Below are 193,675 nucleotides of genomic sequence, written 5' to 3'. Positions count from 1 at the left end.
CCCAAAACACGATCCGCCATCCCGAATCTCCCTGCTCCAACCTTCACCACAGAATCACCGTTCGGCTTCTGTGCAAAGGTCCCACAGGGGGAGAAGGAAGAAGAGGCGCGGCCAAAACCTCTCAGAACTCTATGCCTTGCTGCGCCTTCACGCCGGCGGAAAAGTGATGCTTGGTCACGCCCATCTCGGTGACCAGATCGGCCGCCTCGACCAGCGCCGGCTTGGCGTTGCGGCCAGTGACGACGACATGCAGACCCTCGCGGCGCCCTTTCAGCGCCGCCACCACCTTGTCCAGATCGAGATAGTCGTAGCGCAGCGCAATGTTCAGCTCGTCGAGCACCAGGAGGCTGATCGACGGATCGGCCATCAGCTCGAGCACCTTGGCCCAGGCGGCCTCGGCGGCAGCGATGTCGCGCTTCAGATCCTGAGTCTCCCAGGTAAAACCCTCGCCCATCGTGTGCCAAACGACCCGATCGCCGAAAACGGCAAAGGCGTCCTTCTCGCCGGTGTGCCATTTGCCCTTGATGAACTGGACGACGCCGACGCGCTTGCCGTAGCCGAGCATCCTCAGCGCCAGCCCGAAGGCAGCGGTGGTCTTGCCCTTGCCGGGGCCGGTGTTGACGATCAGCAGCCCCTTCTCGACCGTCTTTGCCGCGACCTCGGCGTCCTGCACCGCCTTGCGCTTGGCCATCTTGGCGCGGTGGCGTTCTTCGTCCTTGGGTTCGATAGTATCAGCCATGTCACTTCACCTTCAGCGGCAGTCCCGCCACCATCATCAGCACCGTATCGGCTATCGTCGCGACCTGCTGGTTGAGCCGGCCGGCGGCATCGCGAAACCGACGGGCGAGCGCATTGTCCGGCACGATGCCCTGGCCGACCTCGTTGGAGACCACGAGCCATGGCCCGCGCGGTCGCGACAACACATCGGCCAGCCCCCGGCATTCAGCCTCAATGTCATGTTCGGCCAGCATATGGTTGGTCAGCCACAGCGTCAGGCAGTCGATCAGGACAGGCCGGCCGTCAGGCAGGGCCTCGATCGCGCCGACGAGATCGAGCGGCGCATCGATGGTCGTCCAGCCCTCGCCGCGCCGCGATCGGTGCAGCGCGATGCGCTCGCGCATCTCGTCGTCATAGGCTTGCGCCGTGGCGATGTATGTCCACGGCGCCGGACAGGCCGTCACCAATCTTTCGGCATGCGCGCTCTTGCCGGAGCGCGCACCGCCGATGACCAGCGTCAGCGTCCCGCCGGAAGCAACGCGATCAGGCAAAGCTGTCGCGCAGGCTCGTCGCCGTGCCGGTCAAGCGGCCACGCACCACGCCGACGACGGCGCCGAGCACCAGCCAGAACACCAGATTGGTCAGCGTCACCGCCACCACGAACTGGTGATGCAGACCTTCCGGGATCGGCGACTCGAAATTGTCGGGCTGCGGCGCGCCGACGATATGCGGCGCCACGATCAACGCCACTGCAAGCAGCGCCAGCGGCAGCGACTTGCGGAAGGCAAGCAGGCCGAGACCGGCCGCTGTCGCCACCACTGTCGCCATCCACCAGATCTGGCGCTGGGCGAGATCGGCGGCCGGCATCGCCGGCAGTTCGGGTGGCAGGCCAAGGTTCGGAGCCAGCGTGAACACGGCAAAGCCAGCGAGCCCCCAGAACAGGCCCTGACGCCAATTGCCGATGCCGCCGGCAAACTCCGAAGCGGCGACCAGGATCAGAGCAAAGCCGATGCCGGTAACGACATTGGCAGCGATATTGAAGACGAAACGCTCGAAGCCATCGGCCGGCGCCCAGCCTTCGTCTTCCGGAGCGGCAGCTTCAGCCGGTGCGGCGCTGCTCATAGCAGTCGTGCTCATTGCGTTTTCGGCAGGTGCTATCGGCGCCGCGGCATGGTCATGCGCGTGGCCGCCGCCGGCCTGCTCGTAGACTTCCGCCTTCAGGATGAGCGGCACGGTGGCATAGGCCTGCATGCAGGCGAGGACGACGCCGGCCACAAGCCCTGCGATCGCCGCGATGAACACGACGTTGCGAAACAATGTCATGATGTCAGCCCCTCGTCAGTGGCAGGGAAACGCCATCGAATGGCGATAGTCGTGAGCGGCATTGTGGACCGCATCGATATGCGAGAAGCCGACAAAGCCCATGACGAAAATGCCGAGAAATGCAGCAAGCGCCAGCTGCAAGAAGCGCGACTGCGAGGAGACGGAAGCGCCGAGCGAGACGGAAGCGGTATTCATGTCTTGTCCTTTCGCCCTCCACCCGAGGGCATAGAAGTCAGTTCTCCTGTCGCCGGCAGGTCTCCTGGCTCGCGGATCAGCGCCCTTCCCCACCTTCCCGAAGAAACTCTTCAGTGGCATATGGAGAGGACTACCGCACACAGTTGCGGGGGCAGCCACGGCATTGGGCAAATTTTGCCCTCACCGCATTCCCTCTTGGTTCCAAAGGAACCGACGACGGCTGCGACTATAGGCAGAATCGTAACGCCCGGCAAACCAAATTCCGCCAGCTACCAGCGCGAATGCGCCGTCTTGGCAGGCCAGCCAGCCGGCGCCGTGATTGACAATTTTCGCGGCCGGGTGTCGGCTGGAGCATCACAGGAAGCCGGTCATGCAACCCAGCCCGAGCGAGCACGATCCCTATAACGGTTTGACGCGACTTGAACCGACGCTGCCGTCGTCGGCGTACTGGGACATCGACGCCCATCAGCGCGATCTCGACGCCATCTGGTATCGAAGCTGGCTGCTCGTCTGCCGCGAGGCCGACCTTGCCCAGCCGCTGGCGTTCAGGACGTTCCGTGTCGGCACGCAGGAGATCGTCGTGCTGCGCGACGAGACCGGCGAGCTGCGCGCCTTCCATAACACCTGCCGGCATCGCGGCTCGCAGCTCTGCCAGGCGAGCGAAGGACGGCTGAAGGCGCGGCTCATCACCTGTCCCTATCACGCCTGGTCCTATTCGCTGCGTGGCGATCTCGTGCGCGTGCCGTCGAAATCGCTACCTGAAGGCTTCGACAAGGCCGATCATTCGCTCTATCGGGTCGCACTGTCGGTGTGGCGCGGTTTCGTCTTCGTCAATCTCAGGGAAGACGCCGCCGGTTCGGCCGAAACATCCTTCGATCCCGCATCCGGCAATCTCGCCAACTGGCCGCTGGAGACGCTGGTGTCGGGCCATGTGCTGCGCAAGGTGATGGACTGCAACTGGAAGATTTTCTGGGAGAACTTCAACGAGTGCCTGCATTGCCCGGGCGTTCACAAGGACCTGTCTCGGCTGGTGCCGATCTATGGCCGCGGCCTGATGGGGCGGCACGACGACCCGGAATGGGCCCGTCACGCCGACAATGACGCGCCGGAGTTTTCCGGTGGCCTGCGGGCCGGAGCCGAGACCTGGTCGCGCGACGGGCGCGTCCACGGCCCGGTCTTTCCCGAGCTGACGTCCGCCGAGCGTACCGCCGGGCAGACCTATGCCACCAATTTGCCGTCGATGTTCATCGTCGGCCATGTCGATTATGTCCGCACCGTGCTGCTGGTGCCGCTCGGCCCGGAGCAGACCGAACTGACCGCCGAATGGCTTTTTTCGCCCGAAGCGCTCGCCGATCCAACGGCTGATATCGACAACATCGTCGCCTTCGGCAGGCAGGTGCTGGAGGAAGACGCGGATATCTGCGAGGTCAACCAGAAGGGCCTGCGCTCGATGCGCCACGAGGCGGGCGTTCTGATGCCCGAGGAATATGAATTGCACCGCTTCCACAACTGGGTGCGCGAACGCCACACAGCGCTTTCACCGACGCCCTGAACATCTGAGAGGTTTGGCCCGCCTTCTTTTGTCCGGGGCAACCGTGATAGTCGTCTTGCAGTGCTGAATCAGATTGCGAGACCATGAGCATCCTTACGCCAATCGCCCCCGTTCAGGATCAATCGAAGACGAAGCGCATTATCGCCATCGACGTCGCACGCGGCATCGCCTTGCTTGCCATGGCGAGCTACCATTTCACCTGGGATCTCGAATTCTTCGGCTACACCGATCCCGGCCTGACCGCCTTCGGCTGGTGGAAGTTCTACGCGCGCTGCATCGCTTCGACCTTCCTGTTTCTGGTTGGCGTCAGCCTGTTCCTCGCCCATGGCAAACAGATCCGCTGGAACGGCTTCTGGAAACGCTTCGCCATGGTCGCCGGGGCGGCGCTCGCCATATCGGCCGCCACAAGGTTTGCCACGCCCGACAGCTTCATCTTCTTCGGCATCCTGCACGAGATCGCGCTGGCCAGCCTGCTCGGCCTGGCGTTTCTGCGGCTGCCGGCGCTGCTGACGCTTGTCGTCGCGGCTTTCGTCATCACCGCTCCGCTCTATCTCAGGTCCGGGATCTTCGACCATCCGGCCCTGTGGTGGGTCGGCCTGTCGGCAACCAATCCACGCTCCAACGATTATGTCCCGCTGTTGCCGTGGTTCGGCGCCGTGCTTGCGGGCATCGCGGCGGCAAAGCTCAGCTCCGCCTCCGGCATGCTGACGCGGCTGGCGAGCGTCACGCCTGCCCGCTGGACAAATCCGCTGGTCTTTATCGGCCGGCACAGCCTCGCCTTCTATCTGATCCACCAGCCGGTGCTGATCGGCTCGGTCTGGCTGTTTTCGCAGATCATGCCGGCACCGGTCGAAACCAGGCAGGTGAGCTTCCTGAAAGAATGCCAGATGTCGTGCGAGCAATCGCGCGACACGGAGTTCTGCTCCAGCTATTGTGTGTGCATGCTCGATACGCTCGAGGGCGAGGCCACGCTTGATCGGCTCTACAGCAACGACCAGGCTGCAGACTGGAAGGCACATCTCGACGAGCTCGCCGGCGCCTGCACAGCCAAAGCCGACAGCACTTTGATGGAGGGAGGAGCACAATGACCGACCATCAGCCTAAACCGGGGCAGCCTAAACCGGGGTTTATACCGTGGCCGCCACTGATCTATCTCGCAGCCATCGCCGTCAGCATCGCGCTTGGCTTGCTCTATCCGCTTCCATGGATCGGCGGCCTTCTAGGCGACATCCTGTTCGCGGCCGGCTGGGTGGCATTGTTCGGCGTCGTCGCACTCTGGTTCACGGCGATCCGCACCATGATCCGGGCAAAGACGACGCTCCACCCAAACGCCGTGCCGGACCACCTGGTCACATCAGGCCCTTTCGCCGTCAGCCGCAACCCGATTTATCTGGCCAACACGCTGCTGCTGATCGGCGTGGCCCTTGTCTCGGGGATTGTATGGTTCCTGCCGCTGGCGATCATCGCGGCCTTCGCAACGCAGAAGATGGCGATCGAAGGCGAGGAGAAAGTCCTGGCGACGAAATTCGGCAAGAAATACCGGGATTACGCGAAAAAGGTGCGGCGCTGGATTTGAGGCGTGCGGCAAAGGCCACTCAAGTGTTGACGCCGAGCTCCACCAGTCGCTCGACGCAGGATTCCTCAGCCTGGTCGAGCTCGGCCAGGGTCTCTTCGAGGTCCCGGCGCTTCTGGCGCAGATCCTCTCGCTTTTCCTCGATGCGCTTGATCATCAGATTGAGTTGACCGACCTCCCCGGGCGGCTCCTTGTACATCTGGATGATTTCGCGGATTTCGTTGATCGAAAAGCCGAGCCTCTTGCCGCGCATGATCTGGCGGATGAGATGCCGGTCCGACGGGCGAAACAGCCGCGTGCGGCCGCGCCGTACCGGCTGCACCAGCCCCTCGTCCTCATAGAAGCGCAGCGTCCGCGTCGAAACATCGAATTCGCGGGTCAGTTCTGTGATCGAATAATATTCCCGCATCATCACTCCAAATGCCCGGAAAGCGGCGCGATCACCCATCATGCGGCGATGCCCTTCATTCACAAAAGCGGCTCGTCCCGTACCGGAATCGATCGGTTGGCTCTCCGTCAAAACTTCGCACGCAACTTACGTAAAAGTCAATTGAAGTGCCTTATCCGGCTCCGGCGCCCAGATGCAGCCACCAGGTTGCAAGGCTAAGGAAGGCGAGGAAACCGATAACGTCGGTAATCATCGTCGTGAAGATTGATGACGAAATCGCCGGATCGGCGCCGAGCCTGTCGAGGAACAGCGGAATCAGAATGCCGCCGAGTGCCGCGGCCAGCATGTTCACGATCATCGCCACGGCAATGACGAAACCGAGGTCGGGATTGTGAAACCAGAGGCCGGCGACCAGCCCGAGGATCGCCGCAATGACCATGCCATTCAGCAAGCCGACCACAACCTCGCGGCGAATGACGCGACCGGCATTGTAGATATCGAGGTCACGTGTGGCGAGCGCGCGCACGGTCACTGTCATCGTCTGCGTGCCGGCATTGCCGCCCAGCGAGGCGACAATCGGCATCAGTGCGGCAAGTGCGACCATTTCCTCGATCGTCGCGCCGAACATACTGATCACCGAGGCCGAGATGAAGGCCGTCCCGAGGTTGACCAGCAGCCACGGAACGCGCGAGCGCGAGGTCGAGAAAATGCTGTCCGAGAGTTCTTCGTCGCCGACACCACCCATGCGCAGCAGATCCTCCTCTGCTTCCTGCTGAATGACGTCGACCACGTCGTCGATCGTCAGCACGCCGACCAGCCGGTCATTCTCGTCGACGACGGCGGCGGAGAGAAGGTCGTATTGCTCGAATTCGCGCGCCGCCTCTTCCTGGTCCATCTTGGCCGGAATGGCGTGCCTGGTCTCATGCATGACCTCTTCGACCTTGACCGAACGCTTGGTGCGCAGGATCTGGTCGAGGTCGATGGCGCCGAGCAGCTTGAAGCTCGGATCGATGACGAATATCTGGCTGAAGCGGTCGGGAAGGTTCTGGTCCTCGCGCATGTAGTCGATGGTCTGGCCGATCGTCCAGAACGGCGGCACCGCGACGAACTCCGTCTGCATGCGGCGGCCGGCGGTTTCTTCGGGATAGGCGAGCGAGCGGCGCAGCCTGATCCGCTCGGTGAACGGCAACTGCGACAGGATCTCGTCCTGGTCTTCCTTTTCGAGATCCTCGAGGATGTAGACCGCGTCGTCGGAATCGAGGTCCTGCACCCCCTGCGCGATCTGCGCGTTGGGCAGATTGTCGACGATGTCGCGGCGTATCGCCTCGTCGACCTCGGTCAGCGCGGAAAAGTCGAAGTCGGCGCCCAACAATTCGACCAGTGCGCGGCGCTGTTCGGGATGAAGCGCCTCGAGCAGATCGCCGAGTTCCGACTGGTGCAGGTCGTCGACTTCACGCTTCAGCGTCAGCGTGTCGCGATCAGCGATCGCTGCGCCGATCTGGGCAAGGAACGACGACAGAATGGCGCCGTCCTCGCCATAAATGTCGGCGTGGCTATCCTCAGCGGCCCTGGCGCCGGTCGTCTGTTCGTCCTGGCCTTCCATCAGCGCCTCCCGCCATCAGAATTCCGGAAAAGGTGCCCGTCAGGTCTAGAGCATCGAGCCCAAAAGTGGAAACCGGTTTTGGCAAAATCCGATGCCCAAACACAAAGATAGAGCGGCGGCACGTCTAGACTTGAGAGTCCGCCGCTCTATGACGCAACGCGCGGGAATATCAAACGAAAATGCGCCCTGTCCTGCAGGGAGGCGAAGGCTGATGCGACTTGGATTAGCGGACGGGCGATCGTTTACTCCTGATCGTCCGAAGCGAGAACGGATCGATCATCTGGCATCATCGTTCTCTCGTAGAGGCGCCAAGATGAAACCACGATTGCGCAACAAAACTTAACATCACTTCACGCATGCGGCCACTTTCATCTGAAATGGTGAGAGCATCAGAGGCTTATCGCCTCGCTATACTGGAGCACGCATGTTCGCCAAAATGGATTCTGGAATATTTGCCGGCCGGGCATCTCTTGCCGCAATGGCCATCCTGTTTTCAACGCATCCGGGAATAGCACTTGCCGCTGATGCCATTGCGGTGAATTCGGACGATCTCTCCCTTCCACCGCCCGAACCTTCCCGTTTCGCCCGTTTCGAGCAAAAACTGTCCGACTGGCATGTCGTCCTGGGCGGCGGCGCGATCATCGTTCCAAAGTACGAGGGCAGCGACGAGTTCAAGATCATGCCGGTACCCTTTGTCACGGCGACATTCCGCGACGTGATGACGATCAATCCGACAGGCGCCGACATCGCTATCTATGAACAAGACCGGTTCGAGTTCAGTGCGCGGCTTGGTTATGAAATGGGCCGCGATGAAGACGATGCCGATCGTCTGCGCGGGCTGGGAGACATCGGCATGGGTGGAACCGTGGGCGCGAAGGCCACGGTGAATTTCGGCCCGGCTGAAATCTTCGCGCAAGTGGACAAGACCATCGGCGGCAGCGATGGCCTGGTGGGCGAGGTCGGGATCGAGGTCAACCAGCCGCTGTCCCAATCATTGATGGTCGGCGCCCGCGCTTCCGCCGTCTTCGCCGACGAAAATCATATGCAGGCCTATTTCGGCGTCACGCCGGAACAATCGGCTCGCTCCGGGCTGGCACGCTACGATGCCGGCGCCGGATTGAAGCGCGCCGATTTTTCAGTGTCCGCCACATATCTGCTCAACCAGAACTGGATGGTGCGCGGCGAAGCGGGAGTCGGCGTTCTCGTCGGTGACGCCGCCGACAGTCCGATCGTCGCCGAAAAGATCCAGCCTTCAGGCATGCTTCTCGTCGGATATCGTTTCTGACCGCCCACACAGGTACCAGTCCAGGCAAATGGCAAACGTCGCACGACACCAAGGCGATTTGAACGCCGAGTCCAAATCGACAAGACAAGTTTGGCGTGTCCTCATTGTCGAAGACGATGTCGAAATCGCGCGCATGCTGGGCGAGACGCTCACTGAAAACAGCATGATCGTGGAAGTAGCCGAGAGTGGCATCCGGATGGACGCCGCGCTTCGCAACCAGAAATTCGATCTCATCGTGCTCGATGTCATGCTCCCCGGCGAAAACGGCCTCAGCATCTGCCGCCGTCTTCGCGCCCACACGAACGTTCCGATCCTGATGCTGACCGCGCTTGGCGAAGAAATCGACCGTATCTTCGGACTGGAGATCGGCGCTGACGACTACATGACGAAACCTTTCAGCGCGCGCGAACTGACGGCCAGGATACGAGCGTTGCTGCGCCGAACCGCCAGCGCTCCCGAAGAGCGGGATCGCTCGAAGGTGCTTCGCTTCAACGGCTGGCGGCTCGATCCGATACGCCGGCAATTGCATGATCCAAGCAATGCGCGGGTTTCGACCACGATGCATGAATTCGACCTGTTGCTTGCGTTCTGCCGCAATGCCGGCCGGGTTCTCTCACGCGAGGAACTACTCGGCGTGACCCATGCAGGGCTTGCCGGCCCGATCGAGCGAAGCGTCGATGTCCATATCAGCCGGATCCGCCAGAAGATCGAAAAGGATGCGCGCGATCCGGTGCTTCTCAAGACTGTTCGGCTGGGCGGCTACATCTTCACCGCGACGGTGGAGGAAGCATGAGGAATTTCATCCGCCGCAGCCTGCCGCAGTCAGTGCGTGGGCAACTCGCGGCAATCATTTTCGTCGCGGTGATCGTGATCATGTCTACCGGATCGGTCGTCGAAAGCTTTACCAGGAATATCGACCTGCCCGTCATTGACGACAGTCTCCTGCGAGCCACCGTGATTGCAGGCCTGTTGCGCGAAGCACCAGCGGAGGCTCGTGACGAGATTCTGGCAGCGACGGCTCGTGCGGGCCTGGATTTCAAGATACTTTCGAAGGAGCAGATCGACGGTATTCCATATTCTTATACGCAATGGCGAAACATCGAACGGTTTCTCGGGTTCGGGAGGAGGCCGATTGAGGGACGATGGGTGACCGTCGATGGTCGATCCGCGTTTGTCATTGGCCTGGATCAGCAGACCATCCTGGCTCACCTCGGAGTACCCGATGCCTTACTGACATCAGACCTCATCCGTTCCTTGTTCTACAAGTTTATGGCTTTCATCGCCTTGCCCACCTTGATCTGGTTCTTTGCTGTATGGGCCGTGACGGAGCCATTGAAACGCATCTCGGCGGCCGTCGGTTCGGCCGAGATCGAGAATGGCGACGAGCTTTTCGTCGAACGCGGCTCTATCGAGATGGCCGGCCTGGCGCGCGCTCTGAACAGGATGCGAACACGCATCCGGACGATGATCGAAAACCGCACGCGCATGTTGCGCAGCGTCAGCCACGATCTGCGCACGCCTTTGACGCGGCTGCGGCTTCGCGCCGAGCGCATGGATGATGGGCTCATCCGAACCGCGATGCTGTCCGATATCCAGCATATTGAAGATCTGATCGACGAGACTTTGACGTATCTGCGCAACGATGTCTCGACAGAGAAGCTGCAGCGTGTCGACATTGCCAGCGTGTTGCAAACCGTCTGCGCCGAATTTTCGGATGTCGGGTTTCCGGTCTCGTATTCCGGGCCGGATCGGCTTCTGGGCTGGTGCAAACCCAATGCGTTGGCGCGGGCGATCACCAATCTGTGCGACAACGGGGTTAGGTTCGCCGGCAACGTCACCGTCGCATTGACGCAGACCGATACAGCGGCGCGCATCGAGGTCGTTGACGATGGGCCGGGCATTCCGACACCCGCGCGCGCCCGTGTTTTCGAACCGTTCTTCAAGGAGGACACGTCGCGCGGCGGTACGTCGAAGCACGGCTTCGGTCTGGGCCTCTCGATCGTTGCGGACATCATCCAGGGCCACGGCGGCAAGATCGAATTGCAGGACAACCAGCCAACCGGGCTCGTCGTTACCGTCGATCTGCCGAATGGACCAAATGTCTAGCAGTCATAGACGGCCCGCACCGAGAGGGCACGGTGCGTTGGACCAGGGCGGCAAAATCGGGTCTCTCAATATTTGCCGATGAAGGCTGGGTTCCCTATATAGTTGGACCTGCGCTTGCTTCGACCGCGGGCGCGCGGAGATCAATCGTAGAGAAGGATAGAGATGCCGAACGACAACTCGGACGCGGCGATACCTAGAATTGCACTCATTTCAACCCACGGCTACGTTGCAGCCAACCCGCCACTTGGTGCGGCCGATACCGGCGGACAGGTGGTCTATGTCCTGGAACTGGCCAAAAAACTGGCCCAATTGGGGTATGCCGTCGATATCTGGACACGACGATTTGAAGACCAACCGCCTGTCGATGAAGTGGCCGACGGGGTTCGTGTCCTGCGTGTCGCCTGTGGCGGACCCGATTTCATTCCGAAGGAATATCTCCATCGCCACCTGCTCGAGTGGTGTGAAAACGCGCTGCGCCTAATTCGCAGGGAAAACCTCTCCTACGACTTCATCAACAGTCACTACTGGGATGCGGGTGTGGCGGGGCAACGACTGTCGGAGGCGCTCACTATCCCGCACATCCATACGCCGCACTCTCTCGGCATATGGAAGCAGCGCCAGATGAAGACGGACTACCCTGATAAGGCCGATACATTCGAAGCCGAATTCAATTTCACCGAGCGCATAAAGCACGAGACGATCATCTATCGAAGCTGCGCCATGGTGATTGCAACAACGCCGCCGCAGGTGGACATGCTGGTCGAGGACTACAGCCTCGAGCGCGACCGCGTGCACATGATCCCACCCGGTTACGACGACAACCGGTTCTTCCCCGTCAGCGAGGCGTCTCGCCGGCTGATCCGCCACCGGCTCGGTTTCGAGGGACGAACGATCCTGGCGCTCGGCCGGCTCGCCACCAATAAGGGCTATGACCTGCTGATCGATGCGTTTTCCGTGGTGGCGCCGCGTGTGCCAGATGCGGTCCTGAGGCTCGCCGTCGGCGGCGAGAACATGGACGAGCAGGAACAGAAGATCCTGAACCAGCTCAAGGAACAGGTTGAACAGCTAGGCTTGCAGGATCGTGTCGTCTTCTCCGGCTATGTTGCCGACGAGGATCTGGCCGACACCTATCGGGCGGCGGACATGTTCGTGCTGTCGAGCCGCTACGAGCCGTTCGGCATGACCGCGATCGAGGCAATGGCCTGCGGAACGCCCACCGTGGTTACGATCCATGGCGGCCTCTATCGCGGGATCAGCTATGGCCGGCACGCCCTCTTCGGTGATCCGTTCGACAAGGAAGATCTGGGCATCACGATCGTCAAGCCTATGAAGCACCCCCGCCTCTACGGCCGACTGGGCCGCATGGGTGCGCACAAGGCGCGCAGCCTGTTCACCTGGACAGGTATCGCACAGCAGCTTGTCAGCCTTGTCGAAGGACGTCCGGTGTTGAAAGCGGTCGACGACCATGATTGGGACGAGCCGTGGAACGACGGCGATTGAGACCGATCGCGCTTCTATCGAGTGATCTCGACGGGACCCTGGCAGGCCATGCGCCGGCGACGTCACGCTTTCGTTCCAAATGGGAAGCGCTCGACCCCGAGCGCCGACCGGTTCTCGTCTACAATAGCGGTCGTCTGGCCGACGACATTTTGAATTTCGTCGACGAAGTCGGCCTGCCAGCCCCGGACTACGTGATCGGGGGTGTCGGCACGATGCTCGCCGGTCCGCGGCACAGCTCGCGCCCCGCACACTTTACTGATTTGGAGCACTTTACCCAGAGGCTTTCGGAAGGCTGGTCTCTTGAAAAGGTCGATGCGGTGCTCGGATCGCTCAAAGACACCGTCCGGCAGCCCGACGGTTATCAACACGCCTTCAAATCGAGTTGGTACCTGCACGACGCAAGCCCGGACGCCCTTGCCGATATCGAGCGTGCGCTGGTTGAAGCCGGCCTGTCGGTGACGATGGTCTATTCGAGCGGACGGGATCTCGACGTCCTGCCGCGTTCGGCAGACAAGGGGCAGGCGCTGGCCTGGCTCTGCAATGAACTCGGCATCGGCCTTGATGAGGTGGTCGTCGCCGGCGACACCAACAACGATCGCAGTATGTTCGACCTGCCGGGTGCGCGCGGGATTGTCGTCGCCAATGCCTTACCCGAACTGCTTGACATGGCCCGGAACAACCCGCTGATTTACAGCGCGAAGGAACAGTTTGCCTTTGGTGTCGTCGAAGGTCTCGTTCATTGGTCGGTGTTTGAGGACGCCCAATCCTGAACTGGAAATAGGATCTCCTTGTCAGGGTTTGAGCGCCCATACCGTCGCGTGCAGAACGGCACCCGCTTCGGCGATGAGACGTGCGGATTGTATCGGCTCAAAACCACTGATCCGTTTCGTGCCAGCCCAACGACCGCGATCGGCGAACACCTCGATCGATCCGTAGTCGAGGAATATCCGCAGCCGTTTTGGACGGGCTCCCTTGGCGATATAGTGAGGAGATTCCGCCGCGTCGTCTCCATGACAGATGGCAAGCCCGTCGTCGTCGACGACAACGTCGAGGCGGACAGTTGGATGCTCGAGCTTCAGGTGGAAATGGACACCCGGTTTTTCCAACTCGAACAGGATTTCGACGGCGCCATTGATAAAGCTTACCTGCTCTCCGGCTGCAAGGCGTGTTCGGTCCAGAATATGGCTCCGCAGGCTCTCGGCAGCTCCGATGGGCGGGGTATGCAACTCGCCTGCAGACAGGTGGATATTGCGAGGCAGCGTCATGGCGGTGGGGAAATCGATCGCCGGTCCGGTGTCGGCCCAGTTGGCAAGCCAGCCTATACCGACAATGGCATCACCGTCGACGAAGGCCTGGAAGGCGTAATTATCCGCCCCGAAGTCCAGTTCCTGTTCGAATTCCTTGGCAAAAGTCTGTCCATCGAACCAGCCTACAATGGCCATTGTCAGGTTCTTGCGCCGGGTGGACTGGTCCTCACTGTTCATCAACCCGAGAATTAGAACCCAGCGCGTCGCGGGATCGGTCGCAGGCCCGTCGAGCGGCAGCAGACAGGGACATTCGATCGCCGTCGTCCGATAGTGTTTCTCGACCAGAAGCTTGCCGATATACGTCCAGCCGCTGGCCGCCGTATGGTCATGGGTTTCGTAGAGCAGGACAACGCCGCCTTCGCTGCTCTGGCTGCCCAGCAGCATTTTCCAAAGGCCATCCGGCCCCCTGAACACGTATGGGTCGCGAAAATCCGCTGTCAGTCCCTCGTCAAGCGGGCGGTATGGCAGGATGACGTCCGCATTTCCCGCCATGATGAGGTCGCTGGAAGTGGCAGTGAGTTGGATTTGCTGTTCTGGGATGCGGTCCTGTACCTGCTCGGTAAAAAAGACGCGAATGCCCGGGCCATCGGCAAGCGGGACTGCCGAGCCGGAATACGCACCGCCCCGTCTGTCGGGCCGTGCGGTAAGATCTTCCGATGGGAACAGGAAGATAGGCATGTGGCGCCACCGCAAATAATCCGAAGATACGGCGTGTCCCCAATGCATCGTGTTCCACCGAAGACCATGGGAATAATGCTGATAAAAGAGATGTGGGCGACCTCCAAACCGGCCAAAGCCGTTGGGATCGTTCATCCAGCCGAACGGCGGACGAAAATGATAGCTGTCAGGGATGTTCGGCGGCGCATTTCCCGGATTGGTGTGGATAACTGTAATACCTGTCTCCAGCACGTCGGCCAACGCGAACCAGTAGGCAACCGACACCGAGGTTTGATCCGTGTCGTAATCCAGTTCGACGCTGCCACCGCCGAAGACGTGAAAAATCCTGAATTCATACTCTTCGGCGTTCGTAACGCTTACCTCGCCGAATTTGCCACGGACATTGGAAAAAGACAGCGAGCCCGGAACGTCCGGCTTGGTCGCCTTGAGCCAGATATGGAACGTGGCGTTGACTGGCAGGTCGGCATGCAGGCTTCGAATGGTGTCCCTTCCCGCAATCCTTACCTGGACCTGGCTGTCACTCATGAAGATGGCTCCGTTCCGTGCGGCGTTCCCGGACAGATAGAGTATCAAACCCGGTTTTCGACCTGGAAATGCGTTGCAGAAGGTTAAAGCTGTATCTTCACTTTGGCAAAGCCGTCCGGATCGATGGTCTTCGACGTCCATCCGCCGCACGGATCGGCGCCAGCATCGGTCTCAGCCTCCTTTGGCGAGGCACGGGAATATCAAAAAAATGCGTGCTAAAAACCACGTTCTACGAAATCTTCGCGCCCGCCCGTCCGGACCAGCTGCCGGGTTGGGTCGGACGTCGGCCCGCTACGCTGAAAGCTGAATTTTAGGAGAATCTCATGGCCATCGGTCCTGACACCAAAAGTGTCTACACCATTGCCCCGACGCCGTTCGAGGCGGATGGCAAGATCGACTGGGAATCACTCGATTCGATGGTCGATTTTTACGAGCGCTGCGGCGTCGATGGGATGACCATCCTCGGCATCATGGGCGAGGCCCCGAAGCTCGACGCCGGCGAATCGCTCGAGATCGTCAAACGCATCGTGGCGCGCACCAAGCTGCCGGTCATCGTCGGCGTCTCCGCACCCGGCTTCGCCGCAATGCGCAGCCTTGCGCGTGCCTCGATGGAGGTCGGCGCCCAGGGCGTGATGATTGCGCCGCAGCCATCGCTGCGCACCGACGACCAGATCGTCACCTATTTCCGCAACGCATCCGAAGCGGTCGGCGAGGATGTTCCTTTCGTCCTGCAGGACTATCCGCTGACCCTCTCGGTCGTCATGACGCCGGCTGTCATCCGCCGCATTGTCACCGACAACCCGGCCTGCTTCATGCTCAAGCACGAGGACTGGCCGGGCCTGGAGAAGATCAGCGCGCTGCGCGGCTTCCAGAAGGACGGCTCGCTGCGCCCGCTGTCCATCCTCACCGGTAATGGCGGCCTCTTCCTCGACTTCGAGATGGAGCGCGGCGCCGACGGTGCGATGACTGGCTATGCTTTCCCCGATATGCTGGTCGACGTGGTGAAACTGTCTGCCGCCGGCGAGCGCGACAAGGCGCACGATCTTTTCGACGCCCACCTGCCCTATCTGCGCTATGAGCAGCAACCCGGTGTGGGCCTTGCGGTGCGCAAATATGTGATGATGAAGCGCGGTGCCATCGCGTCCGACGCCCAGCGCAAGCCGGGCAGCGCGTTGTCGGCGGCGGCCAGACAAGAGGTAGACTACCTGCTTTCGCGGCTGGAAAGCCGCGTCTAGCTTTCGTCTTCGGCTTTGCCGATCTTCTTTGGACACATCGATGTTGTCCCTCCCGGCTGGTTGGGAAAAACGGATGTCGAACTGGGTCAGCGGCCGGACCGCTGATAGCCGGCGTGTTTTCTGCGCGAGCCGTAGCGCTTCTCGTAAAGCGGTCGCAGCAGCGACTGAATGTCAGGATCGGACACGCGCCTGCCTGTGGTTCTTGCCGAGTTCTTGATTCGCCTCATCCGTCCATCGAGGGCTCGGCGCACTTCGTGCGGAAAGATGCCGTTTCGATACATCGCGCTCTCCTGATTGACGAAAATGTTGGGCCTGATTGACGAAAATGTTGGGCGCGATAGTCGAAGAGCCGCACTACGGAATGATTTCAAGGAGGAGGAATTTGATTACAGTTGTAGCAACGGAGGAAGAGTGGCGATCCGCCGTTCCGGAACGGCTCAGCCTATGATCAGCGCATTGTCGCCGGCAACCACAGGGCAATCTGCGGGAAGATGATCAGCAGCACTGTCGTCACGACGAGCGCAATCGTCAGGATGCTGGTGCCCTTGTATACCCTCGTCAGGTCGGCTCCCGCGGTCGTCCCAACGACGAACGCGACGAGGCCGACCGGCGGGAAGACAAGCCCCATGGCGACCATCATCATGGAAACGACGCCGAACCAGATCGGATCGAAGCCGAGCGAAGTGATGAGCGGGAACGTCAGTTGCAATGTCAGAAGCAGCAGCGGGATCTCGTCCATGAACATGCTGATGACGAAGTAGACCGCCAAAATGCCGATGATCACCATCCAGCGATTGAGATCCATCGCGGTCACCAACGCGACGATCTCCTGCGGAATGCGGCTGAGCGTCATGTAGTGGCCGAATAAGGTCGCGCCGATCAGGATCAGGAAAATCATGGCGGAGGTGCGAATCGTCGATTTCAGCGCCTCCAGCACGCCATGCGCCGACAGCCCGCCAAGTGCGACGCCGATCACGCCCGCCACCAACGCGCCGACCACGCCCACCTCGGTCGGAGTAGCGATCCCGAGGTAGAGCAGCGCGATCACGATGACGATGAGCAACAGGCTCGGCCACACGCGCGCGAGGCTTGCCCAGCGCTCCCTGGCGGGAACGCGATAGGTCTGAGGCGCATGCGACGGGCTGATCGTGACCCAGAGATAGATCGTCAATGCCAGCAGGATGCCGATCAGAATGCCAGGCATGATGCCGGCGATCAGCAGCTTGCCGACGGAAGTCTGTGTGGCAAACCCGTAGATCACCATGGCGACGCTTGGCGGGATCAGGATGTCGAGCGTAGCACCGACGCCGATCGCGCCGGCGGCAAGTTCTTCGGAATAGCCGTGCCGGCGCATCTCCGGCATGGCGATGTTCGACATTACCGAGGCCGCGGCGACGCTTGCACCTGACATCGCGCCGAACACCCCGCAGGAGAACACGGTGGCGATAGCGAGCCCACCTGGGATGAGCGACAACCAATTGCTCGCCGCGGAGTAAAGGTCGCGCGCGAGCCCGCTCGAAGCCGAGAAATAGGCCATCAGGATGAACATCGGGATCGTCGTGAGGCCATAGTCCGCCACCGTATCGAACGGCGTCAGGGCGACGATGCCCAGCATCTTGGCGAGATCGCCGGTCACCACATAAATGCCCAGCATGCCCGACGCGGCAAGCGCGACCGCGATCGGCACGCCGAGCAGCAGAAGCGCGACCAGTGCGACTAAGGGAAGCGCGGTGACCATCGGCTAGCGTTCACGACGCGGCGGGCCGGTCACGACGCGGCGAGCCGGTCAGGATTGCCAGCGCAAGAATGAGGAAGCCGAGCGGGGGCAGCAAATACGCCGGGCCGACCGGAATCGGCAGCGCGCTCAGCTTCGTGGGCTCGAAGAGCGAGCGGTATGCCTGCTGCACGGTCGCCGCCGCGAATACGAGGCAGCACAATATGGCGACGATGTATGCGAGGTGATCAGCAATCGATCGCGGCAACGGCGAAAGCCGATCCACCAGAAAGGTCACCCGGATGAAGGCTCCGCCTCGAAATGCGGAAGGCAGGCCGAGAAAGATTGCCGCGGTCATCAAGTATTTCTCGGTGAGCTCGTAGGCGATCAGGATCGGGCTGTTCAAAAAATAACGACAGACGGCATCGGCGCTGGTCAGCAGCATCATGATGGCGGTCGCAGTGACGGCGGCGTAAACGAGCATGAACTCGCAACGCCGCTGCCATTTCTCGATTCGTCCAAGAACGGTCATGTCTTGGGATGGTGGCATCGTGTCGGACATCGGCTTTTCGTTGAGGCGTCATCTCGCTCTGAGAACCGCCGAACATCAGTCGTTCAACATCTCGATGGTGGCTTCAAGAATCTGTCGGGCCTCCTTGTGGCCTTTGGCTTCCATTTTTTTGACCCAAGCGTCCCACAGCGGCTGAGCGGCGACCTTGTTCCAGCGCACCACCTCCTCCGTCGGCATCGCGTAGCGGATCATCTCGCGGTTTTCCGCCTCGGCCCCGTCGAGGGCTGCCTGCTCGGCTGCGTCGAAGAAGTTCCTGCCCCATAATTTCGAACCTTCGAGGCCGCTGACGCTCATGATGGCGTTGCGGATATCCATGGGCAGGCTGTCCCATTTCTGTTTGTTGGCGCACAGCGAGCCGTACACGGCAGAGAGCGGCGCGATCGTGTAGTATTTCGCGACCTCGTAGAGCCGGAAGGCATTCACCGCCTCCCAAGGCGCTCCCATGCCGTCGACCACGCCCTTGTCGAGGGCCTGGTAGACATCCGGCATCGGGACCAGTGTCGGCACGGCGCCCAGCGCCTTCATCTGCTCGGTCGGCGGTCCGCCGGTCACGCGTATCTTGAGGCCCTTCAAATCCTCCAGCGTCTTCACCTGTTTGCTGGTGGTGAGGATGAAGTACGGATGGCTCATCCACAGCGCCAGCGGCTGGGTCTCAGCGTATTCCTCCCGTATGGCGGGGAACCTTTCGTAGAGTTTCCACAACACTTCGCTGCCTTTCTCGGCGGACGTGATCGGCAGGCCAGGCAGGGTGATCACATCCGACAGCGGGGTGACGTCCGGCCAGTAGCCGTGGAAGCACCAGCCAATGTCGACGACGCCGGCGCGCACCGCGTTCCACGTCTCCGTCCCTTTCACCATGGTCTGCCCCGGATAGTGCTCGATCTTCACGCGGCCTTTGGTTGCTTCCTCGATCTTCTTGATCCAGGGCTGCATCGCGTGGACGGAGCCCCAGGCGGTCGGCGGATTCTGATCGGCCACTGTCAGTGTCACTTCCTGCGCGGGTGCCGCTGCGGTCAGGGCAAGCACAGTGCCCACGATCCCGATCGCCGAGAGAAGGTTTCTGACGACATCCCATGACTGCTGATAGATCATCCCTCGCGCTCCGCTACTCTCATGTCATGAATGGCGCTGTCTCGTAGAATTGCGCTACAGAATGATTTCAGCGAAACGGAATTTGGTTACGTCTGTAACAGCGGGGACCGTCGTTGTTGATCGGCGGCGCCGCCATATGGCAATTTGCTGTGGAAGGAGGCGGGCGGCTTGGCACCGATGCTGGCCAAACGGCAGCGTCAACAGCAATTGGGGAGACCCATGGCCAACGCTGAGGAACTCCGGAGCTACATCATCAAGGGTGGCGAGGAAGGGCGGTCGCGGCTCGCCCTCATCTCGCGCGTGCTGGCGCCGGCAACCCGAGCGCTTCTCGATCGCTTCGAACCGCTGAACGGAATGTTGGCGCTGGACGCCGGTTGCGGCGGCGGTGACGTCAGCTTCGAGTTGGCGGCTCGGGTCGGTTCAAACGGCCGCGTCGTCGGATTCGATCTCGACGAAGAGAAGCTGGCGGCGGCCCGCGAAGAGGCAGCCAACCGCAGCCTCGCCAATGTCGCGTTTCACAAGGCCAGCGTGCTCGATCCATGGCCAATCTCGGGCGCCGCGTTGGTCTATATCCGGTTCGTTCTCACGCATCTCGCGAGCCCGGAGGAAGTGCTGGCGAGAGCAAGGGCGGCGCTGGCGCCGGGCGGCGTCTTGATCGTCGAGGATATCGACTATGCCGGCCAGTTCTGCGATCCGCCTTGTCCAGCCGTCGATCGCTATAGCGAGCTCTTTGTCGCGACGCTCAAGGCGCGTGGCGGCGACCCGTTCATCGGGCGCAGGCTGGTCCGCCTTCTGGAAAGCGCGGGCTTTGCTAGTGTCGACTCCGGCCTCGTCCAACCCTTCGGGCGAAGCCGCGACATCAAACAGACCACATCGCTCACCATGGCGGCGATCGCCGGAGCCGTCGCAGCATCGGGCATCGCCACCGCCGAAGAGGTCGACCACGTGACGCGCGAGATCAAATCCTTTGCCGACCGGTCGGACACGACCATATCCCTCCCACGCATCTTTCAGGCGTGGGGGCGAATGACGTACTGACAGATACATTGCCTTCCGGCAACGGCCTTGCCGTATGACGGCTTTGGGTCAAACCACGCGGTTAGTGCGCGGCTTACCGCGCGCCCAAACCGCCCGCAGTTTCGCGCAGTGTTTCAGTTTGCATGAACAGTCTTGGGAAGAACTGCAAGGAAACAGAAATTGCGAGGTAGAATAATAGCTTATTGGATAAAGCTGGTGCGGTCGAGAAGACTCGAACTTCCACGGGTTGCCCCACAGCGACCTCAACGCTGCGCGTCTACCAATTCCGCCACGACCGCACGTGGTAGGAGCCGAAACGAACCGGCTCGCGGCGTGTAGCAAATCGTTTCCGGCGAAACAAGGGCGCGTCGCGCAATAATTGCCCGGGCTTCGGCATAACCCTTCAAAGAGCTGGAACGCGCCCGGAACTGGACGTTTCGCCCGATTGCCGCCATATGTGAGGCTAATGCATGTCGCCCAAAAGTGCGCAGCGGTTTTGGGACAACGATATGCATAAAACAAAAATCTAAAGCGTGCCCACGGTTCCCTTCAAACGCGACGCGCTTTAGACGAGACACGCCATGACAGAACGCAGCAAGATCGCCACGTCGTTCCTGCCCCTGCCCGGTTCGGCGCCGGTCGAATGGCGGATCGAACCCGGCCTCACCGCCTATCCGGATGCGCTTGCCGTGATGGAGGCGCGTGCCGAAGCGATCCGAAGCGGCGCCGCCGGCGAGATGGTCTGGCTGGTCGAGCATCCGCCGCTCTACACCGCCGGCACCAGCGCCCGCATCGAGGACCTGATCGAGCCGAACCGTTTCCCGGTGTTCGCGGCCGGGCGCGGCGGCGAGTACACCTATCATGGGCCGGGCCAGCGGGTCGCTTATGTGATGCTCGACTTGAAGCGGCGACGCGAGGATGTCCGCGCCTTCGTTGCCGCGCTTGAACAATGGATCATCGGCACGCTCGCCGCCTTCAACGTGCGCGGCGAACGACGCGAGGACCGCGTCGGCGTCTGGGTGGTGCGACCGGATCGCCCCACCCTGGCAGACGGATCGCCGGCCGAGGACAAGATCGCTGCCATCGGCATCAGGCTGAGGCGCTGGGTGAGCTTTCACGGCATCGCCATCAATGTCGAGCCCGATCTCAGCCACTTCAGCGGCATCGTGCCGTGCGGCGTGCAGGATCACGGCGTGACCAGCCTCGTCGACCTCGGCCTTCCCCTAGGGATGGCCGACCTCGATCTCGCGCTGAAATCCGCATTCGAGGATGTCTTCGGACCGGCCGAAATGTCGGTTGTCGAGGCGGCCCGCAAGGCCGGCTGAAATCTCGTCGGGATCGGCTCAGATCAGCCGCGCGGATTTCCACAAGTAGCTACGTCCCGGCGCAAGGTGTCAGCAAAGGACCGAGTTCCAACGCTGACGCCCCCTCTCCCCGTTCTTCACGGGGAGAGGGGGACACCAGCGATAGAGCCACGTCTTTGACCGGTCTTTCACATCGCTCCGATCCAGATTGCCATGGAAACGAGAAACGTGCTCATGCACACCAGTGACACGACATCCTGAACAAGACCGGTCATAACGCTCTCCTGTTTTCAGTATGTTCGTATTTTGTTCTAATTTTGTTCGAATGTCAACGACCGCAATCCAAGCGTGTCGCGAAATTCCGGGCGCTCAGTTCGGCAGGGTTAAGAAAAGGTTGCGAGCCGGATTTCCGCCGTTTTCGGCGCTGGTTGCGTGTGGCGAAAATGCAACCGGACAGCATGCTGATAGTCAGTCGCCAAGTGTGGAGATTCAGGTCAGGCCGGCATCACCTGAATATCGATACACCTAAAGCGGAACAACCTTGCCGTCGGCCAGCGTGACACGACGGTCCATGCGCGAGGCAAGCTCGTGATTGTGGGTGGCGATCAGCGCCGCCAGGCCCGATTGCCGGACCAGCGCGCTCAGCGCCTCGAACACATAAGAGGCGGTGACCGGGTCTAGGTTGCCGGTCGGCTCGTCTGCCAGCAGCACCAGCGGCGCATTGGCGACGGCGCGCGCGATGGCGACGCGCTGCTGCTCGCCGCCGGACAGTTCGGAGGGGCGATGCTGCGCGCGCTTGCCGATCTGCATGTAGTCGAGCAGCTGCGCCGAACGCTCGGCAGCCTCCTTGCGCGTCAGCCCCTTTATCAGCTGCGGCATCATGATGTTTTCCAGCGCCGTGAACTCCGGCAGCAGGTGATGGAACTGATAGACGAAGCCGACATCGTTGCGGCGGATCGCCGTGCGCTCGTCGTCGGAAAGCCGCCCGCAAGCGCGGCCGGCTAGAATCACATCGCCGGCGTCCGGCCGTTCCAGCAGTCCGGCTGTGTGCAACAGCGTCGATTTGCCGGTGCCCGAAGGCGCCACCAGCGCCACGATCTCGCCGCGCTTCAGCGAAAAATCGGCGCCGTTCAGGATGGTCAGCTTGCGCGGACCCTGGACATAGTGCCGCTCGACGCTCTTCAGCTCGATAATGGCCTCGGCCATCATTCGTACCTCAGCGCTTCGACGGGATCGAGCCTGGCCGCGCGCCATGCCGGAAACAGCGTCGCCAGGAACGACAGCACCAGCGCCATGAGCACCACCGAGATCGTCTCGCTGGCGTCCATGCGGGCAGGCAGCTGGCTGAGGAAATAGAGCTCGGGATTGAACAGCCTCTCGCCGGCCAACCAGGAGAAGAACTGGCGGATTCGCTCGACGTTCAGGCAGATTACAACGCCGAGCAGCACGCCGGCGATGGTGCCCACCACGCCGATCGCCGCGCCCGTCATCAGGAAGATGCGCAGGATCGCGCCGCGCGTGGCGCCCATGGTGCGCAGGATGGCGATGTCGTGGCCCTTGTCCTTCACCAGCATGATCAGGCCCGAAATGATGTTGAGCGCCGCCACCAGCACGATCAGCGTCAGGATCATGAACATGACGTTGCGCTCCACTTGCAGCGCATCGAAGAATGTCCTGTTGCGTTCTCGCCAGTCGACCATGGTGATCGGCCGCTGCGACGCCTCCTCGATCTTCGGCTTCAGCGCGTCGACATTGTCGGGATTGTCGACATAGAGCTCGATGGTCTGCGCCCGGCCATCCATGTTGAAATAAAGCTGCGCTTCCGAAAACGGCATGTAGACGATGGAGCTGTCATATTCCGACATGCCGACCTCGAAGATCGCCGTGACCGGATAACCCTTCATGCGCGGCGTCGTGCCGAGCGGCGTCACATCGCCGTCGGGCGCGATCAGCGTGATCGTGTCGCCGAGCACAAGACCGAGATTCTCGGCCATGCGGCTGCCGATGGCGACGCCCTCGCTTGTGTCGAAGCCAGCGATCGAGCCCTGCTTGATATTGTTGGCGACGATCGAAATCTTGCCCAGATCCTCGCCGCGGATGCCGCGCACCAGCGCCCCTGACCCGCCGCCGACATTGCCTTGCGCCAGCACCTGCCCGTCGATCAGCGGAATGGCATATTTGACGCCGGGCACGCCGTTGATGCGGCCGGCAACCTGCGCATAGTCCTCCAGCGGCATGTCGAGCGGCTGCACGATCAGATGGCCATTGACGCCGAGAATGCGCGTCAGGAGCTCGGCGCGGAACCCGTTCATGACGGCCATCACGACGATCAGCGTGGCAACGCCCAGCATGATGCCGACGAAGGAGATCGAGGCAATGACGGAGATCACCGTCTCCTTGCGGCGCGAGCGCAGATAGCGCCACGCGACCATGCGTTCGAAAACGGAAAAAGGTCCGGCGGCCGGGGGTTTCGCTACTGCGGCTTCGCTCATGCGGCAGAACCGAAACGCTTCTTCACGTCTGCGATCGGCAGCGTCTCACGCTCGCCGGTCCTGCGGTTCTTGATCTCGATCTCGCCGGCCGCCACGCCGCGCGGCCCGACGATCACCTGCCACGGCAGGCCGATCAGGTCGGCGGTGGCGAACTTGCCGCCCGGCCGCTGGTCGGTGTCGTCGTAGAGCACGTCCTTGCCGGCGGCGACAAACGCTGCATGGAGCTCATCGCAGACGCGGTCGCACTCGGCGTCACCGGCTTTCATATTGATCAGACCGATGTCGAAAGGCGCCACCGCCTCCGGCCAGATGATGCCGTTGTCGTCATGGCTGGCCTCGATGATCGCCGCGACCAGCCGGGTCGGGCCGATGCCGTAGGAACCCCCGGAGGCAAAATGATCCTTGCCGTCGGGTCCGGTCACCTTGGCGCCCATCGGTTTCGAATATTTGTCGCCGAAATGGAAGATGTGGCCGACCTCTATGCCGCGCGCCGAGACACGGTCGCTCGTCGCAACCTTCTCCCACGCCGCCTCGTCGTGCATCTCGTCGGTCGCGGCATAGGGCGTCGTCCATGTCTTGACGATGTCGCCGATCGCGTCGTCGTTGGAGAAGTCCGTGTCCGCGCCCGGCACCGCCAGAGCGAGATAATCGCGATGGCAATAGACCTGGCTCTCGCCGGTGTCGGCCAGGATGATGAATTCGTGGCTGAGGTCGCCGCCGATCGGCCCGGTGTCGGCACGCATCGGGATCGCCTGCAATCCCATGCGCGTGAACGTCCTGAGATAGGACACGAACATCCTGTTATAGGCCGCCCTGGCGCCTTCGAAGTCGAGGTCGAAGGAATAGGCGTCCTTCATCAGGAACTCGCGCGAACGCATGACGCCGAATCGCGGCCGCACCTCGTCGCGGAACTTCCACTGGATGTGATAGAGATTGAGGGGCAGATCCTTGTACGACTTCACATAGGCGCGGAAAATCTCGGTGACCATCTCCTCGTTGGTCGGCCCATAGAGCATGTCCCGATCTTGCCGGTCCTTGATGCGCAGCATCTCCTTGCCATAATCGTCATAGCGGCCGCTTTCACGCCACAGCTCGGCGGACTGGATGGTCGGCATCAGGATCTCGAGCGCGCCGGCGCGGTTCTGCTCCTCGCGAATGATCCGGCAGACCTTGTCCAGCACCCTTTTGCCGAGCGGCAGCCAGGAAAAACTGCCTTGCCCCTGCTGGCGGATCATGCCGGCGCGTAGCATCAGCCGGTGCGAGACGATTTCGGCCTCGCGCGGGTTTTCTTTAAGGATAGGCAGGAAATAGCGCGACAAACGCATGGACTGGTCCGTGAGAGAGAGTTACCGCACCGGAATCGGCGCAGCGCTGGGCTTGCTTGCCCCGGCTTCATAGCCATTTCATGACGGAATGGAAACCCGCCCCCCAAGCGCCGCAAAGGGTGCCGCAGTGCCGCATCCGCCTTGCTGGTCGTTTCGCAAGCAACGCTTGCCACACTATTGTGCAGTGCAGCACGAGATTGCCTATTTCCAGGCAAAATTCTGCGTGACATTTTCACCCGCCTTGGTCTAATGTGCCCCGATAACCGAGAGGGCGGAAAGAAATCTGCCCTCCTACGCGGTCAAAGTCTTGGGAGGATGCGATCTAGGCGCGGTTACTCGCTGCCGCCGGACACCGGAAACAGATCGGACGCGTTTAAATTGCAAGGCCTTGTGCCTTGCATTTTTTTTGTGCAATCATTTGGTTAGCACGACGTACTGCCAAATCGCTTTATCCAGACGTGTCGCCCGAAGGTGCGCGGCCGCTAAAGCAAGAAATTGACGCGCGTAAATACTAATCCCTTGGAGCGCGTGGCGCTCTCGCGGCAGCGTGACAAATCCGGAAGCCGGCTTTGTTTTGCCCCCATCGGCGCTCGCGTTCAGGGCGACGAATAGTGCGTCGCCGGTTATGCTAACTCTTGGGGCTCTGGCTAAAATCCGGCACGATGTGCGGGATATCGTCGATGCCGAGGCCGAGCCCCCTCGTGATGCCATAGAAGATGCCAAGAAGAACCATCGTGACGATTGTCGTCCGCAGCACGGCGCGCAGCATATGCGGTCCGCGCGGCGCGCTGTGTACAGTGCCCAGCGTCACGTCCTGATCCTCGTCCTGCGTCCTCATGCTGAACGGCAGGACGGCGAACAGCACCACCCACCATGTGATGAAGAACAGGGCGATAAACGAAACCCAGCTCATGCTTGCTCCAGTTCGACCAGCGTGCCGAAGAAATCCTTGGGATGCAGGAACAGCACCGGCTTGCCATGCGCGCCGGTCTTCGGGTTGCCGTCGCCCAGGACGCGGGCGCCGCTGGCCTTGAGGTGATCACGCGCGGCAAGAATGTCGTCGACCTCATAACAGACATGATGCATGCCGCCCGAGGGGTTCTTCTCGAGGAATGCCGCGATCGGCGAACCCTCGCCGAGCGGCTCCAGCAATTCGATCTTGGTGTTGCCGACATCGACGAACACCACCGTCACGCCATGTTCCGGCAGCGCCTGCGGTGCGGTCACCCGAGCGCCGAGCGTGTCGCGATAGGCCGCTGTCGCCGCGGCAAGATCCGGCACGGCAAGCGCGACATGGTTCAGGCGTCCGAGCATAGGGTGCTCCGAAAGTTAGGGGAGTAGGGGAATAAGGCAGTAGGGGAGTAGGGAAAAAGACATTGAGGCGTGCGAGCTTTTTTGCTCTTCCCTACTCCCGTACTGCCCCACTGCCCCACTCCCCTACTCCCCTACTCCCTTGTTCGTCACCGCGTGACGAACACTGTCACCAGCGGCTTCTTGCCCCAGGCTTCGTTGGCGGCGCCGCGGACGGCGCGGCGCACCGCCTCCTGCACGAGGTCGAGGTCTTTTCGGCGCTGACGGGGGATGGAGTCCACGGCGCCGATTGCCGCATCGATCATCAGGTCTTCCAGGCTCTCGCCGCGCGCATCGGCCTCGGCGACGCCGATGGCGACCAGATCGGGATCGCCGGCGAGCTCATATTTGTCGTCGAGCACGACATTGACCGCGACATGGCCGGCAAAGGACAGCTTGCGCCGGTCGCGGATGCCCATTGCCTGGTCGGTGCCGATCAGCCTGCCGTCCTTGTAGATGCGGCCGAACGGCACCTGGTCGATGATCGTGGCAGCACCCGGATAGAGCCGCAGCATGTCGCCGTCGCGCACCTGCGCCACCTGGCTGATGCCGGACACCGACATCAGCGACCCCTGCGCCACCAGATGCGCCGCCTCGCCATGCACGGGGACGCCGATCTGCGGCCGAACCCATTCATACATCTTGCGCAACTCGCTGCGGCGTGGATGGCCGGAGACATGCACCAGCGCATCGCCGTCCTCGATGATCTTGATGCCGAGATCGATCAGGCGGTTCTTGATCTCGAGAATCCCCTTCTCGTTGCCGGGAATGGTGCGCGAGGAAAACACCACCGTGTCGCCTGCTGTCAGCGACACTGATTTCATCTCGTCGCGCGACAGTTTCGCCAATGCCGCAAGCGGCTCGCCCTGGCTGCCGGTGCAGATGATGACGAGGTTTTCACGCGGGATGAAGCCAAAATCCTCCTCGGCGATGAATTCGGGCAGCCCGTCCATGTAGCCGAGCTCACCAGCAACATCGATGACGCGTTTCAGCGAGCGGCCAAGCACCAGGCACTGGCGGCCGGCATCCCTAGCCGCCTTGGCAATGGAGACGATGCGCCCGACATTGGAGGAAAAAGTGGTGACCGCGACGCGGCCCTTGGCGCTCTGGATGACACCCCTGAGGCCCTCACCTACCGCCACTTCCGATGGCGACTCCCCTTCCCGCAGCGCATTGGTGGAATCGCAGATCAGCGCCAGCACGCCCTTGTCGCCATAGGCGCGGAAGCGGGCCTCGTCGGTCATCGGTCCGATCGTCGGCGCCGGATCGATCTTCCAGTCGCCGGTGTGGATGACGGTGCCGGCCGGCGAGGTGATCGCCAGCGACATCGGTTCAGGAATAGAATGCGCGACGGGAATCGCCTCGATCTCGAACGGGCCGATGGTGAATTTTTCGCCGGCCCGGTAGATCGTCAACGGGATCTTCGGTGCGCCCTGCTCGCCTTGCCGCTTGGCTTCCAGCAATCCGGCGCCGAACGGCGTCATCCAGACCGGCGCCTTGAGCTTCGGCCATGTGTCGAGCAGCGCGCCGTAATGGTCCTCATGCGCGTGCGTGATGACGATGCCGCGCAGATTGGCGATGTTCTCCTCGATGAAGCGCGTGTCGGGCAGCACCAGGTCGACGCCAGGCAGGCTGGCATCGGGAAAGGTGACGCCGACATCGACGACAATCCATTCGCGCGCATTGGCCGGGCCGTAGCCATAGAGGGCGAAGTTCATGCCGATCTCGCCGACGCCGCCGAGCGGCACGAAGACGAGTTCGGCGTTTTCAGCTTTCGCCATGATCTTTCCTTTCCTGGCCGGTCAAACCAGGCCCGTCTAATCTAGGCCCGTCAAACCTGAGCCGACGCGACCGCGCCAAAATGCACATCGCCGGCGGCGATCGTCAGAACCGAACCCTCATCGTCGCGGATCACGAAACGGCAGTCCTCGTCAATGGTCTCGAACGTGCCGCGCACCACATTACCGTCAATTCTGACAGCAACCTGCCCGCCAAGCCCTGCCGCGCGCGCCAGCCAGCGCTGCCTGACGGCGGAAAGCCCGCGCCCCTCGTTCCACAGCCGCGCATTCTCGCTCCAGGCATCCGACAGCGCCAGAAACAATGTCTCGGCATCGCAAGCAGCACCCAGCGCGCTAAGCGATGTCGCGGGATAGGGCAAATCGTTGGGATAAGCCACAACATTGACACCGATGCCCACCGCCACCGCGAAGCGATCGCCTTCGAGTATCGTCGATTCCAGCAGGATGCCGGCAAGCTTGGCGCCGGAGGCGAGCACATCGTTCGGCCATTTGAGTTCGAAACGGTTCTTCCCATCGCTGCCGCCGTCGAGGCCGATTGCGATCTTGCCCTTCGGCATGACGGCGTCGAGCGCATCGGCCAGCGCCAGGCCGGCGACGAAGCCGAGCGTCGCGGCCAAGCGAAGCTCGGCATTGGTGACCACCAGCAGCGTCGCCGCTAGATTGCCCTCGGGCGTCGCCCAGACCCGGCCGCGCCGGCCACGCCCGCTTTCCTGTTTCTTTGAAACGACCCAGAGCTTTCCCGGGTCCCCGGCCCGCGCATGATCCAGCGCCAGCGCATTGGTGGAACCGACCGTGTCATGTGCCTCGAGCCGGAACCCTTCCGAGGCCGCTGTTGGAGCCAGCCGAAATGCCATCGCGTCAGAAAAATGTCTTGGCGGCGGCTTCGGCATAGGTGCCGATCGGCCCGCCGATCAGCACGTAGAACAGCACGAAGGCGCCGCAGACGCCGAGCACGACGCGAAGCTCGGTCGCCATCGGCACAAAGCCGCCGACCGGTTCGTCGAACCACATGATCTTGATGATGCGCAGATAATAATAGGCACCCACCACCGAGGCTAGCACGCCGATGATCGCCAGTGCGTAGAGGTTGGCGTTGATGGCGGCGAGGAACACGTACCACTTCCCCCAGAAGCCGGCGAGCGGCGGGATGCCGGCCAGAGAGAACATCAGGATGGTGAGGATCGTCGCCATGATCGGATTGGTCGACGACAGGCCGGCGAGATCGCTGATCTGCTCGACATTGCCTTCCTTGCGCCGCATGGCGAGGATGAAGGCGAAGGTGCCGAGCGTCATCACCAGATAGATCAGCATATAGATGGCGACGCCGCGCACGCCGGCCTGGCTGTTGGCGGCGAGGCCAACCAGCGCGTAGCCCATATGGCCGATGGAGGAATAGGCCATCAGCCGCTTGATGTTGGTCTGGCCGATGGCCGCGAAGGCGCCCAGCGCCATCGAGGCGATCGAGATGAAGACGATGATCTGCTGCCAGTCGGCGGCGATCGGCTTGAACGCGCCCATGGTGACGCGCACGATCAGCGCCATCGCCGCCATCTTCGGCGCGGCAGCGAGGAAGGCCGTCACCGGCGTCGGCGCGCCTTCATAGACGTCGGGCGTCCACATGTGGAACGGCACCGCCGATATCTTGAAGGCGAGGCCGGCCAGCACGAAGACCAGGCCGAAGACGAGGCCAAGCTGCCGCTCGCCGCCGCCCAACGCCGTGGCGATTTCCTGGAACCCGGTGTTGCCGGTGTAGCCATAGACGAGGCTGATGCCGTAAAGCAGCATGCCCGACGACAGCGCGCCGAGAACGAAATACTTCAACCCCGCCTCGGTCGAGCGCAGATTGTCCCGGTTGATCGCCGCCAGCACGTAGATCGCCAGCGACTGCAATTCGAGGCCGAGATAAAGCCCGATCATGCCGTTGGCCGAGATCATCAGCATCATGCCGAGCGTGCACAGCAGGATCAGCACCGGATATTCGAACTTGTCGAAATGCTCCGCCTTGGCGAAGCGCATCGACATGACCAGTGTCACCGCCGACCCGATCAGCGCCAGCACCTTCATGAAGCGGGCGAAGGGATCCTGGACGAAGGCTTCGCCGTAGGCGTAGCCCTGCCCGGTGGAAAAGATCGTCCAGACGCCGGCAACCACCAGGACGGCGACGGCAAGGCCGCTCACCGTTGTGGTGGTGTTGGCGCGCGAATAGGCGCCGAGCATCAGGAGCGCCAGGGCGCCGATGGCAAGGATCAGCTCTGGTGTCGAGAGCGACAGGCTGGAGAGAAGGTCCGGCGTCATGGTTCGCAAACCTCTCAGTCAGTTCGCCGCCGCGGTCTGCGCGGTGTTGATGGATGCGGTGACATTGGTGACGAGCGCCTTGACCGATTCGGCCGTCGCGTCGAAGACCGGCGCCGGGTAGACGCCGAAGAAGATGACCAGCACGACCAGCGGATAGATGATCACCTTCTCGCGCGCCGACAGGTCAAGCAGGTTTTTCAAGCTGTCCTTGGTCAGCGCGCCGAAGATCACCCGGCGATAGAGCCAGAGCGCATAGGCCGCCGACAGGACGACGCCGGTGGCGGCGAAGAACGCCACCCAGGTGTTGACCCGGAACACGCCGAGCATGGTCAGGAACTCGCCAACGAAGCCGCTGGTGCCGGGCAGGCCGACATTGGCCATAGTGAAGATCATGAACACGGTGGCGTATTTCGGCATGTTGTTGACCAGCCCGCCATAGGCGTCGATGTCGCGCGTGTGCATGCGGTCGTAGATGACGCCGACGCAGAGGAACAGCGCGCCGGAGACCAGGCCGTGCGACAGCATCTGGAAGATCGCCCCCTGGACGCCTTCCTGGTTCATCGCGAAGATGCCCATGGTGACGAAGCCCATATGGGCAACCGACGAATAGGCGATCAGCTTCTTCATGTCCTCCTGCATCAGCGCCACCAGCGAGGTGTAGATGATGGCGACGACGGACAGCGCGAAGACCAGTGGCGCGAACATCTCCGAGGCGATCGGAAACATCGGCAGCGAGAAGCGCAGGAAGCCGTATCCGCCCATCTTGAGCAGGATGGCGGCCAGGATCACCGAACCGGCCGTCGGCGCCTCGACATGGGCGTCCGGCAACCAGGTGTGCACCGGCCACATCGGCATCTTCACGGCGAAGGATGCGAAGAAGGCAAGCCATAGCCATGTCTGCATGGTCGCCGGGAAGTTGTGCGTCAGCAGCGTCGGAATGTCGGTGGTGCCGGACTGGAAGAACATCGCCATGATGGCGAGCAGCATCAGCACCGAGCCGGCCAGCGTGTAGAGGAAGAATTTGAACGAGGCATAGACGCGCCGCTTGCCGCCCCACACGCCGATGATGATGAACATCGGGATCAGGCCGGCTTCGAAGAAGACGTAGAACAAAACGATGTCGAGCGCGCAGAACACGCCGATCATCAGCGTCTCCAGCAACAGGAAGGCTATCATGTAGGCCTTGACGCGCTTCTCGATCGATTCCCACGAAGCCAGGATGCAGAGCGACATCAGGAAGGTGGTCAGGATGACGAACAGCATGGAAATGCCGTCGACGCCCATATGGTACGAGATGCCGGAATCCAGCCAGGCAAACTTCTCGACAAACTGGAAGCCAGGCTCCGAATTGTCGAAGCCGGTCCAGATGAACAGCGAAATCACGAAGGTGAACGTGGTCGTCAACAGCGCGATGGCGCGGATGTTGCGGCGCGCATTCTCGCTGTCGTCGCGGACGAACAGGATGAGCAGCACACCAACCAGCGGCAGGAAGGTGACCAGCGACAGGATCGGCCAGGCGGTCATCAGAGCATCATCCAGGTGACGAGTGCGGCAACGCCGATCAGCATGGCGAAGGCGTAATGATAGAGGTAGCCGGTCTGCAGCTTGACGACCCGGTTGGTGACGTCGACGACGCGCGCCGAAATACCGTCCGGACCCAGCCCGTCGATTACGGTGCCGTCACCGGTCTTCCACAGGAAGTGGCCGAGGCGTTTTGCCGGCCGCACGAACAGGAGATCGAAAAGTTCGTCGAAATACCACTTGTTGAGCAGGAAGGCGTAGAGCCCGCGATGCTGCGCCGCCAAATTCTTCGGCATTTCCGGCGCGCGGATGTAGAATTGCCAGGCAATCGCAAAGCCGATCAGCATGGCGATGAACGGCGCCAGCTTCACCCACAACGGCACTTCATGGATGTCGTGCAGGATGTGGTTTTCCGGCAGTGTGAACAGCGACGCCTTCCAGAACTCGGCATAGCCCTCGCCGATGAAGGCGCCATGGAAGATCACGCCGGCGAACAGCGCGCCCGCTGCCAGGATGAACAGCGGCACCAGCATGACCGGCGGCGATTCATGGACATGGTGCATCACCTCATGGCTCGCCCGCGGCTGGCCGTGGAAAGTCATGAAGATCAGCCGCCAGGAGTAGAAGCTGGTGAAGCAGGCGGCGACGACCAGCAGCACGAAGGCAAGGCCGGCGACCGGATTGTGCGCGGCAAAGGCGCTTTCGATGATCGCGTCCTTGGAGAAGAACCCCGCGGTGCCGATGACCGTCACCGGAATGCCGACGCCGGTCAGCGCCAGCGTGCCGATCACCATCATCCAGTAGGTCTTCGGAATGAGCGTCCTGAGCCCGCCCATCCTGCGCATGTCCTGCTCGTCGGAGACGGCGTGAATCACCGAGCCCGAGCCGAGGAACAGCAGCGCCTTGAAGAAGGCATGCGTGAACAGATGGAAGATCGCCGCGCCATAGGCGCCGACGCCGAGCGCCACGAACATGTAGCCGAGTTGTGAGCAGGTCGAATAGGCGATGACGCGCTTGATGTCGTTCTGGACGAGGCCGACGGTCGCCGCGAAGAAGGCGGTGAAGGCGCCGATGAAGGTGACCACGATCAGCGCCGAATGCGACAGTTCGAACAGCGGCGACAGCCGCGCCAGCATGAACACGCCGGCCGTCACCATGGTGGCGGCATGGATTAGTGCCGAGACCGGCGTCGGGCCCTCCATGGCGTCCGGCAGCCAGGTGTGCAACGGCACCTGTGCCGACTTGCCCATGGCACCCATGAACAAAAGCAGGCAGACGACGGTCATCGCAGCCTGCTTGTCGAGCGCATAGCCGAGGAAGGTCAGCACGGCAGCACCTTGCGGGGCGCCTTCGGCCGGAATGAACGTCGCCGCATTGGCGAAGATGGTGCCGAGATTGACCGAGCCGAACAGCACGAACACGCCGAAGATGCCGAGCGCAAAGCCGAAATCGCCGATGCGATTGACGACGAAGGCCTTGATCGCGGCGGCATTGGCCGACGGCTTCTTGTACCAGAAGCCGATCAGCAGGTAGGAAGCGAGGCCGACGCCTTCCCAGCCAAAGAACATCTGCACGAGGTTGTCGGCCGTTACCAGCATCAGCATGGCGAAGGTGAACAGCGACAGATAGGCGAAGAAGCGCGGCCGGTTCGGGTCGTGATGCATGTAGCCGATCGAGTAGATGTGGACCAGCGCCGACACCGTGTTGACCACGACCAGCATCACCACCGTCAGCGTGTCGATCCTGAGCGCCCATGCGGCCTCTAACCCGCCCGACTGGATCCAGCGCATCACCGGCACGGTGAATACCTCGCCCTCGCCGAAGCCGACCGAGAAGAAGGCGACCCACGACAGCACGGCTGATATCACCAGGAAGCCGGAGGTGATGTATTCGGACGCCTTGGCGCCGAGCGACGTGCCGAACAGGCCGACGATCAGGAAGCCGAGCAGCGGAAGGAAGACGATGGCCTGATACATGGTGGTTTCCGTCAACCCTTCATCATGTTCACGTCTTCGACCGCGATCGAACCGCGGTTGCGGAAGAAGACGACGAGAATGGCGAGGCCGATCGCGGCTTCAGCCGCTGCGACCGTCAGCACGAACAACGCGAATACCTGTCCGACGAGATCGCCGAGCGCTGCCGAGAAGGCGACGAAATTGATGTTGACCGCGAGCAGGATCAACTCGATCGACATCAGGATGACGATGATGTTCCTGCGGTTGAGGAAAATGCCGAACACGCCGAGCGTGAACAGGATTGCCGATACGGTCAGAAAGTGTGCGATGCCGACGGTCATCTCAGATTCCTTCGCCCGTCTTGACCTTGCGGATTTCCATTCCAGTCGCCGGCGTGCGGCCGACCTGGGCAGCGATCGACTGCCGCTTGACGCCCGGTTTATGGCGCAGCGTCAGCACGATGGCGCCGATCATGGCGACCAGCAGTATGAGGCCCGCAATTTGGAAGTAATAGAGGTAGTCGGTATAGAGGATGTCGCCGAGCGCTGCCGTGTTCGAGCGCGCGGCAAGGTCCGGAATGGGCTTTGAGACCGTCGCGGCCAGTTGCGGCGCGAACGTATAGCCGCCGAGCACGACGATCAGTTCCGCCGCCAGGATCAGCCCGACCAGCGCGCCGATCGGCGCGTATTGCAGGGCGCCTTCCTTCATTTCGGCGAAATCGACGTCGAGCATCATGACGACGAACAGGAACAGCACCATGACCGCGCCGACATAGACGACGAGCAGGATCATCGCCAGGAACTCGGCGCCGGTCAGCATGAACAGGCCGGCGGCGTTGAAGAAGGTCAGGATCAGGAACAGCACCGAATGCACGGGATTGCGCGCCGAAATGACCATGAACGCCGACGCCACCGCGACAAAGGCGAAGAGGTAGAAAAAGGCCGCCTCTAGTCCGTTCAGCATGGGTTCCCCCGGGTTTCTGTCCAAACAGGACGCTCGTCCTGTTCGATGTTTGCCACCGCCTCCGGTCGCAAGTTTCGTGTTCCTATCGCATGTTTCGATCGGGTTGAAAGACCCGGATCGAAAGAAAACATGCGACACTTTCAATTCCGGAGGAGGATCTTGTCCGAAAAGTCTGCAACTTTTCGGGATCATCCTCTGAACGAGGCCGCTCGCCCCGTCCATGCGTCAAATGTCAGCGGTACGGCGCATCCAGCGAGAGGTTGCGCGCCAGTTCGCGCTCCCAGCGGTCGCCATTGGCCAGCAGCTTATCCTTGTCGTAATAAAGTTCCTCGCGCGTCTCGGTCGCGAATTCGAAATTCGGCCCCTCGACAATGGCGTCGACCGGGCAGGCCTCCTGGCAGAAGCCGCAATAGATGCACTTCACCATATCGATGTCGTAGCGCACGGTGCGGCGCGTGCCGTCATTGCGGCGCGGGCCGGCCTCGATAGTGATGGCCTGCGCCGGGCAGATCGCCTCGCACAATTTGCAAGCGATGCAGCGTTCCTCGCCGTTCGGATAGCGGCGCAGCGCATGCTCGCCGCGGAAGCGCGGGCTCACCGGCCCCTTCTCGTGCGGATAGTTGATCGTTTCCTTCGGCGCGAAGAACTGGCGCATCGACAGGAAGAAGGCGCTGACGAAATCCTGCAGGAGCAGCGACTTGGCGGCTTGGGCTAGAGCGGACATCACGCAAACCCCGTGATCTTGAGAAACGCGGCGACAATCACCACCATCGCCAGCGAGATCGGCAGGAAGACCTTCCAGCCGAGCCGCATCAGCTGGTCGTAGCGGTAGCGCGGCACGAAGGCCTTGACCATCGAGATCATGAAGAACACCAGGCAGACCTTGAGCACGAACCAGATCAGACCCGGCACCCAGGTGAAGGGAGCGAAGTCGAAGGGCGGCAGCCAGCCGCCGAGGAACAGGATGGTGGCCAGCGCGCACATCAGCACGATGGCGACATATTCGCCGAGGAAGAACAGCAGGAACGGCGTCGACGAATATTCGACCATATGGCCGGCGACGAGTTCCGATTCGGCTTCCACAAGGTCGAAGGGCGGGCGGTTCGTCTCGGCCAGCGCCGAGATGAAGAAGATGACGAACATCGGGAACAGCGACAGCCAATGCCAGTCAAGGAAGGTGTTGGGCAGGCCAACCCGCGTCCCCAGCCCATCCTGCTGCGACAGCACGATATCGGACAGGTTGAGCGAGCCGACGCAAAGCAGCACGGTGACGATGACAAAGCCGATCGAGACTTCGTAGGACACCATCTGTGCCGCCGAGCGCAGCGCGCCGAGGAACGGATATTTCGAGTTGGACGCCCAGCCGCCCATGATCACGCCATAGACCTCGAGCGAGGAGATGGCGAAGACATAGAGGATGCCGACATTGACGTTGGCGATCGCCCAGCCCTCGTTGACCGGGATGACCGCCCAGGCCGAGATCGCCAGCACAGCCGACACCAGCGGCGCCAGGAGAAAAACGCCCTTGTTGGCGCCGGACGGAATCACCGGCTCCTTGAACACGAACTTCAGAAGGTCGGCGAAAGCCTGCAGCGTGCCCCATGGGCCGACGACGTTCGGGCCACGGCGCAACTGCACCGCCGCCCAGATTTTGCGGTCCGCGTACAGGATGTAGGCGACGAAGATCAACAGCACGACGATCAGCACGACCGACTTCAACAGGATGATCAGCGCCGGCAGCACGTAAAAGGAGAAGAAGGTGTCCATGCTTATTCCGCCGCCTGCCTGAAGCCGTTTTTCGCCAGCGCCGAGCATTCCGCCATCACGGCGGAAGCCCGCGCGATCGGGTTGGTCAGGTAGAAATCCTTGACCGGCGAGGTGAAGGTACCCTTGCTCAGCCGCCCGCCAAGCTTCGCCACCCCGGCGATATCATCGGCGTTGCCGGCCGCGACTTGATCGATGCGGGCCAGATGCGGGTATTCAGAATAGAGTTTTGCGCGAAGCTGCGGCAGCGAATCGAACGGCAGCTTCTTGCCCAGCACATCCGACAGCGCCCGCAGGATCGCCCAGTCCTCGCGCGCATCGCCTGGCGCGAAGCCGGCACGGTTGGTCTGCTGCACGCGGCCCTCGGTGTTGACGTAGGTGCCCGACTTTTCGGTATAGGCGGCGCCCGGCAGGATGACGTCGGCGCGGTGCGCGCCCTGGTCGCCATGCGTGCCGATATAGACGACGAAGGCGCCGCCGGTCTTGGCCATGTCGATCTCGTCGGCGCCGAGCAGGAACAGCACGTCCGTGTCGCCCAGCATGCCGGCGACGTTCTTGCCGCCCTCGCCCGGCACGAAGCCGACATCGAGACCGCCGACCCGGCCCGCGGCAGTGTGCAGCACCGCAAAGCCGTTCCAGTCGGCTCTCGAGGCATTGACGGCGATGGCAAGCTTGGCCGCCTGGCCGAGCACGGCCGCGCCATCCGAGCGCGCCAGCGCGCCTTGGCCGACTATGATCAGCGGGTGCGTCGCTTTCTTCAGCACCTGGAAGAACTTGCCATTGCCGTCGGCCAGATCCTTCAGCGATTCCGGTCCGGCGCCGCGCTGCTCGTAGTCGTAGCGCGTGTCGCCGACATCGCCGATGACGCCGACCGGTAGGTTGCCAACCCGCCAGCGCTTGCGGATGCGGGCGTTGAGCAAGGACGCCTCGAAGCGCGGATTGGCGCCGATGATCAGCACCGCGTCGGCCTGCTCGATGCCCTCGATGGTCGGGTTGAAGATATAGCTTGCCCGGCCGAGCGACGGATCGAGCGCCGCGCCATCCTGGCGGCAGTCGGTGTTCTTCGAGCCGAGCGAGGCCATCAGCAGCTTCAGCGCATAGATCTCCTCGACGGCGGCGAGATCGCCAGCAATGGCGCCGATCTTGTCGGGTGCAGCGTTCGACACCGCTTCCTTGATTGCGGAAAAAGCCTCGGCCCAGCTCGCCGGGGCCAGCTTGCCGTCCTTGCGTGCGTATGGCCGGTCGAGGCGCTGCGTGCGCAAGCCGTCCCAGATGAAACGGGTCTTGTCGGAAATCCACTCCTCGTTCACCGCCTCGTTGGTGCGCGGCAGGATGCGCATCACCTCGCGGCCTCTGGAATCGACGCGGATCGCCGAGCCGACGGCATCCATTACATCGATGGATTCGGTCTTGGTCAGCTCCCATGGCCGCGCCTGGAAGGCGTAGGGTTTGGAGGTCAGCGCACCGACCGGGCAAAGGTCGATGACGTTGCCCTGCAGTTCCGAGGTCATCGCGCTTTCGAGATAGGTGGTGATCTCGGCGTCCTCGCCGCGGCCGATCAGGCCGAGCTCGGAAATGCCGGCTATCTCCGTGGTGAAGCGGACGCAGCGCGTGCAATGGATGCAGCGGTTCATGATCGTCTTGACCAGCGGCCCGATATATTTGTCTTCGACCGCCCGCTTGTTCTCGTGATAGCGCGAGGAATCGACGCCGAACGCCATCGCCTGGTCTTGCAGGTCGCACTCGCCGCCCTGGTCGCAGATCGGGCAATCCAGCGGATGGTTGATCAGCAGGAATTCCATCACGCCTTCCCTGGCCTTCTTGACCATCGGCGTGTTGGTGAAGATTTCCGGCGTTTCGCCATTCGGGCCGGGGCGCAGGTCGCGCACGCCCATGGCACAGGATGCCTGCGGCTTGGGCGGCCCGCCCTTCACCTCGATCAGGCACATGCGGCAATTGCCGGCGATCGACAGCCGCTCATGGAAGCAGAAGCGCGGCACTTCCGCGCCGGCGTCCTCGGCCGCCTGCAGCAGCGTGTAGTGGTCGGGTACAGTAATCTCTTTCCCGTCGACCTTGAGCTTTGCCATGTCGTCTCAAACCCCTGCGGACGTTCCGCAATCTTTCTTTCCGGGCGCAGCCGAAACCGCGCGCGGTATTGAATTCAATGTTTGGCCTCGGCCAGCGCCGCCGCCTGGCCAAGCCAGTCGTCGCGATCGATGCGGCCGTTGAACGACAGATAATCGTCGACCCAGGCGATCTCTTCCGGCGTCCATGCCGCGATCTGGCCATATGTCCAGATGCCCAAGCCGTTCAGCACCTTCTCCAGCTTCGGCCCGATGCCCGATATCGCCTTGAGATCGGCCGGATTTGCCGGACGATCCATGGCCTTGGGCTGCTTGAAATCCTCCGGCATCAACCCGGTTGGCGCGGCACCCGCAACGGTGCTCGCATCCGCCACGTTCGGCGCATCGCCTGTGGCAGTTGCCGCTATATCGGTTACGTCCCTGGCGAAGGACTGCGCCTCGGCGATCAAGGTTTTCGTCGCCGCGCGCGCCTTGGTCGAAGAGTTCGTCCCTGTCTCTGAAAAGCGTTCGACCCTGGCCTCGAAATCGTCGACGATCGGTTGGAAGAGGCGCTGCGAGGCCTCGGCGGCACCCGAGAGCGCGCCCATCCACACCCCAAAGGCATGATTGGCAAGGCCGAAGCCGAGCGCCGACATCGCTGCCGCACCCGCGACAGGGTGCGCCAGGAGATTGACGGCGCTCGCCATCTCCTTCGGCATCATCCTGGTCAGGTCCTGGTTCATCTTCTCGAACGGGTCCAAATCTGGCATCAAATGATCGGGTCTCGAATGCAGCGACATTGGTGATCTCCTAGTCGTTTCTTCCGTTTGCCCCGAGCCTGTTTCCTCAAATCGGGCGTTTGCCCGTATTTCAAATCGGGCATTCGCCCGTATTTCAAATCGGGCGCTTGCCCGTATTTCGAACTTCTCTATTCCGCAGCCACCATCACCGGCTCTGCCCGGTGCGCATTGCGCGAAAACTCGTTGATACGCCGCTCCACCTCGCCGCGGAAATGCCGCATCAGGCCCTGGATCGGCCACGCCGCCGCATCGCCCAGCGCGCAGATCGTATGGCCCTCGACCTGCTTGGTCACGTCGAGCAGCATGTCGATCTCACGCTTCTGCGCCTCGCCGCGCACCAGCCGCTCCATCACCCGCCACATCCAGCCGGTGCCTTCGCGGCACGGCGTGCACTGGCCGCAGCTCTCGTGCTTGTAGAAGTAGGAAAGCCGCGCGATCGCCTTCACGATATCGGTCGATTTGTCCATGACGATGACAGCCGCCGTGCCAAGGCCCGATTTCAGGTCGCGCAGCGCATCGAAATCCATCGGCGCGTCGATGATCTGCTCCGCCGGCACCAGCGGCACCGAAGCGCCGCCCGGAATGACCGCCAGCAGATTGTCCCAGCCGCCGCGAATGCCGCCGCAATGCGTCTCGATCAGCTCGCGGAACGGGATCGACATCGCCTCTTCGACGGTGCACGGATTGTTGACGTGGCCGGAGATGCAGAACAGCTTTGTGCCGACATTGTTGGGCCGCCCGAAGGACGAGAACCAGGCCGCACCGCGGCGCAGGATGGTCGGCGCCACCGCGATGGACTCGACATTGTTGACCGTCGTCGGGCAGCCATAGAGGCCGACATTGGCCGGGAATGGCGGCTTCAGCCGCGGCTGGCCCTTCTTGCCTTCGAGGCTTTCGAGCAGCGCCGTTTCCTCGCCGCAGATATAGGCGCCGGCGCCATGGTGCATGTAGATGTCGAAGTCGTAGCCGGACGTGTTGTTCTTGCCGATCAGCTTGGCCTCATAGGCCTCGTCGATGGCGCGCTGCAGCGCCTCGCGCTCGCGGATGAACTCGCCGCGCACATAGATGTAGGCGGCGATCGCGCCCATGGCGAAGCCGGCAATCAGGCAGCCCTCGACCAGCGTGTGCGGGTCATGGCGCAATATATCGCGGTCCTTGCAGGTGCCGGGCTCGGATTCGTCGGCGTTGACGACAAGATAGCTCGGCCGGCCGTCGCTCTGCTTGGGCATGAACGACCATTTCAGCCCGGTCGGGAAGCCGGCGCCGCCGCGACCGCGCAAGCCTGATGCCTTCATCTCGTTGACGATCCAGTCGCGCCCCTTGGCGATGATGCCTGGCGTGTTGTCCCAGGCGCCGCGCGCCATTGCGCCGGCCAGCGACTTGTCGAAGCGGCCGTAGATGTTGTTGAAGATGCGGTCTCTGTCCTGAAGCATTGTTCGTTCCTCAGACCGGCTTCTTGCCGAAGACGCGGATATATTCGGCGACCCCGCCCTTGGCGAGCGCCTTGGCCTGCTTGACCCAGTCTTCGCGCTGAATGCGGCCGTGGAAGCTGAGATAGCCGTCGACCCATTCGCGCTCGGCCTTCTTCCAGGATGCGACTTGCGCATAAGTGAAGATGCCAAGCGAATGCAGGATGCCCTCGATCTTCGGGCCGACCCCCGAGATCAGCTTGAGGTCGTCGACCAGTGCCGGCTTTGCGATGCCGGCCGGACGGTTCTTGTCCTCGAGCGAAGGCTTGGCACGCTTGGCGGCTGCGCCGAGCTGTGCGCCCTTAGCGTCGGGCGCCTTGAAAGCGGCCGCTGGCTCAGCCTTGATTATGGGACCGCTACGCTGTTTCGAAACCTTTTCGACCTCCGGCGCGGCCTTGTTGGCGTTGGCCGCCGAATGCCGCGGTGCGGCGACGCTCGCCGCCTTTTCCGTCTCTGGTGCGACCTTTGTCGGCGAAGGCGATCTCAGCGCCGGGCTGGTTTCAGGCGCATCGGTCTTCGGCTTGCTGGCTTTCGATGGCGCAACGGGGGCAGCCAGTGCCTGCGCGACCGGAGCCGGCACCGCGGCGGCAGTCGACGCTGCACCTTGCGCGGCCTTGGCCGCCGCCTTGGCTTCCCTGTCGCGTGTCGTCTTCAGGATTGCCTTTTCGTTCTTCAGCGTCGTCAGACCGCTGATCGGCTCTGAGGTGATGCGGCCGTTCTGCGGCCCCGGCGTCACTGAGGCGCCCTTGCCGGCATCGTAGAGATCGATGATCTCGGCAAGCCGCTCCGGCGTCAGGTCCTCGAACGTGTCCTTGAAAATCATCACCATCGGCGCGTTGACGCAGGCGCCGAGGCATTCGACCTCTTCCCACGACAGCGTGCCCTTGTCGTTGGTGTGGAACTGATCGTGATGGATCTTCGAGCGGCACACATCCATCAGCGCTTCCGAGCCGCGCAGCATGCAGGGCGTGGTGCCGCAGACCTGGATATGCGCGCGGGTGCCGACCGGATTGAGCTGATACTGCGTGTAGAAAGTCGCGACTTCGAGCCCACGGATATAGGGCATATCGAGCATATCGGAGATCGTCTCGATCGCCGCCTTGGTCACCCAGCCTTCCTGCTCCTGCGCCAGCATCAGCAAGGGGATGATCGCCGACTGCTCGCGGCCCTTCGGATACTTCTTGATCCATTGCTTCGCCGCTGCCGCATTCGCCCGGTTGAAGGCAAAGGAGGCTGGCTGGAGGCTGGCTTCTGCGAGACGGCGGACTGACATTTATCGATCGACCTCACCAAACACGATGTCGAGGGAGCCGAGGACGGCGGTGACGTCGGCCAGCATGTGGCCACGGCACAAAAAGTCCATGGCTTGCAGATGCGCGAAGCCGGGCGCGCGCAGCTTGCAGCGATAGGGCTTGTTGGTGCCGTCCGAGACGAGATAGACGCCGAACTCGCCCTTCGGCGCTTCGACCGCCGCATAGACCTCGCCCGCCGGCACCCGGTAGCCTTCGGTGTAGAGCTTGAAGTGATGGATCAGCGCTTCCATCGAGCGCTTCATCGCCGCACGCTTCGGCGGCACCACCTTGCCGTCGAGGTTCGACACCGGCCCTGTGCCTTCCTTGCCGAGCAGCAAGTCGACGCACTGGCGCATGATTTTCGCCGACTGGCGCATCTCTTCCATGCGCACGAGGTAACGATCGTAGCAGTCGCCGTTCTTGCCGATCGGAATGTCAAAATCCATCTCGGCATAGCATTCATAGGGCTGCGACTTGCGCAGATCCCAGGCGACGCCGGATCCGCGCACCATGACGCCGGAAAAGCCCCAGGCCCAGGCATCGGCCAGCGAAACGGTGCCGATGTCGACATTGCGCTGCTTGAAGATGCGGTTGCCGGTCAGCAGTGCGTCGAGATCGTCGAGCGATTTCAGGAACGGATCGATCCACTTGCCGATATCTTCGACCAGCTTCTGCGGCAGGTCCTGGTGGACGCCGCCGGGCCGGAAATAGGCCGCATGCATGCGCGAGCCGCTGGCCCGCTCATAGAACACCATCAGCTTTTCGCGCTCGACGAAGCCCCACAGGGGCGGCGTCAGCGCACCGACATCCATCGCCTGCGTCGTCACATTGAGAATGTGCGACATGATGCGGCCGATCTCGCAATAGAGCACGCGGATCAGCTGGCCGCGCTTCGGCACCTCGATGCCAAGCAGACGCTCGGCGGCAAGCGCGAAGGCATGCTCCTGGTTCATCGGCGCGCAATAGTCGAGCCGGTCGAGATAAGGCACGGCCTGCAGGTAGGTTTTGGCTTCGATCAGCTTTTCAGTGCCGCGATGCAACAACCCGATATGCGGATCGACGCGATCGACGACTTCGCCATCGAGCTCCAGCACGAGGCGCAAAACGCCATGCGCCGCAGGATGTTGCGGGCCGAAATTGATGTTGAAGTTGCGAACGGAGGTTTCAGCCATTTACTGCTTTGCCTTCTCATCTCCCGGAAGCACGTAATCCGTACCTTCCCATGGAGACAGAAAATCGAAATTACGGAATTCCTGCTTGAGCTCGACTGGCTCGTAGATGACCCGCTTGGCTTCGTCGTCATAACGCACCTCGACGAAGCCGGTCAGCGGGAAATCCTTGCGCAGCGGATGACCCTCGAAGCCGTAATCGGTCAGAATCCGCCTGAGATCGGGATGGCCCGAAAACAGCACGCCATAGAGATCGTAGGTTTCGCGCTCGAACCAGTCGGCGCCGGGATAAACGCCGGTGATCGACGGCACCACGGTTTCCTCGTCGGCCTGGACCTTGATGCGGATGCGAATATTCTGCTTCGGCGACAGCAAGTGGTAGACGACGTCGAAGCGCTTGGCCCGCGACGGATAATCGGCGCCGCACACGTCGATGATCGAGATGAACTGGCAGTTTTTATCGTCGCGCAGGAAGGTCACCACCTCGATCAGATCATGCGGCTCGACAGAGATGGTGAGTTCGCCATAGGCAAACACCGCATTGCCGATCCGGCCGCTCAGCTTCTCGCCGAGATAGGTCGAGAGTTCGTTCAACGACAGGCTCATCATCCCGCTCACCGCTCGATCGTGCCGGTGCGACGGATCTTCTTTTGCAGCAGAAGGATGCCGTAGAGCAGCGCTTCCGCGCTCGGCGGACAGCCGGGCACGTAGATGTCGACCGGCACGACGCGGTCGCAGCCGCGCACAACCGAATAGGAATAGTGGTAATAGCCGCCGCCATTGGCGCAGGAGCCCATCGAGATGACGTAGCGCGGCTCCGGCATCTGGTCGTAGACCTTGCGCAGCGCCGGCGCCATCTTGTTGGTCAGCGTGCCGGCGACGATCATGATGTCGGACTGGCGCGGAGACGCGCGAGGAGCAACACCGAACCTCTCCGAGTCATAGCGCGGCATCGAGGTGTGGATCATCTCGACCGCGCAGCAGGCAAGACCGAAAGTCATGAACATCAGCGAGCCGCTGCGCGCCCAAGTGATCAGCGCCTCGGTCGAGGTGACGAGAAAACCCTTGTCGGCCAGCTCGTTGTTGATCTCGAGGAAGAAAGGATCACTCGCCCCCACCGGCTTTCCGGTGCTGGGGTCGAGAATGCCTTTTGGCTTCGGCGCGACGAGCGTGCCGGAATTGTCGCTCAATCCCATTCCAGCGCTCCTTTCTTCCATTCATAGGCAAAGCCGATGGTCAGCACCGCCAGAAACACCATCATCGACCAGAAACCGAGCATGCCGATCTGGCTGAAAGACACGGCCCACGGAAACAGGAAGGCCACTTCCAGATCGAAGATGATGAACAGGATCGACACCAGATAGAAGCGGATGTCGAACTTCATGCGGGCGTCGTCGAACGAGTTGAAACCGCATTCGTAGGCGGAAAGCTTTTCCGGATCGGGGTTGCGGTAGGCCACCAGGAAGGGTGCGGCAAGCAGCGCCACGCCGACGACCAGCGCCACGCCGATGAACAGGACGATGGGCAGGTACGAACTCAACAACGCGTTCATGCTGCGGCTTTCCGTTGGCGGCCAATCCACTCTGATTACAGCACCGGACCCACTTGCGGAAGCGTGACAGTTTAACCACTGAACCGTTTTAGGGGGCTCTATGCTGCAACGCGGCGAGGGTTAGCGCAGGCCTTTCGGCGAAGCAAGTCAAACCTTGTTCAAAACACGGTGCTGGACGGCATATCCGGATAAACTGGTCCGATCTGCTCCTGTTTGATTTCCTTCACTTTTTACTCCACTTTTCTCTCCTGACATAGATGCCGCCAAAACCCTGCTAGCATGGCGCGGAATCATCGCCCCAACCTTTGGTCGAACGCCAACAGAGTGCCGTCTGCATGAAGGAAAAAATCTCGCTCGCCATGGCCCGGCGCATCGCGCTTGCCGCACAGGGCTTTACCGATGTCAGGCCGAACGGCACGCCCAATCGCCGCCATCTGGCCCGCGTCCTTGCCCGCACCGGCCTGCTGCAGATCGATTCCGTCAGCGCAGTGGTGCGTGCCCACTATATGCCGCTCTATTCGCGGCTTGGCCCCTACCCGCTTGCGCTGCTCGACAACGCCGCCGTGACGCGCAAGCGCACGGTCTTCGAATACTGGGCGCATGAAGCCTCTTTTCTACCGGTCGAAACCTATCCGCTGATGCGCTGGCGCATGGAACGGGCCGAGCGCGGCGAGGAAATGTATAAAGGGCTGGCCAAGTGGGGGCGCGAACGCACCACTTACATTGAAGACATTTACCGCGAGGTCGTATCGCGCGGCCCGATCGCCGCATCGGCTCTCGAAGGCCAAAAGGGAAACGGCGGCTGGTGGGGCTGGAGCGACGCCAAGCACGCTTTTGAATGGCTGTTCTGGGCCGGCCGCATCACCACGGCATCACGTCGTGGCTTCGAGCGGCTTTATGATCTGCCGGAACGGGTGCTGCCGCCGGCAATACTCAGCTTGCCGGTGCCCTCCCCTGAGGATGCGCATCGCGAATTGCTGCGCATCTCCGCCCGCGCCCACGGCGTCGCGACAGCGGGCGACCTGCGCGACTATTTCCGACTTTCTCCGGCCGACATCAAAGGCCGCATCGAGGAGTTGGTCGAGGCAGGTGATCTTTTGCCGGTTCGCGTCGAAGGCTGGGACAAACCAGCCTATCTTCACAAGGAAGCCCGTTTTCCGCGCAAGATCGAGGCACGCGCACTGCTCGCCCCGTTCGATCCGGTCGTCTTCGAGCGGTCGCGTACGGAAAGGCTGTTCGACTTCCGCTATCGCATCGAGATCTACACCCCTGCCGAAAAGCGCCAATACGGCTATTATGTGCTGCCGTTCCTGCTCGGCGAAAGGATCGTGGCGCGCCTCGACCTCAAGGCCGACCGCCCCGCCGGCGTGCTGCGCGTCCATGCCGCCTATGCCGAGCCCGGCGCGCCGACGCAAACTGCCGATGAATTGTTCGAGGAGTTGAAGCTGATGCAGGGCTGGCTCGGCCTGGAACGCATCGAGGTGACGCCTGCGGGTGACCTGGGCCAACCCCTTGCCGACATTGCCGCCTCGTAGACGTGCGTTGACACGACTGCCTCCACAAGCCTAAATCCGGTCCAGACGGTCTCCTCTCGGCAAAGGGAGGAGCCAAGAGGGAATGCGGTGCGAAATTCCGATTTCAAATCCGCGGCTGTCCCCGCAACTGTAAGCGACGAGCCAAGGCCGAAAACCACTGGGACGGTCCCGGGAAGGCGGCACCAAGGCGATGACCCGCGAGCCAGGAGACCTGCCGTCTAGGACATAAGAATCCGATCGCCTGGCGGGTTTTCCGGGCAAGGAGCCTGATTTGGAACGCGACAGCAGTTTTTCGGCTGAGACAGCGGGCGTATTGTCCGGCGATTGTGATGCCTTGGCCGGCGTTACCGTGATCATCTGCGCCTCCTGCCGCAATGAGACCGGCTCCGATGGCCATCCCCGCGCCGGCGAACTGCTTGCTGAAGACACGCGCCGCGCCGCTTCAGGCGAAAATATCCGCATCCGCACCGTCGAATGCCTCGGCAACTGCAAGCGCCGGCTGAGCGCCGCGATCCTGCGCGACGGCTGCTGGAGCTATGTCTTCGGCGACCTGACCGCGACAAGCGGCGCCGATCTCGTCGCTGGCGCAAAGCTCTTCGCCACCTCGACCGACGGCCTCATTCCATGGCGCGGCCGCCCCGATTGCCTGAAGCGCGGCCTCGTCGCCCGCGTCCCTCCCCTCGACCTTTTGAAGGACCAGATATGACCGCTTCCGTCTCCCGCGTGCCCTGCACCGTCGTCACCGGCTTCCTCGGCGCCGGCAAGACGACGCTGATCCGCCATCTGCTCGAAAACGCCGGGGGCAAGCGGCTGGCCATCATAGTCAACGAGTTCGGCGACATCGGCATCGACGGCGAGATCCTCAAAGGCTGCGGCATCGACACCTGCCCCGAGGAAAACATCGTCGAGCTGGCCAATGGCTGCATCTGCTGCACCGTCGCCGATGATTTCGTCCCGGCGCTCGATCAGATCCTGTCGCTGACGCCGAGGGTCGACCATATCCTGATCGAAACCTCCGGCCTCGCTCTGCCCAAGCCGCTGGTCCAGGCCTTCCAGTGGCCGACGGTCAAGAGCCGGGTGACGGTCGACGGCGTCATCGCCGTCGTCGACGGACCGGCGCTGGCTGATGGCCGCGTTGCCAACGACATGGACGCCCTGCAGGCGCAGCGCGCGCAGGACGAGACGCTCGACCACGACGATCCGGTCGAGGAGGTGTTCGAGGACCAGCTGGCTTGCGCCGACCTGATCATATTGTCGAAGAGCGACCTGATGGACGCCGCCGGCTCGGCCCGCGCCAATGCCATCATCGGCGAGCACACCGCGCGCGCCGTCAAGATCGTGCCGACCTCGCAGGGCAAGGTCGATCCGTCTGTGCTGCTCGGCCTCGGCCTTGCCGTCGAGGACGACATCGAGAACCGCAAGACCCACCACGACGACGAGCTTGACCACGAGCACGACGATTTCGACTCGTTCGTCATCGACATTCCGTCGATCGCCAATCCCGATGAGCTGGCTTTGCGCGTCGCCACCGCGGCGGAGGAAGAAAACGTGCTGCGCGTGAAAGGGTTTGTCGAGGTTGGCGGCAAGCCGATGCGGCTGTTGCTGCAGGCCGTCGGTCCGCGCGTCAATCACTATTACGACCGCGCCTGGACCGCCGACGACGACCGCCGCTCGCGCCTCGTCGTCATCGGCCTGAAAGGGCTGAACCGCCCGGCAATCGAGCGTATCCTCGCCGGCTGACCTCAGGCACGAGCCGCGATGCACATCCTCACCACAACATCCGCCTCGCTCGACGATCTCGCCGAGCCTGTCGATCTCAGGCAGACGCCTGCGGATATCGTGGCGCTGTCCTTCACCGACAGCGATCTGGCCGGCTTGGCGGCGGCGTGGAAGGCGGACGCGGATCGCCTGCCGTCGATGCGGCTGGCGGCTCTACGCGATCTGCGCCATCCGATGTCCGTCGATCTCTGGATCGACAGCGTCGCCCGCCACGCGAAGGTTATTTTGGTTCGTATCCTCGGCGGTTACGACTGGTGGCGCTACGGCTGCGACCAGCTCGCCTCGACCGCCCGCGCGCGTGGCATAAAACTGGCGCTGCTGCCCGGCGAATGCCGCGACGAGGATCTGCGGCTGATCGAATGCTCGACGCTGCCGCGCGAAGAACTCGACGGCCTGCTCGACTATTTCCGCGAAGGCGGCCCCGCAAATATGACGGCGCTGGTGCATCGGCTGGCAAGTCTCGCCGGATCAGGTGTGGCGGTCGCTGAACCTGTCAGCGTGCCAAAAGCCGGCTACTATCAACCGGGACTGGGGGTCGTCGAGCGCGATGTCCCCCTCCCCCTCGAGGGGAGGGTCCGGCCGCAGGCCGGGGGTGGGGTCGCCTCTGACGCGCGCCAACAGAAAAAAACGTCGAGCACTGCCGCAACGACCCCACCCGGCCCTGCGGGCCACCCTCCCCTCGAGGGGGAGGGAGACGGCGCGCCCATCATCCCCATCCTGTTCTACCGTTCGATGCTGCTCGCCGCCGATGTGGCGCCGATCGACGCCCTTTTTGAAGCCCTGCGGCAGCGCAGCATGGCCCCCGTCCCCATCTTCGTCTCGAGCCTCAAGGACCCGGCATCGCTCGCCTTTGTCGAAACCACGCTGTCGACGCTGAAGCCTGCCGCCATCATCACCACCACGGCCTTCGCCTCCGGTGCCGAGCCCAGCGTCGAGACCCTGTTCGACCGCGCTGGCGTGCCGGTGTTCCAGGTCATCGTCGCAACGACACGCCGTGACATCTGGCAAAACAACCAGCGCGGCCTCGCCCCCGCCGACCTAGCCATGCATGTCGTGCTGCCCGAGCTCGACGGCCGCATCCTCGCCGGCGCCATTTCCTTCAAGGGCGAAAGCGAAACCGACCCGGCACTGGCTTTTCGCGCCTTCGCCAACCGGCCGGAGCCGGACCGCGTGGCGCAGGTGGCGAACCGTGTCGAAGCCTTCATCCGCCTGCAGCAGACGCCGCGCGGACAGCGCAAGCTCGCCATCCTGATTCCCGACTATCCGAGCGCCCCCGGCCGCACCGGCTACGCCGTCGGCCTCGACGTGCCGTCCAGCGTGCTGGCGATGCTGCATGACCTGAGCGAACAGGGCTATGCCGTTGAAGGGATTCCGCAAACCCCGCGTGAGTTGCTGGATGAGTTGGAGCGCGGTGGCGAAGGGTTGGGGCTGGAGGACTATCTGGCCTTCTCCACGGAATTGCCTGCAGAAGCGCGAAAGGCTGTAGAGGCGGCTTGGGGTCAACCGGCAACCGATCCGGTACCGGCCGAATCTCAACGTCGACCCTCTACGTTGCCCCCCTCTGTCCTGCCGGACATCTCCCCCACTTGGGGGGAAATTGCCCCTTCTCCGACAGTCTCACCCACGACCAACATTTCAGAAAGAGGCGGGACAGCAAAGCTGCCGATCTCCCCCCAAGTGGGGGAGATGTCCGGCAGGACAGAGGGGGGCGTGAAGGATCGCCAACGTCCACAACTGACCGTCGCCAAATTCCCCTTCCGCGCCGCCACCTTCGGCAACATCACTGTAGCCCTCGCCCCCGATCGCGGGCGTTCTGCCGATCGCCGCGCCGACTATCACGACCCGACATTGCCGCCGCGCCATGCGCTGATCGCCTTCGGTCTCTGGCTGCGCAAATCGCTCGGTATCCATGCCCTCGTCCATGTCGGCGCCCATGGCACGCTGGAATGGCTGCCCGGCAAGACCGTTGCGCTCAGCGAAACCTGTTTTCCTGAGATCGTCACCGGTCCCCTGCCCGTTATCTATCCCTTCATCGTTTCCAACCCGGGAGAGGCAGCACAGGCCAAGCGGCGCATTGCCGCCGTCACCCTCGGCCATTTGCCGCCGCCGCTGACCGGCGCCGGGCTCGATGAGAGCCAACACCAGCTTGAGCGGCTGGTCGACGAATATGCCCAGGCCGACGGGCTCGACCGCCGCCGCCGCGATCGCCTGGCGAAGTTGATCGTCGAAACCGCGCAAAAGACCGGCCTTGCTTCCGAGGCCGGCGTTGCCAAAACCGACGCGCCCGACGAAGCGCTGCGCCGCATCGACGCTTGGCTCTGCGACCTCAAGGATTTCGCCATCAAGGACGGCCTTCACATCTTTGGCCGCTCAGCCGAGGACGAGGCCGATCCGCAGCGTGAACAGAGTGCGGCGGCCGAGAAGGCCGCACTCCTCGCGGCCCTCGATGGCCGCCATGTCGCGGCCGGTCCGGCCGGTGCACCCGCGCGTGGCCGGCGCGATGTGCTGCCGACCGGCCGTAATCTGTTCACCGCCGATCCACGCACCATGCCGACGCCGACATCCTTCGATCTCGGCAGGGCGGCCTCCGACGAGGTCCTGCGCAGCTACATGCAATCGCATGGCGACTGGCCGCGCTCGCTGGTCATCGATCTCTGGGGCTCGGCCTCGCTGCGCACCGGCGGCGAGGAGATCGCGCAAGGCCTGGCGCTGATGGGCTGCCGGCCGCAATGGGATTCCGCCACCGGTCGCGTCACCGGCATCGAGGTGCTGCCGCCGGCCACGCTTGGCCGGCCACGCGTCGACGTCACCTGGCGCATATCGGGCCTGTTCCGCGACATGTTCCCGACCCAGATCGCGTTGATCGACGCTGCCGCCAACGCCGTCGCTACCCGCGACGAGGACGCGTCGGAGAACCCGCTCGCCGCAAGGACCCGCGCAGACGGGAAGATCAGCCCACGCATTTTCGGCACCTCGCCCGGCACCTACGGCGCCGGCGTCGAGGATTTGCTGTCGAGCGGCGACTGGGCCGCGCGCGAAGAAATCGGCCGCGCCTACCTCGACGCCACCTCGCATGCCTATGGCGGCGCAGAGGGCGAAGGGATTTCGGCGCCCGGCGCCTTCGAGGATCGTATCGCCGAGGCGGACCTTCTCGTCCATACCGGAGACGACCCCGGCCGCGACATCCTCGAAGGCTCCGCCGACGTCGCCTTCATCGGCGGTTTTTCGGCGGCGCTAGCCGCACTCGGCAAGAACGCCGATGTCATCGTGCTCGACACCACCGATCCGCAAAAGCCGAAGCCGCGCTCGGTTGGAGAAGCCGTGTCACGGGTCGTGCGGGCGCGCGCGGTCAACCCGCGCTTCATTGCCGGCCAGATGCGGCACGGGCCGCGCGGTGCCTCGGAATTCGCCGAGACGGTCGACCGTCTCGTCGGCTTTGCCGAGACCACCTATGCCATACCGGGCGCGCTGATCGAGGCCGTGCACGACGCCTATCTCGGCGACCCCATTGTCCGGGCGTTCATCCTGCGCGAGAATCCGGCGGCGGCGAAGGTCATCGCCGAGCGTTTGCTGTCGGCACGGCGGCGCGGTCTCTGGCATCCGCTGCGCAATTCCATCGATGACGATCTCGCCACACTGATCGCCGAGGCCCAGGCGCTGGGGGTGGCGGCATGAACGCCTTCTCCCGACGCGGCGCCTGCCCCGCTTTGTCGGCGCCGATGCAGACCGGTGACGGCCTTTTGGTGCGGCTCAACCCGGTCGCTGGAGGACTCTTGCCGAAAGCCTTGATCGGACTCGGTGAATCCGCCTTGCGGCACGGCAACGGCATCATGGAAGTGACCGCACGCGGCAGCCTGCAGATACGCGGCCTGACGCCGGCAAGCGCGCGGCTGCTGGCGGTGGAGGTCGATGCACTTGGCATTGCCGTGCGCACCGGCGTGCCGGTCGAGACCGGTCCACTGGCAGGGCTCGACACCAAGGAGATCGTCGATCCGCGCCCGCTGGCGGAGCGGATTCGGGCGGCAATTGATGAAGCTGGGCTGGCACAGCGCCTTGGCCCGAAGGTCTCGGTGATTGTCGACGGCGGCGGACGGCTGACAATGGATGCGGTTACCGCCGACGTGCGGCTCGTTGCAACGCGCACCAATGCGGGAATCAAGTGGCAGGTGGCTGTCGCGGGTGATGGGCAGAATGCGAAGCCGCTCGTTACGGTGGAAGACGATGCGGCGCGCGATATTGCAGTCGCGATGCTCAGGATGATCGCCGAAAAAGGCCGCGAAGCCCATGCACGGGATTTGACGGAAAGGCAGTTAATATCCCTCGCAAGCTGGCATTCCTTCGCGCCCCCCTCTGTCCTGCCGGACATCTCCCCCACTTGGGGGGAGATCGGCAGCTTCGCCGGCGGCTCCCCCTCGGCATCTTTGGCGATTGGCGAAAGCGGAGATGAGGGCGCAATCTCCCCCCAAGTGGGGGAGATGTCCGGCAAGACAGAGGGGGGCGCGAAGGAACGCCAGCCAATCGGAATTTTCGATCTGGCTGCCACCAGCATCGCCCTCGGCATCGGCCTGCCCTTCGGCAGCATGCCGGCAGAGAAGATCATCGACCTCTCGCAGAGCGCCCTCGCCCTTGGCGCAACCCAAATCCGCCTCGCGCCACAACGCGCGCTGCTTTTCCTCGGCCTCTCCCCGACCGCCTGCCACTCACTTCAGCACGCCGCCGCCACCCTAGGCTTCGTCACCAACCCCACCGATCCGCGCACCAGGATCGCCGCTTGCCCTGGAGCTCCGGCCTGTGCCTCCGGCCGGATCGCCACCCGCGATATCGCCGAGACCATCGCAGCGGAAGATGGTGACATCCTCGATTCCTCCTTCACGCTGCACATTTCCGGCTGCGCCAAGGGCTGCGCGCATCCCGGCCCGGCGGCGCTGACACTGGTCGGCGGCGAAAACGGGGCCGGACTTGTCGTGGACGGGACGGCGAAGGCCCTTCCCGCCGGATACAGGCCAGGCTATGACGCCGCGCGCGGCGTTGGCCGCATTGCGGCTGCGATCCGCGGCACACGACTTCGAGGTGAAACCGCCGCCATTTGCCTGGCAAGGCTTGGCGCGGCCGAAATCATCGAAACTTACCGACAGGAATGAGCATGCCCGCCCACATCGCCTACGACTATATCCATGACGGCACGGCGATCTATGAGCGCTCCTTCGCCATCATTCGTGCCGAGGCCGACCTATCGCGGTTTTCCAACGCCGAGGCCGATGTCGCCATTCGCATGATCCATGCCTGCGGACAGGTCGAGGCCAGCAGGCACTTCGTTTTTTCAGAGGATTTTGTAGCCGCCGCGCGCACGGCGCTGGCGGCCGGCGCGCCGATCTTCTGCGACGCCGAGATGGTCTCGCACGGTGTGACGCGCGCGCGGCTGCCGGCCGGCAACGAGGTGATCTGCACGCTGCGCGACCCGCAAACCTCCGACATCGCGAAAAGGATCGGCAACACCCGCTCGGCCGCGGCCATCGACCTGTGGGGCGAGCGCATGGCAGGTTCGGTCGTCGCCATCGGCAATGCGCCGACAGCACTTTTCTACCTGCTGGAAAGGCTGCGCGACGGCGCGCCGAAACCGGCTGTTATCATCGGCATGCCGGTCGGCTTTGTCGGTGCTGCCGAATCGAAGGACGCGCTGGCCGAGAATTCCTATGGCGTGCCCTACGCGATCGTGCGCGGCAGATTGGGCGGCAGCGCCATGACCGCCGCAGCACTCAACGCACTGGCGAGGCCGGGTCTGTGAACGCGATTGCAAAAGGTAGGCTCATTGGCGTCGGCACCGGTCCCGGCGACCCCGAGCTACTGACGCTCAAGGCCGTGCGCGCGCTGGCCGAGGCCGACGTGGTCGCGCATTTCGCCAAGCGCGGCAACAACAGCAATGCGCGTGCCATCGTCGGCGCCCATTTTCGTCCTGATTTGATTGAATTGCCGCTGCTCTATCCCGTGACCACCGAAATCGACAAGGAGCACAGCGATTACCGGTCACAGATAGCGGATTTCTACGAAGAGTCGGCCGAAAGAGTCGCCGAGCACCTCAGCGCCGGCAGAATGGTCGCGGTGCTTTCGGAAGGCGACCCGCTTTTCTACGGCTCCTACATGCACCTCCACGTCAGGCTGGCGCATCGCTTTCCGACCGAAGTCATTCCCGGCGTGACCGCCATGTCCGGTTGCTGGTCGGCGACGGGTCTGCCGATCGTGCAGGGCGACGACGTGCTGACCGTGTTGCCGGGCACAATGAGCGAATTCGAGCTGACCCGCCGCCTCGCCGACACCGATGCCGCCGTCATTATGAAGGTCGGCCGCAACCTGCCCAAGATCAGACGCGCGCTGGAAGCGACCGACAAGCTGGCGCGTGCCGTCTATGTCGAGCGCGGCACCATGTCGGGCGGCGTCTCGATGCGGCTGGCCGACAAGCAGGACGACAAGGCGCCCTACTTCGCCATCGTGCTGGTCGCCGGCTGGTCCGGCCGCCCTGAAGCGTTGGTGGAGTCCGGGGCATGAGCGGCCGCCTGACCGTCATCGGCCTTGGGCCCGGCAATGCCGACCAGGTGACGCCGGAAGCGAGCCGCGCCGTCGCCGAGGCAAAATTCTTTTATGGCTATAAGCCTTATCTCGACCGGCTCGATCTGCGCCCCGACCAGACTCGCGTCGCCTCGGACAATCGCGAAGAGCTGTCCCGCGCCAAGGACGCGCTGGCGATGACCGCGCAGGGTCACGATGTCGCCGTCGTCTCGGGCGGCGACCCTGGCGTCTTTGCCATGGCGGCCGCCGTCTGCGAGGCGATCGAGGCCGGACCGGCCGAATGGCGTGCCGTCGATGTCGCAATGCTGCCCGGCATCACCGCCATGCTTGCGGTAGCTGCGCGCATTGGCGCGCCGCTCGGCCATGATTTCTGCGCCATCTCGCTGTCCGACAATCTGAAGCCCTGGGACCTGATCGAGCTGCGCCTGCTGGCGGCGGCCGGCGCCGGTTTCGTCATCGCGCTCTACAATCCAATCAGCAAGGCGCGCCCCTGGCAGCTTGGCCGCGCCTTCGAATGCCTCACAGCGATCCTGCCCGGCACCACGCCGGTGATCTTCGGCCGTGCCGCCGGCCGTCCCGACGAGCGCATCGAGGTTTTTCTGCTGGCCGACGCCGATGCGGAAAAGGCCGATATGGCGACCTGCATCATCATCGGCTCGCCTGAGACCAGGATCATCAAGCGCGGCGAAAAGCCGGCGCTGGTCTACACGCCGCGATCGGCAGCGGGCCCAAGAAAATGATTGACCATCGCGGCAAGAGCTTCGACGGTCTCAGCCGACGTAACGTCCGGCAGCGCCGGCCTACGGATCATGACCACCTCGATGCCAAGCGCCCGCGCCGCCGCGATCTTGCCGTAGGTCGCCTCGCCGCCACTGTTCTTGGACACGACGACATCGATGTGGTGGTCGCGAAGCAGCGCCTGTTCGTCCGCTTCCCGGAACGGGCCGCGCGCCAGGAGATAGGTCGCATCGGGCACAGCAAGCCTCGGCTCGACTGGATCGACGCTGCGGATAAGATAGTGATGCTGGGGCGCTGCCTCGAAGGCGGCGACCTCCTGCCGCCCGAGCGCCAGGAAGGCACGGCGCGGTACAGCGCCCAGCACCTTCACCGCGTCGGTTACTCCATCGACCAGCGTCCAGCGGTCGCCTTCGGCTGGCTCCCAGCCTGGGCGCCAGAGCGCAATGATCGGCACACTGGCCTCATGCGCCGCTTCCGCCGCATTGGCGGAGATCTGCGCCGCATAGGGATGCGTGGCGTCGATCAGCAGGCCGACGTCGGTCTCGCGGAGATACGCCGCCAGCCCATCGGCGCCGCCGAAACCACCCACCCTCGTCGGAACGCCTTGCGCCACCGGGCTTTCAGTGCGGCCGGCCAGCGACAGCGTGAGCGACACATCCGGGCGCGCGGCCAGCTTTCCCGCCAGTTGCCGGGCTTCGGTAGTTCCGCCGAGGATCAGAATGCGCTTCATTGGCACCACAATGGGCGACGCCGAGCAGCCCCTCACCCTTACCCTCTCCCCGTGAAGGACGGGGAGAGGGGGACGCCAGCGTTGCGGCCAGTTCCCTTCTCCCCGTCACTATACGGGGAGAAGGTGCCGGCAGGCGGATGGGGGGCGGCGCGGCATGTCAAATAATAAACAGCCAACACCCAAATGGCTCACAATCGTCGGCATCGGCGAGGACGGTGTAGCGGGTCTCGGTGACGAGGCCAAGCGGTCGATCGCCGAGGCCGAATTCGTCTTCGGCGGCACGCGTCACCTTGCCCTTGTCGGGTCACTCGCCAAAGGCGAAGCCCGCGCCTGGCCGACCCCTTTCGATACGGAGATGCGCGACGTGCTGGCACTTGCGGGCAAAAAGGTCTGCGTGCTGGCCTCCGGCGATCCGTTCTTCCACGGCGTCGGCGTCACCCTTACCCGCAAGGTTGCGGTTGACGAGATGCGCGTCATCCCTGCGCCTTCGGCCATGTCGCTGGCTGCCGCCCGCCTCGGCTGGGCGCTGCAGGATGTCGAGACCATTTCGCTGCATGGCCGCTCGCTCGACCTGATCCGGCCGCTGCTGCATCCGGGCACCCGCATCCTTGCGCTGACCTCGGACGGCGATGCGCCGGCAGCGATTGCGCGCCTGCTGACCGAACTCGACTTCGGCGCCTCGCGACTGACGATCCTGGAGGCGTTGGGCGGCCCGAACGAAAAGCTGCGCTCGGCGCGCGCGGACGCCTTCGATCTCGAAATGATCAACCCGCTCAACGTGCTGGCGATCGAAATTGACTCAACTCCAGAAGCACGCGTCCTGCCGCTGACCTCAGGCCTTGCCGACCATTTGTTCGAGCATGACGGCCAGATCACCAAGCGCGAGATCCGCGCGATTACCCTGTCCGCCCTCGCCCCCAGGCGCGGCGAGTTGCTGTGGGATATCGGCGCCGGCTCCGGTTCGATAGGCATCGAATGGATGCTGACCCATCCCTCGCTGCGCGCCATTGCCGTCGAGGCCGATCCGACCCGCGCCGCCCGCATCCACCGCAACGCTTCACACTGTGGCGTGCCCGACCTTGTCGTCGTTGAAGGCTCGGCACCAAAGGCGCTTGCCAAGCTAGGCACGCCGGATGCGATCTTCATCGGCGGCGGCGGCAGCGATAGCGGCGTGCTGGGCGCGGCCATCAAGGCCCTGCGTGTTGGCGGCCGGTTGGTTGCCAATGCGGTGACGCTGGAGATGGAGGCGCTGCTGCTTGTCCATCACGCTTCGCTCGGCGGCGATCTCACCCGCATCGCGCTATCGCGTGTGTCACCGGTCGGATCGATGCAGGCCTGGCGGCCGGCTATGCCGGTCACTCAATGGAGCTGGGTGAAACCATGATGGTCGCGGGCATCGGCAGCCGCAAGGGCGTCAGCGCAAGGGATGTGCTTGCCGCGATAGAAACCGCGCTGGAAGCGCATGGGCTGGCGATGACGGCGCTTTCGGCGCTCGCCACCGCTTCTCTGAAGCAGAACGAAGAGGCAATCTTCTCTGCCGGGCGCGAGCTCGCCCTGCCCGTGATCATTGTCGAGGACGATGCGCTCAAGGCCGCGTCGTCGCGCGCAATCAGCTGCTCGAGCCTGTCGCAGGAGCGTGCCGGCACGCCGTCGGTTTCCGAAGCCTCCGCGCTTGCCGCTGCCGGAAAAGACGCGAAACTGCTTGGGCCGCGCATTGTGCTTGGCCCGGTCACCTGCGCCATCGCCATCAGCGGAGACGCGGCATGACCGTCCATTTCATCGGCGCCGGACCAGGCGCCGCCGACCTCATCACCTTGCGCGGCAGCAGGCTGCTGGCAAGCTGCCCGGTCTGCCTCTATGCCGGCTCGATCGTCGCGCCGGACCTGTTGCAGCACTGCGCGCCTGGCACGAAATTGATCGACACCGCGCCGATGTCGCTCGACGAGATCGAAACCGAGTACCTGGCAGCTCACCAGGCCGGCCACGATGTCGCCCGCCTGCATTCCGGTGATCTCTCGGTGTGGAGCGCCGTCGCCGAGCAGATTCGCCGTCTGGAAAAGCACGGCATCGCCTATACGCTGACGCCGGGTGTGCCCTCTTTCGCAGCCGCCGCGGCAGCGCTTCGCCGCGAGCTCACCATTCCCGAAGTCGCCCAAAGCCTGGTGCTGACCCGCATCTCCGGCCGTGCGTCAAAAATGCCACCCGGCGAGACGCTGGCCGGCTTCGGCCGCACCGGCGCCACGCTGGCCATCCACCTCGCCATCCACGCCATCGACCGCGTCGTCGCCGAGCTGACGCCATTCTATGGCGCCGACTGCCCGGTAGCGGTCGTCTTCCGCGCCTCCTGGCCGGACGAGCGCGTGCTGGCCGGCACACTGGCCACCATCGAGGCGCTACTGGCCGCCGATCCGATGGAACGCACGGCGATCATCTTCGTCGGCCGCTCGCTGGCAGCGGAAGGCTTTGGCGAGAGTTCACTTTACGACGCCCACTACCAGCGGCGTTTTCGCGGACGGGACGGATTGTGAACGACGGCACCGGAAACAGAGGCGGAAACGCCACGGTCGAACAGGCTTTGGCCCGGCTGAACTTCAAGCCACGCCAGTTGGAGCCGGGTCATGTCTGGCTGGCCGGCGCCGGCCCCGGCGATCCCGGCTGCCTGACGCTGGAAGTGCTGGCGGCACTTGGGCAGTGCGATGCCCTCGTTTACGACGCGCTGGTGTCTCCCGATGTCGTGGCAGTGGCGGCGAGTGCCGAGCTTTTCTACGCCGGCAAGCGCGGCGGCCAGCCGTCGATGAAGCAGGACGACATCACCGCTCTGCTGGTCCGGCTGGCGCGCGAAGGCCGGCGCGTCGTCAGGCTGAAAGGCGGCGACCCCTATATTTTCGGTCGCGGCGGCGAAGAGGCGCTGGCGCTCGCCCGTGAAAATATTCCGTTCCGCGTTCTGCCCGGCCTGACTTCGGGCCTCAGCGCGCTTGCCGGTGCCGGCATCCCGGCGACCATGCGCGGCATCAACAAGGCGGTGATCCTGGCAACCGGCCACGCCGCCGGCACCGATGACGACCTCGACTGGGCGGCAATCGCCCGCACCGGCCAGCCGGTTGTCGTCTACATGGGCATGGCCAATCTGCCGCTGATATCAGCCTCGCTGCTCGAGGGCGGGCTGGCGCCGTCGACGCCTGCCGCCGTGATTGTTGCCGCAACGACGCCGCAGGAGCGCATCGTCGTCGCCACGCTCGCCACCATCGCCGAGGAAGCGGCTGCAGCCGGGTTGACCTCACCGGCGCTGATCGTCGTCGGCGGCATCGTTGCGATGCGCGCGGCATTGGCGGGCGAGCCATGACCCGCGCGATCATCATCGGCGCGCCGCGTTCGGGCTCGGGCAAGACCAGCGTCACCATCGGTATCCTGCGCGCGCTCGCCCGGCGCGGCCTTAAAGTGCGCGGCGCCAAATCCGGTCCCGACTATATCGACCCCGGCTTCCACACCGCCGCGACAGGCCTTTCCGGGGTCAATCTCGACAGCTGGGCGATGCCGCCGGCGTTGCTCAACGCGCTGGCCGGTGACGCGACTGAAGATGCCGATTTCGTCTTCCTAGAAAGCGCGATGGGCCTGTTCGACGGCATTCCCGCTGCTCCGGGCCGCACCGGCTCGGCCGCAGACCTTGCCCGCCTCTACGGCCTGCCGGTGCTGCTGGTGCTCGACGTTTCCGGGCAGTCGACCACGGCGGCGGCCGTCGCCAAGGGTTTTGCTACCTACGATCCCGATGTGCGTATGGCCGGCGTCGTGCTCAACCGGCTGGGCAGCGAGCGTCACCGGCGGCTTTGCAGCGATGCCATCGAGGCGATCGGCCTGCCAGTCGTCGGCGCCATATTGCGCGACCCGACGCTAAACCTGCCGGAGCGCCATCTCGGCCTCGTCCAGGCCGGCGAATATGAGAATTTGATGGCGCATCTCGACCGCCTGGCCGACATGGTCGAACGCTCGCTCGACCTCGACGCTATCATGGCGCTGGCGGCGCCATTCGCGCCTGCATCGGGCAGTTTCGGCGATGCGCTGCCGCCGCCCGGCCAGCGCATCGCATTGGCGCAGGACGCCGCCTTCACTTTCCTCTATCCACATGTCGCCACGCATTGGCGCAAGGCCGGGGCGGAAATCGTCCCCTTCTCGCCGCTCGCCGACCAAGCGCCCAGCGACAGTTGCGATGTCTGCTGGCTGCCCGGCGGCTATCCCGAGCTTCACGCTGACCGCCTCGCAGCGGCTGCAAATTTCAGGGCCGGCATCGAGGCGTTTTCGGCAACACGGCCGGTGCATGGCGAGTGCGGCGGCTTCATGGTGCTCGGCGAAGCGCTGGAGGACGCATCGGGAGAGACGCACAGGATGCTCGGCCTGCTCGGCCACTCGACCAGCTTTGCCAAGCGAAAAATGAATCTCGGCTACCGCGAGGCGCGGCTGCGGGCCGATTGCCCGCTGGGAGCCCAAGGCACGCTGATCCGCGGCCATGAATTCCACTATGCGCAGATGATTGCGACCGGCAATGACGAACCGCTGGCCGACCTCGCTGATGGCCAGGGCAATCCGCTCGGCGCCTCCGGCTATCGGCGCGGCCATGTCAGCGGCACGTTCTTCCATGCCATTGCGAGAGGCGAATGACGGTCGTCCCCTCACCCCGGCAAGCCCTCGACGACATCGCGCTCTGCCTCGTCTTCTTCACCCGGCTGCCACTGCCGGTCGTCGATTTTCGGGACCGCAGCCTTGCGGCTGCGATCTGGGCAGCGCCGGTCGCCGGCCTCGCCGTCGCTCTGATCGGTGCCTTGGTTTACGCGGTCGGGACTTGGCTCGGCCTTGCCGCCGGCCCGGCAGCGGCACTGACCCTTGCCGCAACCTTGCTCGCCACCGGCTGCCTGCACGAGGATGGGTTTTCGGATGTCGCCGACGGTTTTGGCGGCGGCAAGACGCGCGACAAGAAACTGGAGATCATGCGCGACAGCCGCATCGGCGCCTTTGGCGCCTGCGCTCTCGGCATCTCGCTGCTGATGCGCTGGAGCGTGCTTTCGGAATTCGCCAGCCCCGTCTACGTGTTCTTGGCTCTCATCGCCGCGCATGCCGCTTCGCGCGGCTTGTTCGGCGCTTTCATGCATCTATTGCCGGCAGCTCGCAGCGACGGGCTCTCGGCCGACGCAGGCATGGTGTCGGCCGAAACCGCCATTGCCGGTGCCGTGCTCGGCGCCGTGGCGCTGCTGGCGCTAGGGTTCGGTGGCGCGGTCGCCGCGCTCATCCTGCTCGGCCTGCTGTTTGCCGCCTTCCGCGAGCTGTGCCGCAACCAGATCGGCGGCCAGACCGGCGATACGGTCGGCGCCCTGCAGCAGCTTGGCGAAATCGCAGTCCTGCTCGTCGCTTCCGTTTGCCTTTCCTGACTCTGTTTCGGAGACTTTGCCCCCATGCCTTTCAAATCGCTCGATGAACTGCGCGCGACCTGCCTCGATCTGCCTGCGGGCAGCGACGCCGCGGCCAGTGCCGTTGCCCGCCGCCAGGACACGCTGACCAAGCCGCAAGGCAGTCTTGGCCGATTGGAGAGCATCGCCGCCTGGCTGGCCCGCTGGCAGGGCCGCGACATGCCGCAGCTCGACCGCGTCAAAGTCTTCGTATTCGCCGGCAACCACGGCGTCACCGCACAGGGCGTATCGGCCTTCCCGTCGGAGGTCACCGTGCAGATGGTGGCGAATTTCGCGGGCGGCGGTGCCGCCATCAACCAACTCGCCCGCATCGCCGGTGCGGAACTCGATGTCATTCCGCTCGATCTCGATCATCCAACCGGCGATTTCACGCAAGTGCCGGCGATGAACGACGAGGCCTTCCTCGCCGCCGTTGCGGCCGGCTACGGCGCGGTGACGAAAGACCTCGACCTCGTCTGCTTCGGCGAAATGGGCATTGGCAACACCACGCCGGCCGCAGCCATTTCGGCCGGCCTTTTCGGCGGCGGCGCGGAAAAATGGACCGGGCGCGGCACTGGCGTCGACGATGCCGGCCTTATACGCAAGATCACCGCCATAGAGGCCGGCCTCAAGCGCCACGGCGAGGCCCTTGCCGACCCCCTGAAGATCGCGGCAGTGCTTGGCGGACGCGAACTCGCCGCCATTTTCGGCGCCACGCTGGCCGCGCGCCATTTAGGCGTGCCGGTGTTGCTCGACGGCTTCGTCTGCACTGCCGCCGCCGCACCGCTGGCAAAATTGCACCCCGCCGGCCTCGCCCACACGCTCGCCGCGCATGTCTCGGCCGAATCCGGCCACCGCCGCCTGCTCGAGGCGCTCGGCCTGCCGCCGCTGCTCGACCTCAGCATGCGGCTCGGCGAAGGCTCAGGCGCCTGCCTCGCCGTCAACATCGTCCGCTCGGCGCTCGAATGCCATGCCCGCATGGCAAGTTTTGCCGAGGCTGGTGTTTCGGAGAAGTAGCTGGCGCAGCGCGCCGAGGGCCGACTCGAGATCTTGAGAATCTGAGAGTCGTTAGACTAAGTTTGCTCTCAACTGTGGAAAATAGGTTGAAATCGGCGTTTCTACCTCATCCGCGTTCTCAAGTGCTCTGCGCACTTGCGATGAGATTTCAGATTGATAGCTAGCTATCTTAGGAATCAAAGTGAATATGTCCGTGGTATCGATGACGATCGTGCGCATTTGATTAATATCGAATGGAATGGGATCCGATTTTCGGACAATCTGCACAATTGGGAGCCGCATCATGTGGCGAATTGCCAATTCATAAAAAACGTTTGGATTATGATACGAAAGATCAACTATAACTAGACGTGACTTAACAATATACTCGATAATTTGCTTTGTAATGACTCCAGGTTTGTCAATTCCGTCCGCCCTCACAACAGACATACCGAAAGACGCCAAAGCTGGTTCAACAAATGACCCCAAAAATAGATCAGAATGCTTTCGTTGCTCGGATTCAGGTGAGCCAATAGGGGTTATGTAGAAGCATGTTGTCGAAAATTGAGCATGCTCAGCTGTAACAAGGGACGCAGAACCCGACGTCGAAGTTTGAACCGCAGCAGGCGCCAAATCCAATGATGGAGGTAATTTATCGAGAGCAATATCTTTGGAAACAATTCTCTCTGCACCAGAAAGAGTCAACATCAGACCAACGAATCTGAGATTCAAAATGAATGTGTCGACCGCCTCTTCTGCTGACTCCTTCGTTGCCCCTAGCTCCGCAGCAGCATCAACCAATGCCGCCTTCGCCGGCAAGGCCTTACCAAGCAAACGATCGTAGAGCTTCGCAAAAATCTCAATGTCTTCGATGGCAAGCTTAATACGAGCTCGCGCCTGCTCGCGTGGAGGCATGGTGGGGTCGACAGAGCGCACGCCGTCGGGTGTCAACTCCAACTTGTCTGCTTGAACGCCACCTTTGATCAACCCATAACGTCCTGCGTTGATAATAAGCTGCCTGCTGGCACCGCTTTCCGGAGATTTACTTAAGTGATCAAACAACGTTAGCTTTTGGACTGTCTCACCGCTTCCGAAGTCAAATATCTGCTTGGCGAATGCAAGCGGTTCCTCAAACGGAGCGGCTGGAAAAGATCGAACAATTCGTTTTCTACGAGCAACCTCGCTGGCCACGCGTTCATTCACAGCAGCAACAGAAGCGTCTACCGCATCTTTCGATGCTTTTTTAGGTCTTTGCATTTTCCCCCCTTTGTTTTCCATACGTTACGCTTTCAATCTGGGCTGCGCTAGTGATGAAGATGTCGGAGATCGCGCGCGTGGGGCACAACACGTGCTATAATACTGACTTTGATCTAGTTCTTGTTCCGGTCGGGGTGCAGGACTGTGGCCTGAGAGTCCTAGGTGGGACGTGGAACGGCTATTTACCGGCTCACGCTCTCCCTGTGTTCCAGGGTCTTTCCACCTAAGTCTTTGAAATCTTTGGTGGGTGCGACAGGGATCGAACCTGTGACCCGCTGATTAAGAGTCAGCTGCTCTACCAACTGAGCTACGCACCCACTCGCCGGTAAAACCAGCGTCGGCGGGCATATAGCCGCCGCCATCGGCCATGTCCAGCCCTGCCGGATTCATTTCCCGACAAATCGCCTCGAGCCTATCGCGATCAGACAAACAACCGGCCTTCCGCCACCTTGACGGCATGGCCGCCGATACGGGCGGCGGCGAGTTTGCCGCCTTCGACAGTCAGTTCGAGGCGGATGCGCGAAGGCCGCCCCATCTCCAGGCCTTGCTCGATCCAACGCTGGGAAACACCCTCCCTCGGGCCGTCGAAATGCATGATCGCGCCGGCAAAGGCCGCCGCCGCTGAACCGGTCGCCGGATCTTCATAGGAAGGATTGCCCGGCACAATCATACGGACATGGAAGGCGCTGTCGTGGTTCACCGTCTCGCGACAGTAGACATACGGGCTGGCGAAGGCCCAATCGCTCTTGCGTGGTGCCAGTTCCGACCACGCCTGGTTGTCCAGCCTTATCCGGGCCGCTGCCTCGAGGTCGGCGACCGGAATGGTCACATAGGGCACGCCGGCCGACCAGAACGAGACGCGATGATTCTCGAAGCCGATTTCGTGCGGCCCCAGGCCAAGCGCCGCCCCGATCGCCTCCGGGTCGGCGGACAATTCCAGCTGCTCCGGCAGTTTGGCCAGGTCGAACTCGGCAAAGGTGGCGCCGCCGTGCTTGCTGACGGCGCAGCGCACCGGGCCGATGTTTTCTTCCAGGACAAAGATGCCGGCGGTGTCGCCATCGCCAGCCATTTCGGCAAGCGCGATCGCGGAGCCGACGGTCGGATGGCCGGCGAACGGCATTTCGTAATCGGGCGTGAAGATGCGGATGCGGGCGCGGTGCTTGGGATTATCGGGCGGCAGCACGAAGACCGTTTCCGACAGGTTGAACTCACGTGCGATGGCCTGCATCGCGGTCGTGTCCAGCCCCTTGCTGTCAAGCACGACGGCCAGCGGATTGCCGGCCAGCCGCTCGGTCGTGAACACGTCGTAAAGTAAGTAATTCCGGGTCAGCATTGTAGAAAGCCTTCTGCCTCAATCCCAACATGGGCGAAATTTAATTTGATATTTGAACCATTAGGCCTGATCTGTGCACTGATTGGGACATCACTGATATTATAGGGGTCCGGCGTGGACCAGATTGTCAATCTGCCAAAAGTGGAATCCGCTTCCACCATCGAGACGGCGCTCGGGCTTGACCACCAGGGTCTGAAGAAGAAACGGCGTCGCTTCTGGCTCTATGGCCTGCTTGCTTTGATCGTCATCGCGGCTGGGATCGCCGGCTACCAATGGTATGCCGCGTCTCCCGCCAAGATCGACTATACCACGGCGCCAGCCGCTGTCGCCGACCTCACGGTCGAGGTGTCGGCGACCGGCACGCTGCAGCCGCTCACCCAGGTCGACATTTCGAGCGAACTGTCCGGCGTCGTCCGCTCGGTTGCGGTCAACGAGAACCAGCAGGTGAAGAAGGGCGATGTGCTGGCGGCGCTCGACACGGCCAAGCTGGAGGTGCAGATCGAGCGTGCCGAGGCTTCCGCCAAGGCGGCGGCCGCCAATGTCGAAGACGCCACCGTAACCCTGACCGAAAACGAACGGGCGCTTGTGCGCGCGGCGGCACTGACAAAGCGCGGCATGGCGACGGACCAGTCGCTTGAAGCGGCGACCGCGACGCGCGACCGCTCCAAGGCAGCGCTCGACAGCGCCAAAGCCAATCTTGCCATCGCCAATGCCGATCTCAAGGCGCAGCAGACGGACTTCGCCAAGAGCACCATCTATGCGCCCATCGACGGCATTGTTCTGACGCGCTCGGTCGATCCCGGCCAGACGGTTGCCTCCTCGCTGCAGGCGCCGGTGCTGTTCGTCATCGCCGCCGACCTCAGGAACATGGAATTGAAGGCAGCGGTCGACGAGGCCGACATCGGCGCGGTCAAGCCCGGTCAGCATGCTCGTTTCACCGTCGATGCCTTTCCAGACCGGCCGTTCGATGCCGAGATCCGCGACATCTCCTATGCTTCGGTCACCACTGACGGCGTCGTGACCTATGACGCGCGGTTCGAGGTCGACAACAACGAGCTTCTGTTGCGGCCCGGCATGACTGCCACCGTTTCCGTCGTCACCAGAGAGGCCAAGGGCGTGCTCACCGTGCCGGCCATCGCCTTTCGCTATCGGCCGGCGCAAACAGCCGCCCGCGCGTGGAGCCTGAGCGACCTGTTCACGGGCCGCATGGGCCGTCCAGGCGGCAACCGCCAGCGCCAAGCGACAGCACAGCCTACCGATGGCTCGCGCACGCTCTACGTGCTCGAGAGTGGCCGGCCTCGGCCCGTCAACGTCAAGGTCGGCTCCACCGACGGCGAACTGACCGAGATCACCTCCGGCCTCGAAGAAGGTGCGCAAGTCATCACCGCCGCGCAGCTGCGGAGCTGAGACCGTGGCGGCGGGCGCGACCCTCATCACCTTTGACAAGGTCTGGAAGAGCTATGGACAGGGCGAGGCCACGGTCCATGCGCTGGCTGGCGTCGATCTTGCCATCCGCAGCGGCGAATTCGTCGCCATCATGGGTCCGTCCGGCTCGGGCAAGTCGACGGCGATGAACATCATCGGCTGCCTCGACACGCCGACCGCCGGAACCTACAGCTTCATGGGCATCGACGCCGGCCGTCTCGACCGCAACCGTCGCGCCATGCTGCGCAATCTCTATGTCGGCTTCGTCTTCCAGGGCTACAATCTGCTGCCGCGCACCACGGCGGTGGAAAATGTCGAACTACCGCTGATCTATCGCGGCGTCGCCGCCCGCGAACGCCACGACCTGGCCATGAAAGCGCTGGCCGAAGTCGGCCTTGTCGGCCGCGAGCATCACACACCGGCCGAGCTCTCCGGTGGCCAGCAGCAGCGCGTGGCGATCGCGCGCGCCATCGTCACCAGGCCGACCCTGCTCGTCGCCGACGAGCCGACCGGCAATCTCGATACCGCCCGTACCCACGAGATCATGGAACTCTTGACCAGGCTGAACACCGAGCTTGGCCTCACCATCGCTATGGTCACGCACGAGGCCGACGTCGCTGCCTATGCCGAGCGCACAATTCGCTTCCTCGACGGCCACGTCGCCTCCGACACCGTGAATCTCGAGATGGTGTCACCATGATCTGGGAAACCGTCCGCCTCTCGCTGCTTTCGGTCCGCCGCAACGTGCTGCGCTCGTTTTTGACGCTGCTCGGCATCGTCATCGGCGTCGCCGCCGTCATCGCCATGCTCACGATCGGCTCGGGCACCACCGAAAAGGTAAAGGCCGATATCTCCAAGCTCGGCAGCAATCTGCTCGTCGTCCGTTCCGGCCGTCCCGCGGGGCCCGGCGGACCGGGAGGGCTCGACCAGGTGGTCCGTCCGCTTGCCCAAAAGGACCTTGCCGCGCTCGTCGCCCATCTGAGCGGCGCCCGCGCCATCTCGCCGGCCTCGCAAAAGCAGGTCCGCGTCATCTTCGGCACCGAAAGCCTGACATCGGGTGTCACCGGCACCGATAGCGCCTATCTCGATGCGCGCGACTGGAAGCTGGTTTCGGGCCGCCCGTTCAGCGATTCGGAGACCCGCTCGGGCACCGGCGTCTGCCTGATCGGCGAAACGGTGCGCCAGCAGTTCTTTGGCGCAGGCGACCCCGAAGGCGAGATCATTCGCGTCAATCGCACATCCTGCAAGATCATCGGCCTGCTCGAGCCGAAGGGCTATACCGGCTTCGGCCAGGACCAGGACAACGTCGTGCTGATGCCGCTCGCCGCCTATCAGCGACGCATCGCCGGCAACCGCGACATCGAATCGATCTACGTCGCCGCCGACGATAGGACTCCGACCACCGAGCTGCTGCCGCGAGTCGAGGACATCTTGCGCGACACACGCCGCATCACACCCGACCGCGAGGACGATTTCTCGATCCGCGACATGACCCAGATCGCCGACGCCATGGCGAGCGCCACCACGACGATGACCGGCATGCTGGGCGCGGTCGCCGGCGTCAGCCTGCTCGTCGGCGGCATCGGCATCATGAACATCATGCTGGTGTCGGTCACCGAACGCACACGCGAGATCGGCATAAGGCTGGCCATCGGCGCGCATGAAAAGCACATCCTCATCCAGTTCCTGGTCGAGGCGACCGTGCTGTCGCTGCTCGGCGGCATCATCGGCATCCTGATCGGCTTGGCGCTGGCCGGTCTTGCCTCGCTGACGCTGGCCATCCCGTTCGCGCCAAGCCCGGCGGTCATCCTGCTCGCTGTCGGCTTCTCGGCGCTGATCGGCATGGTGTTCGGTTTCTTCCCGGCGCTGCGTGGCGCCCGGCTCGATCCGATCGACGCGCTGAGGCATGAATAGCGCGCGGCATAGCGTGCGCCACCTTCAGACGTCCCAAATTTTTATCCTGCCCCCACCCTGCCCCCTGTCGCCGCGCGGTTTGCGGTGATAGCAATCGCCTTGGGGACATGGGGGGAATAGTGGGATGAGCAAGAAAGAGCGAGTAATTTTGATAACGGTGATCGTCGAGGCCGCATTGGCGGGGCTCTGGTGGTACTTGGCCAGCTATGGCATGGCCAACCCCGATCATGTCACCGCCGATTTCCAGCAGGTTGTCGGTCAGACGATGGGAACGGCGATGGGGGCGCTGCTCGGTGTCGGCGTCATGCTGTTTTTCGTCGCCGCCCGCAACGATCGCAAAACCATCGAAAACAAAATGCGCCGTTAGAGCGACGTGCATCCACTTGGACGCACAAAGTACGCTCTAACACTTTGAATCTGTGCATCGCGCTTTCCGAAAATCGATTCCGATTTTCGGGCCGATGCATTAGTCCTTGTCGGCAAAATGCCACTCGATCAGTGGCTTCATGTGCGACATCAGCCCGTCCGGCAGGTCATCGGCATTGCGGATGATGACGGGCCCTTCGATTTCCGGCTCGGCCTCGGCCGCGACAAAGGCGCTGATGCGCTGCGCGATCTCGTCGGCGGATGCCGTCTCGCGATAGCGGCGAAAGATCACTGTGCCGCTTGCTGTCGACAGGGCGTAATAACGCTTGCCGCGTGTTACGCCGGCAAGGTCGAGGCCGGTTTCTTCCCGCACCTCGCGGATCATGTTGAAGTCGACATCGACAAGGCCGCCGCGGAAATCGGTTGGCTCGAACGAGCCGGCGGCGAAGTAGACGCGGCCAGCATTGACCGTGTGCGACGCCATGCGGATCGCCACCAGCGCATTGTCGCCGGCGACCAGCATGGCATGGGCATAGGCGTGCTCTGCCCCAGCCACCTGCCGATCGCCGCGCCAAAGCATGAAGGTCGAGTAGCGCACCGCATGGCAGCGGCCGACAAGGCTGTTGTCGCGATAGCTGAGCGCCGAAAGCAGCACCACGGTGCCGTCGAACAACGCCGGATTGGCCGCGATCTCACGGCCCCAGTTCTCGGCGATCGCTTGCGCATTGTCGCGTTCGAACGGATGCGGGCCGGGGTCGAGCCTGACATTGACGGCGTCGACCGGCAGGATGACGTTGCGCGGCAGGTCAAAGGTCATCTTACTCTGAGGTGTGTTGAGATTCAGGTCAGGCCGAGCCGAAAATGGTGATTTCCGAGAACCGGAGCGGAGCGTACTTTTGGGTACGTGAGCACCAGAAGCGCAGGAAGCCGCCGTTTGCAGGCCGGCATCACCTGAATATCAACACACCTCAGGCCATGTCCAGGGTGATCGCCACCGGACAGTGGTCGGACGCCTTCGGCCGGTCCCAGCCGGCACGCGGAAAGCGGTCCACCTCCTGGCCCGCCGGAAAAATCGTGCGCCAAGGCTGGCCGTTGCGGATGATGTCGGGAACGGCTGTCGTGTTCTTGCCGGCCAGGCCCTTCGATAACAGGATGTAGTCGAGCTGGCACAGATGCCGCTCCTCAGGCCCGCGCGTGTGGTAGAAGGTCCAGCGATCCATCTCCGGCCGCCGCTCGACCGCGTTTTCGCAAAAGCCGCCGGCGGTGAGCACGTTGAGGCAGGACTGGCTCTCGTTGACCACCTCGAAGCGGTAGCCGTCAAAGGCGTCGCCGGAGACCTTTACGCGCTGCCGATAGTCGTTCATGTCGCCGCAGATCGCCCAGCGCTTGTCGGCCGCATGATCCCCACCGAAACGCTCCTCGATGATCCGGCGCACCGCTTGCGCCTCGGCAATGCGCAGCGGCATCGTCGCCTCGCGCCCGTCAAGACCGTTGCGGGGCGAACCCATCGACTTGAAGTGCACGAGATAAAGCGTCAGCGGCACGCCGCCTACCTTCAGGTCGATTTCCAGGCAGTCGCGCCGGAAGATGCGCTGATTGGCCTGATGCCCAAGCGCCGCCAGTTCAGGCGTGTGCAAGCCGAACTGCTCGAACGTGACATAGGCGTGGCTTGTCATGCGCACGAATTCGATCGGCTGGCCTTGCGCGGTCTCGTTGCGCATCATCACGGCGACGTCGATGCCGCGCGAATCGTTGCCGGCGGTGGTGTATTTCTGCCGGTAGCCGTGCCCGACCATCTTGAACAGATAGCCGTATTCGAATGCCTTCAGTGCCTCGATGTTATCGACTTCCTGCATGCAGATGATGTCGGCGCGGGTGGCCGCGATGGCCAGCGCCGTCAACTGGCGCGTATCGTCGGATTGCGCGATCGCCCGCGCCTGCTCCAGCATCTTGTATTCGGCCTCGCTCTGAATGTCGAAGAGCGCCAGCGTGCGATCTTCGTTGAGCTGGTTGCGGTATCCGGAAAAATCAAACCTGTTCATCAGGTTTTCGACATTGAAGGTGGCAAGGCGCAGCGACATGGCGGTGACCTTTGCCCGCAAGCGCGCCCGAAAACAAGGGCCTGCCCTGCCCGCTATGGTTGACGGAACCTTCCGTTCATCCTCCGTTCAGGCGCGAAGTTCCATGAATGATGTTCTTCCCCGGGGTATTCTGGGCGTGGGGCCTGAAATCTCTTGGAGAGTGCAATGAACTCGCTCTTTTCTTCGACGGTCAAATCAGGGCTGATAGCCCTCGGTCTCATCTCCGGCATCACCGCGCCGTCCGCCGCCGGCCCGATCATGCAACCCGAATTTTCGGTGCCCGCCAGCACCGTTGCACCGACAATCACGCCTGTCCGCGATAGCTGGGCTGGCGGCAACGACCGACGCTTCAACAACTGGCAATGGCGTCGCCATGACGGCCGCCGATTTTCAAGGTCGGGCAATTGGGACCGCGGTAACTGGCACCGTAGGCACTGGAATCGCGGAGACGACTGGCGTTGGCGTCATCATCGCCGCCATTACCGCGGCCGCTACTACGATGATGGCGCGGGCGCCGCGATTCTCGGCCTCGGCCTCGGGCTCGGCCTTGGCAGCATGTACAGCAACTACAACTATTACGATGCGCCGCCACCGCGCCGCTATTATCGTGCAGGGTCGAGCGCTCACGTCCGGTGGTGCTATAATCGGTACCGCTCGTATCGCGCCTGGGACAACACATTCCAGCCCTATGGCGGTCCACGCCAGCAGTGCTGGTCGCCCTACAGCTGATCGACTGATGCATTCCGGACGGCGCCGTCCCCTCGCGGCGCCGTTTCATCTGCCCCATCTTCTCCTGAACTATTCTCTGTCCGGCCGGGACACCGCGAAATCGTTTTCGCCGCCGACGATAACGCTATGTTTATCAGGCAGGCCTAATTATCTTGCCGATCGCACCACATGAAATGCGACGATCGCCGGGGATTGGGCGCGCGATGGCTGAAGACGAACACAGGGATCAACGCAGGCAGCGCGTCTTCAAGGGCGCGACGATCCTGACCGGCGTGACCAATTCCGAGGTCACATGCACGGTGCGCAACATGCATGCCGGCGGCGCCGAACTGAAGGTCTCGATCGACGCTCGCGTGCCCGACGAGTTCCTGCTCTATGTGCCGACCGACGGCATCGCCTACAAGGCAGCGGTCCGCTGGCGTCGCGAGGACCGCATCGGCGTCATGTTCACCGGCACCGCGCCAAAGCCTCACTGGCACTACGGCTGATTGCTTGCGGTGGCGAACCCGAAACTCGCATCCGGACCAACAGAACCACGGTACAAAAAAAGCCGGCGGAGCGCTCCGCCGGCTTTTCCTTGCGCATTGATAAAATTGCGAATTAATTCTTAGCCTTGTCGACCAGCTTGTCCTTCGAAATCTCCCGCGCGCCCGCAGAGCGAAGCCCGAGGACGCGCAAGGAAACGAACTTGGATTTCGATCAGTTCTTGGCCTTGTCGACCAGCTTGTTCTTCGAAATCCACGGCATCATCGCGCGCAGCTTGGCGCCGACTTCCTCGATCTGGTGGCTGTCGTTGTTACGGCGGATGCCCTTGAAGCGCGACATGCCGGCGCGGTATTCCTGCATCCATTCCGAGGTGAACTTGCCGGTCTGGATATCCTTCAGCACGCGCTTCATCTCGGCCTTGGTGTCGGCGGTGATGATGCGCGGGCCCGAAACATATTCGCCCCATTCGGCGGTGTTCGAGATCGAGTAGTTCATGTTGGCGATGCCGCCCTCATAGATCAAATCGACGATCAGCTTGACCTCGTGCAGGCATTCGAAATAGGCCATCTCCGGTGCATAGCCGGCTTCCACCAGCGTCTCGAAACCGGCGCGGATCAGTTCGACCAGACCGCCGCACAGCACAACCTGCTCGCCGAACAGATCGGTCTCGCATTCCTCGCGGAAATTGGTCTCGATGATGCCCGAACGGCCGCCACCGACGCCGCAGGCATAGGACAAAGCCAGATCGAGCGCATTGCCCGAAGCGTCCTGGTTGACGGCGACCAGGCACGGCACGCCGCCGCCCTTCTGGTATTCGCCGCGCACGGTGTGGCCGGGTCCCTTCGGCGCGATCATGACGACGTCGACCGAGGCCTTCGGCTCGATCAGGCCGAAGTGCACGTTGAGGCCGTGGGCGAAAGCGATCGCCGCGCCGTCGCGGATGTTCGGCGCGATCTCGTTTTTGTAGATGTCGGCCTGCAATTCGTCCGGCGTCGCCATCATCATCAGGTCGGCCCACTTGGCGGCTTCTGCCACGCTCATCACCTTGAGCCCGTCGGCCTCGACCTTCTTGGCGGTCGCCGAGCCGGCCTTGAGGCCGATGGCGATGTCCTTGGCGCCGGAATCCTTAAGGTTGAGCGCATGCGCCCTGCCCTGGCTGCCATAGCCGATGATGGCGACCTTCTTGCCCTTGATCAGGTTGAGATCGGCATCGCGATCGTAATAGACACGCATTTTTCTTCCTTCCCGTTGTGAATTCAGAGCATGATGCCGAAAAGTGTGAAGCGGTTTTCGGACGACATCATGCTCTATCTCTTTGATTTAGAGCCGGATTCCGATTTCAGGTCGACTTGACCTGAAATCATCCGGCTCTAGGGGCCTTGCGGCCCGGTTTTTGCTCCGTAGAGAGCGAGAAACTGCTGCGTCGCCCGGACGGCATCGCTGCCGATCGCCGCATCAGTCATTTCCAGCCGGTCGCCGAGCAGAAGGCGAATCTGCACGTCACGGGCGACCAGCCCGAAAAAGGTGCGGAATGCCGCTTCGGCATCCGAGAACTCAAGAAGCCCGGCCTGCTGGCCAGCTTCCAGCACCGGCTTCAGGCGCCTGGCCAGCGCGAAGCGGCCGTTCTCCAGCACGATGGCGCCGAGATCGTCCTTGCCGGATCCGGCGTGACTGACCGCGACGCGGTTGAGCGCGATCGAGGTGTCGCTCGAAATCACCTTGAGCCAGTCAGAAGCGAAGCGCCCGAGGCTCGCCGTCAGCGAGACAAGGTCGAGCCCCTTGCGGTCGACCGGGACCACGCGCACCTTGGAGGCCTGCCATTGCACCGTTGCAGTCAAAAGCCCGTCGCGATCGCCGAACCATTTGTAGAGCGTTTCCTTGGAACAGCTCGCCCGCCGCGCCACGGCGGTCATGGTCAACTGATCGCCCTCCTCGACCAGCAGGCGAAGGGCAGCGTCGAGCACAGCTTTCTGCCGCTCCGTCAGCGCTTCGCTGGTGTCGATGTCGGCGCTTGCCTGCAACAAACTCTTTTCCTGCTCGAAGACGGCGGCATTCACTCAGAGGCCAGTACCGTACGTTACGGTTCGGCACTTCTATGGCGTATTGTCCGAGCCGGTGCAAGCCCCTATCTCCATTTTGACGCCGTCCAAAAAGGACAGCCCTTACGGAGAACGGCGTATCACGGAGGGAAGATGCTCATCGGCCTGCTCGCCTTGACCGTTACCGCCGCTTTCGCCGGCGCCGCCATCTATGTCAGCGTCGCCGAGCAGCCGGCGCGGCTTCGCCTCGATGACCGGGCGTTGCTGCAGGAATGGCAGCCTTCCTACAAGCGCGGCGCCGCAATGCAGGCGTCGATCGCCGTGGTCGCCTGTGTTCTTGGTGTCGTTGCTTGGTGGCAGACCGGCAGTCTCGCCTATCTGGTCGGGGCGGTGCTGATCATCCTACCCTGGCCATGGACGCTGATCGCAATGATGCCGACAAACCGATTGCTGGAGGCGATGGACGCGGCTGCCGCCGATCCGCGGGCCAGGGAATTGATCATCAAATGGGGCAATCTGCATCTGGTTCGCGTCATGCTTGGCGTGCTGGCGGCACTGGCATTCCTCTGGGGCAGTATCTGAGGTCGCGCCAACGGCCACATCACTCCAGGGCGGCTGGATAGCGCAGCCGCCCAAGCAGAGCCGACAAGGTTTCCAGGTCATCGTTGGAAAGCCTGGCACCGACCAGCTCCACGATCGATCGTCCGTAGACGGCCCACATGCGGCGGCGCGTCTCGCGCCCCTTGCCCGTAATGCGGATAGTCTGTCCTCGCCCGTCATCGGCAACCCTGAGCTTCTCGACCAGCCCGTCCGCTTCGAGCCGCGCCAGCAGCCGGGAGATGTTGTATTGCGCAAACAGTGTGCGCTCGATCAGCTGGAATGGCCGCAACCCGCCCTCACCTGCTTCGGCAAGCTCATGCAGCACGTCGTACCAGGCAAGCGGCGGTAAGCTGCTGTCCTTCAGCGCGTCTTCGGCTCTTTCCACCAGCTGGCGCGAAACGCGCATCAGGCGCGCCCAGGCCTTGATGACCGCGGGCGAAGGATTGGTTTTCTCCGTCATGATTGCAGCATAGGCGATAGATGCAACTGCATCAAGCTTGCCAGTAGATGCAAATGCATCTATATAGATGCAACTGCATTGATAACGGAGGTGCTACCATGAAACATGAAATCTGCAAGATCGCCGACATCCCGGAGACGGGCAGCCTGGTGACCGACAAGCTCGTTCTCGTCAGCCACCACCTTTGTCCCTATGTGCAGCGCGCGGCGATCTCGCTCGCCGAAAAGGGCGTGCCGTTCGAACGCCTCACCATCGATCTTGCCAACAAGCCGGCCTGGTTCAAGGCGATATCGCCGCTCGGCAAGGTGCCGCTGCTGCGCGTGCAGCGGAATGGCGAGGAAACGGTGATTTTCGAATCGGCGGTCATCCTCGAATTCCTTGAAGAAACGCAGGGCAACCCACTCCACCCTGCCGACCCGCTGGCCCGCGCCCGGCATCGCGCCTGGATCGAGTTCGGCTCGGCCATCCTCAACGCAATTGGTCGTTTCTATTCCGCACCGAGCGAGGCCGCCTTCCTTGCCGAAAGCGAAGGTCTGTCGGCAATGTTTGGTCGTCTCGAAGCGGAACTGGCGACTGGCCGAGCTGGACCATGGTTCGCCGGCGAGCGCTTTTCATTGGTCGATACCGTCTATGGACCAATCTTCCGCTATTTCGACGCCTTCGATCGGATCGGCGATTTCGGCATCCTGAGCGGAAAGCCGCTTGTCGAGGCCTGGCGGAAGGGATTGCACGAACGCAAAGCGGTGAAGAACGCTGTCACCCCGGATTATCCACAGCGCCTTCATGCATTCCTGCAAGCGAGGGGTTCACATTTTTCGACCATCATCCGCCGCAACGAGGCGGCCAATGCGCTTTTTTGATCCCGATCCGCCTGAACGGATCGACCACGGTTCCAGCCACCATCGAGGCAAGGATGTTTGGCGCCGGCGGGATTTTTGCCACTGACGCCACCAGCCTGTCGCGGACGAACGGCATCACGGTCGAATCCGACTGGTAGAACGGCGTCAGCATCAGCGACAGCGCCTGAAATACCCGCGCGTGCCACCGCCGCGCCTGGGTTAGGCCTCGGTAGCGTCGAAGGCGTTCCGCGCGGCGCGCACAGCGCCATGATTGAGCTCGGCCCACTGGAGCAGCTGGTGCAGCGGCCCGAACATCGAGCGTCCGAGATCGGTCAGACTGTATTCGACGCTCGGCGGCTTGGTCGGGAATACCTCGCGATGGACGTAGCCGTCGCGCTGCAAATCGTGCAGCGTCTGGGTGAGCATGCGCTGTGAAATGTCAGGCACCAGCCGCCGCAATTCGCCGAACCGGTACGGCTTCTCCGCCAGCGCCATCATCAGCAGCGAACTCCATTTGTTGCTGATGCCCTGGATCACATCGCGAACGGGACAGTCCGCAATGTTGCCCCCGCCGCTGCCCGCTTTATAGATCTCGAGTTTCGATCTCAGACTGACGATCTTGCTGTCCATCGCTGGTTCCCTGCGCCTGCCTACCTCCCGCAAAACTGCCTTCTTTACGAGGGTCGGTCAATTCCTATTTTAGTGCTGGTCTCTTTTTGAGACTTATACAAGCACCCGCCGCTCCGGCGCAACGACAGGACTTCCCATGACCGAAACCCTTCTCGTCACCGGCGCCTCCGGCCAGCTCGGCCGCGGCGTCATCCGTCATCTGCTGGATACGCTCAAGGTCCCGCCCGCACGCATCATCGCCACCACACGCAACCCGGAAAATCTCGCCGAGCTGGCGGCGCGTGGCGTCGCCATCAGAGCCGCCAACTTCGACGACACGGCGTCGCTGGCCAGCGCATTCAAGGGCGCCGACAGGGTTCTGATCATCTCGACCGGCGAAATCGACCTGCTTCACGGCAAGCGGCTGAAGCAGCATCAGAACGCAGTCACCGCAGCCAAGCAGGCCGGCGTTTCGCATCTGCTCTACACCTCGATGCCCAACCCGGAGCCGGGATCGCCGGTGCTGTTTGCGGGCGATCACTACGGCACCGAGCAGGCGATCAAGGCGAGCGGCATCCCCTACACGATCTTCCGCAACGGCTGGTATCAGGAGAACCTGTTCATGTCGCTGCCACACGCTATTGCCTCAGGGCAGTGGTACACATCGGCGGCCGACGGCCGCATCGCCCATGGCGCTCGCGACGACATGGCCGCGGCGATCGCCGCCGGCCTCGCTTCCGGCGCGACCGAAAGCACGACGTACACGCTGACCGGCCCGCAGGCCTATACGGTCGCCGAGATCGCAGCCCTGGTGACCGACGTCACCGGCAAGCCCCTCGAGGTTGTCCAGCTTTCGGACGAAGCGCTCACCGAAGGGCTGAAGGCGGCAGGCGTTCCCGAAGGCTTCGCCCCCATCATCACTTCCTTCGACACCAACACGCGCTCCGGTCGGATCGCCATGGTGACCGACGCGGTCGAGACGCTTTCAGGCAAAAAGCCGCAATCGCTGAAAAATTTCATCGAGGCGAACAAGGCAGCTTTGGCTGGCTGACCGCGGAGGTTGCGACAAAGGCCGTGCCCTTCGACAGGGCACGGCCTTTCGACTAGATAGCCACCTGCGTTCCGATCTCAACCACACGTCCGGTCGGGATCTGGAAGTACTCGGTCGCATCCGCTGCCGTGCGCGCCAACCCGATGAACAGCTTGTCCTGCCATACCGGCATGCCGGAATTGGGTGATGCCTTGAGCGAGCGCCGCGACAGGAAGAAGGAGGTCGTCATGATGTCGAACTTCCAGCCCTGCTTGCGGCAGATCGCCAGCGCACGCGGAATGTTGGGCTGTTCCATGTAGCCGAAGGTCAGCGTCACCCGCATGAACAGCTCGTTGATCGTTTCCATCTTGACCCGATCGCTATCGGGCACGAGAGGCTGCTGCGCAGTGACCACCGACAGGATGACGTTCTGTTCGTGCAGCACCTTGTAGTGCTTCAGGCTGTGCATCAGTGCGGTCGGCGCGCTGACTGGATCGCTGGTGAGGAACACGGCCGTACCGGACACCAGCTGCGGTTTCTTCTTCAACAAATTGCCGGCAAGGAAATCGAGCGGAATCTCGTTCCTGCGCGTCTTGTCGAAGAGATAGTGACTCCCGCGTATCCAGGTCCCCATGATCAGCCCCATGAGGCAGGCAACAGCGATTGAAACCCATCCGCCTTCCACGAATTTCACAATATTTGCCAGGAAGAAGCCGGTATCTATCGTGCCAAAGAGCAGCGCGAGCGCCGCAGCGAGCGCGATCTGCCATTTCCATTGCCACCGCATCACCACAAATAGCAAAATAGTCGTCATCAGCATTTCGCCTGTCACCGAAATTCCATAAGCGGAAGCCAGGGAACTCGAACTGCCAAAGCCGACGACCAGCAGCATTACGCCGAGCGCGAGAATGAGATTCACGCGCGGCATGTAAATCTGGCCGAGTTGCATCTCGGAAGTATGCTGAACTTCGATTCTGGGCAGAAGATTGAGCTGCACCGCCTGCCGGGTCAGCGAAAACGCCCCGGAGATGACGGCTTGACTGGCGATGACAGTCGCCGCTGTTGCGAGCCCGACCATCGGTATCAGTGCCCAATCTGGCAGCATCTGGAAAAACGGATTGTCGGGCACCCCCCCGTGAGCAAGAACGAACGCGCCTTGCCCAAAATAGCTGAGTAGCAGGCATGGGAAGACGATCCAGAACCAGGCTAGCACGATTGGACGGCGACCGAAGTGCCCAAGATCGACGTAAAGGGCTTCAGCACCGGTAACCGCCAGAAAAACCGCGCCGACGGTGAGAAATGCGCCCGTTTTGGCTTCGGCAAGATAGACGACTGCATAGTAGGGGTTGATTGCCAAAAGCACCGACGGATCGTCGTGAATGTGCACCAATCCGGCAATGCCGATCGCCAGAAACCAGAGCGCCGTCACCGGCCCGAAAACGGAGGCCACTCTACCGGTCCCGAAGCGCTGCACGGCAAACAAGACGGCAAGAATCACCAGTGTAATGGGAACCACGTATGGATCGAACGCCGGGGTCACGACGCTCAGCCCTTCCACTGCTGAAAGCACCGAGATGGCCGGCGTTATGATCGCGTCGCCGAAAAACAGTGCGGCTCCGCAGAGACCAATGGCAAGAATGATGCCAGAACCGGCCGGATAAGCTTTCCGGGCCAGCGCCATAAGCGACAGGGTACCGCCTTCACCCTTGTTGTCCGCCCGAAGCACGAAAGCGACATACTTTATTGTCACGATAATCGTCAGTGCCCAGACGATCAGCGACAGAATGCCCAGAACGGCACTGCGCGGATCGGTGCCGGACGAAGCATGCAGTGCTTCGCGAAGCGCATAGATCGGGCTGGTGCCGATATCGCCGTAGACCACGCCGAGCGCGCCAAGCATCAGGACCTTGGTGCTGTGCTGTTCGACCTTAGAATGGCTTGATTGTTCGACGGGTTCTGCCTCACTACCACTGTTGGTAAGGGCCATGGACAACACTCCGATAAGCGCGCGGTGCTCTACGCTTGCTGCGATGCAATATCAAGTGCCCCAACGTGATGGCTGCCATGTAAGCAATGCGAGGCTTCCATCTCTACCACCCACAGGCCTTCAGAAATCTCTTGACCGTGCCGGCCATGCCATACTCCAACGCATCGGCTGTCAACCCATGTCCGATAGACACTTCGGCCAACGCCGGGATGCGCTTTGCCAATGCCGGCAGGTTGTTCACCACCAGATCATGCCCGGCATTGACCTGAAGCCCGGCGGCAAGTGCGGCATCGGCGGTTTTTCCCAATCTTTCCAGCTCTTTCGCGGCCTTTTCCGAATCGGAATGATAGCTGCCATACGGACCCGTATAGAGCTCGATCCGGTCCGCGCCGGTGTCGCGCGCGGCCTTCACGCCTGCTGGATCCGAATCAGAAAACAACGACACGCGAATGCCGGTTTTCTTCAGGCGTTTGACGATCGGTGTCAGGAACGCCGCGTCGGCAACGAAGTTCCAGCCATGGTCGGAGGTGGCCTGCGCCGGGTCATCCGGCACCAGCGTCACCTGCTCAGGCTGGTGCTTTTCCACAAGCGCCAGGAAATCTTCGCTCGGATAGCCCTCGATGTTGAACTCTGCCCTGGGGAATTCGTCGTCGATCAGCGCCCGGATCTCCGGCAGGTCGGAATGCCTGGTATGCCGTTCGTCGGGCCGCGGATGAACAGTCAGCCCATGGGCGCCCGCGGCAAGCGCGATGCGTCCGAGCCCGGTCACGCTTGGCCACGGCAGATCGCGCCGGTTGCGCAGCATGGCAATGGCATTGAGATTGACGGAAAGTTTTGCGGGCATTTTGCGGGTCCGGGCTGATCTTGTCGCGCATCTATACCGCCTTTGACGGGAACAGACAGGGGGTTTCCGGTGTTCCAGACGGATGGATAATGGCCAGCAAGAGGAAGAGCCGTGAACTATCTTGAAGCCGTGCCGGCGGTTCGCCGCATCGACACCGACCGCGACGACCTGTTCGCCATCGACGTCGTCGGCCATGTGGCGGCGGCCGACGCCGAAAATCTGTTCGGTTTGCTGGAGGCGGCTTACGCGCTGCACCCGAAAATCGACGTGCTGGTGCGCTTGATTGACCATGATGGCGTCGACTGGGTCGATGTGTCGGACGAAACGCTTGAACAGGGCACGGCCCGTGCCGTGGAGCATGTCGGCCGCTGCGCGGCGGTCGGCGAGCCGAACTGGGTACCCGACGCGCAGAGCTTGCTGCCTGCTTCCTTGCCCGTCGACCTCAGGCATTTCGAGGCCAAGGACGAAGCTTCCGCCTGGGAATGGCTCGGCGCCAGACCGATTGCCCCGCGCTGACGCAATCCCAGTCCACGGGGCTGCGGCTCGATCGGCCTATCTGACGATCGTCAGCCGTTCGGCCGCTCGCGTGATCGCGGTATAGAGCCAGCGCTGGCGGGTTTCCTTGAACGCCCAGCTTTCGTCGAAAAGCACGATCTCGTTCCACTGCGAGCCTTGCGCCTTGTGCACGGTCAGCGCGTAGCCGTAGTCGAAATCGTCAAAGCGCTTCTTCTGCTGCCAGGGAATATCGGCGTCCGGCTCCTCGAACGCCGCTTTGAGCAGCTTGATCTTGGCGACGCCGCGGTCAGGATCGTCCTCCTCCGGTGAGACCAGCAAATTGATGCCGGGTTTCACCGTCTCGCGCGACGAGGTCATCACCTTCCACAGCGAGCCGTTGAGCAACCCCTTGGCCGGGTCGTTGCGCAGGCAGACGAGCTTGTCGCCAGCCTGCGGATAGTCGGCATTGAACCCCTTCAGCTCGCGCAGCCGCTGATTATAGCGACGCCGCGTCCTGTTGGTGCCGACCAGTACCTGGTCCGCCTTCAGCACCAGCTCTTGGGTGACGTCTTCCTTGCCGATCACCTGCGCTGTGCCATAGTCGCCGCGCATGAATTCGCGGCCCTCGCGCACGTCTAGCGCCAGCCGGAGGATCGGATTGTCGCGTGCCTGCCGGTGGATTTCGGTGAGCAGAATATCCGGCTCGTGGTCGGTGAAGAAGCCGCCGCCCGAGATCGGCGGCAACTGGCCGGGATCGCCGAGAACAAGGATCGGCGTGCCGAAACTCAAAAGGTCACGGCCAAGCTGCTCGTCGACCATCGAGCATTCGTCGATGACGACGAGCTTGGCCCGCGAGATCGGGCTTTGCCGGTTGAGCGAAAAGGTTGGCGACATCGAGGTCTTGCCGGTCACCTCGTCGGCTACCGATTCCTCACCCTTCGGCCGGTAGATCAGCGAATGGATGGTGCGGGCATTGACCGCGCCCTTGGAACGCAGCACCTGCGCCGCCTTGCCGGTGAAGGCTGCGAACTGCACCTGGCCGTCGACATGCTCGGCGAAATAGCGCGCCAGCGTCGTCTTGCCGGTGCCGGCATAGCCGAACAGCCGGAAGAGCTGCGGCTTTCCGGTCTTGAGCCAGTTGGCGACCGCTTTCAGCGCATCGTCCTGTTGAGGAGAGAATTCCATCAGCGCGAGAGACCGGATTCGCGAGGGAAAGACAAGGCCGACGGCCACCGCCACCGATCATCGGCGGCGGGCCGCACCGCCTCCAATGACGCAAACTATCAGGCAGAAGGCGGAACGTAAAGAGAACAAAGGGGCGGTCAGCCAAGACCTTCGGTTGGCCTGCCACGACCTTCGGTCGGGCTGGGATCGTTCTCGAGCAGGATCGGCTTACCATGCGGCGTTGCATGCGCGGCGCGTTCCCAGGCGGCAGCGAGCGCATCGACGTCGCCTTTGCCGGCAACGCCTTTGGCCGACAGCAGATTTTCCAGCGCCGCCAGCCAGTGCTCATAATAATCGTGGCCATCGCTTGCGGCACCCGGCTTCTTGACCTCGGCGGACAAGGCGTCCGCCCATTCGCTCCAGGAAAACAGGCCCTTGTCGTGCAGCGCAACCGTCATGGCGAAGGCTTCCGCTTGCCATGGCTCGGCGAATACCGGCGCATCGAGGCCCGCGGGCAGCTTGGCAGCGTGTGACTTCGCCTCACGCTGGTTCAAGGTAGCTCTCCCAGGCGTCGATCGACACGGTCAACGTCGGGTCGGCGCCATCGCCCCAAATCTCCGCGCCGTCGAAAGCCACCGTATAGACCCATTGCGGGTTTTCGCCCTGGCCGTGCGCATTTGTATCAGGGAAGACAAAACCATCGCGCACAGCCTCGACGACGCCCTGCTTGCCGCGTGCGTAGCGCGGCAGCCTTGTATGGCCGGTAGGATGAAAATTCTTCGTGCGCACGAGGTCGCCCAGTTTGAACCGCGCCGATGTGGCAATCGGCCGGTCGCAGGGGCCGCCCTTGGCCAGCACCGCCGGCACGTTTTCGGCCTTCAGCACTCGCTTTGGCGTCGCCGCAGGGTCGACCGCCTTGCCCGTGGCCAGATCGCTATCGCTGACGAAGCCGTGTCGCTTCAGCAAGGTTTCGAGCGCCTTGATCCAGATCTCATAATAGCTGGAGGCATAATAGTCGGCGGGATGCAGCGATTCCCGCGCATGCCGGCTCTCGTCGATATTCCAGGCGCCCATAGCGCCGGCGCACAGCGTCACGCCCAGCGCCCGCCTTTCCCAGTCGGCATGGAAATAAGGTTCGTCCTTTTCGGGCGCGACCGGCCCGAACCCCATCTGTCCGCCGAGATCCTGCGGCCCGTTCATGCCGGCTCCCGCGCCAGTCCGGTGCCGATCATGGCGTCGCGCGTCACCAGATCCGCCAGCCGCTCCTCGCTCCAGCCCTCGGTGCCTTCAGGCCGCATCGGCACGACGAGGTAACGCAACTCGGCGGTGGAATCCCATACCCGGATTTTTGTCGTCCTCGGCAGTGTCAGTCCGAATTCCTCGAGCACGCCGCGCGGATCGATGACCGCGCGCGAACGATAGGGCGGCGCCTTGTACCACACCGGGGGCAACCCAAGCACCGACCACGGGTAGCAGGAGCACAGCGTGCAGACGACGAGGTTGTGCGTGTCTGCCGTGTTGAAGACAGCCTGCATGTGCTCACCCTGCCGGCCGGTGTAGCCGAGCGAGCCGATCGCCGCCGTCGCGTCGCGCTTCAGCCACTCGGCATAGTCGGCATCGACCCACGCCTTCGCCACCACCTTGGCGCCGTTGCGCGGACCGATTTTTGTCTCGTAGGTGTCGACGATCACGTCGATCGCGGTCGGATCGATCAGCCCTTTCTGGGTGAGGATAGTCTCCAGCGCGCGCACCCGGGCGGCAAAAGGATCAAGCTCGTTATCGTGGTGGTGATCATGGTTGTGGGACATGGCCATAAAACTACGACTGCAAGCATCTCATCGCAAGCGCCGCGGCTTGGGCCAGCCCATTGGCCTCTATTCCGCTGCCGCCTTCTGCGGCTCGCCCTGCAACTCTTCTTCGCCCTCGAACAGCGAAGGCTGGTCGACGGCTTCGACGGGTGGCTGCTCGTCCCGACGCCTCGGCCACAGCCTGACAAGCCAACCGGAAAAATGCTCCATGTAGACATAGATGACCGGGGTGACGAACAGCGTCAGCGCTTGCGATGCGACCAGGCCGCCGACCACCGCCACGCCGAGCGGCTGGCGCAGTTCGGCGCTGGCGCCGGTGCCGAGCGCGATCGGGATCGTGCCCATCAGCGCCGCCAATGTCGTCATCATGATCGGACGGAAGCGCATCAGGCAGGCTTTGTGAATGGAATCGAGCGGCGACATCCCGTCGCGCCTGAGCTCGAGCGCGACGTCGATCATCATGATGCCGTTCTTCTTGACGATGCCGATCAGCATCAGGATGCCAATGACCGCAATCACCGACAGGTCCATTCCCGCAAGCCGCAACGCAACAAGCGCGCCGAGCACCGCCGACGGCAGTCCGGTCAGGATGGTCAGCGGATGGATGAAGCTTTCATAAAGGATGCCGAGGACGATGTAGATGGTCAGGATCGCGCCGCCGATCAGCAGCCCCTGGTTGGCAAGCGAATCCTGGAACGTTTTCGCCGTGCCCGAAAAAGTAGTCGAGATCGTCGCCGGCATGCCGATCTTTTCCTTCAGCGCATTGATGCGGGTGACGCTGTCGCCGAGCGCGACGCCCTGCGCCAGATTGTAGGAGATGGTCACCGCCGGAAGCTGGCCGAGCTGATTGACGGTCAAGGCACCGGCGGTCCGATCGACACGAGCGAAGGCGCCGAGCGGCACCAGGCTGCCGCTGGCCGTTCTCACCTTGATCGCCAGCATCCTTTCTGGCGACCACTCGATTCTCGGGTCGAGCTCCATGATCACCTCGTAGCTGTCGGCTGAGCCGAAGATGGTCGACACCTGCTCGGTGCCGAAACCGCCATAGAGGCTGGAGCGCAACGTATCGGTGTCGACGCCTAGCGTCGCCGCCTTGTCGCGGTCGACCACCAGCGACGCCTGCAAGGCGTTGTTCTGCAAATCATTGGTGACGTCGGTGAAGGCTGCGTGATCGGCGGCCATCGCATCGGTGAGCTTCTGCGCCCAAACGTCCGCCGCGCCTATGTCGAGGCCCTGCACAACGAGCTGATAGGCGCTGGCCGAAGCGCGCGCGCCGAGCCGCAGGTTCTGCACCGGCTGCATGAAGGTTTCGATGCCTGGGACATTGGCCAGCTGCCGCCGCAGGTCCGAGAGCACCTTGTCGAGATCGGGGCGCTGGTCCTTATCCTTCAATTGCACATAGAGCCGGCCCTGGTTGAGCGCATTGTCTCCGCTGCCTACCGACCACCCGACATGCGAGACATAGGGTGAATGGGTGAAGACATCAGCCACTTGCCCCTGCAGCTTCACCATGGCGTCGAACGAAATGTCCTGGCGCGCGGTGGTCGTCACCGAAATCTGGCCGATATCCTCCTGCGGGAAGAAGCCTTTCGGCGAGGTCTGGATCAGCCAGACCGACATTGCGGCCGTCCCGACGAAGACGAGAAAAACCAGGAAACTGTGCCGCAGGCAAAAGGTCAGCAGCCAATCATAGCCCCGCATGAAGACATTGTGCCTGCGGCCTTCGCCCTGGGCTGCCTCGCGGTCGGCTTTCGACACCGACAAAAGCCGCGAGCACAGCATCGGCGTCAGCGTCAGCGACACGAACATCGACGCCAGGATGGCGACTGTCACCACCACCGCGAATTCGTTGAAGATGCGCCCGATCACTCCGCCCATCAAAAGCACCGGAATGAACACCGCCACCAGCGAGATCGAGATCGAAATGATGGTGAAGCCGATTTCGCGGGCGCCCTTGAGCGCCGCATCGAGGGCCGAGAGCCCGTCCTCCTCCATGTGGCGAAAAATGTTCTCCAGCATGACAATCGCGTCGTCGACGACAAGGCCGACCGCCAGCGTCAGACCCATCAGCGAGATGTTGTCGATGGAAAAGCCGAACAGGAACATGGCGCCGAGCGTGGCGATCAGTGAGATCGGCACCGCCACCGCCGGGATGATCGTCGCCGTTACCCGGCGCAGGAACAGGAAGATCACCATGACCACCAGCGCGATGGTGAGCAGCAGCGTGAACTGCACGTCGTCTACCGCCTCGCGGATCGAAGTCGAGCGGTCGTTGAGCAGCTGGATGCTGGCCGCCGCCGGCATCTGATCCTGGAACGACGGCAGCATCGCCTTGACGCGGTCGACGACGTCGACGGTGTTGGCATCGGGCTGGCGCTGCACGGCCATGATGATCGCGCGAGTGCCGTCGTACCAGCTGGCTGTCGTCGTGGTCTCAACCGAATCGATGACGCGTGTCACCTCGCCGAGCCGCACCGGACGGCCGTTCTTGGTGGCTATGATGATGTTGGAAAATCCCGCCGCGTTGGTCAGCTGCGTATTGGCGGTGATCGTCAGCTGCTGCTTGTCGTTCTGCAGCACGCCGAGCGGCGTGTTGCTGTTGGCCGAGGCGATCGCCGTCTGCAGCTGGTCGATCGAAATGCCGCGTGCGGCGAGCGCCGTCGGATCGATCTGGACGCGCACGGCGTATTTCTGCTGCCCGAAGATCGAGACCTGCGCCACGCCGTCGATCGTCGACAGCGACGGCGAGATCACATTCTCGGCAAAGGCATCGAGATCGGTCAGCGGAACCGTGTCGCTGACCAGCGACATCAGCAGGATCGGCGCATCGGCCGGATTGACCTTGCGGTAGCTCGGCGGGCTGGTCATCTCGGGCGGCAATTGCCGCTGCGTTCGCGCGATCGCCGCCTGCACGTCGGCCGCCGCGGCGTCGATATCGCGGTTGAGCACGAACTGAATGGCGATCGAGGTCTGGCCGAGCGAGTTGGTTGTCGAGATCGAATCGATGCCGGCGATGGTGGCGAACTGCTTGATCAGCGGCGTTGCCACCGAGGTCGCCATGGTTTCCGGCGAGGCGCCGGGCAGCGAGGCCGAGACGTTGACCACCGGAAACTCGGCGCTCGGCAGAGCGGCCACCGGCAGGAACTTGTAAGCGAACAGCCCGCCCAGCACGAGCGCAAAGGACATGAGCAGGGTGGCGACGGGCCTGCGGATGCAGAATTCGGAGATCATGGGCGCATCCCGCCCGCCTTGCCAGCCTCGGCAACTCTAGGAGACGCCTGGTCACTGGTGCCGGCCTCGCCTTCGCGGACCGGCGAGCCGTTCTTCAGCTTTGTCTGACCCTCGACGACGACACGTTCGCCGCTTTTCAGCCCCTCGCCGATAGCGCTGTTGTCGCCCTCGGTCAGTGCGACCTGCACGGGTCGCACCTCCACCGTATTGTCAGGCTTGATCACATAGACGAACGGTCCCTTCTGACTGGGCTGGACCGCGACCGTAGGAACGGACGTCATTTGCGGCATGATGCCGGCATCGAGCACGACATTCACATATTGGCCCGGCCACAGCGACAGATCGGCATTGGGCACGCTGGCCCTCGTTGCGATCGTGCCGGAGGCCGTGTCGACGCTGGAATCGACGAAATCGAGGGTCCCCTTGGCGATCGGTGTCGGGTCACCGTCCCTGGTCAGCGTGACTGCGCCTTCCTGCGGCGCCGCCAGCGCCTTGTGCAGCAAGGCAAGATCGCTTTCCGGAAGATTGAAGTTCACCTGCAGCGGGTCCATCTGGGTGATGGTCACCAGCGGGGTCGACGTGCTGTTGCCGTTGCTGGTGGTGACGAGATCGCCGATCGCGACGCTGACCGCGCCCAGCCTGCCGGAAATCGGCGCCGTGATCGTAGCAAAGCCAAGCTGGACCTCGTCCGCATCGATCGTCGCCTTGTCGGCATCGACCGTGGCCGCGGCGGATTTCTGCGCGGCGATCGCCTGATCGTAGGTCTGCTGCGTGCCGGCCTGCCTGGCGACAAGGTTCTTGGCGCGCTCAAGATCGGCCGTGGCACTGGCAAGCAGCGCCTGGTCTTTGGCGAGCGTCGCCTGGTCGCGGGCCAGTTGCGCCTTCAGCGCGCGATCGTCCAGCGAAAACAGAAGGTCGCCAGCCTTCACCATCTGGCCGTCCTTGACGGCGATCGATATGATCTGGCTCGAGATCCGCGCGTTCACGCTGACCACTGCGGGGGAGGACACAAAGCCGATGGCGTAGCGCCGGATCGGGAAGTCGGCTGTCGAAGCCGTGGCTGCAACCACCGAGGTAGAACGTGCGGCATTTGCGGCGGCCGCCGGTTTGTCAGGCGCCGCCTGACCCGCCGACAGCATCTGCCGGACCTTGTCCGTTGCCGCGGGCGAAAGATAGAGCCCGGCCGCGACAAGGCAGGCGACCGCAAGCACCGCAAGCACGATCTTTCCACGCATCGCCAAAAAGCCTTCTATCCGACACGCCGTGGTTCGGTGGTCATATCTGGCATAACTCGCAGCCTGGTGCCGCGGTTTCACCAAATAGATAGAAGGCGCCGAGGGCGAAAAAGTGCCAAAACCCGGCATTACGAAGATTTAATGTGCAGTGCACAATAAAGCGACGGCTACCGCAGCATCGGCCACAGCGTCGCCGCCAGCAGCACGCCCATGGCGATGTTGAACCATTTCAGCCGCACCGGATCAGACAGAAAACCGCGCAGCGCCATGCCGAAACCTGCCCACGCCGAAACGCTCGGCAGGTTGACGACGGTGAAGGCTATCGAGATCAACGCCACCGAAAGAAATGGATGCTCCGGAATGGCATAGACGGCCATGGCGGTGATCGCCATCACCCAAGCCTTGGGATTGACCCACTGGAATGCTGCCGCATCGATGAAACGCATCGGTCGAGCCTTGGCCTCGCCCTTGCCGCTGAGCGAACGCGACATGGCGATCTTCCACGCGAGATAGAGCAGGTAGACGCCGCCCGCGATCTTCAACCCGGTGTGCAGCACCGGAAACGCAGTCAGCACGGCGCCCAGACCGAAGCCGACGGCCAGCAACAGCACGAGGAAGCCGATGCTGATGCCCAGCATATGCGGAATGGTTTTGGCGAAACCGAAGTTCACACCGGAAGCCAGAAGCATGAAGTTGTTCGGACCCGGCGTGATCGAGGTCACGAAGGCATAGACCAGCAGGGCGAAGAATGCGTCGAGGGTCATGGGCTTCCTCCCAAGCAGGTCAGCAATATTGTCCTTTTACCGCAGACGCACAAAGGCCACCTCACGGCGGCAGCCGGGCCAGAAGATCAGGATCAAGGCGACAGAATAAATACAGGTGGCGCCAGAGCACTGGACCCAAAGCGCCGCACGATCACATCCCTTGCGGACCGCGGTTCAACGCCGCCACGCCGGTGCGGCAGATTTCGACCAGGCCGAGCGGCTTCATGATGGCGATGAACTGGTCGATCTTGGAACCCTTGCCGGTGATCTCGAAGATGAAATGCTCGGTGTTGGCGTCGATGACGCTGGCGCGGAAGGCATCGGCGAGCCTTAGCGCCTCGACGCGGGCTTCGCCGGTGCCGGCCACTTTCACCAGCGCGAGCTCGCGCTCCAGAGGCCGATCCTGGCCGAGCTCATGCGAGCGCACGGTGAGATCGACGACACGGTGCACCGGCACGATGCGCTCGAGCTGGTGCTTGATCTGCTCCAGCACATGCGGCGTGCCGCGCGTCACGATGGTGATGCGCGACAAATGCTTCTCATGCTCGGTTTCGGAGACCGTCAGGCTTTCGATATTGTAGCCGCGTCCGGAGAACAGGCCGATGACCCGGGCCAGCACGCCCGGCTCATTGTCGACCAGCACGGAAAGCGTGTGAGTCTCCGGCTTTTCCGTTTCCTTGGCGATGAAATAGGCGGAGCCGGTCGGTTGAAGCTGTGCGTTCATGACATGAATCTCGATTTCAAACTTTTGAGCTAATTCTCTGTTTCCGCACGGCTTCTTCCAACAAGCCCTGCCTCGGCCTGGGGGCTACACCAGTTCCCTGCCCTTGGCGTCGATGGCGTTGGCCACCGCCTCGTCGGTCGCCTCGTCCGGCAGAAGCATCTCGTTATGCGCCTTGCCCGACGGGATCATCGGGAAGCAGTTGGCAAGTGTGGCGACCCGACAGTCGAAGATCACCGGTTTCTTCACCGCGATCATCTCCTTGATCGCGTCGTCCAGCTCGTCCGGTTTCTCACAGCGAATGCCATGGCCGCCATAGGCTTCGGCGAGCTTGACGAAATCCGGCATCGCCTCGGTGTAGGAATGCGACAGCCGGTTGCCGTGCAGAAGCTGCTGCCACTGCCGCACCATGCCCATATACTGGTTGTTGAGGATGAAGATCTTGATCGGTGCGTCGTGCTGCACCGCCGCGCTCATCTCCTGCATCGTCATCTGCACCGAGGCATCGCCGGCAATATCAATGACCAGCGCATCCGGGTGTGCGATCTGCACGCCGAGCGCCGCCGGCAGGCCGTAGCCCATCGTGCCGAGCCCACCGGAGGTCATCCAGCGGTTCGGCTTCTCGAAATGATAGTGCTGCGCCGCCCACATCTGGTGCTGGCCGACCTCGGTGGTGATGTAAGTGTCCATGTCCTTGGTCAGCGCGTAGAGCCGCTGGACGGCATGTTGCGGCATGATAACGTCGTGGTTCATCTTGTAGGCAAGCGAATCCCGCGCGCGCCATTTCGCGATCTGCTCCCACCACGGGTGGAGCGCCTTCTTGTCGGCCTTGGCAGTCGCCCGCCACAGCCGCACCAGATCCTCCAGCACCCGGCCGACGTCGCCTATGATCGGCACATCGGTGTGGACGTTCTTGTTGATCGAGGACGGATCGATATCGATATGGATCTTCTTCGAGTTCGGCGAGAACGCGGTGAGCCGGCCGGTGATACGGTCGTCGAAGCGCGCGCCGATGCAGACCATGACGTCGCAATCATGCATCGCCATGTTGGCTTCATAGGTGCCGTGCATGCCGAGCATGCCCATCCAGTTCTTGCCCGAAGCCGGATAGGCGCCGAGGCCCATCAGTGTCGAGGTGATCGGGAAGCCGGTGAGGTCGACCAGTTCGCGCAGCAAATGGCTGGCTTCCGGGCCGGAATTGATGACACCGCCGCCCGTATAGAGGATCGGCCTTTTGGCGTTGGCCATCAGTTCGACCGCCGCCTTGATCTTTTCCAGGTCGCCCTGGACCTTAGGCTGATAGCTCGTGCGCGGCGCCGTCTGCGGCGGCACATAGATGCCCTTGGCGAACTGCACGTCCTTCGGGATGTCGACGACGACCGGACCGGGACGTCCTGTCGTCGCGACATGAAACGCCTCGTGGATGATTGCCGCGAGCTCGTTGACGTCCTTCACCAGCCAATTGTGCTTGGTGCAGGGCCGCGTGATGCCGATCGTGTCGCACTCCTGGAAGGCATCCGAGCCGATCAGCGATGTCGGCACCTGGCCGGTCAGGCAGACCAGCGGGATCGAATCCATCAGCGCATCCTGCAGCGGCGTCACCGCATTGGTGGCGCCCGGCCCCGAAGTCACCAGCATGACGCCGGCCTTGCCGGTCGAGCGCGCATAGCCCTCCGCCGCATGGCCCGCGCCCTGCTCGTGACGGACAAGGATGTGCTCGACCTCATCCTGCTGGAAGATCTCATCATAGATCGGGAGAACCGCGCCGCCCGGATAGCCGAAAACATGCTTGACGCCATTGTCCTTCAGCGCCTGCACCACCATTTCGGCGCCGGTCATTTCGCGCCGCTCGTTCTGTCCACTGCTCATCGGTCTGGTCCCGTACTGTCCGCCATCGGGCGATTGCTGGTCGTTTAGTCGTGTTTCGGGCAATAAAAAAGGCCCCCGAGGGAGCCTGTGTGTGCGCATGGGAGGTTTTCGCCCGGCGGTTACACCGCCTTGCCCACGCGCTTTCCTACTACGAGAATGAGTGCCGTTTTCATGGTGGCGGACAATAGAATTGGTTTTGCGCCGCTGTCAACGGCCAATGTGCACAACGCCAAAACGGTTCGGGGCGATTGGCCGTGTCAGACAGGCCCGTTGGCGCCCATCGCGTTGAACCACCATTCCGGTACGACCGCCGGCAGGATCAGTGTCCGCGATCGTCCCGATAAGCCATTGAAACCACGCCAAACTATTTGACGACGTGACGCGGCGCATAGTTTGCCGCGATACTCCGGCCAACCGGACTGGGAGGGTCCGGCAAAGCCACGATGACGACCAGGACTTCACGGGAGGAAATTTGATGCTCGACAAGGCCCCAGCCCAGAAACTGACCGACCTGCTCGACCAATTCGGTGCAGCGCTCGCCGCCAGCGACATCGACAAGGCGGTCGGGTGCTTTCAGGAAGACTGCTACTGGCGCGACCTCGTGACCTTCACCTGGAACATCAAGACCATGGAAGGTCGCGACCAGGTGCGCGACATGCTGATGAGCCAGTTGGCGAAGACAAAACCTTCGAACTGGGCGATCGCCAAGGGCGAGGACGCCAGCGAAAGCGGCGAGTTGCTGGAGGGCTGGATCAGCTTCGAAACTGAGGTTGCGCGCGGCTTCGGCCATATCAGGCTGAAGAACGGCAAGATCTGGACGCTGCTCACCACCATGGTCGAGCTGAAGGGTCATGAGGAACCCGCCGGCTTCGCCCGGCCGATGGGCGCCAAGCACGGTCACGGCAAAAATCGTCCAACCTGGAAGGAGGAGCGCGAGAAGGAGGCGACTGAACTCGGTTTTGTCCGTCAGCCCCACACGCTCATCGTCGGCGGCGGCCAGGGCGGCATCGCGCTCGGTGCCCGGTTGCGGCAGCTCGGCGTGCCGACCATCATCGTCGAGAAGAACGAGCGTGCCGGCGATTCATGGCGCAAGCGTTACAAGTCGCTCTGCCTGCACGACCCGGTCTGGTACGATCATCTGCCATATATCGATTTTCCGAAGAACTGGCCGGTCTTCTCGCCCAAGGACAAGATCGGCGACTGGCTGGAAATGTACGCCAAGGTCATGGAGCTGAATTACTGGTCCTCGACCGAGGCCAAGAGCGCCACCTATGACGACAAGAAGAAGGAATGGACCGTCATCGTCCACCGCGACGGCAAAGATATGACGTTGAAGCCGAAGCATCTGGTGCTGGCGACGGGACAGTCAGGCAAGGCCAATTTGCCGAAATTCAAGGGCATGGACAACTTCAAGGGTGATCAGCACCATTCCTCCAAGCACCCCGGCCCCGATGCCTATGCCGGCAAGCGCGCCGTCGTCATCGGCTCGAACAACTCAGCCCATGACATCGCCGCAGCCCTTTGGGAGGCCGGCGCCGATGTCACCATGGTGCAGCGCTCGACCACCCATATCTCCAGATCCGACACGCTGATGGAAATCGGACTGGGTTCGCTCTACTCGGAAAAAGCCGTGCAAGGCGGGATGACCACGGCCAAGGCCGACCTCGTCTTTGCGTCCCTGCCCTACAAGATCCTGCATGAATTCCAGATCCCGGCCTACGCCGAGATGAAGAAGCGCGACGCCAAATTCTACGAGGGGCTGGAAAGGGCAGGATTCATGCTCGACTGGGGCGATGACGATTCCGGCCTGTTCATGAAATATCTCAGGCGCGGCTCAGGCTACTACATCGATGTCGGTGCTTCCGACCTCATCATCGATGGCTCGATCAAGCTGAAAAGCGGCGTCGAGGTCAAGGAGGTCCGGGAGCATTCGGTCCTGCTTAGCGACGGATCGGACCTGCCGGCCGACCTCATCGTCTACGCCACCGGCTATGGCTCGATGAACGGCTGGGCGGCCGACCTGATATCCAGGGACGTTGCCGATAAGGTCGGAAAATGCTGGGGCCTCGGCTCCAACACTACCAAGGATCCCGGCCCCTGGGAGGGCGAATTGCGCAATATGTGGAAGCCGACGCAACAGGAGGCACTGTGGTTCCATGGCGGCAATCTGCACCAGTCGCGCCACTATTCGCAATTCCTGTCGCTGCAGTTGAAGGCGCGGCACGAAGGCATCGCAACGCCGGTCTACGGGCTGCAGCAGGTCCATCACAAGGGATAGAAATTCAGAGCAGTCACCGGGACTGGCCGATGCGCTTCCAGTAGATAAGCGTACCGGTCAGCCCGCCATGCGGCTTCAACGCGTAGTCCGGTATTTCGCCGGCTAGCGTGAATCCCAGCCTCTCATAGAGGCCGGAGGCGCCCTCCTCTGCCGCTGTATCCAGGACCAGCAACGTGCGGCCTTTCTCGACAGCGAGGCTTTCGGCCGCCCGCATCAGGCGAGTCGCCACGCCCTTGCCGCGATGATCGACACGGGTCATCAGCTTGGCGATCTCGGCCCGGTGCGGCTGGTTGGGAGGACAGTCGAGCAGCAAGGTGACGGTGCCGACCAGAGCCTTGCCATCCCATGCACCGAGCACCGCTCTTTCGCCTCTTGCCGCGGCCATAAGCGATCTGGTCCAGAAGGCGCCTGCAGCTTCCGGCGCCAGCGGATGCATGAAACTGACTGATCCGCCGGTCGCAACCGTCTCGATCAGCATATCGACCAGCATTGCCTGGGCTCCCGCAGCCTGGGTCAGAGCCTTGATTTCGATGGAGCTCATGCGTGCGATGTCCTTTGACTGCGTGGAGCGATCTGCGTGTTCCAGCCGTCAATCCAGACGACTGACTCGGCGTCGCTTTCGTGCTGCCTTGATCGCGGCGATGCGATCGGTGTCCTTTGGCTGCAGATGCAGCCCGCGTTCCAGGATTTCGAGCGTATATTCCTCATAGGTCAGGCCCAGCCGCTCGGCCTTTTCCATCCGCATCAGCATCACGTCGCGGCTCGGCGCCTTCCACGCCTTGGCATGCGCAGCCTGCCAGGCAAGGAAGATATAAGGGTCGCCCTTGCCCCATGGGGGGCCCTTGTAGTCGTCGAGTGGCGGTCCGCCATTGTCGGAGCGTTTGGGACGGCGTGCCATGCGTTCAGCCTCTTGCCAGCGCAACCAAATAGTCGGCGGCGTCCGGTCCAGGAGCATGGAAGGTGCAATTCGACGGCGCGCCAAGCGCCAGGCAGTCACCGGGTTCGAGACTATGCACGACATCGCCCTCGGTGAATTCCAGCCGTCCGGAAATCAGCCAGATCTGCTGTCTGATGAAGGCGTAGGACGCGGCCGGAAAACTCACCTTGGCTCCCGCCGGCAATTGCACCCGGATCAGTTCGAGCGGCATGTCCGAGACCGGCGAAAGATGCCGCCTGATATAGCCGGTGGCGGGATCGCGCCAGACCGGCTGATCGCTTTGGCGAAGCAGCCCGCCGCCCTGCAGCTCCGCCCGCGCGATGAGGGTGGAAAGCGTCATGCCGAAGGCCGCTGCGATGCGCACCAGAAGTGCTGCGGTCGGGCTCGTCTTGCCGCGCTCTATCGTGCTGAGCATGGCCTTAGACACGCCGGAGCGGTCCGCGAGCTCCGCCAGTGACCAGTCCTTCAAAGCCCTTTCGGCGCGTATTCTTCTGCCGATGGTCGAGGAGATATCGTTCGCTATAACAGTCATTAATCCGGTATATCGAAATTGCGGCTTCGAGCAAGGGGCCGATCGGTTCAATTTTCGCGAATGGCTTAATGCCCCCTACACCATCCGACCTCACCCCACCTTAACCTCGCCGCCGTAAGGTCGATCGCCTGGGGAAATGGGAAACAGCCTGTCCATGTTCGTCGACCGCGAAGCCTCCGTTGGAGAGCCGGCATTGCAGGAGCGCCGCAAGGCGGAGCAGAGCGACAAGCGCATTCTGGGCAATGTCGTCCAGTGCGACGGCGCGCGCGCCACCATCAGCGCCTATGCCGCCGATGTCGAAGGCACGGTCACCGGCCATTGGAGCGTCGGCAAGATGATCTCCATCAATCTTGGCACCACGCGAACCGTCGGCCTGGTCTACGAGATCGGCAAGTCGGATCGCGCCTGGAGCAATGAGGGCCAGAACCCGATCGAGGTCAGCATCGAGCTTATCGGCGAGGTGCGCGACGGCGCCGAGCCCGGCGCCAAACCGATTTTCGACCGGGGCATTACCATCTATCCGCATATCGGCGCCATCGCCCACCGCATTCGCAGCCGCGACCTGCAGGCAGTTTATGATCTCGCCGGACGTCATTCGATCACCATCGGCACGCTGTCACAGGACGAGGCGATCGACGCCAACATCGCCATCGACGACACGCTGGCGCGCCACTTCGCTATTGTCGGCACCACCGGCGTCGGCAAATCCACCGCCGTCTCGCTGCTTTTGCGCAAGTCGATCGCCGCCCGGCCTGACCTGCGCGTCCTTATCCTCGATCCGCACAACGAGTTCGCCGCATCCTTGCCCGAACACTGCGTCAGGGTCGATTCGACGACGCTGGACCTGCCCTTCTGGATGTTCAAGCTCGAGGAATTTGCCGAAGTGCTGTTTCGCGGGCGCGAGACCGTGCCGGAAGAGATCGATGCCTTGCGCGATCTCATTCCCGCCGCCAAGAACCTGTACCGCAATCCGAATTCGGGCGGCTATCTCAGGCGCGGCAGCGATGCGCTGACCGCGGACACGCCGGTGCCCTATCGCGTTGTCGATCTCATCAAGCAGATCGACGAGCGCATGGGACTGCTGGAAAGCAAGAACGACCGCCCCACTCTCAAATCGCTGAAGACGCGCATCGAATCGGCGGCCTCGGATCCGCGCTACCGCTTCATGTTCAACTCGCGGCTGATCGAGGACACTATCCACGAGACGATCGGCAATATTTTTCGCGTGCCGCATCACGGTCGCCCGGTGACCTGCTTCGAGATGGCCGGCATGCCGTCGGAAGTGGTCAATTCGGTCTGCTCGGTGCTGGCGCGCCTGGCCTTCGACCTAGCGTTGTGGAGCGAAGGCCGGCTGCGATTGCTTTTGCTGTGCGAGGAAGCCCACCGCTATATGCCGGCCGATCCGCGCCTCGGTTTTGCACCGACCCGGCACGCGCTGTCGCGCATCGCCAAGGAAGGCCGCAAATATGGCTGCTATCTTGGTGTCGTTACCCAGCGCCCGGGCGAGCTCGATCCCACCATCCTGTCGCAGTGCTCGACCTTCTTCGCCATGCGGCTCGCCAACGAGCAGGACCAGGCGATCGTCCGCTCGGCGATCGCCGATTCCTCGGCCTCGACGCTGGCGTTCCTGTCTTCGATGGGTCAGCGCGAAGCCATCGCCTTCGGGGAAGGCGTGGCGACGACCATGCGGCTGAAATTCGAAAAACTGTCCGCGGATCTGATCCCCGGCACGGCCAAGCGCGAGGAAGCCTTGCCGTCCGAGATCGGCAACGATGTCGATCTGGTGGCGATCGTCGAAAGGCTACGCAACGTGCCAAAACCGCAGCAGGCGATGGCCTTCGCCGAAGTCGTCGATTCAAACCGGCAGGCCGGCGATTCCAACTATCGCAAGCCACCCGCCCCGACTGTCGCACGCGTCCAGTCGGACGACGATTTCGACATGCGTTATGGCCTGAAACCGGCAACCTTCGGTCTGCGCCCGCAAAACGACTGAGCCGGCGGCCTCCAGCCCATCAAGCTTCCGTTGCAGACTTGTCAGCCTGTGAAGCCAGGGCAAATCCCGTCAGAAAATTCGTCAGGCTGAGTCGGATGGCGCCGTTTTCGAGAACCGGAGCGGAGCGGACATTAGTCCGTGAGCACCGGAAGCGCAGAAAACGACGCCAGACGGCCAGCATCACGAGTTTAATGACGGGATTTCAGGCGCAGACGCGGTTTCGGCCTTGCCTCTTGGCCTCATAAAGCTGGCGATCCGCGCGGCGATAGAATTCTTCGGCGGTTTCCTTGCGATCCCAGACGGCGAGGCCGACGCTGGTGGTGATCTTCAGGCGAACATTGCCTGATAGTATCGACATGTTGGCGATCGCCTTGCGGATGCGCTCGGCGAATTTGGACAGCAGTTCGGCGTCCATGTTGGGGGTGACTACTGCGAATTCCTCGCCACCCAGGCGCGCAACCACGTCGTGATAGCGCGTCATGTCCTTGAGACAATTGGCGACCGCCCGCAACACTTCGTCGCCGACATCATGGCCGTGGGTGTCGTTGACCTGCTTGAAATGGTCGAGATCAAGGATCATCAGCCCGACCGGCTTCTCGATGCGGCGGAATTCCTCGAGATATTCCTTCAGTGCATCGTCGAAATAGCGCCGGTTCTGCATGCCGGTCAGGCTGTCGGTCAGCGCCGCATGCTCCAGCGTTTCCGAACGGGCGCTGAGCGAAACCGTCATGGCGCGCAGCTTGCCTTCTTCCGTCGCCTGCTTGCGGATCAGTGGGTAGATGAAGAAAATGCCGAAGAACAGGGCAGTCGCCAAAAGAACGCCGGTCGCAAACAACAGCTTGTTGAGATAGATGATCTTCTCAACCCCGGAAGGCGTGACACTCTCGGCCGCGAAGGCCTGCAGAAGCCCATAGGCGTGAAGCGTCACCAGGCCGGCGGCCAGGATCACGAAGATGAAGACGAAAAAGGCTGATTCCGCCTTGTGAAAACGCATCTGCTCCCCGTTGGAAAATTCCCACAGACCTTATGGCATGGAGGGCCTTACGGACGGTTAATTAGGACAACTTCGACGGGAAGTCTCCCCCCAAGATCAACTTTTCAGGTTGCACTGGAAAGGGGATCCGAGATCGTGGATCCCACACGATCACCGAGGCGCAGTCTCAGCCATTCCGGACCCAACTGATGCCTGAACCAGGTCGCCTGGCGCTTGGCGTATTGTCGCGTCGCGATCTTTGCGCGCTCGATCGCTTCCGGAAAACTCAGCTCCCCGGCTATTGCGGCCTGGAGTTCGCGAACGCCGATCGCCTTCATCGCCGGCAAATCGGAATCGAGACCAAGACTGGCGAGTTGTTTGACCTCATCGAGGGCGCCCTTCTCCAGCATGCGGTCGAACCGCGCCTCGATCCGCTCCACCAGCGCCGCCCGGTCCGGTTCGATCACGAAGAAGCGTGCGCTGTCCCTGTCGATCAACGGCCGGCCGCGCGCCGTCTGCCATTCCAGGATGGAACGGCCTGACGCGTCGAGCACCTCCAACGCCCGCACGATGCGCTGGCCATCGGTCGGCTTCAGCATCATGCCTGCTGCGGAATCCTCGCGCAGCAAGATGCGGTGAAGCTTGGCCGCGCCCTGCTCCCGGAGTTCGTAGCGCCAGCGGTCACGGATCGGCTGCGGAATGTCGGGCATTTCCGAAATGCCTTGCGCAAGCGCCCGGAAATAAAGCCCGGTGCCGCCGACGAAAATCACCGGCCGCTCTGAGAGCGTGCCCTCGTCGATGAGCTTCATCACGTCGCGCAGCCAGGCGCCGGTGGAATAGGCGATGGAGGGATGGACATGCCCGTAGAGATAATGCGGGACGCGAGCGAGTTCGGCAGCGGTCGGCCGCGCCGTCAGCACGTCGAGCACAGAATAGCCTTGCATGGAATCGGTGTTGACGATGACGCCGCCCTTGCGCTCGGCGAGATCGAGCGCGAGAGCGGACTTGCCGCTGGCGGTCGGCCCGGCTATCAGGATCGCGTTCTCAACGTGGCCCTCGCCCGCCTGCCCGCCGGAATTTTCGATGCCGCTGATCGCCACGCTCGTATCCCATCCCGCCGGCCGCGCATTGTCGCCGGCGCTTGCGAATATGGCGTCACGGTCGGTCGGCGCAAGCACTGTTCGCTGGCTGGCCGAAGGCATCGCCTGCGAATTCGCTTTGCCCGAGGCGGCCGGAGCCGCTGAAACGACCGCCAGCCTGCGCGCCGTGCTCGCACCCGAACCGGTCGACGTGATCGTTCAGCAGGTCGAGGCAAGGCGAAAGAAAATCCTTATCGCCGATATGGATTCCACGATGATCGATCAGGAGTGCATCGACGAGCTTGCCGATGAGATCGGCGTCAAGGATTACGTCGCCGCCATCACGGCGCGATCGATGAATGGCGAGATCGCTTTCGAGCCGGCCTTGCGCGAGCGGGTGGCGCTGCTGAAAGGCCTCGACACTGCCGTGGTCGACCGCGTCATCACCAACCGCTTGACGCTGGCTTCCGGCGGCCGCGCGCTTGTCCAGACCATGCGCGCCAATGGCGCATGGACTGCGCTCGTGTCGGGTGGCTTCAACGTCTTCACCGCACGCATCGCCGCCATGCTCGGCTTTCAGGAGAACCGCGCCAATCGGCTGATCGAGCAGGGCGGCCACTTCACCGGGCTTGTGGCCGAGCCGATCCTGGGGCGCGCCGCCAAAGCCGATGCGCTACTCGAGATTTCGGCCGGCCTGGGGCTGACGACCGCAGACGCCATTGCTGTCGGCGACGGCGCCAACGACCTCGACATGATCCGCCTTGCCGGCGCGGGTGTGGCACTTCATGCCAAGCCTGTCGTGGCGGCGGAGGCAAAATTCCGCATCGACCACGGCGACCTGACCGCGCTTCTCTATCTGCAGGGCTACCGGCGGGAGGAGTTTGTAGAGTGACGCCGATCCGCACCGAGCGGCTAATCCTGCGCAACTGGGAGGATCGCGACCGCGAGCTCTTCCACCGGATCAATTCCGACGAACGCGTCATGGAATTCTTTCCATTTCGCCGCGACCGCGCTGCCGCGGACGCCAAAATGGACGAGTTTCGCGCCTGGATCGCCGAGGATGGCTACGGTTTCGCTGCCGCCGAGATAATTGAAACGCGCCAATGCATCGGCTTCGTCGGCCTCCTCGATACCGATCATTTGCCCTTCCTGCCCGCCGGCACCGTCGAGATCGGCTGGCGGCTGGCGCCCGAATTCTGGGGCCATGGCTATGTCACCGAGGCGGCCGAAGCGTGGCTCGCCTATGGCTTCGAAACGCTTGGCCTCGACGAAATCGTGTCCTTCGCCGTTAGGGATAATCACCGTTCCACCGCGGTCATGAAGCGCCTGGGCATGATCGCCGACCCGGCCAGCGATTTCGACCACCCCGGCATTCCGGACAGCCACGCCGCGCTCAAGCAGCATGTGTTCTACAGGCTGACAGCCAAGGATTGGCGAAAAAACCGACCCTAATCAGTGCTTGTCAAACGGAAGCTCGTCGCCGGGTTGCGGCGGTTTGACGCCGACGCGATCGAGCACTTTCGAGAAATCATCGCCCGATGCATCACCAGCCCGTCGACGCAGGAAATCGGCCGCTGTCTCCATGGCTCCCACCTTTTGCGCCACAGCCGAAGCGATCCACTGGTTCAGCGACACACCATCAGCCTTTGCCAGACGTGCAGCCGCCTCCTTGATCGACAAGGGAAGTTTCAACGGATAAGTCGCCTTGCTCATGTTCGAAATCCTTCTAACAATTCGGCGGGGCTGACGACTGGAACTTCAAAACGGCCTGCCGCAGTCACAAAATCGCGGCGATTGTGAGTGACCAATGCGTCTGCCCGACCATTGATCGCTGCCTCAAGCACCATCTCATCCTTCGGATCATTCAATTGCGGGCGCCAGAGAAAGTGCAGTTCGACCGGCTCTGCCAAGACAGCGAAGCCGGCCAGCAAACGATCCAGATCTGCAAGCGACAATCCGTGAATTGCCCGTTGCTCAGGGCGGGCCAGCACGGTTTCATATTCAAGAAACAGCGCTGTTGTCACCAATGGGCAAAACTGTCGATTTGCGACCAACCGCAAAACGGCAAATGACGCACCATTCCTGCTGCGCAGACCTGCGGTCAGAACGTTTGTGTCCAATGCGATCCGCTTCACAGGTCAAAATAGTACATCCCATGGGATGTTTCAACGTGCCTGTGAAGCTACCAGACTCAATCCATCCGGATCGTCACAAACCGCAACTCGCCGGTCTTCGACGCCAGCATCAGCAGGGCGTTCTTGCGTCCCTGCTCCTTCAATGCGGCAATCCGGTCCATGACATCCTTGGGCGTGGCGACCGATTCCTGCGCGATCTCGGTGATCACCTCGCCGGCCTGGATGCCGCGTTCGGCGGCGGCCGAATCCTTGGTGACCTCGGTGATGACGACGCCGGAGACTTCGGCGGCGATGCCGAATTTCGTCCGCGTCTCGTCGTTGAGCTCGCCAACGGTCATGCCGAGCACGGAAGCCGTCGAAACGGCAGGCGCCTTGTCGCCATTGTCCTGATCGGTGTTGCCGTCCTCGCTGCTGGCAAGCTTTTCGCCATCTTCGAGCCGGCCAAGCGTCACCTTCACGGTCTGCTCGACACCCTTGCGCACGATGACCACGTCGACAGCCTTGCCGACCGAGCTTTCCGCGACGACGCGCGGCAGGTCGCGCATTTCATTGACGTCCCTGCCGTCGAACTTGATGATGACGTCGCCCGCCAGGATGGTGCCGTTGTCGACGGGTCCGCCCTTGATGACGCCAGCGACCAGCGCGCCCTTGGCCGTCGCCATGCCGAGGCTTTCGGCAATGTCGTCCGTCACCGGCTGGATGCGCACGCCGAGCCAGCCGCGCCGCGTCTCGCCAAACTGACGGAGTTGGTCGACGACGCCTAACGCGAGCTGCGAGGGAATGGAAAAGCCGATGCCGATCGAGCCGCCGGACGGCGAGATGATCGCCGTATTGATGCCGATAACCTCGCCGCTGCTGTTGAACAGCGGTCCGCCGGAATTGCCGCGGTTGATCGCGGCATCGGTCTGGATGAAATCGTCATAGGGACCCGAATTGATGTCGCGGTTGCGGGCCGAGACGATACCCACCGTCACGGTGCCGCCGAGGCCGAACGGATTGCCGATCGCCATCACCCAGTCACCGACACGCATCTTGCTGGAATCGCCGAATTTCACCGCCGTCAGCTTGTGCCCTTTCGGATCGACCTTCAGCACCGCCACGTCGGTCTTGGTGTCGGTGCCGACCAGCGTCGCCTTCAGCGTCACGCCGTCGGAGAAATTCACCTCGATATCATCGGCATCGGCGATCACGTGATTGTTCGTCACCACAATGCCCTGCTCGGCATCGACCACGAAGCCGGAGCCCAGCGACTGCACCTTTTGCGAGCGATCGCCCTGTTCGCCGGGACGGTTCTTGAAGAAATCGTCGAAGAAATCCTGAAAGGGCGAGCCCTCTGGAAGCTGCGGCATCGGCACCGCGCCAGGCCCCTCCGTGCCCTTCACCCTCTGCGAGGTCGAGATGTTGACCACGGCACCCAGCAGGCCCTGCGCGAGATCGGCGACCGAAGCCGGGCCATCCGCGGCGGCCGTCGGCGTCACCAGCGACGGGACGGTAGCGGCGCCAATAAGAAGTGCTGCAGCACCTGCGGTGAACGTCCGCCTCGCCGCGCGCAAAAAGCTGTTGGATGTCATCGAGAAGTCTCCCGGTGTCTCAGAAAGGAAAAGCGCTCGCCGAAAACGCTGCGTCGAGTCATGTTGGCAAGAAATACGGCACGTTTGCGGCTATGGCTATCGGCACAGGATAAATCCTCCGTTATCCGAAATCATAGACCGATCACGTCACCCACCACGCACCAGCCAGACGATGCCGACGCCAACAGCGATTGCGATCAGTCCGGCGATCCGCAGCGCATTCTCCGGCATCGACAGAACTTCGCTTGCAAGTTTCTTGGCGAGGCCAGGAAAGCCGCCATAGACCAGGCCCTCTACGACGAGAACCAAGCCTATTGCCGCCAGAAAATCCTGCACCGGCCGTTACTGGCCGGTGCCTGGCTGCGCTGCCGGCGCAGCAGGTGCTGCGGGCGGCGCTGCCGGCGTATCCGCGCCGGCGGGATTGCGGAAGAAACGGAAGAATTCCGAATTCGGCGACAGCACCATCGTCGTCCCGGTATTGTCCAGCGCCGTGCCGTAGGCATTCATCGACCGGTAAAAGCCAAAGAAGGCCGGATCGCGCTGGTAGGCGTCCGCGAAGGTGGCGCTGCGTTGAGCTTCACCTTCACCACGCAGGATTTCAGACTCCCTCCGCGCCTCGGCGACGATCTCCACCACCTCGCGGTCGGCGCGAGCCCTTATGCGCTGCGCCGCCTCGTTGCCGCGCGCCCTCAGCCGCTCGGCTTCGGCCAGACGCTCAGCCTTCATGCGGTCGTATGTCTGTTGCGAGACTTCTGCGGTCAAATCGGTTCGGCGAATGCGGACATCCTCGATCTGCAGGCCGAGCGACGTGGCGTCGGGCCTCAACTGATCGCGCACTTCACGCATCATCACGGCTCGCTCTTCCGAGAGCGCCGCCTCGAAGTCGCGCAGACCGTAAACACGGCGCAAGGCGGCGTCGAGACGCGTCCTCAATCGTGCCTCGGCCAGCTCGATCTGACCGGACACAGCGGAGCGGAACACGCGCGGATCCGAGATCCGATAGGCGATGAAGGCGTCGACCTCATAGAACTTGCCGCCCGAAACCTGGACGCGGATGTTGTCGAGATCGAAGCGCAGCACCCTGTTTTCTATCAACTGCACGCTGTCGGCATCGAAGAAGGCGAACGGCGCCTTGAAATAGATGCCCGGCTGGCTCTTGACGTCGACGATCTCGCCGAACCTGAGCACCAGCGCCTGCTGGCGCGCATTGACAACGAAGACCGACGAATAAAGCAGGAACAGGATGACCGCTGCGATGACGGCGATGATGGGAAGACGGTTGGCCATCACTGGGTTCCTCCGAGGACCGGCGCCGGCGCCTTCTGCTGCAATGCCGGCAGCGGCAGATAGGGAACAACCCCTTGTCCATTGCCTTGCTCGATAATGACCTTGCTGGAATCCTTCAGAACCCTCTCCATCGTTTCCAGATAAAGCCGCTGGCGCGTCACATCCGGCGCTTTGGCGTATTCGTCATAGACCGAGATGAAGCGCTGCGCCTCACCTTCGGCCTCCTGCACGACCCGGTTCTTATAGCCGGCCGCGTCCTCGCGGATCTGTGCGGCCTCGCCGCGCGCCTGGCCGAGTTTCTGGTTGGAATACTGGTTGGCCTGCTCGACGAACTTGTCCTCGTCCTGTTCGGCGCGCTGCACTTCGTCGAAGGCGTCGGCCACTTCGCGCGGCGGCGCGGCATCCTCGATCGAAATCGCGTTGACGTTCAGGCCGGCCTTATAGCCGTCCAGCGTCGTCTGGATGATTTCGCGCACTGACGCCGCAATGCCCTCGCGATCATCGCGGAAGATGTCCTGCGCCGGCCGACGGCCGACGGCTTCGCGCATGGCGCTTTCGGCGACCTGCCGCAGCATGCCGTCGGGATCGGACACATCGAACAGATAGGCCCTCGGATCGGAGACCTGATAGGCGACAGAGAACTGGACATTGACGATGTTCTGGTCACCAGAAAGCATCAGGCCTGAACCGTTGCCGGAGGTCGTGCCGCCGCCGATATCGACGAGTTGTTCGGCGATGACGGCTGTCTCGACCGTTTCGATGGGCCACCAATGGAAATGCAGGCCGGGCTGCGAGAGCTCCGTCTTTGGCACGCCGAATCTGAGTTCGACGGCAACCTCGTCCGGCTGCACGGTATAGACGGCCTTGAACGCCCACAGCACGACAAGCGCTGCCGCGATCAGCCCGAACACGGCTGGGCTTGCCCCACCGCCACCCGGCAAAGCACGCCGCAACCTGTCCTGGCCGCGCCGGATAATGTCTTCGAGATCGGGAGGCGAACCCTGCGGGCCGCTGGGCCCCTTCGGTCCCTGCCCCCAGGGTCCTGGATTGTTGCCGCCGCCCCATGGGCCGCCGCCTCCGCCGCTTTTGTCATTCCAGGGCATGAATGTCCTTTCGCTCCCTCACGCGCCGGCCTGACGGCGCAAAATCCAGTATCGTCCTTCTATAGGGACGCGACGGCGCGCTTTCAACGCGATCGGTCGTCGACACCGTCCGTTTTGGACCGTCGCGACCCTTTATCGTCTCTCAATGCACGTCGCGGCGTCGCTCGTAAACCGAATAGCGTGTCGCATGGCTATCCTTTTCACCGGCAGGAACGTCCTGCGAGCGGACGATGCGCCACGAATCCGGGTCGATAGGCGGGAAATGCGCATCGCCGTCGACCGCGGCAAGGATATGGGTGACATGCAAGCGGTCGGCCAGGGGCAGCGCCTGGGCATAGATCTCGCCGCCGCCGATGATGCAGATTTCGTCGGCGCCTGCCATGCAGCGCCCGCGCACCTTCGCCAGACTGATCGCGTCGTCGAGCGAATGCACGACTTCGACGCCCTCGGCGCGCCAGGTCTTGTCGCGGGTGACCACGACGTTGAGCCTCCCAGGCAGAGGCCTGCCGATGCCTTCATAGGTCTTGCGGCCCATGATGATAGGTTTGCCCATCGTGTCGGCCTTGAACCGCTTGAGATCGCTGGAAAGTCGCCACGGCAAACCGCCGTCGCGCCCGATCACGCCGTTTTCGGCGATGGCGACATAGATCGCGACGTCCATCAGCCACCGCTCCCGCCATCGCCGCCATCGGTAGGCACCAGCAGAAAAATGTCGATGTCGTGCTCGGGGTAGAAATTTTGCGCCGTCATCTCGAAACGCGTCGGCCCGACTTTCCTGACGTTTTCGCCACAGAACGAGACCAGGTTCTTCGGGTCGCCCTTGTCGACAGTCAGCTTGAATTTGCCGATGGTGCCCGTCGCCCAGTTGCCGCCAGTGGTCAGGATATAGGCGATGCGGTTCTCGAAATATCTCAGAGTGCCGTCGGGATTGCCCTTCGCTGCCTTGCGGATCGCATTCTCGAACGTCTGGTCCATGCAGTAGCGGGTCTTATAGGCGGCGTATTGGCCCTGGAACTGGCCGTCATAGAAGAAGCTGACCGAGGACGTGCCGCCAACGCTCGGCTTGTAGCGGTGGGCGACGCGGACTGCCTTGTTGGCTGGAAAGGTCGAGCGCCACCAATAGGTCGAGCGCAATTGCCAGAACGGCACGTAGACGGTCTTCATGCCCGAACCATCGTCGGCGGTGTCCTCGATGATGAGGCCGCGATCGACCCAATCGTCGGCAACCGCTTGCGGCAGCTTTGCCAATGCCGCCTTGGCCGCGTCGCCGAACGGGTAAAACGGCACGTTCTGCGCCTTCAAATCGGCGCTGATGTCGATGCCGAGCGCAAACGCCTTCTGCTCAAGCTGCGGTTTTGCCGCCACGCCGTCGATCGTCACCTCGAAGCCGAGGAAATTGTCGCTCTGACCGTCGGGAATCGCCGGCATCTCGTTGGGATCGCCTTCGATGTCGGGCATCGGGAAGGCGACGATCGCGTCGACATCCCTGTCGGTGTTGTTGCGGAAGACATAGTCGACCGTCACCTTTTCCGGCGAGATATAGAGATCCTCGCTCTCCATCGCGACGGCGTCGCTGCGCGACAGGATCAGGCCGCCCGTTCCCAATTCGGCGATTGAATCATTGGCGAATACGGGCGTGGCCGAGAGCGCCAGCGCTGCGGTCAGGACATAACGGAACATGGAAGCTCCCTTGGCGAGAATGCCGGTATGACTCTAGCCGTTTCAATGTGGAGTTTCAAAGCCCTTCCGCGCACTCGTCGGCGCTTGCCAGGCTTGTCTGGACACCGACGTTCCGATCGGGCAGGAGTTCGGCCATGCGCAAGCTTCTCGTCATCGGCATCGGCGCCGGCAATCCCGACCACATGACCGTGCAGGCCATCGACGGCTTGAACCGCGCCGAGGTGCTGTTCATTCCCGACAAGGGCGCGAAGAAGAACGATCTCGCAGAACTGCGCCGCCAGATCTGCGACCGATTCGTCACCAATCCAAACTCGCGCCGCGTAGAGTTCGACGTGCCGGTGCGGGCCGAGCCGGCCCCCTCCTATCGCTCGACCGTCGACGACTGGCACGAGGCGATCGCCGCGATCTATGAAGGCCTGATCCGCGATGAGCTTTCGCAAAATGGCTGCGGCGCCTTCCTGATCTGGGGCGATCCCTCGCTCTACGACAGCGCGCTGCGCATCCTGGAGCGCGTGCGCATGAGAGGCAATGTCGAGTTCGAGCTCGAGGTGATCCCAGGCATCACCGCTGTCCAGGCGCTCGCCGCCAGCCACAGAACCGCGCTGAACCGCATCGGCGATGCGGTTCAGATCACCACCGGCCGTCGGCTCACCGAGGAAGGCTTGCCCGACAATGCCGGTAGCACCGTCGTCATGCTGGACGGCAAATGCGCCTTCAACACGCTGGACGACAAGGACCTCGTCATCCACTGGGGCGCCTATCTCGGCACGCCCGGCGAGATCCTGATTTCCGGCCGCCTCGGCGATGTCGGCGACGAGATCGCGAAGACACGCGAGGAAGCCCGCCGGAAAAAGGGCTGGATCATGGACACCTATCTGCTGCGCAAGCCCGGCGAGCCTGAGGAGTAGGAGGGGTAGGCTTGGCCGGCACAGACTCCACCGACCTCACCCGGCATCGATCTCCGCCTGCAGTGCCTCCATATGCGGCGCCGCCGCGGAAGCCGCAGCCCGTTCGATGGCGCGAAAGCGGCTGACCACCGCGAGCCCCACCGAGGTCAACTGGGCGCCGCCGCCCTTTTTCCCACCGGTCTGCGCCGCGACCAGCGGCTTGCCGAACACCCGGTTCATGTCCTCGACCAGATCCCAGGCGTGTTTGTAGGACATTTCCATGCCGCGCGCCGCAGCCGAGATCGAGCCGAAGGCGGCGATCTGCTCCAGGAGTTCGATCTTGCCCGGCCCGATGCGCCCTTCTGGATCGAGGTTTATCCGCAAGCTCAGCGACGGCATTCCACTCCTCCGCAGTCACGCCGCAGCCATACTAGAACCTCTCCAGCGATACCGCTATTCCAAATCGATATAGCGACAACCATCCGCCCGTTATCCATCCGCCTCGACAGGCAAGCCGGCGCCTGTGTTCGCCCGGTCGAAGCTTACCGTCTTGACCACCGCGTAGACTTTTCGACCGAGCTGAAGTTTCAGCGTCTGTCGTGATTGCTCGGTGATCCGGGCAATCACGGTTGCGCCATTGCAGTCGATGCCGATCTCGACCGTAGGCCCTTCGCCCGGTTCTATCGCCACGATCGTGCCCGGCAAGATGTTGAGCGCGCTGAGGCCCGTCGGCTGTCCGGTGGCGATCATCACATCGCGGGCACGGATGCGGATGCGCACCAGCGCGCCGACCGGCGTTGTCAGAAGCGGCACGCGGATCTCGCCCGCCGCAGAGCCAAGCACGGTCATGCCAAAGACTTCGTCGTGGCGCAGCACCGCGGTGTCCAGCACCGCGCCGCCCTCGCCGCGCTCTTCTGCCGGCAACAGGTCGAGCCGCTGCATGATCGCCCCGGTCGGGCCGCAAGCAGCGACTTTGCCTCGCGCCAGCACAACGACGTCGCTTGCCAGCCGCGCCACCTCAGAGATCGAATGGCTGACATAGACGATCGGGATTTTCGTCTCGTCGCGCAGCCGCTCGATATAAGGCAGGATTTCTGCCTTGCGGGCCTCGTCGAGCGAAGCCAGCGGCTCGTCCATCAGCAACAATTTCGGGCTGGCGAGCAGCGCCCGGCCGATCGCCACGCGCTGTTTCTCGCCGCCGGAAAGGTTCGCCGGCCGCCGGTCGAGCAAAGGACCGATGCCGAGCAGTTCGACCACCGCATTCATGTCCGCATAGCGTTCCGCCGTGGGCGTGAACCAGTGGCCGTAGCGCAGATTGCTGGCCACGCTCATATGCGGAAACAGCCGCGCATCCTGGAACACCATGCCGATGCGGCGCTTGTGCTTCGGCACGAACAGGCGCGCATCAATATCGACCAGCACGCGGCCGTCGGCCTCGATCCGCCCCTTATCGGGCCGGATAAGGCCGGCAATCATGTTGATCAGCGTTGTCTTGCCGGAGCCCGAGGGCCCGAACAGCGCGGTCAGCCGCCCGGCGCTCTCGAAGCGGGCGTCGACCTCGAAATTGCCAAGCCGATGGCTGATATCGACCACGACCGTCATTCGGTATCCATCCGCTTGCCGACGCGCCGCGCCAGCACTTCCGACGCGACAAGTGCTGCCATCGAGATGACGATCGAGATCAGCGTCAGCCTGAGCGCGCCGGCATCGCCGCCCGGCACCTGCGTGAACGTGTAGATCGCCGATGGCAGCGTCTGCGTCTCGTTGGGGATGTTGGAAACGAAGGTGATCGTTGCGCCGAATTCGCCCATCGCCTTAGCGAAAGACAAGATCGCGCCGGCGATCAGGCCGGGCAGGATCAGCGGCAGCGTGATAGTCCCGAACACCCACAGCGGATTGGCGCCAAGCGTTCCGGCTGCCGCCTCGATTCTGCGGTCGACCGCCTCGATCGACAGCCGGATCGCCCGCACCATCAAGGGAAAGCCCATGACAGCGCAGGCCAGTGCCGCACCCGTCCAGCGAAAGGAGAAGACAATGCCGAAATGCTCGGCCAGAAAGGCCCCGGCCGGGCCGCGCCTGCCGAAGGAGAGCAGCAGCAGATAGCCGACAACCACCGGCGGCAGGATCAACGGCAGATGCACCAGCCCGTTGAGCAGCGTCTTGCCCCAGAATTGTCCACGGGCGAGCACAAGCGCGATCAATATGCCGGGCGGCAGGCTGGCAATCATCGCCACTGTCGCCACCTTGACGGACAGCCGGACCGCATTCCATTCGTCGGGAGTGAGGTCCAGCAGCCAGTTCATCTTTTGGCGTCGTGCCTCAGTTGCTCGGCGTAAGGACCGTGAAACCCTGCGCCTTGAAGAGTTCGCCAGCCTTGGCGGACTGCAGGCATTTCAGGAATGCCGGCGTGTCCTTGTCCTTCGAATCCGCCATCTGGGCAACCGGGTAGACGATCGGCGGATGCGAATCCTCTGGGAAGGTGCCGACCACTTTCACGCCGGGCTCGGCGTGCGCGTCGGTGGCGTAGACGATGCCGAGCGCTGCCTCGCCGGTCGAAACCAGCTTGAGCGCGGCGCGCACATTCTCGGCCTGCGCCACCTTGCCTTCCACCGAGGACCAGACGCCGAGCGATTCAAGGGCCGCCTTGCCATATTTGCCGGCCGGCACCGCCTTGAAATCGCCCATGGCAAGCCTGCCGTCGCCGATCAGCACGGCAAGATCAAAACCCGTCTCGATCCTGGTTTCGACCGACGAATCCTTCGACGCCACCAGCACGATCTGGTTGCCGAGCAACTTCACTTCGGTATCCGGCTTGGTCAGCTTCTTGTCGGACAGATATTTCATCCAGTCGAGGTCGGCCGAGATGAAGACATCGGCCGGCGCGCCGCCCTCGATCTGCTTGGCCAATGCGGAGCTTGCCGCATAGGAAATGGTTGCCGCCTCGCCGACATCGGCCTCGCAGGCAGTGTTCACGGCATCCAGTGCGTTCTTCATGCTTGCGGCGGCGAAGACGATCAGTCTGTCATCCGCATGGGCAACCGGCATGGCGGCGATCAACATCGTCGTGAGACCGCCAATGGCAGCCGCCTTCAATCCGAAACCCTTGCGCACCAGCATGAAACTCTCCCGGATTTGAAAATCTGATCGGCGCGAGCCTGACAATCGATATATCCACGTGAATATAACAAGGGAAGGCTTTTTGCCAGACTTAGCCCGGACAATGGCTCAGTTAGTGGCCCGGTCAATGGCATTGCGTGTTGTTGGCACCGCTTACGATCAATTGAGGTGGATACAGCGCAACGTTGCGGGCCGGTGCCGTAGGTCAAAGCATCGGATATCGTGGTCGGCATCGACGAACGGACAGCAGCCGAGCGATTTGAGACAGGATCGGGAAAAGCCCGATGTTTGCGGCTCACACCGCGATCGGCGCCTTGATTGTCGCATCGGCGAGGTAGTTTTCCAGCCGGAAATCCTCGAAGCGGAAGGCAAAGAGGTCCTTCACCTCCGGATTGATCCATAGCGTCGGCAGCGCCTTGGGCGTGCGGCGCAACTGTTCGCGCGCTTGCTCGAAATGATTCGCATAAAGATGCGCGTCACCCAGCGTATGGACGAAATCGCCGGGCTTCAGCCCCGTCACCTGCGCCACCATCAGAGTGAGCAGCGCGTAGGAAGCGATGTTGAACGGCACGCCGAGAAAGATATCGCCGGAACGTTGGTAGAGCTGGCAGGAGAGCCTGCCCTCCGAGACATAGAACTGGAACAGGCAATGACAGGGCGGCAGCGCCATGGCTTCCACTTCGGCCGGGTTCCACGCCGAAACGATCAGCCGTCGGGAATTAGGATTCTTGCGTATCTCCTTCAAGAGATTGGCAATCTGGTCGATGGCGCCGCCATGGCCGTCCGGCCAAGAGCGCCATTGCTTGCCATAGACCGGGCCGAGGTCGCCATTCTCGTCGGCCCATTCGTCCCAGATCGAGACGCCGTGGTCGTTGAGATATCTAGTGTTGGTGTCGCCCGCCAGGAACCACAGAAGTTCATGCACGATCGACTTCAGATGAAGCTTCTTGGTGGTGGTGACCGGAAAGCCGCGCGCAAGGTCAAAGCGCATCTGGTAGCCGAACACCGAGCGCGTTCCGGTGCCGGTCCGGTCGCCGCGATCGGCGCCGTTTTCCAGCACGTGCTTCAAGAGGTCGAGATATTGGCGCATCGGCTTCGGCTCGATTCGGGTTACCGGCCATCATAACCGACTGGCTGCCGGCCGAACATATTAAAGCGCAGAATGCTCCAACAAACAGTTACACTCTGGGGCTGGCGCGAAAATCGCGCCAGCATCCGCCGCTGCAGGATGATCCTCAGAGGCTGGCGAGCTTGCCCAGGTCCTTGGCGACCAGGTAATAGAAGGTCACACGGCTCTTGGTGTTGTCGGCCTCCATCGCCTTGCAGGTCTTTTCGATGGCCGCGTCCGCCTTGCTGCCGTCGGCGATGCCGAGCTTTTTGGCAACCCAGTTGGCCTTGACGCGATCGAGTTCCTTGGGATCCGTGCAGGACACCAGCGAGGAATCCCGATTTCTGAGCGCAATGCCCAAATGCTTCACGATCTTGGCGACCGCGTCGGCATCTGCCGCGGCGTCGTACTTCTTTACGTCTGCGAAATAATCGGCCATCAAATTTCCCCTCGTCGGCGCCACGGGATCCGGTCGATGAGGGTTGTGGCGCGCTGCCGCAAAATGTGCGCTAAGTCGGTAACGCCTCACCGCCGCAAAGCTTCGGTTGAGGCCGTTCACAAGTCAAGCCTTCGCGATGCCGTTTGACTCAGCGACAAAGCATCATTGAGGCCTTTCATTTTCCACGATCGGTCCCTATATCTGTTTGGTCGGCTTGACCGACTATGGCGATAAACAGGCGATGAAATAAGCCGTTCGGACCCGGGGGCGGTACCCGGCGCCTCCACCAAAAACCGCTCTTGTTGAAGAGCGGCTTTTGCTGGGGGCGAAATAGGATCGACGAAGGTGTAAAGATCGTACTTTTGCCCGGCATTGTACCACCGTTATCGGGCTAAACTTATAGTTGCCAACGACAACTATGCGGAAGCACGTCTCGCCGCGTAAGCGGTGCGATAGCTTCAATTCAAGCCCTAGTGGTTCGCACTTCTAGGCGGGGTTCGGAGGTACCTGGCAACAGAAACCTCCACTTCTCCCCCTTCGATTTCCCCCTTTCGATATTATGACGACAGCAGGCTTGTTGGCCGCGCTTCTTGCTGCGCCCCGTCGCGAAGCTGTCTTGCTGGCAAGTGCGGGCTGCCGCATTCATCCAAAGGACCAAAAGAATGCAAAACGATTCCGATCGATTCTTCGTGCTGACCGGCGGTCCGGGTTCCGGCAAGACCACATTGATCGAAGCCTTGCGGACGGCCGGCCTCGCCACCTCGCCCGAAGCCGGACGCAGCATTATCCGCGACCAATCGGCGATAGGCGGCCTTGCCCTGCCCTGGCAAGATCCGGCACTGTTCGCCGAACTGATGCTGTCCTGGGAAATGCGTTCGTATCACGCAGCGCTCGAACAGAACGGCCCCGTCTTCTTCGATCGCGGCGTGCCGGACACCCTTGGCTATATCAGGCTAACTGGCCTGCCGGTGCCCGGCCACGTCAGGAATGCCGCCGAACGCTTCCGCTACGCCAGTCATGTCTTCATCGCACCACCTTGGCCGGAGATCTTTCGGCAGGACAGCGAGCGAAAGCAGACCCTCGACGAGGCCGAACGCACCTATCATGCGCTCACCAGTGTCTACACGGAATTGGGCTACGAGCTGATCCCGTTGCCCTTGGCGCCGGTCGAGGCGCGACTCCGATTTATCTTCGCCGAGGCAGGCTTGTAGCTTGATCTCAGACGTTAAAAAGGCCGGGAATGACCGGCCTTTTTCTGTCGTCGATAGCGATTGCTTTATTCGGCGGGCGCTTCGACAACCTCTCGACCACGACCGAGCGTCACCTTGGCCAGCGTGAAGGAGATCACCGCGCAAAGCGTGATGCCGGCCACCATCGGCAGCGGTGTGCCGTCGAAGAACACCCCGGCGATGCCCATGGCGACCGCACCGATGGCGAAGTGCAGCGTGCCCATCAGCGCCGAGGCCGTGCCGGCGATCGCGCCATGCTCTTCCATGGCCAGCACCGAAGTCGTCGGGATCACCAGGCCGAGGAACCCGTAGCCGACGAACAGCAGCGCCGCCATCACGTCGAGCCGGTCGACGCCGGACGCCATCACGGCGAACAGGACCACCATCGTCGTCGCATAGCCGACCACCGCGACCCGCACCACGGGCCTTAGCCCGAACCGTTCCGACAGCACCCCCGTCAACTGCGACATGCCGATGAAGGCGACCGCGTTGATCGAGAAGAACACGCTGTAGACCGACGGCGATAGCCCGTAATGGTCGATCAGGATGAAAGAGGAGCTCGATAGATAGACGAAGAAGCTGGCGATCCCGAAGCCGCCGATAGACGCCAGGCCAAGGAAGTTGCGGTCGCCCATCAGGAAGCGATAGGCGGAGAGCGCGGTGCCAAACGAACTGCCTGCGCGCGCCTCGACCGGCCGCGTCTCCTTGAGCGAGGTCGCCAGCAGGATGGTGGCGAGCACCGCCCCACCCGTCACCGTCCAGAACACGGCACGCCAGCCGAAATTCTCGATGATAACGCTACCGGTCAGCGGCGCCAGGATCGGCGACACCGAAAACACCAGCATCAAGAGCGACATCAGCTTGGCAGCGTCGGTGCCGGTATGCAGGTCACGCACGATGGCGCGCGGCACCGCCATGCCTGCGCTGGCGCCGAGCCCTTGCAGGAAACGGAAGGCGATCAGCCATTCGACAGAGGGCGCCAGCGCCGAGCCGACGCCGCCGACCATGAACAGTGCGAGGCCGCCATAGAGCGGCAGCTTGCGCCCGACCATGTCGGAGATCGGTCCGACGACGATCTGGCCAAAGCCCATGGACAGAAAGAAGATCAGCAAACTCATCTGCACGGCAGCGGTGCTGGCCTGCAGATCCGCGCCGATCGAAGGCAGCGCCGGAAGATACATGTCGATGGCGAACGGACCGATCGCGGACAACAGGCCGAGCACGACCGCGATGCGGAGGAATTGGGGATTCATGATAGCAGGTTCTTTCAAATCTGGTTTGCCGCCGACCGGCGTGTAATCCTAGGACGTTCCATCCCATGGAATTCCGACTTCTTCTGCGGAGGGAAACCTCTTCAATCTAAGTCCATAAATTTAGACACTCTTGTCTAATTCGTCAATCACCTCTATATAGTTTTTATGAAAGCCAACGCTTCTCCTGACACCATCCCGCCACGCGGCCACGAGGCCAAGCGCATCTCCATCATGGAGGCTGCCGGCGAGGTGTTCTGCCGCGAAAGCTTCGCCGGCGCCAACATCGACATGATCGCCGCCGAGGCCGGCGTTTCGCGCCAGACGATCTACAACCACCATGGCGACAAGGAGAAACTCTTCGTCGCCATCGTCCGCGACCTCACCGAGCGTTGCAATGCCGGCATCTTCGCCACCATTTCCACCTTTCCCGACCAGCCCAAGGACCTCGAGGCCGATCTGATCGCCTTCGCCGTGCGCATGAACCGCAACTGTGTCTGCAACCGCGATGGAAAATTCCTGCGCAAGCTGATCCAGACCGAGGGCGAGCGCTATCCCGAGCTCTTCGCCGAATGGCGAGAACAGGGACCGGGCAGGACATGGCCAGCGATCGCCGCCCGCTTCGCCCGCCTCGCCCATGCCGGTTTCCTCGACATCGATGACCCTGATGTCGCGGCACGCCAGTTCCTGGCTCTTGCCAATGCCGAATTGCAGACGACCTTCATGCTCGGCGGCACGCCTGATGACGACGAGGTGCTGCAATCGGCGACACACGGCGTGCGCACCTTCCTGCGCGCCTTCGGCAAGCGGCAGCCGGCTGCCGATGCGCAAAAGCACAGCGCACTCGCTGGCGCATGAGCGATCAAATCTGAGGCATGCCCTCTCGCATCTGCCCTCCCGGCGTCTATATCCGGTTTACGCCGCGCTCAAGCTTGATTACAGCTATGCAGACGATTCAATGGAACCCGACAGCCACATGGCCGACGACCACATCCGCTACGACATTCTGGCCCAGGAGGCATTGCGCGGCGTCATGCGCAAGGTCCTGGCCGAGGTCGCGCGCACCGGCCTTCCCGGCAACCATCATTTCTTCATCACTTTCCTGACCGGCGCCCCGGGCGTGCGCGTGTCTTCCCGCTTGCGCGAGCGCTATCCCGAACAGATGACCATCGTCATCCAGTTCCAGTATTGGGACCTGAAGGTGACCGACACCGGCTTCGAGGTCGGGCTGTCCTTCTCCGACGTGCCGGAAAAACTGGAAATCCCGTTCTCGGCCGTGCGCGGCTTTTACGACCCGTCCGTCAATTTCGAGCTCGAATTCGACGTGAAGACGGAGACCTCGGCGGATGAGGAATTGGCCGGCCAGCCCGCTTCCGAACCACTGGCCATCGTCGCCGAGAAAAAGCCTGAGAAGAAGAAGACCACTGAGGCCGAAAAGAAGCCTGCCGCGGCCGACGCCGCCGCCAAGGGCGCCGAGGTGGTTTCGCTCGACGCCTTCCGTAAGAAGTGATCCGACGGGCCGCGCTACATGGCCGACATCGTCAACCTCCGCCAGGCCCGCAAGCAGAAGGCACGAGCCGACAAGGAGCGCCTGGCCGAACAGAACCGGACGCTGCACGGCCGTTCCAAGGCCGACCGGGAGCGTGACCGTCTGATCGCCGACAAGGCAGAGAAATTCGTCGCCGGCCATCGCCGCAAAACCTCGAGCGATCCGGATTCCCCCAACATCGGACCGAAAAGTGCGCCGCGGTTTTCGGACAAATCCGATGCTTGAAGTGAAGTGAGTCACGCCCGGTGAGCCCGGTCGAGAAACGCTCGGTGACCATACGCGGCCATCGCACCAGCTATTCGCTCGAAAAGCCGTTTTTCGACGATCTCGTCGCCATTGCGGCAGCGCGCAAACTGACGCTCGCCGCCCTCGTCGCCGAAATCGACGAGGCCCGGCCGCGCGATGCCAACCTGTCATCGGCACTCAGGCTCTACGTCCTGGATTGGGCAAAGCGAGGGATGAAAGGTTCTTTGTAGGTAGATCTACCCCCCGCCCAGCGACTTCAGCAGACTGTCGATCGACGAAGGTTCAAGCTTGGGTTTTGGCGCGAATTCTGCTGGCGGTGGGTTGTCATTGGCCGGCGGCGGGTGAGGCGCGCGCTCCACTTTCTGCGCCCGCGCCGCGGCGGCCCTACGTTCGGCGGCGACCCTGCGTTCGGCGTCGAGTTTGGCCTTTTCTTCCGAAGCGATCCGCATCGCCTCTTCCGCCTTCCGGCGTTGCTGTTCTTCGGCCTTCGCCGCCTCGTCCGCCGCTTTTTGCGCCGCCTTAGCCTTCACTTCGGCTTCAGCCTTCGCCTTGGCATCCGCCTCGGTCTTGGCTTTGGCCTCCGCTTCAGCCCTCGCCTGCGCATCCGCCTTGGCTCTCGCTTCCACTTCAGCCCGCGCCTTTGCCTCGGCTTCAGCTTTCGCCTGCGCATCCGCCCTGGCCTTCGCCTCTGCTTCGGCCTGAGCCTTTGCCTCGGCTTGAGCCTTTGCCTCGGCTTCAGCCTTCGCCCTCGCATCTGCCTCGGCTTGCAGCCGCGCCGCTTCCTGCTGCTTGCGCAATTCCTCGGCTGCCCTGTCACGCTCGGCCTGCAGGGCCGCGTAGTAGCGCACCTCGCGCCGCAACCGCTGTTTTTCAAGCAGTGCCGCCTGCATGGCCTCGACCCGCTGCTGCTCCTTTTCAAGTGCGCGCTGGGTCAGAAACTGCGCCAGCGGCTCACTGTCGAATTGCCGCTTCGCGGCGCCAAACGGCCCATCGACGCTGAAATTCACAGTCGGATCGGAGCCGACCAGCGCTTCGTCGCCGGGCCGATAAGTGATCGAACCACTGGTGGCGACCGTGCTGGCATTCAGGTCCGCCGTGATGTCGGCGGACAGCGTCGCCGCCGGATTTTCAAGATTGACCGGCGGTGCCCTCAGCGTGCCGCCGGCAATTGTGAAGGCAATGTCCGTATCCCCAGCCGGAAAACTGCCGTTTGCGGCGATCTGCGGCGCGAAACCGGCGGTCTTGGCCGCATCGATATCGCGCCCGATCGCGTCGGCCTTGGCGATGAAGGCGCCAAAGGCGTCAGGATTGACGCCGGCAACAGTCAAGCCCTTCAGCGCCGCCGTGCCGGAACCGGACAGCGCCGCAATCATCGCATCGACCGATTTGCCGCTGGTCGAAAGCGTCGCCGAGAAATCGCCGCTTCCGCTGATGCCGGCCTGTGGCACTACGGTGGCCAGATCGGCCCCGGCAAGTTTCATCTGGCCGGAGAAAAGCCCGGTGCCGTCATTGTTCTTCAGCTCGAATAGCCCGGAAAGCGCACCGCCGGAGAACTTTGCCTTGAGGTCCGAGACGCGGATGCCTTCCTGGTCGAGCTTCAGCGAAAGCGCCGCGTCATAAGCTGTGGCAAACGGGCCGGCGACCAGCGATGCCGTGGTCAGGTCGAGTTCGGCGGTGAACGGCAGGCTGGACTTCCGGCCGAATGGGGCGGTCGGCCAAGCCCCACCGGTGCTCAGCAAGGCCTGGTCGCCAAACAATGCCACCGCCATCGGATCGAGATCCAGTTCATCGAGCGCCAGCGCGCCAGCAAGATGCGGCACCCCGTCCTTGACGTCGACATTGACGTCACCTGAAACCGCCGCCTCGTTGATGGCGCCGCTGAGGCCGGACAACACCAGAAGGCCATTGCCGAAGTCGGCGTCGGCCGCAAGCCACGTCGACATGCCTGTCCCCATGCTCGGCAAGCCGACGCCTGTCGTCATCAGCCAAGGCTCGATGTCGGAAGCTTCCAGGCTGACCTTGCCCTTGGCGGTGGGGCCTTGTGGCGTGCCGGCGACCGTCCCGTCGAAGCCGGCTTTGAAGTCGTCGCCGGCGAGGCTGAAGCTCGTCATCATGCCGCCGCCAAGCGTGCCTCTTGCCGAGACGTCGGTGGTCGCCTCGCCAACCATGCCGAGCGGCAGCGCCGGCAGGCCGTAAAGCGCTAGAAGCGCGGTTGCGTCGGCATTCCTGGCGTTGAACGTCAGCGACACCGGTGCCTCGAAAAGCCGATCGGCTACTCCTTTGCCGGACAGCGACGCCGAAAACGCCGAGCCGCCTGCCTTGCCTTGCGCGCTGACCGCCAGTCCCGTCGTGCCATCGCCATTGGCGGCGGCACTCGTCACCAGATCGACCCGCGCATCCTGGAACAGCTCGGGATAGGCCGCCCCACGCGCTGCCAGCCCCTTCAGCACGGCGTTGCCCGGATAGTGCTGCGCCGCGACATCGACCAACGGCTTGAGGTCGACGGCGACCACGGAGGCATCGAGCTTGCCGGTCGGGCTCGCTGGGAAATCCTTGATCCGGCCGGTGGCGCTGATCGAGGCGCCGGCAAGCCCGCCAACCGAGAGCCGGTCGATTTCGAGCAGACCGTCGCGCAATCTCAGCGCCGTATCGACCGTATCGGCGGTCAACCCGCCGGCATTGACCGGCCCAGCCTTGATCTGGAAATCGAGGTCGCGGTCGGAAAAACGGTTGGCACCCTTGTCGCTGATGAAGATCGAGGCGAAGGCGGCGAGGCCGTCGACATCGAGCTCGCCACCTTCGAGCCGCATCAGCACCGACGGCCTGGCATCGTCGGGCTGGCTGGAATCGATGCGGCCCGAAAATTTCGCCTTGCCGAGAACGAGCTCGAGGTCGCTGAAGGCCTGGCGCTTGCCGGTCAGGTCGACCTTGGCCTTGAAGCCGGCGGCCGGCAGCCGGCGGATCGCCTCGTCGACATCCTTCGACAGCCAGGCGGCAAAGCCGGAAGGCTGCCCCACGGCCAGAAGCAGCGAGCCGGTGAAGCCGAAATGATCCTCGACGCTAAGCATGCCGTTTGCTTCCAGCCTAGCGCGGCCGGGCAGCGTCGCGGCCAGCGACTTCACCGACCAGCCGGCATCGGCCGGCTCGGCGGAAAGGCGGACGTCGCGAACCGTCGTGTCGCCGGCCACCACCGCCGGCAGCTTCACCTCGACGGTGCCCGGTATGGTCGGCTTCGGCAAATCGAGCAGCGCCTGCTCCAACGCCGCGACACGCGCCGACAGCGTCAGCCCAGTGCCGGCCGCGGCACCAACCGCCTCATCGAACTGTACCTGCGCGCCATTGGCCTCGATCGAAAAGCGAGGGTTCGGCCCAAGCTCGACGGCAGCCTTGCCGTCGGCGGTGTAAGGATTGTCGAGCGGCCCGGTCTCGAAGCGGAATTCATCGACACCAAGCTTCCGGTGGTCGAGCGAGAATTTGCCGTTCAGCCTGAATCCCGGCTCCGGCTTGCCGGCGCTGGCCTTTATCGTCCCACTGTCCGCGCCGTCAATCAGCGCCGAACTCTTGTCGGCGCTATTCTTGTCAGAACCTGCGACCTTGAACTGGCCCGAATAGATCGCGGCGCCGTTGACGATACCGGCATTGCCGTCGGCCTCGACGACCAGCGGATAGGCATCCGGATCGGCCTTGAGCCTGAGCCGCATCTGCCCGTCGCCGCCGGCCCTGCCTGTGGACGCGATGACAGTGCTGCGCAGGCCGTCGAGCCGTAGCGAGCCGTCCATCCGCCAAGGCCCGGCCAGCGATTTGGCAGAGATCGTCGAATTGATCTCGGAAATGAGATGGCTGCGCCCGCCGGCGGCATGGCGCAGCGCGATCTCTCCGTCCGTCACCGTCAGCTTCTCGATCGAGATCTGGCCGGGATCGAAGGGCGACGACGGGCGTATCGCCCAGTCGACCGTGCCGTCGGCGGCAATGTCGATCGTCGCCTTCGGCCGCACCAGCCGCATGTCGAAAATCAGTACTTCGCCGCTCAGGAAGGGCGCCAGTTCCGCATCCATCGAAAAAGTCTCGACGGTCATTGCCGGCTGGCCGGCAGGACCGCCGGCAACAGTGACGTTCGAAAAGGTCACCGAGGGAAACGGCAGCAGCCTCGCCGTCGCATCGCCCTGAACGGTTACCTTGCGGCCCAGAATGGCGCTCGCCTCGCGCTCGAAATCGGCACGGTAGCCCGTCCAGTCGATAAAATACGGCACCACCAGCGCCGCACACAGCACCAGCACGAAAAGGCCACCGAAGATCACGAACAGGCGTGCGAGCATCAGCTCCGAAGCAGTTGATTGAAAATCAGCCGCACTCTACCCGCATCCGCGTGTCGATAAAGTGGCAATTTCTCAAACCGGCCGGCTTCCGGCGCGCGGAAACTCAGCGAGCGTCGCGCTTTGCCTGCGCCACCTTGGCCGCCTTGCGCTGCCGGCCGAGTTCCATCGGCCGAACCAGGTTCGGCGCCCTCTGGTTCACCACCGCCCGCATGCCTTTGTGCGCGGTACGCGTGTTGAACTCGGGACCGTCTGCCGCAGCACCTTGCTTCATGGACAGCGCCATGCGTGCATTGTCGACCAGCGAAACACGCGCCGCCAACTGGCGGCGGCGTTCGGCCTCGCCATTGAGCCGCCGCATGGCCATCGCCAGAACCTCGAGCTTCAACTGCGAGCCACCGTCGGCCTTCGAGGCGCCGGCTCCCTTTGGCGCACCCTTGCCGCGTATCTCGCGGCGGCGGCGATGCGCCTCGCCCTGCGCCTTGTCGCGCCGCTCTCGCAACAGCTTGACCAGGCCGGCAAGCTCGGCGTCGGCAAGATCCTGCACCGCCGGATGGTGCGATTTCTCGACGAGAGCATGTTCGTCGGCGCTCAGCGCCCGAGCCTCTTCCTTGCGTGAAATCGCCATGACACCATTCCTCCGTCTGTGACGCCTGCCTCAAAACCTCATGTCCTTGGAGCCTCGGTCCAAATGGTGGTGCGGTCAAGCCGAGCACCATTTCGATTTTCGTCACTATGCCGCGGGCAGTATCTTGCCAGGGTTCATGATGTTCTGCGGATCGAGCGCCTGCTTGATCGTGCGCATGATGTCGACGCTGTGGCCGAGTTCGTGGCGCAGGAAGCCGACCTTGCCTTGCCCGATGCCGTGCTCGCCGGTGCAGGTTCCATCCATGCCGATCGCCCGCATGTTCAGCCGCGCGACAAACTCTTCCGTCGCGGCGATTTCCTTGGGATCGTCCACGTCCATCAGCACCAGCACATGGAAATTGCCGTCGCCGGCATGGCCGACGATCGGCGCGATCAGTCCCATTTCAGCGATGTCGGCCTCGGTCTGCGTGACGCATTCGGCAAAGCGCGAGATCGGCACGCAGACATCGGTCGACAGGCCCTTGGCGCCCGGCCGCAGCGTCAGCGACGACCAATAGGCGTCGTGCCTGGCCTTCCACAGCTTCGTCCGCTCCTCGGCGACGCTGGTCCACAGGAACGGGCCGCCGCTATATTCCTCCGCGATCATGCCGAAGGTCTCGGCCTGTTCGGCAACGCCGGCGTCGCTGCCATGGAACTCGACGAACAGGCATGGGCTCTCCGGATAGTCGAGCTTCGAATAGCTCTTCATCGCCCGCATCTGCAGCGCATTGACCAGTTCGATGCGTGCCACCGGAATGCCCATCTGGATCGTCGCGATCACCGCGTTGCAGGCCGCCTCGACGCTGGGAAACGGGCAGACGCCGCTGGAAATCGCCTGTGGAATGCCCTGCAGCTTCAGGGTCAGCTGGGTGATGATGCCAAGCGTGCCTTCAGAGCCGATCAGGAGCCGCGTCAAATCATAGCCGGCCGAGCTCTTTTTCGCGCGCTTGCCGGTCGTCACCGTCTCGCCGTCGGCCATCACCGCCGTCAGCGACAACACATTCTCGCGCATCGTGCCGTAGCGCACCGCATTGGTGCCCGACGCCCGCGTCGCCGCCATGCCGCCGAGCGATGCATTCGCGCCCGGATCGATCGGAAAGAACAGGCCGGTGTCGCGCAGGTGCCGGTTGAGGTCCTCGCGCGTCACACCGGGCTCGACCGTGCAGTCGAGATCCTGCGGGTTGACCGCAAGGATGCGGTTCATCCGCGACGTATCCAGCGAGATGCCGCCGCCCGGCGCATTGGTGTGGCCTTCGAGCGAGGAGCCGACGCCGAAGGCGATCACCGGCACGCGGTGCGCGGCGCAGGCCGACACGATCTCCTGCACCTCCGCCGTCGTCTCCGGAAACGCCACGCCATCCGGCGCCTGCGTCGGGATATAGGTGGTGGTGTGTGCGTGCTGGGCGCGAATCGCCTCGCCGGTCTGGAACCGCTCGCCGAGCCGCTGCTTGAGGATGCCAAGCACGGCGGCAATCCCTTCTTCGTTGCGCTCGACCGGATTGAGGTCGCTCAAAGCCATCGATTCCTCCGCGAATGGACCAGCATTCACGCTTGTCATGCATTTAATGATGATGCCTAGTCTCACCAACCACACCCTGTCCAGCGCCAGAACAAGGAAGTCTTCGATGCCGATCCCTGCCCCTTTCGTTTCCCGCCCCATGGACATCGAGAAGGACTGGATCGACTACAACGGCCATCTCAACATGGCCTATTATAACGTGCTGTTCGACCGTTGCTCCGACGAAGCGTTCGAAATGATGGGAATGGGGATGGAGGAGTATGTGAAGCAGCGGCGGCTGACCATCTACACGGCCGAAGTCCATGTCTGCTATGTCAGGGAGCTGCATCTCGACCACAAGGTCATAGTCTCCTTCCAGCTCCTCGATCACGACGAAAAGCGGCTGAGAGCCTATCAGGAAATCCGCCATGTCGACGGCTGGCTCGCCGCCACTTCCGAATCGCTGTCGCTCCATGTTGACATGTCTGGACCGAAAGTGGCGCCCTTTCCGGCCGATGTGCTGGCCAAGATCGAGGCCATGCGCGCCGCTCATGCCGCGCTGCCGATGCCGGAGCGCGCCGGCCGTTCGATCGGTATCAAGGCGCGCCGCGGTTAAAAGTGTTCCGAGGGCAATGCTAAGCCATTGTTTTCATGCGTGTCGTTGCCCTAAAGCCACTATCCGCTGTTGACTGACAGCCATTCGTCGTAAGCCGGCTTGAACCGCGACCCGACCGCCGTTAACCTTACCGAGGTTTTAACGTGAACAAGCCGAATTGAGGCGTTGAACGACTCAGCACGGCGGTCGAGAACCGTCCCTATCGAGTTGCGATACGGGCGGCTGGGCGGAAGCGGTTCGGGGAACGTGCATGAAAACCGACATCAAGGTCGAGGCGGACAGGCTAGCGGCCGACCCACGCATTAGCGACTATGACTTCTGGCGCTCACTGAAGAACCTCAACAACGAGATCTTTCACATCGCCAACAACAACGAGCCGATCCCTTTCGCCATGATCCGCTGGCGCGCCATACTGAAGCAAGCGCGGATGAAACGCGGGCACGCCTGATCGGAGGTCACGCCGAGGCCAGCATTGCCCTTCCCTGAGAATCAAGCCGACCCCTTAAGCGCTCCCAGCGGCGAACGCGCCACCACCGGTGACGACTGAATAATCGCGGTGTTGGTCATCGCAAACGGAATGATGCGGTCGATCACTCGTTCGAGCTCGGCCACCGAGCCGACATGCGCCAGCGCGATGAAACAGTCCTCGCCGGTCACCCGGTCGCACTGGGCGATTTCCGGCAAATCGCGGATGATCTCGGCCACCACAGCCAGTTGCCCGGGCACCGGCCTGATCCGCAGCCATGCCGATAGTTTCATGCCGAGCGCGGCCGGATTGATCCGCACCGTGTAGGCCTCGATCACGCCGCTCTCCTGCAGCCGCCGGATGCGCTCGGCCACGCTCGGCGCCGACAGGCCGACCGAGCGCGCCAGTTCAGCCGTGCTGGTGCGCGCATCCTTTTCCAATAGGCGCAGGATTTTCAGATCCGCCGCATCCAGGTCGGCATTTTCGTTTCGAAGGCGTTTCAACGAAAAATCCTTGGCATTGGAAGATCAATGGTCTCTTTGGTTGATCATTATCCATATAAACCGGAAAGAAAGCCTGCGATAGTGATCCAATGGATGATTCAGCGCAAGCCCCCGCGGCAAGCCCTGCCCTCGCCGGCCCTGCCTTTGGCAAGCTGGCGACCTCGCTGCCGCCGCATGTCTGGTTTGGTGTCAGCGCCGTGTTCCATTATCTCGGGCCGGCTTTCGCCGTGCTGCTTTTCCCGCATGTCGGCGTGCTCGGCATGGCCTGGCTGCGCATCGTCACGGCCGCCCTGGTCTTCGCGCCAATGACCCGGCCGTGGACGGTCTTTGCCCGCGCCGACCGGCCGACACGACTGTTGCTTCTGGCCTTTGGTGCTTGTCTGGGCGTGATGAATTGCTCCTTCTACCTGGCGCTCGACCGGTTGCCGATCTCGCTGGTCGCGGCGATCGAATTCGTCGGCACCATCGGTGTCGCGCTGGTCGGCGTCAGAAGCCCGCGCAATCTCGGCGCGCTTGCCGTTGCGGTCATCGGCACCTTGCTGCTGATCGACGTCAAATGGTCGAGCGACCCGATCGGCCTGTTCTGGGCCTTCCTCAACGGCGCCCTGTTCGTTGGCTACATCGTGCTTGGCCATCGCGTCGCCCGCGCCGGCGCTGGCGACGGCATCGCCGGCCTTGGTGCCGCCATGGCGGTGGCCTTCCTCATCGTGCTGCCGATAGGCTTCAGCGATGCGTTGCCGGCTTTCTCGGCCCCGCCACTGCTCATCGCCGCCATCGGCGTCGGCATCTGCTCGTCGGTCATCCCCTATATCTGCGACCAGCTTGCCATGTCGCGGCTGCCGCGATCGAGCTTCGCGCTGATGCTGTCGTTGCTGCCGGTCACCGCCACGCTGATCGGCGTCATTGTGCTCCGCCAGATACCCAGCCCCATCGATTGCCTCGGCATCGCGCTGGTGGTGGCCGGCGTCGCTTTCCACAAACCGGCAAATGTCTGATCAGGCCAGCTTTTCCCTGAGGAAGGTGCTCGTCCGGCCCCAGGCGAGGTCCGCCGCGTTCTTGTCGTAGCGGGCCGCGGATGTGTCGTTGTTGAAGGCATGATTGGCACCTTCATAGACATAGACCGTGTACTCGATCTTGGCTGCATCGAGTTCCTTCTTGAAGGCGTCGATACCGGCATTGATGCGGGTGTCGAGCCCGGCATAATGCAGCAGCAGCGCCGCCTTGATCTTCGGCACATCCTCGGCCTTCGGCTGCATCCCGTAATAGGCGACGGCGGCAGCCAAATCCGGCGTGTTGGCAGCCAGTGTGTTCACCGTGCCGCCGCCCCAGCAGAAGCCGACCGCGCCGACCTTGCCGTTGCCATCCGCGTAGCTCTTGAGGAAAGCGACCGTTGCGACCGCATTGGCGGTGGTCTGCGCCGGATCGAGCTTGGAAAACTGGTCACGCGCCTTGTCTTCGTCGGCCGGCGTGCCGCTGAGCGGCGACAGGAAGTCCGGGGCGAGCGCCACGAACCCTTCCAGCGCCACGCGCCGCGCCACATCGCGTATATGCGGGTTGAGCCCTCTGTTCTCATGCACGACGATGACGGTGCCGAGCTTGCCGGATTGGCCGGCTGGCTTGACCAGATAGCCCTTCATCTCGCCACCGCTGCCGGGATAGCTGATGTCCTCGCCCGTCACGCGTGAATCGTCCTCGGCAACGATCGCCGCCCGGGCTGAATTCGCCGCCAGCAGTGGTGCGATTGCGGCGGCCGCCGCACCTGATCCGGCAAGCCTGGTCAACTGTTCCATGAAGCGCCGCCGGTCGAGCGTCAGATGCGTGTATTCATCATAGGCGTCGATCATCGCCTGGGTAATGGCGGGTCTCGTGACGGCTGGGCTGGCAGGGCTCGGTTTCGTCATGGCGCGCTCTCCTCGGCTTCTGGAAATACTCCCGCCGCGCAACATAGGGTAGAAGCCGGCATGATCCAGTCACGGATGAGTGAGGTCCCAGCACGCAGCGCGCTCCACAATGTCGGTCGGCCTGCATTAGCTATGGACCGCCGGAGCGTTTTCCTTAGGATGTCCAAGGGGACATCCGTAAGCTTGCGGCTATGTCGAGCTTGGGTGGGGCATGCTGGCATACAAAGTGGGGAAATGGCGCACGCTCGGGCTGATGGCCCGTTTCGCGGCCGAGCCGCTGACGGCAGCGCGTAACGCGCATCGCGCCTTCGGCCTCTTCATCCGCGCTGACTACCCGCACTCGACCGCGGCAAAGCCGCGCCGCGTCTTCATGATCGCCGATGCCGAACTCTACAAAACCATGCTGTCCGATACCGAGACTTGGCGCAACGTCCAGATCAGTGCGACCAGCAAAAGGTCGGGCGCCTCACAACGCCTGTCCTACGGCATGACGAGACTGCGCGGCGAACGTCATGAGCACTATCGCAAACTTTTCGCACCGCCGCTGAAGCGACCAGCCGTCATGGCGATGAGCCCTGAGATGGCGCGGATCGCCGCTGAACAGGTCGCGAGTTGGCCGCTCGGCGCCGCCTTTCCGCTGACAGAGGCCGCAAAGACGATGGCCAAGCATTTGGCGATCGGCCTTCTCTTCGGCGACGACCACCGGCGCGCCATGCCGATCGCCGAGATGATTGCGCGGGCGATGCAGGCGAGCTGGATCGTCCCCACCCCCGCTTTCTTCCGCTGGCTCCGCGAGGCCGAGGGTCAGGAACGCGCCATCCTTTCCTGGGCGGAGGAAAAGCGCGGCAACAAGGACGCGCAGGACATCCTGTCGATCCTCGTCAACAACACCGACGAGGTGGGCAAGCCACCCTCGGTCGAACTGATCGGCGGCATCGTCAGCTTCGTCTTCGGCGCTGCCTATGACACCTGCCAGAACGCGCTGGCCTGGACCGTGATCCTGCTCACCCAGCATCCGGACGCCATGGCAGGACTGGTCGCGGAGATCGACGCGGCAACCGGCGGCAGGCCTGCTACAATGAACCGGATCGGCACGCTGCCGCTGCTCGACGCAACGATCAGGGAAGCGATGCGGCTTTTCCCGCCGGTGCCCTTGCAGATGCGCAGGGCGACCAGGACGACGATACTGGGCGCAGAGCCGATTACCCGCGGCGATCTGGTTTTGATCAGCGCCATGACGATCAACCGCGATCCATCGCTCTATCCCGATCCCGACAGCTTTCGGCCGGACCGCTGGGCCACAATCCGGCCATCGCCGTTCCAGTACACGGTATTCGGCGCAGGCGGCCACATGTGCCCCGGCGTCACCTTCGGCCTGCAGATGATGAAGATCGCGTTGGCCACCATCCTGTCGAAGCGCTCGGTGGAGCTGTCGCCGGCAGCGCGGATCGCCTACCGCACCAGAGTAACCCTGGCGCCGATCGGCAACGTCGAGGTGATCATGCGCCCGCGCGGCGAGGCTGCCCGTTCGGGCCGGGCGACCGGCCGGTTCCGCGAGCTCGTCGTGATCCCGGCACTGACATAGGAAACTGCCAATGGTCGCGCAGCAGAAAATGATCCGCATCTACGACCGGGTCATGAAGAGCAGCAAGCAGCGCCGCTACTACGGCGGCAGCGGATTCTACAATTTCGGTTACTGGGCGACGGGCGCCACGTCGCAGCGCGAAGCCAGCGAAGCGCTTGTCGACACGTTGCTGGCGCGGCTGCCGAAGAAGGACGGCCGCATCCTCGACGTCGCCTGCGGGCTCGGCGCATCGACGAAACGGTTGCTGCTGTCCTATCCGCCGGAGGCCGTCACCGCCATCAACATCTCCGCCGCCCAGGTTGCGACGGCGCGCCAGAACGCTCCCGGTGCAATGGTGCTGCAGATGGATGCCGTCAAGCTCGCCTTCGCCGACGAGAGTTTCGACGCGATCATCTGCGTCGAGGCGGCCTTCCATTTCGATACGCGTGCGGCTTTCGTCGCGGAAGCCTTCCGGGTGCTCAAGCCCGGCGGCGTGCTGGTGCTGTCCGACATCCTGTTTCGGGGTTTCACCTCTACAATCTCTGATCGCCTTGGCGTGCCGAAGGCCAATCTGGTCTCCGACATTGCTTCCTACCGAGTGCTGTTCGGCGTGGCCGGCTTTCAGGACGTCAAGGTAGAAGACGCCACCGACAATTGCCTTGGCGGCTTCCGCCGCAGCCTCGTCGCGTGGCCGGCATCGGAACGGGCGAAAGGCACCATGAGCCTGAAGTCCAGCCTCGGCACCGCCATCGTCTGCCGGCTCATCGCCGGTTATTTCGGCGCTGTCGCCAAGGCCTATCTGCTGGTCTCGGCGCGAAAGCCGTAACGCGATCGCGCCACGCCGTCATCACGTTTTTGTAATTGATGGCAAATCTTGACGTTCCTGCCACAATATAAAGGAAAGCTGCTGGTGGTGACGTCGCCCACGCTGGCTGGCTCTGACAAGAAGGAACAAACGCGCATGACCTTCCCCACCCCGATCCTCGTAAGCGCATTCGTGCTTGCCGGCGCTGCCCTACTGACGCTGCGGTCCGCAGCCTTCGCTGCCACCAGGCGATCGATGGTCAAGGTCCGCAGCAACCGGCGCCGGCCTGCAAGCAGCGTGAAAAGCAATCCTGGCCTCTGAAAGAACTCTCTACTTCGGCAGCGTGTAGGCCATCACATAATCCCCCGGCTTGGTGCCGACCGAGCCATGGCCGCCGGCGACGATGACCACGAACTGGCGTCCATCGGCGACCGTGTAGGTCATCGGCGTCGACTGCCCGCCGGCCGGCAGCCGGGTCTGCCAGAGCTGCCTGCCGGTCGTCAGATCATAGGCGCGCAAGAAGTCGTCGACCGCAGCACCGAGGAAGGCGACGCCGCCGGCGGTGATCATCGGCCCACCGATGCCCGGCACGCCGACCTTGAACGGCAGCGGCAGCGGCGTCATGTCGTAGACGGTGCCGTTGCGATGCTTGTAGACGATCTTGCCGGTCCTGAGATCGGCGCCCGCGACATAGCCCCAGGGCGGTGCCTGGCAGGGGATGCCGAGCGGCGACAGAAACGGCTTCAATATCACTGCATAAGGCGCACCTTCATTGCGGTTGAGGCCCTGTTCGCTGCCTTTGGTATCGCCCGGCGGCGGCACGTCCGCGCGCGGCACCAGCTTGGAGATGAACGCCAGGTATGTCGGCATGCCGAACATCACCTGCCGGACCGGATCGACCGCCACGCCGCCCCAGTTGAACGTGCCGAAATTGCCGGGATAGATCAGCGAGCCTTGCAGCGACGGCGGCGTGTAGCGGCCCTCGTAGCGCAGTTTCAGGAACTCGATCCGGCAAGCCAGCTGGTCGAACATGGTGATGCCCCACATGTCGGCCCCGGTCAGCGGCTTCGGATTGAAGCTCAGGTCCGAAACCGGCTGCGTCGGCGAGGTGTGGTCGCCCTCGATCGCGCCGCCCGGCGCCGGCACTTCGTTGATCGGGACGATCGGCTCGCCGCTGCGCCGGTCGAGCACATAGAGGTCGCCCTGTTTGGTCGGCCCGACCAGCGCCGGCACGACGCCGGCAGCCGTGGTGATGTCGACCAGCGTCGGCTGCGCCGGCACGTCCATGTCCCATAGATCGTGGTGCACGGTCTGCCGCACCCACCGCAATTGGCCGGTATTGAGATCGAGCGCAGTGATCGAAGAGGAGAATTTCTCGTCATTGGCGCTCCGCCCGGCGCCGAGCTGATCCGGCGTCTTGTTGCCGAGCGGCACATAGAGCAAACCGAGCTTCTCGTCGGCGCTCGCGGTCGACCACATGTTGGGCGAGTTGTTGGTATAGGTCTGATCCTGTGCCAGTGGCGTCGTCTGGTCCGGATTGCCCGAATCCCAGTTCCAAATCAGGGCGCCGGTGTCGGCGTCGAAGGCACGGATGACGCCGGACGGCTCCTGCGTTGAATAATTGTCGTTGACCGCGCCGCCGACGATGATCTTGTTGGCGACGATCAGCGGCGCCGACGTCGAATAATAATAGCCCGGCTTCGGATATGGCATGTTGGCGAGCAGGTTCAACGTGCCGCCTTCGGCAAATGTGGGACAGACCTGGCCATTCGCGGCGTCGAGCGCGATCAGCCGGGCGTCGGATGTCGGCAGATAGACGCGTGCTGCACAGGGCTGGCCGGCGGCGATTTTGGCATCGGCATAATAGGACACGCCGCGGCACGTCTGGTGCTGGCGGTCCTTGTCCAGCTTGACCTGGGGATCGAAGCGCCATTTCTCCTTGCCGCTCGCGGCATCTATGGCAATGGCGAAATTGTGCGGTGTGCAAATGTAGAGCGTGTCGGCGACCTTCAGCGGCGTCACCTGATAGGTTGTCTCAGTGACGTCGTCGGGCCCTTTTACATCGCCGGTGCGATAGGTCCAGGCCGGCTGCAAATTGGCAACGTTCTCGGCGGTGATCTGATCGAGCGGCGAATAGCGCTGGCCATACTGCGTGCGACCGTAATAGTGCCATTCGCCGGCTGGCACGTTGCCGCCGAGGTCGGCCGTCGGCGTCACCTCATCCGTATTGAGTTCGCCGGCAATATCCTTTGGATCGGTTGTCATCGAATAGCCGGCGACGGCAAGCGACGCCAGCACCGCGAGGATCAGCGGCGCGCGTCCATCGGGACCGGTGAGCCCGCGCCGCGCCCACGGCGTCGATAGCCACAACGCGATAAGCACGATGATGCCGCCGCGCGGACCGAGTTCCCACCAGTCGAAGCCGATTTCCCAGACCGCCCAGCAGAGCGTGCCGATGACGATCGCCGCGTAAAGCCACAGCGCCATGGATTTGCGCCTGTAGAGCAGCCAGCCAGCGACGAGGAAGGCGATGCCGGCAATGATGTAGTACCAACTGCCGCCCAGCGAAGCTAACCAGATGCCGCCGCCGCCAAGCGCCAGGCCGATGAGGAAAAGGATGAGGGAGGTAATGACGACAGCCAAGACGATGCTCCTTCGACTGGTGCGCGCTTCGCAACGCGTCTATGGGCAACCCGGCATTGCGTTCCTGCCCCGAGCACAACTTTCTCCGGCCCGCCGTGGCTGTCAAGCAAGCTCCGCGTTTTAGGCGTGGACCCACAGCAAGCTCGACGTTTTGGGTCGCGGACCCATCCAGATTGTGGTTCTACGGACTGGACAGAGAACAAAACGGAGACACTTCTGGCCTTTCGCTGCCGAATCACTACATTCGGGGGAGATGTCCGGCTTTTCGGAAGATATGCCTTTTTTTGACGAACCGAACGCGCGGCCCGTGGCCCCGTCGGGCATTGCTGCGCGCGCCATGGCTGCCCGCAGCGGCCACAACAATGCGCCCGATTATCTGAACGGGCTCAACCCCGAGCAGCGGCTCGCGGTGGAAACCACCGAAGGCCCGGTTCTGGTGCTGGCCGGCGCCGGCACCGGCAAGACGCGCGTCTTGACCACCCGCATCGCCCACATCCTTGCCACCGGCAAGGCCTTCCCGTCGCAGATCCTCGCCGTCACCTTCACCAACAAGGCCGCGCGCGAAATGAAGCAGCGCATCGGCCTCTTGATCGGCGAAGGCAATGTGGAAGGCATGCCGTGGCTGGGCACCTTCCACTCGATTGGCGTGAAGCTCTTACGCCGGCACGCCGAACTTGCCGGGCTCAAGTCCGACTTCACCATCCTCGATACCGATGATGTCGTGCGCCTGATCAAGCAGCTCATCCAGGCCGAAGGGCTGGACGACAAGCGTTGGCCAGCCAAGCAGTTCGCCCAGATGATCGACGGCTGGAAAAACAAGGGCCTGGGCCCCGCCGATATCCCCGAGGGCGACGCCCGCGCCTTCGCCAACGGCAAGGGCCGAGAGCTCTACAAGGCCTACCAGGAGCGGCTGAAGACGCTGAACGCCTGCGACTTCGGCGACCTCCTGTGCCATCCGATCCGCATCTTCCGCGCCAACCCGGACGTGCTGAAGGAATACCATAAGCGCTTCCGCTACATCCTCGTCGACGAGTATCAGGACACCAACACCGCGCAGTACATGTGGCTGCGCCTTTTGGCGCAGCGGCCACAATCCTCCCCCCTTGAGGGGGAGGTGCCCGCGAAGCGGGCGGAGGGGGTTGCCGCAGAAGGCACCGCCAGAGCGTCGAGCACTGCCGCACGGACCCCACCCGGCCGGGCTTTGCCCGGCCACCCTCCCCTCAAGGGGGAGGGAAGCCCGCGCCCGGCCACGGTTAATATTTGCTGCGTCGGCGACGACGATCAATCCATCTACGGCTGGCGCGGGGCCGAGGTCGACAACATCCTGCGCTTCGACAAGGACTTCCCCGGCGCCACGATCATCCGGCTGGAGCGCAACTATCGCTCCACCGCGCACATCCTCGGCACCGCCTCCCACCTCATCGCCCACAATGAAGGCCGCTTCGGCAAGACGCTGTTCACCGAAAAAATCGCGGAAGACGATGAGAAGGTGCATGTCCATGCCGCCTGGGATTCCGAGGAGGAAGCCCGCGCCGTCGGCGAAACCATCGAAGCCTATCAGCGGCAGAAGCACAATCTCAACGACATGGCCATTCTTGTCCGAGCGTCCTTCCAGATGCGCGAATTCGAGGACCGTTTCGTCACGCTCGGCCTCAACTACCGCGTCATCGGCGGCCCGCGCTTCTACGAACGCCTCGAAATCCGCGATGCGCTGGCCTTCTTCCGCGTCGTCGCGCAAGGCGCAGACGACCTTGCCTTCGAGCGCATCGTCAACGTGCCGAAGCGCGGGTTGGGCGAAGCCACCATCCGCCAGATCCACGATACCGCCAGGGCGCTGCGCATCCCGATGCTGGAGGCCGCCGCCAAGCTCGCCGAAAGCGACGAGCTGAAGCCGAAGCCGCGCGCCGCGCTGCGCGAGGTATCAGCCAATTTCGAGCGCTGGCAGAAGGCGCTGGAAACCACGCCGCACACCGAGCTGGCCGAGACCATACTGGAGGAGAGCGGCTATACCGATATGTGGAAGAACGACCGCTCGGTGGAAGCTCCCGGCCGGCTGGAAAACCTGAAAGAACTGATCCGCTCCATGGAGGAGTATGAGTCGCTGCGCTCCTTCCTCGAACATGTCGCACTCGTGATGGACGCCGAGCAGAACGCCGAGCTCGAGGCCGTCAACATCATGACGCTGCATTCGGCCAAGGGCCTCGAATTCGAGACCGTGTTTCTCCCTGGCTGGGAGGAAGGCCTTTTTCCACACCAGCGCGCGCTCGACGAGGGCGGCCGCTCCGGGCTCGAGGAAGAGCGCCGCCTGGCCTATGTCGGCCTGACCCGCGCCAAGAAAAACCTGCATTTGTGGTTCGTCTCCAACCGCCGCATCCACGGCCTGTGGCAATCGACGATCCCGTCGCGCTTTCTCGACGAACTGCCGGAAGCCCATGTCGAGGTCGCAGAGAGCGGCAACTCCTATGGCGGTTACGGCAATTCCTATGGCGGCGGCTCGTTCGCATCCGGCCGTGGCGGCCAAGGAGCAGGAAGGCAGAACCCCTATGGCGCCTCGCGTTTCGACAATGTCGGAGCCGAGAAATCCGGCGCCTTCTCCAACACCTATGCGACGCCGGGCTGGCAGCGCGCGCAACAGAACCGCACCGAGGCAACCGACCGCAACTGGGGCTCGCGCTCCGGCCATCAGGTCGAGCGCATCGGCTATGGCGAGACCGACTCGGGCTATGGTGCCGGCCGCACCAGCGTAAAAGGCCGGACCATCGACGGCGAGCTGGTCGCCAAATCCGTCGCTGACACGCCCTCCGCTTTCAGTGTCGGCGACCGCGTCTTCCACCAGAAATTCGGCAACGGCAACATTTCGGCCATCGACGGCAACAAGCTGACCATCGACTTCGACAAGGCCGGCCAGAAACGCGTGCTGGACGGGTTTGTCACCGGGGTGTGAGAGACAGCAAAATCAATAAAAGAGCTGGATCAGACGCACGCCGACCCTCGCCTCGACATAACTGTTCCAGGCAGGCGGGAGTCCTGGGCACCTCCCAGCCTGGGAAAAGATGCATGTGGAACAACCCTGCGATATCATCGCGGGCCTGATTCATATGGTCTTTTGCCGAGCTGCCCGCCATGGACGAGAAGATACCCGCGCGCCGGCGGACCGGCGACCTCACCAGTGGCCCCATCCCGCGCACGCTTCTGCTGTTCGCCCTGCCGGTGCTCGGTTCCAACGTGCTGCAGTCGCTCAATGGGTCGGTCAACGCCGTCTGGGTCGGCCGCTTCCTCGGCGAATCGGCGCTGACGGCCACGTCCAACGCCAATCTCGTGCTGTTTCTCATTCTCGGCACCGTTTTTGGCATCGGCATGGCGGCGACCATCCTGATCGCGCAATCGGTCGGCGCGTGACCTGCCCGAGGCCCGGCGCATCGTCGGCACCAGTGCCACCTTCTTCTTCGCCGTCTCGGTGGTGCTTGCGGTCTGCGGCTGGATCTGGGTCGACGCCATCCTCAATGCGCTGGGCACGCCATCCGATGCGCTGCCGCTAGCCCGCTCCTATCTGCGCATCATCTTCGTCGCCGTGCCGATGATGAACCTGCTCTCCTTCGTCATGACGGTGCTGCGCGGCGCCGGCGATTCGCGCACGCCCTTCATCTTCATGGCGCTGGCTGTGGTGCTCGACATCATCTTGAACCCGCTGCTCATCCGCGGCATCGGCCCGTTTCCCGAACTCGGTATCGCCGGATCGGCCACCTCGACGCTGATCGGACAGACGGTGAGCGTCGTCGCAATCCTGGTCGTGCTCTACGCGCGCAAGCATCCGTTGCGGCTGGCCGGCGCCAACCTCGCTCTGCTGCGGCCGGACCCGGCGCTGCTGCGCATCGTCGTTTTCAAGGGCGTGCCGATGGGCCTGCAGATGATCGTGATCTCGGCCGCGGCGCTGACGGTGATGGGCATCGTCAATTCCTACGGCTCGCAGGTCGCCGCCGCCTACGGCATCGCCGCGCAGCTCTGGACCTACATCCAGATGCCGGCGCTGGCGATCGGCGCCGCGGTCTCCTCGATGGCCGCGCAGAATGTCGGCGCCGGGCGCTGGGACCGCATCGGCCGCATCGCCATGTCAGGCGTTGCCTTCAACCTCGTCCTGACCGGCGCGCTGGTCGCTTTGCTTTTCGTCTTCGACCGCCCGGTGCTCGGCCTCTTCCTCAGCAGCGACAGTGCCGCAATCGACATCGCCACCCATATCAACAAGGTCGCGTCCTGGTCCTTCATCCTGTTCGGCGTCACCATCGTGCTCTTCGCCACGGTGCGCGCCACCGGCGCGGTGATGCCGCCGCTAATCATCCTGGTGATCTCGGTGCTTCTGGTGCGCACCAGCTTCGCCTATTTCTTCCGAAGCGTGATCGGCGAGGAAGCGCTGTGGTGGAGCTTTCCGGTCGGCTCGATCACCTCGCTCGCGCTGGCAGCGGCCTATTACCGCTTCGGCCGCTGGCGCACTATGCACATGATCGAGGACAGGCCGGCCGCCGGCGAGCCGCCGGACACCGGCCTCGGCGTGCCGCGCCAGCGCGCGCATCTTTCGCCCGAGACGCCGAACGGCTGAACGATCGGCTCACCGCGCATATCTGGCTCCGAATGCGAGCGCCACCAGGGAAAAGATCGTGATCATGCCGGCAAAGGCCAGGCTTGCCATTGTCGCGCTTATCACCGTCGACAGGATGCCAATACCGATGACCGGCAGCGCATTGCCGCAAAAGCAGCAGATAAAGAAGGCTGAGACCACTTCGGCGCGGCGGCTGGCCGGCGCGATCTGGTTGACCACTTGCAGGCCGCCACGATAGCCGAGCGCTGCCGCGACGCCGCAGAATGCAGTCGCGGCGATCATGATGGCCATCGCCACGACCAGGACGACGGTCGGGATCATCAGGGCCAAAGCCGCGAGCATGGTGCTGCGGCTCGAAAGGCGTGTCGTCACCAATATGGTGACGGCGGCCACGATCGCCATTTCGAAGAACAAGGCGCCGGCCAGGGCATGGTTGGTCACATGGAGCTGCTGCGCCAGTATGCTCGGCGCGAGCGCCGCGTAGAAACCGACCAGCGCCATGGCGCCGAAGCCGGTTACCGCTGGCGCCACGAAACCGGCGCGGATTTCACCAGGCACCGAGAACCGTGGCTGCATGGAGATATCGGCCAGTTTTCCCGGTTGTGAAATGGTTTCTCGCGTGCGCCAGACCAGCGCCGCGACAAGGGCAAGAACCGCCAGATAGACGACGAATGTCAGCCTTAGTGGCCACGGCGCATATTCGGCAAGCAGTCCCGCCGCCAGCGCACCAAGACCGAGACCAAAGAAATTGGTGCTGGTGGCAATGATGGCGGCACGTGATTTGTCGTCGGTAGCGACCAGCTCGGCGAGCCAGGCGGTGCCGGTTCCCGCACCGACGCCTATTCCCAAGCCGCTCAGAATCCGGGCGATGTCGAGCCACGCGACGTTTTCGGCGAACAGGAAAAACAGCGCGCTGACGACCGCCACCGCCATTGCCGCCAGGGCGGCCGGCCGGCGGCCGATGACATCCGACACGCGCCCGAACATCAAAAGCGCCGCCAGGTTACCCAAGACATAAACGGCATAGACCAGGGTAAGGGTGATCTGCGAGAAGCCGAACGCCTGTTTGTAGATGACGTAAAGCGGCGTCAGCACCGTGCTGCCGGCGAAAAGAACTGCGATCATGGCAGCAACGGCGGCCATTGCCGCCCTGCCGCCGAGCTCGTTATCGCGCGTCATGGCATCATTTCGACCTCCAGTTGTCAGGGAATCGTGACGCTAACGCCTGTTTCGGGCCAGGTGTTCCCCTCCTCGGACGTGCTCCTGACAGGTTTGGCGGTATTGCCGGTGGCGCTGCGCGAAATCATCTTTTAACTTCAGCGCATTGGTAAGGAGAATCCATGGGCAAGGGACGGGTCGAGGCATTTACCGATGGCGTCATGGCCATCATCATCACCATCATGGTGCTGGAATTGAAGGTGCCGCATAGCGCGGAATTTTCCGCGCTGGCACCTCTATGGCCCACTTTTCTCAGCTATGTGCTGTCCTTCATCTATGTCGGCATCTACTGGAACAATCTGCACAACATGTTCCACACCGTGCAGCGCGTCGATGGCCGCGTGCTGTGGGCCAATCTGCATCTGCTGTTCTGGCTGTCGTTGATGCCCGTGACCACCGCCTTCATGGGTGAAAACCATTTCGCGCCGGTGCCTGTCGCCGTTTACGGTGTTGTCCTGGCGCTTTGCGCGGCCGCCTACTTCATTCTGGTCGTCATGCTGCATCGGCTGCATGGCAACGACACTGCCTTCGCCAGAGCGGTAGGCACCGACCGCAAGGAAAAGATCTCGGTGGTCCTCTACATCGCCGCCATTCCGCTGACCTTCGTCAATCAATGGATCAGCGTCGCGCTCTATGTGCTGGTTGCCATTATCTGGTTCGTGCCGGACAAGCGGTTCGAAAAGCAGATCGAAAAATAGGTCTGCCTAGCCTCGCATCGCTTTCAGCTTTTCCGCCACCGAGGCAGCAAGATCGGCGTAGCGTTCCTCCAGCCGCTCGGCCGCCTTGATCACCGAAAAATCATGGCCGAATTTTTCCAGCGCCATGCGCAGCTTCTCGACGAACTCCGCCTGTTTTTCGAGCGCCGAAAACAGCGTCTTCACTTGCGCTTCGCTGATGTCGGGATTGGCAAGCATTTGCGGCACTTCGCGGCTCATCTGGTCGCCGGTAGCGGTCTGTTCTTTCAGGATCTCGATCCAGTCGGTCAATCGGTAAATCTCCTTTTTGTCAGGACAGCATGCGCAGCGCCTGCCGATGTGGTCAACCCAAGGGCGCCAAAGCGGGCTTGCGCGAGCCCCTTGCCGCGTTAAGTTCGGCGCAACTTGAACGAGGACAATCGCCATGACCACCGACGCCGAAATCCAGACCGCTTTGCCTGCGCTAGCCTCCGGCAACGTTGCCGTCATCACCGGCAGCGCCAGCGGCATCGGCCTTGCCGCGGCCAAGCGGCTGGCGGCGATGGGCCTGAAAATCGTGCTGGCCGATATCGGTGGCGCGCGGCTCGACGAGGCTGCCCGCGCCATTGCCACGATTGCCGGCGATAACGCGGTGCTTGCTGTCGCCACCGATGTCTCGAAGGCCGACGAACTAGACCTGCTGGCCGAAAAGGCATTCGGTGCCTTCGGCGAGGTGTCTTTGTTGATGAACAATGCCGGCGTCGGCAACAATCCCGGCAAACCCTGGGAGAACCGCGACGCCTGGAAGCGGCTGCTGGACATCAATTTCTGGGGCGTCGTCCATGGCGTCGAGGCCTTTGCGCCGGGCATGCTGGCGGCCGGCAGGCCAGGCCTGATCGTCAACACCGGCTCCAAGCAAGGCATCACCACGCCGCCTGGCAACCTTGCCTACAACGTCTCCAAATCAGGCGTGAAGACCTTCACCGAAGGCCTGGCACACGCGCTGCGCAACGAGCCTGGCGCAAAGGTTGCGGCGCATCTGCTCATTCCGGGATTCACTTTTACCGGCCTGACCGAGGGCGCGACCGAAAAACCCGCCGGTGCCTGGACAGGCGAGCAGGTGATCGACTTCATGCTGACCTCGCTGGTGCGCGGCGATTTCTACATCCTGTGCCCCGATAACGAGGCGACACGGCCGGTGGACGAAAGGCGCATGGCCTGGGCGATCGGCGACATCATCGAGAACCGCCCTGCTCTGTCGCGCTGGCACCCGGAGCACAAGGACGCTTTCGCGGCGTTCATGGAAAGCTGACGCTTACGCCGCACGTGTCTTCGAGCCGCGCTTTTGCGCAGCGGCTTTCTTGACCGCCGCATCGGCGATCTTCTGGTCATGCCGTTTCGCCGCCTGTTCACATTTTTTGCGGATCTCCTCGACCTCGGATTCGGTCAGATGCTCGATGCCGATAAAAGTATTGTGAGCTTTGCCGGCCCGGATCAACTCGTCGAGTTTCGTCTGAATCGCCGTGCCATCGCGGTTCTGGGTGTTCTGGATGAGGAACACCATCAGGAAGGTGACGATCGTCGTGCCGGTATTGATGACGAGTTGCCACGTATCGGAAAAGCCGAAAATCGGCCCGCTTATCGCCCAGGCCATGATGATCAGGCAGCAGATGGCGAATGTCGACGGCAGACCGGCGAGATGGGCGACGTAGTTGGCGATCTTCGTGAAACGCTTCTCTATCATGGCAGGGAGAAACAACCGGCAACCGCTCCGGGTTCCCTTGCAAGGAGGGATTTCACGGATAAAACTGTGCACGCTCCCGCAAGATCAGGGTATTTCCCAGCGGTCGAGGAAAATCTCGATGGACAGCGCCTGCATGTCGGGGACCGCCTTGGCCAGTTTCTCGACCGGCCAGTCCCACCAGGCAAGACGTTCGATCCGCGCGGCGATGTCCGCCGCGAAGCGTTGGCGCAATTGCCTGGCCGGAACGCCGGCGAAAATCGCATAGGCAGGAACGTCGCGCGTCACCACCGCATTGGCGCCGATGATCGCGCCATTGCCGATGGTCACATCAGGCATGATCACCGCGCCATGGCCGATCCAGACATCGTGGCCGATGCTGACGGATTGCGCCCGGCGCCGTTCCCGGAAAGCCGCGTCGACGCCCAGCCAGCGAAAATACTCGTTCGGGCGGTAGCTGACCTTGTGCTGGGTCAGCCGCTCAATCGGATGCTCCAGCGCGTTGATGCGGCTGTTGGCGGCGATCGAACAGAACTTGCCGATGGTCGTGTAGATCGCCTCGGCGTGGCGCTCGAAATAGGAGAAATCGCCCACTATGACTTCACGCAAGATGACCCGCTCGCCGATCGAGGCGTAGCGTCCAAGCTTGCACGCCTTCAGCTCCGCGGTCGGGTGGATACGCGGCTCGGGGTCTTTCAGGACGAGGTTTTCGGGGCGGTCCATGCCGCGGCTTTACCCCCGCGCGATTGCTCCTGCAAGGCGGGAGCAATTGTCGCGTCGCCGATTGGTCCCGCAAGCGGGACCAATCGTCCGTCGCCTGTACCAGAGCCTATTTTGGCTTGCCGTTGGTCCACACCACGTTCTGGCCGTAGAGCGGCACGGTGGTGACCGACATTTTCGCCGAACCGTCCTGCACCTGGCGCGAGTGCGACAGATAGATCAAGGTCTCATTGGCTTTGTCGTAGATGCGGTTCACCACCTGCTTCTTCCAGATCAGGCTGATGCCTTGCTTGAAAACCTCCTCGCCGGCCTCGCTCATGTCGATCTCGCTGATGGTGATCGGCCCGGTCTGACGGCAGGAGATCGAGGAATCGGACGGATCCTCGAACCAGTTGCCCTTTTGCAAGCGATCGATCACGCCGCGGTCGAAATAGGAGACGTGGCAGGTCACGCCTTCGACCTTGGGGTCCTTGATTGCCTCGACGATGATGTCGTTGCCTAGCCAGTCGACGCCGACCTTGCCGACCTCCTGGGCGAAAGCCGCACCAGCACCGATGACAAGGCATGCGGCCAAAGCGCCGCCGATCAGTTTTCGCCCAATCAGTCCTTGCAAGGAAGCCTCCTGCGGTTCGAGTTTTGCCGACCTCAGGTGGGACCGGCGGCAGCGCTTTGCAAGCGGATCATTTTTTGACAGGAATGCCGGTTGCGGCAACGCGACATCTTTGCGCGCGCGAGATCAAACCGTTAAGAGTGTTCGCCGAACCAGCTTGCGCCGATACGGCGCCAATGAAAATCACGACGGACACCCAATTGATGATGCGTTCGATACTGGTCGGCATTCTTGTCCTGATGGCAGCAGGCATCGGCTGGCTCACCTTCGACTGGTACCGCGGGCACTATGGCGGCGAGCCGTTCGGCGCGCCGTTCACGCTGGTCGACCAGAAGGGCGCTCCGGTCACCGAGGCTGCCTTTCGCGGCCACCCCAGCGTCGTCTTCTTCGGCTTCACCCATTGCCCGGAGGTCTGCCCGACCACGCTGTTCGAACTGGCCGGCTGGCTGAAGACGATGGGTGACGACGGCAAGAACGTGCACGCCTATTTCGTCTCGGTGGACCCGGAACGCGACACACCCGAAATCATGAACGCCTATATCAGCAATTTCTCCGACCGCATCCTCGGCATCACCGGCGATCCTGACAAGGTCCACGCGATGGCCAAATCCTTCGGCATCTATTCGAAAAAGGTCGATACCGACAACGGCGACTACACGATGGACCACACCGCGTCGGTGCTGCTGCTCAACGCCAGGGGCGACTTCGCCGGCACCATCGCCTATGGCGAAAGCCCGGACACCGCCATCGCCAAGCTCAAGCGGCTGGCGGCGGAAGGTTAGAGCATGATCCCGAAAAGTGAGACCGGTTTTCGGAAAAGATCATGCTCAAACAAAAACATCGTTTGATGACCCAAACGCGGCTTTATTTCACCACTGGAAAGATCGAGGCCGACCGTATCTTCGCGGCGTTCGAGACGGCCTTCGAGGACGAGGGTCTGCCGATTGCCATCCTCGAAGTCGATGAGGATCGCGACATCCACGAAGTGTCGCTCTATGCCGACGGCGATGTCGATGCCGTCGAGGCGCGTGTGGAAGAGATTCTTGCCGGGCTTGCCCTGTCGAGGCCGATTGCGCGCGAGCCCGTGCCTGATATCGACTGGGTAACGCGTTCGCTGGAGGGACTGAAGCCGGTGCGCGCTGGCCGTTTCTTCGTCCATGGCGCGCATGACCGCAGGAAGCGCCACAGCGGCGAGCTCGCCATCGAGATCGAAGCGGGCCTCGCCTTCGGCACCGGCCATCACGGCACCACCGCCGGTTGCCTTGAAATGCTGGAACAGGTCGTGCGGCGCGAGCGCCCACGCAATGCGCTCGACCTCGGCACCGGCAGTGCCGTGCTGGCGATCGCGGTAGCCAAGCTCGCCCACATCCCGGTGCTGGCGACCGACATCGACCCTGTCGCCATAAAGGTCGCCGCCGCCAATGCGCGGCTCAACCATGTCAAAGCGCTCGTCGAAGCGGTGACGGCTCCGGGCTTCCACCACCCGATCTTTGCCGCGCGCGGCCCCTTCGACCTCATCGTCGCCAACATACTGGCGCGGCCGCTGATGCGGCTGGCGCCCGAAATGGCCGGGCATGTCACCTTGGGCGGCTCGATCGTGCTATCAGGCATCCTCGACCGGCAGCGCGACGCAGTGATCTCGGCCTATGTCGGCCAGCGGTTCCGCCATGTCAGGACGTTGCACCGCGAGGGCTGGGTGACGATCCACCTCAAGCGGTGACGCGCAGCGCCTTCAAACGCAAGCGGCAAGTCGCTCAGACGTAGGGCGATCTTGCCGCCTTCCTCAGCTCTTCGCGATCGTAGCCGTGCGCTTTCAGCGTTTCGTCGTCAAAGCCAAGCAGAACGCCGCTCACATAGCGGCTCGCTTCGCGCTGGCGCGCTTCGATGAGAGCGTTCATGGCGCTTCGGAAAAATCCGCGTCTGGCTGAAATCGTGGACATGATGGTCTCCTTTGCAGTGCAATAAGAGTCGTTCCTCCACTCCAAAAAGGTAAGCTCTGCTGACCTATTTGAAAATCGCTGATTCTGCATGGCGTCTATGCGCAAAAGCGATGCTGCTGGACCAAATCCCGTCGGTTGTCAGGCGGCTGATGCTGTAGCACTTTGATCTTGCGCTGATTTTCTCCGAACCGAAGATCAGCCCAGCAAAAGTCGATTCCGATTTTCGGGGTCATGCGCTACGGTCGCGCCAGCATCCGAGGAGAGCCCCGTCATGTTCCAGACTTTTGATTCCGCCGGCGACCCAGCCGTCGGCAAGCCGCGGGTGGCGCTGCTGCGTCAATGGCTGGCGGCCAACGACCTGGATGGCTTCATCGTGCCGCGTGCCGATGAGCATCAGGGCGAATATGTCGCCGACCGCTCGGCACGGCTGAAATGGCTGACCGGCTTCAGCGGCTCGGCCGGCATCACCATCGTGCTCGGCGGCCGCGCCGTCATGTTCGTCGACGGACGCTATACGCTGCAGGTGCGCCAGGAAGTCGATCTCGACATCTTCTCGATCGAAAGCCTGGTCGACAATCCGCCCGCCACCTGGATCAAGGACAATCTCGGCAAGGGCGTGCGGCTTGGCTTCGATCCGTGGCTGCAGACGATCGGCGACGTGAAAGCGCTGAAAGCTTCGGCCGAAAAATCGGGGGCGGTTTTGGTGCCGCTCGAGAAGAATCCAATCGACGCCATCTGGAAGGACCAGCCCGAACCACCGTTGGCGCCGGTCGAGCTCCATCCGATCGCCTTTGCCGGCGAACTGGCCAAGGACAAGCTGGCGCGGCTGGCGTCGGCCATCGGCAAGGACGGCGCCACCCATGCCGTGCTGACCGACCCGTCCTCCATCGCCTGGGCCTTCGACATCCGCGGCGGCGACGTGCCGCATACGCCGCTGGCGCTCGGCTTCGCTGTGCTCGCCGCCGACGGGTCGCACCAGCTTTTCATGGACCAGCGCAAGTTTTCGCGCACCGTCGCAGCTTATCTGACGCAGCTTGCTGAACTGCACGAACCCCGTGACTTCGAAGCGGCGATCGCGGCTCTGGCCAAGGGCGGTGCAAAAATCGCGCTGGACCCGGTGCTGGCGGCGGAGAAGCTCAGCATGCTGGTCGAGGACAATGGCGGCACCGTCATATCGGCGCCCGATCCAGCCCGCATTCCACGCGCCACGAAAAACCAGGCCGAGATCAACGGCGCCCGCGCCGCGCATCGCCGCGATGGCGCCGCCGTGGCCAAGCTGCTCTGCTGGCTCGACCGCCAGAAACCCGGCAAGCTCGACGAAATCGCCGTCGTCACCAAGCTCGAGGAGTGCCGCCGCAGCACCGGCGAGGAAACGCAGATGCTGTTGCGCGACGTGTCCTTCGACACGATCTCGGGCGCCGGTCCGAACGGCGCCATCATGCACTACCGCGTTTCCCGCGCCACCAGCCGAAAGCTTCAGTCTGGCGAGCTGTTCCTGCTCGATTCCGGCGGGCAGTATCAGGACGGCACCACCGACATCACCCGCACTGTGCCGATCGGCAAGCCGACCGAGGAAATGCGCGAACGCTTCACGCTGGTGCTGAAGGGCATGATCGGCATTTCCATGCTGCGCTTTCCCCCGGGCACGCGCGGCTCCGAAATCGATGCCGTGGCGCGTCTTGCCCTGTGGAGACATGGCTGCGATTTCGCCCACGGCACCGGCCACGGCGTCGGCTCCTATCTGGCCGTTCACGAAGGCCCGCAACGCATCGCCAAGACCGGCACTGAGAAGCTGCTGGCGGGCATGATCCTCTCCAACGAGCCGGGCTACTACAAGGAAGGCTCTTACGGCATCCGCATCGAGAATCTCATCCTGGTGACGCCGGCCGAACCGATAGAGGGCGGCGACATCACCATGCACGGCTTCGAAACGCTGACGCTGGCTCCGATCGACACCAGGCTGGTGCGCACCGACCTGTTGACGCGTGACGAGCTGCACTGGCTCGACCAATACCACGCACGCGTGCTGGCCGAGATCGGACCGATGCTCGATGGCGAGACGCTGGCCTGGCTGGAAAAGGCAACCGCACCGCTGCCGCACGACCAGAAGATCTGATTTTCGGAAAGGTGGTGGGGTCAGCTATCGCCCCCTAAACGGACATCTGGCTCTCGATGTCGCGCCAATGGTGTGCCACCAGACTGGGGCCATGTCTGTCCCCCAAGCACGGGTCGCCGACGGATTTCGCATTGAAACCCGTTGAAGACACATAGCGGGTGCAGGATGACGGTCGTGTCAGCAGAAGGTCTGGCGTGGTGGAACGAGAAGGCAAAGCGTGGGCGAGACCGACGAGCGGCTGCTGGCGCTGATCGCGCAAAACAATGCGGCTGCGGTGGAAGCCATGGTCGAGCGCAAGCTGCCGCGGCTGATCCGTCTCGCCACGCGAATGCTGGGCGACCGCGGCGAGGCAGAGGACATCGCGCAGGAGACCTTCTTGCGCATCTGGCGGGCGGCTCCGGGCTGGCGCGCCGGCGAGGCGAAGTTCGACACCTGGCTGCATCGCGTCGCACTCAATCTCTGCTACGACCGGCTGCGCAGGCGGCGGGAGACGCCGGTGGCGGAACTTCCCGATCGCCCCGATGAACGACCGGGCGCGGAAGCGGATATGCTCGCGGCCGACGATCAGCACCAGGTGCGGCGCGCTCTGGCCGAGCTGCCGGAGCGCCAGCGCGAGGCGATCGTGCTGCAGTATTATCAGGAGCTTTCGAACGGCGATGCCGCAGAGGTCATGGGAATCAGCATTGAAGCATTGGAAAGCCTCTTGTCGCGGGCGCGGCGGCAGTTGCGCTCCAGGCTCGGACGAGACAGGGACGAAATGACATGACTCCAGAGAGGTTTTCCGCGCTCGTTGCCGCCTATGGCGGGTCGCCGCAGCGCTGGCCTGAAAACGAGCGGGCGGCGGCGCTGGACTTCATCGCCGCCTACCCGACTCAAGCCGAAGTCGCACTTGCACCGGCGGCGGAGCTCGACGATCTGCTGTCGCGCCATCGCGTCGCAGCTCCGGACGGCGCGCACGCGCGAAGGATCATTGCCACGGCGCCGTCTGCGCTGTGGCGCCGCACACGGCTCATCTGGCAGTGTGCCGGGTTGGCCGGCATCGGACTGGCGGGCGCACTAGCCGGTGTGCTGACAGTCGCCGTGCTGTTGTCGCTCAACAGCGCCCCTGACGATGGTGACGCCTATGCGCTGACCGCATTCGGCGACATGCAAGGGGATGTGCAATGAGCGAACGCAGCATCAGGATCCTGCTTGCCGTCTCGCTGGCGCTCAACATCTTCGTGCTCGGCGCCGCTGCCGGAGCTGGCTACATGTGGCAGGCGCAGGAGGGGCAGCGCGACGGGGCGGGCGACCAGCGCGGCCTGCGCTTCGCCGCAGCCGGCCTGTCGCCCGAACAGCGCAAGGCGTTCCGCCAGGCGCTCGCCGAGGCGCGGCGCCAGTCGGCTGCCGACATCGAAGCAGCTCGGGCCGGCCGCGAGGAGGTCGCGCGCCTGATCGAGGCTGAGCCGATCGACGCAGCGGCGATCAATGCGACGCTCGCCTCGGTCCGGCAAGCCGATATGGCGCTACGCGGCCGGCTCGAACAGGCAATCGTGACCTTCGCGACGGGATTGACGCCAGCCGACAGGGCTCGGCTTGTCGACGGCCTGCGCGGCCGCACCAACATGCTGCGCCGAGCGCACGAAAAATAGAGCCGGAAATAGCGACGGATTCCGGTCACCGCCGCGTTGAAGCCTCTGAAAAGCAATGCTGACGGAGGCACGATTGGCACGTCCAAGCGAGGTCGCGGTTGCGCTCAACCGCTTCGGCCTGGGCGCCCGGCCCGACGACGAGGCGCCTGCCGACCCGAAATCCTGGTTGGTAGCGCAGTTCGAAAACTACGACGCAAACCCAGCCGTCTTTTCCGGTGCGCAGGACTCGGCCACACTCGGTGCCGGCTATGCCGAGGCGATGCTCGAGGCCAAAGACGCCGACCGGGCCGCAAAGATGGCCGCCCGCAAGACGGCGCGCCAGAAGGCTCAAGCGCTTTATCGCGACGAGGTCGACACGCGAGCACGCGCGGCGCTCGAAACATCGACCCCCTTCGTCGAACGGCTCGTGCATTTCTGGTCGAACCATTTCGCCATCTCGGCGGAGAAACCGCAGGTGACCCTGATCGCCGGCGCCTTCGAGCGCGAGGCGATCCGCCCGCATGTGCTCGGCCACTTCGAGGATATGCTGCTCGCCGCCGAGCGCCACCCGGCGATGCTGTTCTATCTCGACCAGGTGCGCTCGATCGGTCCCAACTCAAGATTTGCCAGCCGCGCCGCAAAACGCATCGCCAAGCGCAAGCCCGGCATCAACGAGAACCTGGCCCGCGAAATCATGGAACTGCACACACTCGGCGTGCGCTCCGGCTACAGCCAGACCGACGTGACCGAATTCGCGCTGGCCCTGACCGGTTTCAGCACCGGGCGCGCTCAAGAGCGAGGCCAGGCTGGCGCCTTCACCTTTCGACCTGGGCTGCATGAGCCAGGCGAACGCACGATCATGGGCAAGACCTACCACCAGAGCGGTGAGAAACAGGCGCTTGCCGTGCTGAGCGACCTCGCGGCGGCCGAAGCGACCGCAACGCACATCGCGACCAAGCTGGCGCGCCACTTCATCGCCGACGAGCCGCCGGCAGCGGTCGTGACGCGGCTCGCCGAAGCCTTTCGCCGGTCGAAGGGCGATCTCGTCGCCGTCTACCGCGCGCTCATCGACAGTCCAGAAGCTTGGCAGCCGGCGGCGGCCAAGTTCAAGACGCCGTGGGAATGGACGATCTCGGCGCTGCGCGGCCTGGGCCGCAGCGACATCGGCAAGCCGCGCCTGGCGCAACTGCTCAACCAGATCGGCCAACCGGTGTGGCGGCCGCGTTCGCCGGCTGGCTATGATGACGTTGCCGGGAGCTGGGCCGCGCCCGACGCACTGGTGCGCCGGGTCGAGGCGGCGCAGCGCCTCGCCGCGCAGAGTGGCGACATCGATCCGCGAGATCTCGCGCGAAAACTCTTTGCCGGCTCACTCAGCGAACTGACGGTGGCCGAGATCGACCGCGCCGAGAGCCGGCGCACCGGCATCGCGCTGCTGCTCGTGTCGCCCGACTTCCAACGAAGATGATTTCCAGAGGAGATGACCAACATGAAACGCCGTCAATTCCTCACTCTCGCCGGCGCCGGCCTCGGCTCGATGCTGATTGCGCCGCGCATCGTCTTCGCCAATGTGGAAACCGATCGCCGCTTCGTTTTCATCATCCAGCGCGGCGCCGCGGACGGGTTGAACACGATCATTCCCTATGCCGAGCCCGCCTACCGCACACTGCGCGGCCCATTGGCAATCGACAATCCGATAAAGCTCGACGGCACGTTTGGCCTGCATCCTTCGCTCACCGGGCTTCGCAAGCTGCATCAGGACAAGCAGGCACTGTTCGTCCACGCGGTCGCTTCGCCCTATCGCGAGCGCTCGCATTTCGACGGTCAAAACGTGCTCGAAAGCGGCGGCACCTCGCCCTATGAACGCAAGGACGGTTGGCTAAACCGGCTGGTCGGCATGCTGCCTAAGTCTCGCGGCGAAGCGATCGCTTTTGCACCGACCATCCCGCTGGCGCTACGAGGCCAGGCGGACGTCACCTCCTATGCGCCATCCGCTCTGCCAGAGGCGCCGGACGACCTGATGATGCGCGTCGGCAAGCTCTATGACGCCGACGAACAGCTGCATGCGCTGTGGAGCAGCGCGATGGAGACACGAGCGCTTGGCGCAGTGAATGCGCAGCGCAAGGACGCGGCGAGCGTCGGCCGCACCGCTGCGGGCTTCCTCTCCAAGGCCGACGGACCGCGCGTTGCCATGATCGAAACCAGCGGCTGGGACACGCATAGCGGCCAGCAAGGCAGGCTAGCCAATCAGCTCAGAGCGCTCGACGCGCTCATTGATGCGTTGCACGTTGGGCTCGGCGACGATTGGAACGATACGACCGTGCTGGCCGCCACTGAGTTCGGCCGCACTGCCGCCGTCAACGGCACTGGCGGCACCGACCACGGTACGGCATCGGCCGCGATGCTCGCTGGCGGGGCGGTGAATGGCGGGCGGGTGCTGGCCGACTGGCCGGGGCTATCGACCAGTGCGCTCCACCAAGGACGCGACCTTGCACCGACACTCGACCTCGACGCTCTGATTGCGGTGACGGCCGCCGAAACGTTTGGTTTCGATCCGGAAGAGACGATGCGCACGCTCTTTGCAGGAGGTCGATTCGACCCCGCGATCTCCGACATCGTGCGCAAGTAGGACCGGCCTACTCAGTCGGTCCAGTCACCCGACGAACTGCCGGGCGAGGATCAGCACGGCGGCACCGGCCAAAAACATCGCCATAAGCCCGCCGCGCAGCGAGACCAGCCCGGCGACGATCAATGCCGCCCATTCCGTCGGCCCGGCGCTCAGCGCTGCCGGCGCGACCAGAGTGGTCAGCACCGCCGCCGGCACCGCATTCAGCCCGGCCTCGACGCGCGGATGGATATTTTCGAAGCGCGAGATCACCAGATGTCCGCCGATGCGGGTGAGATAGGTGGCGATCGCACCGGCGATGATGATCCACAAGGTCGTGCTCATGGCCGCGCCTCGACACCACTGTGATGCGGCGGCAGGATGACCGCGAGCAGCACGCCGGCCACGGCGCCAATGGAGACGTGCCAGGGCGAGCCCACCGTCTTGTAGGCGATGATGGAGGCAGCAGCACTTGCGACGACCACCGGCAGCCACAGCGGCCGTTTGCGAAAGCTCATGACCAGTCCGAGAAAATAGATCGGCAGCAGGAAATCGATGCCCAGCGCATGCGTATCGGGAATGAGCTTGCCGAACATCGCGCCGAGCGCGCTTTCGGTTACCCAGAACACATAGACCGGCAGTCCAAGCCCCATGTACCAGGCGAAGCCGACCGTCTCGCCGGCTTCCGCCTTATGCTCAGCCACCGCGAACTGCGGATCGGTGAGCAGGAAATAGCCTACCGCTTGCTGGATCAGCGGCCAGTGCGCGATGCGCCGGCCGATACCGGCGGAATAAAGCACATGGCGGAAATTCACGGCGAAGATCGACAGCACGATCAGCCATGGCGCGACATGCTGCCCGAACAATTCGATACCCACCATCTGGCTGGCGCCGCCGTAGACCATGGCGCTCATCAGGACGGCTTCAAGCACCGAAAAACCATTGTCGACGGCAAGCGCACCGAACAGCAGCCCGAACGGCGCCGCCGCCACCACGACGGGCATCGAGAGCCGCACGCCTTGCCAGAAATCGCTTTTCGCACCGTTTTCGGAGATTGCTTCCGCCGACATCCGTCGCTCCTGGGGAACCATTCTTTGGAGAAAGGCCGTATGTAGGGAGAGCCGCCTGCCTTGTCACACCAATTCGCTTGAGCCAAACGATCAGCGGAAATGATCGCGCAGCCATTTTGCACGTTCAGGCCTGCATCATCGGTCCGGAGCTTGGTTCACCGGGACCTTGCCTTCGATCGCCCTGCCCCAGTCGAGCAGCGGCTTGGCGCGCATGGTGAAATCGACGAGCTCGTCGGCCAATGCCGCACTGTGGATTCCCGCAGGGTCGATCTCGTGCCGGACGACGAAATGCCGATTGCGGATGGCGGCCACGAGGTCGATGTCGGTGACATGCTCGAAGCCACGCGGTGTGCGCTTCATGCAGCCTTCCGGATCAAGTTCGAGACGGTTTTGCTTCAATGCCTTGATCAGCGCTCGGAATTCACCCGGCCGTGTCCCGATGGCTTGGCGCATCGCCAGCAAAAGCGCCGGCCCGGGTTGCCACCAGGCAACGGCGGCAAAGCAGCGCTCAAGCCCGATATAGACGAACAACACGCCCTGTTCCATCTTGGTGCCGTCAGGCGAAAGAATTGCCGACAGATGCCGGTTATAGGGTCGTTTATCCTTAGCGAAACGCACGTCGCGATTGATCCGGAACAGCGACTTCTTGCGATCGCCGCGCAACCCCAGCCCCACTACAGCGAAGCGCTCGGAGAGCGTTTCGACCAGATCGCCGAAAGGATCGCGCAACTCGCTTTCGAAAAGGTCGCGGTTTTCGACAAACCACTCCCGGCGCTGATGAAAATTGAGCGCCTTGAGGAAAGGAAGGGCCTTTTGGCCGAAACCGCTAAATGCCACCGTCACGCCTTGCCGATCCGCACGAACCACGCATCCTCGTCGATCACTTCGATGCCGAGCTCGGTGGCGAGCTTGAGCTTGGAGCCGGCACCTGGTCCGGCAACGACGAGATCGGTCTTCTTCGACACCGAGCCGGCGACCTTGGCGCCGAGCTTTTCGGCCATTGCCTTGGCCTCGTCGCGCGACATTTTCTCCAATGCGCCGGTGAAGACCACCGTCTTGCCGGAGACCGGCGACGACACGCCACCGACCGGCTCCTCGTCGAGCACTGTTACTTCTGCCAGCAATGCGTCGAGCGCCTGCCGGTTATGGTCTTCAGCGAAGAAGTCGACCACCGCTTCGGCCACGATCGAGCCGATGCCGTTGATGCCGTTCAACTCCTGCCAGGCGGCGTTGCCCGGGTCGCCCTTGCCGGCCGGCATGACGGCGCTTTGCCCGGTTTCGCGGAAAGCGGCAAAGGAAAGAAAATGGCGGGCCAGCCGCTTGGCGTTGGTCTCGCCGATGTGGCGGATGCCGAGCGCATAGAGGAAGCGCGAGAACTCGACCTGCCGCCGGTCGTCGATTGCCGCGAACAGCTTGCGCACCGAGGTCGCGCCGAAACCGTCGACATTCTCGAGCTTGGTCAGCGATGCTGCCTGCCGTGCTTTCAGCGTGAAGATGTCGGCCGGCGAATAGATGCGCAGCGACGGATCCTCGGCATGGAAGAAGAACTCAATCTGCTTCTCGCCCAGCCCCTCGATATCAAAAGCGCCTCGGGACACGAAATGGCGCAGACGCTCCACCGCTTGCGCGGGGCAGATCAAACCGCCTGTGCAGCGCCTGACCGCTTCACCCTCCTCGCGCACGGCGTGGCTGCCGCAGGCCGGGCAAAGCACTGGGAATGCATATGGCATGCTGTCGGGCGGCCGCTTTTCCATGACCACGTCGATGACCTGCGGAATGACATCGCCAGCACGCTGGATGCTCACCGTGTCGCCGATGCGAATGTCACGGCCTTCGCGGATCGGCTGGCCGCTATTGCCGATGCCCTTGATGTAGTCCTCATTGTGCAGCGTCGCGTTGGTCACCACGACGCCGCCGACCGTCACCGGCACAAGCCGCGCCACCGGCGTCAGCGCGCCGGTGCGGCCGACCTGGATGTCTATGCCGGTCAGGATCGTCGTCGCCTTCTCGGCGGGGAATTTGTGCGCGATCGCCCAGCGTGGCGAGCGTGACACGAAGCCCAGCCGCTGCTGCAGCTCAAGGCTGTTCACCTTGTAGACGACGCCGTCGATGTCGTAGCCAAGCGTCGCCCGGTTGGATTCGATCAGCCGGTATTGTTCGAGCAGCCCTTCGACACTATCGAACAGCTTCATCAGCGGGTTGACCCTGAAGCCAAAGCGCTCGAACGCTGCCACCATGCCCATCTGCGTGTCGGCGGGCATGGCGTTCACCGCGCCCCAGGCATAGGCGAAAAACCGCAGCGGCCGGCTGGCGGTGATCGAGGTGTCGAGCTGGCGCAAGGAGCCTGCCGCCGAGTTGCGCGGATTGGCAAAAACCTGCTTTCCGGCCTCGGCATTGCGGCGATTGAGCTCGGCGAAATCAGTGAGGCGCATATAGACCTCGCCGCGCACTTCCAATACTTCGGGAAAATCCCCCGAAAGCACATTGGGAATCTCAGCGATGGTGCGGGCGTTGGCTGTCACATCCTCGCCGACCTGGCCGTTGCCACGCGTTGCTGCCGTCACCAGCCGTCCCGCCTCGTAGCGCAGCGACAGCGACAGGCCGTCGATCTTCGGCTCGGCCGTCATGGCCAACGGCGCGTCGGCGCCGAGCCGCAAGAAGCGGCGAATGCGGCCGACGAAATCGATCACGTCCGCATCGGCAAAAGCGTTGTCGAGCGACAGCATAGGAATGGCATGGACGATCTTGCCGAATTTTTCCGACACCGCCGCGCCGACTTTCCGTGACGGCGAATCCTCGCGCACAAGATGAGGAAAACGCTGCTCGATGGCGAGATTGCGCCGCCGCAGCGCATCGTAGGCGGCGTCCGAAATCGTCGGCGCATCTTCGGCATGGTAGCGCAAATCATGGCCGGCGATTTCCTGCGCCAACCGCTTCAGCTCGCTTGCTGCCTCGCTTTCATCAAGCGAATCGACAGGTTTTTCGGACATGCACTGCTCCTCGACGCATGATCTCGAAGCTCGGAACGATCTTCGGAAATGACTATGCGCAAAATCAAATTGCTACAGCGTCCTTTGCACGTCCGAAAGGACGCGCGGCGCTGTAGCGGCGGCGCCACAATAGATCAGGATTTTCCCGCAAGGGAGCCAGATCGTGAGAAAATCATTCCGGAACAGCAGCATGGAGCCACATCCTGACTCGATCCATAACGCTGAGAAATCTCCGCTATGCTGCGGTGTTCTCCCGCAGCAGACGCTCGGCCGCCGCGCGTGCCTCGTCGGTGATCGTCGCTCCAGCCAGCATCCGCGCGATCTCTTCCTGACGCGCTGCCCGGTCCATCTCGGCGATACCGGTGGCAACCCGGTCGGCGCTGCCGGATTTGGAGATCAGGAAATGCGTCGCCGCTCGCGCCGCCACTTGCGGCGCGTGGGTGACCGAAAGCACCTGCACGCGCTTCGACAATCGCGCCAGCCTTTGGCCTATAGCGTCCGCAACCGCGCCGCCAACCCCAGTGTCGATTTCATCGAAGACCAGGGTCGGCGCCGAGCCACGGTCGGCCAGCGCCACCTTCAGCGCCAACAGGAACCGTGAAAGTTCGCCACCGGAAGCGACCTTCATCATCGGCCCTGGCCTTGTGCCGGGATTGGTGCGCACCCAGAACTCGACCTGATCGATGCCGTCTTCCATGCGGCTCTCGGCCTCACTTGCCATCTCGACGATGAAGGCGGCCCGTTCGAGCTTGAGTGCCGGCAGTTCGGCCATCACCGCCTTGGTCAATCCGACCGCCGCCGCATGGCGAAGCGACGAAAGCTGTGCCGCGGAAATGTCGTAGGTCTCGCGGGCGGCGGCGGCTTGCTTCTCCAGCCCATGCAGGCGCTCCTCGCCGGCGTCGAGGTCGGCGAGATCGGCCGCCATCGTGTCGCGCAGTTGCGCCAGATCGTCGACCGCCACACTGTGCTTGCGTGAGGCGGCGCGCAGCGAAAACAGCCGCTCTTCGGCCTGCTCCAGCCTCCGCGGATCGTATTCGGTGGCGCGAAGTGCCGCTTCGACCCCCGACTGTGCCGCGTCGAGCGACAGCATCGCCTCATCGAGCGATTTGACCACGTCTTCGAGCAAGCCGGGCGCCTCGGTCACCTTGCGCTGCAGTCGCCGCAACAGGCTGGCGAGTTGCGGCAGGGGCGAGGACGGGCCCGAGAGCACATCCTGTGCGTCGTGGATTTCCGATGCGATCTTTTCCGCCCGCATCATCGAGGCGCGCAATTCGGCTAGGTCGGCTTCCTCGCCGGGCTGGGGATCGAGCTTCGTCAATTCGGCGACCGCGGCGCGTAGATAGTCGGCCTCGCGGGCCGCCGCCTCCACCTTGGCGCGGTGTCGCGAAAATTCCTGCTCGCAGGCCCGCCAGTGCCGCCATGCCTCGCCGGTCGCCCGGGCCGCGCCGAGATGGCCGCCAAAACTGTCCAGCAATTCGCGATGGGCACCGGGATCGACCAGGGCACGCTCGTCATGCTGGCCGTGGATCTCGACCAGCGCGTGACCGACGTCGCGCATCAGCGTCACGCTCGAAGGCTGGTCGTTGACGAAGACGCGGGTACGGCCGTCTGCCGTCTGCACGCGGCGCAGGATGATGTCGCCATCGTCCTCGATGGCGTTGTCGGCAAGCAGCATGCGGGCAGGATGGTTGCGCGGCACGTCGAACACGGCGATGACCTGGCCCTGTGCCGCGCCATGCCGCACCAGCGAAGCGTCACCGCGGGCGCCAAGCGCCAGCGACAGCGCGTCGAGCAGGATGGATTTTCCAGCGCCGGTTTCGCCGGTCAGCACCGAAAGGCCGGACGAGAAGTCGATGTCCAGCTTCTCGATCAGAACGATATCGCGGATCGACAGTCTGGAAAGCATGGTGACGCGCCGCTCAGGCGCCGGTGATCAGCTTCCCGGCCTTGGCGATCCACGACCCGGCATTCTCGCGCGGCTCGAGCCCACCACTCTGCAGGAGCTTGTAGGAATCCTTGTACCACACGCTGTCGGGATAGTTGGTGCCGAGCACAGCCGCGGCAGTCTGCGCCTCCGATGTCAGCCCCATCGCATAGTAGCTTTCGGTAAGGCGCGCGAGTGCCTCCTCGACATGGCGCGTGTTGGAATAGGTCTCCACCACGTTGCGGAACCGCTTGACGGCGGCGATATATTCACGGCGCTCGAGATAGTAGCGGCCGATCTGCATCTCCTTGCCGGCGAGCTGGTCGTTGGCGAAGCGGATCTTTTCCTTGGCGTCATCGACATACTCGGAATCGGGCCAGCGCGTCACCAGATCCTGCATCGTCTGCACGGTCTGACGCGTTTCCTTCTGGTCCTGGGTGACGTCCCTGATTTGCCGGTAGTAGCTCAGCCCGATGATGTACTGGGCATAGGCGGCGTCGTCGGTCGAGGGATAGAGTGTGAGATAGCGCTTGGCCGAACCGATTGCCTCGCTATAGTTGCCCTGGCGATAGTCGGCAAAGGCGCCCATCACCATCGATTTGCGGGCATATTCCGAATAGGGATGCTGGCGGTCGACCGCACTGAATTTGCGGCTCGCCTCCTGCAGGCGCCCGGCATTCAGATTGGCGAGGCCCTGATTGTAGAGAACGTCGGCCGGCTCGGTCTGCTCGACATAGGTCGACAGGTCGACATCCTTCTCGGACGACATGCAGGCCGACAGGAACAGCGATGGAACAACCACCGAAAGCGCCAGGAAAACAGACCGATGCGGCGCTTTCGATTGACCAATTCGCTTAAAAAACATGATTGGATTCCGCCCTTTCGGCGTCATTTCAGTCGTCATTCGCTTTGGGGCAGCAGCCATAAACCATAACCGCCGTGCCCGGCAACGCTATCCCCGGCCAATCGCACATTTTTGTGGCGGCTTGGCACGGCCCGCGCACTTACATGATTTCGCCGGCCAATGATGCATTCATGCAACACAGGCCGGCGGCTATAAAACCCGAAAAACGTTAAGAATCAGATCATCCAGGGCGCGTAAACGGGCGCATAGACGGCGCTCATATCGGCCGCACGACCGCGCTCGCGGCGTGTCGTCTCGACGATCTCGAACGCCGAACGGTCCGATAAAAGGCGGCGCAACGCTGCCGCGTTCAGCCTGTGGCCGCCGCGATACGAACGGAAGCAGCCAATGAACCGGGCGCCGGCCAGCGCCAGATCGCCCATGGCGTCCATCGTCTTGTGGCGCACGAACTCGTTGGGATAGCGCAAGCCTCCCATATTGATCACGCGGTTGTCGTCACCGATCACCAGGGAGTTCTCCAGCGAGGAGCCAAGCGCATAGCCGGCTGCCCACAGCCGCTCGACATCCTTCATGAAACCAAAGGTACGGGCCCGCGCGATATCGCGGCGGAAAATGTCGGCGTTCATGTCGGATGCGAAGAGCTGACGGCCGATCGCCGGGCTTTCGAAATCGATCTCGATCTCGAAGCGCGTGCCGTCATAAGGCCTGAATTCCGCCCAAGAGGCACCGTTCTCGATGCGAACCGGCTTGACCACACGGATATAGCGGCGCTTGACCGGCAGCGTGTCGATGCCCGCCTGGTCGATTGCCTCCACGAACGCCATGGCGCTGCCGTCAAGGATCGGAACCTCGCGGCCATCGATCTCGATGACGACATTATCGATGCCGAGCCCGAAAAGCGTGGCCATCAGATGTTCGACGGTGGCGATATGCTCACCTGCCGGGTCGCCGAGCATCGTGCAGAGATCGGTGGCGCCGACTTCGGAAACGAGCGCACGGAACTCACGGCCCTCGCTTCCATTCGAAAGCTGGAACACGACACCCGTATCGGCGTCCGCCGGCAGGAAATGAACGGTAACGGAATTGCCGCTGTGAACGCCGGTACCCGTCAGCGTCGCACGCGATTTAAGTGTCGTCTGATAGTCGTGCAAAACAAACCCCTTAGCCCACACTGCCTACGTCGCTTCATGAGCCCGAGGGCGCGGCTCTTTGATCGGCAGGCAGGGCAGTTCCCCCGAATCCCGGCAAACCGACATTGCTCGGGGCGAAGATAGTGGTCCGGCAGGAAGTCTCCAAATCACGGTTTCTTTCTCACTGTAACCGCGAGCCGAAGCGGATCTGGTCTCGTAACACCCTGTTTTGCAACTGCTTTTAACGTTAACAGGCAAACAATCTCTTGTCTGCCTGTTAACAATTGTTACGGACCGTTAACAGGTCAATTGGCCTGGCGGCGCAGGAATGCTGGAATCTCCAGCTGATCGTCTTCCTGGACAGCCCTGCTCTGCGGCGTCAGCCGGCCTTGGTCGTCCAACTGGCCGCGACGCGGCGCGTAAAGCTGCGGATCCTGGCTGGCAAGGCGGCGCACTTCGGGTGCCGCCTGGCGCAGTTTCGGCTCGCGCGGCTGCGCCGGCTGCAGTCGTGCAGGCTCCTCTTCGCGGCGGGTAAGGCCGTTCGTCAGGCGCTTGAGCAGTCCCATCGGTCCGCTGTTCTCATGGTCGGCCGGGCGGCCCTTGGCTTCCACTTCGGCTTTCACCACCGGCGGGAAATCCTCGACGCGCGGCATGCGCTGGGGTGCTGCGGCTACCGGTTGAAGCATCTCGCGCTGTGGCGCAGGCTGCATCACTTGCTGAACCATTGGCTGCACCATCGGCTGCGGCTGAGCCGGCGGCGCCTGGAAGATCTTGCTCTGCGGGCGGAAATCTTCCGCCTGGGCAGCCGGCGCGGGACGCGCCATCGCCGCGGCATTCGCCTCGGCAAGCTGGATCGCCTCAGCTACAGGATCGGCGGCGCGTGGCTCGTAGCCTCCTTGCTGGACAGGCGCCGGACGGCTTTCCGTGACCGGAGCGGCCGGGCGGCTGACCGGCTTTGGCGGAGCCGTGCGGATGGCGATCGGCGCGGCGGCGATGTCAGCCGCCGATTTGTCGATGCCGGTAGCAACCACCGAGACGCGGATAACGCCTTCGAGATCCTCGTCGAACGTCGCACCCAGGATGATGTTGGCTTCCTGGTCGACCTCCTCGCGAATGCGGGTCGCCGCCTCGTCGACTTCGAACAGGGTCAGGTCGCGGCCGCCGGTGATCGAGATCAACAGGCCCTTGGCGCCCTTCATCGAAGTCTCGTCGAGCAGCGGGTTGGCGATCGCGGCTTCGGCGGCGGCCATGGCGCGGCCCTCGCCGGAAGCTTCGCCCGTCCCCATCATCGCCTTGCCCATCTCGCGCATGACCGAGCGGACGTCGGCGAAGTCGAGATTGATCAGCCCTTCCTTGACCATCAGGTCGGTGATGCAGGCGACGCCGGAATAGAGCACCTGGTCGGCCATGGCGAAAGCGTCGGCGAAGGTCGTCTTGTCATTGGCCAGCCGGAACAGGTTCTGGTTGGGGATGACGATCAGGGTGTCGACGCATTTCTGCAATTCCTCGATGCCCAGATCCGCCGTCTTCATGCGGCGCTGCCCTTCGAAATGGAACGGCTTGGTGACGACGCCGACGGTGAGAATCCCCTTCTCACGGGCAGCGCGTGCAACGACAGGCGCGGCCCCCGTGCCGGTGCCACCGCCCATGCCGGCCGTGACGAAGCACATATGGGTGTTGGAGAGATGATCGATGATCTCGTCGATGCATTCCTCCGCCGCCGCGCGGCCGACTTCCGGTTGCGATCCCGCACCCAGGCCCTCGGTGACATGCGCGCCGAGCTGGATCAGGCGATCCGCCTTGGACATGGTCAGCGCCTGTNTCCGCCGCCGCGCGGCCGACTTCCGGTTGCGATCCCGCACCCAGGCCCTCGGTGACATGCGCGCCGAGCTGGATCAGGCGATCCGCCTTGGACATGGTCAGCGCCTGTGCGTCGGTATTGGCCACCACGAACTCGACGCCGCGCAAGCCGGCGGTGATCATGTTGTTGACGGCATTGCCGCCGCCGCCGCCGACACCGAACACGGTGATACGCGGCTTGAGCTCGGTGATGTCCGGCTTCTGCAGATTGATGGTCATTGTCTCCGTCCTTTGCCTTTCCCGCCGCTTCGCCGCCGCGGCCGCCTATGGGGCTGTCCCCGTCAATTTAAAAACTGTCTCTCAACCACTGACTCATTCGATGCAGTTTTCCGCCCGTCCCGGTCATCCTGAGACCAGAAATTCCTTTCGCCGGATGGCTCTCGAAATTCGCCATCTGCGGATAGATCAAAAGCCCGACCGGCGTCGAGAAAGCCGGCCCCTTGGCCGCCTCGGGCAGCCCCGCCACGCCGAGCGGACGGCCAATGCGCACATTGCGTCCGAGAATGCGGCGCGCCGCCTCGGGCAGGCCGGAAAGCTGGCTGGCACCGCCGGTCAGCACGACGCGCTTGCCGACGGCATTGCCGTAGCCGGATCTGTTCAGCCGATCACGCAACAGTTCGAGCGTCTCGTCGATGCGCGCCCGGATGATGCGCGTCATCACCGAACGCGGTATCTGCAGCGGCATCTCGCCATCCTCGCCGATCGGCTGTATCGAGACCAGATCGCGGTCGTCGGCACTGCCGGGCAGCGCCGAGCCATGCATCACTTTCAGCCTCTCGGCGGCGTCGAGCGAGGTCGACAGGCCCTTGGCCATGTCCAGTGTGACGTGGTTGCCGCCGATGGCGATGGCGTCGCCATGGACGAACTTGCCTTCCGAAAAGACCGAGATCGTCGTGGTGCCGCCACCCATGTCAATGCAGGCTGCGCCCATTTCGAGTTCGTCGTCGACCAGTGCGGCAAGCCCGCTGGCATAGGGCGTCGCCACCATGCGCTCGACCGACAGGTGCGAACGGTTGATGCAAAGCTCCAGATTGCGCAAGGGCGCCGCGTCACCCGTCAGCACATGCATGTCGACGCCGAGCTGGTCGCCAACCATGCCGCGCGGATCACGCACGCCGCGCTCGGCATCCAGTGAAAAGCCGACGGGAAGCGAATGGATCACCTCGCGCTCGGCCCGCAGCGCCTGCTTGGCGCCGGCGGCAAGCACGCGCTTGATGTCGGCCTCGTCGGCCTCATGGCCGCCGAGGTTGATGGTTGCCGAGAAGCTCTCGCTCTTCAGCCGGCCGGCCGTCATGTTGACGATCAGTGAATCGACGGTCAGGCCGGCCATGCGCTCGGCGGCGTCGACGGCGAGGCGGATGGCGTGCTCGGCCCTGTCGAGATCGATGACGACGCCCGACTTCACACCTTGCGATTTCTGGTGGCCGATGCCGATCACCTGGATGCGATGCGAGCGCCCGCGCAGCAGATTGCCGTCCTCGCGTGGCTTGAGCTTGGCCACCACGCAGCAGACCTTGCTCGAGCCGACATCCAGCACCGTCATGATGCCGGATCGGCGCGACGAGGCATCGCTGTTGCCGCCAAGCCAGCTCATATTTTCGCCTCCGCCTTGCGCTTCGGCATTTTCGGCTTTTCGTTGAGCGCGGCCTGGCGCTGCGTCGCCGCCTCCGGCGTCAGCTGGACGACGAGGCGATCGGAAAGGCGCATGTCGACGGCGGCGATGTCGCGCGTCAGCAGCCCGTTCTCGTGGTCCATCCTGACCAGATCGGCGATCGCCTGGTCCTCGCCATCCTCGGGAAGCTTGACCGTGATGCCGTTCTCCAGCTTCAGGTCCCAACGCCGTTCGCCGATGCGGATATAGCCTTTGACCCGCGCGGCAAGCTCTGGATACTTTTTGATCCTGGCCAGGAAATCCGGCGCCTTGGCCGGCGCGCCGGTGCCGACGATCAGCGGCAGCAGCGCCTGCTTGCCGCCGGAGAATGGCGCGATCACGGCGCCGGACCGCTCGATGACGGAAAGCTCGCTGCCCTGCTGCCAGAGCGCGAAAGGCTCTCGCTCCTCGATGCGCACCTCCAGCGTGTGCGGATAGACTTTGCGCACCGCCGCAACCTCGACCCAGGGCAGCGTGGCTATGCGCTCCCGCGCGGCTTCGACATCGAAGCCGATCAGCGACGTCCAGCCATCGAGCTGCATCCTGTCGAGAATGTCGATCTCTGAGGTTGCGCGGTTGCCAACGACCTTGATCTGGTCGACGGCAAACCCGGTGCGGGCGGTGATGCCCTGGACGATGCCGTCGACATGTCCGCCGAGATAGGCGCCATAGGCACTGCCCGATACGAGCAGCGCCGCCGACAGGATGGCCGCGGAAAACGGCGGCACCTCGAAGTCGTCCTCGCCCAGACGCGCCAGCACGCGCACCGGCCGGCGAAGCAGACGCGGCAGCACGAAATGGTCGAACGACAACGACACACCGAACAGCGTCGGCCCGGCCGCGCCCTTCCCCTTGCCCTGTCCCCACCTCAACGCAGACACGAAGCGTCCTCCACCATCCAACTCAACAAATCGCCGAACGAGTGCCCCGCCTGTGCGGCGATCTCAGGCACCAAGGATGTCGGCGTCATGCCCGGCTGCGTGTTGATCTCGAGCCAGACAATTTCGCCGTTCTCGGAGTGTCGATCATCATAACGGAAGTCCGACCGGGACACGCCCCGGCAGCCGATAGCTTGGTGAGCCTTGAGCGTCAGTGTCTGTATTTTTTGGTAAATATTCGGTGAAATTTTTGCAGGGCATTCGTGTTTTGATCCGCCCGCGACGTATTTTGAATCATAGTCGTAGAAGGAATGGCCGGTCGGGATGATCTCACAGACGCCGAGAGCCACGTCGCCCATTACCGCGCAGGTCAACTCACGCCCGTGCACGTAGCGCTCCACCATGACGGTATCGCCATACTTCCAGTCGGACGAACCGATGACCTGCGGCGGATGCGACTGGCCTTCGTGCACGATGACGACGCCGAAGCTCGACCCTTCATTGACCGGCTTGACGACATAGGGCGCCTTCATCGGGTGCTTGTTCTGGATGTCGAAGCGATTGACCACCTTCGATTCGGCAACCGGGATGCCGACAGACTTGGCGATCTTCTTGGCCTGCTCCTTGTTCATCGCCAGCGCCGAAGCGAGCACGCCGGAATGGGTGTAGGGAATGGCAAGATATTCGAGGATGCCCTGGATGGTGCCGTCCTCGCCGAAAGGGCCGTGCAGCGCATTGAAGGCAACATCAGGCTTGAGTTCGGCCAGCACCGATCCGACATCGCGCGAGACGTCGACGCGAGTGACCTGGTAGCCTTCCTTCTCGAGCGCATCGGCACAGGCATTCCCTGAAGACAGAGACACGGGCCGCTCGGACGAGAATCCACCCAGAAGGACGGCCACGTGCTTGCTTTTCATTTCCCGTCATTCCCTCTCACGGCGGGCCCTCTCACGGCGGGTCTGCATCTCACACGACCCGGAAAGGGCCACACACTCAAACGCTCGGAGCAGTCTCTGCTCCCATGATTTTCGCAACATCGCTTCCAGAGTCTCCCGTAGGTTGCCCCCGGACGGAAAACGCTGGTAACGCGTCGAAACGACTCAAATCAGGAAACGCTTCAGGGCAGAGAATCAGAGAGTTGATTCGCTGGCAAGTCCTTACGATTCCGAGAGATTCACTTTCCGCAAAAACGGCAGCGAAAACTGTGTTGTGAGTCTTTACAGCAACTGTCCCAGGAACTCCTGGACCTCGTGCCCCGGCCGGAAATTGCCGATGCGCTTGATTTCCCAATGCAGCCGGATGCCCGAGTTTTCGAGCACACGCGTGCGCACCGTCTCGCCAAGATATTCGAGGTCGTAGCCGGTCGCGGTTCCCGTGTTGATCATGAAGTTGCAATGCATCGGCGACATCTGCGCGCCGCCGATCATCAGTCCCCGACACCCCGCCCTGTCGATCTCCTTCCAAGCCGAGGTGCCCTCCGGATTCTTGAAGGTCGAGCCGCCGGTCTTTTCGCGGATCGGCTGCACGGTCTCGCGATGGTGCTGGACAGCATCCATCGCCGCCTTGATCGCGGCCTTGTCTTCCAAAACGCCTTCGAGCACGGCCGATGTGAAGATCAGCCCGGCGGGTGCTGCCGAATGGCGATAGGCGTAGCCCATATCGGCGTTGCTCAGCGTATGCACATTACCCTTGCGGTCGAGCGCCCGCACCTCGACGACGCGCTCGCGCGTCTCGGCGCCATTGGCGCCGGCGTTCATCCTCAGCGCGCCGCCAATGGCGCCCGGAATGCCGTGGTAAAAATCAAAGCCGCCGATACCGGCCTGGTAGGCAACGGCCGCAACGCGCTTGTCGGGCGTGGCAGCCCCCGCCTTGATCGTGGTCGGCGCAATCACTTCGGCGTCGCCAAAGCCCTTGGCCGAAAGCCGGATGACGAAGCCCGCAATGCCGCCGTCGCGGACAAGCAGGTTCGAGCCGACGCCGACGATAGTCAGCGGTATCTCTTCGGGCACCGCTCTAAGGAACGCGGCGAGATCGTCCTCGTCGGCCGGCTGGAACAGTGCGTCGGCAAGTCCGCCGGCGCGAAACCAGGTGATCTTGTCCATCTCGGCATTGGGCGTGATGCGGCCGCGCAGGCCGGCAAGCCGGCCGCCAAGCTTGTCGATCAATGCCTGGCCGCGCATCATGAGGCCGTCCCGCCGAGTTCCTTGGGCAGCGCGTAAGCCCATTGCGTGATGTTGCCGGCGCCGAGGAAGACGATGAAATCGCCTGGCTTCGCCAGGTCGCGGATAACAGGCGCAATCGCCGCGGGGCCTTCGATGTAGCGCGCGTCGCGATGGCCGCCGGCGCGAATGCGCGACACCAATGCGTCGGACGTCACCCCGTCGATCGGCTCTTCGCCTGCCGCGTAGACCGGCGCCACCATCACTGTGTCGGCATCGTTGAAGCAGACGGAAAACTCGTCGAACAGATCATGCAGCCGGGTGAAGCGGTGCGGCTGCGCAATGGCGATGACGCGGCCCTTGGTGGCATCACGCGCCGCCTTCAGAACCGCCGTGATCTCGACCGGATGGTGACCGTAATCGTCGAATATTTCGACGCCGTTCCACGAACCGGTACGGGTGAAGCGCCGCTTGACGCCGGCGAAAGACGACAGGCCCTTCCTGATTGCCTCGGCCGAAAGCCCGAGCTCATGCGCGACGGCGATCGCCGCGGTCGCATTAGAGACATTGTGACGGCCGGGCATCGGCAGGCGCAGGCCCGATATCGTCGACTGGCCGCGGGTCTTGCGGTCGCGGATCACCACGTCGAATTCCGAGGTCGGGCCGTCCATCCGGTGATTGGTGAAACGCACATCGGCCTGCGCATTCTCGCCATAGGTGATGACGCGCCGGTCCTCGATGCGGCTGACCAGCGCCTGCACCTCCGGATGGTCGGTGCACATGACGCCGAAGCCGTAAAACGGCACGTTCTCGACGAACTGGCGAAAGGCTTCGCGCACCTTGTCGAAGGAGCCGTAATGGTCGAGATGCTCGGGATCAATGTTGGTGACGACGGCAATCTCGGCCGGCAGCTTCAGGAACGTGCCGTCGCTCTCGTCGGCCTCCACCACCATCCATTCGCCGTCGCCCATGCGGGCGTTGGTGCCGTAGGCATTGATGATGCCGCCATTGATCACGGTCGGATCGAGCCCGCCGGCTTCGAGCAGCGTCGCCACCATCGAGGTCGTCGTCGTCTTGCCATGCGTGCCGCCGATGGCCACCGCCTGGCGGAAGCGCATCAGTTCGGCCAGCATCTCGGCGCGACGGACGATGGGAAGCAGTTTCTCGCGCGCGGCCTTCAGCTCCGGATTGGATTTCTTGATTGCCGTCGAGACAACAACCACTTCGGCATCGCCGATATTATCGGCGTGATGGCCGACAAAGCACTCGATGCCCTTGTCGCGCAGCCGCTGCACATTGGCGCTGTCGGCCTGGTCGGACCCTTGCACCTTGTAGCCGAGATTGTGCAGCACCTCGGCGATGCCGCTCATGCCGATACCGCCGATGCCGATGAAATGCACAAGACCGATCGTCTCCGGCATCTTCATGCGTGCGTCTCCTTCCTGAAGTCCGATACGCTTTTCTTCGACGCAATAGCCTCTGTCAGATCGGCGAGCAACCGTGCCGCGTCCGGTTTTCCAGCCGATTTCGCCGCCGCTGCCATTGTGGTCAGCAGCTGTGGATCCTCCATCAGCGCCCCGACGAGCACAGCGATACGCTCGGACGAAAGCGAAGATTGCTGATGCACTTCGGCGCCGCCTGCCGCGGCCAATGCCGCGGCATTGGCCGCCTGGTCGTGGTCGAGCGCGTGCGGATAGGGCACCAGCAGCGCCGGCCGGCCGATCACCGCGATTTCTGATACGGTCGATGCACCGGACCGCGACATCACCAGATGCGACGCCGCGATGCGCGCCGCCATGTCGGTGAAGAAGGGCGACACCTCAGCCTCGACGCCAAGGGCGGCATAGGCCGCCTTCACCCGCGCGACATCGTCGGCGCGGGCCTGCTGCGTGATATCAAGCCGCTTGCGTTGTGCATCGGAAAGCAGTCCAACCGCCGCCGGCACGGCATCGGAAAAGAACTGTGCGCCCTGGCTGCCGCCGAACACCAGAAACCGGAAGCGCTGGTTTCCGGTCGAGGCCGTGTAAGGCGTCTTTGCCGCTTCAAGCACTTGCGGCCTGACCGGATTGCCTGTGGTCACCGTCTTGGCGCCTGCAGCGCTTGAATCTTCCGGCAAAAACCCGCCGGCGATGGCATCGACGCGGCCGGCGAGCGCCCGGTTGGCGCGCCCCATCACCGCGTTCTGCTCGTGGATCAGCGTCGGCACCTTGCGCCGCGTCGCCGCATAGAGCGGCGGCAGCGTCGGATAGCCGCCGAAACCGACTACGACGGCGGGCTTGATCCGGCCGATCACGGCGGATGCCTGCCGCACGCCACCCCAGATTTTCCAGAAGGCGGCGAGCACAGCAAAAGGATTTTTCGAGCCGATGGTTGCCGACTGGATCGGATGGATGCCTGCGGCCGGAAACTGACCGGCAAAACGCTCGGCGCGGTCATCGGTCGCGAGATGCACCGTCCAGCCGCGCCTGATCAGCTCGTGCGCCAGCGCCTCGGCCGGGAAGAGATGCCCGCCCGTGCCGCCGGCCGCCAGTAGGATAACGCCCCTCGACATTTCACTCCGCCGGCATGGCGCGCTGCGACGGTGCGAAGCCCAACTGCTTGCGCTTTTCCGGCCGCTTGCGGGTCAGCGCCAGCACCATGCCCATCGAGATTGCGATGGCGATCTGCGAGGAGCCGCCATAGGAGATAAACGGCAAGGTCATGCCCTTGGCAGGCATCAGCTGCAAATTGACGGCCATGTTGATAACCGACTGCAGGCCGAAAACCGTGACCAGGCCGCCAACCGCATAGCGTGTGAAATCGTCCTGCTCCTTGAGCGCGGTGCTGAGCCCGCGCAGCACGATGAAGGCGAAGATGGTCATGATGAAGAAGCACATGATCAGTCCGAACTCCTCGCCGGCCACCGAGAAGACGAAATCGGCATGGCTGTCGGGTATGACCCGCTTGACGGTGCCCTCACCCGGCCCGACGCCGAACCAGCCGCCATTGATCAGCGCATCGCGGCCCATGTCGACCTGGAACGTATCGCCTTCGCCGGTCAGGAAGCGGTCGATGCGGCCGGCGACATGCGGGAACACCGTATAGGCGGCAAACACGCCGCCAATGCCGGCAGCGCCCAGCGCGATGATCCACAGCCAAGGCAGTCCGGCCATGAAGAACATCACCCCCCAGGTGCCGAGCACCAGCATGGTCTGGCCGAAATCAGGCTGCGCCACCAGCAGCGAGATGACGAGGGCAAGCAGCAGCATGGCGAACAGATTGCCGGGAATGTCGGGCTGGCGCTTATGTTCTGCAAACAGCCAGGCGCAGATGACGACGAAGGCCGGCTTCAGGAATTCCGACGGCTGGATCGACAGGCCGGCAAGTGATACCCAGCGCCGCGCCCCCTTCACCTCGACGCCGATGTAGAGCACCGCCACCATAAGGAACAGCGTAGCGCATAGCATCACCAGCGCCATGCGTCTGATCTGCCGCGATTCCAGGAAGGAAACGGCCAGCATCACGCCAAGTGCTGGAATGGTGAAGATGATCTGCCGTGTGGCGAAGTGGAAACTGTCAAGGCCGATGCGCTGGGCCACTGCCGGGCTCGCCGCGAAGGACAGCACGATACCGAGCCCCATCAGCGACAGGAACGCGGCCAGGAACCAGCGATCGATCGTCCACCACCAGGTGGCAACTGGGCTTTTGTCGAGACGACTTTGCATTATCGTGTCCCTCCGATCGGCTTCACGCCATCAATAGTGCTCGCAGCTTGCCTGAAGGCTTCGCCACGCACTTCGAAATTCTTGAACTGGTCGAAACTGGCGCAGGCCGGCGAAAGCAGCACCACCACCTCGCCGTTGTTATCATCCCTGGCCGCATCGCTTGCGGCATGCTCGACTGCCGCGGCCAGCGTGCCTGATATCTCGTAGGGCACCGCCTCGCCGAGCGTCGCCGAAAAGGCTGGTGCAGCCTCGCCGATCAGATAAGCCTTGGCGATGCGCGGAAAGAGGCCGCGCAACGGCTCGATGCCGCCCTCTTTCGGCAACCCGCCGGCGATCCAGTAGATGCGCGGAAAGCTCGACAGCGCGGGCGCTGCCGCGTCGGCATTGGTCGCCTTGGAATCGTTGATGAACAGCACATGGTCCTTGCGGCCGACCTGCTCCATGCGGTGCGCTAGCCCGGGAAAGCTTTCCAGCCCCGACTGGATCTCGCCCAGATCGAGCCCGACCTTGAGGCAGGCGGCGACGGCGGCCAGCGCATTCTGCGCATTGTGCTGGCCGCGCAACGAGCCGATGCCTTCGAGAAAGGCAACGCGGCTATACCGGCCATGCACCGCTTCCATCAGATCGGTGCCGTCGGCGAAATAGCCGTCGGTCAGTGGCAGGCGCTTGGAAATGCGGATGACGTGCCGGCCTGCCCGCTCCAGCCGGTCAGCGAGTTGGGCGCACCAGGAATCATCGACACCGACGATGGCCGTTTCGCTGCCGGCCGCCAGCCGCTCCTTGATCGCGGCGTAGTGCTGCATCGTGCCATGACGATCGAGATGATCGGGCGTCAGGTTGAGCAGGACGCCGGCGGTCGGATTGATCGAGGGCGCCAGGTCTATCTGGTAGGACGAGCATTCCACGACATAGTGCCGCCCGGGCTCCGGCGGATCGAGCGTCATCACCGCACGGCCGATATTGCCGCCCATCTGCGTGTCGCGTCCGGCCGATTTCAGGATATGCGCCGTCAGCGCCGTGGTCGTCGATTTGCCGTTGGTGCCGGTGATGGCGATGAACGGCGCTGCCGGCGCAAGCAACGTCCGCTCGCGGCAGAACAGCTCGATGTCGCCAATGATCTCGACGCCCGAAGCGCGCGCGAGCTCTACTGTCCAGTGCGGCTTCGGATGCGTCAGCGGCACGCCGGGCGACAGCACGAAGGCTGAGAACTTCGCCCAGTCGGCGCCGCGCAGGTCGCCGGTCGCAATACCGACGGCCGCGGCATTGGCGACGCTGCCGGGATTGTCGTCCCAGGCCAGCACGTCCGCTCCGCCCTCGATCAGCGCGCGCGCCGTGGCGATCCCCGAGCCGCCGAGCCCGAAGAGCGAAACGCGCTTGCCTGCGAAGGATACGGCGGGGATCACGCGGCCTCCTATCTAAGCTTCAGGGTCGACAGGCCGACCAGTGCCAGGATGACGGCGATGATCCAGAAGCGGATCACCACCTGGCTTTCGGTCCAGCCGAGCTTTTCGAAATGATGATGGATCGGTGCCATCAGGAACACGCGCTTGCCAGTCATCTTGAAGTAGCCGACCTGGATGATGACCGACAGGATCTCGACGACGAACAGGCCCCCGACGATGACCAGCACGATCTCGTGCTTGGTGGCAACCGCGACCGTGCCGATCAGGCCGCCCAGGGCCAGCGAGCCAGTATCGCCCATGAAGATCGCCGCCGGCGGTGCGTTGAACCACAGGAAGCCGAGGCCGGCGCCGATCACCGCGCCGAGGACCACCGCCAATTCGCCGGTGCCGGGCACGAAATGGATCTGCAGATATTCGGCGAACACCGCGTTACCGGACAGATATGCGATGACGCCGAAGGACGCCGCCGCGATCATGATCGGCACGATCGCCAGCCCGTCGAGGCCATCGGTCAGGTTCACCGCATTGCCGGCGCCGACGATGACGAAGCACGAGAACGGGATGAAGAACCAGCCGAGATTGACGAGAAACTCCTTGGCGAAAGGAAAAGTCAGCGACGACGAGAACGGCGCCTGGCCGTTGTGCATGATCACCCAGGCGGCGATGCCGGCGATGACGAATTCAAGCGCCAGCCGCGCCTTGCCGGAAAAGCCGAGATGCGATTGCTTCGTCACCTTGAGATAATCGTCGTAGAAGCCGATCGAGCCGAACCCCAGGGTCACCAGCAGCACCACCCAGACATAGATGCTGGACAGGTTCGCCCATAAAAGCGACGAGCCGATGATGCCGCACAGGATCATCAGCCCGCCCATGGTCGGCGTGCCGGCTTTCTTGAAATGCGTCTGCGGCCCGTCGGCGCGGATCGGCTGGCCCTTGCCCTGCCGCAGCCTCAGCGAATTGATGATAGCTGGCCCGAAGATGAAGACGATCAACGCCGCGGTAATCAATGCGCCGCCGGTGCGGAAAGTTATGTAGCGGAAGACGTTGAAGACCGAGATCTTGTCCGCGAATTCGACGAGCAGTGTGAACATGCGATTCGGCCCCCGGACCTTGCTCTAGGTCTGTTTGGTGGTTGCGGCTACAGCCGGAAATTTGCCGAGCAATGCGTCGACCAGCTTGGAAAACCCGATGCCTTTCGACGATTTGATCATCACCACGTCGCCAGGCTTCAGGGCCGACAGAAGCACCAGTTTCAGATCTTCGGCGCCGGCGCGATACTCCGTCTTGATCTCACCGGGCAGGATATCGGCCAGCGCCCGCATTTCCTGGCCGGCGAGAAAGACCGTGCGCGTTTCGGTGCCGACGATGAGATCGGCAAGGGCTGCGTGAAGCTTCGCCGAGTGGTCGCCGAGCTCGAGCATATCGCCGAGCACCGCGATGCGCCTGCCTTCGCCCGACACCGGCGTCGCGTTGAGCAGCGCCATTGCAGCGCTCATCGACGCCGGATTGGCGTTATAGCTCTCGTCGATCAGCGTGATCGAACCCCTGGGGTGGCGCAACACATGGCGCTTGCCGCGTCCACGTTCGGCCGAAAGATCGGCCAGCGCCAGCGCCACCCTGGCGATGTCGGCGCCGACCAGATGCGCGGCGCCCAGCACTGCCAGCACATTTTGCACCATGTGGCGGCCCGGCGCGCCTACCCTGGCGGTGATTTCCTGTCCGCCGATCTTGGCGGCGATGACCGAATGATCGGCATGCAGCGCGCATTTGAGCAGTTTGAAGGTCGCGCGGGCATTCTCGCCAAACCCGTAAATGTGCTCGACGCCGGCGGCTCTCGCCATCTTGTCCAGAAGCTTCCAACGCGGGTCGTCGCGATTGAGAAGAACGGCGCCGTCCGGTTCCAGCCCCTCGAAAATCTCGGCCTTGGCCTTGGCGATCTCGTCCAGATTGCGGAAGAAGCCGAGATGAGCCGCCGCGATCAGCGTGATGATGGCGACATGCGGCCGGACCATCTTGACCAGCGGCCGGATCTCGTCGGGATGGTTCATGCCGATCTCGAACACCGCAAAGTCGCAATCTGCCGGCATCCGCGCCAGCGTCAGCGGCACACCCCAGTGGTTGTTGAAAGACTGGGGCGATGCGTGCACCTTGCCGACCGCGGACAACACATGGCGCAGCGCTTCCTTGGTGGTGGTCTTGCCCGCCGAACCGGTTACCGCGATGATCTTGGCGCTGGACCGCGCGCGTGCGGCCAGCCCTAGCTTTTCCAGTGCGGCCAGCACGTCCTGCACGACGATCATCGGCGCCGTCAGCCGTCCGAGCGACGGCAGCTTGCCCTCGGCGACGACCAGCACGCCGGCGCCGGCCTTGATGGCGGCGGTCGCGAAATCATGGCCGTCCATCGCCTCGCCCTTGATGGCGAAGAAAGCATCGCCCGGCTCAAGGCTGCGGCTGTCGATCGAGATGCCGCTAATACCTTCCGGCATCGGCCCGAGCGGTCGTCCGCCCATGGCGGCGACGAGATCCTCGGAGGTCCACAGGAAGCTCATGCGACGCGCTCCTGGAGCGCGGAGCGGACTTCCTCATGGTCGGAAAAATGCAGCGTCTCGGCGCCGACGGTCTGGCCTTCCTCATGTCCCTTTCCAGCCACGATCAGCGTGTCGCCGGCATGGAGCATGGCGACTGCCTCGTGGATCGCCTTGCGCCGATCGCCGATCTCTACGGCCCCGGGTGCGGCGGCAAGGATCGCAGCGCGGATCGTTTCGGGCACTTCCGAGCGCGGATTGTCGTCGGTGACGATGACGACATCGGCGAGTCGCGAGGCGATCTCGCCCATGATCGGACGCTTGCCCCGGTCGCGGTCGCCGCCACAGCCGAACACGACGATGACGCGACCGGTGGTGAACGGCCGTACCGAAGCCAACACGTTTTCCAGCGCGTCCGGCTTGTGCGCGTAATCGACATAGACTGGCGCACCGTTGACAGTGGTGCCGACAAGGTCCAGCCGACCCGGCGCGCCTTTCAATTTCTCCAACGCCATCAGGGCTTTGGCGGCAGGCGTTCCAGTAGAAATGGCGAGGCCCGCCGAAACCAGCGCATTGGCTATCTGGAAATCCCCGGCCAGCGGAAGGTCGACCTCGTGGAGAATGCCATCGACCTCGACCTCGGCACGCTGGCGGTGGCGCTCGTGCTCGACCCGCTTCAGTCTCAGGAACTCGCCATGACGGCCAACCGTCAGCACATTCAATCCCGCCGCTCTCGCCGCCTGGATCGTCGGCTCTGACCATGGATCGTCGGCAAAGATGACGGCCGGCGCGCCCTTCGGCAGCAGCGTGTCGAACAGGCGCAGCTTGGCGCGATGATAGTCCTCGACCGTCGGATGGTAGTCCATGTGGTCGCGACCGAGATTGGTGAAACCGCCGGCTGCAAGCTTCACGCCGTCGAGCCGGCGCTGGTCGAGGCCGTGGCTGGAGGCTTCCATCGATGCGTGGGTGACGCCGGCATCCGCCAGTTCCGCCAGCAGCCTGTGCAGATCTACCGGGTCGGGGGTGGTCAGCGAGCCATATTCGTTGCGGCCCGGCGCCACCACGCCGGTCGTGCCGATTGAAGCGGCAGCGAGGCCTGACTGCTCCCAGATCTGCCTGGTGAAAGCCGCGACCGATGTCTTGCCGCTGGTGCCGGTCACCGCGACCATGGTTTGCGGCTGCCTGCCGAAGTAGCGGGCGGCACTCAGCGCCAGCGCAAGGCGCGGATCGTCGACGGCGAGAACGGGCACCGGCAGTCCGGCGATGGCGCTGCCCTTGCCTGCCACGATCGCTGATGCGCCGCGGCTGGCGGCATCGGCGGCATAGGCCGCGCCATCGGCCTTGGTACCGGTGAGCGCGAAGAAGACCACGCCCGGTCTTACCTGGCGGGAATCCGACGAAATCCCGGTAACCTCCGTATCGAAGGAAGCTGTCCCCTCGACAGGCAGGATACCGGCTAGATCTTTCAGCTTCATCGAACCCCGTTCATCGCAACAAAATAGCGCGCAGTTGCCGGCGCGCCCTAAGAATCACTGATAGGAAACCAGCGTTGCGCCATTTTCATGGCTGAAATCTGGCTTCACGCCAAGCATGGAAGCCGAACGTCGGATGATGTTTGCAGCCATGGCGCCCGCATTCGAGGCGGCCGTCGCACCCATGCCGGGCTTTTCCGGCTTCGGTTCGTCGGCGATCGTAAGCACGATGTATTGCGGATCGTCCATCGGGAAAGCCGCAACGAAGGCGTTGAAATTCTTGTCCTTTGAGTAGCGGCCGTTGACAACCTTCTCGGCCGTTCCCGTCTTGCCGCCGACGCGATAACCTGGAACCCTGGCGTTCCTGCCTGACCCTTTCTCGGCGTTCAGTGCGTAGAGATAGCGCATGCTCTCGGATGTCTTGTCGCTGACCACTTTCTTGGCCACCGACATCGCCTGTTCCTGGGTGCGCGTCAGGAAGGTCGGCTCGATCAGATAGCCGCCATTCATCAGCGCGGCGCAGCCGACCGCCGTCTGCAGCGGCGTCGTCGACACGCCGTGACCGAAGGCGATGGTGATCGAATGGACCTGCTTCCAGACTTTGGGTTCGGTCGGGCGCGCGACCTCCGGCAGTTCCGTCTGCATCTTCTCGAGGATCCCCAGGCGATGCAGGAATTCGCGGTGCCCCTCGATGCCAACCGCTTCGGCTTCCTTGGCCGAACCGATGTTGGACGAGTAGATGAACACTTCAGGCACCGACAGGACCCGGGCCTTGCCGTGAAAATCATGGATGGTCTGACGGCCGATCCTGATCGGACGCGAAGCGTCGAAACGGCTTTCCAGCGTCACTTTGCCGGAATCGAGCGCCATGGCGGTGGTAAAGCTCTTCAAGGTCGAGCCCATTTCGTAGAGGCCGGCCGACATGCGGTTCAAGCGGTCCTTTTCCTGCGCATTGTAGGGGTTGTTCGGATCGAAATCCGGAACCGAGGCCATCGCCATCACTTCGCCGGTCTTGATGTTGAGAACGACGGCGCCCGCCGCGATTGCACGGTATTTCTCCATGCCGCTGGCGACCTCGTCACGCACCACATGCTGGACGCGCAGGTCGATCGAGAGCCGCACCGGCTTCAGATCCTTGGCCACCGCAAGTCCCGACGCTTGAAGGTCGCTCAGTCCCTGTTCGTCGATGTATTTCTCCATGCCGGAGATGCCCTGGTTGTCGATGTTGGTGAGGCCGACAATGTAGGAAGAGGTTTCGCCAGCCGGATAGAAACGGCGCTTTTCGGTGCGGAAGCCGAAGCCGGGAATACCGAGCTGCATGATATCCGATTGTTGCTTGGGCGTCAGTTGCCGCTGCAACCAGACGAAGCCGGCGCCGCTCTTCAGCTTGTGGTAGGTCTGCTCGTAGTCGATTTCGGGAAGCACCGTCGCCAGCTTTTCGATCGCCTCGTCGGCGTCGACGATGCGGCGTGGCTCGGCAAACAGCGACGCCGTCTTGATGTCCGTCGCCAGCACTTCGCCGTTGCGGTCGACAATGTCGGGCCGAGACGCCGTCACCCGGCTCTGCGGGCCGCCGGACAGATCGGGATTCTGAAAACCCAGATAGACCAGACGACCGGTGATGGTCGAATAGATGCCGAAGAACACCGCCATCGTCATCACAATGCGGGTCCTGCCCTTGCCGCCGGTCGCCTTGCGGGCGCCTTCGACCACAATCGATCCGTCCTCCAACTTGGCGCCGCTCTTCAGCAGTCTGGCAACCCTGGCGATCAATGGAACCCTCGGAATCATTGGACGATGCCTCCGGTGACCACAGGGTCCTTGCCGCCACTATCGGCCATGCCGCCCAACGGCTGGGACGAAAGGTCCTCGATTGTGACGGGTTTTGCCGGCAGATCGTCCAGCCCGATGATCTGGCGGGCGCTGACCGGCTCGAGCTCGAGTTGCGATTTATAGATGTCGGCCAGCTTTTGCAGGCGCGACGGCTGGGTAAGCAGGCTCCAGTCCGCCTTGAGCAGGTCGATCGTATCCTCCTCGTAGCGGATCTGCGCTTGGATCTTGTGCACCGCCGCCAATTGTTCCTCGGCTTCGCGCTTGGTCTTGTAGGTCAGGGCCGCAGCCGAAACCATGACGGCGATCAGGACTATGTCGCTGGTACGAAACACGTGCTCACCTCTCTCCCGGCCGGTCGGCACCGGGAAGTTTTGGGTCAGGAAGTTTTGGAAGCCCGAAAATCGAAACGTCGCCGGCGCGCGCCGGTGCGTCGGTGCGGGCAGCAGCGCGCAGCCTAGCCGAGCGCGCGCGCGGATTGGCTGATATCTCGGCCTCATCCGGCGTCACGCCGCTACCCACCTTTTTGAAGGTGGCGGTGCGCGCTTGCGCCTCGGGCAGGTGCCGCGATCCGGTCGCCGCATCAGCGCGATCGGCGATGAAACGCTTGACGATGCGGTCTTCCAGGGAGTGGAACGTCACCACGGCCAGCCGTCCGCCCGGTTTCAGCACGCGTTCAGCCGCAAACAGCGCCTTGGCCAGTTCGCCGAGTTCGTCATTGACGAAAATGCGTAGCGCCTGGAAGACGCGGGTTGCTGGATGGATCTTGTCCTTCGGCGCGCGGCCGATATGCGTCTCGATGGCGTCGGCAAGGTCGAGCGTGCGCTCGAACGGATGTTTTTCGCGACGGTTTTCGATCATCCGGGCGATGCGGCCGGCATGGCGCTCTTCGCCAAGAAACCCGAAGATGCGGGCAAGGTCGCCCACCTTGAAGCTGTTGACGACATCGGCGGCGCTCAGGCCAGCCTGCGCCATGCGCATGTCGAGCGGTCCGTCGGCGCGGAACGAAAAACCGCGCTCCGCCTGGTCGATCTGCATCGAGGAGATGCCGATGTCGAGCACGACGCCGTCAGCGCTTTCCAGATGCTCGTCCAATGTCGAGAACGGCGCCTGAACCAGCCTGAGCTTGCCGCCCGATTGTTGTTCGAGGACACGACCCGCAGCGATCGCATCCGGATCGCGGTCTATGGCGACGACCGAGGCGCCGCTCGCAAGAATTGCTTTGGTGTAGCCGCCGGCGCCGAATGTGCCGTCTACGATCACCTCGCCCGCTGCAGGCGAAAGCGCCTTCAGCACCTCGGCAAGGAGGACCGGAATGTGACGAGCCGGTCCGCCAGCGGCGTGAGGGTCGTCGCCGTAGCCCGCCATCATTCCGGTCGCTCCCCAGGCTTCGTCCCCTGCCGAAGCTGCAAAAGCCGGGCGCGTGCTTCCGTCCCATAGGCGGTGAGCCGTCCAGGCTCCCAGATCTGAAAGAAATTGCCGCGACCGACAAACGCCGCTTCCGCGGAAATGCCCGTGTGCTCGCGAATGAAATCGGTCATCGAGATGCGGCCGTCCTGATCCAGCTTGAGAAAGGTTCCATCGCCATGGCAGAAGAACGACATGTCGTCCGCCGTCTGCAGGAAGGGGTCTTCCTGCGCGATGCGCTGCTCGTAACGGTCGAGCAGGTCGAGGCCGCCGACATCCATCGCCGGACGATCCAGGCAGCGCAACGCGTAGAGTTCCGAATAGCCGCGCTTCTGCACAACCGCACGGAAATGCGCTGGAACGGACACCCGCCCCTTCGCATCGATCCTGTTCACCGCGCTTGACAGAAACCGGTCCATTACGCGTTACGGCCGCTTGCGCCGCCGCACCCCTCTGCATCTTGCCGTCCGCGCCGCCCCGGCGCGGTCCCTGCCCAAAACTCACTTCGTTCTGAAAGGCGAAAGCAGGCAAACGCGCAGCCGCCGCGGCTGCCCGATTGGCGTACGCTTCACCCTGACGCGGAACGAAGGCTTGAATATCGAAATGGGATATCATGGGGCGTTATGGGCGTCAACGGGAATAGGCTTCACAAACGCGCGCGCCACAACCGATGAGAGCAGCTTTGACGGCACTCCCGTCTTTATGCTCCATTAAGCCTAACGAAGCGTTTAGAGCCGCTTGGCCTAACCGGAGTCGGCTTGCCGCGGGTCGCTGCCACGCATAGCGTCGGCCCGTCCTTTCCCGGTCAGAAACAAGGTTGAAATCCATGTCCGAAACAGCCAAGTTCCGCGCGGCCGCACTTCCCCATCTGCGTCGCGGCAGGCTTGCCAAGGGCGCCCCAATCCCTTTGCCCCTGACTATGGCGGCCATTTTCCACGCGCCCGGCGACGCCACCGGCTTCGATCAATATGGCCGCTTCAGCAATCCGACCTGGGACGCGGTCGAACACATGCTGGCGCATCTGGAAGACGCGCCGTGTGTTGCCTTCCCCTCGGGAATGGCTGCAATCTCGGCGGTGTTTTTTGGGTTGCTCAAATCCGGCGACCGTATCCTGCTGCCGTCGGACGGCTATCACACCACCAGAGCGCTGGCGGAGCGCTTCCTGAAATCTTTCGGCGTCGCCTACGATGTCCGGCCGACATCGACCTTCCTCGACGGCGGCTTCGATGGATATCGACTGGCCTTCGTCGAAACTCCCGCCAACCCGGGACTGGATATCTGCGACATTACGGCTGTCGCCGAAGCGGCGCACAAAGCGGGCGCGATCCTGGTGGTCGACAACACGACGATGACGCCCTTCGGCCAACGACCGCTCGATCTCGGCGCCGACATCGTTGTTGCCGCCGACACCAAGGCACCCAATGGCCATTCCGACGTGCTGTTCGGCCATGTCGCCAGCCGCAATGCGGATATCATTGCTGCCGTCACTGACTGGCGCGAAACATCAGGCGCCATTCCCGGGCCGTTCGAGGCATGGCTGGTGCATCGCGGCCTGGAAACGCTCGACGTGCGTTTCGACCGCATGTGCTCTTCCGCGGAAGTGCTGGCGCGGCGGCTGAAGGACCATCCTGCGATCAGCGGCTTGCGCTTCCCGGGGCTTAAAAGCGATCCGTCGCACAATCTTGGCCACGCCCAGATGGAGCGCTTCGGCTTTCTCATCTCATTCGTGCTCGCCTCGGAGGACAAGGCCGAGGATTTCATCAACAACTGCGCATTGATGCAGGCGGCGACGTCGTTCGGAGGCGTGCACACTTCGGCGGAACGGCGAGCGAAAAGAGGAGACGCTGTTCCGCCCGGCTTCGTTCGCCTGTCGGTCGGCTGCGAACCGGTGGAAGAGCTTTGGCAGGCGATCGAGGCGTCGTTGGACGGCATCAGCGGCTGAAGATCACGAGCCGACGTCGTCGGCCTCGATATTGCGCCGGCCATGCAGCACGCGCAGGATTTCGACTGAATCCTCGCCGACACGGTACAAGGTGAGATATTCGCCGACGACTAGATGGCGAATGCCGGGCGCAATGTCTTCGCGCGGCGCGCCTGAGAAAGGATGCAGGGTCAGCAAATCCCAACGCCTCTCCAAGGTGTCCACGAGGCGGACCGCCGCATTAGGATTGTGTTCGGCAATGTAGTCGCCGATAAGTTCGAGGTCGATCAATGCCTGAGGAAGCAGGCGGTATTTCACTCCTCAAGGCCCTTGGCCTCGGCTATTTTCAGATATTTGGCGCGCAATCGTTCCATGATTGGCGGCCCGTCCAGCGCCGGTCCGCTGTCGATCCCCTCCTGTACCAGCTTGCGCAACTCCTCGACCGTATAGCCGTGCAGATCGCGCCGGTCCTTCCATTGCCTGAGCGCGTCGCGGATCACCTCGCTCGCCGAAGCGTACTCGCCGGCGGCGACCACGTCGTCGACCGCCGCCGCCAGTTCCGGCGAAAGCGTGATGCTGCGTTTATCGACCTGACCCATGATGCGCTCCTGATATTGCCCGTATATATGGTACGATTTAATCGCACCAACTTCAAGAAACGCTTGTTCCTGGCACAGGCCCCGCAAGCTGATTCAGTCAATGAAGCGCCTGAACCAGCAGGCGCGCCCGAAGGCGCAACCTGCTGATATCAGGGAATTTCCTTGTAGAATCTAGAAGAAATTGCCAGCTGGCCTGTAAGCCGGGTTCTGTATGGCCCTCGCCCCTTGCGGGACGAGAACGTGGCGGCCATTCATCTTGGGCGCATGTTGCCATGCGCCTCACGCAACCTACCCGGACGGTGAGCCGGAAACAGCCCTCGAGGGTTTCCCCTCGCACCGCCCCTATTCGGTCTTGCTCCCGGTGGGGTTTACCGTGCCGCTCCTGTTGCCAGTCGCGCGGTGGGCTCTTACCCCACCCTTTCACCCTTACCACGACGGATCGTGGCGGTTTGCTTTCTGTGGCACTTTCCCTAGGGTCGCCCCCGCCGGCCATTAACCGGCACCGTGTCTCCATGGAGCCCGGACTTTCCTCACCCGCAGCCTTTCGGCTTCGCGGGTGCGGCCGCCCGGCCAGCTGGCAAGGCGTATAAAGGGGTTCACGTCCGAAAACGCAAACAAAAAAGCAGGTTGTGACTTATTACGCCGGCGCCCCAAGCGCGGCCAACTGCACCTTGACCTTGCCGCAATAGGCCGCGGATATCGGGTTCATCCGCTTGGCGCCATGCCCGGCATTATACTTCAGGATCGTGCCGCAGGTCGTGCCGCCGCCGAGGTTCCGCGCCATGGCGAGATATTTCATGCCGTATTTGATGTTGGTCTCGGGATCGTAGAGACCCTTGATCGAGCCGCTGTAACCCATCATCCGCGCCGTCGACGGCTTGATCTGCATCAGGCCGATCTCACCGGCGCTGCCGACCTGGTTCGGCTGAAAGCTGCTCTCGATCATGATGACGGCCTTGGCGAGCGAGACCGGCACACCGTTGCTGGCGGCATGACGCTCGATGATCGTAGAATACTGGTCATTGCCGCCAGCGGCCGCCGCCTTCGGCACCGTCGCCCGACTTTTCCGGCCGATCGACGCCGTCGTCGCCTGGTCGATGCGGGTCCTGTTGCGCTTCACATGCCGCTTGGAGACTGCCTTTTTTGCAGAGGTTGGCTTTTTCACTTTTACCCCAGCTTTTTCCGCCTTTGCGGATGCTGGCTTTTTCACCTTTACCGCAGCAGCTTTTACCGCCTTTGCGGAGACCGTCCTTTTTTCCTTCGCAACTTGGCCGGCTTTCGGCGTGGCGATTTTGTCGGACGCGGTAATGAAACCCTGGTCGGCTCGCTGGCTCAGTGGCGCGCCATTGGCCGCACCGATGGCAAAAGTCATTACGCCGGCAGCAACAGCTGCCGTTAAAACGGTCAATTTCAGCATGGGATCCTGTTCTGTCTGAACCGCGCGAAGAACTTCACGCAGGTACGCTAAATCAACATCGGAACATATGGGGGGCTGTAGGTCCGACAACTTGCACGGACCGCCTTTGACGGTCGAATTAGCGGCAAAGAAGGCGAGGCAAGTCACTTTAAGTGACAGATTGTAATTTAACGACTAAGATAAAGACTACCTGGTCGGAGCTGCCCTTACGGAAGCAAGCAGTCTTTCCAGCGTGCGGATTGTCGATCCGTCGGCCACGCCATCCACTTTGCGTTGCCGGAAATGCCGCTGGAAAGCCTCGACGACGATTTCGGTCTGCCGGTCGAAAGCACCTGATATCTCCACGCCATAACCATAGAGCGCCAGCATCGACTGCAACGCCTCGACTTCAGCATCCGTGTCGCCGACTTTCAGCACCGCGCCATGCCTGACGGGTGCCGCTTCGACGAGGTGGCCGACACCGGCTTCGGACAGGGCCTTCCAGGGGAATTTCTCGCCCGGATCGATCTTGCGTCCCGGCGCGACGTCGGAATGGGCGAGCACCCGTTGAGCTGGAATCGAATGGCGCTGAACAATTCCCTTGCACAAACCGATGACGGCATCGATCTGCCGTTTCGGAAAATTCCGATAGCCCAGCGAATGCCCGGGATTGACGATCTCGATGCCGACCGAACAGGAGTTGATGTCGCTGCGTCCGAACCACGAACTCTTACCGGCATGCCAGGCACGGTCGCTTTCCCTGACCATCTGGACGATGCGGCCATCCTCATGGACGAGATAGTGCGATGAAACCTCGCTCGCCGGATCGCACAGCCAGGCTTCGGCGCCGGCGCCGGTCTTCATACCGGTGTAGTGCAGCACGACCATATCGGGCTTGGCCGTCTCGCGTCGTGGACCGAAATTCGGCGATACCCTTACCTCGGCGCTCGGCTCGTCGGGCAGGAAGCCGCTCATGCGTGCCGCAGGCCTCGTTCGATCATCTCATAGGCCGCGTTGATCGCCGCTATCCTGCTCGTTGCGATCTTGATGAACTCCTGCGGCAGGCCGCGTGCGATCAGCCGGTCGGGATGGTTGTCCGAAACCAGCTTGCGATAACGTTTTCGGACCTCCTCGAACGGTTTTCCCCGCTCGATGCCAAGCACGACATAGGGATCGGCCGCACCCAGGTCGACGTGCCGAGCCAGAATGCTCTGGTAATGCGCCTCCTCGATCCGGAAGATCTCGGCGATACGATGCAGGAACTGGCCTTCGCGCTCATGAACCAGCCCGTCAGCCTTGGCGATGTGGAACAGCCCGTCGAGAATGTCCTCCAGCATCGCGCAGTTCGAATGGCCGGAGCCGCAAAGCTGCGCCATGCGCGCGGCATAGGTCTCGAAGCCGGCGATGTCGCGCTTGGCCAGATCGTAGAGCCGCGCCACATTGCGCGTCTGCTCCTTCGGCACCTCGAATATTTGCTGGAAGGCGCGCACCTCGTCCTGCGTTACGATGCCGTCGGCCTTGGCCATCTTGGCCGACAGCGCGATCATCGCCACCGAGAAGGCGACGCGCCGGCGCAGATCCGGATCGCCGGAGAAAACCGTGCGCACGGCTTCGACCACGTCGGCGACACCCGACGAGGTTGAGGACGAAACGCGCGTGATGAAGTCGCCGAGGCGATCCCAAATCGACATGAGCACCTATTAGGGCTAACCGGGCACCGCTATCAAGCGAAGACAATGCCGCAGGGCCGGCTAACCGATTTCGCGGGATGCCTGAAGCAGCTGGCGCTAACCGTCGATCATGGAATGCACCGGCATAGCGCGCAAAACCGCAGGCCTTTGCGACATCTTGCTGTTCGTTACCGCCATGGCGGCGAGCTTCGGCTATGTCGTCTCGGGGAAACGGGCGCGGGAAATGCCGGCTGATAGGGTCGTCTGCTGGGGCGAAAAAGTGACAGACAAAACGCTTGCGGTGATGGCCATCGCCGCAAGGCGCGCGTGTCTTGAGAAACAGATGCGGGGAAGGCCGGCATCTTACCGGCCTTCCCGGTCCTCAGTCAGATAAACTACTGCGCCGGCGCAGGAGCAGGCTCTGCCGGAGCCGGCTCAGCCGGCTTCGTGGCGTCAGGAGCCGGCTGCATCGGCTGTTCGGCCGCCGGCGGATTGGTGCTCTGCGTGGTTGTGGCGTCCCCGCCCGTGCCGCTGTCGCTGCAAGCCGCAACGCCAAGCAGGGCAAGCGCCGAAAACGACGCAAGAATGAGTTTCTTCATGGTATCTCTCCTCTAATCACGCCCCCGCTAACGGTGACGATCGAGGACAGAATGCATCAGGCGCCTATGAGTTTCGTAACGTTGCATTTCCGTATGTAACATCATCTGCTTTTGCCGTTGCCGGTCGGGCTACTGCGAATTAACACATTGAATCAATAAAATGCCTGGGAGAGCTGCCGTGACCGCCAAATGGGATTTCTGGATCGACCGCGGCGGCACCTTCACCGATGTCATCGGCCGTGACCCGAAAGGCGGGCTGCACCCACGCAAGCTGCTGTCCGAGAATCCTGAAGCCTATGCCGACGCCGCCATCCAGGGCATTCGCGAGCTGCTTGGATTAAAATCCGGCGCTCCGATCCCATCAAGCCTGATCGGCGACATCAAGATGGGCACCACCGTTGCCACCAACGCGCTTCTGGAGCGCAAGGGCGACCGTGTGCTGCTGCTCATCACCAGGGGATTTCGCGACGCGCTGAGGATCGCCTATCAGGCGCGGCCCGACATCTTCGCCAAGGAGATCATTCTTCCCGAACAGCTCTACGAGCGCGTCATCGAGGTCGAAGAACGCGTGCGCGCCGACGGGAATGTCGAACGGCTGCTCGACATGGCCGCCTGCCGGCCGGCCATCGAGCAAGCCAGGGCGGACGGCATTGATGCCGTGGCGATCGTCTTCATGCATGCCTGGAAATATCCCGACCACGAAAAGGCGGTTGCAAAAGTCTGCAGAAAACTGGGGTTTTCGCAGATCTCCGTCAGCCATGAAGTCTCGCCACTCATCAAGCTGGTCGGCCGCGGCGACACCACGGTGGTCGACGCCTATTTGTCGCCGATTCTGTCGCGCTATGTGCAAAGGGTGGCGGGAGAGCTGGGCGTTTTCTCCCCCGTCGAGGGGGAGATGGCCGCAAAGCGGCCAGAGGGGGTAATCGCAGAAGGCGCCGCCAGAGCGTCGAACCCAGTCGAGCCGACCCCACCCGGCGGCTTCGCCGCCACCCTCCCCTCAAGGGGGAGGGAAAGCCCCCGCCTGATGTTCATGATGTCGTCGGGAGGCCTCACCGCTGCTGACATGTTCCAGGGAAAGGACGCGCTGTTGTCCGGCCCGGCCGGCGGCGTCGTCGGCATGGTCGAGACGGCAAAACTCGCCGGTTTCAACAGGGTCATCGGCTTCGACATGGGCGGCACCTCGACCGACGTCGCCCATTATGACGGCGACTATGAGCGCGCCTTCGACACCGAGGTTGCCGGCGTGCGCATCCGCGCGCCGATGATGCGCATCCACACCGTCGCCGCCGGCGGCGGCTCGATCCTGCATTACGAGGCCGGCCGCTTCCGCGCCGGGCCGGATTCGGCCGGCGCCAATCCTGGCCCGGCTGCGTACCGGCGCGGCGGCCCGCTGGCCGTCACCGACGCCAATGTCATGTTGGGCAAGCTGCAACCCGACTTCTTTCCGGCCATTTTCGGACCCGGCCAGAACGAGCCGCTCGACGTGCAGACCGTGCGCGAGAAATTCGCAGCACTCGCCGCCGAAATCGGCGACGGCCGGACGCCGGAGGCGGTCGCCGAAGGGTTTGTCACCATCGCCGTCGAAAACATGGCCAACGCAATCAAGAAGATTTCCGTGCAGCGCGGCTACGATGTCACCGAATATCTCCTGAACTGTTTCGGTGGCGCCGGCGGCCAGCACGCCTGCCTCGTTGCCGACGCACTCGGCATGGAAGCGGTGCTGATCCATCCTTTCTCCGGCCTGCTTTCGGCATACGGCATTGGATTGTCCTCGATTTTTTCGTCGCGCCAGCAAGCGCTGCTGAAACCGCTGGCGGAAGACTCCCGGCCGGCGATCGACGACCTCATCGCGACATTACAAAAAGCCGTCATCGACGAGCTTGCCGCGCAAGGCATCACCGAGGACGCTGTCGTCTCGAAACCGGTGCTGCAGATCCGCTATGACGGCACCGACACTGCATTGCCCGTGAATTTCGAGCACGGCTCGATCACACGGGCCAAGGGCGATTTCGAAACGGTCCACAAGGCGCAGTTCGGTTTCGTCTATGACGACAAGCCGATGATCGTGGAATCGGTCGGCGTCGAAGGCATCGACACCGGCGGCACCGGCCGCGAGGAAAGTGATTCAGCCCTTGAGGACATCGCCGCAAACCCTGCGGAGAATAGGAAGATCTTCGCCGACGGCACTTGGCGCGACGCCAATATCTTTCCTCGCGAAACACTGAAACCGGGCAACAAGGTTGCCGGCCCTGCTTTGATCATCGAGCCGAACCAGACCATCGTCGTCGAGCCGGGCTGGCAGGCCGAGATCACCGCCAAGAACCATGTGCTCTTGCGCCGCATCGAGAAAAAGCGCCGGCAGGCGGCGCTCGGCACCGAGGCCGATCCGGTCATGCTGGAGGTGTTCAACAACCTGTTCATGTCGATCGCCGAACAGATGGGCGTGACGCTGCAAAACACCGCCTATTCCGTCAACATCAAGGAACGGCTGGATTTTTCCTGCGCCGTCTTCGACCGTCATGGCGCGCTGGTCGCCAATGCGCCGCACATGCCGGTGCATCTCGGCTCCATGGACCGTTCGGTGGAAACCATCATCCGGCTCAACTCCGGCGACATTCACCCCGGCGACGTCTTTGCCCTCAACGCGCCCTACAATGGCGGCACCCATCTGCCTGACATTACGGTGGTGACGCCGGTGTTCGAGGAAGCGCGGCCAATCTCCCCCCTTGAGGGGGAGATGTCGGCGAAGCCGACAGAGGGGGGCGCTGTCCCGCCAACCTCTCATTCTGTCACGCCCCCCTCTGCCCTGCCGGGCATCTCCCCCTCAAGGAGGGAGATCGGCCAATCGCCGGAGATCCTCTTTTACGTCGCCTCGCGCGGCCATCATGCCGACATCGGCGGCACAGCGCCCGGCTCGATGACGCCGCTTGCCACCACGGTCGACGAGGAAGGCGTGCTGTTCGACAATTTCCGCATCGTCGACCGCGGCCGGTTCCGCGAGAAGGAACTGGAGACGCTGCTCACCGACCATCGCTACCCCGCGCGCAATCCGCACCAGAACATCGCCGACCTCAAGGCGCAGATTGCCGCCAACGAAAAGGGCGTTGCCGAGCTGCGCAAGATGGTCACGCATTTCGGTCTCGATGTCGTCGAGGCCTATATGGGTCACGTCCAGGACAACGCAGCCGAAAGTGTGCGCCGTGTGCTGGAGCGGCTGCCCGACAGTTCCGTATACGAGTATCCAACCGACACCGGCCAGATCATCAAGGTGAAGATATCGGTCGACCGGCAAAAGCGTGAGGCGACCGTCGACTTCACCGGCACGTCGCCGGTCATGAAGAACAATTTCAACGCTCCCGAGCCGGTCGCCCGCGCAGCCGTGCTCTATGTCTTCCGCGTCATGGTCGAGGACATGATCCCGATGAATGCCGGGTGTCTGAGACCCATCAACATCATCATCCCCGATGGCTCGATGCTGAAGCCCGCCTATCCGGCTGCCGTCGTCGCCGGCAATGTCGAGACCTCCCAACATGTCACCAATGCGCTGCTCGGCGCCATGGGCGCGATGGCCAACGCGCAAGGCACGATGAACAACCTCACCTTCGGCAACAAGCAGTACCAGTATTACGAGACGATCTGCTCCGGCTCGCCGGCAGGCCGGATGAACAACGGCCGCGGCTTTGCCGGCACCTCCGGCGTCCACACCCACATGACCAATTCGCGCTTGACCGACCCGGAAGTGCTGGAATTGCGTTTTCCCGTCCTGCTCGAGGATTTCCACATCCGCGAAGGCTCCGGCGGCAAAGGCAAATGGAGTGCCGGCGACGGCACCAAGCGCACCATCCGTTTCCTTGAAAAGATGGAGTGCGCCATCCTGTCCTCGCATCGCAACCGCCCGCCGCAGGGCCTGGACGGCGGCGGCGATGGCGAGGCCGGCTCGACCAAGGTCCGCCGCAAGGATGGCCGCGTCGAAGTCCTAAAGGCTTGCGACCAGACGGTGCTGGAGGCCGGCGACGCCGTCATCCTCACGACACCGACGCCAGGTGGGTTTGGCGAGGCCTGAGTTAGCTTCAACAGGTTGTCACCGGCCTGTCATAACGCTGCGCTACCCGCTTGCGCCAGAGCAAATGGGGAATCGCCTTGTCATGACGGATCTTTCCGGAGAACTGGTTTTTCGCCGCGGCAAGGAAGTTGGCAAGGCCGTCTATCAGAATCGCCCGCTGTCGAAGGCCGGCCTCTCCGAACGGCTCTTCGCCTTTTTGTTTTCCGGCCTCGTCTATCCGCAGATCTGGGAAGACCCCGACGTCGACATGGACGCGATGCAGCTTGATCAGGGCCACCGTGTCGTCACCATCGCCTCGGGCGGCTGCAACATCCTTGCCTATCTCACCCGGTCGCCGGAGAGGATCGACGCCGTCGATCTCAACACCGCCCACATCGCGCTGAACCGCATGAAGCTCGAGGCGGTGCGTCATCTGCCCTCGCAGGGCGACCTGTTCCGTTTCTTCGGCGCTGCCGAGACCCGTCACAATTCGCAAGCCTACGACCGCTTCATCGCGCCGCATCTCGATCCGGTCAGCCGCCACTATTGGGAGCATCGCAACTGGCGCAGGCGTCGCCGCATCGCCGTCTTCGACCGCAATTTCTACCAGACCGGCCTGCTCGGCCTGTTCATCGCCATGGGCCACCGCACTGCCAAGTTCTTCGGGGTCGACCCGGCCGGCATCATGGAAGCCAAAAGCCTCGCCGATCAGCGCCGCTTCTTCAATGAGGAGTTGGCGCCGGTCTTCGAAAAGCCGCTGCTGAAATGGGCCACCTCGCGAAAGGCCTCGCTGTTCGGGCTCGGCATTCCGCCGGCGCAGTACGATTCGCTGATCACCTCGGGCGACGGCACCATGGCCAGCGTGCTGAAGGCCCGGCTCGAAAAGCTCGCTTGCGATTTTCCGCTAGAGAACAACTATTTCGCCTGGCAGGCTTTTGCCCGCCGCTATCCCAATCCTGGCGAGGCGGCGCTGCCCGCCTATCTCGAAAAGCGCAACTACAAGACGATCCGCAACAATGTCGACCGCGTCGCCATCCACCATGCCAATCTGATCGAATTCCTCGCCGGCAAGGATGCCGGTTCCGTCGACCGCTTCGTCCTGCTCGACGCGCAGGACTGGATGACCGACGACCAGCTCAACGCGCTATGGGCCGAGATCACCCGCACCGCGTCGACTGATGCCCGCGTCATCTTCCGCACCGCGGCCGAACCCAGCCTGCTGCCCGGCCGTGTCTCGAATTCGCTGCTCGACCAATGGAGCTATGCGGACGAAGCCTCGCGCGAATTCTCGGCCCGCGACCGTTCGGCCATCTATGGCGGCTTCCACCTTTATGTGAAGCTGTCCGCATGAGCACGACCGAACTGCCGGCCAGGCACGCCGAACTGATGGACGGCGTCTACCGCTGGCAGCGCCATATCTACGACCTGACCCGCAAATATTACCTGCTCGGCCGCGACCGGCTGATATCAGGGCTGGATGTGCCTGCCGGCGGCACGATGCTCGAACTCGGCTGCGGCACCGGCCGCAACATAGTCCTCGCCGCCCGCCGCTATCCCGACGCCCGCTTCTTCGGTCTCGATATTTCGGCCGAAATGTTGGAAACGGCCATGGCTGCCATTGCCCGCGAAGGCCTGTCCGGCCGCGTCAAGCTGGCGCGCGGCGACGCGACGGATTTCGACGCGAAAGCACTGTTTTCTGTCGAAAGTTTCGACCGCATTTTTGTCTCATATTCGCTATCGATGATCCCCGGTTGGGAGAAGACAATTTCCGCGGCACTTGCAGCCCTGTCGGCTGGCGGCTCGCTGCACGTCGTCGATTTCGGCCAGCAGGAGGCCCTGCCCGGCTGGTTCCGCACACTGCTGCGCGGCTGGCTGAGAAAATTCCATGTCGAGCCGCGTGAATCCCTGCGCGATGTCCTGGAATCGGAATCCGAGCGGATCGGCGCAAGCCTTCGGTTCAGAACACTGTATCGCGGCTATGCGTGGCTCGCTGTGGTCGGATCGCGCAGATAGCTTTTCTATTGCAGCGCCTTCACCAGCGCTGCCAGCATCGTCTGCGGCCGATAGCCGAGCTTGGCCGGCGTCAGGCCGAGCCGCACCACCACCAGCTGCTCCGAGGGGACGATGGCGATGGTCTGCCCGTCATGGCCCTCCATCCAGTAGGTGTCCCCAGGCAAGCCCGCAGCGGTGCCGGCGCCGGGGCTCTCCTCGTCGCCCGGCCCCTCGATCCACAATTGGCCCCTGCCGTAGACTTTCGAGGCCGGTGCAGCTTCCCGCATCCAGTTGACGAAACCCGCAGTCAGGATCTCCTTGCCGTTCCAGACACCGTCCTGCAGCAGGAACTGGCCAAAGCGCGCCCAGTCGCGCGCGGTGGCGTAGAGATGTGACGAGCCGACGAAGGTGCCGTGCTCATCGGCCTCCAGCACCGCACTCTGCATGCCGAGCGGGTCGAACAGCGCAACCCTCGGCCACGCCAGCGCCTTGTTCTTGTCGCCGATCGCGTCCTGCCACAGCCTGGACAGCATCACCGCCGTGCCGCTCGAATAGGAGAACATTTTGCCCACTTCGCCGGTCAGTGGCTTGGATCCGGCAAAGCCGGCCATATCAGGCTCGAGATAAAGCATCCGCGTCACGTCGGCGACGTCGCCATACTCCTCGTTGAACTCCAGCCCGCTCGACATCGCCATCATGTCGGCGAGGCTGATGGCAGCGCGGCCGTCCGTTTTCCAGGGTCCGAACAGCCCCTGGTTCGTCATCGCCATCTTGCCGTCTTTCACCAGGGTGCCGACGATCGCGGCGTTCACCGTCTTGGTCATCGACCAGCCGAGCAGCGGCGTCTTTTCAGTAAAGCCGTCGCCATAGCGCTCGGCGACGATGCGGCCGTTCTTGACCACCACCACCGCCCGCATACCTGGGCCGGTCATTGCGGGATCGTCAAGGATTTGCTCGATTTCGGGGTTCTGCGAGACGTCGGCCTTGTCGCCGTCGGGCCAGAGCGCGTCGAGCGGCGGTGCCGGCGTCAGCGCCGCCCCGATGACCGCCTTGGCAGCGGTGACATTGCCGTCCGGAACCGACGTGCAGCCGAGCCCGTCACGAACGACCGCGACGCTCTTGCCGAACACGCCAAACAGCCCCGCCGAAACCGTGCCCTGCTTCTTGTCGACAGAGATCCTCATCAGCCTCAGCAATGGATGGCCTGGCGCCTGCACGTCGACGGCGAGCACCTCATTGGCATCGCGTCCGGCGATAAAGACATTCGAGCAGACGATCTTGGCCGAATAACCCGAGCCGACGCGGATCAGTTCCGGCGGCGCCAAATACAGCCAGGCGGCGAGTGCTGCGACCGCCAGCACGACCAGCCCGACCAGCCATTTCACCAGCCTTAGAACAGTCCGCATTTTCCGACTCCCCCGGACGCTCATCTATGTCATTGATTTGCCGCCATTGCTTCGGCAAAATCGCGGCTCCTGTCGAGCGCCGTGAACGGAATATCAACCATGATCGGCGATGACCAGGGATAGGAGCGGTCCTGTGGGGTGATCGCTTTGGGGGTACGGTCGAGGGGGCCACCTGCAGCAACAACCCATCAGCGGCCGGCTGAAACCGGTTCAGGAGTAGCGATGCGCCGTTTCGCGGCTTTCATCATGCTGACGTTGCTGGGCGCCTGCTCGACCGTCGACGATCTTGCCCCGTCGCTGCCGAGCGCCCCGACCGTTGCGGTGCGTGCACCCCGTTTTGACGACTCCGACCCGCATGAGTGGGAAAGCGGCGCGCCGTGGAGCTATGCGGTTCACGGCACCGACGTCTCCAAATACCAGACCTCGGTCGATTGGCCGGCGGCCAGGGCCAGCGGCATTTCCTTCGTTTTCATCAAGGCGACTGAAGGCGGCGATCGCTTCGACGAATATTTCGACGAGCATTGGAGCCGCACGAAAGCCTCGGGAATTCCGCGCGCGGCCTATCATTTCTACTATTTTTGCACGCCGGCCGCCACGCAGGCGCGCTGGTTCATCAAGAACGTGCCCAAAGACCGCTCGGCGATGCCGCCGGTTCTCGACATGGAATGGAACGCCAAGTCGCCGACTTGCAGGCTGCGGCCCGATGCGGCCACGGTGCGTAGCGAGATGAGCATATTCCTCGAAATCGTCGAAAGACACTATGGCAAGAAGCCGATCATCTACACCTCGATCGATTTCTTCGACGACAACGGCCTGTCGGCTTTCCGCGGCTACCCCTATTGGCTGCGCTCGGTGGCCGGGCACCCGCGCGAGAAATACGGTAGCCACCCCTTCACTTTCTGGCAGTACACCGGAACCGGCGTTGTGCCGGGCATGAGGGGCAATGCCGACATCAATGTCTTCAACGGCTCGGAAGCAGCCTGGAACAAGTGGCTGCGGCAGAACACCCGTTGACACCGGGCCTGCCGCCTGCTTTTCGACACAGCCAGTGAAGACGCCTGCAACCGCCGGTAATCTTCTTGGAAGGATGGCGATGCGATTGCGCTTGGAAATTCTCGCGGCGCTGCTTCTGGCCGCCACGGCGCCAGCGGTGGCACAGCAATGCGGCGGCGATTTCGAGGCGTGGAAGCAGGGCGTGGCGGCTGAGGCCAAGAGCGCCGGCGTCGGCACTGCCGGCCTTGAGGCGCTGGAAAACGCCACCGCCGATGAAAAGGTGCTAGCACGCGACCGCTCCCAAGGCGTCTTTACCCAGACCTTCGTTGAGTTCTCGAACCGTATGATCTCGTCCCATAGGCTGAAGCAGGGCGCGGCCAATCTGAAGAAATACGCGGATGTTTTTGCCCGCGCCGACCGGGAATTTGGCGTCCAGCCACCGATCATCGCCGCTTTCTGGGCGCTAGAAACCGATTTCGGCGCTGTGCAGGGCGATTTCCACACGCTGAACGCACTGGTCACGCTCTCGCATGACTGCCGCCGCCCGCAACTCTTCCGGCCGCAGATCACGCCGCTGCTGACCCTCATCGATCGCGGCGTCGTGCCGGCCGATGTCACCGGCGCTTGGGCGGGCGAAATCGGCCAGACGCAGATGCTGCCGTCCGACTATCTCGGCCGCGGCGTCGATGGCGACGGCGACGGTCTGGTCGACCTGCGCAGCAGCGCGCCGGACGTGATCATGACCACGGCCAACAAGATCATGTCGCGCGGCTGGAAACGCGACCAGCCCTGGATCGAGGAAGTCCGCGTGCCAGACGACATGCCATGGGACCAGACCGGCCGCACCAACAAGCTGCCGCTGACGCAGTGGGCTCAGTGGGGTGTCACCAACCCGAATGGCACGCCGCTTGTCGACAACGGCCTAAAGGCAGGTCTCGCGCTGCCCATGGGTCGCAAGGGACCGGCCTTCCTCGTCTACGACAATTTCGACGTCTATCTCGAATGGAACCAATCCTTCACCTATGCGCTGACCGCGGCAAATCTCGCCACGCGGCTGGCGGGCGCGCCGCAATTCGATCCGCGCAATCCCGAACCCGGCCTCAACGGCGACCAGATGAGGGCCTTGCAGACGAAGCTCGAGGCCAAAGGCTATGACGTGGGCACGGTCGACGGCATCCTGGGCACCAACACCCGCGAGGCGATCCGCAAGGAGCAGAAGCGGCTAGGCTTACCGGTCGACGGCTGGCCGACACCGGAGCTTTTGGGGAAGCTGTAGCTCCTCTTCCTTCTCCCCTGTGGGAGAAGGTGGATCGGCGCGCAGCGCCGAGACGGATGAGGGGTGTTGGAAGAAACGCCAGCGCCGCGATCCGTCCAGCACCCCTCATCCGACCGAGCTGCGCTCGGCCACCTTCTCCCACAAGGAGGGCTTTGCACGGGGAGCGAAGTGGATTTCGGTGGTCAGTGAGGGCCTTTTTGAA

General features: G+C 63.0%; 184 protein-coding genes, 2 tRNA genes, 2 other RNA genes, 3 pseudogenes and 2 riboswitches. Of the genes and pseudogenes, 72 read left to right on the top strand and 119 right to left on the bottom strand.

Annotated elements, in window-relative coordinates:
* Nucleotides 1-121: 121 nt before the first annotated feature.
* From cobO to CIT25_RS05115, 4 genes are read right to left on the bottom strand one after another with little or no spacing between them, the layout of a single operon-like run.
* The gene (gene cobO / locus CIT25_RS05130) at nt 122-739 is read right to left on the bottom strand and encodes a cob(I)yrinic acid a,c-diamide adenosyltransferase (RefSeq protein ID WP_095483472.1); all 618 of its coding nucleotides are present in this window, start codon (nt 737-739) and stop codon (nt 122-124) included.
* A 1-nt stretch (nt 740) separates the two neighbouring features.
* Complete coding sequence (gene cobU, locus CIT25_RS05125; protein WP_425351732.1) at nt 741-1,238, bottom strand: bifunctional adenosylcobinamide kinase/adenosylcobinamide-phosphate guanylyltransferase; 498 nt, start codon at nt 1,236-1,238, stop codon at nt 741-743.
* Between the two features lie 22 nt (nt 1,239-1,260).
* The gene (locus tag CIT25_RS05120; RefSeq protein ID WP_095483470.1) at nt 1,261-2,040 is read right to left on the bottom strand and encodes a CbtA family protein; all 780 of its coding nucleotides are present in this window, start codon (nt 2,038-2,040) and stop codon (nt 1,261-1,263) included.
* Nucleotides 2,041-2,055: 15 nt separating this feature from the next.
* Nucleotides 2,056-2,235, bottom strand: a complete 180-nt coding sequence (locus CIT25_RS05115) for a CbtB domain-containing protein (protein ID WP_095483469.1) — start codon at nt 2,233-2,235, stop codon at nt 2,056-2,058.
* Nucleotides 2,236-2,272: 37 nt separating this feature from the next.
* A riboswitch (cobalamin riboswitch) is annotated at nt 2,273-2,465 on the bottom strand.
* A 140-nt stretch (nt 2,466-2,605) separates the two neighbouring features.
* Here CIT25_RS05115 and CIT25_RS05110 point away from each other — a divergent pair.
* The 3 genes from CIT25_RS05110 to CIT25_RS05100 all read left to right on the top strand — a co-directional run bounded on the left by CIT25_RS05110 (nt 2,606) and on the right by CIT25_RS05100 (nt 5,363).
* Nucleotides 2,606-3,787, top strand: coding sequence for an aromatic ring-hydroxylating oxygenase subunit alpha (locus CIT25_RS05110; protein ID WP_095483468.1), 1,182 nt, complete (start codon nt 2,606-2,608; stop codon nt 3,785-3,787).
* An 83-nt stretch (nt 3,788-3,870) separates the two neighbouring features.
* On the top strand, nt 3,871-4,875 hold the full coding sequence (locus CIT25_RS05105; protein WP_095483467.1) for an acetyltransferase domain-containing protein: 1,005 nt from the start codon (nt 3,871-3,873) through the stop codon (nt 4,873-4,875).
* Nucleotides 4,872-5,363, top strand: a complete 492-nt coding sequence (locus CIT25_RS05100) for a methyltransferase family protein (RefSeq protein WP_095483466.1) — start codon at nt 4,872-4,874, stop codon at nt 5,361-5,363. Before CIT25_RS05105 ends, CIT25_RS05100 begins: the two co-directional genes overlap by 4 nt.
* Nucleotides 5,364-5,382: 19 nt before the next feature.
* On the opposite strand, the gene CIT25_RS05095 is transcribed toward CIT25_RS05100, so the two are convergent.
* Together CIT25_RS05095 and mgtE are read right to left on the bottom strand one after the other, a co-directional pair.
* Nucleotides 5,383-5,769 carry a MerR family transcriptional regulator gene (locus CIT25_RS05095; protein ID WP_023685221.1) on the bottom strand — a complete coding sequence of 129 codons (387 nt, stop codon included), beginning with the start codon at nt 5,767-5,769 and terminating at the stop codon, nt 5,383-5,385.
* 151 nt (nt 5,770-5,920) lie between these two features.
* Entirely contained in the window at nt 5,921-7,351 is a 1,431-nt protein-coding gene (gene mgtE / locus CIT25_RS05090; RefSeq protein ID WP_095483465.1) for a magnesium transporter, read from the bottom strand.
* Nucleotides 7,352-7,775: 424 nt separating this feature from the next.
* Here mgtE and CIT25_RS05085 point away from each other — a divergent pair, with 424 nt between their 5' ends.
* From CIT25_RS05085 to CIT25_RS05065, 5 genes are all read left to right on the top strand, one after another.
* On the top strand, nt 7,776-8,636 hold the full coding sequence (locus CIT25_RS05085) for a MipA/OmpV family protein (RefSeq protein WP_095483464.1): 861 nt from the start codon (nt 7,776-7,778) through the stop codon (nt 8,634-8,636).
* A gap of 28 nt (nt 8,637-8,664) precedes the next feature.
* A complete protein-coding gene (locus CIT25_RS05080) occupies nt 8,665-9,429 on the top strand; it encodes a response regulator transcription factor (protein WP_167391033.1) in 765 nt (254 codons plus the stop codon).
* Nucleotides 9,426-10,742 carry a HAMP domain-containing sensor histidine kinase gene (locus tag CIT25_RS05075; protein WP_095483463.1) on the top strand — a complete coding sequence of 439 codons (1,317 nt, stop codon included), beginning with the start codon at nt 9,426-9,428 and terminating at the stop codon, nt 10,740-10,742. Before CIT25_RS05080 ends, CIT25_RS05075 begins: the two co-directional genes overlap by 4 nt.
* Nucleotides 10,743-10,904: 162 nt before the next feature.
* Entirely contained in the window at nt 10,905-12,242 is a 1,338-nt protein-coding gene (locus CIT25_RS05070; protein ID WP_095483462.1) for a glycosyltransferase family 4 protein, read from the top strand.
* The gene (locus CIT25_RS05065; protein ID WP_095483461.1) at nt 12,239-13,012 is read left to right on the top strand and encodes an HAD-IIB family hydrolase; all 774 of its coding nucleotides are present in this window, start codon (nt 12,239-12,241) and stop codon (nt 13,010-13,012) included. Before CIT25_RS05070 ends, CIT25_RS05065 begins: the two co-directional genes overlap by 4 nt.
* Nucleotides 13,013-13,033: 21 nt before the next feature.
* Here CIT25_RS05065 and CIT25_RS05060 read toward each other — a convergent pair whose 3' ends face one another.
* Nucleotides 13,034-14,752, bottom strand: a complete 1,719-nt coding sequence (locus CIT25_RS05060; RefSeq protein WP_095483492.1) for a GH32 C-terminal domain-containing protein — start codon at nt 14,750-14,752, stop codon at nt 13,034-13,036.
* A 323-nt stretch (nt 14,753-15,075) separates the two neighbouring features.
* Here CIT25_RS05060 and CIT25_RS05055 point away from each other — a divergent pair, with 323 nt between their 5' ends.
* Nucleotides 15,076-15,987 carry a dihydrodipicolinate synthase family protein gene (locus CIT25_RS05055; protein ID WP_095483460.1) on the top strand — a complete coding sequence of 304 codons (912 nt, stop codon included), beginning with the start codon at nt 15,076-15,078 and terminating at the stop codon, nt 15,985-15,987.
* Nucleotides 15,988-16,435: 448 nt separating this feature from the next.
* On the opposite strand, the gene CIT25_RS05045 is transcribed toward CIT25_RS05055, so the two are convergent.
* Genes CIT25_RS05045 through CIT25_RS05035 form a run of 3 tightly spaced genes read right to left on the bottom strand, consistent with a single transcriptional unit; the run spans nt 16,436 to nt 19,364 of the window.
* Entirely contained in the window at nt 16,436-17,725 is a 1,290-nt protein-coding gene (locus tag CIT25_RS05045) for a TRAP transporter large permease (protein WP_095483458.1), read from the bottom strand.
* A gap of 10 nt (nt 17,726-17,735) precedes the next feature.
* On the bottom strand, nt 17,736-18,263 hold the full coding sequence (locus CIT25_RS05040) for a TRAP transporter small permease (RefSeq protein ID WP_095483457.1): 528 nt from the start codon (nt 18,261-18,263) through the stop codon (nt 17,736-17,738).
* Nucleotides 18,264-18,308: 45 nt separating this feature from the next.
* Nucleotides 18,309-19,364 carry a TRAP transporter substrate-binding protein gene (locus CIT25_RS05035; RefSeq protein ID WP_095483456.1) on the bottom strand — a complete coding sequence of 352 codons (1,056 nt, stop codon included), beginning with the start codon at nt 19,362-19,364 and terminating at the stop codon, nt 18,309-18,311.
* Nucleotides 19,365-19,583: 219 nt separating this feature from the next.
* Between CIT25_RS05035 and CIT25_RS05030 the strand changes: the two genes are divergently transcribed.
* Nucleotides 19,584-20,402 (top strand): methyltransferase domain-containing protein, encoded by an 819-nt coding sequence (locus tag CIT25_RS05030; protein ID WP_158302514.1) that lies wholly within the window; start codon nt 19,584-19,586, stop codon nt 20,400-20,402.
* 193 nt (nt 20,403-20,595) lie between these two features.
* Here the strand turns inward: CIT25_RS05030 and CIT25_RS05025 are convergent.
* Nucleotides 20,596-20,680: transfer RNA gene (locus tag CIT25_RS05025), tRNA-Leu, on the bottom strand.
* A gap of 282 nt (nt 20,681-20,962) precedes the next feature.
* Between CIT25_RS05025 and lipB the strand changes: the two genes are divergently transcribed.
* A complete protein-coding gene (gene lipB / locus CIT25_RS05020; protein ID WP_095483454.1) occupies nt 20,963-21,706 on the top strand; it encodes a lipoyl(octanoyl) transferase LipB in 744 nt (247 codons plus the stop codon).
* A 504-nt stretch (nt 21,707-22,210) separates the two neighbouring features.
* On the opposite strand, the gene CIT25_RS05015 is transcribed toward lipB, so the two are convergent.
* From CIT25_RS05015 to CIT25_RS04910, 22 genes are all read right to left on the bottom strand, one after another.
* Entirely contained in the window at nt 22,211-22,894 is a 684-nt protein-coding gene (locus CIT25_RS05015; RefSeq protein WP_185928275.1) for an ABC transporter ATP-binding protein, read from the bottom strand.
* Nucleotides 22,891-24,177, bottom strand: a complete 1,287-nt coding sequence (locus CIT25_RS05010) for a lipoprotein-releasing ABC transporter permease subunit (RefSeq protein ID WP_095483452.1) — start codon at nt 24,175-24,177, stop codon at nt 22,891-22,893. Before CIT25_RS05010 ends, CIT25_RS05015 begins: the two co-directional genes overlap by 4 nt.
* On the bottom strand, nt 24,174-25,502 hold the full coding sequence (gene proS / locus CIT25_RS05005) for a proline--tRNA ligase (protein ID WP_095483451.1): 1,329 nt from the start codon (nt 25,500-25,502) through the stop codon (nt 24,174-24,176). Before proS ends, CIT25_RS05010 begins: the two co-directional genes overlap by 4 nt.
* Nucleotides 25,503-26,130: 628 nt before the next feature.
* Entirely contained in the window at nt 26,131-26,415 is a 285-nt protein-coding gene (locus CIT25_RS05000) for a DUF1467 family protein (protein ID WP_095483450.1), read from the bottom strand.
* Nucleotides 26,412-26,816 (bottom strand): methylmalonyl-CoA epimerase, encoded by a 405-nt coding sequence (gene mce, locus CIT25_RS04995; RefSeq protein ID WP_095483449.1) that lies wholly within the window; start codon nt 26,814-26,816, stop codon nt 26,412-26,414. The genes CIT25_RS05000 and mce overlap by 4 nt, the downstream gene beginning before the upstream one ends.
* A 146-nt stretch (nt 26,817-26,962) precedes the next feature.
* Nucleotides 26,963-28,633, bottom strand: a complete 1,671-nt coding sequence (locus tag CIT25_RS04990) for a ribonuclease J (RefSeq protein ID WP_095483448.1) — start codon at nt 28,631-28,633, stop codon at nt 26,963-26,965.
* A gap of 50 nt (nt 28,634-28,683) precedes the next feature.
* Nucleotides 28,684-29,505 (bottom strand): biotin--[acetyl-CoA-carboxylase] ligase, encoded by an 822-nt coding sequence (locus tag CIT25_RS04985; RefSeq protein WP_095483447.1) that lies wholly within the window; start codon nt 29,503-29,505, stop codon nt 28,684-28,686.
* A gap of 4 nt (nt 29,506-29,509) precedes the next feature.
* Complete coding sequence (gene nuoN, locus CIT25_RS04980; RefSeq protein WP_095483446.1) at nt 29,510-30,946, bottom strand: NADH-quinone oxidoreductase subunit NuoN; 1,437 nt, start codon at nt 30,944-30,946, stop codon at nt 29,510-29,512.
* An 18-nt stretch (nt 30,947-30,964) separates the two neighbouring features.
* A complete protein-coding gene (locus tag CIT25_RS04975) occupies nt 30,965-32,470 on the bottom strand; it encodes an NADH-quinone oxidoreductase subunit M (protein WP_095483445.1) in 1,506 nt (501 codons plus the stop codon).
* Complete coding sequence (gene nuoL, locus CIT25_RS04970; RefSeq protein ID WP_095483444.1) at nt 32,470-34,443, bottom strand: NADH-quinone oxidoreductase subunit L; 1,974 nt, start codon at nt 34,441-34,443, stop codon at nt 32,470-32,472. The genes CIT25_RS04975 and nuoL overlap by 1 nt, the downstream gene beginning before the upstream one ends.
* Before the next feature lie 11 nt (nt 34,444-34,454).
* Nucleotides 34,455-34,763: an NADH-quinone oxidoreductase subunit NuoK gene (gene nuoK, locus CIT25_RS04965; protein WP_095483443.1), complete on the bottom strand. Its 309-nt coding sequence runs from the start codon at nt 34,761-34,763 to the stop codon at nt 34,455-34,457.
* Nucleotide 34,764: 1 nt separating this feature from the next.
* Nucleotides 34,765-35,385, bottom strand: a complete 621-nt coding sequence (locus CIT25_RS04960) for an NADH-quinone oxidoreductase subunit J (protein ID WP_095483442.1) — start codon at nt 35,383-35,385, stop codon at nt 34,765-34,767.
* Nucleotides 35,386-35,617: 232 nt separating this feature from the next.
* Nucleotides 35,618-36,109 (bottom strand): NADH-quinone oxidoreductase subunit NuoI, encoded by a 492-nt coding sequence (gene nuoI / locus CIT25_RS04955; RefSeq protein ID WP_095483441.1) that lies wholly within the window; start codon nt 36,107-36,109, stop codon nt 35,618-35,620.
* A complete protein-coding gene (gene nuoH / locus CIT25_RS04950; RefSeq protein WP_095483491.1) occupies nt 36,109-37,152 on the bottom strand; it encodes an NADH-quinone oxidoreductase subunit NuoH in 1,044 nt (347 codons plus the stop codon). Before nuoH ends, nuoI begins: the two co-directional genes overlap by 1 nt.
* Before the next feature lie 2 nt (nt 37,153-37,154).
* Nucleotides 37,155-39,236, bottom strand: coding sequence for an NADH-quinone oxidoreductase subunit NuoG (gene nuoG, locus CIT25_RS04945; protein WP_095483440.1), 2,082 nt, complete (start codon nt 39,234-39,236; stop codon nt 37,155-37,157).
* 74 nt (nt 39,237-39,310) lie between these two features.
* Nucleotides 39,311-40,012, bottom strand: coding sequence for an NADH-quinone oxidoreductase subunit E (locus CIT25_RS04940; protein WP_095483439.1), 702 nt, complete (start codon nt 40,010-40,012; stop codon nt 39,311-39,313).
* 128 nt (nt 40,013-40,140) lie between these two features.
* The gene (gene nuoF, locus CIT25_RS04935) at nt 40,141-41,445 is read right to left on the bottom strand and encodes an NADH-quinone oxidoreductase subunit NuoF (RefSeq protein WP_095483438.1); all 1,305 of its coding nucleotides are present in this window, start codon (nt 41,443-41,445) and stop codon (nt 40,141-40,143) included.
* 10 nt (nt 41,446-41,455) lie between these two features.
* Nucleotides 41,456-42,754, bottom strand: coding sequence for an NADH-quinone oxidoreductase subunit E (locus CIT25_RS04930; protein WP_095483437.1), 1,299 nt, complete (start codon nt 42,752-42,754; stop codon nt 41,456-41,458).
* Nucleotides 42,755-43,945, bottom strand: a complete 1,191-nt coding sequence (locus CIT25_RS04925; RefSeq protein ID WP_095483436.1) for an NADH-quinone oxidoreductase subunit D — start codon at nt 43,943-43,945, stop codon at nt 42,755-42,757.
* Nucleotides 43,946-44,548 (bottom strand): NADH-quinone oxidoreductase subunit C, encoded by a 603-nt coding sequence (locus tag CIT25_RS04920; RefSeq protein ID WP_095483490.1) that lies wholly within the window; start codon nt 44,546-44,548, stop codon nt 43,946-43,948. It abuts the gene before it with no gap.
* A gap of 8 nt (nt 44,549-44,556) precedes the next feature.
* On the bottom strand, nt 44,557-45,138 hold the full coding sequence (locus CIT25_RS04915) for a NuoB/complex I 20 kDa subunit family protein (RefSeq protein ID WP_095483435.1): 582 nt from the start codon (nt 45,136-45,138) through the stop codon (nt 44,557-44,559).
* A complete protein-coding gene (locus CIT25_RS04910) occupies nt 45,129-45,494 on the bottom strand; it encodes an NADH-quinone oxidoreductase subunit A (RefSeq protein WP_095483434.1) in 366 nt (121 codons plus the stop codon). The genes CIT25_RS04915 and CIT25_RS04910 overlap by 10 nt, the downstream gene beginning before the upstream one ends.
* Before the next feature lie 335 nt (nt 45,495-45,829).
* Here CIT25_RS04910 and CIT25_RS04905 point away from each other — a divergent pair, with 335 nt between their 5' ends.
* From CIT25_RS04905 to CIT25_RS04870, 8 genes are all read left to right on the top strand, one after another.
* Nucleotides 45,830-47,029, top strand: a complete 1,200-nt coding sequence (locus tag CIT25_RS04905) for a winged helix-turn-helix domain-containing protein (RefSeq protein WP_095483433.1) — start codon at nt 45,830-45,832, stop codon at nt 47,027-47,029.
* 29 nt (nt 47,030-47,058) lie between these two features.
* Nucleotides 47,059-47,262, top strand: a riboswitch (cobalamin riboswitch).
* A 38-nt stretch (nt 47,263-47,300) separates the two neighbouring features.
* Entirely contained in the window at nt 47,301-47,735 is a 435-nt protein-coding gene (locus CIT25_RS04900; protein WP_095483432.1) for a DUF1636 family protein, read from the top strand.
* On the top strand, nt 47,732-48,769 hold the full coding sequence (gene cobW, locus CIT25_RS04895) for a cobalamin biosynthesis protein CobW (protein ID WP_095483431.1): 1,038 nt from the start codon (nt 47,732-47,734) through the stop codon (nt 48,767-48,769). Before CIT25_RS04900 ends, cobW begins: the two co-directional genes overlap by 4 nt.
* A gap of 18 nt (nt 48,770-48,787) precedes the next feature.
* Nucleotides 48,788-52,483 carry a cobaltochelatase subunit CobN gene (gene cobN, locus CIT25_RS04890; RefSeq protein ID WP_095483430.1) on the top strand — a complete coding sequence of 1,232 codons (3,696 nt, stop codon included), beginning with the start codon at nt 48,788-48,790 and terminating at the stop codon, nt 52,481-52,483.
* The gene (gene cobG / locus CIT25_RS04885) at nt 52,480-53,949 is read left to right on the top strand and encodes a precorrin-3B synthase (RefSeq protein WP_095483429.1); all 1,470 of its coding nucleotides are present in this window, start codon (nt 52,480-52,482) and stop codon (nt 53,947-53,949) included. Before cobN ends, cobG begins: the two co-directional genes overlap by 4 nt.
* A 2-nt stretch (nt 53,950-53,951) precedes the next feature.
* Entirely contained in the window at nt 53,952-54,593 is a 642-nt protein-coding gene (locus tag CIT25_RS04880) for a precorrin-8X methylmutase (RefSeq protein ID WP_095483489.1), read from the top strand.
* Complete coding sequence (locus CIT25_RS04875; RefSeq protein WP_095483428.1) at nt 54,590-55,351, top strand: precorrin-2 C(20)-methyltransferase; 762 nt, start codon at nt 54,590-54,592, stop codon at nt 55,349-55,351. Before CIT25_RS04880 ends, CIT25_RS04875 begins: the two co-directional genes overlap by 4 nt.
* Nucleotides 55,348-56,112, top strand: a complete 765-nt coding sequence (locus CIT25_RS04870) for a precorrin-3B C(17)-methyltransferase (protein WP_095483427.1) — start codon at nt 55,348-55,350, stop codon at nt 56,110-56,112. Before CIT25_RS04875 ends, CIT25_RS04870 begins: the two co-directional genes overlap by 4 nt.
* Here the strand turns inward: CIT25_RS04870 and CIT25_RS04865 are convergent.
* Complete coding sequence (locus tag CIT25_RS04865) at nt 56,076-56,840, bottom strand: cobalt-precorrin-6A reductase (protein WP_095483426.1); 765 nt, start codon at nt 56,838-56,840, stop codon at nt 56,076-56,078. The genes CIT25_RS04870 and CIT25_RS04865 overlap by 37 nt on opposite strands.
* A gap of 154 nt (nt 56,841-56,994) precedes the next feature.
* Between CIT25_RS04865 and cbiE the strand changes: the two genes are divergently transcribed.
* From cbiE to cobT, 7 genes are read left to right on the top strand one after another with little or no spacing between them, the layout of a single operon-like run.
* Nucleotides 56,995-58,224 carry a precorrin-6y C5,15-methyltransferase (decarboxylating) subunit CbiE gene (gene cbiE / locus CIT25_RS04860; RefSeq protein WP_095483425.1) on the top strand — a complete coding sequence of 410 codons (1,230 nt, stop codon included), beginning with the start codon at nt 56,995-56,997 and terminating at the stop codon, nt 58,222-58,224.
* The gene (locus tag CIT25_RS04855) at nt 58,221-58,607 is read left to right on the top strand and encodes a cobalamin biosynthesis protein (RefSeq protein ID WP_095483488.1); all 387 of its coding nucleotides are present in this window, start codon (nt 58,221-58,223) and stop codon (nt 58,605-58,607) included. Before cbiE ends, CIT25_RS04855 begins: the two co-directional genes overlap by 4 nt.
* Nucleotides 58,604-59,368 (top strand): precorrin-4 C(11)-methyltransferase, encoded by a 765-nt coding sequence (gene cobM / locus CIT25_RS04850; RefSeq protein ID WP_095483424.1) that lies wholly within the window; start codon nt 58,604-58,606, stop codon nt 59,366-59,368. Before CIT25_RS04855 ends, cobM begins: the two co-directional genes overlap by 4 nt.
* On the top strand, nt 59,365-60,183 hold the full coding sequence (gene cobA, locus CIT25_RS04845; protein WP_095483423.1) for a uroporphyrinogen-III C-methyltransferase: 819 nt from the start codon (nt 59,365-59,367) through the stop codon (nt 60,181-60,183). Before cobM ends, cobA begins: the two co-directional genes overlap by 4 nt.
* Nucleotides 60,180-61,493: a cobyrinic acid a,c-diamide synthase CobB gene (locus CIT25_RS04840; RefSeq protein ID WP_095483422.1), complete on the top strand. Its 1,314-nt coding sequence runs from the start codon at nt 60,180-60,182 to the stop codon at nt 61,491-61,493. The genes cobA and CIT25_RS04840 overlap by 4 nt, the downstream gene beginning before the upstream one ends.
* Entirely contained in the window at nt 61,490-62,257 is a 768-nt protein-coding gene (gene cobS / locus CIT25_RS04835; protein WP_095483421.1) for an adenosylcobinamide-GDP ribazoletransferase, read from the top strand. The genes CIT25_RS04840 and cobS overlap by 4 nt, the downstream gene beginning before the upstream one ends.
* 24 nt (nt 62,258-62,281) lie before the next feature.
* On the top strand, nt 62,282-63,292 hold the full coding sequence (gene cobT / locus CIT25_RS04830; protein ID WP_095483420.1) for a nicotinate-nucleotide--dimethylbenzimidazole phosphoribosyltransferase: 1,011 nt from the start codon (nt 62,282-62,284) through the stop codon (nt 63,290-63,292).
* A gap of 51 nt (nt 63,293-63,343) precedes the next feature.
* On the opposite strand, the gene CIT25_RS04825 is transcribed toward cobT, so the two are convergent.
* The 3 genes from CIT25_RS04825 to CIT25_RS04815 all read right to left on the bottom strand — a co-directional run bounded on the left by CIT25_RS04825 (nt 63,344) and on the right by CIT25_RS04815 (nt 65,861).
* The gene (locus tag CIT25_RS04825) at nt 63,344-64,549 is read right to left on the bottom strand and encodes a hypothetical protein (protein WP_245329763.1); all 1,206 of its coding nucleotides are present in this window, start codon (nt 64,547-64,549) and stop codon (nt 63,344-63,346) included.
* A 220-nt stretch (nt 64,550-64,769) separates the two neighbouring features.
* A tRNA-Lys gene (locus tag CIT25_RS04820) sits at nt 64,770-64,845 on the bottom strand.
* Between the two features lie 104 nt (nt 64,846-64,949).
* Nucleotides 64,950-65,861, bottom strand: coding sequence for a PhzF family phenazine biosynthesis protein (locus CIT25_RS04815; RefSeq protein ID WP_095483419.1), 912 nt, complete (start codon nt 65,859-65,861; stop codon nt 64,950-64,952).
* A 114-nt stretch (nt 65,862-65,975) separates the two neighbouring features.
* Here CIT25_RS04815 and CIT25_RS04810 point away from each other — a divergent pair, with 114 nt between their 5' ends.
* The 4 genes from CIT25_RS04810 (at nt 65,976) to CIT25_RS04795 (ending at nt 69,567) form a co-directional block, all read left to right on the top strand.
* A complete protein-coding gene (locus CIT25_RS04810; protein WP_095483418.1) occupies nt 65,976-67,268 on the top strand; it encodes an efflux RND transporter periplasmic adaptor subunit in 1,293 nt (430 codons plus the stop codon).
* A 4-nt stretch (nt 67,269-67,272) separates the two neighbouring features.
* Nucleotides 67,273-67,986: an ABC transporter ATP-binding protein gene (locus CIT25_RS04805; RefSeq protein ID WP_095483486.1), complete on the top strand. Its 714-nt coding sequence runs from the start codon at nt 67,273-67,275 to the stop codon at nt 67,984-67,986.
* A complete protein-coding gene (locus tag CIT25_RS04800; protein ID WP_095483417.1) occupies nt 67,983-69,200 on the top strand; it encodes an ABC transporter permease in 1,218 nt (405 codons plus the stop codon). Before CIT25_RS04805 ends, CIT25_RS04800 begins: the two co-directional genes overlap by 4 nt.
* Nucleotides 69,201-69,324: 124 nt before the next feature.
* A complete protein-coding gene (locus CIT25_RS04795) occupies nt 69,325-69,567 on the top strand; it encodes a hypothetical protein (protein WP_095483416.1) in 243 nt (80 codons plus the stop codon).
* 99 nt (nt 69,568-69,666) lie between these two features.
* Here CIT25_RS04795 and CIT25_RS04790 read toward each other — a convergent pair whose 3' ends face one another.
* On the bottom strand, nt 69,667-70,383 hold the full coding sequence (locus tag CIT25_RS04790) for a hypothetical protein (RefSeq protein ID WP_095483415.1): 717 nt from the start codon (nt 70,381-70,383) through the stop codon (nt 69,667-69,669).
* 151 nt (nt 70,384-70,534) lie between these two features.
* Nucleotides 70,535-71,647 carry an endonuclease/exonuclease/phosphatase family protein gene (locus CIT25_RS04785; RefSeq protein ID WP_095483414.1) on the bottom strand — a complete coding sequence of 371 codons (1,113 nt, stop codon included), beginning with the start codon at nt 71,645-71,647 and terminating at the stop codon, nt 70,535-70,537.
* Between the two features lie 165 nt (nt 71,648-71,812).
* On the opposite strand from CIT25_RS04785, the gene CIT25_RS04780 reads away from it, so the two are divergent.
* Together CIT25_RS04780 and CIT25_RS04775 are read left to right on the top strand one after the other, a co-directional pair.
* Nucleotides 71,813-72,376 (top strand): BA14K family protein, encoded by a 564-nt coding sequence (locus tag CIT25_RS04780; protein WP_095483413.1) that lies wholly within the window; start codon nt 71,813-71,815, stop codon nt 72,374-72,376.
* Between the two features lie 203 nt (nt 72,377-72,579).
* On the top strand, nt 72,580-72,864 hold the full coding sequence (locus CIT25_RS04775) for a PilZ domain-containing protein (RefSeq protein WP_095483412.1): 285 nt from the start codon (nt 72,580-72,582) through the stop codon (nt 72,862-72,864).
* 211 nt (nt 72,865-73,075) lie between these two features.
* Here CIT25_RS04775 and ilvC read toward each other — a convergent pair whose 3' ends face one another.
* Both ilvC and CIT25_RS04765 read right to left on the bottom strand, forming a co-directional pair.
* Nucleotides 73,076-74,095, bottom strand: a complete 1,020-nt coding sequence (ilvC, locus tag CIT25_RS04770; RefSeq protein WP_095483411.1) for a ketol-acid reductoisomerase — start codon at nt 74,093-74,095, stop codon at nt 73,076-73,078.
* A 137-nt stretch (nt 74,096-74,232) separates the two neighbouring features.
* Entirely contained in the window at nt 74,233-74,886 is a 654-nt protein-coding gene (locus CIT25_RS04765) for a TetR/AcrR family transcriptional regulator (protein WP_164897568.1), read from the bottom strand.
* 168 nt (nt 74,887-75,054) lie between these two features.
* Here CIT25_RS04765 and CIT25_RS04760 point away from each other — a divergent pair, with 168 nt between their 5' ends.
* A complete protein-coding gene (locus CIT25_RS04760; RefSeq protein ID WP_095483410.1) occupies nt 75,055-75,483 on the top strand; it encodes an anthrone oxygenase family protein in 429 nt (142 codons plus the stop codon).
* A gap of 19 nt (nt 75,484-75,502) precedes the next feature.
* Here the strand turns inward: CIT25_RS04760 and CIT25_RS04755 are convergent, their stop codons facing one another.
* On the bottom strand, nt 75,503-75,961 hold the full coding sequence (locus CIT25_RS04755) for a MarR family winged helix-turn-helix transcriptional regulator (RefSeq protein ID WP_095483409.1): 459 nt from the start codon (nt 75,959-75,961) through the stop codon (nt 75,503-75,505).
* Nucleotides 75,962-76,059: 98 nt separating this feature from the next.
* Between CIT25_RS04755 and CIT25_RS04750 the strand changes: the two genes are divergently transcribed.
* Nucleotides 76,060-76,821 carry a glutathione S-transferase family protein gene (locus CIT25_RS04750; protein WP_095483408.1) on the top strand — a complete coding sequence of 254 codons (762 nt, stop codon included), beginning with the start codon at nt 76,060-76,062 and terminating at the stop codon, nt 76,819-76,821.
* On the opposite strand, the pseudogene CIT25_RS37385 reads toward CIT25_RS04750, so the two are convergent.
* Both CIT25_RS37385 and CIT25_RS04740 read right to left on the bottom strand, forming a co-directional pair.
* A pseudogene (locus tag CIT25_RS37385) lies at nt 76,784-77,017 on the bottom strand (FAD-dependent oxidoreductase); the annotation flags it as partial. The gene CIT25_RS04750 and the pseudogene CIT25_RS37385 sit on opposite strands and share 38 nt — an antisense overlap.
* 2 nt (nt 77,018-77,019) lie before the next feature.
* Nucleotides 77,020-77,430 (bottom strand): winged helix-turn-helix transcriptional regulator, encoded by a 411-nt coding sequence (locus CIT25_RS04740; protein ID WP_095483407.1) that lies wholly within the window; start codon nt 77,428-77,430, stop codon nt 77,020-77,022.
* 136 nt (nt 77,431-77,566) lie between these two features.
* On the opposite strand from CIT25_RS04740, the gene CIT25_RS04735 reads away from it, so the two are divergent.
* Nucleotides 77,567-78,460, top strand: coding sequence for an SDR family oxidoreductase (locus CIT25_RS04735; protein WP_095483406.1), 894 nt, complete (start codon nt 77,567-77,569; stop codon nt 78,458-78,460).
* A gap of 52 nt (nt 78,461-78,512) precedes the next feature.
* On the opposite strand, the gene CIT25_RS04730 is transcribed toward CIT25_RS04735, so the two are convergent.
* Nucleotides 78,513-80,426, bottom strand: a complete 1,914-nt coding sequence (locus tag CIT25_RS04730; RefSeq protein ID WP_095483405.1) for a potassium transporter Kup — start codon at nt 80,424-80,426, stop codon at nt 78,513-78,515.
* Nucleotides 80,427-80,529: 103 nt separating this feature from the next.
* Nucleotides 80,530-81,270, bottom strand: coding sequence for a pyridoxine 5'-phosphate synthase (locus CIT25_RS04725; protein WP_095483404.1), 741 nt, complete (start codon nt 81,268-81,270; stop codon nt 80,530-80,532).
* A 111-nt stretch (nt 81,271-81,381) separates the two neighbouring features.
* Here CIT25_RS04725 and CIT25_RS04720 point away from each other — a divergent pair, with 111 nt between their 5' ends.
* On the top strand, nt 81,382-81,786 hold the full coding sequence (locus CIT25_RS04720) for a SpoIIAA family protein (RefSeq protein ID WP_095483403.1): 405 nt from the start codon (nt 81,382-81,384) through the stop codon (nt 81,784-81,786).
* A 36-nt stretch (nt 81,787-81,822) separates the two neighbouring features.
* Here CIT25_RS04720 and CIT25_RS04715 read toward each other — a convergent pair whose 3' ends face one another.
* From CIT25_RS04715 to CIT25_RS04675, 9 genes are all read right to left on the bottom strand, one after another.
* Nucleotides 81,823-82,950: an ATP-dependent DNA helicase gene (locus CIT25_RS04715; protein ID WP_095483402.1), complete on the bottom strand. Its 1,128-nt coding sequence runs from the start codon at nt 82,948-82,950 to the stop codon at nt 81,823-81,825.
* Between the two features lie 137 nt (nt 82,951-83,087).
* On the bottom strand, nt 83,088-83,483 hold the full coding sequence (locus tag CIT25_RS04710; protein ID WP_095483401.1) for a nitrile hydratase accessory protein: 396 nt from the start codon (nt 83,481-83,483) through the stop codon (nt 83,088-83,090).
* Nucleotides 83,470-84,129: a nitrile hydratase subunit beta gene (gene nthB, locus CIT25_RS04705; protein WP_095483400.1), complete on the bottom strand. Its 660-nt coding sequence runs from the start codon at nt 84,127-84,129 to the stop codon at nt 83,470-83,472. Before nthB ends, CIT25_RS04710 begins: the two co-directional genes overlap by 14 nt.
* A complete protein-coding gene (nthA, locus tag CIT25_RS04700) occupies nt 84,126-84,737 on the bottom strand; it encodes a nitrile hydratase subunit alpha (RefSeq protein WP_095483485.1) in 612 nt (203 codons plus the stop codon). Before nthA ends, nthB begins: the two co-directional genes overlap by 4 nt.
* 66 nt (nt 84,738-84,803) lie before the next feature.
* Nucleotides 84,804-87,968: an efflux RND transporter permease subunit gene (locus tag CIT25_RS04695; RefSeq protein ID WP_095483399.1), complete on the bottom strand. Its 3,165-nt coding sequence runs from the start codon at nt 87,966-87,968 to the stop codon at nt 84,804-84,806.
* Nucleotides 87,965-89,203 carry an efflux RND transporter periplasmic adaptor subunit gene (locus CIT25_RS04690; RefSeq protein ID WP_095483398.1) on the bottom strand — a complete coding sequence of 413 codons (1,239 nt, stop codon included), beginning with the start codon at nt 89,201-89,203 and terminating at the stop codon, nt 87,965-87,967. Before CIT25_RS04690 ends, CIT25_RS04695 begins: the two co-directional genes overlap by 4 nt.
* Before the next feature lie 167 nt (nt 89,204-89,370).
* Nucleotides 89,371-89,967 carry a LysE family translocator gene (locus tag CIT25_RS04685; RefSeq protein ID WP_095483397.1) on the bottom strand — a complete coding sequence of 199 codons (597 nt, stop codon included), beginning with the start codon at nt 89,965-89,967 and terminating at the stop codon, nt 89,371-89,373.
* A gap of 151 nt (nt 89,968-90,118) precedes the next feature.
* A complete protein-coding gene (gene ilvN, locus CIT25_RS04680; protein WP_095483396.1) occupies nt 90,119-90,691 on the bottom strand; it encodes an acetolactate synthase small subunit in 573 nt (190 codons plus the stop codon).
* 84 nt (nt 90,692-90,775) lie between these two features.
* Entirely contained in the window at nt 90,776-92,557 is a 1,782-nt protein-coding gene (locus CIT25_RS04675; RefSeq protein ID WP_095483395.1) for an acetolactate synthase 3 large subunit, read from the bottom strand.
* Between the two features lie 475 nt (nt 92,558-93,032).
* Here CIT25_RS04675 and CIT25_RS04670 point away from each other — a divergent pair, with 475 nt between their 5' ends.
* Nucleotides 93,033-94,835 carry an NAD(P)/FAD-dependent oxidoreductase gene (locus tag CIT25_RS04670; RefSeq protein ID WP_095483394.1) on the top strand — a complete coding sequence of 601 codons (1,803 nt, stop codon included), beginning with the start codon at nt 93,033-93,035 and terminating at the stop codon, nt 94,833-94,835.
* 13 nt (nt 94,836-94,848) lie between these two features.
* On the opposite strand, the gene CIT25_RS04665 is transcribed toward CIT25_RS04670, so the two are convergent.
* Genes CIT25_RS04665 through CIT25_RS04655 form a run of 3 tightly spaced genes read right to left on the bottom strand, consistent with a single transcriptional unit; the run spans nt 94,849 to nt 96,304 of the window.
* On the bottom strand, nt 94,849-95,376 hold the full coding sequence (locus CIT25_RS04665; protein ID WP_095483393.1) for a GNAT family N-acetyltransferase: 528 nt from the start codon (nt 95,374-95,376) through the stop codon (nt 94,849-94,851).
* 48 nt (nt 95,377-95,424) lie between these two features.
* Entirely contained in the window at nt 95,425-95,733 is a 309-nt protein-coding gene (locus tag CIT25_RS04660) for a hypothetical protein (protein ID WP_095483392.1), read from the bottom strand.
* A gap of 4 nt (nt 95,734-95,737) precedes the next feature.
* On the bottom strand, nt 95,738-96,304 hold the full coding sequence (locus tag CIT25_RS04655; protein WP_095483391.1) for a helix-turn-helix domain-containing protein: 567 nt from the start codon (nt 96,302-96,304) through the stop codon (nt 95,738-95,740).
* A gap of 154 nt (nt 96,305-96,458) precedes the next feature.
* Here CIT25_RS04655 and CIT25_RS04650 point away from each other — a divergent pair, with 154 nt between their 5' ends.
* Nucleotides 96,459-98,297 carry an ATP-binding protein gene (locus CIT25_RS04650; protein WP_095483390.1) on the top strand — a complete coding sequence of 613 codons (1,839 nt, stop codon included), beginning with the start codon at nt 96,459-96,461 and terminating at the stop codon, nt 98,295-98,297.
* Nucleotides 98,298-98,499: 202 nt separating this feature from the next.
* On the opposite strand, the gene CIT25_RS04645 is transcribed toward CIT25_RS04650, so the two are convergent.
* Both CIT25_RS04645 and miaA read right to left on the bottom strand, forming a co-directional pair.
* Nucleotides 98,500-99,291: a GGDEF domain-containing protein gene (locus tag CIT25_RS04645; RefSeq protein ID WP_095483389.1), complete on the bottom strand. Its 792-nt coding sequence runs from the start codon at nt 99,289-99,291 to the stop codon at nt 98,500-98,502.
* Nucleotides 99,292-99,395: 104 nt separating this feature from the next.
* Nucleotides 99,396-100,364, bottom strand: a complete 969-nt coding sequence (miaA, locus tag CIT25_RS04640) for a tRNA (adenosine(37)-N6)-dimethylallyltransferase MiaA (protein ID WP_095483484.1) — start codon at nt 100,362-100,364, stop codon at nt 99,396-99,398.
* On the opposite strand from miaA, the gene serB reads away from it, so the two are divergent.
* Entirely contained in the window at nt 100,354-101,241 is an 888-nt protein-coding gene (gene serB / locus CIT25_RS04635) for a phosphoserine phosphatase SerB (protein ID WP_095483388.1), read from the top strand. The two genes, miaA and serB, sit on opposite strands and share 11 nt — an antisense overlap.
* A complete protein-coding gene (locus CIT25_RS04630) occupies nt 101,238-101,801 on the top strand; it encodes a GNAT family N-acetyltransferase (protein WP_095483387.1) in 564 nt (187 codons plus the stop codon). Before serB ends, CIT25_RS04630 begins: the two co-directional genes overlap by 4 nt.
* Here the strand turns inward: CIT25_RS04630 and CIT25_RS04625 are convergent, their stop codons facing one another.
* The 8 genes from CIT25_RS04625 to CIT25_RS04590 all read right to left on the bottom strand — a co-directional run bounded on the left by CIT25_RS04625 (nt 101,802) and on the right by CIT25_RS04590 (nt 108,125).
* Nucleotides 101,802-102,062 carry a type II toxin-antitoxin system HicB family antitoxin gene (locus CIT25_RS04625; RefSeq protein ID WP_095483386.1) on the bottom strand — a complete coding sequence of 87 codons (261 nt, stop codon included), beginning with the start codon at nt 102,060-102,062 and terminating at the stop codon, nt 101,802-101,804.
* Nucleotides 102,059-102,469 carry a putative toxin-antitoxin system toxin component, PIN family gene (locus CIT25_RS04620; protein WP_245329762.1) on the bottom strand — a complete coding sequence of 137 codons (411 nt, stop codon included), beginning with the start codon at nt 102,467-102,469 and terminating at the stop codon, nt 102,059-102,061. Before CIT25_RS04620 ends, CIT25_RS04625 begins: the two co-directional genes overlap by 4 nt.
* 71 nt (nt 102,470-102,540) lie before the next feature.
* The gene (locus tag CIT25_RS04615) at nt 102,541-104,055 is read right to left on the bottom strand and encodes a DegQ family serine endoprotease (RefSeq protein ID WP_095483384.1); all 1,515 of its coding nucleotides are present in this window, start codon (nt 104,053-104,055) and stop codon (nt 102,541-102,543) included.
* Between the two features lie 147 nt (nt 104,056-104,202).
* Nucleotides 104,203-104,391 carry a DUF2065 domain-containing protein gene (locus CIT25_RS04610; RefSeq protein WP_095483383.1) on the bottom strand — a complete coding sequence of 63 codons (189 nt, stop codon included), beginning with the start codon at nt 104,389-104,391 and terminating at the stop codon, nt 104,203-104,205.
* A 6-nt stretch (nt 104,392-104,397) separates the two neighbouring features.
* Entirely contained in the window at nt 104,398-105,342 is a 945-nt protein-coding gene (gene hflC, locus CIT25_RS04605; RefSeq protein WP_095483382.1) for a protease modulator HflC, read from the bottom strand.
* A complete protein-coding gene (hflK, locus tag CIT25_RS04600) occupies nt 105,342-106,445 on the bottom strand; it encodes an FtsH protease activity modulator HflK (protein ID WP_095483381.1) in 1,104 nt (367 codons plus the stop codon). The genes hflC and hflK overlap by 1 nt, the downstream gene beginning before the upstream one ends.
* 142 nt (nt 106,446-106,587) lie before the next feature.
* A complete protein-coding gene (locus CIT25_RS04595; protein WP_095483380.1) occupies nt 106,588-107,106 on the bottom strand; it encodes a dihydrofolate reductase in 519 nt (172 codons plus the stop codon).
* Nucleotides 107,106-108,125: a DUF4424 domain-containing protein gene (locus CIT25_RS04590; protein WP_095483379.1), complete on the bottom strand. Its 1,020-nt coding sequence runs from the start codon at nt 108,123-108,125 to the stop codon at nt 107,106-107,108. Before CIT25_RS04590 ends, CIT25_RS04595 begins: the two co-directional genes overlap by 1 nt.
* 134 nt (nt 108,126-108,259) lie before the next feature.
* Between CIT25_RS04590 and cobF the strand changes: the two genes are divergently transcribed.
* Nucleotides 108,260-109,033 (top strand): precorrin-6A synthase (deacetylating), encoded by a 774-nt coding sequence (gene cobF, locus CIT25_RS04585; RefSeq protein WP_095483378.1) that lies wholly within the window; start codon nt 108,260-108,262, stop codon nt 109,031-109,033.
* Nucleotides 109,034-109,069: 36 nt separating this feature from the next.
* Here cobF and CIT25_RS04580 read toward each other — a convergent pair whose 3' ends face one another.
* The 6 genes from CIT25_RS04580 to CIT25_RS04555 form a co-directional block, all read right to left on the bottom strand.
* On the bottom strand, nt 109,070-109,411 hold the full coding sequence (locus CIT25_RS04580) for a winged helix-turn-helix domain-containing protein (RefSeq protein ID WP_095483377.1): 342 nt from the start codon (nt 109,409-109,411) through the stop codon (nt 109,070-109,072).
* 90 nt (nt 109,412-109,501) lie between these two features.
* Complete coding sequence (modC, locus tag CIT25_RS04575; protein WP_095483376.1) at nt 109,502-110,614, bottom strand: molybdenum ABC transporter ATP-binding protein; 1,113 nt, start codon at nt 110,612-110,614, stop codon at nt 109,502-109,504.
* Complete coding sequence (modB, locus tag CIT25_RS04570) at nt 110,611-111,315, bottom strand: molybdate ABC transporter permease subunit (RefSeq protein ID WP_095483375.1); 705 nt, start codon at nt 111,313-111,315, stop codon at nt 110,611-110,613. Before modB ends, modC begins: the two co-directional genes overlap by 4 nt.
* Nucleotides 111,316-111,331: 16 nt before the next feature.
* Nucleotides 111,332-112,129, bottom strand: a complete 798-nt coding sequence (gene modA / locus CIT25_RS04565) for a molybdate ABC transporter substrate-binding protein (protein ID WP_206072916.1) — start codon at nt 112,127-112,129, stop codon at nt 111,332-111,334.
* Between the two features lie 295 nt (nt 112,130-112,424).
* Nucleotides 112,425-113,219 (bottom strand): thymidylate synthase, encoded by a 795-nt coding sequence (locus CIT25_RS04560; RefSeq protein ID WP_095483374.1) that lies wholly within the window; start codon nt 113,217-113,219, stop codon nt 112,425-112,427.
* 145 nt (nt 113,220-113,364) lie between these two features.
* Nucleotides 113,365-113,676: a DUF2853 family protein gene (locus tag CIT25_RS04555; protein WP_095483373.1), complete on the bottom strand. Its 312-nt coding sequence runs from the start codon at nt 113,674-113,676 to the stop codon at nt 113,365-113,367.
* A 169-nt stretch (nt 113,677-113,845) separates the two neighbouring features.
* Here CIT25_RS04555 and ssrA point away from each other — a divergent pair.
* Nucleotides 113,846-114,204, top strand: a transfer-messenger RNA (tmRNA) gene (gene ssrA / locus CIT25_RS04550).
* 134 nt (nt 114,205-114,338) lie between these two features.
* Nucleotides 114,339-114,887: an AAA family ATPase gene (locus CIT25_RS04545; protein ID WP_095483372.1), complete on the top strand. Its 549-nt coding sequence runs from the start codon at nt 114,339-114,341 to the stop codon at nt 114,885-114,887.
* A 65-nt stretch (nt 114,888-114,952) separates the two neighbouring features.
* Here the strand turns inward: CIT25_RS04545 and CIT25_RS04540 are convergent, their stop codons facing one another.
* Nucleotides 114,953-116,158, bottom strand: coding sequence for a multidrug effflux MFS transporter (locus tag CIT25_RS04540; protein WP_095483371.1), 1,206 nt, complete (start codon nt 116,156-116,158; stop codon nt 114,953-114,955).
* A 165-nt stretch (nt 116,159-116,323) separates the two neighbouring features.
* Between CIT25_RS04540 and CIT25_RS04535 the strand changes: the two genes are divergently transcribed.
* The 4 genes from CIT25_RS04535 (at nt 116,324) to CIT25_RS04520 (ending at nt 118,180) form a co-directional block, all read left to right on the top strand.
* Nucleotides 116,324-117,013 (top strand): TetR/AcrR family transcriptional regulator, encoded by a 690-nt coding sequence (locus tag CIT25_RS04535; protein WP_095483370.1) that lies wholly within the window; start codon nt 116,324-116,326, stop codon nt 117,011-117,013.
* A 118-nt stretch (nt 117,014-117,131) separates the two neighbouring features.
* Complete coding sequence (locus tag CIT25_RS04530) at nt 117,132-117,665, top strand: SspB family protein (protein WP_095483482.1); 534 nt, start codon at nt 117,132-117,134, stop codon at nt 117,663-117,665.
* Nucleotides 117,666-117,683: 18 nt separating this feature from the next.
* Entirely contained in the window at nt 117,684-117,929 is a 246-nt protein-coding gene (locus CIT25_RS04525; RefSeq protein WP_095483369.1) for a DUF4169 family protein, read from the top strand.
* Nucleotides 117,930-117,949: 20 nt separating this feature from the next.
* Nucleotides 117,950-118,180 carry a ribbon-helix-helix domain-containing protein gene (locus tag CIT25_RS04520; RefSeq protein ID WP_095483368.1) on the top strand — a complete coding sequence of 77 codons (231 nt, stop codon included), beginning with the start codon at nt 117,950-117,952 and terminating at the stop codon, nt 118,178-118,180.
* Between the two features lie 6 nt (nt 118,181-118,186).
* On the opposite strand, the gene CIT25_RS04515 is transcribed toward CIT25_RS04520, so the two are convergent.
* From CIT25_RS04515 to CIT25_RS04505, 3 genes are all read right to left on the bottom strand, one after another.
* Complete coding sequence (locus CIT25_RS04515; protein WP_095483367.1) at nt 118,187-122,266, bottom strand: AsmA family protein; 4,080 nt, start codon at nt 122,264-122,266, stop codon at nt 118,187-118,189.
* Between the two features lie 103 nt (nt 122,267-122,369).
* A complete protein-coding gene (locus tag CIT25_RS04510; RefSeq protein ID WP_095483366.1) occupies nt 122,370-122,891 on the bottom strand; it encodes a hypothetical protein in 522 nt (173 codons plus the stop codon).
* 105 nt (nt 122,892-122,996) lie between these two features.
* On the bottom strand, nt 122,997-124,409 hold the full coding sequence (locus CIT25_RS04505; RefSeq protein WP_095483481.1) for an FAD-binding oxidoreductase: 1,413 nt from the start codon (nt 124,407-124,409) through the stop codon (nt 122,997-122,999).
* Between the two features lie 106 nt (nt 124,410-124,515).
* On the opposite strand from CIT25_RS04505, the gene CIT25_RS04500 reads away from it, so the two are divergent.
* Entirely contained in the window at nt 124,516-125,004 is a 489-nt protein-coding gene (locus CIT25_RS04500; protein WP_095483365.1) for a thioesterase family protein, read from the top strand.
* A 250-nt stretch (nt 125,005-125,254) separates the two neighbouring features.
* Nucleotides 125,255-125,452 carry a hypothetical protein gene (locus CIT25_RS04495; RefSeq protein WP_006335908.1) on the top strand — a complete coding sequence of 66 codons (198 nt, stop codon included), beginning with the start codon at nt 125,255-125,257 and terminating at the stop codon, nt 125,450-125,452.
* A gap of 41 nt (nt 125,453-125,493) precedes the next feature.
* Here CIT25_RS04495 and CIT25_RS04490 read toward each other — a convergent pair whose 3' ends face one another.
* Nucleotides 125,494-125,973, bottom strand: coding sequence for an Lrp/AsnC family transcriptional regulator (locus CIT25_RS04490; protein ID WP_095483364.1), 480 nt, complete (start codon nt 125,971-125,973; stop codon nt 125,494-125,496).
* Between the two features lie 89 nt (nt 125,974-126,062).
* Here CIT25_RS04490 and CIT25_RS04485 point away from each other — a divergent pair, with 89 nt between their 5' ends.
* Nucleotides 126,063-126,968: an EamA family transporter gene (locus tag CIT25_RS04485; protein WP_095483363.1), complete on the top strand. Its 906-nt coding sequence runs from the start codon at nt 126,063-126,065 to the stop codon at nt 126,966-126,968.
* Here CIT25_RS04485 and CIT25_RS04480 read toward each other — a convergent pair whose 3' ends face one another.
* Nucleotides 126,969-127,874, bottom strand: coding sequence for a dienelactone hydrolase family protein (locus tag CIT25_RS04480; RefSeq protein ID WP_095483362.1), 906 nt, complete (start codon nt 127,872-127,874; stop codon nt 126,969-126,971).
* 211 nt (nt 127,875-128,085) lie between these two features.
* Between CIT25_RS04480 and CIT25_RS04475 the strand changes: the two genes are divergently transcribed.
* The 3 genes from CIT25_RS04475 to CIT25_RS04465 are packed head-to-tail and all read left to right on the top strand — an operon-like array spanning nt 128,086 to nt 130,564.
* Nucleotides 128,086-129,459: a cytochrome P450 gene (locus tag CIT25_RS04475; protein WP_095483361.1), complete on the top strand. Its 1,374-nt coding sequence runs from the start codon at nt 128,086-128,088 to the stop codon at nt 129,457-129,459.
* A gap of 10 nt (nt 129,460-129,469) precedes the next feature.
* On the top strand, nt 129,470-130,264 hold the full coding sequence (locus tag CIT25_RS04470) for an SAM-dependent methyltransferase (RefSeq protein WP_095483360.1): 795 nt from the start codon (nt 129,470-129,472) through the stop codon (nt 130,262-130,264).
* 48 nt (nt 130,265-130,312) lie between these two features.
* Complete coding sequence (locus tag CIT25_RS04465) at nt 130,313-130,564, top strand: hypothetical protein (protein WP_101954435.1); 252 nt, start codon at nt 130,313-130,315, stop codon at nt 130,562-130,564.
* A gap of 9 nt (nt 130,565-130,573) precedes the next feature.
* Here CIT25_RS04465 and CIT25_RS04460 read toward each other — a convergent pair whose 3' ends face one another.
* Nucleotides 130,574-132,886: a glucose/quinate/shikimate family membrane-bound PQQ-dependent dehydrogenase gene (locus CIT25_RS04460; protein WP_095483359.1), complete on the bottom strand. Its 2,313-nt coding sequence runs from the start codon at nt 132,884-132,886 to the stop codon at nt 130,574-130,576.
* Nucleotides 132,887-133,139: 253 nt separating this feature from the next.
* Between CIT25_RS04460 and CIT25_RS04455 the strand changes: the two genes are divergently transcribed.
* On the top strand, nt 133,140-135,830 hold the full coding sequence (locus CIT25_RS04455; protein WP_095483358.1) for an ATP-dependent helicase: 2,691 nt from the start codon (nt 133,140-133,142) through the stop codon (nt 135,828-135,830).
* 179 nt (nt 135,831-136,009) lie between these two features.
* Nucleotides 136,010-137,480 (top strand): annotated as a pseudogene (locus CIT25_RS04450) (MATE family efflux transporter).
* 9 nt (nt 137,481-137,489) lie between these two features.
* On the opposite strand, the gene CIT25_RS04445 reads toward CIT25_RS04450, so the two are convergent.
* Nucleotides 137,490-138,659, bottom strand: a complete 1,170-nt coding sequence (locus CIT25_RS04445; protein WP_095483357.1) for an MFS transporter — start codon at nt 138,657-138,659, stop codon at nt 137,490-137,492.
* 161 nt (nt 138,660-138,820) lie between these two features.
* On the opposite strand from CIT25_RS04445, the gene CIT25_RS04440 reads away from it, so the two are divergent.
* Complete coding sequence (locus tag CIT25_RS04440; protein ID WP_095483356.1) at nt 138,821-139,396, top strand: TMEM175 family protein; 576 nt, start codon at nt 138,821-138,823, stop codon at nt 139,394-139,396.
* Between the two features lie 6 nt (nt 139,397-139,402).
* Here CIT25_RS04440 and CIT25_RS04435 read toward each other — a convergent pair whose 3' ends face one another.
* On the bottom strand, nt 139,403-139,684 hold the full coding sequence (locus tag CIT25_RS04435; RefSeq protein WP_029351415.1) for a hypothetical protein: 282 nt from the start codon (nt 139,682-139,684) through the stop codon (nt 139,403-139,405).
* A 133-nt stretch (nt 139,685-139,817) separates the two neighbouring features.
* Here CIT25_RS04435 and CIT25_RS04430 point away from each other — a divergent pair, with 133 nt between their 5' ends.
* Nucleotides 139,818-140,684, top strand: coding sequence for an SDR family NAD(P)-dependent oxidoreductase (locus tag CIT25_RS04430; protein WP_095483355.1), 867 nt, complete (start codon nt 139,818-139,820; stop codon nt 140,682-140,684).
* 3 nt (nt 140,685-140,687) lie between these two features.
* Here CIT25_RS04430 and CIT25_RS04425 read toward each other — a convergent pair whose 3' ends face one another.
* The 3 genes from CIT25_RS04425 to CIT25_RS04415 form a co-directional block, all read right to left on the bottom strand.
* Nucleotides 140,688-141,116 (bottom strand): low affinity iron permease family protein, encoded by a 429-nt coding sequence (locus CIT25_RS04425; RefSeq protein ID WP_164897887.1) that lies wholly within the window; start codon nt 141,114-141,116, stop codon nt 140,688-140,690.
* Between the two features lie 84 nt (nt 141,117-141,200).
* Nucleotides 141,201-141,836 (bottom strand): DapH/DapD/GlmU-related protein, encoded by a 636-nt coding sequence (locus tag CIT25_RS04420; RefSeq protein WP_095483354.1) that lies wholly within the window; start codon nt 141,834-141,836, stop codon nt 141,201-141,203.
* Between the two features lie 106 nt (nt 141,837-141,942).
* Nucleotides 141,943-142,437, bottom strand: coding sequence for a CreA family protein (locus tag CIT25_RS04415; RefSeq protein WP_370453313.1), 495 nt, complete (start codon nt 142,435-142,437; stop codon nt 141,943-141,945).
* Nucleotides 142,438-142,646: 209 nt separating this feature from the next.
* On the opposite strand from CIT25_RS04415, the gene CIT25_RS04410 reads away from it, so the two are divergent.
* Nucleotides 142,647-143,225: an SCO family protein gene (locus tag CIT25_RS04410; RefSeq protein WP_095483477.1), complete on the top strand. Its 579-nt coding sequence runs from the start codon at nt 142,647-142,649 to the stop codon at nt 143,223-143,225.
* A gap of 65 nt (nt 143,226-143,290) precedes the next feature.
* The gene (locus CIT25_RS04405; RefSeq protein WP_095483476.1) at nt 143,291-144,163 is read left to right on the top strand and encodes a 50S ribosomal protein L11 methyltransferase; all 873 of its coding nucleotides are present in this window, start codon (nt 143,291-143,293) and stop codon (nt 144,161-144,163) included.
* A 34-nt stretch (nt 144,164-144,197) separates the two neighbouring features.
* On the opposite strand, the gene CIT25_RS04400 is transcribed toward CIT25_RS04405, so the two are convergent.
* A complete protein-coding gene (locus CIT25_RS04400) occupies nt 144,198-144,383 on the bottom strand; it encodes a hypothetical protein (protein WP_095483353.1) in 186 nt (61 codons plus the stop codon).
* A 271-nt stretch (nt 144,384-144,654) separates the two neighbouring features.
* Between CIT25_RS04400 and CIT25_RS04395 the strand changes: the two genes are divergently transcribed.
* The 6 genes from CIT25_RS04395 (at nt 144,655) to CIT25_RS04370 (ending at nt 150,735) form a co-directional block, all read left to right on the top strand.
* Nucleotides 144,655-146,499 (top strand): aminopeptidase P family protein, encoded by a 1,845-nt coding sequence (locus tag CIT25_RS04395; protein WP_095483352.1) that lies wholly within the window; start codon nt 144,655-144,657, stop codon nt 146,497-146,499.
* A 217-nt stretch (nt 146,500-146,716) separates the two neighbouring features.
* Nucleotides 146,717-147,265 (top strand): RNA polymerase sigma factor, encoded by a 549-nt coding sequence (locus CIT25_RS04390; protein ID WP_095483351.1) that lies wholly within the window; start codon nt 146,717-146,719, stop codon nt 147,263-147,265.
* The gene (locus CIT25_RS04385) at nt 147,262-147,666 is read left to right on the top strand and encodes a hypothetical protein (RefSeq protein ID WP_095483350.1); all 405 of its coding nucleotides are present in this window, start codon (nt 147,262-147,264) and stop codon (nt 147,664-147,666) included. Before CIT25_RS04390 ends, CIT25_RS04385 begins: the two co-directional genes overlap by 4 nt.
* Nucleotides 147,663-148,130: a periplasmic heavy metal sensor gene (locus CIT25_RS04380; RefSeq protein WP_095483349.1), complete on the top strand. Its 468-nt coding sequence runs from the start codon at nt 147,663-147,665 to the stop codon at nt 148,128-148,130. Before CIT25_RS04385 ends, CIT25_RS04380 begins: the two co-directional genes overlap by 4 nt.
* A 73-nt stretch (nt 148,131-148,203) precedes the next feature.
* Entirely contained in the window at nt 148,204-149,574 is a 1,371-nt protein-coding gene (locus CIT25_RS04375; protein ID WP_245329760.1) for a DUF1800 domain-containing protein, read from the top strand.
* Nucleotides 149,575-149,595: 21 nt separating this feature from the next.
* On the top strand, nt 149,596-150,735 hold the full coding sequence (locus CIT25_RS04370) for a DUF1501 domain-containing protein (RefSeq protein WP_206072915.1): 1,140 nt from the start codon (nt 149,596-149,598) through the stop codon (nt 150,733-150,735).
* A gap of 24 nt (nt 150,736-150,759) precedes the next feature.
* Here CIT25_RS04370 and CIT25_RS04365 read toward each other — a convergent pair whose 3' ends face one another.
* The 24 genes and pseudogenes from CIT25_RS04365 to mraZ form a co-directional block, all read right to left on the bottom strand.
* Nucleotides 150,760-151,056, bottom strand: a complete 297-nt coding sequence (locus tag CIT25_RS04365) for an AzlD family protein (protein WP_095483346.1) — start codon at nt 151,054-151,056, stop codon at nt 150,760-150,762.
* Nucleotides 151,053-151,781, bottom strand: a complete 729-nt coding sequence (locus CIT25_RS04360; protein ID WP_095483345.1) for an AzlC family ABC transporter permease — start codon at nt 151,779-151,781, stop codon at nt 151,053-151,055. The genes CIT25_RS04365 and CIT25_RS04360 overlap by 4 nt, the downstream gene beginning before the upstream one ends.
* Before the next feature lie 135 nt (nt 151,782-151,916).
* The gene (locus tag CIT25_RS04355) at nt 151,917-152,624 is read right to left on the bottom strand and encodes a DUF2461 domain-containing protein (protein WP_095483475.1); all 708 of its coding nucleotides are present in this window, start codon (nt 152,622-152,624) and stop codon (nt 151,917-151,919) included.
* On the bottom strand, nt 152,621-154,771 hold the full coding sequence (gene ligA / locus CIT25_RS04350) for an NAD-dependent DNA ligase LigA (protein ID WP_095483344.1): 2,151 nt from the start codon (nt 154,769-154,771) through the stop codon (nt 152,621-152,623). The genes CIT25_RS04355 and ligA overlap by 4 nt, the downstream gene beginning before the upstream one ends.
* 235 nt (nt 154,772-155,006) lie before the next feature.
* Nucleotides 155,007-156,677 carry a DNA repair protein RecN gene (recN, locus tag CIT25_RS04345; RefSeq protein WP_095483343.1) on the bottom strand — a complete coding sequence of 557 codons (1,671 nt, stop codon included), beginning with the start codon at nt 156,675-156,677 and terminating at the stop codon, nt 155,007-155,009.
* 13 nt (nt 156,678-156,690) lie between these two features.
* The gene (locus tag CIT25_RS04340; protein ID WP_095483342.1) at nt 156,691-157,560 is read right to left on the bottom strand and encodes an outer membrane protein assembly factor BamD; all 870 of its coding nucleotides are present in this window, start codon (nt 157,558-157,560) and stop codon (nt 156,691-156,693) included.
* A gap of 215 nt (nt 157,561-157,775) precedes the next feature.
* Nucleotides 157,776-158,711: a UDP-3-O-acyl-N-acetylglucosamine deacetylase gene (gene lpxC, locus CIT25_RS04335; RefSeq protein WP_095483341.1), complete on the bottom strand. Its 936-nt coding sequence runs from the start codon at nt 158,709-158,711 to the stop codon at nt 157,776-157,778.
* Nucleotides 158,712-158,995: 284 nt separating this feature from the next.
* A complete protein-coding gene (ftsZ, locus tag CIT25_RS04330; RefSeq protein WP_425351731.1) occupies nt 158,996-160,504 on the bottom strand; it encodes a cell division protein FtsZ in 1,509 nt (502 codons plus the stop codon).
* Nucleotides 160,505-160,512: 8 nt separating this feature from the next.
* Nucleotides 160,513-160,769, bottom strand: a pseudogene (locus CIT25_RS38415) (cell division protein FtsZ); the annotation flags it as partial.
* A 67-nt stretch (nt 160,770-160,836) separates the two neighbouring features.
* Entirely contained in the window at nt 160,837-162,144 is a 1,308-nt protein-coding gene (gene ftsA / locus CIT25_RS04320; RefSeq protein WP_095483339.1) for a cell division protein FtsA, read from the bottom strand.
* Nucleotides 162,141-163,082 (bottom strand): cell division protein FtsQ/DivIB, encoded by a 942-nt coding sequence (locus tag CIT25_RS04315; RefSeq protein WP_095483338.1) that lies wholly within the window; start codon nt 163,080-163,082, stop codon nt 162,141-162,143. Before CIT25_RS04315 ends, ftsA begins: the two co-directional genes overlap by 4 nt.
* The gene (locus CIT25_RS04310; RefSeq protein ID WP_095483337.1) at nt 163,070-163,996 is read right to left on the bottom strand and encodes a D-alanine--D-alanine ligase; all 927 of its coding nucleotides are present in this window, start codon (nt 163,994-163,996) and stop codon (nt 163,070-163,072) included. Before CIT25_RS04310 ends, CIT25_RS04315 begins: the two co-directional genes overlap by 13 nt.
* Nucleotides 163,997-164,296: 300 nt before the next feature.
* A complete protein-coding gene (murB, locus tag CIT25_RS04305) occupies nt 164,297-165,262 on the bottom strand; it encodes a UDP-N-acetylmuramate dehydrogenase (protein ID WP_095483336.1) in 966 nt (321 codons plus the stop codon).
* A complete protein-coding gene (gene murC / locus CIT25_RS04300; protein WP_095483335.1) occupies nt 165,259-166,665 on the bottom strand; it encodes a UDP-N-acetylmuramate--L-alanine ligase in 1,407 nt (468 codons plus the stop codon). Before murC ends, murB begins: the two co-directional genes overlap by 4 nt.
* Nucleotides 166,662-167,789: an undecaprenyldiphospho-muramoylpentapeptide beta-N-acetylglucosaminyltransferase gene (murG, locus tag CIT25_RS04295; protein ID WP_095483334.1), complete on the bottom strand. Its 1,128-nt coding sequence runs from the start codon at nt 167,787-167,789 to the stop codon at nt 166,662-166,664. Before murG ends, murC begins: the two co-directional genes overlap by 4 nt.
* 1 nt (nt 167,790) lies before the next feature.
* Nucleotides 167,791-168,942, bottom strand: coding sequence for a putative lipid II flippase FtsW (ftsW, locus tag CIT25_RS04290; RefSeq protein ID WP_095483333.1), 1,152 nt, complete (start codon nt 168,940-168,942; stop codon nt 167,791-167,793).
* A complete protein-coding gene (murD, locus tag CIT25_RS04285) occupies nt 168,942-170,345 on the bottom strand; it encodes a UDP-N-acetylmuramoyl-L-alanine--D-glutamate ligase (protein WP_095483332.1) in 1,404 nt (467 codons plus the stop codon). Before murD ends, ftsW begins: the two co-directional genes overlap by 1 nt.
* Nucleotides 170,346-170,353: 8 nt before the next feature.
* Nucleotides 170,354-171,436 (bottom strand): phospho-N-acetylmuramoyl-pentapeptide-transferase, encoded by a 1,083-nt coding sequence (gene mraY / locus CIT25_RS04280; protein ID WP_095483331.1) that lies wholly within the window; start codon nt 171,434-171,436, stop codon nt 170,354-170,356.
* Between the two features lie 24 nt (nt 171,437-171,460).
* Nucleotides 171,461-172,894 carry a UDP-N-acetylmuramoylalanyl-D-glutamyl-2,6-diaminopimelate--D-alanyl-D-alanine ligase gene (locus tag CIT25_RS04275; RefSeq protein WP_095483330.1) on the bottom strand — a complete coding sequence of 478 codons (1,434 nt, stop codon included), beginning with the start codon at nt 172,892-172,894 and terminating at the stop codon, nt 171,461-171,463.
* On the bottom strand, nt 172,891-174,345 hold the full coding sequence (locus tag CIT25_RS04270) for a UDP-N-acetylmuramoyl-L-alanyl-D-glutamate--2,6-diaminopimelate ligase (RefSeq protein ID WP_095483329.1): 1,455 nt from the start codon (nt 174,343-174,345) through the stop codon (nt 172,891-172,893). The genes CIT25_RS04275 and CIT25_RS04270 overlap by 4 nt, the downstream gene beginning before the upstream one ends.
* Nucleotides 174,346-174,399: 54 nt before the next feature.
* Entirely contained in the window at nt 174,400-176,133 is a 1,734-nt protein-coding gene (locus CIT25_RS04265; RefSeq protein WP_095483328.1) for a peptidoglycan D,D-transpeptidase FtsI family protein, read from the bottom strand.
* Nucleotides 176,130-176,507: a cell division protein FtsL gene (ftsL, locus tag CIT25_RS04260; RefSeq protein ID WP_095483327.1), complete on the bottom strand. Its 378-nt coding sequence runs from the start codon at nt 176,505-176,507 to the stop codon at nt 176,130-176,132. Before ftsL ends, CIT25_RS04265 begins: the two co-directional genes overlap by 4 nt.
* A 4-nt stretch (nt 176,508-176,511) precedes the next feature.
* A complete protein-coding gene (rsmH, locus tag CIT25_RS04255; RefSeq protein WP_095483326.1) occupies nt 176,512-177,543 on the bottom strand; it encodes a 16S rRNA (cytosine(1402)-N(4))-methyltransferase RsmH in 1,032 nt (343 codons plus the stop codon).
* Complete coding sequence (mraZ, locus tag CIT25_RS04250; protein ID WP_095483325.1) at nt 177,540-177,998, bottom strand: division/cell wall cluster transcriptional repressor MraZ; 459 nt, start codon at nt 177,996-177,998, stop codon at nt 177,540-177,542. Before mraZ ends, rsmH begins: the two co-directional genes overlap by 4 nt.
* 407 nt (nt 177,999-178,405) lie before the next feature.
* Between mraZ and CIT25_RS04245 the strand changes: the two genes are divergently transcribed.
* Nucleotides 178,406-179,521, top strand: a complete 1,116-nt coding sequence (locus CIT25_RS04245; protein ID WP_095483324.1) for a cystathionine gamma-lyase — start codon at nt 178,406-178,408, stop codon at nt 179,519-179,521.
* Nucleotides 179,522-179,524: 3 nt separating this feature from the next.
* Here the strand turns inward: CIT25_RS04245 and CIT25_RS04240 are convergent, their stop codons facing one another.
* From CIT25_RS04240 to CIT25_RS38410, 4 genes are all read right to left on the bottom strand, one after another.
* Entirely contained in the window at nt 179,525-179,818 is a 294-nt protein-coding gene (locus CIT25_RS04240) for a type II toxin-antitoxin system RelE/ParE family toxin (protein ID WP_095483323.1), read from the bottom strand.
* The gene (locus tag CIT25_RS04235; RefSeq protein ID WP_095483322.1) at nt 179,815-180,099 is read right to left on the bottom strand and encodes a type II toxin-antitoxin system ParD family antitoxin; all 285 of its coding nucleotides are present in this window, start codon (nt 180,097-180,099) and stop codon (nt 179,815-179,817) included. Before CIT25_RS04235 ends, CIT25_RS04240 begins: the two co-directional genes overlap by 4 nt.
* Before the next feature lie 180 nt (nt 180,100-180,279).
* Nucleotides 180,280-180,677, bottom strand: an RNA gene (gene rnpB / locus CIT25_RS04230) — RNase P RNA component class A.
* 59 nt (nt 180,678-180,736) lie between these two features.
* The gene (locus CIT25_RS38410) at nt 180,737-181,219 is read right to left on the bottom strand and encodes a lytic transglycosylase domain-containing protein (protein WP_425351729.1); all 483 of its coding nucleotides are present in this window, start codon (nt 181,217-181,219) and stop codon (nt 180,737-180,739) included.
* Between the two features lie 7 nt (nt 181,220-181,226).
* On the opposite strand from CIT25_RS38410, the gene CIT25_RS38405 reads away from it, so the two are divergent.
* The gene (locus CIT25_RS38405) at nt 181,227-181,535 is read left to right on the top strand and encodes a hypothetical protein (protein ID WP_425351728.1); all 309 of its coding nucleotides are present in this window, start codon (nt 181,227-181,229) and stop codon (nt 181,533-181,535) included.
* 167 nt (nt 181,536-181,702) lie between these two features.
* Here CIT25_RS38405 and CIT25_RS04220 read toward each other — a convergent pair whose 3' ends face one another.
* The 3 genes from CIT25_RS04220 to CIT25_RS04205 form a co-directional block, all read right to left on the bottom strand.
* Nucleotides 181,703-182,470 carry an N-acetylmuramoyl-L-alanine amidase gene (locus CIT25_RS04220; protein ID WP_095483320.1) on the bottom strand — a complete coding sequence of 256 codons (768 nt, stop codon included), beginning with the start codon at nt 182,468-182,470 and terminating at the stop codon, nt 181,703-181,705.
* The gene (locus CIT25_RS04215) at nt 182,467-183,186 is read right to left on the bottom strand and encodes a J domain-containing protein (RefSeq protein WP_095483319.1); all 720 of its coding nucleotides are present in this window, start codon (nt 183,184-183,186) and stop codon (nt 182,467-182,469) included. The genes CIT25_RS04220 and CIT25_RS04215 overlap by 4 nt, the downstream gene beginning before the upstream one ends.
* Before the next feature lie 374 nt (nt 183,187-183,560).
* Nucleotides 183,561-183,764, bottom strand: a complete 204-nt coding sequence (locus CIT25_RS04205) for a hypothetical protein (RefSeq protein WP_095483317.1) — start codon at nt 183,762-183,764, stop codon at nt 183,561-183,563.
* A gap of 178 nt (nt 183,765-183,942) precedes the next feature.
* Between CIT25_RS04205 and CIT25_RS04200 the strand changes: the two genes are divergently transcribed.
* From CIT25_RS04200 to CIT25_RS04190, 3 genes are all read left to right on the top strand, one after another.
* Nucleotides 183,943-187,827: a hydantoinase B/oxoprolinase family protein gene (locus CIT25_RS04200; protein ID WP_095483316.1), complete on the top strand. Its 3,885-nt coding sequence runs from the start codon at nt 183,943-183,945 to the stop codon at nt 187,825-187,827.
* 82 nt (nt 187,828-187,909) lie between these two features.
* Nucleotides 187,910-189,157, top strand: coding sequence for a BtaA family protein (locus CIT25_RS04195; RefSeq protein WP_245329759.1), 1,248 nt, complete (start codon nt 187,910-187,912; stop codon nt 189,155-189,157).
* Nucleotides 189,154-189,819, top strand: a complete 666-nt coding sequence (locus tag CIT25_RS04190; protein ID WP_095483315.1) for an SAM-dependent methyltransferase — start codon at nt 189,154-189,156, stop codon at nt 189,817-189,819. Before CIT25_RS04195 ends, CIT25_RS04190 begins: the two co-directional genes overlap by 4 nt.
* Before the next feature lie 5 nt (nt 189,820-189,824).
* Here CIT25_RS04190 and CIT25_RS04185 read toward each other — a convergent pair whose 3' ends face one another.
* Nucleotides 189,825-191,204: a serine hydrolase domain-containing protein gene (locus tag CIT25_RS04185; protein WP_095483314.1), complete on the bottom strand. Its 1,380-nt coding sequence runs from the start codon at nt 191,202-191,204 to the stop codon at nt 189,825-189,827.
* 222 nt (nt 191,205-191,426) lie between these two features.
* Here CIT25_RS04185 and CIT25_RS04180 point away from each other — a divergent pair, with 222 nt between their 5' ends.
* Together CIT25_RS04180 and CIT25_RS04175 are read left to right on the top strand one after the other, a co-directional pair.
* Nucleotides 191,427-192,218, top strand: coding sequence for a glycoside hydrolase family 25 protein (locus CIT25_RS04180; protein WP_095483313.1), 792 nt, complete (start codon nt 191,427-191,429; stop codon nt 192,216-192,218).
* Nucleotides 192,219-192,297: 79 nt separating this feature from the next.
* Nucleotides 192,298-193,473: a lytic murein transglycosylase gene (locus tag CIT25_RS04175; RefSeq protein WP_095483473.1), complete on the top strand. Its 1,176-nt coding sequence runs from the start codon at nt 192,298-192,300 to the stop codon at nt 193,471-193,473.
* The last annotated feature ends 202 nt before the right edge of the window (nt 193,474-193,675 follow it).

This window comes from Mesorhizobium mediterraneum, from assembly GCF_002284565.1.
Taxonomy (GTDB): Bacteria; Pseudomonadota; Alphaproteobacteria; order Rhizobiales; family Rhizobiaceae; genus Mesorhizobium; species Mesorhizobium mediterraneum.
This window is presented reverse-complemented; position numbering and strand designations above follow the sequence as displayed.

Bases quoted from the DNA above. Each gene is read 5' to 3' on its own strand.
- cobO (WP_095483472.1), bottom strand. From the start codon at position 739: ATGGCTGATACTATCGAACCCAAGGACGAAGAACGCCACCGCGCCAAG.
- CIT25_RS05120 (WP_095483470.1), bottom strand. From the start codon at position 2,040: ATGACATTGTTTCGCAACGTCGTGTTCATCGCGGCGATCGCAGGGCTT.
- CIT25_RS05115 (WP_095483469.1), bottom strand. From the start codon at position 2,235: ATGAATACCGCTTCCGTCTCGCTCGGCGCTTCCGTCTCCTCGCAGTCG.
- CIT25_RS05110 (WP_095483468.1), top strand. From the start codon at position 2,606: ATGCAACCCAGCCCGAGCGAGCACGATCCCTATAACGGTTTGACGCGA.
- CIT25_RS05105 (WP_095483467.1), top strand. From the start codon at position 3,871: ATGAGCATCCTTACGCCAATCGCCCCCGTTCAGGATCAATCGAAGACG.
- CIT25_RS05100 (WP_095483466.1), top strand. From the start codon at position 4,872: ATGACCGACCATCAGCCTAAACCGGGGCAGCCTAAACCGGGGTTTATA.
- CIT25_RS05095 (WP_023685221.1), bottom strand. From the start codon at position 5,769: ATGCGGGAATATTATTCGATCACAGAACTGACCCGCGAATTCGATGTT.
- mgtE (WP_095483465.1), bottom strand. From the start codon at position 7,351: ATGGAAGGCCAGGACGAACAGACGACCGGCGCCAGGGCCGCTGAGGAT.
- CIT25_RS05085 (WP_095483464.1), top strand. From the start codon at position 7,776: ATGTTCGCCAAAATGGATTCTGGAATATTTGCCGGCCGGGCATCTCTT.
- CIT25_RS05080 (WP_167391033.1), top strand. From the start codon at position 8,665: ATGGCAAACGTCGCACGACACCAAGGCGATTTGAACGCCGAGTCCAAA.
- CIT25_RS05075 (WP_095483463.1), top strand. From the start codon at position 9,426: ATGAGGAATTTCATCCGCCGCAGCCTGCCGCAGTCAGTGCGTGGGCAA.
- CIT25_RS05070 (WP_095483462.1), top strand. From the start codon at position 10,905: ATGCCGAACGACAACTCGGACGCGGCGATACCTAGAATTGCACTCATT.
- CIT25_RS05060 (WP_095483492.1), bottom strand. From the start codon at position 14,752: ATGAGTGACAGCCAGGTCCAGGTAAGGATTGCGGGAAGGGACACCATT.
- CIT25_RS05055 (WP_095483460.1), top strand. From the start codon at position 15,076: ATGGCCATCGGTCCTGACACCAAAAGTGTCTACACCATTGCCCCGACG.
- CIT25_RS05045 (WP_095483458.1), bottom strand. From the start codon at position 17,725: ATGGTCACCGCGCTTCCCTTAGTCGCACTGGTCGCGCTTCTGCTGCTC.
- CIT25_RS05040 (WP_095483457.1), bottom strand. From the start codon at position 18,263: ATGTCCGACACGATGCCACCATCCCAAGACATGACCGTTCTTGGACGA.
- CIT25_RS05035 (WP_095483456.1), bottom strand. From the start codon at position 19,364: ATGATCTATCAGCAGTCATGGGATGTCGTCAGAAACCTTCTCTCGGCG.
- CIT25_RS05030 (WP_158302514.1), top strand. From the start codon at position 19,584: ATGGCCAACGCTGAGGAACTCCGGAGCTACATCATCAAGGGTGGCGAG.
- lipB (WP_095483454.1), top strand. From the start codon at position 20,963: ATGACAGAACGCAGCAAGATCGCCACGTCGTTCCTGCCCCTGCCCGGT.
- CIT25_RS05015 (WP_185928275.1), bottom strand. From the start codon at position 22,894: ATGATGGCCGAGGCCATTATCGAGCTGAAGAGCGTCGAGCGGCACTAT.
- CIT25_RS05010 (WP_095483452.1), bottom strand. From the start codon at position 24,177: ATGAGCGAAGCCGCAGTAGCGAAACCCCCGGCCGCCGGACCTTTTTCC.
- proS (WP_095483451.1), bottom strand. From the start codon at position 25,502: ATGCGTTTGTCGCGCTATTTCCTGCCTATCCTTAAAGAAAACCCGCGC.
- CIT25_RS05000 (WP_095483450.1), bottom strand. From the start codon at position 26,415: ATGAGCTGGGTTTCGTTTATCGCCCTGTTCTTCATCACATGGTGGGTG.
- mce (WP_095483449.1), bottom strand. From the start codon at position 26,816: ATGCTCGGACGCCTGAACCATGTCGCGCTTGCCGTGCCGGATCTTGCC.
- CIT25_RS04990 (WP_095483448.1), bottom strand. From the start codon at position 28,633: ATGGCGAAAGCTGAAAACGCCGAACTCGTCTTCGTGCCGCTCGGCGGC.
- CIT25_RS04985 (WP_095483447.1), bottom strand. From the start codon at position 29,505: ATGGCATTTCGGCTGGCTCCAACAGCGGCCTCGGAAGGGTTCCGGCTC.
- nuoN (WP_095483446.1), bottom strand. From the start codon at position 30,946: ATGACGCCGGACCTTCTCTCCAGCCTGTCGCTCTCGACACCAGAGCTG.
- CIT25_RS04975 (WP_095483445.1), bottom strand. From the start codon at position 32,470: ATGACCGCCTGGCCGATCCTGTCGCTGGTCACCTTCCTGCCGCTGGTT.
- nuoL (WP_095483444.1), bottom strand. From the start codon at position 34,443: ATGTATCAGGCCATCGTCTTCCTTCCGCTGCTCGGCTTCCTGATCGTC.
- nuoK (WP_095483443.1), bottom strand. From the start codon at position 34,763: ATGACCGTCGGCATCGCACACTTTCTGACCGTATCGGCAATCCTGTTC.
- CIT25_RS04960 (WP_095483442.1), bottom strand. From the start codon at position 35,385: ATGCTGAACGGACTAGAGGCGGCCTTTTTCTACCTCTTCGCCTTTGTC.
- nuoI (WP_095483441.1), bottom strand. From the start codon at position 36,109: ATGTCCGCTCTAGCCCAAGCCGCCAAGTCGCTGCTCCTGCAGGATTTC.
- nuoH (WP_095483491.1), bottom strand. From the start codon at position 37,152: ATGGACACCTTCTTCTCCTTTTACGTGCTGCCGGCGCTGATCATCCTG.
- nuoG (WP_095483440.1), bottom strand. From the start codon at position 39,236: ATGGCAAAGCTCAAGGTCGACGGGAAAGAGATTACTGTACCCGACCAC.
- CIT25_RS04940 (WP_095483439.1), bottom strand. From the start codon at position 40,012: ATGTCGCTGCATTCGAGACCCGATCATTTGATGCCAGATTTGGACCCG.
- nuoF (WP_095483438.1), bottom strand. From the start codon at position 41,445: ATGCTTCAGGACAGAGACCGCATCTTCAACAACATCTACGGCCGCTTC.
- CIT25_RS04930 (WP_095483437.1), bottom strand. From the start codon at position 42,754: ATGTCAGTCCGCCGTCTCGCAGAAGCCAGCCTCCAGCCAGCCTCCTTT.
- CIT25_RS04925 (WP_095483436.1), bottom strand. From the start codon at position 43,945: ATGGCTGAAACCTCCGTTCGCAACTTCAACATCAATTTCGGCCCGCAA.
- CIT25_RS04920 (WP_095483490.1), bottom strand. From the start codon at position 44,548: ATGAGCCTGTCGTTGAACGAACTCTCGACCTATCTCGGCGAGAAGCTG.
- CIT25_RS04915 (WP_095483435.1), bottom strand. From the start codon at position 45,138: ATGGGATTGAGCGACAATTCCGGCACGCTCGTCGCGCCGAAGCCAAAA.
- CIT25_RS04910 (WP_095483434.1), bottom strand. From the start codon at position 45,494: ATGAACGCGTTGTTGAGTTCGTACCTGCCCATCGTCCTGTTCATCGGC.
- CIT25_RS04905 (WP_095483433.1), top strand. From the start codon at position 45,830: ATGAAGGAAAAAATCTCGCTCGCCATGGCCCGGCGCATCGCGCTTGCC.
- cobW (WP_095483431.1), top strand. From the start codon at position 47,732: ATGACCGCTTCCGTCTCCCGCGTGCCCTGCACCGTCGTCACCGGCTTC.
- cobN (WP_095483430.1), top strand. From the start codon at position 48,788: ATGCACATCCTCACCACAACATCCGCCTCGCTCGACGATCTCGCCGAG.
- cobG (WP_095483429.1), top strand. From the start codon at position 52,480: ATGAACGCCTTCTCCCGACGCGGCGCCTGCCCCGCTTTGTCGGCGCCG.
- CIT25_RS04880 (WP_095483489.1), top strand. From the start codon at position 53,952: ATGCCCGCCCACATCGCCTACGACTATATCCATGACGGCACGGCGATC.
- CIT25_RS04870 (WP_095483427.1), top strand. From the start codon at position 55,348: ATGAGCGGCCGCCTGACCGTCATCGGCCTTGGGCCCGGCAATGCCGAC.
- CIT25_RS04865 (WP_095483426.1), bottom strand. From the start codon at position 56,840: ATGAAGCGCATTCTGATCCTCGGCGGAACTACCGAAGCCCGGCAACTG.
- cbiE (WP_095483425.1), top strand. From the start codon at position 56,995: ATGTCAAATAATAAACAGCCAACACCCAAATGGCTCACAATCGTCGGC.
- CIT25_RS04855 (WP_095483488.1), top strand. From the start codon at position 58,221: ATGATGGTCGCGGGCATCGGCAGCCGCAAGGGCGTCAGCGCAAGGGAT.
- cobM (WP_095483424.1), top strand. From the start codon at position 58,604: ATGACCGTCCATTTCATCGGCGCCGGACCAGGCGCCGCCGACCTCATC.
- CIT25_RS04840 (WP_095483422.1), top strand. From the start codon at position 60,180: ATGACCCGCGCGATCATCATCGGCGCGCCGCGTTCGGGCTCGGGCAAG.
- cobS (WP_095483421.1), top strand. From the start codon at position 61,490: ATGACGGTCGTCCCCTCACCCCGGCAAGCCCTCGACGACATCGCGCTC.
- cobT (WP_095483420.1), top strand. From the start codon at position 62,282: ATGCCTTTCAAATCGCTCGATGAACTGCGCGCGACCTGCCTCGATCTG.
- CIT25_RS04825 (WP_245329763.1), bottom strand. From the start codon at position 64,549: ATGGAAAACAAAGGGGGGAAAATGCAAAGACCTAAAAAAGCATCGAAA.
- CIT25_RS04815 (WP_095483419.1), bottom strand. From the start codon at position 65,861: ATGCTGACCCGGAATTACTTACTTTACGACGTGTTCACGACCGAGCGG.
- CIT25_RS04800 (WP_095483417.1), top strand. From the start codon at position 67,983: ATGATCTGGGAAACCGTCCGCCTCTCGCTGCTTTCGGTCCGCCGCAAC.
- CIT25_RS04795 (WP_095483416.1), top strand. From the start codon at position 69,325: ATGAGCAAGAAAGAGCGAGTAATTTTGATAACGGTGATCGTCGAGGCC.
- CIT25_RS04790 (WP_095483415.1), bottom strand. From the start codon at position 70,383: ATGACCTTTGACCTGCCGCGCAACGTCATCCTGCCGGTCGACGCCGTC.
- CIT25_RS04785 (WP_095483414.1), bottom strand. From the start codon at position 71,647: ATGTCGCTGCGCCTTGCCACCTTCAATGTCGAAAACCTGATGAACAGG.
- CIT25_RS04780 (WP_095483413.1), top strand. From the start codon at position 71,813: ATGAACTCGCTCTTTTCTTCGACGGTCAAATCAGGGCTGATAGCCCTC.
- CIT25_RS04775 (WP_095483412.1), top strand. From the start codon at position 72,580: ATGGCTGAAGACGAACACAGGGATCAACGCAGGCAGCGCGTCTTCAAG.
- ilvC (WP_095483411.1), bottom strand. From the start codon at position 74,095: ATGCGTGTCTATTACGATCGCGATGCCGATCTCAACCTGATCAAGGGC.
- CIT25_RS04760 (WP_095483410.1), top strand. From the start codon at position 75,055: ATGCTCATCGGCCTGCTCGCCTTGACCGTTACCGCCGCTTTCGCCGGC.
- CIT25_RS04755 (WP_095483409.1), bottom strand. From the start codon at position 75,961: ATGACGGAGAAAACCAATCCTTCGCCCGCGGTCATCAAGGCCTGGGCG.
- CIT25_RS04750 (WP_095483408.1), top strand. From the start codon at position 76,060: ATGAAACATGAAATCTGCAAGATCGCCGACATCCCGGAGACGGGCAGC.
- CIT25_RS04740 (WP_095483407.1), bottom strand. From the start codon at position 77,430: ATGGACAGCAAGATCGTCAGTCTGAGATCGAAACTCGAGATCTATAAA.
- CIT25_RS04735 (WP_095483406.1), top strand. From the start codon at position 77,567: ATGACCGAAACCCTTCTCGTCACCGGCGCCTCCGGCCAGCTCGGCCGC.
- CIT25_RS04730 (WP_095483405.1), bottom strand. From the start codon at position 80,426: ATGGCCCTTACCAACAGTGGTAGTGAGGCAGAACCCGTCGAACAATCA.
- CIT25_RS04725 (WP_095483404.1), bottom strand. From the start codon at position 81,270: ATGCCCGCAAAACTTTCCGTCAATCTCAATGCCATTGCCATGCTGCGC.
- CIT25_RS04715 (WP_095483402.1), bottom strand. From the start codon at position 82,950: ATGGAATTCTCTCCTCAACAGGACGATGCGCTGAAAGCGGTCGCCAAC.
- nthB (WP_095483400.1), bottom strand. From the start codon at position 84,129: ATGAACGGGCCGCAGGATCTCGGCGGACAGATGGGGTTCGGGCCGGTC.
- nthA (WP_095483485.1), bottom strand. From the start codon at position 84,737: ATGTCCCACAACCATGATCACCACCACGATAACGAGCTTGATCCTTTT.
- CIT25_RS04695 (WP_095483399.1), bottom strand. From the start codon at position 87,968: ATGATCTCCGAATTCTGCATCCGCAGGCCCGTCGCCACCCTGCTCATG.
- CIT25_RS04690 (WP_095483398.1), bottom strand. From the start codon at position 89,203: ATGCGTGGAAAGATCGTGCTTGCGGTGCTTGCGGTCGCCTGCCTTGTC.
- CIT25_RS04685 (WP_095483397.1), bottom strand. From the start codon at position 89,967: ATGACCCTCGACGCATTCTTCGCCCTGCTGGTCTATGCCTTCGTGACC.
- ilvN (WP_095483396.1), bottom strand. From the start codon at position 90,691: ATGAACGCACAGCTTCAACCGACCGGCTCCGCCTATTTCATCGCCAAG.
- CIT25_RS04675 (WP_095483395.1), bottom strand. From the start codon at position 92,557: ATGAGCAGTGGACAGAACGAGCGGCGCGAAATGACCGGCGCCGAAATG.
- CIT25_RS04670 (WP_095483394.1), top strand. From the start codon at position 93,033: ATGCTCGACAAGGCCCCAGCCCAGAAACTGACCGACCTGCTCGACCAA.
- CIT25_RS04665 (WP_095483393.1), bottom strand. From the start codon at position 95,376: ATGAGCTCCATCGAAATCAAGGCTCTGACCCAGGCTGCGGGAGCCCAG.
- CIT25_RS04660 (WP_095483392.1), bottom strand. From the start codon at position 95,733: ATGGCACGCCGTCCCAAACGCTCCGACAATGGCGGACCGCCACTCGAC.
- CIT25_RS04655 (WP_095483391.1), bottom strand. From the start codon at position 96,304: ATGACTGTTATAGCGAACGATATCTCCTCGACCATCGGCAGAAGAATA.
- CIT25_RS04650 (WP_095483390.1), top strand. From the start codon at position 96,459: ATGTTCGTCGACCGCGAAGCCTCCGTTGGAGAGCCGGCATTGCAGGAG.
- CIT25_RS04645 (WP_095483389.1), bottom strand. From the start codon at position 99,291: ATGCGTTTTCACAAGGCGGAATCAGCCTTTTTCGTCTTCATCTTCGTG.
- serB (WP_095483388.1), top strand. From the start codon at position 100,354: ATGCCGCTGATCGCCACGCTCGTATCCCATCCCGCCGGCCGCGCATTG.
- CIT25_RS04625 (WP_095483386.1), bottom strand. From the start codon at position 102,062: ATGAGCAAGGCGACTTATCCGTTGAAACTTCCCTTGTCGATCAAGGAG.
- CIT25_RS04615 (WP_095483384.1), bottom strand. From the start codon at position 104,055: ATGACATCCAACAGCTTTTTGCGCGCGGCGAGGCGGACGTTCACCGCA.
- hflC (WP_095483382.1), bottom strand. From the start codon at position 105,342: ATGGCCAACCGTCTTCCCATCATCGCCGTCATCGCAGCGGTCATCCTG.
- hflK (WP_095483381.1), bottom strand. From the start codon at position 106,445: ATGCCCTGGAATGACAAAAGCGGCGGAGGCGGCGGCCCATGGGGCGGC.
- CIT25_RS04595 (WP_095483380.1), bottom strand. From the start codon at position 107,106: ATGGACGTCGCGATCTATGTCGCCATCGCCGAAAACGGCGTGATCGGG.
- CIT25_RS04590 (WP_095483379.1), bottom strand. From the start codon at position 108,125: ATGTTCCGTTATGTCCTGACCGCAGCGCTGGCGCTCTCGGCCACGCCC.
- cobF (WP_095483378.1), top strand. From the start codon at position 108,260: ATGCGCAAGCTTCTCGTCATCGGCATCGGCGCCGGCAATCCCGACCAC.
- CIT25_RS04580 (WP_095483377.1), bottom strand. From the start codon at position 109,411: ATGCCGTCGCTGAGCTTGCGGATAAACCTCGATCCAGAAGGGCGCATC.
- modC (WP_095483376.1), bottom strand. From the start codon at position 110,614: ATGACGGTCGTGGTCGATATCAGCCATCGGCTTGGCAATTTCGAGGTC.
- modB (WP_095483375.1), bottom strand. From the start codon at position 111,315: ATGAACTGGCTGCTGGACCTCACTCCCGACGAATGGAATGCGGTCCGG.
- modA (WP_206072916.1), bottom strand. From the start codon at position 112,129: ATGCTGGTGCGCAAGGGTTTCGGATTGAAGGCGGCTGCCATTGGCGGT.
- CIT25_RS04560 (WP_095483374.1), bottom strand. From the start codon at position 113,219: ATGCGCCAATATCTCGACCTCTTGAAGCACGTGCTGGAAAACGGCGCC.
- CIT25_RS04555 (WP_095483373.1), bottom strand. From the start codon at position 113,676: ATGGCCGATTATTTCGCAGACGTAAAGAAGTACGACGCCGCGGCAGAT.
- CIT25_RS04545 (WP_095483372.1), top strand. From the start codon at position 114,339: ATGCAAAACGATTCCGATCGATTCTTCGTGCTGACCGGCGGTCCGGGT.
- CIT25_RS04540 (WP_095483371.1), bottom strand. From the start codon at position 116,158: ATGAATCCCCAATTCCTCCGCATCGCGGTCGTGCTCGGCCTGTTGTCC.
- CIT25_RS04535 (WP_095483370.1), top strand. From the start codon at position 116,324: ATGAAAGCCAACGCTTCTCCTGACACCATCCCGCCACGCGGCCACGAG.
- CIT25_RS04530 (WP_095483482.1), top strand. From the start codon at position 117,132: ATGGCCGACGACCACATCCGCTACGACATTCTGGCCCAGGAGGCATTG.
- CIT25_RS04525 (WP_095483369.1), top strand. From the start codon at position 117,684: ATGGCCGACATCGTCAACCTCCGCCAGGCCCGCAAGCAGAAGGCACGA.
- CIT25_RS04515 (WP_095483367.1), bottom strand. From the start codon at position 122,266: ATGCTCGCACGCCTGTTCGTGATCTTCGGTGGCCTTTTCGTGCTGGTG.
- CIT25_RS04510 (WP_095483366.1), bottom strand. From the start codon at position 122,891: ATGGCGATTTCACGCAAGGAAGAGGCTCGGGCGCTGAGCGCCGACGAA.
- CIT25_RS04505 (WP_095483481.1), bottom strand. From the start codon at position 124,409: ATGGCTTTGAGCGACCTCAATCCGGTCGAGCGCAACGAAGAAGGGATT.
- CIT25_RS04500 (WP_095483365.1), top strand. From the start codon at position 124,516: ATGCCGATCCCTGCCCCTTTCGTTTCCCGCCCCATGGACATCGAGAAG.
- CIT25_RS04495 (WP_006335908.1), top strand. From the start codon at position 125,255: ATGAAAACCGACATCAAGGTCGAGGCGGACAGGCTAGCGGCCGACCCA.
- CIT25_RS04485 (WP_095483363.1), top strand. From the start codon at position 126,063: ATGGATGATTCAGCGCAAGCCCCCGCGGCAAGCCCTGCCCTCGCCGGC.
- CIT25_RS04480 (WP_095483362.1), bottom strand. From the start codon at position 127,874: ATGACGAAACCGAGCCCTGCCAGCCCAGCCGTCACGAGACCCGCCATT.
- CIT25_RS04475 (WP_095483361.1), top strand. From the start codon at position 128,086: ATGCTGGCATACAAAGTGGGGAAATGGCGCACGCTCGGGCTGATGGCC.
- CIT25_RS04470 (WP_095483360.1), top strand. From the start codon at position 129,470: ATGGTCGCGCAGCAGAAAATGATCCGCATCTACGACCGGGTCATGAAG.
- CIT25_RS04455 (WP_095483358.1), top strand. From the start codon at position 133,140: ATGTCCGGCTTTTCGGAAGATATGCCTTTTTTTGACGAACCGAACGCG.
- CIT25_RS04445 (WP_095483357.1), bottom strand. From the start codon at position 138,659: ATGACGCGCGATAACGAGCTCGGCGGCAGGGCGGCAATGGCCGCCGTT.
- CIT25_RS04440 (WP_095483356.1), top strand. From the start codon at position 138,821: ATGGGCAAGGGACGGGTCGAGGCATTTACCGATGGCGTCATGGCCATC.
- CIT25_RS04430 (WP_095483355.1), top strand. From the start codon at position 139,818: ATGACCACCGACGCCGAAATCCAGACCGCTTTGCCTGCGCTAGCCTCC.
- CIT25_RS04425 (WP_164897887.1), bottom strand. From the start codon at position 141,116: ATGATAGAGAAGCGTTTCACGAAGATCGCCAACTACGTCGCCCATCTC.
- CIT25_RS04420 (WP_095483354.1), bottom strand. From the start codon at position 141,836: ATGGACCGCCCCGAAAACCTCGTCCTGAAAGACCCCGAGCCGCGTATC.
- CIT25_RS04410 (WP_095483477.1), top strand. From the start codon at position 142,647: ATGATGCGTTCGATACTGGTCGGCATTCTTGTCCTGATGGCAGCAGGC.
- CIT25_RS04405 (WP_095483476.1), top strand. From the start codon at position 143,291: ATGACCCAAACGCGGCTTTATTTCACCACTGGAAAGATCGAGGCCGAC.
- CIT25_RS04400 (WP_095483353.1), bottom strand. From the start codon at position 144,383: ATGTCCACGATTTCAGCCAGACGCGGATTTTTCCGAAGCGCCATGAAC.
- CIT25_RS04395 (WP_095483352.1), top strand. From the start codon at position 144,655: ATGTTCCAGACTTTTGATTCCGCCGGCGACCCAGCCGTCGGCAAGCCG.
- CIT25_RS04385 (WP_095483350.1), top strand. From the start codon at position 147,262: ATGACTCCAGAGAGGTTTTCCGCGCTCGTTGCCGCCTATGGCGGGTCG.
- CIT25_RS04380 (WP_095483349.1), top strand. From the start codon at position 147,663: ATGAGCGAACGCAGCATCAGGATCCTGCTTGCCGTCTCGCTGGCGCTC.
- CIT25_RS04370 (WP_206072915.1), top strand. From the start codon at position 149,596: ATGAAACGCCGTCAATTCCTCACTCTCGCCGGCGCCGGCCTCGGCTCG.
- CIT25_RS04365 (WP_095483346.1), bottom strand. From the start codon at position 151,056: ATGAGCACGACCTTGTGGATCATCATCGCCGGTGCGATCGCCACCTAT.
- CIT25_RS04360 (WP_095483345.1), bottom strand. From the start codon at position 151,781: ATGTCGGCGGAAGCAATCTCCGAAAACGGTGCGAAAAGCGATTTCTGG.
- ligA (WP_095483344.1), bottom strand. From the start codon at position 154,771: ATGTCCGAAAAACCTGTCGATTCGCTTGATGAAAGCGAGGCAGCAAGC.
- recN (WP_095483343.1), bottom strand. From the start codon at position 156,677: ATGCTTTCCAGACTGTCGATCCGCGATATCGTTCTGATCGAGAAGCTG.
- CIT25_RS04340 (WP_095483342.1), bottom strand. From the start codon at position 157,560: ATGTTTTTTAAGCGAATTGGTCAATCGAAAGCGCCGCATCGGTCTGTT.
- ftsA (WP_095483339.1), bottom strand. From the start codon at position 162,144: ATGAGCTGGCTTGGCGGCAACAGCGATGCCTCGTCGCGCCGATCCGGC.
- CIT25_RS04310 (WP_095483337.1), bottom strand. From the start codon at position 163,996: ATGAAAAGCAAGCACGTGGCCGTCCTTCTGGGTGGATTCTCGTCCGAG.
- murB (WP_095483336.1), bottom strand. From the start codon at position 165,262: ATGATGCGCGGCCAGGCATTGATCGACAAGCTTGGCGGCCGGCTTGCC.
- murC (WP_095483335.1), bottom strand. From the start codon at position 166,665: ATGAAGATGCCGGAGACGATCGGTCTTGTGCATTTCATCGGCATCGGC.
- murG (WP_095483334.1), bottom strand. From the start codon at position 167,789: ATGTCGAGGGGCGTTATCCTACTGGCGGCCGGCGGCACGGGCGGGCAT.
- ftsW (WP_095483333.1), bottom strand. From the start codon at position 168,942: ATGCAAAGTCGTCTCGACAAAAGCCCAGTTGCCACCTGGTGGTGGACG.
- mraY (WP_095483331.1), bottom strand. From the start codon at position 171,436: ATGTTCACACTGCTCGTCGAATTCGCGGACAAGATCTCGGTCTTCAAC.
- CIT25_RS04275 (WP_095483330.1), bottom strand. From the start codon at position 172,894: ATGAGCTTCCTGTGGACCTCCGAGGATCTCGTCGCCGCCATGGGCGGA.
- CIT25_RS04270 (WP_095483329.1), bottom strand. From the start codon at position 174,345: ATGAAGCTGAAAGATCTAGCCGGTATCCTGCCTGTCGAGGGGACAGCT.
- CIT25_RS04265 (WP_095483328.1), bottom strand. From the start codon at position 176,133: ATGATTCCGAGGGTTCCATTGATCGCCAGGGTTGCCAGACTGCTGAAG.
- rsmH (WP_095483326.1), bottom strand. From the start codon at position 177,543: ATGATGGCGGGCTACGGCGACGACCCTCACGCCGCTGGCGGACCGGCT.
- mraZ (WP_095483325.1), bottom strand. From the start codon at position 177,998: ATGGACCGGTTTCTGTCAAGCGCGGTGAACAGGATCGATGCGAAGGGG.
- CIT25_RS04245 (WP_095483324.1), top strand. From the start codon at position 178,406: ATGTCCGAAACAGCCAAGTTCCGCGCGGCCGCACTTCCCCATCTGCGT.
- CIT25_RS04235 (WP_095483322.1), bottom strand. From the start codon at position 180,099: ATGGGTCAGGTCGATAAACGCAGCATCACGCTTTCGCCGGAACTGGCG.
- CIT25_RS04220 (WP_095483320.1), bottom strand. From the start codon at position 182,470: ATGAGCGGCTTCCTGCCCGACGAGCCGAGCGCCGAGGTAAGGGTATCG.
- CIT25_RS04215 (WP_095483319.1), bottom strand. From the start codon at position 183,186: ATGTCGATTTGGGATCGCCTCGGCGACTTCATCACGCGCGTTTCGTCC.
- CIT25_RS04205 (WP_095483317.1), bottom strand. From the start codon at position 183,764: ATGAAGAAACTCATTCTTGCGTCGTTTTCGGCGCTTGCCCTGCTTGGC.
- CIT25_RS04195 (WP_245329759.1), top strand. From the start codon at position 187,910: ATGACGGATCTTTCCGGAGAACTGGTTTTTCGCCGCGGCAAGGAAGTT.
- CIT25_RS04190 (WP_095483315.1), top strand. From the start codon at position 189,154: ATGAGCACGACCGAACTGCCGGCCAGGCACGCCGAACTGATGGACGGC.
- CIT25_RS04185 (WP_095483314.1), bottom strand. From the start codon at position 191,204: ATGCGGACTGTTCTAAGGCTGGTGAAATGGCTGGTCGGGCTGGTCGTG.
- CIT25_RS04180 (WP_095483313.1), top strand. From the start codon at position 191,427: ATGCGCCGTTTCGCGGCTTTCATCATGCTGACGTTGCTGGGCGCCTGC.
- CIT25_RS04175 (WP_095483473.1), top strand. From the start codon at position 192,298: ATGCGATTGCGCTTGGAAATTCTCGCGGCGCTGCTTCTGGCCGCCACG.